Source organism: uncultured Tateyamaria sp. (assembly GCF_947503045.1).
In the GTDB taxonomy this organism is placed as follows: Bacteria; Pseudomonadota; Alphaproteobacteria; order Rhodobacterales; family Rhodobacteraceae; genus Tateyamaria.
Map to the genome: position 1 here is coordinate 608,867 of NZ_CANNCF010000001.1, position 225,757 is coordinate 834,623.

Annotated in this window: 228 protein-coding genes and 1 pseudogene (2 of these 229 cut by a window edge); 132 read left to right on the plus strand and 97 right to left on the minus strand. The window is 61.9% G+C overall.

Translation table 11 applies throughout. The features are described from left to right. The 6 genes from rpoD to ribD all read left to right on the plus strand — a co-directional run. Nucleotides 1-1,473, plus strand: the 3' portion of a protein-coding gene (gene rpoD, locus Q1A89_RS03135; RefSeq protein ID WP_299723661.1) for an RNA polymerase sigma factor RpoD. The gene continues 516 nt to the left of window position 1, outside the view; only the last 1,473 of its 1,989 coding nucleotides appear in the window; its start codon lies off the left edge, out of view; its stop codon occupies nt 1,471-1,473. A 107-nt stretch (nt 1,474-1,580) separates the two neighbouring features. After that, on the plus strand, nt 1,581-1,850 hold the full coding sequence (locus Q1A89_RS03140; RefSeq protein ID WP_299723665.1) for an HlyU family transcriptional regulator: 270 nt from the start codon (nt 1,581-1,583) through the stop codon (nt 1,848-1,850). Nucleotides 1,851-1,861: 11 nt separating this feature from the next. Continuing rightward, entirely contained in the window at nt 1,862-2,266 is a 405-nt protein-coding gene (locus Q1A89_RS03145) for a secondary thiamine-phosphate synthase enzyme YjbQ (protein ID WP_299723668.1), read from the plus strand. A gap of 203 nt (nt 2,267-2,469) precedes the next feature. Further along, nucleotides 2,470-2,907, plus strand: a complete 438-nt coding sequence (locus Q1A89_RS03150) for a hypothetical protein (RefSeq protein WP_299723671.1) — start codon at nt 2,470-2,472, stop codon at nt 2,905-2,907. A gap of 138 nt (nt 2,908-3,045) precedes the next feature. Continuing rightward, complete coding sequence (nrdR, locus tag Q1A89_RS03155; RefSeq protein ID WP_299723674.1) at nt 3,046-3,513, plus strand: transcriptional regulator NrdR; 468 nt, start codon at nt 3,046-3,048, stop codon at nt 3,511-3,513. Nucleotides 3,514-3,536: 23 nt separating this feature from the next. Then, entirely contained in the window at nt 3,537-4,610 is a 1,074-nt protein-coding gene (ribD, locus tag Q1A89_RS03160; RefSeq protein WP_299726064.1) for a bifunctional diaminohydroxyphosphoribosylaminopyrimidine deaminase/5-amino-6-(5-phosphoribosylamino)uracil reductase RibD, read from the plus strand. On the opposite strand, the gene Q1A89_RS03165 is transcribed toward ribD, so the two are convergent. The 3 genes from Q1A89_RS03165 to Q1A89_RS03175 all read right to left on the minus strand — a co-directional run bounded on the left by Q1A89_RS03165 (nt 4,607) and on the right by Q1A89_RS03175 (nt 9,214). Further along, on the minus strand, nt 4,607-6,619 hold the full coding sequence (locus Q1A89_RS03165; protein WP_299723677.1) for a capsular polysaccharide biosynthesis protein: 2,013 nt from the start codon (nt 6,617-6,619) through the stop codon (nt 4,607-4,609). The genes ribD and Q1A89_RS03165 overlap by 4 nt on opposite strands. Before the next feature lie 16 nt (nt 6,620-6,635). Next, a complete protein-coding gene (locus Q1A89_RS03170) occupies nt 6,636-7,772 on the minus strand; it encodes a polysaccharide biosynthesis/export family protein (RefSeq protein WP_299723680.1) in 1,137 nt (378 codons plus the stop codon). Nucleotides 7,773-7,921: 149 nt separating this feature from the next. Then, nucleotides 7,922-9,214 carry a capsular biosynthesis protein gene (locus Q1A89_RS03175; RefSeq protein WP_299726067.1) on the minus strand — a complete coding sequence of 431 codons (1,293 nt, stop codon included), beginning with the start codon at nt 9,212-9,214 and terminating at the stop codon, nt 7,922-7,924. Nucleotides 9,215-9,372: 158 nt separating this feature from the next. On the opposite strand from Q1A89_RS03175, the gene Q1A89_RS03180 reads away from it, so the two are divergent. The 4 genes from Q1A89_RS03180 (at nt 9,373) to nusB (ending at nt 12,300) form a co-directional block, all read left to right on the plus strand. Continuing rightward, a complete protein-coding gene (locus Q1A89_RS03180; RefSeq protein ID WP_299723683.1) occupies nt 9,373-9,960 on the plus strand; it encodes a riboflavin synthase in 588 nt (195 codons plus the stop codon). A 212-nt stretch (nt 9,961-10,172) separates the two neighbouring features. Next, entirely contained in the window at nt 10,173-11,291 is a 1,119-nt protein-coding gene (gene ribB, locus Q1A89_RS03185) for a 3,4-dihydroxy-2-butanone-4-phosphate synthase (protein WP_299723686.1), read from the plus strand. A gap of 2 nt (nt 11,292-11,293) precedes the next feature. Next, nucleotides 11,294-11,836, plus strand: a complete 543-nt coding sequence (locus tag Q1A89_RS03190; protein ID WP_299723689.1) for a 6,7-dimethyl-8-ribityllumazine synthase — start codon at nt 11,294-11,296, stop codon at nt 11,834-11,836. Continuing rightward, nucleotides 11,833-12,300 (plus strand): transcription antitermination factor NusB, encoded by a 468-nt coding sequence (gene nusB, locus Q1A89_RS03195; RefSeq protein WP_299723692.1) that lies wholly within the window; start codon nt 11,833-11,835, stop codon nt 12,298-12,300. Before Q1A89_RS03190 ends, nusB begins: the two co-directional genes overlap by 4 nt. Before the next feature lie 39 nt (nt 12,301-12,339). Here the strand turns inward: nusB and Q1A89_RS03200 are convergent, their stop codons facing one another. Then, a complete protein-coding gene (locus Q1A89_RS03200) occupies nt 12,340-13,995 on the minus strand; it encodes an ethylbenzene dehydrogenase-related protein (protein ID WP_299723695.1) in 1,656 nt (551 codons plus the stop codon). Nucleotides 13,996-14,325: 330 nt separating this feature from the next. After that, nucleotides 14,326-15,069 carry an IclR family transcriptional regulator gene (locus tag Q1A89_RS03205; protein ID WP_299723698.1) on the minus strand — a complete coding sequence of 248 codons (744 nt, stop codon included), beginning with the start codon at nt 15,067-15,069 and terminating at the stop codon, nt 14,326-14,328. 149 nt (nt 15,070-15,218) lie between these two features. On the opposite strand from Q1A89_RS03205, the gene Q1A89_RS03210 reads away from it, so the two are divergent. The 12 genes from Q1A89_RS03210 to Q1A89_RS03265 all read left to right on the plus strand — a co-directional run bounded on the left by Q1A89_RS03210 (nt 15,219) and on the right by Q1A89_RS03265 (nt 24,984). Next, the gene (locus Q1A89_RS03210) at nt 15,219-16,058 is read left to right on the plus strand and encodes a cyclase family protein (RefSeq protein WP_299723701.1); all 840 of its coding nucleotides are present in this window, start codon (nt 15,219-15,221) and stop codon (nt 16,056-16,058) included. Continuing rightward, a complete protein-coding gene (locus Q1A89_RS03215) occupies nt 16,058-16,411 on the plus strand; it encodes a cupin domain-containing protein (RefSeq protein WP_299723704.1) in 354 nt (117 codons plus the stop codon). Before Q1A89_RS03210 ends, Q1A89_RS03215 begins: the two co-directional genes overlap by 1 nt. Nucleotides 16,412-16,415: 4 nt before the next feature. Continuing rightward, nucleotides 16,416-17,201 carry an SDR family oxidoreductase gene (locus Q1A89_RS03220; RefSeq protein ID WP_299723707.1) on the plus strand — a complete coding sequence of 262 codons (786 nt, stop codon included), beginning with the start codon at nt 16,416-16,418 and terminating at the stop codon, nt 17,199-17,201. After that, nucleotides 17,198-18,124, plus strand: a complete 927-nt coding sequence (locus Q1A89_RS03225; protein ID WP_299723710.1) for a 3-hydroxyacyl-CoA dehydrogenase family protein — start codon at nt 17,198-17,200, stop codon at nt 18,122-18,124. The genes Q1A89_RS03220 and Q1A89_RS03225 overlap by 4 nt, the downstream gene beginning before the upstream one ends. A gap of 23 nt (nt 18,125-18,147) precedes the next feature. Next, nucleotides 18,148-19,419 carry an ABC transporter substrate-binding protein gene (locus tag Q1A89_RS03230; RefSeq protein WP_299723713.1) on the plus strand — a complete coding sequence of 424 codons (1,272 nt, stop codon included), beginning with the start codon at nt 18,148-18,150 and terminating at the stop codon, nt 19,417-19,419. Between the two features lie 13 nt (nt 19,420-19,432). After that, a complete protein-coding gene (locus Q1A89_RS03235; RefSeq protein WP_299723716.1) occupies nt 19,433-20,161 on the plus strand; it encodes an ABC transporter ATP-binding protein in 729 nt (242 codons plus the stop codon). Continuing rightward, the gene (locus Q1A89_RS03240) at nt 20,154-20,864 is read left to right on the plus strand and encodes an ABC transporter ATP-binding protein (RefSeq protein ID WP_299723719.1); all 711 of its coding nucleotides are present in this window, start codon (nt 20,154-20,156) and stop codon (nt 20,862-20,864) included. Before Q1A89_RS03235 ends, Q1A89_RS03240 begins: the two co-directional genes overlap by 8 nt. Beyond that, entirely contained in the window at nt 20,864-21,727 is an 864-nt protein-coding gene (locus Q1A89_RS03245) for a branched-chain amino acid ABC transporter permease (protein ID WP_299723722.1), read from the plus strand. Before Q1A89_RS03240 ends, Q1A89_RS03245 begins: the two co-directional genes overlap by 1 nt. Further along, entirely contained in the window at nt 21,724-22,743 is a 1,020-nt protein-coding gene (locus Q1A89_RS03250; protein ID WP_299723725.1) for a branched-chain amino acid ABC transporter permease, read from the plus strand. The genes Q1A89_RS03245 and Q1A89_RS03250 overlap by 4 nt, the downstream gene beginning before the upstream one ends. A gap of 2 nt (nt 22,744-22,745) precedes the next feature. After that, nucleotides 22,746-23,678, plus strand: a complete 933-nt coding sequence (locus Q1A89_RS03255; RefSeq protein WP_299723728.1) for a 3-keto-5-aminohexanoate cleavage protein — start codon at nt 22,746-22,748, stop codon at nt 23,676-23,678. A gap of 62 nt (nt 23,679-23,740) precedes the next feature. After that, nucleotides 23,741-23,911 carry a hypothetical protein gene (locus Q1A89_RS03260; protein WP_299723731.1) on the plus strand — a complete coding sequence of 57 codons (171 nt, stop codon included), beginning with the start codon at nt 23,741-23,743 and terminating at the stop codon, nt 23,909-23,911. Between the two features lie 107 nt (nt 23,912-24,018). Further along, the gene (locus Q1A89_RS03265; RefSeq protein WP_299723734.1) at nt 24,019-24,984 is read left to right on the plus strand and encodes an NADPH:quinone oxidoreductase family protein; all 966 of its coding nucleotides are present in this window, start codon (nt 24,019-24,021) and stop codon (nt 24,982-24,984) included. Between the two features lie 54 nt (nt 24,985-25,038). Here the strand turns inward: Q1A89_RS03265 and Q1A89_RS03270 are convergent, their stop codons facing one another. After that, complete coding sequence (locus Q1A89_RS03270) at nt 25,039-26,019, minus strand: DMT family transporter (protein WP_299723737.1); 981 nt, start codon at nt 26,017-26,019, stop codon at nt 25,039-25,041. A gap of 124 nt (nt 26,020-26,143) precedes the next feature. Between Q1A89_RS03270 and Q1A89_RS03275 the strand changes: the two genes are divergently transcribed. The 8 genes and pseudogenes from Q1A89_RS03275 (at nt 26,144) to uvrC (ending at nt 33,418) form a co-directional block, all read left to right on the plus strand. After that, entirely contained in the window at nt 26,144-26,662 is a 519-nt protein-coding gene (locus Q1A89_RS03275; protein WP_299723739.1) for a carbon monoxide dehydrogenase subunit G, read from the plus strand. 88 nt (nt 26,663-26,750) lie between these two features. Beyond that, the gene (locus Q1A89_RS03280; protein WP_299723742.1) at nt 26,751-27,689 is read left to right on the plus strand and encodes an ABC transporter ATP-binding protein; all 939 of its coding nucleotides are present in this window, start codon (nt 26,751-26,753) and stop codon (nt 27,687-27,689) included. After that, entirely contained in the window at nt 27,686-28,447 is a 762-nt protein-coding gene (locus Q1A89_RS03285; protein WP_299723745.1) for an ABC transporter permease, read from the plus strand. Before Q1A89_RS03280 ends, Q1A89_RS03285 begins: the two co-directional genes overlap by 4 nt. Nucleotides 28,448-28,516: 69 nt before the next feature. Further along, entirely contained in the window at nt 28,517-29,314 is a 798-nt protein-coding gene (locus Q1A89_RS03290; protein WP_299723748.1) for a S49 family peptidase, read from the plus strand. Nucleotides 29,315-29,317: 3 nt separating this feature from the next. Next, nucleotides 29,318-29,485: a hypothetical protein gene (locus tag Q1A89_RS03295; protein ID WP_299723751.1), complete on the plus strand. Its 168-nt coding sequence runs from the start codon at nt 29,318-29,320 to the stop codon at nt 29,483-29,485. Further along, the gene (locus Q1A89_RS03300; protein ID WP_299723754.1) at nt 29,485-30,447 is read left to right on the plus strand and encodes a calcium/sodium antiporter; all 963 of its coding nucleotides are present in this window, start codon (nt 29,485-29,487) and stop codon (nt 30,445-30,447) included. The genes Q1A89_RS03295 and Q1A89_RS03300 overlap by 1 nt, the downstream gene beginning before the upstream one ends. A 13-nt stretch (nt 30,448-30,460) precedes the next feature. Further along, nucleotides 30,461-31,252 (plus strand): annotated as a pseudogene (locus tag Q1A89_RS03305) (SDR family oxidoreductase); the annotation flags it as partial. Nucleotides 31,253-31,528: 276 nt separating this feature from the next. Continuing rightward, on the plus strand, nt 31,529-33,418 hold the full coding sequence (gene uvrC / locus Q1A89_RS03310) for an excinuclease ABC subunit UvrC (RefSeq protein WP_299723757.1): 1,890 nt from the start codon (nt 31,529-31,531) through the stop codon (nt 33,416-33,418). Between the two features lie 33 nt (nt 33,419-33,451). Here uvrC and Q1A89_RS03315 read toward each other — a convergent pair whose 3' ends face one another. Further along, nucleotides 33,452-34,027: a VPLPA-CTERM sorting domain-containing protein gene (locus Q1A89_RS03315; RefSeq protein WP_299723760.1), complete on the minus strand. Its 576-nt coding sequence runs from the start codon at nt 34,025-34,027 to the stop codon at nt 33,452-33,454. Between the two features lie 213 nt (nt 34,028-34,240). Between Q1A89_RS03315 and pgsA the strand changes: the two genes are divergently transcribed. The 3 genes from pgsA to Q1A89_RS03330 are packed head-to-tail and all read left to right on the plus strand — an operon-like array spanning nt 34,241 to nt 35,596. Continuing rightward, nucleotides 34,241-34,900 carry a CDP-diacylglycerol--glycerol-3-phosphate 3-phosphatidyltransferase gene (gene pgsA, locus Q1A89_RS03320; protein ID WP_299723763.1) on the plus strand — a complete coding sequence of 220 codons (660 nt, stop codon included), beginning with the start codon at nt 34,241-34,243 and terminating at the stop codon, nt 34,898-34,900. Nucleotides 34,901-34,905: 5 nt separating this feature from the next. Beyond that, complete coding sequence (moaD, locus tag Q1A89_RS03325; RefSeq protein WP_299723766.1) at nt 34,906-35,151, plus strand: molybdopterin converting factor subunit 1; 246 nt, start codon at nt 34,906-34,908, stop codon at nt 35,149-35,151. A gap of 4 nt (nt 35,152-35,155) precedes the next feature. Then, nucleotides 35,156-35,596: a molybdenum cofactor biosynthesis protein MoaE gene (locus Q1A89_RS03330; protein ID WP_299723769.1), complete on the plus strand. Its 441-nt coding sequence runs from the start codon at nt 35,156-35,158 to the stop codon at nt 35,594-35,596. A gap of 138 nt (nt 35,597-35,734) precedes the next feature. Here the strand turns inward: Q1A89_RS03330 and Q1A89_RS03335 are convergent, their stop codons facing one another. The 3 genes from Q1A89_RS03335 to ubiA form a co-directional block, all read right to left on the minus strand. Beyond that, nucleotides 35,735-36,061 carry a hypothetical protein gene (locus Q1A89_RS03335; RefSeq protein ID WP_299723772.1) on the minus strand — a complete coding sequence of 109 codons (327 nt, stop codon included), beginning with the start codon at nt 36,059-36,061 and terminating at the stop codon, nt 35,735-35,737. Beyond that, nucleotides 36,054-37,958, minus strand: a complete 1,905-nt coding sequence (locus Q1A89_RS03340; protein WP_299723776.1) for an OmpA family protein — start codon at nt 37,956-37,958, stop codon at nt 36,054-36,056. The genes Q1A89_RS03335 and Q1A89_RS03340 overlap by 8 nt, the downstream gene beginning before the upstream one ends. A 62-nt stretch (nt 37,959-38,020) precedes the next feature. Further along, nucleotides 38,021-38,983 (minus strand): 4-hydroxybenzoate octaprenyltransferase, encoded by a 963-nt coding sequence (gene ubiA / locus Q1A89_RS03345; RefSeq protein WP_299723779.1) that lies wholly within the window; start codon nt 38,981-38,983, stop codon nt 38,021-38,023. Between the two features lie 11 nt (nt 38,984-38,994). Here ubiA and Q1A89_RS03350 point away from each other — a divergent pair, with 11 nt between their 5' ends. The 5 genes from Q1A89_RS03350 to Q1A89_RS03370 all read left to right on the plus strand — a co-directional run bounded on the left by Q1A89_RS03350 (nt 38,995) and on the right by Q1A89_RS03370 (nt 43,619). Beyond that, entirely contained in the window at nt 38,995-39,720 is a 726-nt protein-coding gene (locus Q1A89_RS03350) for a 16S rRNA (uracil(1498)-N(3))-methyltransferase (RefSeq protein ID WP_299723782.1), read from the plus strand. After that, entirely contained in the window at nt 39,717-40,586 is an 870-nt protein-coding gene (locus Q1A89_RS03355; RefSeq protein WP_299723784.1) for a GNAT family N-acetyltransferase, read from the plus strand. The genes Q1A89_RS03350 and Q1A89_RS03355 overlap by 4 nt, the downstream gene beginning before the upstream one ends. Before the next feature lie 213 nt (nt 40,587-40,799). Further along, nucleotides 40,800-41,336 (plus strand): hypothetical protein, encoded by a 537-nt coding sequence (locus tag Q1A89_RS03360; protein ID WP_299723787.1) that lies wholly within the window; start codon nt 40,800-40,802, stop codon nt 41,334-41,336. A 92-nt stretch (nt 41,337-41,428) separates the two neighbouring features. Beyond that, nucleotides 41,429-42,112, plus strand: coding sequence for a VPLPA-CTERM sorting domain-containing protein (locus Q1A89_RS03365; protein ID WP_299723791.1), 684 nt, complete (start codon nt 41,429-41,431; stop codon nt 42,110-42,112). A gap of 136 nt (nt 42,113-42,248) precedes the next feature. Beyond that, the gene (locus tag Q1A89_RS03370) at nt 42,249-43,619 is read left to right on the plus strand and encodes a glutamate--cysteine ligase (protein WP_299723794.1); all 1,371 of its coding nucleotides are present in this window, start codon (nt 42,249-42,251) and stop codon (nt 43,617-43,619) included. Here Q1A89_RS03370 and Q1A89_RS03375 read toward each other — a convergent pair whose 3' ends face one another. After that, nucleotides 43,620-44,207, minus strand: coding sequence for a DUF805 domain-containing protein (locus Q1A89_RS03375; RefSeq protein ID WP_299723797.1), 588 nt, complete (start codon nt 44,205-44,207; stop codon nt 43,620-43,622). 361 nt (nt 44,208-44,568) lie between these two features. Between Q1A89_RS03375 and Q1A89_RS03380 the strand changes: the two genes are divergently transcribed. After that, nucleotides 44,569-45,870 carry a Hint domain-containing protein gene (locus Q1A89_RS03380; protein ID WP_299723800.1) on the plus strand — a complete coding sequence of 434 codons (1,302 nt, stop codon included), beginning with the start codon at nt 44,569-44,571 and terminating at the stop codon, nt 45,868-45,870. Nucleotides 45,871-45,955: 85 nt separating this feature from the next. Here the strand turns inward: Q1A89_RS03380 and Q1A89_RS03385 are convergent, their stop codons facing one another. Together Q1A89_RS03385 and Q1A89_RS03390 are read right to left on the minus strand one after the other, a co-directional pair. Beyond that, complete coding sequence (locus tag Q1A89_RS03385; RefSeq protein WP_299723803.1) at nt 45,956-46,186, minus strand: hypothetical protein; 231 nt, start codon at nt 46,184-46,186, stop codon at nt 45,956-45,958. Nucleotides 46,187-46,401: 215 nt separating this feature from the next. Next, complete coding sequence (locus Q1A89_RS03390; protein WP_299723805.1) at nt 46,402-47,274, minus strand: LysR family transcriptional regulator; 873 nt, start codon at nt 47,272-47,274, stop codon at nt 46,402-46,404. A gap of 150 nt (nt 47,275-47,424) precedes the next feature. On the opposite strand from Q1A89_RS03390, the gene Q1A89_RS03395 reads away from it, so the two are divergent. The 4 genes from Q1A89_RS03395 to Q1A89_RS03410 all read left to right on the plus strand — a co-directional run bounded on the left by Q1A89_RS03395 (nt 47,425) and on the right by Q1A89_RS03410 (nt 53,332). After that, nucleotides 47,425-49,467, plus strand: coding sequence for an NADH:flavin oxidoreductase (locus Q1A89_RS03395; protein WP_299723808.1), 2,043 nt, complete (start codon nt 47,425-47,427; stop codon nt 49,465-49,467). A gap of 1 nt (nt 49,468) precedes the next feature. Continuing rightward, nucleotides 49,469-51,001 carry a trimethylamine methyltransferase family protein gene (locus Q1A89_RS03400; RefSeq protein ID WP_299723811.1) on the plus strand — a complete coding sequence of 511 codons (1,533 nt, stop codon included), beginning with the start codon at nt 49,469-49,471 and terminating at the stop codon, nt 50,999-51,001. Nucleotides 51,002-51,148: 147 nt separating this feature from the next. Continuing rightward, nucleotides 51,149-52,453, plus strand: a complete 1,305-nt coding sequence (locus Q1A89_RS03405; RefSeq protein WP_299723814.1) for an adenylate/guanylate cyclase domain-containing protein — start codon at nt 51,149-51,151, stop codon at nt 52,451-52,453. Between the two features lie 90 nt (nt 52,454-52,543). Next, nucleotides 52,544-53,332: an inositol monophosphatase family protein gene (locus Q1A89_RS03410; RefSeq protein WP_299723817.1), complete on the plus strand. Its 789-nt coding sequence runs from the start codon at nt 52,544-52,546 to the stop codon at nt 53,330-53,332. Here the strand turns inward: Q1A89_RS03410 and Q1A89_RS03415 are convergent. The 5 genes from Q1A89_RS03415 to Q1A89_RS03435 form a co-directional block, all read right to left on the minus strand. After that, nucleotides 53,329-54,402: an ABC transporter ATP-binding protein gene (locus Q1A89_RS03415; protein WP_299723820.1), complete on the minus strand. Its 1,074-nt coding sequence runs from the start codon at nt 54,400-54,402 to the stop codon at nt 53,329-53,331. The two genes, Q1A89_RS03410 and Q1A89_RS03415, sit on opposite strands and share 4 nt — an antisense overlap. Continuing rightward, nucleotides 54,399-56,618, minus strand: a complete 2,220-nt coding sequence (locus tag Q1A89_RS03420) for an iron ABC transporter permease (protein ID WP_366524440.1) — start codon at nt 56,616-56,618, stop codon at nt 54,399-54,401. Before Q1A89_RS03420 ends, Q1A89_RS03415 begins: the two co-directional genes overlap by 4 nt. A gap of 3 nt (nt 56,619-56,621) precedes the next feature. Then, entirely contained in the window at nt 56,622-57,647 is a 1,026-nt protein-coding gene (locus Q1A89_RS03425; protein ID WP_299723826.1) for an ABC transporter substrate-binding protein, read from the minus strand. Between the two features lie 268 nt (nt 57,648-57,915). Then, a complete protein-coding gene (locus tag Q1A89_RS03430; RefSeq protein ID WP_299723829.1) occupies nt 57,916-58,629 on the minus strand; it encodes a response regulator in 714 nt (237 codons plus the stop codon). Beyond that, nucleotides 58,622-60,859, minus strand: a complete 2,238-nt coding sequence (locus Q1A89_RS03435) for an ATP-binding protein (protein ID WP_299723832.1) — start codon at nt 60,857-60,859, stop codon at nt 58,622-58,624. Before Q1A89_RS03435 ends, Q1A89_RS03430 begins: the two co-directional genes overlap by 8 nt. 255 nt (nt 60,860-61,114) lie before the next feature. Between Q1A89_RS03435 and Q1A89_RS03440 the strand changes: the two genes are divergently transcribed. The 5 genes from Q1A89_RS03440 to Q1A89_RS03460 all read left to right on the plus strand — a co-directional run bounded on the left by Q1A89_RS03440 (nt 61,115) and on the right by Q1A89_RS03460 (nt 65,639). Continuing rightward, complete coding sequence (locus Q1A89_RS03440; protein WP_299723834.1) at nt 61,115-61,954, plus strand: alpha/beta hydrolase; 840 nt, start codon at nt 61,115-61,117, stop codon at nt 61,952-61,954. A 67-nt stretch (nt 61,955-62,021) separates the two neighbouring features. Beyond that, a complete protein-coding gene (locus Q1A89_RS03445; protein ID WP_299723836.1) occupies nt 62,022-62,852 on the plus strand; it encodes a class I SAM-dependent methyltransferase in 831 nt (276 codons plus the stop codon). 158 nt (nt 62,853-63,010) lie between these two features. Beyond that, nucleotides 63,011-63,370 carry a group 1 truncated hemoglobin gene (locus Q1A89_RS03450; protein WP_299723838.1) on the plus strand — a complete coding sequence of 120 codons (360 nt, stop codon included), beginning with the start codon at nt 63,011-63,013 and terminating at the stop codon, nt 63,368-63,370. 3 nt (nt 63,371-63,373) lie between these two features. Next, a complete protein-coding gene (locus Q1A89_RS03455; RefSeq protein ID WP_299723841.1) occupies nt 63,374-64,396 on the plus strand; it encodes an adenylate/guanylate cyclase domain-containing protein in 1,023 nt (340 codons plus the stop codon). A gap of 181 nt (nt 64,397-64,577) precedes the next feature. Beyond that, on the plus strand, nt 64,578-65,639 hold the full coding sequence (locus Q1A89_RS03460) for a Hint domain-containing protein (protein ID WP_299723844.1): 1,062 nt from the start codon (nt 64,578-64,580) through the stop codon (nt 65,637-65,639). A 30-nt stretch (nt 65,640-65,669) separates the two neighbouring features. On the opposite strand, the gene Q1A89_RS03465 is transcribed toward Q1A89_RS03460, so the two are convergent. The 3 genes from Q1A89_RS03465 to Q1A89_RS03475 are packed head-to-tail and all read right to left on the minus strand — an operon-like array spanning nt 65,670 to nt 67,617. Further along, the gene (locus Q1A89_RS03465; RefSeq protein WP_299723847.1) at nt 65,670-66,212 is read right to left on the minus strand and encodes a hypothetical protein; all 543 of its coding nucleotides are present in this window, start codon (nt 66,210-66,212) and stop codon (nt 65,670-65,672) included. After that, entirely contained in the window at nt 66,209-66,676 is a 468-nt protein-coding gene (locus tag Q1A89_RS03470) for a hypothetical protein (RefSeq protein ID WP_299723850.1), read from the minus strand. Before Q1A89_RS03470 ends, Q1A89_RS03465 begins: the two co-directional genes overlap by 4 nt. Beyond that, on the minus strand, nt 66,673-67,617 hold the full coding sequence (locus Q1A89_RS03475) for an aspartate carbamoyltransferase catalytic subunit (RefSeq protein ID WP_299723853.1): 945 nt from the start codon (nt 67,615-67,617) through the stop codon (nt 66,673-66,675). The genes Q1A89_RS03470 and Q1A89_RS03475 overlap by 4 nt, the downstream gene beginning before the upstream one ends. Nucleotides 67,618-67,747: 130 nt before the next feature. Here Q1A89_RS03475 and Q1A89_RS03480 point away from each other — a divergent pair, with 130 nt between their 5' ends. The 5 genes from Q1A89_RS03480 to Q1A89_RS03500 all read left to right on the plus strand — a co-directional run bounded on the left by Q1A89_RS03480 (nt 67,748) and on the right by Q1A89_RS03500 (nt 74,843). Next, complete coding sequence (locus Q1A89_RS03480; RefSeq protein WP_299723857.1) at nt 67,748-68,527, plus strand: uracil-DNA glycosylase; 780 nt, start codon at nt 67,748-67,750, stop codon at nt 68,525-68,527. Further along, complete coding sequence (locus Q1A89_RS03485; RefSeq protein WP_299723860.1) at nt 68,520-69,131, plus strand: LysE family translocator; 612 nt, start codon at nt 68,520-68,522, stop codon at nt 69,129-69,131. The genes Q1A89_RS03480 and Q1A89_RS03485 overlap by 8 nt, the downstream gene beginning before the upstream one ends. Beyond that, complete coding sequence (gene moaB, locus Q1A89_RS03490; RefSeq protein ID WP_299723863.1) at nt 69,128-69,670, plus strand: molybdenum cofactor biosynthesis protein B; 543 nt, start codon at nt 69,128-69,130, stop codon at nt 69,668-69,670. The genes Q1A89_RS03485 and moaB overlap by 4 nt, the downstream gene beginning before the upstream one ends. 97 nt (nt 69,671-69,767) lie before the next feature. Beyond that, nucleotides 69,768-71,225, plus strand: a complete 1,458-nt coding sequence (locus Q1A89_RS03495; protein ID WP_299723866.1) for an HlyD family efflux transporter periplasmic adaptor subunit — start codon at nt 69,768-69,770, stop codon at nt 71,223-71,225. A 3-nt stretch (nt 71,226-71,228) separates the two neighbouring features. Next, a complete protein-coding gene (locus Q1A89_RS03500) occupies nt 71,229-74,843 on the plus strand; it encodes an efflux RND transporter permease subunit (protein WP_299723869.1) in 3,615 nt (1,204 codons plus the stop codon). A gap of 3 nt (nt 74,844-74,846) precedes the next feature. Here Q1A89_RS03500 and Q1A89_RS03505 read toward each other — a convergent pair whose 3' ends face one another. Continuing rightward, a complete protein-coding gene (locus Q1A89_RS03505; protein ID WP_299723872.1) occupies nt 74,847-75,659 on the minus strand; it encodes a protein-disulfide reductase DsbD domain-containing protein in 813 nt (270 codons plus the stop codon). A 145-nt stretch (nt 75,660-75,804) separates the two neighbouring features. On the opposite strand from Q1A89_RS03505, the gene Q1A89_RS03510 reads away from it, so the two are divergent. Continuing rightward, nucleotides 75,805-76,380 carry a YqgE/AlgH family protein gene (locus Q1A89_RS03510; RefSeq protein ID WP_299723875.1) on the plus strand — a complete coding sequence of 192 codons (576 nt, stop codon included), beginning with the start codon at nt 75,805-75,807 and terminating at the stop codon, nt 76,378-76,380. A gap of 72 nt (nt 76,381-76,452) precedes the next feature. On the opposite strand, the gene Q1A89_RS03515 is transcribed toward Q1A89_RS03510, so the two are convergent. After that, nucleotides 76,453-77,385, minus strand: a complete 933-nt coding sequence (locus tag Q1A89_RS03515) for an L-threonylcarbamoyladenylate synthase (RefSeq protein WP_299723878.1) — start codon at nt 77,383-77,385, stop codon at nt 76,453-76,455. 132 nt (nt 77,386-77,517) lie between these two features. On the opposite strand from Q1A89_RS03515, the gene Q1A89_RS03520 reads away from it, so the two are divergent. The 5 genes from Q1A89_RS03520 (at nt 77,518) to Q1A89_RS03540 (ending at nt 81,594) form a co-directional block, all read left to right on the plus strand. Continuing rightward, nucleotides 77,518-79,224 (plus strand): acyl-CoA dehydrogenase, encoded by a 1,707-nt coding sequence (locus Q1A89_RS03520; RefSeq protein ID WP_299723881.1) that lies wholly within the window; start codon nt 77,518-77,520, stop codon nt 79,222-79,224. Between the two features lie 2 nt (nt 79,225-79,226). Beyond that, nucleotides 79,227-80,273 (plus strand): MBL fold metallo-hydrolase, encoded by a 1,047-nt coding sequence (locus tag Q1A89_RS03525; protein WP_299723884.1) that lies wholly within the window; start codon nt 79,227-79,229, stop codon nt 80,271-80,273. 3 nt (nt 80,274-80,276) lie between these two features. Further along, a complete protein-coding gene (locus Q1A89_RS03530) occupies nt 80,277-80,735 on the plus strand; it encodes a DUF6173 family protein (protein WP_299723887.1) in 459 nt (152 codons plus the stop codon). Between the two features lie 89 nt (nt 80,736-80,824). Beyond that, the gene (locus tag Q1A89_RS03535) at nt 80,825-80,959 is read left to right on the plus strand and encodes an aa3-type cytochrome c oxidase subunit IV (protein ID WP_299723890.1); all 135 of its coding nucleotides are present in this window, start codon (nt 80,825-80,827) and stop codon (nt 80,957-80,959) included. Nucleotides 80,960-80,979: 20 nt separating this feature from the next. Further along, nucleotides 80,980-81,594, plus strand: a complete 615-nt coding sequence (locus Q1A89_RS03540; RefSeq protein WP_299723893.1) for a hypothetical protein — start codon at nt 80,980-80,982, stop codon at nt 81,592-81,594. A 156-nt stretch (nt 81,595-81,750) separates the two neighbouring features. Here Q1A89_RS03540 and Q1A89_RS03545 read toward each other — a convergent pair whose 3' ends face one another. The 4 genes from Q1A89_RS03545 to Q1A89_RS03560 all read right to left on the minus strand — a co-directional run bounded on the left by Q1A89_RS03545 (nt 81,751) and on the right by Q1A89_RS03560 (nt 85,198). Then, on the minus strand, nt 81,751-83,370 hold the full coding sequence (locus tag Q1A89_RS03545; RefSeq protein WP_299723896.1) for an SAM-dependent methyltransferase: 1,620 nt from the start codon (nt 83,368-83,370) through the stop codon (nt 81,751-81,753). Nucleotides 83,371-83,407: 37 nt separating this feature from the next. Further along, on the minus strand, nt 83,408-83,689 hold the full coding sequence (locus Q1A89_RS03550) for a hypothetical protein (RefSeq protein WP_299723899.1): 282 nt from the start codon (nt 83,687-83,689) through the stop codon (nt 83,408-83,410). 454 nt (nt 83,690-84,143) lie between these two features. Continuing rightward, the gene (locus Q1A89_RS03555; protein ID WP_299723902.1) at nt 84,144-84,467 is read right to left on the minus strand and encodes an AzlD domain-containing protein; all 324 of its coding nucleotides are present in this window, start codon (nt 84,465-84,467) and stop codon (nt 84,144-84,146) included. After that, a complete protein-coding gene (locus Q1A89_RS03560; protein ID WP_299723905.1) occupies nt 84,464-85,198 on the minus strand; it encodes an AzlC family ABC transporter permease in 735 nt (244 codons plus the stop codon). The genes Q1A89_RS03555 and Q1A89_RS03560 overlap by 4 nt, the downstream gene beginning before the upstream one ends. 50 nt (nt 85,199-85,248) lie before the next feature. On the opposite strand from Q1A89_RS03560, the gene Q1A89_RS03565 reads away from it, so the two are divergent. The 5 genes from Q1A89_RS03565 (at nt 85,249) to Q1A89_RS03585 (ending at nt 89,783) form a co-directional block, all read left to right on the plus strand. After that, nucleotides 85,249-86,139, plus strand: coding sequence for a formate dehydrogenase accessory sulfurtransferase FdhD (locus Q1A89_RS03565; protein ID WP_299723908.1), 891 nt, complete (start codon nt 85,249-85,251; stop codon nt 86,137-86,139). Between the two features lie 85 nt (nt 86,140-86,224). Then, on the plus strand, nt 86,225-86,827 hold the full coding sequence (gene mobA / locus Q1A89_RS03570; RefSeq protein ID WP_299723911.1) for a molybdenum cofactor guanylyltransferase MobA: 603 nt from the start codon (nt 86,225-86,227) through the stop codon (nt 86,825-86,827). Next, a complete protein-coding gene (mobB, locus tag Q1A89_RS03575) occupies nt 86,824-87,315 on the plus strand; it encodes a molybdopterin-guanine dinucleotide biosynthesis protein B (RefSeq protein ID WP_299723914.1) in 492 nt (163 codons plus the stop codon). Before mobA ends, mobB begins: the two co-directional genes overlap by 4 nt. Beyond that, a complete protein-coding gene (glp, locus tag Q1A89_RS03580; protein WP_299723917.1) occupies nt 87,312-89,435 on the plus strand; it encodes a gephyrin-like molybdotransferase Glp in 2,124 nt (707 codons plus the stop codon). The genes mobB and glp overlap by 4 nt, the downstream gene beginning before the upstream one ends. Before the next feature lie 24 nt (nt 89,436-89,459). Then, nucleotides 89,460-89,783 carry a hypothetical protein gene (locus Q1A89_RS03585; RefSeq protein ID WP_299723920.1) on the plus strand — a complete coding sequence of 108 codons (324 nt, stop codon included), beginning with the start codon at nt 89,460-89,462 and terminating at the stop codon, nt 89,781-89,783. On the opposite strand, the gene Q1A89_RS03590 is transcribed toward Q1A89_RS03585, so the two are convergent. The 3 genes from Q1A89_RS03590 to Q1A89_RS03600 all read right to left on the minus strand — a co-directional run bounded on the left by Q1A89_RS03590 (nt 89,780) and on the right by Q1A89_RS03600 (nt 91,855). Continuing rightward, entirely contained in the window at nt 89,780-90,793 is a 1,014-nt protein-coding gene (locus Q1A89_RS03590) for a hypothetical protein (protein WP_299723923.1), read from the minus strand. The genes Q1A89_RS03585 and Q1A89_RS03590 overlap by 4 nt on opposite strands. Before the next feature lie 4 nt (nt 90,794-90,797). Further along, nucleotides 90,798-91,268, minus strand: coding sequence for a transcription elongation factor GreA (gene greA, locus Q1A89_RS03595; protein WP_299723926.1), 471 nt, complete (start codon nt 91,266-91,268; stop codon nt 90,798-90,800). A gap of 197 nt (nt 91,269-91,465) precedes the next feature. Beyond that, nucleotides 91,466-91,855 carry a VOC family protein gene (locus Q1A89_RS03600; protein ID WP_299723929.1) on the minus strand — a complete coding sequence of 130 codons (390 nt, stop codon included), beginning with the start codon at nt 91,853-91,855 and terminating at the stop codon, nt 91,466-91,468. 74 nt (nt 91,856-91,929) lie between these two features. Between Q1A89_RS03600 and soxR the strand changes: the two genes are divergently transcribed. Together soxR and Q1A89_RS03610 are read left to right on the plus strand one after the other, a co-directional pair. Further along, entirely contained in the window at nt 91,930-92,385 is a 456-nt protein-coding gene (gene soxR, locus Q1A89_RS03605; protein WP_299723932.1) for a redox-sensitive transcriptional activator SoxR, read from the plus strand. 99 nt (nt 92,386-92,484) lie between these two features. After that, the gene (locus Q1A89_RS03610; protein ID WP_299723935.1) at nt 92,485-94,170 is read left to right on the plus strand and encodes a hypothetical protein; all 1,686 of its coding nucleotides are present in this window, start codon (nt 92,485-92,487) and stop codon (nt 94,168-94,170) included. Here Q1A89_RS03610 and Q1A89_RS03615 read toward each other — a convergent pair. Further along, nucleotides 94,167-94,475, minus strand: coding sequence for an EthD family reductase (locus Q1A89_RS03615; RefSeq protein ID WP_299723938.1), 309 nt, complete (start codon nt 94,473-94,475; stop codon nt 94,167-94,169). The genes Q1A89_RS03610 and Q1A89_RS03615 overlap by 4 nt on opposite strands. A gap of 196 nt (nt 94,476-94,671) precedes the next feature. On the opposite strand from Q1A89_RS03615, the gene Q1A89_RS03620 reads away from it, so the two are divergent. From Q1A89_RS03620 to Q1A89_RS03630, 3 genes are all read left to right on the plus strand, one after another. Continuing rightward, complete coding sequence (locus Q1A89_RS03620; RefSeq protein WP_299723941.1) at nt 94,672-96,321, plus strand: electron transfer flavoprotein-ubiquinone oxidoreductase; 1,650 nt, start codon at nt 94,672-94,674, stop codon at nt 96,319-96,321. Nucleotides 96,322-96,487: 166 nt separating this feature from the next. After that, on the plus strand, nt 96,488-98,197 hold the full coding sequence (locus tag Q1A89_RS03625; RefSeq protein ID WP_299723944.1) for a tetratricopeptide repeat protein: 1,710 nt from the start codon (nt 96,488-96,490) through the stop codon (nt 98,195-98,197). After that, the gene (locus Q1A89_RS03630; RefSeq protein ID WP_299723947.1) at nt 98,190-99,104 is read left to right on the plus strand and encodes a 4-(cytidine 5'-diphospho)-2-C-methyl-D-erythritol kinase; all 915 of its coding nucleotides are present in this window, start codon (nt 98,190-98,192) and stop codon (nt 99,102-99,104) included. Before Q1A89_RS03625 ends, Q1A89_RS03630 begins: the two co-directional genes overlap by 8 nt. Here the strand turns inward: Q1A89_RS03630 and Q1A89_RS03635 are convergent. Then, on the minus strand, nt 99,080-100,078 hold the full coding sequence (locus Q1A89_RS03635; RefSeq protein ID WP_299723948.1) for a polyprenyl synthetase family protein: 999 nt from the start codon (nt 100,076-100,078) through the stop codon (nt 99,080-99,082). The two genes, Q1A89_RS03630 and Q1A89_RS03635, sit on opposite strands and share 25 nt — an antisense overlap. Before the next feature lie 55 nt (nt 100,079-100,133). On the opposite strand from Q1A89_RS03635, the gene Q1A89_RS03640 reads away from it, so the two are divergent. The 3 genes from Q1A89_RS03640 to Q1A89_RS03650 all read left to right on the plus strand — a co-directional run bounded on the left by Q1A89_RS03640 (nt 100,134) and on the right by Q1A89_RS03650 (nt 101,346). Continuing rightward, nucleotides 100,134-100,349 (plus strand): DUF2007 domain-containing protein, encoded by a 216-nt coding sequence (locus Q1A89_RS03640; RefSeq protein ID WP_108835552.1) that lies wholly within the window; start codon nt 100,134-100,136, stop codon nt 100,347-100,349. Further along, the gene (locus tag Q1A89_RS03645; RefSeq protein ID WP_299723949.1) at nt 100,327-101,070 is read left to right on the plus strand and encodes a methyltransferase; all 744 of its coding nucleotides are present in this window, start codon (nt 100,327-100,329) and stop codon (nt 101,068-101,070) included. Before Q1A89_RS03640 ends, Q1A89_RS03645 begins: the two co-directional genes overlap by 23 nt. Before the next feature lie 111 nt (nt 101,071-101,181). Then, on the plus strand, nt 101,182-101,346 hold the full coding sequence (locus Q1A89_RS03650) for a DUF465 domain-containing protein (RefSeq protein WP_299723950.1): 165 nt from the start codon (nt 101,182-101,184) through the stop codon (nt 101,344-101,346). Here Q1A89_RS03650 and Q1A89_RS03655 read toward each other — a convergent pair. The 5 genes from Q1A89_RS03655 to Q1A89_RS03675 form a co-directional block, all read right to left on the minus strand. Then, nucleotides 101,343-102,209 carry an EamA family transporter gene (locus tag Q1A89_RS03655; RefSeq protein WP_299723951.1) on the minus strand — a complete coding sequence of 289 codons (867 nt, stop codon included), beginning with the start codon at nt 102,207-102,209 and terminating at the stop codon, nt 101,343-101,345. The genes Q1A89_RS03650 and Q1A89_RS03655 overlap by 4 nt on opposite strands. Next, nucleotides 102,206-103,153, minus strand: a complete 948-nt coding sequence (locus Q1A89_RS03660) for a transcriptional regulator GcvA (protein ID WP_299723952.1) — start codon at nt 103,151-103,153, stop codon at nt 102,206-102,208. Before Q1A89_RS03660 ends, Q1A89_RS03655 begins: the two co-directional genes overlap by 4 nt. Before the next feature lie 369 nt (nt 103,154-103,522). Further along, nucleotides 103,523-104,245: an acetoacetyl-CoA reductase gene (gene phbB, locus Q1A89_RS03665; RefSeq protein ID WP_299723953.1), complete on the minus strand. Its 723-nt coding sequence runs from the start codon at nt 104,243-104,245 to the stop codon at nt 103,523-103,525. 129 nt (nt 104,246-104,374) lie between these two features. Beyond that, complete coding sequence (locus Q1A89_RS03670; RefSeq protein WP_299723954.1) at nt 104,375-105,550, minus strand: acetyl-CoA C-acetyltransferase; 1,176 nt, start codon at nt 105,548-105,550, stop codon at nt 104,375-104,377. 139 nt (nt 105,551-105,689) lie between these two features. Continuing rightward, nucleotides 105,690-106,535: an EAL domain-containing protein gene (locus Q1A89_RS03675; protein WP_299723955.1), complete on the minus strand. Its 846-nt coding sequence runs from the start codon at nt 106,533-106,535 to the stop codon at nt 105,690-105,692. A gap of 118 nt (nt 106,536-106,653) precedes the next feature. On the opposite strand from Q1A89_RS03675, the gene Q1A89_RS03680 reads away from it, so the two are divergent. The 7 genes from Q1A89_RS03680 (at nt 106,654) to Q1A89_RS03710 (ending at nt 112,828) form a co-directional block, all read left to right on the plus strand. After that, a complete protein-coding gene (locus tag Q1A89_RS03680) occupies nt 106,654-107,241 on the plus strand; it encodes a DNA-3-methyladenine glycosylase I (protein ID WP_299723956.1) in 588 nt (195 codons plus the stop codon). A 162-nt stretch (nt 107,242-107,403) separates the two neighbouring features. Then, on the plus strand, nt 107,404-108,024 hold the full coding sequence (gene rpsD, locus Q1A89_RS03685; RefSeq protein WP_299723958.1) for a 30S ribosomal protein S4: 621 nt from the start codon (nt 107,404-107,406) through the stop codon (nt 108,022-108,024). Between the two features lie 157 nt (nt 108,025-108,181). Next, entirely contained in the window at nt 108,182-108,673 is a 492-nt protein-coding gene (locus Q1A89_RS03690; protein WP_299723960.1) for a DUF2867 domain-containing protein, read from the plus strand. Between the two features lie 102 nt (nt 108,674-108,775). Continuing rightward, on the plus strand, nt 108,776-109,813 hold the full coding sequence (locus Q1A89_RS03695) for an endonuclease/exonuclease/phosphatase family protein (RefSeq protein ID WP_299723962.1): 1,038 nt from the start codon (nt 108,776-108,778) through the stop codon (nt 109,811-109,813). A 263-nt stretch (nt 109,814-110,076) separates the two neighbouring features. Then, nucleotides 110,077-111,165: a histidinol-phosphate transaminase gene (gene hisC / locus Q1A89_RS03700; RefSeq protein WP_299723964.1), complete on the plus strand. Its 1,089-nt coding sequence runs from the start codon at nt 110,077-110,079 to the stop codon at nt 111,163-111,165. Continuing rightward, complete coding sequence (locus tag Q1A89_RS03705) at nt 111,165-112,073, plus strand: prephenate/arogenate dehydrogenase family protein (protein WP_299726070.1); 909 nt, start codon at nt 111,165-111,167, stop codon at nt 112,071-112,073. Before hisC ends, Q1A89_RS03705 begins: the two co-directional genes overlap by 1 nt. Beyond that, nucleotides 112,070-112,828 carry an extensin family protein gene (locus Q1A89_RS03710; RefSeq protein ID WP_299723966.1) on the plus strand — a complete coding sequence of 253 codons (759 nt, stop codon included), beginning with the start codon at nt 112,070-112,072 and terminating at the stop codon, nt 112,826-112,828. The genes Q1A89_RS03705 and Q1A89_RS03710 overlap by 4 nt, the downstream gene beginning before the upstream one ends. Nucleotides 112,829-112,901: 73 nt before the next feature. Here the strand turns inward: Q1A89_RS03710 and Q1A89_RS03715 are convergent, their stop codons facing one another. Next, the gene (locus Q1A89_RS03715; protein WP_299723968.1) at nt 112,902-113,900 is read right to left on the minus strand and encodes a DUF2125 domain-containing protein; all 999 of its coding nucleotides are present in this window, start codon (nt 113,898-113,900) and stop codon (nt 112,902-112,904) included. A gap of 64 nt (nt 113,901-113,964) precedes the next feature. Here Q1A89_RS03715 and Q1A89_RS03720 point away from each other — a divergent pair, with 64 nt between their 5' ends. The 3 genes from Q1A89_RS03720 (at nt 113,965) to Q1A89_RS03730 (ending at nt 118,357) form a co-directional block, all read left to right on the plus strand. After that, nucleotides 113,965-114,495, plus strand: coding sequence for a gamma-glutamylcyclotransferase (locus Q1A89_RS03720; RefSeq protein WP_299723970.1), 531 nt, complete (start codon nt 113,965-113,967; stop codon nt 114,493-114,495). 74 nt (nt 114,496-114,569) lie between these two features. After that, nucleotides 114,570-115,850 carry a biopolymer transporter ExbB gene (locus Q1A89_RS03725; RefSeq protein WP_299723972.1) on the plus strand — a complete coding sequence of 427 codons (1,281 nt, stop codon included), beginning with the start codon at nt 114,570-114,572 and terminating at the stop codon, nt 115,848-115,850. Nucleotides 115,851-115,852: 2 nt separating this feature from the next. Beyond that, on the plus strand, nt 115,853-118,357 hold the full coding sequence (locus Q1A89_RS03730) for a peptidoglycan -binding protein (RefSeq protein WP_299723974.1): 2,505 nt from the start codon (nt 115,853-115,855) through the stop codon (nt 118,355-118,357). A gap of 18 nt (nt 118,358-118,375) precedes the next feature. Here the strand turns inward: Q1A89_RS03730 and Q1A89_RS03735 are convergent, their stop codons facing one another. The 3 genes from Q1A89_RS03735 to gloB form a co-directional block, all read right to left on the minus strand. After that, nucleotides 118,376-119,341 carry a M23 family metallopeptidase gene (locus Q1A89_RS03735; protein WP_299723976.1) on the minus strand — a complete coding sequence of 322 codons (966 nt, stop codon included), beginning with the start codon at nt 119,339-119,341 and terminating at the stop codon, nt 118,376-118,378. Continuing rightward, a complete protein-coding gene (clpA, locus tag Q1A89_RS03740; protein ID WP_299723978.1) occupies nt 119,341-121,662 on the minus strand; it encodes an ATP-dependent Clp protease ATP-binding subunit ClpA in 2,322 nt (773 codons plus the stop codon). The genes Q1A89_RS03735 and clpA overlap by 1 nt, the downstream gene beginning before the upstream one ends. A gap of 195 nt (nt 121,663-121,857) precedes the next feature. Continuing rightward, entirely contained in the window at nt 121,858-122,625 is a 768-nt protein-coding gene (gloB, locus tag Q1A89_RS03745; RefSeq protein ID WP_299723980.1) for a hydroxyacylglutathione hydrolase, read from the minus strand. 71 nt (nt 122,626-122,696) lie between these two features. Here gloB and Q1A89_RS03750 point away from each other — a divergent pair, with 71 nt between their 5' ends. The 7 genes from Q1A89_RS03750 to Q1A89_RS03780 all read left to right on the plus strand — a co-directional run bounded on the left by Q1A89_RS03750 (nt 122,697) and on the right by Q1A89_RS03780 (nt 129,305). Next, entirely contained in the window at nt 122,697-123,440 is a 744-nt protein-coding gene (locus Q1A89_RS03750; RefSeq protein WP_299723982.1) for a hypothetical protein, read from the plus strand. A gap of 438 nt (nt 123,441-123,878) precedes the next feature. After that, nucleotides 123,879-124,439 (plus strand): F0F1 ATP synthase subunit delta, encoded by a 561-nt coding sequence (locus tag Q1A89_RS03755; RefSeq protein ID WP_299723984.1) that lies wholly within the window; start codon nt 123,879-123,881, stop codon nt 124,437-124,439. Further along, nucleotides 124,440-125,981 (plus strand): F0F1 ATP synthase subunit alpha, encoded by a 1,542-nt coding sequence (gene atpA / locus Q1A89_RS03760; RefSeq protein WP_299723986.1) that lies wholly within the window; start codon nt 124,440-124,442, stop codon nt 125,979-125,981. A 15-nt stretch (nt 125,982-125,996) separates the two neighbouring features. Further along, nucleotides 125,997-126,869: a F0F1 ATP synthase subunit gamma gene (locus Q1A89_RS03765; RefSeq protein ID WP_299723988.1), complete on the plus strand. Its 873-nt coding sequence runs from the start codon at nt 125,997-125,999 to the stop codon at nt 126,867-126,869. Nucleotides 126,870-126,887: 18 nt separating this feature from the next. Continuing rightward, the gene (gene atpD, locus Q1A89_RS03770) at nt 126,888-128,312 is read left to right on the plus strand and encodes a F0F1 ATP synthase subunit beta (RefSeq protein WP_299723990.1); all 1,425 of its coding nucleotides are present in this window, start codon (nt 126,888-126,890) and stop codon (nt 128,310-128,312) included. A gap of 94 nt (nt 128,313-128,406) precedes the next feature. Next, on the plus strand, nt 128,407-128,832 hold the full coding sequence (locus tag Q1A89_RS03775) for a F0F1 ATP synthase subunit epsilon (RefSeq protein WP_299723992.1): 426 nt from the start codon (nt 128,407-128,409) through the stop codon (nt 128,830-128,832). 122 nt (nt 128,833-128,954) lie between these two features. Then, nucleotides 128,955-129,305 carry an H-type lectin domain-containing protein gene (locus Q1A89_RS03780; RefSeq protein ID WP_299723994.1) on the plus strand — a complete coding sequence of 117 codons (351 nt, stop codon included), beginning with the start codon at nt 128,955-128,957 and terminating at the stop codon, nt 129,303-129,305. 64 nt (nt 129,306-129,369) lie between these two features. On the opposite strand, the gene Q1A89_RS03785 is transcribed toward Q1A89_RS03780, so the two are convergent. The 3 genes from Q1A89_RS03785 to Q1A89_RS03795 are packed head-to-tail and all read right to left on the minus strand — an operon-like array spanning nt 129,370 to nt 131,709. After that, the gene (locus Q1A89_RS03785; RefSeq protein ID WP_299723997.1) at nt 129,370-130,098 is read right to left on the minus strand and encodes an amino acid ABC transporter ATP-binding protein; all 729 of its coding nucleotides are present in this window, start codon (nt 130,096-130,098) and stop codon (nt 129,370-129,372) included. Then, nucleotides 130,085-130,897: an amino acid ABC transporter permease gene (locus tag Q1A89_RS03790; protein ID WP_299724000.1), complete on the minus strand. Its 813-nt coding sequence runs from the start codon at nt 130,895-130,897 to the stop codon at nt 130,085-130,087. Before Q1A89_RS03790 ends, Q1A89_RS03785 begins: the two co-directional genes overlap by 14 nt. Then, a complete protein-coding gene (locus tag Q1A89_RS03795) occupies nt 130,894-131,709 on the minus strand; it encodes an ABC transporter substrate-binding protein (protein WP_299724003.1) in 816 nt (271 codons plus the stop codon). Before Q1A89_RS03795 ends, Q1A89_RS03790 begins: the two co-directional genes overlap by 4 nt. 211 nt (nt 131,710-131,920) lie before the next feature. Between Q1A89_RS03795 and Q1A89_RS03800 the strand changes: the two genes are divergently transcribed. Continuing rightward, the gene (locus tag Q1A89_RS03800) at nt 131,921-132,691 is read left to right on the plus strand and encodes a class I SAM-dependent methyltransferase (protein ID WP_299724006.1); all 771 of its coding nucleotides are present in this window, start codon (nt 131,921-131,923) and stop codon (nt 132,689-132,691) included. A gap of 10 nt (nt 132,692-132,701) precedes the next feature. Here the strand turns inward: Q1A89_RS03800 and Q1A89_RS03805 are convergent, their stop codons facing one another. Beyond that, the gene (locus Q1A89_RS03805) at nt 132,702-133,721 is read right to left on the minus strand and encodes a ribose-phosphate pyrophosphokinase (protein ID WP_299724009.1); all 1,020 of its coding nucleotides are present in this window, start codon (nt 133,719-133,721) and stop codon (nt 132,702-132,704) included. A gap of 105 nt (nt 133,722-133,826) precedes the next feature. On the opposite strand from Q1A89_RS03805, the gene Q1A89_RS03810 reads away from it, so the two are divergent. Both Q1A89_RS03810 and Q1A89_RS03815 read left to right on the plus strand, forming a co-directional pair. After that, nucleotides 133,827-134,426, plus strand: coding sequence for a 2-hydroxychromene-2-carboxylate isomerase (locus tag Q1A89_RS03810; protein ID WP_299726073.1), 600 nt, complete (start codon nt 133,827-133,829; stop codon nt 134,424-134,426). Further along, on the plus strand, nt 134,423-135,220 hold the full coding sequence (locus Q1A89_RS03815) for an alpha/beta fold hydrolase (RefSeq protein ID WP_299724012.1): 798 nt from the start codon (nt 134,423-134,425) through the stop codon (nt 135,218-135,220). Before Q1A89_RS03810 ends, Q1A89_RS03815 begins: the two co-directional genes overlap by 4 nt. Here Q1A89_RS03815 and Q1A89_RS03820 read toward each other — a convergent pair. The 5 genes from Q1A89_RS03820 to Q1A89_RS03840 form a co-directional block, all read right to left on the minus strand. Beyond that, nucleotides 135,217-135,687, minus strand: a complete 471-nt coding sequence (locus Q1A89_RS03820; RefSeq protein WP_299724015.1) for a YcgN family cysteine cluster protein — start codon at nt 135,685-135,687, stop codon at nt 135,217-135,219. The two genes, Q1A89_RS03815 and Q1A89_RS03820, sit on opposite strands and share 4 nt — an antisense overlap. Further along, nucleotides 135,684-136,616: a bifunctional riboflavin kinase/FAD synthetase gene (locus Q1A89_RS03825; RefSeq protein WP_299724018.1), complete on the minus strand. Its 933-nt coding sequence runs from the start codon at nt 136,614-136,616 to the stop codon at nt 135,684-135,686. Before Q1A89_RS03825 ends, Q1A89_RS03820 begins: the two co-directional genes overlap by 4 nt. 145 nt (nt 136,617-136,761) lie before the next feature. Beyond that, nucleotides 136,762-137,205 (minus strand): MaoC family dehydratase, encoded by a 444-nt coding sequence (locus Q1A89_RS03830; RefSeq protein ID WP_299724021.1) that lies wholly within the window; start codon nt 137,203-137,205, stop codon nt 136,762-136,764. An 89-nt stretch (nt 137,206-137,294) separates the two neighbouring features. Beyond that, nucleotides 137,295-138,167 (minus strand): TIGR01459 family HAD-type hydrolase, encoded by an 873-nt coding sequence (locus tag Q1A89_RS03835; protein WP_299724024.1) that lies wholly within the window; start codon nt 138,165-138,167, stop codon nt 137,295-137,297. Between the two features lie 126 nt (nt 138,168-138,293). Then, a complete protein-coding gene (locus tag Q1A89_RS03840; RefSeq protein WP_299724027.1) occupies nt 138,294-139,214 on the minus strand; it encodes a manganese-dependent inorganic pyrophosphatase in 921 nt (306 codons plus the stop codon). Between the two features lie 561 nt (nt 139,215-139,775). Between Q1A89_RS03840 and Q1A89_RS03845 the strand changes: the two genes are divergently transcribed. After that, nucleotides 139,776-140,450, plus strand: a complete 675-nt coding sequence (locus Q1A89_RS03845; protein ID WP_299724030.1) for a DUF2161 family putative PD-(D/E)XK-type phosphodiesterase — start codon at nt 139,776-139,778, stop codon at nt 140,448-140,450. 45 nt (nt 140,451-140,495) lie between these two features. Here Q1A89_RS03845 and Q1A89_RS03850 read toward each other — a convergent pair whose 3' ends face one another. After that, nucleotides 140,496-140,990 (minus strand): hypothetical protein, encoded by a 495-nt coding sequence (locus tag Q1A89_RS03850; protein WP_299724033.1) that lies wholly within the window; start codon nt 140,988-140,990, stop codon nt 140,496-140,498. A gap of 63 nt (nt 140,991-141,053) precedes the next feature. Next, on the minus strand, nt 141,054-141,335 hold the full coding sequence (locus Q1A89_RS03855) for a PepSY domain-containing protein (RefSeq protein ID WP_299724036.1): 282 nt from the start codon (nt 141,333-141,335) through the stop codon (nt 141,054-141,056). A 292-nt stretch (nt 141,336-141,627) separates the two neighbouring features. On the opposite strand from Q1A89_RS03855, the gene Q1A89_RS03860 reads away from it, so the two are divergent. The 5 genes from Q1A89_RS03860 to Q1A89_RS03880 all read left to right on the plus strand — a co-directional run bounded on the left by Q1A89_RS03860 (nt 141,628) and on the right by Q1A89_RS03880 (nt 146,575). Continuing rightward, nucleotides 141,628-141,915 carry a co-chaperone GroES gene (locus Q1A89_RS03860; RefSeq protein ID WP_299724039.1) on the plus strand — a complete coding sequence of 96 codons (288 nt, stop codon included), beginning with the start codon at nt 141,628-141,630 and terminating at the stop codon, nt 141,913-141,915. Nucleotides 141,916-141,967: 52 nt separating this feature from the next. Next, the gene (gene groL, locus Q1A89_RS03865; RefSeq protein ID WP_299724042.1) at nt 141,968-143,611 is read left to right on the plus strand and encodes a chaperonin GroEL; all 1,644 of its coding nucleotides are present in this window, start codon (nt 141,968-141,970) and stop codon (nt 143,609-143,611) included. A 508-nt stretch (nt 143,612-144,119) separates the two neighbouring features. Beyond that, the gene (locus tag Q1A89_RS03870; protein WP_299724045.1) at nt 144,120-144,857 is read left to right on the plus strand and encodes a VPLPA-CTERM sorting domain-containing protein; all 738 of its coding nucleotides are present in this window, start codon (nt 144,120-144,122) and stop codon (nt 144,855-144,857) included. 183 nt (nt 144,858-145,040) lie between these two features. After that, a complete protein-coding gene (locus Q1A89_RS03875) occupies nt 145,041-145,643 on the plus strand; it encodes a hypothetical protein (protein ID WP_299724048.1) in 603 nt (200 codons plus the stop codon). 83 nt (nt 145,644-145,726) lie between these two features. Beyond that, nucleotides 145,727-146,575: a DMT family transporter gene (locus tag Q1A89_RS03880; protein WP_299724051.1), complete on the plus strand. Its 849-nt coding sequence runs from the start codon at nt 145,727-145,729 to the stop codon at nt 146,573-146,575. Here the strand turns inward: Q1A89_RS03880 and Q1A89_RS03885 are convergent. Next, complete coding sequence (locus Q1A89_RS03885; RefSeq protein ID WP_299724054.1) at nt 146,541-146,993, minus strand: NUDIX hydrolase; 453 nt, start codon at nt 146,991-146,993, stop codon at nt 146,541-146,543. The genes Q1A89_RS03880 and Q1A89_RS03885 overlap by 35 nt on opposite strands. A gap of 73 nt (nt 146,994-147,066) precedes the next feature. On the opposite strand from Q1A89_RS03885, the gene Q1A89_RS03890 reads away from it, so the two are divergent. Beyond that, on the plus strand, nt 147,067-147,849 hold the full coding sequence (locus Q1A89_RS03890) for an alpha/beta fold hydrolase (protein WP_299724057.1): 783 nt from the start codon (nt 147,067-147,069) through the stop codon (nt 147,847-147,849). After that, on the plus strand, nt 147,836-148,981 hold the full coding sequence (locus Q1A89_RS03895) for an alpha-D-ribose 1-methylphosphonate 5-triphosphate diphosphatase (RefSeq protein ID WP_299724060.1): 1,146 nt from the start codon (nt 147,836-147,838) through the stop codon (nt 148,979-148,981). The genes Q1A89_RS03890 and Q1A89_RS03895 overlap by 14 nt, the downstream gene beginning before the upstream one ends. A 9-nt stretch (nt 148,982-148,990) precedes the next feature. On the opposite strand, the gene Q1A89_RS03900 is transcribed toward Q1A89_RS03895, so the two are convergent. The 3 genes from Q1A89_RS03900 to Q1A89_RS03910 all read right to left on the minus strand — a co-directional run bounded on the left by Q1A89_RS03900 (nt 148,991) and on the right by Q1A89_RS03910 (nt 150,909). Next, on the minus strand, nt 148,991-150,118 hold the full coding sequence (locus tag Q1A89_RS03900) for a 5-(carboxyamino)imidazole ribonucleotide synthase (RefSeq protein ID WP_299724063.1): 1,128 nt from the start codon (nt 150,116-150,118) through the stop codon (nt 148,991-148,993). Continuing rightward, nucleotides 150,111-150,596, minus strand: a complete 486-nt coding sequence (gene purE / locus Q1A89_RS03905) for a 5-(carboxyamino)imidazole ribonucleotide mutase (protein ID WP_299724066.1) — start codon at nt 150,594-150,596, stop codon at nt 150,111-150,113. The genes Q1A89_RS03900 and purE overlap by 8 nt, the downstream gene beginning before the upstream one ends. Before the next feature lie 88 nt (nt 150,597-150,684). Next, a complete protein-coding gene (locus Q1A89_RS03910) occupies nt 150,685-150,909 on the minus strand; it encodes a DUF465 domain-containing protein (RefSeq protein ID WP_299724069.1) in 225 nt (74 codons plus the stop codon). A gap of 159 nt (nt 150,910-151,068) precedes the next feature. On the opposite strand from Q1A89_RS03910, the gene Q1A89_RS03915 reads away from it, so the two are divergent. The 3 genes from Q1A89_RS03915 (at nt 151,069) to Q1A89_RS03925 (ending at nt 152,672) form a co-directional block, all read left to right on the plus strand. Next, entirely contained in the window at nt 151,069-151,479 is a 411-nt protein-coding gene (locus Q1A89_RS03915) for an Hsp20 family protein (protein ID WP_299724072.1), read from the plus strand. A gap of 3 nt (nt 151,480-151,482) precedes the next feature. Further along, nucleotides 151,483-151,707: a DUF1150 family protein gene (locus tag Q1A89_RS03920; RefSeq protein WP_299724075.1), complete on the plus strand. Its 225-nt coding sequence runs from the start codon at nt 151,483-151,485 to the stop codon at nt 151,705-151,707. 95 nt (nt 151,708-151,802) lie between these two features. Next, entirely contained in the window at nt 151,803-152,672 is an 870-nt protein-coding gene (locus Q1A89_RS03925; protein ID WP_299724078.1) for a PhzF family phenazine biosynthesis protein, read from the plus strand. 898 nt (nt 152,673-153,570) lie between these two features. Here the strand turns inward: Q1A89_RS03925 and Q1A89_RS03930 are convergent. From Q1A89_RS03930 to Q1A89_RS03980, 11 genes are all read right to left on the minus strand, one after another. Further along, complete coding sequence (locus tag Q1A89_RS03930; protein ID WP_299724081.1) at nt 153,571-155,649, minus strand: bifunctional sulfate adenylyltransferase/adenylylsulfate kinase; 2,079 nt, start codon at nt 155,647-155,649, stop codon at nt 153,571-153,573. 315 nt (nt 155,650-155,964) lie between these two features. Further along, the gene (locus tag Q1A89_RS03935) at nt 155,965-157,458 is read right to left on the minus strand and encodes an aldehyde dehydrogenase (NADP(+)) (RefSeq protein WP_299724083.1); all 1,494 of its coding nucleotides are present in this window, start codon (nt 157,456-157,458) and stop codon (nt 155,965-155,967) included. A gap of 1 nt (nt 157,459) precedes the next feature. Continuing rightward, complete coding sequence (locus Q1A89_RS03940) at nt 157,460-157,924, minus strand: deaminase (RefSeq protein WP_299724086.1); 465 nt, start codon at nt 157,922-157,924, stop codon at nt 157,460-157,462. A 4-nt stretch (nt 157,925-157,928) separates the two neighbouring features. Continuing rightward, nucleotides 157,929-158,795, minus strand: coding sequence for a dihydrodipicolinate synthase family protein (locus Q1A89_RS03945; protein WP_299724089.1), 867 nt, complete (start codon nt 158,793-158,795; stop codon nt 157,929-157,931). Next, the gene (locus Q1A89_RS03950) at nt 158,795-159,136 is read right to left on the minus strand and encodes a ferredoxin family protein (protein WP_299724092.1); all 342 of its coding nucleotides are present in this window, start codon (nt 159,134-159,136) and stop codon (nt 158,795-158,797) included. Before Q1A89_RS03950 ends, Q1A89_RS03945 begins: the two co-directional genes overlap by 1 nt. Before the next feature lie 3 nt (nt 159,137-159,139). After that, nucleotides 159,140-159,913 carry an enoyl-CoA hydratase-related protein gene (locus tag Q1A89_RS03955; protein WP_299724095.1) on the minus strand — a complete coding sequence of 258 codons (774 nt, stop codon included), beginning with the start codon at nt 159,911-159,913 and terminating at the stop codon, nt 159,140-159,142. After that, on the minus strand, nt 159,910-161,076 hold the full coding sequence (locus Q1A89_RS03960; protein WP_299724098.1) for a CoA transferase: 1,167 nt from the start codon (nt 161,074-161,076) through the stop codon (nt 159,910-159,912). The genes Q1A89_RS03955 and Q1A89_RS03960 overlap by 4 nt, the downstream gene beginning before the upstream one ends. A gap of 13 nt (nt 161,077-161,089) precedes the next feature. Next, entirely contained in the window at nt 161,090-162,457 is a 1,368-nt protein-coding gene (locus Q1A89_RS03965; RefSeq protein ID WP_299724101.1) for an FAD-dependent oxidoreductase, read from the minus strand. 60 nt (nt 162,458-162,517) lie between these two features. Further along, a complete protein-coding gene (locus Q1A89_RS03970; protein WP_299724104.1) occupies nt 162,518-163,321 on the minus strand; it encodes an ABC transporter permease in 804 nt (267 codons plus the stop codon). Then, nucleotides 163,321-164,049: an ABC transporter ATP-binding protein gene (locus Q1A89_RS03975; RefSeq protein ID WP_299724107.1), complete on the minus strand. Its 729-nt coding sequence runs from the start codon at nt 164,047-164,049 to the stop codon at nt 163,321-163,323. Before Q1A89_RS03975 ends, Q1A89_RS03970 begins: the two co-directional genes overlap by 1 nt. A gap of 71 nt (nt 164,050-164,120) precedes the next feature. Next, complete coding sequence (locus tag Q1A89_RS03980) at nt 164,121-165,029, minus strand: ABC transporter substrate-binding protein (protein ID WP_299724110.1); 909 nt, start codon at nt 165,027-165,029, stop codon at nt 164,121-164,123. A 260-nt stretch (nt 165,030-165,289) separates the two neighbouring features. Between Q1A89_RS03980 and Q1A89_RS03985 the strand changes: the two genes are divergently transcribed. Continuing rightward, complete coding sequence (locus Q1A89_RS03985) at nt 165,290-166,195, plus strand: LysR family transcriptional regulator (RefSeq protein WP_299724113.1); 906 nt, start codon at nt 165,290-165,292, stop codon at nt 166,193-166,195. 19 nt (nt 166,196-166,214) lie between these two features. Here the strand turns inward: Q1A89_RS03985 and Q1A89_RS03990 are convergent, their stop codons facing one another. Beyond that, entirely contained in the window at nt 166,215-167,909 is a 1,695-nt protein-coding gene (locus tag Q1A89_RS03990) for an adenylate/guanylate cyclase domain-containing protein (protein WP_299724116.1), read from the minus strand. A 103-nt stretch (nt 167,910-168,012) separates the two neighbouring features. After that, complete coding sequence (gene trxB, locus Q1A89_RS03995; RefSeq protein WP_299724119.1) at nt 168,013-169,008, minus strand: thioredoxin-disulfide reductase; 996 nt, start codon at nt 169,006-169,008, stop codon at nt 168,013-168,015. A 197-nt stretch (nt 169,009-169,205) separates the two neighbouring features. Between trxB and Q1A89_RS04000 the strand changes: the two genes are divergently transcribed. After that, on the plus strand, nt 169,206-169,706 hold the full coding sequence (locus tag Q1A89_RS04000) for an Lrp/AsnC family transcriptional regulator (RefSeq protein WP_299724122.1): 501 nt from the start codon (nt 169,206-169,208) through the stop codon (nt 169,704-169,706). Between the two features lie 4 nt (nt 169,707-169,710). Here Q1A89_RS04000 and Q1A89_RS04005 read toward each other — a convergent pair whose 3' ends face one another. The 5 genes from Q1A89_RS04005 to lgt form a co-directional block, all read right to left on the minus strand. Next, nucleotides 169,711-170,430 (minus strand): Hint domain-containing protein, encoded by a 720-nt coding sequence (locus Q1A89_RS04005; RefSeq protein WP_299724125.1) that lies wholly within the window; start codon nt 170,428-170,430, stop codon nt 169,711-169,713. 245 nt (nt 170,431-170,675) lie between these two features. Next, nucleotides 170,676-170,816, minus strand: coding sequence for a hypothetical protein (locus tag Q1A89_RS04010; protein ID WP_299724128.1), 141 nt, complete (start codon nt 170,814-170,816; stop codon nt 170,676-170,678). A 251-nt stretch (nt 170,817-171,067) separates the two neighbouring features. Continuing rightward, complete coding sequence (pgeF, locus tag Q1A89_RS04015; protein ID WP_299724131.1) at nt 171,068-171,823, minus strand: peptidoglycan editing factor PgeF; 756 nt, start codon at nt 171,821-171,823, stop codon at nt 171,068-171,070. Further along, nucleotides 171,820-172,881 (minus strand): SAM-dependent methyltransferase, encoded by a 1,062-nt coding sequence (locus Q1A89_RS04020; RefSeq protein WP_299724134.1) that lies wholly within the window; start codon nt 172,879-172,881, stop codon nt 171,820-171,822. The genes pgeF and Q1A89_RS04020 overlap by 4 nt, the downstream gene beginning before the upstream one ends. After that, complete coding sequence (gene lgt / locus Q1A89_RS04025) at nt 172,878-173,774, minus strand: prolipoprotein diacylglyceryl transferase (RefSeq protein ID WP_299724137.1); 897 nt, start codon at nt 173,772-173,774, stop codon at nt 172,878-172,880. The genes Q1A89_RS04020 and lgt overlap by 4 nt, the downstream gene beginning before the upstream one ends. A 95-nt stretch (nt 173,775-173,869) precedes the next feature. On the opposite strand from lgt, the gene Q1A89_RS04030 reads away from it, so the two are divergent. Further along, on the plus strand, nt 173,870-174,109 hold the full coding sequence (locus tag Q1A89_RS04030) for an accessory factor UbiK family protein (RefSeq protein WP_299724140.1): 240 nt from the start codon (nt 173,870-173,872) through the stop codon (nt 174,107-174,109). Between the two features lie 78 nt (nt 174,110-174,187). On the opposite strand, the gene aac(6') is transcribed toward Q1A89_RS04030, so the two are convergent. Then, a complete protein-coding gene (aac(6'), locus tag Q1A89_RS04035; RefSeq protein WP_299724143.1) occupies nt 174,188-174,628 on the minus strand; it encodes an aminoglycoside 6'-N-acetyltransferase in 441 nt (146 codons plus the stop codon). Between the two features lie 142 nt (nt 174,629-174,770). Here aac(6') and Q1A89_RS04040 point away from each other — a divergent pair, with 142 nt between their 5' ends. From Q1A89_RS04040 to Q1A89_RS04060, 5 genes are all read left to right on the plus strand, one after another. Next, nucleotides 174,771-175,163 (plus strand): hypothetical protein, encoded by a 393-nt coding sequence (locus Q1A89_RS04040; RefSeq protein ID WP_299724146.1) that lies wholly within the window; start codon nt 174,771-174,773, stop codon nt 175,161-175,163. 265 nt (nt 175,164-175,428) lie between these two features. After that, nucleotides 175,429-175,929 carry a YbjN domain-containing protein gene (locus tag Q1A89_RS04045; RefSeq protein WP_299724149.1) on the plus strand — a complete coding sequence of 167 codons (501 nt, stop codon included), beginning with the start codon at nt 175,429-175,431 and terminating at the stop codon, nt 175,927-175,929. A 32-nt stretch (nt 175,930-175,961) separates the two neighbouring features. Further along, complete coding sequence (gene proC, locus Q1A89_RS04050; protein WP_299724152.1) at nt 175,962-176,774, plus strand: pyrroline-5-carboxylate reductase; 813 nt, start codon at nt 175,962-175,964, stop codon at nt 176,772-176,774. Continuing rightward, nucleotides 176,767-177,105, plus strand: coding sequence for a tRNA-binding protein (locus Q1A89_RS04055; protein WP_299724155.1), 339 nt, complete (start codon nt 176,767-176,769; stop codon nt 177,103-177,105). Before proC ends, Q1A89_RS04055 begins: the two co-directional genes overlap by 8 nt. After that, a complete protein-coding gene (locus Q1A89_RS04060; RefSeq protein ID WP_299724158.1) occupies nt 177,102-178,058 on the plus strand; it encodes a D-glycerate dehydrogenase in 957 nt (318 codons plus the stop codon). Before Q1A89_RS04055 ends, Q1A89_RS04060 begins: the two co-directional genes overlap by 4 nt. 172 nt (nt 178,059-178,230) lie before the next feature. On the opposite strand, the gene Q1A89_RS04065 is transcribed toward Q1A89_RS04060, so the two are convergent. Further along, complete coding sequence (locus tag Q1A89_RS04065; protein WP_299724161.1) at nt 178,231-178,812, minus strand: thymidine kinase; 582 nt, start codon at nt 178,810-178,812, stop codon at nt 178,231-178,233. A gap of 429 nt (nt 178,813-179,241) precedes the next feature. On the opposite strand from Q1A89_RS04065, the gene Q1A89_RS04070 reads away from it, so the two are divergent. From Q1A89_RS04070 to Q1A89_RS04080, 3 genes are all read left to right on the plus strand, one after another. Beyond that, on the plus strand, nt 179,242-179,700 hold the full coding sequence (locus tag Q1A89_RS04070) for a hypothetical protein (protein WP_299724164.1): 459 nt from the start codon (nt 179,242-179,244) through the stop codon (nt 179,698-179,700). A 22-nt stretch (nt 179,701-179,722) separates the two neighbouring features. After that, nucleotides 179,723-180,424, plus strand: a complete 702-nt coding sequence (gene arsH, locus Q1A89_RS04075) for an arsenical resistance protein ArsH (RefSeq protein ID WP_299726076.1) — start codon at nt 179,723-179,725, stop codon at nt 180,422-180,424. A gap of 175 nt (nt 180,425-180,599) precedes the next feature. Further along, nucleotides 180,600-182,534: a cyclic nucleotide-binding and patatin-like phospholipase domain-containing protein gene (locus Q1A89_RS04080; protein WP_299724167.1), complete on the plus strand. Its 1,935-nt coding sequence runs from the start codon at nt 180,600-180,602 to the stop codon at nt 182,532-182,534. Here Q1A89_RS04080 and Q1A89_RS04085 read toward each other — a convergent pair. The 3 genes from Q1A89_RS04085 to Q1A89_RS04095 all read right to left on the minus strand — a co-directional run bounded on the left by Q1A89_RS04085 (nt 182,495) and on the right by Q1A89_RS04095 (nt 185,666). Then, a complete protein-coding gene (locus tag Q1A89_RS04085; RefSeq protein WP_299724170.1) occupies nt 182,495-183,622 on the minus strand; it encodes a beta-ketoacyl-ACP synthase III in 1,128 nt (375 codons plus the stop codon). The genes Q1A89_RS04080 and Q1A89_RS04085 overlap by 40 nt on opposite strands. A gap of 86 nt (nt 183,623-183,708) precedes the next feature. Further along, a complete protein-coding gene (locus Q1A89_RS04090; protein WP_299724173.1) occupies nt 183,709-184,797 on the minus strand; it encodes a hypothetical protein in 1,089 nt (362 codons plus the stop codon). Between the two features lie 101 nt (nt 184,798-184,898). After that, nucleotides 184,899-185,666, minus strand: a complete 768-nt coding sequence (locus Q1A89_RS04095) for an SDR family oxidoreductase (protein ID WP_299724176.1) — start codon at nt 185,664-185,666, stop codon at nt 184,899-184,901. Nucleotides 185,667-185,799: 133 nt separating this feature from the next. On the opposite strand from Q1A89_RS04095, the gene Q1A89_RS04100 reads away from it, so the two are divergent. From Q1A89_RS04100 to Q1A89_RS04125, 6 genes are all read left to right on the plus strand, one after another. Beyond that, a complete protein-coding gene (locus Q1A89_RS04100) occupies nt 185,800-186,828 on the plus strand; it encodes an L-idonate 5-dehydrogenase (RefSeq protein ID WP_299724179.1) in 1,029 nt (342 codons plus the stop codon). Further along, complete coding sequence (locus Q1A89_RS04105; protein WP_299724182.1) at nt 186,828-187,868, plus strand: pyridoxal-phosphate dependent enzyme; 1,041 nt, start codon at nt 186,828-186,830, stop codon at nt 187,866-187,868. The genes Q1A89_RS04100 and Q1A89_RS04105 overlap by 1 nt, the downstream gene beginning before the upstream one ends. Further along, nucleotides 187,865-189,013 (plus strand): Xaa-Pro peptidase family protein, encoded by a 1,149-nt coding sequence (locus tag Q1A89_RS04110; protein ID WP_299724185.1) that lies wholly within the window; start codon nt 187,865-187,867, stop codon nt 189,011-189,013. Before Q1A89_RS04105 ends, Q1A89_RS04110 begins: the two co-directional genes overlap by 4 nt. Before the next feature lie 2 nt (nt 189,014-189,015). Continuing rightward, nucleotides 189,016-189,738, plus strand: a complete 723-nt coding sequence (locus Q1A89_RS04115) for an Asp/Glu racemase (protein WP_299724188.1) — start codon at nt 189,016-189,018, stop codon at nt 189,736-189,738. Nucleotides 189,739-189,824: 86 nt separating this feature from the next. Continuing rightward, entirely contained in the window at nt 189,825-191,060 is a 1,236-nt protein-coding gene (gene otnK / locus Q1A89_RS04120; protein ID WP_299724190.1) for a 3-oxo-tetronate kinase, read from the plus strand. After that, the gene (locus Q1A89_RS04125) at nt 191,057-191,707 is read left to right on the plus strand and encodes an aldolase (protein ID WP_299724192.1); all 651 of its coding nucleotides are present in this window, start codon (nt 191,057-191,059) and stop codon (nt 191,705-191,707) included. The genes otnK and Q1A89_RS04125 overlap by 4 nt, the downstream gene beginning before the upstream one ends. 82 nt (nt 191,708-191,789) lie before the next feature. Here Q1A89_RS04125 and Q1A89_RS04130 read toward each other — a convergent pair whose 3' ends face one another. Beyond that, nucleotides 191,790-193,385 (minus strand): choline dehydrogenase, encoded by a 1,596-nt coding sequence (locus tag Q1A89_RS04130; RefSeq protein ID WP_299724194.1) that lies wholly within the window; start codon nt 193,383-193,385, stop codon nt 191,790-191,792. Nucleotides 193,386-193,496: 111 nt separating this feature from the next. Between Q1A89_RS04130 and Q1A89_RS04135 the strand changes: the two genes are divergently transcribed. The 4 genes from Q1A89_RS04135 (at nt 193,497) to Q1A89_RS04150 (ending at nt 197,654) form a co-directional block, all read left to right on the plus strand. Next, on the plus strand, nt 193,497-194,729 hold the full coding sequence (locus Q1A89_RS04135) for a TRAP transporter substrate-binding protein (RefSeq protein WP_299724196.1): 1,233 nt from the start codon (nt 193,497-193,499) through the stop codon (nt 194,727-194,729). Nucleotides 194,730-194,841: 112 nt separating this feature from the next. Next, nucleotides 194,842-195,513, plus strand: a complete 672-nt coding sequence (locus Q1A89_RS04140; RefSeq protein ID WP_299724199.1) for a TRAP transporter small permease subunit — start codon at nt 194,842-194,844, stop codon at nt 195,511-195,513. Further along, nucleotides 195,513-196,868: a TRAP transporter large permease gene (locus Q1A89_RS04145; protein WP_299724201.1), complete on the plus strand. Its 1,356-nt coding sequence runs from the start codon at nt 195,513-195,515 to the stop codon at nt 196,866-196,868. Before Q1A89_RS04140 ends, Q1A89_RS04145 begins: the two co-directional genes overlap by 1 nt. A 6-nt stretch (nt 196,869-196,874) precedes the next feature. Then, entirely contained in the window at nt 196,875-197,654 is a 780-nt protein-coding gene (locus Q1A89_RS04150) for an IclR family transcriptional regulator (protein WP_299724203.1), read from the plus strand. A gap of 26 nt (nt 197,655-197,680) precedes the next feature. Here Q1A89_RS04150 and Q1A89_RS04155 read toward each other — a convergent pair whose 3' ends face one another. Genes Q1A89_RS04155 through Q1A89_RS04165 form a run of 3 tightly spaced genes read right to left on the minus strand, consistent with a single transcriptional unit; the run spans nt 197,681 to nt 200,444 of the window. Then, nucleotides 197,681-198,343 (minus strand): GntR family transcriptional regulator, encoded by a 663-nt coding sequence (locus Q1A89_RS04155; RefSeq protein ID WP_299724205.1) that lies wholly within the window; start codon nt 198,341-198,343, stop codon nt 197,681-197,683. Continuing rightward, on the minus strand, nt 198,343-199,365 hold the full coding sequence (locus tag Q1A89_RS04160; RefSeq protein ID WP_299724207.1) for a Gfo/Idh/MocA family oxidoreductase: 1,023 nt from the start codon (nt 199,363-199,365) through the stop codon (nt 198,343-198,345). The genes Q1A89_RS04155 and Q1A89_RS04160 overlap by 1 nt, the downstream gene beginning before the upstream one ends. Beyond that, on the minus strand, nt 199,362-200,444 hold the full coding sequence (locus Q1A89_RS04165) for an isocitrate/isopropylmalate family dehydrogenase (RefSeq protein ID WP_299724209.1): 1,083 nt from the start codon (nt 200,442-200,444) through the stop codon (nt 199,362-199,364). Before Q1A89_RS04165 ends, Q1A89_RS04160 begins: the two co-directional genes overlap by 4 nt. A 139-nt stretch (nt 200,445-200,583) precedes the next feature. Here Q1A89_RS04165 and Q1A89_RS04170 point away from each other — a divergent pair, with 139 nt between their 5' ends. From Q1A89_RS04170 to Q1A89_RS04185, 4 genes are all read left to right on the plus strand, one after another. Continuing rightward, nucleotides 200,584-200,877: a putative quinol monooxygenase gene (locus Q1A89_RS04170; protein WP_299724211.1), complete on the plus strand. Its 294-nt coding sequence runs from the start codon at nt 200,584-200,586 to the stop codon at nt 200,875-200,877. After that, complete coding sequence (locus Q1A89_RS04175; protein WP_299724213.1) at nt 200,874-201,671, plus strand: N-acyl homoserine lactonase family protein; 798 nt, start codon at nt 200,874-200,876, stop codon at nt 201,669-201,671. Before Q1A89_RS04170 ends, Q1A89_RS04175 begins: the two co-directional genes overlap by 4 nt. A 102-nt stretch (nt 201,672-201,773) precedes the next feature. After that, on the plus strand, nt 201,774-202,550 hold the full coding sequence (locus tag Q1A89_RS04180; RefSeq protein ID WP_299724215.1) for a 3-hydroxybutyrate dehydrogenase: 777 nt from the start codon (nt 201,774-201,776) through the stop codon (nt 202,548-202,550). Nucleotides 202,551-202,613: 63 nt separating this feature from the next. After that, nucleotides 202,614-203,708, plus strand: a complete 1,095-nt coding sequence (locus Q1A89_RS04185; protein ID WP_299724217.1) for a patatin-like phospholipase family protein — start codon at nt 202,614-202,616, stop codon at nt 203,706-203,708. An 89-nt stretch (nt 203,709-203,797) separates the two neighbouring features. On the opposite strand, the gene Q1A89_RS04190 is transcribed toward Q1A89_RS04185, so the two are convergent. The 7 genes from Q1A89_RS04190 to Q1A89_RS04220 all read right to left on the minus strand — a co-directional run bounded on the left by Q1A89_RS04190 (nt 203,798) and on the right by Q1A89_RS04220 (nt 209,641). Then, a complete protein-coding gene (locus Q1A89_RS04190; protein ID WP_299724219.1) occupies nt 203,798-204,760 on the minus strand; it encodes an oligopeptide/dipeptide ABC transporter ATP-binding protein in 963 nt (320 codons plus the stop codon). Then, entirely contained in the window at nt 204,760-205,740 is a 981-nt protein-coding gene (locus Q1A89_RS04195) for an ABC transporter ATP-binding protein (protein ID WP_299724221.1), read from the minus strand. Before Q1A89_RS04195 ends, Q1A89_RS04190 begins: the two co-directional genes overlap by 1 nt. Nucleotides 205,741-205,866: 126 nt before the next feature. Continuing rightward, nucleotides 205,867-206,049, minus strand: a complete 183-nt coding sequence (locus tag Q1A89_RS04200; protein ID WP_299724223.1) for a hypothetical protein — start codon at nt 206,047-206,049, stop codon at nt 205,867-205,869. A 158-nt stretch (nt 206,050-206,207) separates the two neighbouring features. Continuing rightward, complete coding sequence (locus tag Q1A89_RS04205) at nt 206,208-206,663, minus strand: DUF2059 domain-containing protein (RefSeq protein WP_299724225.1); 456 nt, start codon at nt 206,661-206,663, stop codon at nt 206,208-206,210. 9 nt (nt 206,664-206,672) lie between these two features. After that, nucleotides 206,673-207,626: an ABC transporter permease gene (locus Q1A89_RS04210; protein ID WP_299724228.1), complete on the minus strand. Its 954-nt coding sequence runs from the start codon at nt 207,624-207,626 to the stop codon at nt 206,673-206,675. A 2-nt stretch (nt 207,627-207,628) separates the two neighbouring features. Then, a complete protein-coding gene (locus Q1A89_RS04215) occupies nt 207,629-208,609 on the minus strand; it encodes an ABC transporter permease (RefSeq protein WP_299724230.1) in 981 nt (326 codons plus the stop codon). Between the two features lie 72 nt (nt 208,610-208,681). Continuing rightward, the gene (locus tag Q1A89_RS04220) at nt 208,682-209,641 is read right to left on the minus strand and encodes an AraC family transcriptional regulator (RefSeq protein WP_299724232.1); all 960 of its coding nucleotides are present in this window, start codon (nt 209,639-209,641) and stop codon (nt 208,682-208,684) included. A 137-nt stretch (nt 209,642-209,778) separates the two neighbouring features. Between Q1A89_RS04220 and Q1A89_RS04225 the strand changes: the two genes are divergently transcribed. Next, on the plus strand, nt 209,779-210,306 hold the full coding sequence (locus Q1A89_RS04225) for a DUF4142 domain-containing protein (RefSeq protein WP_299724234.1): 528 nt from the start codon (nt 209,779-209,781) through the stop codon (nt 210,304-210,306). Beyond that, a complete protein-coding gene (locus tag Q1A89_RS04230) occupies nt 210,303-210,644 on the plus strand; it encodes a plastocyanin/azurin family copper-binding protein (protein ID WP_299724236.1) in 342 nt (113 codons plus the stop codon). The genes Q1A89_RS04225 and Q1A89_RS04230 overlap by 4 nt, the downstream gene beginning before the upstream one ends. A gap of 159 nt (nt 210,645-210,803) precedes the next feature. Here the strand turns inward: Q1A89_RS04230 and Q1A89_RS04235 are convergent, their stop codons facing one another. Beyond that, nucleotides 210,804-212,366, minus strand: coding sequence for an ABC transporter substrate-binding protein (locus tag Q1A89_RS04235; RefSeq protein WP_299724238.1), 1,563 nt, complete (start codon nt 212,364-212,366; stop codon nt 210,804-210,806). Between the two features lie 444 nt (nt 212,367-212,810). Here Q1A89_RS04235 and Q1A89_RS04240 point away from each other — a divergent pair, with 444 nt between their 5' ends. After that, nucleotides 212,811-213,755, plus strand: coding sequence for a hypothetical protein (locus Q1A89_RS04240; RefSeq protein ID WP_299724240.1), 945 nt, complete (start codon nt 212,811-212,813; stop codon nt 213,753-213,755). A 67-nt stretch (nt 213,756-213,822) separates the two neighbouring features. Continuing rightward, nucleotides 213,823-214,104, plus strand: a complete 282-nt coding sequence (locus tag Q1A89_RS04245; RefSeq protein ID WP_299724242.1) for a hypothetical protein — start codon at nt 213,823-213,825, stop codon at nt 214,102-214,104. Here the strand turns inward: Q1A89_RS04245 and Q1A89_RS04250 are convergent. The 6 genes from Q1A89_RS04250 to Q1A89_RS04275 all read right to left on the minus strand — a co-directional run. After that, on the minus strand, nt 214,101-215,678 hold the full coding sequence (locus Q1A89_RS04250; RefSeq protein ID WP_299724244.1) for an ABC transporter substrate-binding protein: 1,578 nt from the start codon (nt 215,676-215,678) through the stop codon (nt 214,101-214,103). The genes Q1A89_RS04245 and Q1A89_RS04250 overlap by 4 nt on opposite strands. A 159-nt stretch (nt 215,679-215,837) precedes the next feature. Then, a complete protein-coding gene (locus Q1A89_RS04255; protein ID WP_299724246.1) occupies nt 215,838-216,863 on the minus strand; it encodes an AbrB family transcriptional regulator in 1,026 nt (341 codons plus the stop codon). Then, a complete protein-coding gene (locus Q1A89_RS04260) occupies nt 216,860-217,480 on the minus strand; it encodes a GntR family transcriptional regulator (protein ID WP_299724248.1) in 621 nt (206 codons plus the stop codon). Before Q1A89_RS04260 ends, Q1A89_RS04255 begins: the two co-directional genes overlap by 4 nt. 97 nt (nt 217,481-217,577) lie before the next feature. Beyond that, the gene (locus Q1A89_RS04265) at nt 217,578-221,705 is read right to left on the minus strand and encodes a translocation/assembly module TamB domain-containing protein (protein WP_299724249.1); all 4,128 of its coding nucleotides are present in this window, start codon (nt 221,703-221,705) and stop codon (nt 217,578-217,580) included. Further along, nucleotides 221,705-223,492: a BamA/TamA family outer membrane protein gene (locus Q1A89_RS04270; RefSeq protein WP_299724251.1), complete on the minus strand. Its 1,788-nt coding sequence runs from the start codon at nt 223,490-223,492 to the stop codon at nt 221,705-221,707. Before Q1A89_RS04270 ends, Q1A89_RS04265 begins: the two co-directional genes overlap by 1 nt. Before the next feature lie 119 nt (nt 223,493-223,611). Then, nucleotides 223,612-225,757: the 3' portion of an ABC transporter transmembrane domain-containing protein gene (locus Q1A89_RS04275; RefSeq protein WP_299724253.1), read on the minus strand. Its footprint extends 872 nt past the window's final position; 2,146 of the gene's 3,018 nt are visible here — the last part of the coding sequence; the start codon falls outside the window, past its right edge; the stop codon is at nt 223,612-223,614.

The window sequence follows — 225,757 nt, forward strand, 5'->3', positions numbered from 1 at the left end:
GAAGAGATCCTGCTGCGCGATGTGATCGACCTTGAGGCGACATTTGGCAACCAGATGGGCGAAGAGGGCGAGGAAACTTCCGAACCCGTCGTACAGGCCGCCGGAGCGCCCGAGGCCAAGACCGAAGACAGCCCCGAAGTGGACGCCGACGGCAACCCGATTGCCAAGGACGACGATGACGACGACGAGGACGAACAGGCCAACATGAGCCTTGCTGCGATGGAGGCCGCCCTCAAGCCGCAAGTGCTTGAAGCGCTCGACATCATCGCCAATGACTACGCCATGCTGTCCGAAATGCAGGACAGCCGGATTTCGGCCACCCTGAACGAGGATGCGTCCTTCTCCAACGAGAATGAAGCGACCTACCAGAAGCTGCGCGCCGAAATTGTGTTGCTGGTCAACGAATTGCACCTGCACAACAACCGGATCGAAGCACTGATCGACCAGCTATACGGCATCAACCGCCGCATAATGCAGATCGACAGCGCCATCGTGAAACTCGCCGATCAGGCCCGCATCAACCGCAAGGAATTTGTCGACGCCTACCGTGGGCGCGAGCTTGATCCCGGCTGGCTTGAGGAAATGGGCGAAAAGTCCGGTCGCGGCTGGCAGATGTTCATCGAACGCTCGGCCAACAAGGTCGAAGAGCTGCGCAGCGACATGGCGCAAGTCGGTCAGTATGTCGGCCTCGACATCTCTGAATTCCGCCGCATCGTGCAGCAGGTTCAGAAGGGCGAAAAAGAGGCCCGTCAGGCGAAAAAGGAAATGGTCGAAGCCAACCTGCGCCTCGTCATCTCCATCGCCAAGAAATACACCAACCGTGGCCTGCAATTCCTTGATCTTATTCAGGAGGGCAACATTGGCCTGATGAAGGCGGTCGATAAATTCGAATACCGGCGTGGTTATAAATTCTCGACCTATGCCACATGGTGGATCCGTCAGGCGATCACCCGCTCCATCGCGGATCAGGCGCGCACCATTCGAATTCCGGTGCACATGATCGAAACGATCAACAAGCTGGTCCGGACAGGCCGCCAGATGCTGCACGAAATCGGCCGCGAACCGACGCCAGAGGAACTGGCCGAAAAGCTACAGATGCCGCTGGAAAAGGTCCGCAAGGTGATGAAGATCGCCAAGGAGCCGATTTCGCTCGAGACCCCAATCGGGGACGAGGAAGACAGCCAGCTTGGCGACTTTATCGAAGACAAGAACGCAGTGCTGCCTCTGGATTCCGCCATTCAGGAGAACCTGAAGGAAACCACAACCCGCGTTCTGGCGTCCCTTACCCCGCGCGAAGAACGCGTGCTGCGTATGCGTTTCGGCATCGGGATGAACACCGACCACACCCTCGAAGAGGTCGGACAGCAGTTCAGCGTGACCCGCGAGCGTATCCGTCAGATCGAAGCGAAAGCCCTGCGCAAGCTCAAGCACCCAAGCCGGTCGCGCAAGCTGCGGTCGTTCCTCGATCAGTGATATAAATCGGGGCTACTGAAAACTCCTTGGACAGTCGCCATTGCCGTGCTGTCCAAGTTCGGCCACCGGACGACATCCACGCCGGCAAACACAACAAGGAGACTGACATGTCATTCTTCAAAAAGCTGTTCGGCGGTGGCGCGCCAGCGGAAGAAGCCGGTGAAACCTACAAAGAGTGCCGCATCGTCCCCACGCTCCAAAAGGAATCCGATGGTTATCGTCTCTCTGCCCGGATCGAAAAAGACGTGGACGGCGCGGTGCGTATCCACTCCCTGATCCGCGCTGACACCATTGCCTCGAAAGATGACGCGATGGCCGCCACAATTGCCAAGGCCAAGCAGGTCATCGACGAACAGGGTGACGGGCTGTTCCGCTGATTGAACGGCAGATGCAAACCACTTTTACTCTCTCCACCCACGGCCAAGGTCTTTACGAATTCACCCGAGACGTTGCGACATGGGCGCAGGGCACGGGCCTCTTGACCTTGTTTGTGCAGCACACGTCTTGCTCGCTCCTCATTCAGGAAAACGCTGATCCCGAAGTGCAGGTGGACCTCGCGGCGTTTTTCAAGCGTCTCGTGCCCCCCACAACGGACCCGTCGATGGCATATCTGACCCACACTTATGAGGGGCCCGACGACATGCCCGCCCATATCAAAGCGGCGCTCTTGCCTGTCAGCCTGCAAATTCCGGTCACGAACGGGCGGTTGGCGCTTGGGACCTGGCAGGGGATTTATCTGTTTGAACACCGTGATGCCGCCAAAGCACGAAACGTGATCGGGCATCTTTCCTGATTTTGCGGCTTGGCAAACCCGGTCAAGTCCGGCGAGTCACACGCACGCAAGAGTGCAAAGCCGTGCGTGAATATTTTTTGGCGAGAGCCAAACGTCGTTCTTTCGCAATATTATCAACGCCAAAGAGTGAAAGTGCCCGTGGCACAGTTGTGATTATGCCAATGGCATCACGGGCCCTATGTTATAGTGAAAGGAGACTGGTAATGATGAAACAAAAAATCAAACTGGCCTTGGCGTTCGTTGCGGCCTCGCCGACATTGGCTTTTGCGGACATGCTGGCTGCGCAAAGCCACTTCGAGTTACCGGTGATTGGCATCGACGCCAATTCGTTCGAGGTGATTGAAGAGCAGGGTGCTGGCGGCCCTCAAATGTGGTGTGCGGCTGCAATTTATGCCCGCAAGGTGCTCGGACAGCGTGGCGCGGACCTCTACATTGAAGTGCCGCGTGGGCAGGCGCAAACTATTGCCGGGCGCCAAGGCGTGGTTTTCACAATTGCTCCGGTAAGCAATCCGGTCCAGTCATACTCTTTCGGAACGGATCAGGCTGGAAGCAAGCACAGCGTGGCATCTGCGAATTCAATTTGTCGGGATGTACGCAGTTTTTCCATCCGGACCAGCGCAAATCAACGCATCCACTGGTGAATCGCACATGTAACGGTCTGACACCGCTTATCTAGCGGTGTCATTTCGGGACTACCCAAAACCTAGGCAACCCCCTATAGTTTCGTGTAATAGGGGCAAACCCCTACCACAGGCGGGATTTTGAGAGGGGGATGGGCAATGCGCTGTCCGTTTTGCGGCAATATTGACACTCAGGTAAAAGACAGTCGGCCTGCCGAGGATCACGTGTCGATCCGACGACGTCGTTTTTGCCCGGCCTGCGGAGGCCGCTTTACCACCTATGAACGGGTGCAACTGCGCGATCTGGTGGTGATCAAGACCAACGGCAAGCGCGAAGACTTTGACCGCGACAAGCTCGAACGCTCGATCCGGATCTCGATGCAGAAACGCCCGATTGATCCGGAGCGCATCGATCAGATGATTTCCGGCATCGTGCGCCGCCTTGAATCCATGGGCGAAACCGATATCCCGTCCAAGACCATAGGCGAGATCGTGATGGAGGCGCTGCATCGTATCGATACTGTTGCCTATGTTCGTTTTGCCAGCGTTTACAAGAACTTTCAGGCGGCGGACGATTTCGACAAATTCGTGCAAGAGCTGCGACCCGGCACCCCTGACGAAGAGTGAGCAGGGCGGGCGACACCCGGTTCATGCGTCTGGCCCTTTCCCTGGGTCGACGTGGACAGGGCAATGCCGCGCCCAATCCGGCGGTGGGCTGCGTCATCGTGAATGCAGGCCGCATCGTCGGACGCGGCTGGACCCAGCCGGGCGGGCGACCCCATGCCGAAACGCAGGCCTTGGCGCAAGCCGGGGCCGAAGCGGGCGGCGCCACGGCCTATGTCACGCTTGAGCCTTGCGCCCATCACGGGCAGACGCCCCCCTGCGCCGAGGCTCTGATCGCCGCAAGAGTGGCCCGTGTTGTCATCGCCTTGCGTGACAGCGATCCGCGCGTGGATGGCGCGGGCATCTCAATGCTTGAGGCGGCGGGCATCGAGGTTTTGACGGGCATTTGTTCGGACGAGGCCCAAGCCGACCTGTCGGGGTTTCTGCTGAACGTCGAACAAGGCCGTCCAATGGTCACCCTCAAGCTCGCCAGCAGTTTTGACGGGCGCATCGCCTCGGGCACAGGTGAAAGCCAGTGGATCACCGGGCCGGATGCGCGCCGCGCGGTCCACGCCATGCGCGCGCGCCATGACGCGGTGATGGTGGGCGGCGGCACTGCGCGGCAGGATGATCCGTCGCTCACCGTGCGTGGGCTGGGCATCGCGCACCAACCCGCCCGCGTCGTGGTCTCGCGCCGTCTTGATTTGCCGCTGATGGGGACGCTCGCCCGCACAGCGCGCGAGGTGCCGGTGCTGCTGTGTCACGGGCGCGATGCGGACCCGATGTTGCAGGACACATGGCGCGATATCGGCGCCGAGCTGTTGCCTTGCGCGGCACTGGGCAGCCAGCTGGACCCTCGGGATGTGCTGCAGCAACTGGGCGCACATGGGCTCACACGGGTGTTCTGTGAAGGCGGCAGCGCGCTCGCCGCCGCGCTGATCGAAACTGATCTTGTGGACCGGCTTGTCGGCTTTACCGCCGGAGTTGCCATAGGGGCCGAGGGGTTGCCAAATATTGGCGCGCTTGGTCTGGGCAAGCTGGCCGACGCGGCCCGTTTCGATCTGGAACGTGTCCGGCGGATCGGTCCCGACATCTGTCATGAATGGAGTCGGGCGATCTAGCGCCACAAATGCGCGCGGCTGGCGAGTAACCCTTGCAGTTTCGACAGCACCCGATTGCCCCACCCAGGATGTGGCACGCTGCTTTGCACAAGTCGTTCCACCACCACTTCGACCGGGCAGGGTAGGCCAGTCACAGGATCGAAATAGCGTGGGTAATCGATCAGGCTCGCATGGACGAGGCCCAACAAATCCACGTCCTCGCGGCGGCGCGGGGGAATGTCGCCATGGTCGGTGGTCAGCCCCCAGCCCGCATAGAACGGCGCGCCGGTTGTCACCACCTTGACCCCGCGCAACAGGGCCTCGAACCCGGCGAGCGAGGTCATGGTCCACATCGTCTCGATGCATCCCAGCAGTGCTGTGATGTCACTGTTCTCTGCCACGACATCCGCCAGATCTTTGGCGTCAAATGCGCCTGAGCGCAGGCCTGCCTCGACATCCGGGTGTGGTTTGTAGATCAGCGTGGCATCCGGGTGGGCGGTACGCGCAGCCTCCAGCAGGGCGCGGTTTGTCGTGATCTCGCTGGTGCCGGTGATGATCGAGGCGTCGTCCTCCACCTGTCCAACGACCAGCACACTCGGGCCTGCGGGCAGATCGGGCAGGGTGCCGCCGAGGTTGTATTTGCTGATCTGGTCCCGCGTCAGAACCTTCACCAGCGCCTCGGCCCGCCGTGCCTGATCGGGGCGCAAGTTGCGGCGTGTCTGGATCAATGCCTCAAGGCGGCTGGGGTGGGACGGGTCGTAATAGATGCCCAGATCATCCGTCACCAGCGACAAGGGCGGCACCAGTTCGGCGCCCAGCCCACGCGAACGCAGAAACCCGTCCTCGACCCGCACTGCACCGTCATGGCCCACATCCGCCTTGCCCGCCCAGACCATCCACGGGCGATCCTTGGCGCGGGCACGGGCTGGATCGTCCTCGAACACCATGGCCTTGTGGCGGCCAAACACTTTTTGCATCGGCCTGCGTTTCCACAACCGCATCCCGCTTGCGACCCAGCCACGATGGTCCGCGCGCCAGGCGCGGGTGTCGGCCGCCAGCGCCTCGATCGCCGTCTCGAGCGGGCACAGGCGATCGCGAAACGGGTCATACCATTTCGGATAAAGCATCATCGCCCCGGAAAAAAGCTGCGCGCGGGTCAGGCTGCGCTGTCTTCGCTGGACCGGGAATTCATCTGTGCTCAGCCCCCATCCGGCGTAAAACGGCTGGCCAAAGACACGCGGCTTGTGCCCGGCAAGCATCGCCTCAAACCCCAGCCCCGAGGACACAGTGTAGACCGCAATCGCGCCTTCCATCAGCGCCCATGGGCTGACCGGATCGCTGAGCAGATGAACGCGGTCATTGGTGTCGGCTTCAGTGAAATACCCCTGCCGAAAGCCCTGCGCCGTTTCGGGGTGCGTCTTGATATAGATCGGGGCGGCAGGGTGCTCTTCTTGCGCGACAAACAGCATTTCGAGAAAGCGATTGCGATCCGCGCCCGACGCGGTGACCGAGGCATCGCCGCGGGTCTGATCGACCACCAGCACATAGCCCGGATCGGGGACGGGGGCGTCAGTCTCAAAGGCGGTGTACTTGCTCAGGTGGGCCTCGCGCATCCGCTCGATGGCGCCGCGCGCGCGGTTCAGAAGGGCCGTGTCATCCAGCGGATGAGTGGCCAATATCTCTTCGAGATCAGAGGGTTGGTTAGGGTCGAAATGCGCGCCCTTGTGGTCGATCAACAGGCCAAGGGGCGGGCCACCCGCGCGGCCCGGAAACAGCGAGCGCAGAAACGCATCCTCGATCCGCACCACGGGTGTGTCGCGCCTGGCCGCGACCCTGAGGCCCCGATGGGCCGTGGGTGAGTTGCCCCAGATGCCAATCAGATCATCCGGGCCGGGCAGGCCCAGCGACACACGGTATCCCGCAAGCTCCAGAATGCGCCGTGTGCGGGTCTGGGTCAGGAAACCGCCATTGTAAACGTAAAGCCGCCGGGCCTTTTCAGGTCCGGCGGCGGGAGGAGGTATTTGATCCACAAACGCGCCTTGGGCGTCAGTTGTTGCCGGCAATGTTTGCCAGTGCATTGACCGAGGCCGCAGGGCCGGTGAGGGCCGAGATGATCTTGGTGAACTGGGTGTAAGGCGCCTCGGTTACATAGATTGTGTCAGCGTCGCGGATGACAAAATCGCGGGCCTGGAACATGCCATTGGGCCGGGTGAGGTCAAGTACATAGGCAAAGCGCTGTGCGCCGACCAGATCGTCGCGGCCCAGCACGATATTGGCGACTTCCGCAGGTTCGTTGCGGAACACGAAGATGCCAGTGGGATCGGCGGTGGCCGATTGCAATCCACCCACTTGGGCAATGGCCTCGAGCGCGCTGAGGTTTTGGGATTGGAACGGCACGCGGGCCTGTCCACCCGTTGCACCAAGAGCGGTGAAGGCGCGGGTGTCCTCCTCGACCAGGATGCGGTCGCCACCGCGCAGGGCGATGTCGAGTTCGGGGTGATCATAGAGGTCCTGGAACCAGATACGGCTACGCATGTCGCCCCGGATCACGGTAATCTGGGCGATTTCTGGAGTGATCGTCACTCCACCCGCGCGGGCCAGCATGGTCGACAGGGTCCGGGTGGGGCGTTCGATGGCGTAGACGCCCTGCGCGCCAACCGAGCCGATCAGTGACACGGTCGAGCCGTCACCGGCCACGCGGCGCACCTGCACCTGTGGGTCTGGGGTCTGCTCTTCGAGCTTGGTGGTGATAATGCGCCGGATCGCCTCCGGCGAGTTGCCGGAGGCGCGGATGCGTCCCGCGTAAGGCACAAAGATGAAACCGGCGCCGTCGACCTGCACCTCTTCCAATGCGGTGGCGTTCTGGCCTTGACCGGCCAGCAGCCCGTCATCGACGTTTTCCCAGATCGTCAGACCCAGAATGTCGCCGGGACGGATCGTGTCGGACCCGATCACGCCTGCATTGATGAACGAGTCGCTGAACCCGAGCGCCGGGGTGACGGCAGTGGCGCGCGTGACGCGGTCATTGACCGAAACGATAAAGGCATCGCCCTCTTTCTGGACGGAGCCGGAATAGATTTCGCGTTTGTTCGGGCCGACTTGCGGCAAGCCGCACGAGGAAAGGATGCCCACGATGCTCACAAGCGCGACGGCACGCGCCCAGCGGAAAGACTGGAAAATCACTGCTCGGTCTCCTCGACCTGTTCTTGTTCTGCCTCAAAACGCGAGTTGGCCCACGTCATCTTTTTTGGTTCGCGGCGGTTTTCCGTCGCTGATTTGTCGTCAAGTTACCGGAGTCGGGCGATAAAATCTAGCCATAGGGGTAGTGTGTCTCAGGTCACGAGACGCAACTGTTGCCTTGGGGCCGCGGTGCCAGAGGCAAGCGCGTCATACGGATCTTCGCCGGACAGCATCATGTCCACGACCTGCCGCAACAGCTGCCGACGCCCGCGGGACGAGTAGAATCCGCCGGGCAACTGGCTGGTTTCAAGCAGGTAGCGGCGGTAGTCCTTATAGGCCTTGTTGTCCGGGCGGCTGGCTCCGGCAAAAAACTCGGCCATCGGCTGGTCGCTGACAAATTCGGGCTTTGCGAATACCGCCCGGCCAAACACCTTGAGCGGAATTCCGCGCCAGAGCACCTGTTGAGCGGCCGTCGAATTCACGGTGACCGCGCTGCGCGCATCGTTGAGAAGTTGTGCAAGCTTGCCGCCGCGTACGTAATGCACCCGTCCTTTCAGGTCGAGTTCCGCCATCAATGCGCGGATGTGGCGCCGGATCGGCGCTCGCCCGTCTTCAAGCGGATGCGCCTTGATCACCAGGTGGTGGTGCCCCGGCGCGCCTGCGGCAAAACCGCGGATCACCACATCAAGGAATTCGGTCATCGAGGTGAAGGGCGAATGTTCCTGAAAGCTGCTGTCATGTTCCAGTTGCAACAGAGCCAGATGATAGGGAAAGCCGCCATAGCGGATGCGCAGCGTCGCCTGAACCCGGTCAAGCGTATGCACCGGCATCAAGAGCAAGCGTTGGATATAAAGGCGGAATTCCTGCGCCACGCTGAGCGAGCGGTGTGGCCGGAAATTGCGATAGTCACCGTTCCGAAACATCACGAACCAATGATAAAGCGCGCCGTAAAACACATGCTGGCGCATGTCGCCCCAATGGCCGGGGGGCAGAGGCGCCTCCATATCAGAAAGCGCCAGCGCCTCCTGCATCTGCGTGACGCTCATCTCCATCAGGCGGGAATGGCCGTTGGTGCCGCCCCGTTCATAGGTGACCCAATAGGGGCGCATATACCCTTCTTCGAACACGTGAACGGTGATGCCGCGCTGTTTGGCCTGTGCCACCGCCTCGGCGTGGATGGGCCGGACGTCGCCGTAAAGCACGATGTCGGTCACACCCTTTTCATCAACCAGTTTTCGAAAGGTGTCGCCCCAATCCGCAGCGGCGCCACGGAAGGGAATGTAGCTGCGCGGATGGAACCAGAAGGCCCGATCACCCGCGTTGAAGCCAACGCGCCACACCGTGGCGCCAGCCCGGCGCAACATCGCCCCCAGCCGGTGAAAGAACGGCCCATGTGGTCCTTGCAGGAACAGGAATACCCGGGATTGAGGGGCGTGCAGTGTCATCTGGCCTCTGGTACGCGGCATGTCTTTCCTTCAGATGAACACCGGACTGGGGCGATTTTATGGCCCATTGCCATGTTTGGCGCAATGCGTGACCCACTTGCTTCGCGCCCATTGCGCCGCTACCTCAGCATCACCGGTCAAAAAGAGGCGTCTTTTCCATGTTCACAGGCATCATCACCGATATCGGCACCCTCGTTGATCTCAAGCAAGAGGGTGATTTGCGCGCGCGCATTGCCACCGGCTATGACACGAGCGGCATCGATATGGGCGCGTCCATTGCCTCGGACGGCGTGTGTCTGACGGTCATTGATCTGGGCCCGGACTGGTATGACGTGCAGATCAGCGCCGAGACGGTATCAAAGACCAACCTGTCAAGCTGGAGCGTCGGTAAACGCGTGAACCTCGAACGGGCGCTGAAGGTCGGGGATGAATTGGGGGGGCACATCGTGTCGGGCCATGTGGATGGCGTGGCCGAGGTTGTGTCGGTCGAGGACGAGGGGGACAGCACCCGCGTGCAATTGCGCGCGCCCGACGATCTGGCACGTTTTATCGCACCCAAGGGTTCGGTGGCTTTGAACGGCACGTCACTGACTGTGAACGAGGTGCAGGGATCGGTTTTTGGTATCAACTTTATCCCCCATACCAAGGATGTGACCACGTGGGGTGATGTGAGCGTCGGCGATATGGTCAACCTCGAGATCGACACGCTGGCCCGCTATGTCGCGCGGCTGGCCGAGGCCGGGTGACCCAAAGGGCAGGCCTGCGGCCTGACGCCATTTTGTAAGATGTGGCGGGCGTGCTCGCATCACTTGCGGTTGGGATGTTTTGCAGGCCGACCCTTCGGGGAGGATTTTTTGAACCAGAGAAGCAGGGGCGCGCGGATGATGTGCTCCCGCTGCACTGGCAAAGTCTTCAGGCTTCCTTTATGTCGCGCAGCATAGGCTGCCAAAGGTGATCCATGAGCTTTGAAACCCCCGGTCCGGTCGAAACCGACCTTGCTGCCGCGATCTCGCCCATCGAAGAGATCATCGAGGCCGCGCGTGCTGGTCAGATGTTCATTCTGGTCGATCACGAGGATCGCGAAAACGAGGGTGATCTGGTGATCCCCGCCAACTTCGCAACCCCCGAGGCGGTGAATTTCATGGCTGCCCATGGCCGTGGGCTGATCTGTGTGACCCTGCCGTCCACGCGGGTGGACGAGTTGGGTCTGCCGATGATGGCCATGCACAATTCATCCCGTCACGAGACCGCGTTTACCGTGTCGGTCGAGGCCCGCGAGGGGGTGACCACCGGGATTTCCGCCGCCGACCGTGCGCTGACCATTTCGACCCTTGTGAACCCGCAGGCTGGCCCGGCTGAGCTTGCGACCCCCGGGCACGTCTTTCCGCTGCGCGCCCGAGAAGGTGGTGTGCTGGTGCGGGCAGGCCATACCGAGGCGGGCTGTGACGTGGCGCGCTTGGCGGGGCACTACCCGTCGAGCGTCATTTGCGAGATCATGAACGAGGATGGGTCCATGGCCCGTCTGCCCGACCTTGTGGACTATGCCGCCAAACATAACCTCAAGATTGGAACGATCAGCGACCTCATCGCCTATCGCCGACGCCATGACAATCTGGTGGTCGAGACCGACAGCCGCATGGTGAGATCGCAGCACGGCGGTGACTGGCACATGCGCATCTTTACCGACCAGACCCATGGTATTGAGCACGTGACGCTCTCCAAGGGCGATCTGGGCACGGATGAGCCGGTGCTGGTGCGCACCCACGCGCTGGCCGAAGTGACCGATATTCTGGGTCTCAGCGACAAGCCGGTGGGGGATCTGCCCCGCGCAATGGAGATCATTGCCAAAGAGGGGCGCGGGGTCATCTGCCTGTTCCGCCAGCCCCGCAAGGCGCTGTTTGACGAGGAAGAAGCAGGCCCGCGCATCGTCAAGAACACAGGGCTGGGGGCGCAGATGCTCAGCAATATGGGCCTCACCCGCCTGATCCTGCTGACGGACAGCCCGCGCACCACCTATATGGGCATCGACGCCTACGGTTTGGAAATCGTCGGCACCCGTCCAATTCTGGGAGAGTAGTTATGGCTTCTATCGAACATCACGTGCTGGACCGCCCCAGCTTTGATCGCCCCGTGAAGGTGCTGATTGTCGTCTCGCCCTATTACAAGGCGATTGCGGAAAATATGGTCGCAGGTGCCAAGGCCGAGATCGAGGCCGCCGGGGCCACCTGGGATCTGATCGAAATGCCCGGCGCACTGGAGATTCCGACGGCGATCGGTATCTCGGAACGGATGTCGAATTTCGATGGCTACGTCGCCCTTGGATGCGTGATCCGGGGTGAGACAACCCATTACGAGACGGTGTGCAATGACAGTTCCCGCGCGATCCAGTTGCTAGGCCTGCAGGGTCTTTGCATCGGGAATGGCATCCTCACGGTCGAAAACGTGGCCCAGGCCGAAGTACGCGCCGACCCCAAGGGGCAGAACAAGGGTGGCGGGGCAGCGGCTGCGGCCTTGCACCTGATCGCGCTCAGCCGTAAGTGGGGCCGCCAGAGCAAGGGCGTGGGGTTCAAACCCGCCTCTGAATACCAGCTGGCCGGCAAGACAGGATCCGATATCGCATGACCCTTTCGGGCAACCAGAAACGCAAGATGCGCTCGGCCGCGCGGCTTTATGCTGTGCAGGCCCTGTTCCAGATGGAGCAATCAGAGCAGACAGTTGACCAGATCAGGGTCGAGTTCATGGAGCATCGCTTTGGCGCCTCATACGAGGGCGACGAGATGACCGAGGGCGACCCGGATCATTTCACCCGCGTGATGGAGGATGCCGTCAACTATCAGGCCCCCATCGACCAGATGACCGATCGCGGGTTGGTGGCCAAGTGGCCCATTGCACGGATTGACCCGACCATCCGGGCCTTGTTCCGGGCTGCGGGTGCCGAGCTGCGCGATAGCTCGACCCCGCCCAAAGTCGTGATCACCGAATATGTGGACGTGGCCCGCGCCTTTTTCCCGGATGGGAAAGAGCCCAGTTTCGTGAATGCGGTGCTGGATCACATGGCCCGCGAGGCCCGGCCCGAAGCGTTCTGAGACATCGCGCCCCGGGAACAGACCCGGAGCGCGATACCCTCATTCGTCAGCGGGCGTGGCTTCCATCCGCAACTCGACCGGGCGCAGGTGCTGGCTGTGCCGCGTTTGCGTATGATCAAAAACAGCCACCCACATGTAGACCGGCACATCGGGCTGCAGGGTAAAGTCGTATTTCGAGGTGGTGTCCATCTTGCGCTGGGCCTCAAGCGTCCAGACGCCATCATTCCACACTGCATCGGCAAAGACTTCGCCCCGGTCGCCCTCATGCGGGCCATTCACGATGACCGAAGGCATGATGGTGCCCACAGGATAGGTGTCGAGCGCTGGATCATAGGGCTGCATGTCGTCGGCCTGCATGGCAAATGCCACCGTGTCGGTGGTTTTCGGCGCCATCGGGATATTCTGATACTTTTCGATCAGGGCCGGGTCCTTTGGCAGATGGGTCGGCGTGATGATGTCGGTCGAGAATTTCTCCCAATTCATCGCATAGCCGCCACCGGTCTTGGGGTCTTGCGTGTACCCTCCTGTATAGCGGCTCTTTTTGGGATCAACCTCCATAGGTGGGCCAAAATAGTTGTCATCGATCTGGTTGAACGATCCGGTGCGCACGGATTTCCAGTGCCAGACATCCACGATCGACCCATCCGTGGTGTAGTGCAGGCCGCGCCCGCCCGAGGGGGCCGGTTTGCCCTCAATCGGCTGGCCGCCCAGATGCGATGTGCCCGCTCCGGCGAGTTCGGAGGAGGCGGCGAACATCACGCCGAACTTGTCCTCGTAATAGGTGTCCTCGTCCTGCACGTCGAATTCGAATTGCAGCACTTTCCAGCCCTTGTCGGTCTTTTGCAGGGGCAGGTGTTTCTGGCTGCGCGTGGGGTCGTTCCACTGGAACAGGGCGTAAAGCGTTTCGCCATCATGGACCATTCGGGCGGTGACCGTGTTGCCATCGGGCGCGTTGATGCCGCGCGCGGTGGCGATCTCGACTCTAGGCGCGTCTTCCCAAGCGGCATCATCGGCCAGCCCGTCGATCTTGGGGGCGGTGTCGATCTTGCGCACCTCCAGCGTGGGATAGGTGACGCCGTCAATCACGGTGATGCTGACGGCGGCAAGGCTGGCCACGGCCACCGCTGACAGCGCGGCACTGCCATAGACCAGCCGGGGGTTAATGATCTTGAACAGGTGGACAAGGCCGCCATAGGCGAGCTGTGCGATCACATGCAGAACCACATAGGCCAGCACCGACCAGGCCAGGATCAGGTGGATTTGCAGCACATTGACATAAGAAAAGAGGTTGGGCAGCGCATAGAGCAGCAGGCCCGTCACGGTTGAGGCCGCCAGCAGCGCAAAGGATATCCAGTAGATCACCAGATTGACCGCCCTCCAACGCCGCTTTTTGTCCGTGCCCACCAGAGAGGCGACGGCGAGCGCGTCAATCTTGATGCGCCGCTGCAGGCGCGCGCGGATCAGGAAAGCGACATAGGCAATCATCACAAAGGCCAGCGTGATCGCAGACCAGACATGCCAGACGATGACGTTGCCTTGCAGCAAAATGCTGTCCACGGCCCGCGCCCAGGTGTTGCCCGGCGCATCGGCCGCAATCCTGAGCCCGGTCAGCAGACTGATGGCGAGGGTGGCCACCAAGGCCCAATGCAGGAACACGGTGCTGAAGTCGGTTTTTCGAAATATCCGTTGAGGCATGTCTTGTCCTTTCGCGTGAATACGGCCGAGTGGCGCCACACGTTTTGGTGTGACGGGGCCAAACAAAGGACAGCGAGGACATTCCGGGCAACGATGGCCGTAGGTTCCGTGCGATTGCAGCACGCGAGCGCCGGATTCAGCGATGTGATGGGCAAGTTCCTGCACCGGAGACCGGAACCGGCGCGAATTTTTGCACCGGTTTGGGACGCAATGTGCCTGCGCGTGACCGAGCAGTGGCGGTTCAAGTGTTTGGAAACGTTATCTTTGGTGCAAAGGGCGCGCGTGTCGCTGAGCCCGGGAAGGGCAGCGTGGGTGCGATGACTCCAGCCCCTAGGCGTTCAGAAATTCATCTCGGGCAGAGATCATGCAGGCCCTCAATTCCGCCTCCACCATCACAAACCGGCTGCTGGGCGCCGGTACTGAGATCGCAAAGATATCGCCGTTCTGCCCCATCACCGCAAAGCCAAGGGCGCTGATCCCGTCGGTGTGTTCGTTTTCATCGCGTGCCAGATCACCACCCCGGATGCGCGAAAGTTCCGCCAGAAGCGGGCCAAGCTTGATGTCGAATTCCGGGCGCGCTGCCAGTTCGGCAAGGATCAGTTTTTCGGCCACGACCTCTTCGAGGCAGGCCAACGCGGCCTTGCCGTTTGCGGTTGTGGTCAGGGGAAATGTCTCGCCGATGCTTGAAACCGTCCGCAGTCGCTGGCTGCCCACGACCTGATCCACGAACCGCATCTGACGCCCTTCGAGAATGGCCAGATCGACGGTTTCGGATGTGGCGGCCGAGATCTCTTTCATCACCGGGCGCAGGCGTTCGCGCATGTCGAAGACAGGCGCCTGCGCGAGGCTCTGAATCTCGGGGCCGAGCCTGATTCTTCCTTGCCCACCATCGGTCGCCACAAACCGTTCATGGGACAGTGCGCTGACGATCCGCTGTACCGTAGAGCGGGGCAGTGAGACTTGCGCCGCGATCTGACCGAGGCTCAGCCCGTCGGTGTTTCGCCCCAGAACCCGCAGGATGTCTGCAGCCCTTGTGATGACCTGAATGCCTTGAATTCGTTGATTATCTTCCACGGTTCCGGCCCTGCCACCTGATCTAAAATTGCTGTGTTGTGCTGGCTCTATCCTAGAATTTAAAAGATTGAAAATCAATAGTTGACCGCATTACGATACATATTGCACCATATTGTGGAACGATGCGCAGCGCTATTTGGGAGGGTGCGATGACAGTCAACATTCGCGGGATCGATTTTCAGGACAACCTGGACAACGACATGGGGCTGGAGTTTGTGAACCTCAGCCACCGGTTTGGATACCAGTGTCCGAACTGGCCCTACTTCAAGGACGTCGCGATCGAGCGAAAGCACTACATGGCCAAGTCCGGTGTGCTGAGCCAGACCATCACAACCACGATGCACGTGACCACCCATATCGACGCGCCTGCGCATGTGGTTCAGGGCACGCCCTTCATTGACGAGGTGCCTCTGCCGCATTTCTTTGGCACCGGCATCGTGGTGAGCATTCCCAAAAAGAAGTGGGAGCAGATCACCGGCGACGATCTGGAAAAGGCCTGCGGTCACGCGATCCGCAAGGGCGATGTGCTGATCATCAACACCGGCTGGCACAAGCAATATGAAGACGGTGACTACTTTGCCTATTGCCCCGGTCTGGTGCCGTCGGCGGCCGACTGGATGGTCGAAAAAGGCGTCAAGGTTGTCGGCCACGACACCCAGGCCAACGACCACCCGCTGGCCACTGCCATCGGCCCCCAGCGCAACGGCCCGATCCTGCCTCATCTGGAACAGGAATATCTGGAATGGTCCGGCGGCACACCCTGGGACGTAGATTTCCCCGAATGGGAGCCTGTACACAACAAGCTGTTTTCAAATGGTATTTTGGGCATCGAAAATGTCGGCGGCGACTTGGATGCTGTCACGGGCAAACGCGTGACCTTCGCCTTTTTCCCATGGAACTGGGATCGCGGTGACGGCTGCATCATCCGCCTTGTCGCCATCACTGACAAGAAACAGGCCTACCGTATCGAGGCCGGGGAAGCGTTCTAATGCACCTCAAGCGCTTTGCCGATGCCGAACCCTACGAGGCCCCCAACCATTGGGGTGTCACCGGGTTGCGGCTGCAGGGGTTCGAAGAGGGTGGCCCGGAAAACCAATGGGTCGGCTTTTCGCAATTCCTGCCCGGCGGCGGCGCAGGGCCAGACAGCACGCCTTTTGAAAAGGTCTATGTCGTGATCGAGGGCGAGATGACGGTCGAAATCGACGGTATCGAGACCGTTCTGCGGGCCATGGACAGTTGCACCATTCCGCCCGGCGAAGTGCGCCGGATCGAAAACAAGACCAACCACATCTGCAAAATGCTTGTCGTGATCCCGTATCCCGGCGGCAAAGGACCGGAGTAGGCCGATGTCACTGGACAACCCGCATTCCATGTTCGACGTGCAGGGCAAGGTGGCCCTGATCACGGGCGCATCCGGGGCCTTTGGCTCCGTCGCTGCGCGCTGCCTGTCTGCTGCAGGATGCAAGGTGGTTCTGGCCGCTGGCAACGCCGCGGCCTTGGGCGAGGTCGCCGCCATCTGCAGTGGCGAAACCCGCCTGATCAACGCACGCCCCGACAGTGAAGCGGCCTGTGACGCCATGATCGCCGAGACAGTCAAAGCCTGTGGTCGCATCGACATTCTGGTGGTCGCCTCGGGCATGAACAAGGTGGCCAAGATCGAGGATATGGCCCCTGCGACCTTTGACGACGTCATGGATGCTAATGTCAGGCAGTCCTGGCTGATCGCAAGGGCGGCGACGGCGCAGATGAAGGCGCAAGGTGAGGGCGGCAAGATCGTGTTGGTATCTTCGGCCCGCGGCCTGTTGGGCCATCCGGCAGGCTACACAGCCTATTGCTCGTCCAAGGCGGCGGTGGACGGGATGACCAAGGCACTTGGTTGCGAGCTTGGGCCCACCGGCATCACCGTGAATGCGATTGCGCCCACGGTCTTCCGCTCACCGCTCACCGCATGGATGTTCGAAGACACCGAAAACGCCACCGCTGTGCGAAACGGATTTCTCGCCCGCGTGCCCAAGGGGCGCCTGGGTGAGCCCGAGGACCTAACCGGGCCACTGTTGTTTCTGTCGTCCAAAGCGTCCGATTTTTACACCGGCCACATCCTATATGCCGATGGCGGCTATACGGCGGGATGACGGGCGACCAACATATCGCCGTGATCGGGGCCGGGTTGATGGGGCATGGCATCGCGCTGACCTTTGCGCGGGCCGGGCATGCCGTTGCGATCACCGACCCGGTTGCAGAGATGCTGCACTCCGCACCTGCCCGCATCGCCGAAAGCCTCACCTTGCTCGGTGCGGATCAGGGCGAAATCGATGCAGCCCTTGCCCGCATCACCCTGTCACCGAGCACACAAGCCACCGTGGCGGACGCGCAAGTCGTGTTTGAGGCAGCCCCGGAAAAGCTGGCACTCAAACAGGCGATTTTTGCCGAGGTTGAGGCCCACGCGCCGCCGGATGCAATTCTCGCCTCGAACACCTCGGTGATCCAGATCAGTAAAATCATGGGTGGCCTCAGCACGCGCCATCGCGCGCTGGGCACCCATTGGTGGAACCCGCCGCACATGATCCCGCTGGTTGAGGTGGTGAAAACCGAATGGACCAACCCGGCCCTTGCGCAATCCATGTTCGATCTGCTGGCGCGGGCGGGCAAGACCCCTGCCATGGTTGAAAAGGATGTGCCCGGATTCATCGGCAATCGCCTGCAGCACGCCCTGTGGCGCGAGGCGATCTCGCTGGTCGAGAACGGCATTTGCGACGCCGAAACCGTGGACAATGTGGTCAAGGCCAGCTTTGGCCGCCGCCTTGCAGTGCTTGGCCCGCTGGAAAACGCGGACCTTGTCGGGCTGGAGCTGACCCAAGACATCCACGCGCAGGTGCTGTTCGATCTGGACACCAGCGGCACACCGTCCCCGTACCTGCAAAAGATGCGCGATCAGGGCCGCCACGGCATGGCCGCGGGCGCTGGCCTGCGCGACTGGTCCGCGGGCGATCTGGAAAAGACCAAGGCCCGCGTGGCCGAACACCTGCGACAACTGACGGCAATTCTGCCGAACTAATCACAGCTTTGGGAGGAGCGACGATGACCATGAAACCTAACCGACGCCACGTGCTCGGCGGGCTTGCCGCAACCGTGGCCGCCCCCGCCATCCTGACTGCCAGCCGCGCCTATGCCCAGTCGCCGACCATCCGCATCGGCCATGTCAGCCCGCGCACCGGCCCCCTGGCGGGCTTTGCCGAAGCGGATGATTTCGTGCTCCAAGGTATCCAGGCGGCCCTTTCAGGAGGCGTCGAGAACAACGGCAAGACCTACGCGGTCGAGATCATTTCGAAGGACAGCCAGTCCAACCCGAACCGCGCCGCGGAAGTCGCGGCAGACCTGATCCTCGGCGACGAGGTCGACATCATCGTCGCGGCCTCAACCCCGGACACAACCAACCCTGTCGCCGATCAGGCCGAGATCAACGAAGTGCCCTGCATCACCACCGATTGCCCATGGCAGCCCTACTTCTTTGGCCGGAATGGCAACCCGGCGCAGGGCTTTGACTTTACGTACCATTTCTTCTGGGGGCTTGAGGATGTCATCGGTAACTTCCTTGACCTCTGGGGCAGTTCCGACGCCGCGAAAAACGTCGGCGGTCTGTTCCCGAATGACGCGGACGGCAACGCATGGGGCGATCCCGAGGTGGGCTTTCCCAAACCGTTGTCCGAGGCTGGGTTCTCCTTGACCGACCCGGGCCGCTACCAGCCACTGAATGATGACTTCTCCAACTACATTACCGCATTCAAAGATGCGGGTTGCGAGATCATCACCGGCAACATGATCCCGCCGGACTTTGCCACCTTCTGGGCGCAGGCCGCGCAGCAGGATTTCCGACCCAAGGTGGTGACCATCGGCAAAGCGCTGTTGTTCCCGTCCTTTGTGCAATCGCTTGGGGATCGCGGCGAAGGCCTGACCTCGGAAGTCTGGTGGAGCCCGTCACATCCGTTCAATTCGTCGCTGACTGGCGACAGCGCCAAGGCGCTGGCCGATGGCTATACCGCCGCCAGCGGACGTCCCTGGACGCAGCCCATCGGGTTCAAGCACGCGCTGTTCGAAGTGGTGCGCGACGTGGTGTCCCGCACTGCTGATCTGGATGACCCGATGGCCATCGTTGAGGCGATCAAAAGCACCAACATGTCCACGATTGTCGGTGACGTGAACTGGGCCAACGGCCCCGTGCCCAACGTGACCAAGACCCCGCTTGTCGCGGGTCAGTGGCAAAAAGCGGGCGATGCGCTTGAGCTGTTGATCACCAACAATGCCGCAGCCCCCGACATCCCGGTGGGTGGCGAACTGAAGCTTCTGTCCTAGAAAGGGAACAGTCTTGTCCGCGCTTCTATCCATCAATTCACTGCAAAAGTCCTTTGGCGCAGTCGTCGTGGCCGACGCCACCACCTTTGAGGTGGCCAAGGGCGAAGCCGTCGGCATTCTGGGGCCGAACGGCGCGGGCAAGACCTCACTTTTCAACCTGATCACCGGGGCGCTGCGCACTGATGGCGGCACGATTGGCTTTGCCGGGCGCGATATCACCAACGCCCCGGCTGCCGCGCGGTGCAAGATGGGGATCGCGCGATCCTTCCAGATCCCGCAGCCTTTTGGCGGCATGACCGTCTTTGAAAACGCGCTGGTCGGGGCAACGCAGGGGGCCGGGCTGCCCGGATCACGGGCGCAGGCCCATGCCCTGTCAGTCCTTGAGGACACCGGCCTGATCGACAAGGCCAACATGCGTGCCGGGGCATTGTCATTGCTGGACCGCAAGCGGCTTGAACTGGCGCGCGCACTGGCGGCCAAACCGCAATTGCTGCTGCTGGATGAAATCGCAGGCGGGCTGACGGACGCCGAATGCGGCGCTCTAATCGCGACCATCCAGCGCATCCATGCCCAAGGCACCACCATCGTCTGGATCGAACATGTGGTGCACGCGCTGCTGGCCGTGGTCGAGAAACTGATCGTCATCGATTTTGGCCGCAAGATCGCCGAGGGCGCACCAAAGGCGATCATGGACAGCGCCGAAGTCAAAGAGATCTATCTGGGGATCGCGGCAGATGCCTGAACCCATTCTGCAATTGCGTGTGCTGGACGCCCACTATGGTGATTTTCAGGCCCTGTTCGGGATCGACATGGACGTCTCCGATGGCGAAGTCATTGCGATTATCGGGGCCAATGGGGCGGGCAAGACCACGCTGATGCGCTCGATCTCGGGGCTGTTGCCCAATGCAGCAGCCCAGATCGTCTATCGCGGCCAACCTATCGGCGCATTGCGCGCCGACCAGATTGCGCAGAGCGGGATTGCGCTGGTACCTGAAGGGCGGCAACTGTTCCCGTCGCTGTCGGTGGAGGAAAACCTGCTGATTGGTGGCCAGGTCGGGCGCAAGGGGCCGTGGTCGCTTGAGCAGATTTTCCAGCTGTTCCCCGTCCTCAAGGAACGCCGCAACCAGGCCGCAACCACCTTGTCGGGCGGGCAACAGCAGATGGTGGCCATCGGGCGCGCATTGATGGCGAACCCGGACCTGATCCTGTTTGATGAAATCAGCCTTGGCCTTGCGCCGGTCATTATCAAGACGATCTACGACGCCCTGCCGCAGATCGTCGGGCAGGGCATGACGGCGATGCTGGTCGAACAGGACATCACCAAGGCTTTGTCCGTCTCATCGCGCGTCTACTGCCTTCAGGAAGGGCGCGTGTCGCTTGAGGGTCGCACAGAGACCATCGACCGCGATGATATCACGCGGGCCTATTTCGGGACGGAGAGCTGATGGACTGGATTTCTGCACTTGTACAAGGGACGTTGCTGGGCGGGTTGTATGCGCTGTTTGCGGCTGGATTGTCGTTGATCTTTGGCGTCATGCGGCTGGTGAACATTGCCCATGGCGATCTGATCGTGCTGGCCGCCTATATGGGGCTGAGCACGACGGTGATGCTGGGCATTCATCCCTTTGTCGCCCTTTTGATTGTCATCCCGGCTATGGCGGGGGCCGGGTATTGCCTGCAACGCGCTGTGCTGAACCAGACGCTGGGCGATGACATCCTGCCGCCCCTGCTGGTGACGTTCGGCCTGTCGGTGATCCTGCAAAACGCTCTGCTCGAAGGGTATTCCGCCGATCCGCAAAAGCTGAGCGCGGGGGGCGTTGAAACGGCGAGCGTGCAACTGGGTGGTCTGTCGATTGGCGTCTTGCCCTTGCTGACATTCCTGATCGCCGTGGCTGTCATCGCTGGCCTGCAGTTCATCTTTTACCGCACGGCCATCGGGCGCGCCTTTCGCGCCGTGTCTGACAATGCCGACATCGCGCAACTGATGGGGCTGAACAAAGCACATATCTTTGGCCTTGCGATGGCACTGGCGTTGGCGGTCACGGCAATAGCCGGGATTTTGCTGGGGGTGCGCACCAGCTTTGATCCCTCGGTCGGTGGTGCGCGCCTGATCTTTGGGTTCGAGGCGGTGATCATCGGTGGGTTGGGCAACCTCTGGGGCACGCTTGCGGGCGGTGTGATCCTTGGCGTGGCGCAAACGCTGGGCGCCAAGGTCGATCCGGGCTGGCAATTGCTGGCCGGACACGTCGCCTTTCTTGTGGTTCTGGCCGTGCGCCCGAATGGCCTGTTCCCGAGGGTGGCACATTGAGCGCGCGCATCACACGCACCACGCCCACGGCACGAGGAGCGATGATCATCGCCGCAATCGGGGTGCTGATCCTGGCCGCCGCACCGTGGTGGGCCGGGCGAGCAGAATTGCGGCTGCTGGGCGAGATCTACCTCTATCTCGCGCTTGCTTATCTGTGGAATTTGATGGCGGGCTATGCAGGGCTCGTCTCTGTCGGGCAGCAGGCCTATGTCGGCTTTGGCGGCTATATGCTGTTTGCGCTGACCATGTTTGGCGGGTTGCATCCGATTGCCGCCGTGCTGGCGGCGGGCGTGATCGCGGCCCTTTTGTCCGTGCCCGTTGCGGCCCTGATTTTCCGTCTAAAGGGGGCCTATTTCGCCATCGGCACATGGGTCACGGCCGAGGTGTTCCGGCTGAGCTTTGCCCAAGTGTCTTCACTCGGTGGCGGGTCAGGGTCCTCTTTGCCGGTCAACGTCGTCAAATCGCTCGCCGCATCGCGGTCGGGGCGTGAGGCGCTCAGCTATTGGCTCGCACTTGGCTCGGCCATAGTTGTGATCGCCTGCGTCTACCTGTTCCTGCGCTCGCGGCGCGGCCTTACCCTGACCGCAATCCGGGACAGCGAAGTCGCTGCCGCAGGTCTTGGCATCAACATCTGGCGCACCAAGCTTGAGGTCTATGTGGTCACTTCCGCCTTCACAGCGATCATTGGTGGGCTGATCTTTCTGCAAAAGCTGCGGATTTCGCCTGACGCGGCCTTTTCGGTCAATGACTGGACGGCGTTTGTGATCTTTATCGTGGTGATCGGCGGCATCGGCACGCTTGAAGGTCCGATCATTGGCACGATCCTGTTCTTTTTGCTGCGGGAAACGCTGGCTGACCTGGGCACCGTCTATCTGATCGTGCTTGGGGTGCTGGCCATCGTCATCATGCTCAAAGCGCCAAAGGGAGTCTGGGGGCTGATCCGCAGCCGCTTTGACCTCGAATTGTTCCCGCTCAGCTACCGCGTCAAGACCGACACCCCCGACAAAGGAGCCTGACCTTGGCCAAGCAGAACAAGACCATCATCACCTGCGCCGTCACCGGTGCGATCCATACCCCCACGATGTCGGACGCGCTGCCCTATACATATGATCAGATTGCCGCTCAGGCGATTGAAGCGGCGGAGGCGGGGGCCTCGATCCTGCACCTGCACGCCCGTGACAATGAAACCGGCGCGCCCTCGGTGAACCCGGATGACTTCTCGCCCTTCCTGTCACGCATCAAGCAGGCCTCGGATGCGGTTGTGAACATCTCGACGGGCGGCTCGCTGACCCTGTCGATCCAGGACCGCATCAAGCCTGCCAGGACGTTTAGCGCTGAAATGTGTTCGATGAACATGGGGTCGATGAACTTCTCCTTCCATCCACTGGCGAAACGCTATGACACGTGGAAGTTCGACTGGGAAAAGGACTATGTCGAAGGCTCGGACGGCAACATTTTCCGCAACACATTCCGTGACATCCGCGAGGCTGCAACGACATTGGCCCCCGAGCAGATCAAGTTCGAACACGAGTGTTATGATGTGGGGCATCTCTACAATCTGAAATTCTGTCTGGACGCGGGCTTGTTCAAAGCGCCGATCTTTATCCAGTTTGTCATGGGCATTCTGGGCGGCATTGGTGCGGATATCGACAACCTCGTCTTTATGAAGAAGACGGCGGACAAGTTGTTTGGCGACGACTACCGCTGGTCTGTGCTGGCAGCGGGGGCAGCACAGATTCCGATGGCAACCACGGCCAGCCAGATGGGCGGTCACGTGCGCGTCGGCCTTGAGGACAGCCTGTTCATCACCCGCGGCACGCTGGCGGATTCCAACGCCCAACAGGTCGCCAAGGTGCGCCGCATCGTCGAAGAGCTGGGCTCGGAGGTGGCCACGCCGGACGAGGCCCGCGAGATGCTCGACCTCAAGGGCGGTGACAGGGTGAACTTTTGACGGGCGGCCTTTTGGGCAAGGGCCAGCCTGTACTCTGACGCCCCAAACTCTATCATTGCGTCATGCATGACAGCGGCCCAAACCCCCTGATCCGCCTGTTTCTCGGCGGCACAGCCGTGGGCTTTGCCCTGTCCGTCCTTTTTGTTGCCATCCTGTGGCTTGGCGACGTGTTGGAGATCGCTTCCCACGCCGCAAACAGCAACGATGCGTTCCTGCTTCTTTTCATTTTGTGATGCTTCAACGGGCTGTTGTTCGGCTGCGTGCAAATCAGCTATGTGGTCTGGCAAATGGGGCGGTCAGATAGCTGAACGGCCTCAAGGAATATTGAGGAGAGCCGCCCATGCGCGCCATGCAACTCACCACCCTCGGCCAGCCGCTCGAATTGCGGGATGTGGCCGTGCCCGACCCAGCGGCGGGCGAAGTGCTGGTGCGCATTCACACCTGCGGGCTGAACTTTGGCGACACGCTGATCGTCAAGGGCACATATCAGGAAAAACCGCCCCTGCCTGCGACCGTGGGCATGGAGATGTGCGGCACGATCGAGGCGCTCGGCGCGGGTGTGACCCATCTGGCCGTGGGCCAGCGTGTGGCGGCCTATTCCGGCTTTGGCGGGCTGGCGGAATATGCGGCACTCCCTGCCAATATCTGTGTGCCGATCCCGGATGGCATGCCAGCCACGGATGCGGCCGCCTTTCTCATCGCCTATGGCACCAGCCATGTCGGCCTGGACTACAAGGCGCACCTGAAACCGGGTGAGCGGCTGTTGGTGCTGGGCGCGTCAGGTGGTGTCGGCCTCACGGCAGTGGAACTTGGCAAGCTGATGGGGGCCGAGGTCATTGCCGTAGCACGCGGGGCGGACAAGCTGGAGGTTGCACGCAAGGCTGGCGCTGATCACCTGCTCGACAGTGAAACCTGCGATCTGCGCGCGGATGTGAAGGCGCTGGGTGGGGCGGATGTCGTCTATGACCCCGTTGGGGGTGACTTGTTCAACGCGGCCTTGCGCGCCTGTAATCCCGAGGCGCGCCTGCTGCCGCTGGGCTTTGCCAGCGGGACGGTGCCGCAGATCCCGGCCAATATCCTGCTGGTCAAGAACCTGACGGTGATCGGCTACTATTGGGGGGGATATATGCGGGTGAACCCCAAGGTGCTGACCGACAGCTTTGCCGTGCTGTTTGACTGGTACGCGCAAGGGCGCCTGAAACCCCATGTCAGCCACGTGCTGCCTTTGGCGGAGGCTAATGAGGGGCTGGAGTTGCTGCGCAGCCGCAAGGCAACCGGCAAAGTGGTGATCGAGGTCGACGCCTGAGCCGTTTTCCGAATTCGGAAAACGGACCGGAAACCGTATCGGTTTCCGCCCCCGCTAGTGGCGCGCCTTGATCTGTGCATGAGCGAGCACCCGCGCCTTGTGGCGTTCGCGCAGGAACACGAACAGACCCGCCCCGAGGATCAGGGCGATGCCGATCCAGACCTCGAACACCGGCAGGTCGCCAAACACGACAATCCCCCAGAACACCGCCAGCGGCAGGCCGATATACTCAAACGGTGCCACTGTCGCCGCATCCCCCAGCCGGTACGCCTGGCTAAGGCAATAGCCGATGATGGCCGAATTCAGACCCAGTCCTGCAAACACCCACATGTCCGGCCCCGCTGGCCAGACCCAGGCTCGCAGCAGAAAGATCACGGACTGACTGCTCGCATCGTCGACAAAGCGCCCGTCACCGGCCACGAGGTAAAACAGCACTGACACCAGAATGAACGTCGCCTGAATATAGACGGCAAGCGCGCTGGCCTTGCTGGTCACACCCAGCTTGCGCGTCAGCAACTGGTTCAGCGCATATGTCAGCGCCGAAAGCACTGGCAGCAAGAGCACAAGGCGGCTGACCTCCAGTTCGCCCGCACCGGCCCAGGGGCGCTGCATGATCACCACCCCCGCAAAACCGATGGCAACGGCCGCAAGGCGCAGGGGGCCCACCTTTTCCCCAAGGATGGGGATCGACAAGAGCGTGATGAACAGGGGGGCGGCAAAGAACAGGGCGGTTGCATCGGCCAGCGGCAACACGGCAAGGGCCACGAAAAAGGTCATGTTGGCAATCACGATCAACAAGCCGCGAAAGGCATGCAGCCATGGCTGACGGGTGCGCAGAATGCCGAAACCGCCCTCGTATTGGACGATGAGCAGGCTGAACAGGATCCCGATACCGGAACGCGCAAACACGATTTGGTGCAGCGGATAGCCCCCCGACAACTGCTTGATCAGCAGATCGTTGATCGAAATGCAAAACACGCCGACCACCACGAACAGGATGGCCAGCCCGGCGTTATTCTGGGGTGCGGTCGTCATTTGCCCAGCCCTATCATTTCGCCGCGCCCTGTCACGCAAAATCGCGCCGATTGAGGCGTGGTGCCGCCCCGGCGTCTGGGCTATGTATGGGCTGATCCAAGACCGCCTCAGGGAGAGCCCAATCATGCAAATGTCCGATACCCGCCAGATCGCCGCCGCGCCCGAGGACGTCTATGCCGCGCTGCTGAACCCCGATGTGCTCAAGGCTTGCGTGCCGGGCGCTACGGATGTGACGGGTAGTCCCGAGGACGGGTTCGAGGCGTCAGTCACCCAAAAGGTCGGACCTGTTAAGGCGACGTTCAAGGGGCAGGTGACCCTCTCGGACATGATCGAAAACCAGAGCCTGACCATCACCGGCGAGGGCAAAGGCGGCGCTGCTGGCTTTGCCAAGGGTGGGGCGGAAGTGAGGATGGAGGCCGTCGATGGTGGCACCGCTCTCAGCTATGATGTCGAGGCCAAGGTGGGTGGCAAGCTTGCCCAACTGGGCAGCCGCATCATAGACGGTTTTGCCAAGAAAATGGCGGACCAGTTCTTTTCCAACCTGCAAGAGGTGCTTGAAGGGCCCGCCGCATCAGACGGCGAAGAACCGCAAGCAGAAGGCGAGAAAAAAGGCTGGCTGGGTCGGCTGACAGGTAAGGCGTGAACCGCGCACAGCCCAATGTGCGCCAATGCGCTGGCGGGGCAGGGGCGCAAAGGCTACCTGTGCGATTTACTGCAATATCCGAGGGCCCATGCCAACCATCCTGAGCATCAAGAACCTGCGCAAGGCCTATGAGGACGGGTTCGAAGCCCTCAAAGACGTGTCGCTGGATATCGAAGAGGGCGAGATTATCGCCCTGCTCGGTCCGAATGGGGCGGGCAAGACAACGCTGATCTCGACCGTGTGCGGGATCACCATGCCAACCGCGGGCAGCGTATCGGTGGCCGGGCATGACATTCTGCAGGACTACCGTGCTGCGCGCAGCCTGATTGGCCTTGTTCCGCAGGAAATCGCGCTGGAACCGTTCGAAAATGTGATCAACACGGTGCGCTTTTCGCGCGGTCTGTTCGGCAAGCCGCGCAAGGACGGGGTGGTCGAGGATATCCTGCGCCGCCTCTCGCTTTGGGACAAGCGCGACAACGAGATACGGGCCCTGTCCGGGGGCATGAAGCGGCGCGTGCTGATCGCCAAGGCGCTCGCGCATGAACCGCGCGTTCTGTTTCTGGATGAACCGACCGCAGGGGTCGACGTCGAATTGCGCAAGGACATGTGGGAGATCGTGGATCAGTTGCGCGCCGATGGCGTCACCACGGTCCTGACAACCCACTACATCGAAGAGGCCGAAGCCATTGCAGACCGTGTCGGCGTGATCAGCAAGGGAGAAATCTTGCTGGTCGAGGACAAGGTCAAGCTGATGGCCCGCATGGGGCGCAAGCAACTGGATGTGCAATTGACCCAGCCGTTAAGCGAGATCCCGAAGGCGCTGCAAGCCTATGACCTGACCCTCGGGGATGACGGCTGGACGCTGACCTACAGCTACGACACCAAGGGCGAGCGCACGGGCATCACCAAGCTGCTGACAGAACTGGCTGGCACCGGGCTGCAACTGCGCGATGTGGTGACACGCCAATCCAGCCTAGAGGATATTTTCGTATCACTCGTGCGCGAAGACGAGAAGGAAGCGTCATGAACTGGTCTGCCGTGCGCGCCATATACGTCTTTGAAATGGCGCGGTTTTTCCGAACGTTGGCGCAATCCTTCATATCGCCTGTCTTGTCCTCGTCACTTTACTTCGTCGTCTTTGGCGCGGCCATCGGCAGTCGGATCGACGAGGTCGAGGGGGTTGGCTACGGGGCCTTCATCGTGCCGGGCCTGATCATGTTGACCGTAATGACGCAGTCCATATCCAACGCCTCTTTCGGCATCTATTTCCCGAAATTCATCGGCACCATCTACGAACTGCTGTCCGCGCCGATCAGCTTTCTTGAAATCGTCATGGGCTATGTCGGAGCGGCGGCAACCAAGTCGATGTTCATCGGGATCATCATCCTGATCACGGCCTTCTTCTTTGTCGATCTGCAGATCGAATACCCGCTGGCGATGCTGGCATTCCTCGTTCTGACATGCGTCAGTTTCGCGCTGTTCGGATTCATCATCGGGATCTGGGCGGGCAGTTTTGAGCAGCTGCAACTGATCCCGCTGCTGATCGTCACACCGCTCGTGTTCCTTGGAGGATCGTTCTATTCGATCTCGATGCTGCCGCCGGTGTGGCAAACCATCTCGATGTTCAACCCGGTCGTTTATCTTATTTCGGGGTTCCGCTGGGCGTTTTTCGGAGTGGCGGATGTGCCCATCGCCGTCTCTTTGCTGGCCATCGGGGCGTTTACAGGGCTGTGCCTCGCGGCGGTCGGCTGGATCTTCAAAACCGGGTGGCGCATTCGACAATAGTGCCGCGCATACCAACTCGTTTTGGCCGCGACCTTGTTTGCACCAGTGCGCCAATCTACATGGGGCAGGATGAAAAGATACATCCCCTTTGTGAAATCCAACCCGACGGTGGCTGTGATCCGCCTTCAGGGCATGATTGCGGGCGCCGGACGCGGCGCGTTGAATGACGCAAGCCTCGCCCCCGTGATCGAAAAGGCATTCGCGCGTGGCAAACCCGCAGCCGTCGCGCTCGAGATCAATTCACCCGGAGGCAGCCCGGTGCAATCCTCGCTGATCGGCGCGCGCATCCGCCGCCTCGCGGAGGAAAAAGAGATACCTGTCATCGCATTCGTCGAGGATGTCGCGGCCTCCGGGGGCTATTGGCTGGCTGTGGCTGCTGACGAAATCTATGCCGACGAAAGCTCCATCGTGGGTTCCATCGGCGTCATCTCGGCCGGGTTCGGGGTACACGAGCTGATGGCACGACAAGGCGTTGAACGGCGCGTCTATACATCGGGAAAATCCAAATCGATGCTCGACCCGTTCCGCCCGGAAAAGCCCGAGGATGTCGAACGGCTCAAGACAATCCTGGCCGATGTGCACGAGAATTTCATAGACCATGTGACGGCCCGGCGCGGTGATAAACTCGACAAGGAAACAGAGCTGTTCACCGGCGAAGTGTGGCTGGCCAAAAAGGCGCAGGCGCTTGGCCTGATTGATGGGATCGGGCACCTCCAGCCAATGCTCAAGGACCGCTTTGGCGACAAGGTGCAACTGCGCCGCTACGGTGTGCGACGCCCGTTTCTGGCGCGCTTCGGGGCGCAAATGGTTGACGACGCGGCCCGCGCTGTCGAAGAACGGGCAGCCTTCGCCCAGTTTGGACTTTAACCTATGCTCTCGAAGATCGTGATCCTGTTTCTGGTCTTCATGGGTGTGCTCGCCATGTTCGGAAAACTGCACTGGCTGGGCGGCAAACGTTTGACCCGCGCCAAATGCGACGGATGCGGACGCTACCGTATCGGAAAGGGGCCCTGCGCCTGCGGACGGGGTAAGACCTGATGGCGGAATTGATGCCATGGCTGCTCAGCGGGTTGGGCCTTCTCATCCTGCTGCTGGCCGGGGACAGCCTTGTCAAAGGTGCGGTGAACCTGTCGCTGCGCCTTGGAGTGCCTGCGCTGATCGTGTCCCTGACCATTGTGGCCTTTGGTACCTCGGCCCCCGAATTGCTGATTTCAATCGAGGCGATCCTTGACGACGCCCCCGGCCTCGCATTGGGCAACGTTGTGGGGTCGAACACGGCCAATATCCTGCTGGTGCTGGGGATTCCGGCGTTGCTGGCCACCATGCACACGTCGGAGTGCGAAACGCGCAAAACCTATAACTACATGATCGCGGCTTCGCTCTTGTTCATCGCGCTGGCCTTTCGCGGCGTGTTTGACTGGGTGTCGGGCCTGGTTCTGCTGGGTGCGTTGGCCTATGTCCTGTTTGATCAGGCGATGGAGGCAAAGGGACATCGCGCCGCCTGTGCCGCCAGCACCGCGGACGAAGAAGAGATCGAAGGTGTCGACCCCGATCTGCCCGGCTGGCGCATCGCCGTCTTTCTGATCCTCGGCCTGATTGGCTTGCCGCTGGGCGCCAGTCTGCTGGTCGACAACGCCACCGTCATCGCCAAGACCTATGGGGTCAGCGACACGGTCATCGGCCTCACCCTTGTGGCGGTGGGCACGTCGCTGCCGGAACTGGCCACCACTGTCATGGCCGCTCTGCGCCGTCAGGCGGATGTGGCACTGGGCAACGTCATCGGGTCCAACATGTTCAACTTGCTGGCCATCATCGGCATTGCCAGCCTCGTTGGGCCAATCCCGGTGGACCGGTCCTTCCTCACCTTTGATCTGTGGGTCATGCTGGGCGCCTCGATCCTGCTGGTGCCTTTTGTCTACATGCGGCGCGATATTACGCGCATATGGGGGGTGATCTTGTCAGCCCTTTATGTGGCCTATCTGGTCATAGTACTGATCTGAGACGCAGCAGAAAAAGGAGAGTGCGATGACACGCGCGCTTGTGACAGGGGCCGGGCACCGATTGGGTCAGGCCATGGCGATCTATCTGGCAGGACGCGGCTATGACGTGGCCGTGCATTATGCCAGTTCCGACAAGGGGGCGCTGGACACCGTCGCCGCGATTGAGGCCAAGGGCCAGCGCGGGGTGGCCCTGCAGGCCGACCTGCTGGATGAGGACGCAACACAAGCCCTGTTTGGACGCGCGGTCGAGGCCCTTGGCGGGCCGATCACCTGCCTTTTGAACAACGCCTCGATCTTTGAACATGACACGGTCGAAACCGCCACCCGCGCCACGTGGGATCGGCACATGGACAGCAACCTGCGTGCACCCTTCGTTTTGACCCAGGCCATGGCGGCGCAGGGGTTGGAGGCGACCCATGATGACATGGACGAACCCGTGGCATCCGGCCTGATCCTCAACATGGTGGATCAACGGGTGCGCAAGCTGACGCCCGAGTTCATGACCTACACGCTCGCCAAGATGGGGTTGTGGGCGCTGACCCAGACCAGCGCGCGTGCTTTGGCTCCGTCCATTCGAGTCAATGCCATCGGTCCGGGCCCGACCTTGCAAGGCGGACGGCAAAGCGCCGAACACTTCGCCGCACAGCGCGCTGCCACCGTTCTGAGCCGTGGATCGAACCCGCAGGATATCGTCGCGGCACTTGGATATTTCCTCGACGCGCCGGGAGTCTCGGGCCAGCTGTTATGTGTGGACGGCGGGCAGCATCTGGCATGGGAAACACCTGACGTTGTAGGGGTCGAGTAGGTGACCCTCCGTCAAGTTTTGCACCGCGTTAATCTCTGTTACAAAACCGTTACCAAAAGCCCTTTAGATTCAGTAACTTGCCATGTGTAAAAAAATAAAACTAGCAAGAACAAGAGCTTATGGCGGTGATTAAAAATTAGGCAAACCGGAGAAATGCCCAAAAAACAACGGAAAATTCCAAAGGCCCAGAACTTGTCTCCAGACTTATCCACAGCATCCGTGGATGCAAGATCGCTTGAACCCGCACCGTAATCATTGCAGCAAATCGCGAATCAAATGACCACCTCCAAGGATACCCCACAACCTGAAAGCGAACCTGCCGCGCCGGTGGGGTATGCGGTCATTCAGGGCTATCTGAAAACGCTGGATGCTTCGCCCGGTGTTTACCGCATGCTCGACCGCGAAAGTCGGGTGCTTTACGTCGGCAAGGCCCGCAACCTGCGCGCCCGCGTGTCGAACTATTCCCGCCCCTCGGCGCAGCATTCCGGGCGCATCGCGCGCATGATCTCGATGACCGCCTCGATGATGTTCCTGACCACGCGAACAGAAACAGAGGCGTTGCTGCTTGAACAGAACCTGATCAAACAGCTCAAGCCCAAGTTCAACGTGCTGTTGCGTGACGACAAGAGTTTTCCAAATATCCTCGTGACCGGCGATCACCCATTTCCGCAGATCAAAAAGCATCGCGGCGCCAAAAAGGAAAAGGGCGCCTATTACGGCCCCTTTGCCAGCGCGGGCGCGGTCAATCGCACGCTGAACCAGTTGCAGCGGGTGTTCCTGCTGCGCAATTGCACGGATTCGATGTTTTCGACCCGTACGCGTCCCTGTCTGCAATACCAGATCAAACGCTGCTCGGGCCCGTGTGTGGGCCTGATCTCGGAAGCGGACTATGCCAAAACGGTCAAGGACGCCGAACGCTTTCTGTCCGGGCGCAGCACCGACATTCAGGCGGAATTGGCGGGCCAGATGCAAAAAGCCTCCGAAGATATGGAGTTCGAGCGCGCTGCCGCCCTGCGCGACCGCATCCGCGCCATGACGCAGGTGCAATCGGCCCAAGGCATCAACCCCAAAGGCGTGGACGAGGCCGACATCGTGGCCCTGCACATGGAAAGCGGGCAGGCCTGCGTGCAGGTGTTTTTCATTCGCGCGGGCCAGAACTGGGGCAACCGCGATTTCTACCCCCGCGTGGGTGCGGATGTGGACGCCGCCGAAGTGCTCGAGGCGTTTCTGGGCCAGTTCTATGACACCAAGGAACCGCCGCGACAGTTGATCCTGTCCAACCAGATCGAAAACCCCGACCTGATGGCCGACGCCCTTGGGCAAAAGCTGGGGCGCAGGGTCGAGCTGCTGGTGCCTCAGCGCGGTGAAAAGGCCGAGTTGGTGGACAGCGCATTGCGTAACGCCCGCGAAAGCCTCGCACGCAAGATGGCGGAAAGTGCCACTCAGACCAAACTGCTGAAGGGGCTTGCCGAGGCCTTTGATCTGTCCAAAGTGCCCGAGCGCATCGAGGTCTATGACAACAGCCACATTCAGGGCACCAACGCCGTGGGTGCGATGATCGTTGCGGGCCCCGAAGGGTTCATGAAAAACAGCTATCGCAAGTTCAACATCAAGGGCGATGACCTGGTGCCTGGCGACGATTTCGGGATGATGAAAGAGGTGCTGCACCGCCGGTTCAAACGGTTGCTGGCCGAGGACCCGGACCGGGAAAAAGGCATGTGGCCGGACCTGCTCTTGATCGACGGCGGGGCAGGGCAGGTGAGCGCGGTGGCCCAGATCATGGGCGAACATGGGGTGGGCGACATCCCCATGGTTGGTGTGGCCAAAGGCGTGGACCGCGACGCGGGCAAAGAGGAATTCCACCGTATCGGTCAGCGCCCCTTTGCGCTGCGCCACAACGATCCCGTGCTTTATTTCGTGCAGCGCATGCGGGACGAGGCGCACCGCTTTGCCATCGGCACACACCGCGCCAAGCGGGCCAAGTCTAACATGAAAAACCCGCTTGATGATATTCCGGGCGTGGGTGCTGCGCGCAAGCGTGCGCTGCTGGCGCATTTCGGGTCTGCCAAGGCCGTCGGGCGCGCCAATCTCGCCGACCTCAAAGCTGTCGAGGGTGTGTCAGAAGGGCTGGCGCAAAAAGTCTACGACTTCTTTCACGACACGTAAGGCGCACGTGTCCGTGCGCCTCCGTCTGGTCTGTCAGGTCGACGTGCGAGACGACTTGCGCCTTAGCGCAGCAAGCCCGCCAAGCCCCCCAAGCAGCAGCAGCGCGCCGGCCGGCAGCGGTACCGCAGATGGCGGCGTGACGGTAAAGGTCAGGTTGTCCGCCAGAATGCCGCCATTGCCGATCTCGCCCGTTACCCCAAACCGGATATAGGCGGCACTTGCTGTCGAAAGCGCGAGGGTCATCAGTCCGGATGTCGATCCGGAAATGTCCAGCGTCACATTTTCGATGACATTGTCCATCAAATCAAATGCCGTGAGGAACAGACGATCAGAGTCCGACCCTCCGTCTCCCAGATCAACCGAGATACCCGACCCGACGCCGTTGAACGTGGCCGTCCAGAAGGACGTCGTCACGCCCGTTGCCACCAATGCCGTCACCCCGGGCAGGGTCCCGCCGTTGTCGATCTGACAAGCCGTCGCCATGGGCCCGGTCGTGATTGTCACCTCGAAGGTTGTGCAATCGGCTGTGCTGTCAAAGTTCAATACCGTGGCATGTGAAGCCGTGGCGCCAAGTGCCAGAACGGCTGCAGCGCAGAGTAATTTTATCATCTCAAATCCTTTCCGAAAAATACTGGATATTCAATCAGTGAGGGAAAATTACCCGAAAACGAGTGATTCTGATAGGGTTGTGTGCCTTTGCCCGACAGTTCGTGTTGCAATGACGTGGGGCGGTATCGCCCTCGTTTGACCGGTCTCGCCAATTTGAGACCGGATGATCGGATCGCGCTTTAACGCCCGCAACTTGCGGGATAGGGTGCGGCCATGATCTGGACCATTCCGAATATCCTCACGACTCTGCGCTTGTTGGCGGCGCCGCTGGTGGCGGTGATGTTCCTCTATTTCACACGGCCTTACGCGGATATCTTTGCCGTGGTTCTGTTTGTCGGGGCGGCGATCACCGACTGGTTCGACGGTTATCTCGCGAGGGCCTGGGGCCAGCAGACCCGGTTTGGCACGATGCTTGATCCCATCGCGGACAAGGCGATGGTGGTGATCGCACTGATGGTGATCATCGCCTTTTCCTCGTGGTCGCCCTGGCTTGTGCTGCCCGCCACGATGATCCTGTTTCGCGAGGTGTTCGTGTCCGGCCTGCGCGAATTCCTTGGCGACACGGCGGGCACGCTGAAGGTCACACAACTGGCGAAATGGAAAACCACGCTGCAGATGGTCGCCATCGCCGTGCTGTTCTCGCAAGGCGTGTTCGAACATTACTTTGGCATGTCGATCTGGGGCATGGATGAGCAGATGGTGTCCTCGATCCTCAATGGAGAACAGCCCGATCTGCAAGGCCTGGGATGGAAGCTGGCGGGGGCCGAGTGGGCGGGTCGCATCGGGCTGTGGTTGCTGTGGATCGCGGCGACGCTGACTCTGATCACGGGCTGGGATTATTTCCGCAAGGCGATGCCTTTTCTGAAAGGATGAGTGCGATGGATGTTCTCTATTTTGCATGGGTGCGCGAACGCATTGGCCTGCCGCGCGAACGGGTGGACAGCTCTGCCGCCACAGTTATGGATCTGGTTGAGGAATTGCGTGGGCGCGAAGAACGCTATGCCGCTGCCTTTGCCGATATCTCGGCCCTGCGCGTGGCGGTCGATCAGGAACTGGTCGATTTCGACACCTCCCTGAACGGCGCGCGCGAAGTGGCGTTCTTTCCCCCGATGACAGGGGGCTAGGCCCATGCGCGTCGTCGTGCAGGACAGCCCCTTCGATCTGGGAGTCGAGACCGAGAAGTTCGCGCAAGGCTGCAGCGCGTCTGGCGCCATCGTCACCTTTACCGGCGTCGTGCGCGACGTGGCCGGTGGTCTGGAGGTGATGGAGATCGAACATTACCCAGGCATGACCCAAAGCGCGCTGGAGGAGATCGCCACGCAGGCAGTGTCCCGCTGGAGCCTTGAGGATGCGCTGGTCATTCACCGTCATGGCCCCCTGCGCGTGGGCGAGATGATCATGATGGTCGCCACCGCAGCACGCCACCGCAAGGATGCGTTCGAGGCAGCGGAATTCCTGATGGACTACCTCAAATCCCGCGCGCCGTTCTGGAAGCGGGAAGTTACCTCGGACGGAGCGGCCTGGGTCGAGGCGAAAGCGGCAGACGAGGATGCGCTGGACCGCTGGTGATCCAAAGGCCGCTGCGCGACGCCATTTTATGAGGGGCTTTGCCCCGTCGCTGGCGCGACTCCCCAGGATTTTTTGAAAACAGAGAAGCAGGTCGGACTGGGATGGTCTGGCCTGTAAGGCGGACGTGTCGTCCGCCCATCAGCTGGCTTGTTGCCGTTCGATCCAGGCGCGCAGTTCTTCGGTTTCGTGGCGCGCATCGCGCAGTCCGTCCATGGCCGCGCGCAGCTCGGCTTCGGTCTGGGCCAGCTGGTTGGTCAGTTCCGCCTCGCGTTGTTGCAGATAGGTGATCGCCTGATCGCGGGTTTCCTCGGCCTCGTGCAACTCCTGGCTCATCCGGTCGAGTTCGGCCACATCCCCTGCTGCCACGCGGGTAAAGCGGTGGATCAGCCAATTGGCAAACCAGCCGAGACAAAATGCGACGAACAGAACGATCGCCGTCGCAATGACAAACTCGGCTCTACTCATCTGCTGGTCCTATCGTGCCGTCACCTGGGACTTCTATATCGCTCGAACCGGCGATGGATTCCAGCGTTGTTTCGCCGACAGGTAAACTCCGTTTCGGGCGGATCAGTTTGAACTCGATGCGCCGGTTGGCTTCGCGTCCTTCTTCGCTGTCATTGTCGGCAATTGGATCAGTTTCACCATAGCCTGTGGCGACGTATGAGGCGGTGAGCACGCGGCGGGCCCGCAATTCGTTCAGCACCGATTGAGCGCGGGCCTGGCTGAGGTTCAGGTTCATTTCCTCGCGCCCCTGGCTGTCGGTATGGCCCTGGATTTCCAACGGAATATCTCCGCACAGTTTCAGCACTTCGGCGATGTCGTCCATCGTGCCCAGCGTGCTCGCATCGATCGTCGCACTGCCCGGTTCAAAGTTGATTTTCGAGGCGGCCACGATCGCCGCGATCTCGGCCTCGCATTCGTCCGGCGTGGGGATCGAGGCAACCGGGTCCAGCTTTTCCTCGTAGATGACGCGGATGTCAAATGTCGCCGCTTCGCCCAGTTTGGAGGCCAGAAGCGAGGCGATGTTGGTGCTGGCCTCGGGGTTGCCGGTGTTGCCTGCGACCACAAGGCTGTCCGGCGTCACCGTGACCGCCCCGTTGGAGAGTTGCGCCAACGCCTCAAGGCCCGTCAGCACGCGCACGGGCCATGTGCCCGGCAGGTCGTCGACCAGCCGCGTGGCGGTATAGACATTGTCCGAGCCAAACGCCGCCTTGGCATAGCTGTCGGCCACGTTGCGCAGGTTTTCATCCGACAGGCGCCCGCGCAGTTGCACCAACCCCTCCGGGCTCAGCGTCGCCACGAACTCTGGCGGGCCCTGATTGGGGTCCACGGTTTCGGGCAGCTTGGCATAAAGCGCAAAGACATCCGGCAGGCGGTTTTCCAACTCGCCCACCACCCGGTCGAAGTCGGCCTGCGGTGTGCCTTCCGCGGCGATCAGCGTCACATCTGCATCCGAAAAGGTGACCGACCCGGCGCCCAGATCGGACAGGGCCGCGATGGCCTGTGTCACGGCGCGCCCCCAGTTGGGGCTGGGCACGCCCATGCCCACGGTGCAGATGGCAGTTCCTTGCATGCCTGCCTCTGCCGCTGCGGCCAGAATGCGGTCGCGGGTGGCGTCCGTGTCTGCCGAACAGGCGTCAAACCGGGTGCTGGTTTCGTCCTTGACCAGCCGCAAGGTAAAGGGGGTGATCACGGGCCGGGGGGCGGCCACATCCATCACCACCCGCAGTCCTGGTGGGCTGGCCCGTTGCAAGCGGCGCTCCAGCCGCGCCTTTTCCTCGGCGCTGTCGGTGATGGCGGTGATGCTGACACGCCCCGCCTCGACCGAGACCTTGGCGCGAGGCAGGTTCTCCATCGCGGTCAGAGCAAACCCCAGCGCGTCTTCCCAACCTTCCGGGGCGGGATAATCGGCCACTTCGATCAGGTCGGTGACGGGTTTGCGACCACTGATGGCGCGAATCCGTTCCAGCACGGCCCCGCGATCCGTGGTGGCGGGCATCAGCCCGATGATCGACAGGCCCGCATCATTGCGCAGGACCTCGGCGGAAAAGCGGGGCGGGGCGATGGCGGCAGCGGCCTCGACCTCCATGTCGTCGATCACGCGGGCTGCATCGACCACCGTGCCCGCGGCCGACAGGGCGGCAAAGCGCACGGCTTCGGTGGGCGCGATCCCGGCCAGCGTGACCTGAAGTCCGTCAGCCTGAACCTCGGCCCATGTCATTTCCCGTGCATCCAGCGCGTCTCGCACCCCGATTTCGGAACTTTCCTCGATCAATTTCACCGACAGGTTGGCTGCGATCAGCGACATAAGGGCTGCCGCAAAGAACGTGCCGACAATGATGAAAAGCGAGGACAGACGCATCAGCGGGCCTTTGGACGTTGTGAGTGCCTGACAGGTCTATGCCTGTCGCGGGGATGTTTCAATCAAACGAACAGGGCCGCACCAAAAAAGAGCAGCGGAATGATGCCGGTATCCCGGTTTGCGCGAAACAGCTGGAGGCATTTGGCCGGGTCCTCGATGTCGAGCCCGCGCAATTGCCACGCCATGTGCCAGCCCATGGCCCATGGCCCGCCGAGGGCCAGTACCATCGCCATGACCGACGCGTCATCGATCGCCGAAAAGATCACGGCGATCCCCATCAGACCCACCGTCCCCATCAGGAACCGACGCAGCCAAGGGGCCGTGTTGGTCCCGAACAGGCGCGCGGTCGATTTGATCCCGATCAGCGCGTCGTCTTCGGTGTCCTGATGGGCATAGATCGTGTCGTAAAACAGCGTCCATGCGATGCCCGCGAGATAGAGCACGACCGCAGGCGCTTCGAGTTGTCCGGTATGCGCAGTCCAGGCCAGCAATGCCCCCCAGTTGAAGGCGAGGCCCAGAAAGACCTGCGGCCACCATGTGAACCGCTTGGCAAAGGGATAGATGGCGACCGGCAGCAACGCGAGGATGCCCAGAAGGATCGCGTTCACATGAAAGGTCAGCAGAATCGCAAAGGCGATCAGCGCCTGCGCGCACATCCAGATCACGGCGCCGCGCACGCTGACCTGACCCGCCGGGATGGGCCGCGAGCGTGTCCGCTCCACCTGTCCGTCAAAGTCGCGGTCGGTGATATCATTCCATGTGCAGCCTGCCCCGCGCATCAGCCAGGCCCCGGCGGCGCATCCGATGGCAATCCATGCATCATGCCAACTGGCCTGCCCGTCATGCACCATCGCCAGGGTCAGCCCCCACAGGCAGGGCAGCAGCAACAGCCATGTGCCGATCGGCCGATCCGCGCGCGACAGCCGCAAGTAGGGGCGCGTCGCCTCGGGGGCAATCGTGTCCACCCAGTTGCCTTTTACTGCATCGGCGACGTGACCGTCTGGTGAAGGGATCGGGTTGGTCATATGTTGCCTTCATGAGTGATGCAAAAATCCGCCTTTATGTAGATCACCCTCTGGGGGCAGGGCAATCCGTGCCATTGTCGCGGGAGCAGGCGCATTATTTGTTCGGCGTGATGCGGCTGGGGATCGGGGCGGCGGTGCTGCTTTTCAACGGACGCGATGGCGAATGGCGCGCAGAGGTGGTTGAGGCGGGGAAGCGTGGCGGCGTGTTGGCCTGTGCCGCACAGACTCGCGAATTGCAGATGCCCCCGGACCTGTGGCTGCTCTTTGCCCCGATCAAAAAGGCGCGCACGGATTTCATTGTCGAAAAGGCCGCCGAGATGGGCGCGCGGCGCATCGTGCCGGTGCAGACGGAATTCACCAATGCAGGCCGCGTACAACGTGATCGCTTGCAGGCCCATGCGATTGAGGCAGCCGAGCAATGCGGCGGCACCTATGTGCCAGAGGTGGCCGAGATGGCGCGGCTCGACCGCGTGTTGGCGGATTTGGGTGACAGACAGCTTATGTTCTGCGACGAGGCACTGGCCGGGGCGGAGGACACCTCCGCCTTACGGGACAAGCCCGGGCCCTGGGCGATCCTGATCGGGCCGGAGGGCGGGTTTTCGGACAAGGAACGCGCGCGCCTCAATGGCCTCGACGCAGCGCATGCCGTGTCGCTTGGCCCCCGCATCCTGCGTGCCGACACCGCCGCTGTGGCTGCGATGACCGTCTGGCAGCAGCAGTTGGGGGACTGGCAATGACCCTGCTGCGCAAGGCCGGGCCAGATGATGCGGTGGCATTGGACGCGTTTCTGACTCAGCACCCGGCCACATCAATGTTCCTGCGCGCAAACCTTGCGGCCTTTGGCACGGACAATCGGGATCATCGCCACGGCACCACGTATTTTGTGCCCGAAGGGACAGAGATCACGGGTGTCTTTGCGATCTCGAACGGCGGCTATCTGCTGGCACAAGCACCCGATGCCCCACCCGAGGCATGGGCGGCGTTTGCCGCGCTGATCAAGGGGCGCACCGTGGCGGGAATGACCGGGCGGCCCGTGCAGGTTGCGCAGTGTCTCAAGGCGACCGGGCTGTTATTGGGGCCGTGGATGGTGCTTGCGGACGAGCCGCTTTACCAGTTGGAATTGTCGGCCTTGCCTGACCTGCCCGCAGACGTGCGCACGCCCGAGCCGCGTGATCTGGCTCTGCTGGAAAACTGGTATGCGACCTATGCGCTCGATACCGGACAGAGTTTGGCCGAGGACGGACCTTCTGAACAGGCCCGCGCCCGCGCAGCGGCGGCCATAGACAGCCCGGATGTCGTGATCCTCGAAGATGCAGGCACACCGGTGGCCATGGCAGGGATCAATGCGCGTCTGCCCGATACTGTCCAGTTGGGCGGCGTGTTCACACCGGACGGGATGCGCGGGAACGGCTATGCGCGGCGCGCCGTGGCCGGATTGCTGCGGCGCTGCGCGGCCCAAGGGGTGACGCAATCTGTGCTTTTTGCCAACAACGCCGCAGCCGCACATGCCTATGAGGCGCTGGGGTTCCAGCACGTCGGTGAATATCGGGTTGCACTGCTGCGCACGCCTCAAATTGTCGGGGATAACGACGATGCTCAATGAGCGCGTATCGCGGTCCACGCCACGTGTCGGCGACGTGATTTCTCGTTGGTCAGCCTGCGACGCATTAATATCCGGGTATACATTGCGACGAACGGCTGCGCGAGGAATCCAAGAAACGCACACTCGAACCGAGCATGTGCAATGGCAGCATGGCGCAACCTGCGGCTTGGCCGTTATGATACCGCAATCACCTTCTCAGAGCAGGGATACCGCATGACTTTTTTCCGACCTGAGGCGACAGCCGCACTCTGGCGTTGGCGCGAAGTGCTTGTGGGCATTGCTTTGGCTGTGCTGGCGCTCTGGTGGCTTGCCGGGCCGGGCGGCTTGTTGGGTTACCTGGCGCCGGTCATGCTGGTGGCGGCAGGCGCGCTGATCATGGTGGGCCTGCAACGGGGGCGCTTTCGCAGTGCGGGTGGCGGCCTTGGGACCGTGCAGGTGGACGAGGGGCAGGTGACCTATTTCGGCCCACTCACCGGCGGGGCCGTGGCCCTGCGGGAGATGTCACGACTGATCCTGGATGGCGCACAACGTCCGGCGCATTGGCGGTTGGAACAGCAGGGTCAACCCCCACTGATGATTCCGATCGATGCGGACGGCGCGGATGCGCTGTTTGATGCCTTTGCGAGCCTGCCTGGGCTCAAGACTGAACGCATGCTGGCGCAGTTGCATGATACACCGGACACGCCGGTTGTGATCTGGGAACGGGCCGGCGCAGATCTTTCGCGGATGGCGCCACTGGGGCGCGCCTGACACACTTGGATATTTTTTTTAAAAAAAGGCATTGGATCAGTGGTTTGTGCTGTGCCATAAACTTGCACGGATTTAACCAGGGACAAATGTAAATGTATATAAAAACTCTGATTTCCGCGCTCGCCATCAGCGCAGGAACGCTCGCACATGCGGGCACAATCACCGGCTATACAGATCAGACGGCCTTCGCGACCGACTTTTCCTCTGCCGTCACCGAGGATTTCGGCGCCTCCGCGCTCTTTCCCATTTCCACTGGCGTTCTGAACGCTTCGACGTCGATCTCGACGCCGCGTGGCCCAATCAGCCCCGGCGACATCGTGGACGGTGTGACCTTTTCCACGCCCATCGGCGCGGGGAACTTCTTCAACATCGATTCCGGCGGTGGGTTCAACGGGGGCTTCCTCGACAGCATCGGCACAACTGCGCCGCGTGACCTGACAGTCACGTTCGATGTCGCACAAACCGCATTCGGCTTTGTAACGAACATGCTGATGCCAAGCTTTGACATCACCATCAACTTCGTTTCGGGCCCGTCTGTCACGCAAAGCCTGTCGGTGGCGTCCAACGGCCTTGAGTTCTTTGGTTTTGCCAGCAGCGCGACGGATATCACTTCTGTGGTCATCGACGGAACCGGTTCCAGCACGTTCAACTTTGCGCTCGACGACTTCACCTTTTCCGACCAGCCGGTCGCTCCAGTGCCGCTGCCCGCGTCCCTGCCGCTGTTGCTGGCCGGTTTCGGTGCCATCGGCCTGATGCGCCGCCGTCAGAAAAGCTGACCCGAACCTGTTGCACGGAACGCTGCGCATCTGCGCACCGTTCCGTGACTGCACACCGACCCTGCCCGCATTGACACCGGGGCCAAATCGCCCCATCCCTTGAGCCTTAATCCAAGGCCAATGCGGAGCGTGCCCCATGTCCATCCCCCAGTCCGGCGGCGGGCCGATCGAACATCACGACCAACTGGCCCAGTACATGGCCGATGGCTGCAAGCCGCGCGAGGATTGGCGCATCGGCACCGAACATGAAAAGTTCGGCTATTGCACTGACACACTCAAACCGCTGCCTTTCGAGGGCCCACGCTCGATCGAGGCGATCCTCGGTGGTCTGCGCGACCGCCATGGCTGGTCCGAGGTGCGTGAAGGGGGTAAACTGACAGGCCTCGAAAAGGGGCTGTGCAACATCTCGCTCGAACCCGGCGGCGCGCTGGAACTGGCCGGGGCACCGCTCGAGACCATTCACGAGACCTGTGACGAGGTGAACCAGCACCTCGCCGAAGTGAAGGACGTGTGCGAAAACCTCGGCGCAGGCTTTATCGGTCTGGGCGCCGCCCCGCACTGGCTGCACGAGGACATGCCCCTGATGCCCAAGGGGCGTTACAAGCTGATGGACGCCTATATGGGCCGGGTTGGCACCATGGGGCGCACGATGATGCGGCGGACCTGCACCGTGCAGGTGAACCTTGATTTCTCCTCAGAGGCCGACATGGTGCAAAAGATGCGCGTGGCCGTCGCGTTGCAGCCTGTGGCCGTGGCGCTGTTTGCCAACTCGCCCTTCTTTGAAGGCAAGCTCAACGGGCACAAATCGTGGCGCTCCCGCGTCTGGCGCGACACCGACAACGTGCGCGCAGGCATGGTGCCCTTCATCTTTGAGGACGGCTTTGGGTTCGAGCGTTGGGTGCAATATGTGCTCGATGTGCCGATGTATTTTGTCTACCGCGACGGCAAATATGTCGACGCGCTTGGCATGTCGTTTCGCGATTTCCTCAAGGGTGAATTGCCTGCGCTACCGGGTGAGACGCCAACACTCAGCGATTGGGCCGATCACATGACGACGGCCTTTCCGGAGGCGCGGGTGAAGAAGTTTATCGAGATGCGCGGGGCCGATGGCGGTCCGTGGCGCCGCCTTTGCGCGCTGCCCGCCTTTTGGGTGGGGCTGATGTATGATCAGGGCGCACTCGATGCGGCCTGGGATCTTGTCAAAGGGTTCGATGCGGAAACGCGCGAAGGTCTGCGTGTGGGGGCTTCGGTCGACGGGCTGCAGGCGCAAGTGGGCGGCGTGAACATGCATGATCTGGCCCGCGAGGCCGTTGCGATCTCTCATGCCGGCCTCACTGCGCGGGCGCGGCCCGGTGCCGGGGGCATGATCCCGGACGAGACCCACTTTCTGAACGCGCTGCAGGAAACGATCGAGACAGGCAAAACCCCGGCAGACGAGCTGATCGATCACTATAACGGTGACTGGAACGGCGATGTCACGCGGGTGTTCAAGGCCTATTCCTACTGATCATTCGGCGACGATTGGCCCCTTGCCCAGCACGCGCTGCTCATAGAGGGCACGCACTTCGGCCTTGCGGGCGGCCTGCATTTCCGGGGTTACGGGCGCGTTGACCCGGTCCAGCACTGCATAGCCCTGCATCGGGTCATGCTTGCGCGGGCGGCCCTCGGGGTCGCGGCGGGGGCCTCCGGTGGGGCGATAATGGGGGCCATGGATGTTGTCATCCGCCTCGGATGGCAGCAGCGTCAGTACAAAGACCACCAGACCGCCGACAAATGGCACGAAGTAAAACAGGTAGAAAAATCCTGACAGACCTACGTCATGCAGGCGGCGGATGGTCACCGTCAGGCGTGGAAAGAAGGTGATGATAAAGTAATAGGTCAGCATGAAATCAAACGGGCTGAGGGTCAAAAGCGCCAATTCGTTGCCGCCCGCTGCGGCCAATACGTTGAACGCCATCACAGCGTCCACTGCCCCCAGAACCGTAAATGCGATGACTTCGAACAGGAAGAACCACCAGAATTCAGCGCGCGTGGCGCGCCCCGAAAACTTGAAAAAACCGGCAAAGACGGAATTGATGGCCTCGAAGAATCCCATGGCGCTTGCGCCCCTTTTGTCTGACGGACAAGTGTTCTTTCACGCTATGAGGGAGCATTCTGGCGGCACTGTGGCAGCTTTTGTGCCATCGCGTGGCGGTTGGGGTGGGAGCGTCTTTTCGGGCGGGATAGCACGGCATTTCGGTTGGCACGTTTGCATTGATTTTGATCCGGGTGGGATGTGCCGGGGTGGTCCAGAACGGCCGCAGCTAACCCGATAGACGCGTTCGGCTGGAAGTACTGCGGCGAGGTAAAGGCGCCTAAAGCCGTGCGGAATGGCGCCCGGTGACGATCTGCACGTTTCTTTAGGACAGATGCGCTAGCAAGACGCTGTTGAACTTAAGACACGCGGAGTTCTCATCATGGCAGACGTACTCGACGGATTGATTTTCAGCGAATTTCTGGTCGACAATTCGCCATTTGTTGCCGGCCACGACACGGATGGCGACGGGACGCACAACAAGTCCGACGAGTATATCGAGCTGCAAAACACGACAGGCAGCGCGATTTCGCTGGAAGGGTATCAGGTCTGGTCGGACAGCGGCGGGCTGCTCTACGAATTCGGCGCAAGCGACACGATTGAACCGGGTCAAACGGCAACGATCGTCGGTGAATACACGGGAACGCCGCCTGACGGTTTCTATGATGCGGGTCTGAACGAAGGCGACGACTTTCTTCAAGATGGCGAAGGGTCGAGCAACGACACGATTTACCTCGTCAATCCGACGACCGGGGACTTCATCGTCTTTTCCTATGGCGATCCGGTTCAGCCCCCGTCGCCGCCATCGGGCTTCACCGGAACCAATCAGATCGGTGGCGGCGAGAGCCTGAACAGCGACGGCCCAAACGGTGTTGCGTTTACCAGAGATGCCAATGGGGAATGGGCCGAAGGATCGCCCAGTCCGGGCAGTCCGGGCGTCGCATGCTTTGCGCAAGGCACGTTGATTGCCACGCCAGAGGGGGAACGCCCCGTCGAAAGCCTGAAGCCCGGAGATCATGTGGTGACCCTGGATCGCGGTATCCAGACAATCCGCTGGATACGCAACAACACGCATGCCCTGGACGACGCCGCAACAGATGAGAAACCGGTCCTTATCAAGGCAGGCGCCTTGGGTCAGAACCTGCCGACGCGGGACCTGATTGTATCGCCACAACACCGCATCCTTGTCGGCGGGGCAGGGCAACTGCAGCATATCTTTGCCCGCGAGGCGTTTGCCCCGGCGAAATCACTGACATCGCTTCCCGGAATTCGGCACATGAACGGAAAGCAACACATCACGTGGATTCATTTCGCCTGTGATCAGCACGAGGTGGTCACCGCAAATGGATGCCAGACGGAATCACTGCTGTTGGGATCAATCGTTCTTGATGGGATGACGCCCCTTGAGCGGCGGGCGATTTCCGAGGTCTTTGGCGGCGCGACAACGGCCGATGCCGCGCTTAACGGTCCCCCAGCGCGGGAATGCCTGAAAGTGAGAGCTGTCCAAAGGCGCCTAGCGATTGGCCTCAAGAAAAAGGCGCAACTGGTCGCGAAGGAGATCCGGAAGTGGGATATGGATCTCGCCCATGAGCGTTTCGAGGCTGAATTGGTGGACGAGACCAATGCAATTGATCAGGTGCACAGAAAGAGTGAGTCAGGAAACGTGAAGTCGTTGGCGTCCTAGGTCGGGCGCATCGCTGTCGGCGACTGCCATAGCTCAAATTGCCTGAACGCCGCACGGAGACTCGGAACCAGCGGTGATTGCGCGGCTACTCGGGCCACTTCCACGCGATTGCGGCCAGGTAGTTCCCCGTGGCAACGGCATTCACGGTAATGCGCTCTGGTCCATAGCCGTCCGCCTTGCGGATTTTGCGATAGCTTCGTCGAAATCTTGCCAATCTGGTCAGCCCCGACAATGTCAGAACCAGAAATTCACCTTCGCCTTTCAATGGAACCGAATGAACGTCGTTCCAGCCAGAATTCAGGGCCTGGGCCACCATCGCGTAAGGATCTCTCCGCGTTGGAACTGAATGCTTCAAAACATAGTCCTCATCTAAATTATCTATCCTTAGGTATGCACGAGATCTCGAACACACAATATGTCATATGAGCGCATAGAGTATTTCGGGTTTATGGATCGGTTTTGTTGCTCACGGTCCATACTGGGCGAAGCGCGTTGGTTGATCGGGCAGACCTTGTGTAGAGCACTCACATGTCACGCCCTTACCTCGGCCGCGTTGATCCGCAACCAATCCAAAAAAGCCTGGCAGACGGGGGTCGGATTGTCCGCAAGCGCGAAGTAGCATCCGCGTTCCGGCGTGTCCCAAATGGCCACAAGGTCACCCCGTTCCAAATCATCTGCAACCCAATCACAAACCGTGTAGGCCACCGCCTCGCCGCGTTTGATCGCATCGACGATCAAGTTGCCGGGCATTTCAGAGATCTGGGAGGGCACACATTCCTCGATGCCTTGCCGAACGAACCGATCGTACACCACGGTGACACCCAGTTCCTGCAACCAGGGCAAGGTCTTGAGGTCGTCGCCAGACACCGGTTCTGCAGGGCGAAGCGTGGAATGGCACAGGACGTTCAGGGCGACGTCGAGCAAGGGATTGATGCCATGTGGCAGGTCATCTCGCAGGCAGAACCGAATGGCCACATCAAAACCGTCATTGTCGATTGCGCGTGTCTCTGCGCTCAGGTCGATTTGCACGCTGATGCCGGTATGCGCCGCCTGAAACGCCGCAACGCGCGGGACCAGCCAAAACGCGGCAAAGCTAGATGATGTCGTCACGCGCACACTGGTAGGGTGTTTGTTGGCCGCGACCGCCTCGATACCGCGCTGCAACTCGTCAAAACCGCGTTGCAGGTATTGGGCCAGAATCTGGCCATCATCTGTAAGCAACACCCCACGCCCATGCCGTTTCAACAGCTTTTTGCCCAGGTGCTTCTCGAGCGCGCGGACCTGCTGGGTGACCGCGGGTTGGGTCACGTTCAAAGCGTGGGCCGCGGCCGACAGACTGCCATGTTCGACTACGAGCGCAAAGGCGCGAAGCGCTTTCAATGAGGGGAGGTCAGGTCGACTCATAACATCACCTTATAGGTCGGAAAGATTATTTGTCTTGCTTCAATGGAGCAAAAACATCTCTTCTCTCAAGCAATCGAAAGGCCGATTTGGCGGCGCAGAGGCCCAGTGGTTTCTGTCCGAACAAAAACCGCGCCTGTGTCGGAGGTTGAGATGAACAACGATCCCCTGCTGCAACCCTATCAACTCAAGCACCTCACGCTGCGCAATCGGATCATGACCACCAGCCATGAACCCGCCTATCCCGACGACGGCATGCCCAAGGAACGCTATCGCGCCTATCATGCAGAACGGGCCAAGGCCGGCGTGGCGCTGGCGATGACGGCCGGATCAGCCTGTGTGTCGCGGGACAGCCCACCGTCCTTCAACAACGTTTTGGCCTACAAGGACGAGGTGGTGCCGTGGATCAAGGGCCTGACGGACGAGTTGCACGACCATGGCTGCGCTGTGATGATCCAGTTGACCCATCTGGGCCGTCGCACAGGCTGGAGCAAGGGCAACTGGCTGCCATCCGTCGCACCCACCCATCACCATGAGGCAGCGCACAGGTACAATCCCAAACTGCTGGAAGACTGGGATATCGCCCGCATCATTCAGGATTACATCGACGCCGCTGAACGGATGAAAGCTGGCGGCATGGATGGGCTGGAAATTGAATGCTACGGCCATCTGGCAGATCAGTTCTGGTCCCCGCTCACGAATGAGCTTGAGGGGCCTTATGGTCCGCAGTCGTTGGAGAGTCGCACGCGGTTTGTGCGCAAGGTGCTGGCTGGCATGCGCGCGGTCGTGGGAGACGATTTTCTGCTCGGCGTGCGCTTCACGGCGGACGAGGCAACACCGGGGGGGGTGACCGACGACGAAGGGATCCACATCGCGCAAATGCTCAAATCCGAAGGGCTGGTCGATTTCCTCAACGTCATCCGCGGGCGTATCCACAGCGATCCGGACTTGTCCAAAGTCATCCCTTTGCAAGGCTCACCATCTGCGCCTCATCTGGATTTTGCCGGGCGCATCAAAGCCGAGATCGGCCTGCCGACCTTCCATGCCGCGCGCATTCCTGATGTTGCCACCGCCCGCCACGCTGTTGCGGCGGGCCATCTGGACATGGTCGGGATGACCCGCGCCCATATGGCCGACCCGCATCTGGTGCAAAAGATTGTGGAAGAACGTGAGGACGACATCCGGCCCTGTGTCGGCGCCACGTACTGCCTTGATCGGATTTATCAGGGCGGAGAAGCCTTGTGCATCCACAACCCAGCGACGGGCCGCGAATTGACGATGCCCCATGTGATCCAAACCGCGCCAAAACCCCGCAAGGTCGTCGTGACTGGTGCGGGGCCCGGTGGATTGGAAGCAGCCCGGGTCGCTGCAATGCGTGGCCACGATGTGACTGTCTTTGAGGCAGCAGATCAGCCCGGCGGGCAAGTGCGCCTGACCGCACAATCGCCACGTCGCCGCGAAATGATCGGCATCATCGATTGGCGTATGGCGCAATGTGCGGCCCGGGACGTGCAGTTTCAATTCAACACGTGGGCCGAGGCTACGGATATCACGGCACTCAACCCTGATCTGGTGATTGTCGCCACGGGCGGGATACCGCAGATGCGCCTTTACGAGCAGATGGAGGACTTGCCCCACGTCATCAGCGCTTGGGACATCCTGTCGGGTGATGTGACCGCGAGCGGAGACGTTCTGGTGTTTGACGAGGCCGGAGATCACGCCGGATTGCAAGCCGCAGAGATCGCCGCCGACACTGCAACGGTCGAGGTCATGACCCCAGACCGCACCTTTGCCCCGGAAGTCATGGGGCTGAATCTGGTGCCCTACGTCACCACCCTGCAGGACAAAGACGTCAAGATGACCGTCGCGAGGCGATTGCTGGGGGTGCGCAAGGAGGGCAACCGGCTGCTGGCCGAGATCGGCTCGGATTACAGTGGAAAGCGTCGCGACAAGAGCTTTGACCAGATCGTGGTGAACTACGGCACATTGCCCAACGCGGACCTCTACTTTGATCTCAAACCGCTCTCACGCAACCTTGGTGAGGTCGATCATGACGCTCTGATCGAGGGGCGTGCGCAGGCATTGACGCCGAACCCTGACGGCACTTTCCAGCTGTTCCGCATCGGCGATGCGGTTGCCGCCCGCAACACCCACGCTTCGATCTATGATGCGCTGCGGCTGATGAAGGATCTTTGACATGACAACGGCGTCGCCTGCAAAACGCCGGGGCCGCAGTGCCCGCAAAGCGTTACGCGAGGCCGAAGTCACGCCGCGCCTGTCGACCATCCGCTACGGCGTAAAGCCCGTCGAAGTGGTCAGCACCGATGAATTGGAACGCATCCACGAGGCATCCATGCGCATCCTCAAGAACATCGGGATCGTGTTTCGCGATGACACCGCCCTCAGGCAATGGGCCGAGGCGGGCGCGGATGTGCAGGGCGACCGCGTGCGCCTTGAGGCGGAGATGATCGAAGCGCTGGTGGCCAAGGCACCCGAGCGTTTTGAAATGACCGGGCGCGGTGTGGACACACGGTTCGAACTTGGCCTTGGCAACGCCGTGTTTGCGCCGATGCACGGCGCGCCCAACATCCGCGATCTGGACGGCACCCGACGGTTTTCGACTATCGAAGACCTCAAGCGCATCAACAAGATTGTGCAGATGTCGCCGGGGTTTCACATGTCCACCGGATTTTCCTGCGAGCCGACGGACATCCCGGTGCCGTGGCGGCATTTGCACATCAACCTGTCGAGCTTTATCGAGACCGATCTTGCCACATTCGGTATGGGCAATGGGCTAGGCAACGCACAGGATTCCGTGGCCATGGCCAAGATCGTCTATGGCGAAACCTTCCTTGAGAACAACGTGGTGATGCTGACCCATGCATCGGGCAATTCACCGCTGGTGTGGGACGAAACCATGCTCGACGGGTTGAGGGTGTTCATCGAGGCGGGACAAGGTGCGTTGATCTCGCCTTTTGTTCTGGGTGCCGCCAATACGCCAGCGGATGTCGTTGCCACTGTCGCGCAACTTAACGCCGAGGCGTTGGCCTGCATCGCCTATGCGCAATTGGTCAAACCCGGCGCGCCCGTGATCTACGGCCAGTTCTCGGTCGCCGTTTCGATGAAAACCGGTGCGCCCATGTCGGGCATGCCGGAGGTCAGCCTGATCAACGGGATCATCGGCCAGCTTGCGCGGCGCTACGGCGTGCCATGGCGCACGACCGCGTCACAATCGGCGGGTAAAAGCTTCGACGCCCAATCCGGGTACGAATCCGCGACCTCCTACATGGCCGGGGTGACCGCCAACGCGAGCCTCATGCTCCACGCGGGCGGCTGGGACGAGGCGGGGATGGTCCATTGCCTGCGCAAACTCGTCGTGGACGCCGAACAAAACCTGATGATGGCAAGATATGCCCAAGGCGTCAGCTTTGATCTGTTGGAAGAAGCGATGGATGCCATCGGCCGCGTCGGCCCCGGCGGGCATTTCCTCGGGGACAGCTTCACGCTTGCACATTTCAAGGACGCATTCTTTTCGCCGACACTGCTGGACTACGAGGCGTGGGAACATTGGGAGCAGAACGGCAGCCGATCCATGCCTGAGCGCGCGACGGAGCAAGCTGAGGCCCTGCTTGCCAGCTACGAACCGCCGCCAATCGACCCCGCAATTTCAGAAGAGCTGCATGCGTTCGTGGATCGTAGGCAGACCGAGATCAGCCCCGAGATCAGATAACCAAACTGAAAAATCTCGGTTGCCCAATACGTGCGGATGACAGGCGTTTCACGAACAGCCCGCAGGCCCGGTATCGAGATATTCGGTTGAGTGTCAGCCATTTGACACTATCAAAGACCGGGCTGCCACAGACAGGACTGCACGCGTTTGATTACCGACCACATCCGCATTGGCCATGCGCCCGGTGATGAGCTGAGCATTAAACGGCTCAAGTCGATGTCCGTGATAATCCTGTTTGTGATCATGTGCATGACCGTCGGCTTTTTCTTTGAGCCGGTACGGTCCGTCTTGTTTCGCACAATCGATGTCGCGGTTCTGATCATATTGCTGACCACTTTGGTGGTGCTGCACGTCACCCGCCGGGTCGAGGCTGCGTTCTACTTTTTTGCACCGGCCTTCCTGATCGCCCAGCTGATTTTCCTGATGCTCAATGGCAACCGCGAGGGCGATGTGTTGGCGTTTCTCGTCATTCCCTCGGCTGCCGTCGTCATCGTCGGGCCCGCAAAATCCCGACCATGGTTTGCGGCCTGTTTCCTTGTGATGCTCTTGCTGCCGCTTCTGGATGGTTTCCTGCCCGAGATTTCGCTGGCGCTGAACCAGACATCCCTGAACCCGACGGGGTCCGTGTTTCAGTCACCTCTGAAACAACCTTTGGAGGTCGGCGAGGGGCTGGCGATGACCATTGGCGTGTTTTTCATCTATTTTCTGGTGTTCTCCGGGTATCGACAGCTTGAGTCAGCCAAGGAGGTGATCGTCGATCAAAAGGCGCAGATCGAGCGTGAATTCGAGCGCTCCGAGCGGCTGCTGGACAATATCCTGCCCGCCCCGATCGCGGAGCGGCTCAAGCAAGAGCCGGACAAGATCATTGCCGATGACCTGTTGCAGGTGACGATCCTGTTTGCGGATATTGTGGATTTCACTCCGAAGGCCACGCGGATGTCTGCGACGGAACTTGTGTCTTTCCTGAACCATGTGTTCTCCAAATTTGACGAGCTCGCCGAAAGGCACGGTCTGGAGAAGATCAAGACCATTGGCGACGCGTATATGGTGGCGGGCGGCATGCCTGAACCCCGGCCAGATCACGCTGTGGCGGTCGCCGATATGGCGCTGGAAATGCTTGTGATCGCCAGAACACTCGAACGCGAAATCGGCGACACCGTGGCACTGCGAATCGGCATTCACACAGGCCCGGCGGTCGCCGGCGTGATCGGGACCCGCAAGTTTTTCTATGATGTATGGGGCGATACCGTGAACACCGCGTCACGCTTGGAATCCCATGGGGCCCCGGGACGCATTCAGGTCACCCAGGAAACCTATGAGGCCTTGTCTGACCAGTTCGACTTCGAACAGCGCGGCTTTATCGACATCAAGGGAAAGGGCAAGACCATGGCCTATTATCTGACGGGGCGTTCAGGTCAGCCAGCAGCGCCCAACGCTGAACAGAGCAGTTGACCAATCCAACCCATTGGTGATGGTGATGTCCGGGGCAACTGACGTCCGGTCCGCTCTGCACGGGAAACCGCATCTGATCAGGGGACACCAATGACCGACCGAGCCGCCCAAATTGTCGACATCTGCCGAGAAGCGGGGCAACTGGCCCTTCAGTATTTCAAGGATCAGGAGGCGCTGATCATTGATCACAAAGGGCATCAGGATTTCGTTTCGCAAGCCGACAAGAACGTCGAGTTGCTGACGCGCGAGTTGCTGCACAAAGCCTTTCCGGACGACGCAATTGTCGGTGAAGAGCACGCGCCAAGCCCTGGCAGTTCCGGATTTACCTGGGTGATCGATCCGATTGACGGCACGACGAACTTTATCAACGGCATTCCGGCGTGGACGGTGGTGATTGCCGGGGTTCAGGACGGACAAACGCACATCGGCGTGATCCACGATCCCTGCAACGCCGAGACCTATGTGGCGGTGCGTGGCGGTGGTGCGTTTTTGAACGACGCACCCCTGACGCTGGACGATGCGCGCGCGCTGCACGAGGGCACGGTCGGGATCGGCTATTCGAACCGCGTTGACGATCAGGGGATCGTGCGGCTTGTCACAGCGCTCGTCGCGGAACGTGCGATGTTCTATCGCAACGCATCAGGCGCGCTGTCGCTGGCTTACGTCGCGGCGGGGCGCTTGCTGGGCTATTGCGAGGAACACATGAACGCGTGGGATTGTCTGGCCGGGCAACTCATCGTCGCCGAGGCGGGGGGGCGCGTTGAGGCGCAGGATGCGGACGTCATGATCCGTGATGGCGGGCGCGTGGTGGTCGGATCAGCCGTTGTCTTTGACCAGTTGCTGGACATTTCGCGCACCTCTTTCGGTCAAGACTTCTAGGCCTCGGGCAGTAGAACCGGCCCTTTTTCCGCGAACCCAACATTGACATCGCTGCCCACGAGCAGAGGGCTGTCGACGTCCTCGTGCACCGCGAACATGGACCCAAAGCTTGCTTCGAGAGTGTATTCCATACGGACCCCGACATAGGTCGCCTTGGTCACCTTCGCCTTGAACCCCTGCGCGGCTCCGATCACCAGCCGCGAGGGGCGCACCGCCAGTTTTGCTGGACCCAGACCCAGGTCGCGGGCGGGTAGGGTGTGGCGGTAATCCTCGATCGAGATCGTTGCCATATCACCCTCGACGCTTTGGATTGTGCAGGGCAGGATGTTCGCCTCACCAATGAAATCCGCGACAAACTGATCGACCGGCGCGTCATAAAGACTGCGTGGCGTGCCGATCTGCGCGATGGATGCGTTGCGCATCACGACGATCTCGTCAGAGACGGCCAGCGCTTCTTCCTGATCGTGGGTCACGTAGACGACGGTCAGGCCAAGGTCCTGTTGAATGGCGCGGATGTCCTCGCGGACCTGACGGCGCAGTTTTGCGTCAAGGTTCGACAGCGGCTCGTCAAACAGTAAAACCTGCGGCTCCAGCACCAGCGCACGCGCCACGGCAACCCGCTGCTGCTGGCCACCCGACAACTCACTGGGCAGGCGGGCGTCAAAGCCCTTGAGACCAACCAGATCCAGTCCGGCCAGCGCCCGCGCGCGCGTTTCGGCCTTGGAAAAGCCCGAAAACGTCAGGCCGTAAGAGACGTTTTCCAGTACGCTCATATGTGGAAACAGGGCATAGGACTGAAACACCATCGACACGTCACGATCCGTCGCCGGAAGCGTCGTGACATCCCGATCCCCGATCAGGATACGCCCATCGGATGCCATCTCGAGGCCCGCAATCATGCGCAGGGTCGTCGTCTTGCCGCAGCCGGACGGGCCCAGCAGCGTGACCAGTTTTCCGGCCTCAACATTCAGATTGATGTTGTCGACCGCCACGACATCGCGCCCGAACCGCTTGGAGACATTCTCGAAGCGCACGGGCGCTGCCTTGCCGACGATGGTTGCTTGGCTCATGCTTTCTCTCCTGCCGTGAATTGCGTACGGCGTCCGATTTTCGTGCGACCCACGAGCAATTGCAGCATGCCCACGGCGGCCAGCATGACAAAGATCAGGGTGGTCGAATAGGCGATGGCAAGCCCGTAGTCGTTGTTCTCAACCCGCCCGATAATATAGCTCGTCGCCATGTCGTATTCGGCCGAAACCAGAAAGATGACGGCCGAAATCGCCGTCATCGCGCGCACAAAGCTGTAGACCAGAGCGGCCAGAATGGCGGGGCGCAGCAGGGGCAGGATGATCTTGCGGAAGGTCTGCCACGAGTTTGCCCCGAGGGTGAGCGAAGATTCATCGAGCGACTTGTCCAGCTGGCTCATCGAGGCGATGCCCGCCCGCACGCCCACCGGCATATTCCGGAAGATGAAGCTGACGATCAGGATGATGCCCGTTCCGGTGATCTCGATGGGTGGCACGTTGAACGCCAGAATGTAGCTCACGCCAATGACGGTGCCTGGAATGGCAAAGCTGAGCATGGTGCCAAACTCGAACGCATTCTTGCCCGCAAAGCTCTGGCGGGTGAGCAGATAGGCCGTTACCAATCCGACAATTGCAGTCAACGGGGCGGCAGCAGCAGCGATATAGATCGTGGTCCAGAAGCTGTCCCAGGCCGCCCCGGTCCAACGGATGCCGCTGTCTTCGAACCTGACCGAGAAGGCGGTGATGTAGTGCTTGAATGTCAGCGTGTTGTTGACGCCCCACAGCTCAACCACGCTGCCATAAAGGATCATGCTGTAGACAACGACTGTGAACAAACCCCACAGACCGGCAGCGACAAAGACCGGGACAGCCAGCCCCTTGGGCATCAACGGGTGCACCCCTGCGTCGCCCTTGCCGGACACGGTGGTATAGCTCTTTTTCCCCAGCCAAATGCGTTGCGCATAAAAGGCCGACAAGGTGAAAAAGAGCAGCACCATGGCCAGCACCGCGGCGCGGCCCTGATCATATTGCGCACCGACAATGGCAAAGAAAATCTCGGTCGACAGCACGTCGAAATTGCCGCCCAGCACCAGCGGATTGCCGAAATCCGCCATGCTTTCGATAAATCCGAGCAGGAAGGCGTTGGCGAGGCCCGGCCTCATCAACGGCAAGGACACGGTGCGAAATGTCTGCCACCGGTTTGCGCGCAGGGTTTGCGCAGCCTCTTCCATCGAGGGCGAGACGCCTTCGACAACGCCGATCAGGACGAGAAAGGCAATGGGGGTAAAGGCAAGCGTCTGGGCGATCAGCACGCCCGGCATGCCATACAGCCACCGCGTCGGTTGGATGCCAAAGAGGTCGGCAAAGAACTGTGTGACCGATCCGGACAACCCAAACAGAAGGATCAGCGAAAGGCCAATGACGAATGGCGGCGTGATGATCGGCAGAACGGTCAGCGCGCGCAACGCCCGTTTGTAGCGAAACCCCGACCGCGTCACCACAAGCGCAAAGACGAGGCCCAGAACGGTTGTGATGAGCCCAACCAGAATGGCGAGGATCAGCGAATTCCAGGCCGCACCGCACCGCCCGCCGGACAGACACCCGATGCCCCACAACCGGTCGTCAAAGAACTTGGCGGCAAAAACGGTCGCCGAATACCCGCCTTCTTCGGTAATGAACGCCGCAAGCAGCATCTTGGCGATCGGAAAGAAAACAAAGGTGGTGACGATGACAATCACGCCGCCGATGGCACTGACGACAAAGACATCCCCGTTGATGGCTCCGCGCGCGGCGATGCCTTGGGTAAAGAGGAACAGGAAGGCCGATGCGACCAGCAGCGCGCCATAGCCCATGCCGAATTGTCGATCCTCCAGATCGCCAAACAGCGCGGTCAGCCACTCGAATGTGAACCCCCGGATGCCGATGCCAAAGCCCTGTGCGATGAGCCAGCCAAAGCCAAAAGCACCGGACAGGATCAACAGCCGGGCATAGTTCGGATCGCTCTTTTTCAGCCTGAGCGCCAGAAACGGAGTGAGAAGGGGCAAAAGCAGCGGCGTCAGCCACAGCTTTTCCCCCTGACCAATCAGGAACGCGGCGGGGGCATAGTCTTCGTCAAGTGGATAGCCGTCAAAAAGCCATTCAAGCGCAAAGAATCCGTCCTCCACCCCGTACCAGGGCAGAATGAGAAGTCCTGCCCACCCGGCAATGATCCAGAAGATCAATGCCGGGGAAGCGGATGTTTCAGTTGAGATGTTGCGCAAGTCTTACTGCGGCAAGGTTGAAACGTCTTCGTCCCACTTCTGGAGCAGGCGCTTGCGCTCGTCCGAAGAGCCGTAGGTTTTGAAGTCATAATCGATCAGTTTGATCGTCGACATGTCCGGCGCAGAGGGTGACGTTTCGGCGCCTTTGTTCGACGGCACCTGGAACGCGTTCACCTCAAGCGCGAGGTTTTGCGCGTCCGTGGACAGCGCCCAGTCATAGAACTGTTTGGCCTCGTCCATGTTGCGCGCGCCATCGATGATCGACATCGACCCGATCTCGTATCCGGTGCCTTCGCAAGGGGCGACCACGTTCACGGGGAAGCCCGAGACCGCCTGTTTGACCGCGTCATGCATGAACACGATGCCAATCGTGTTCTCGCCACGACCCGCCGCCTTGATCGGCGCCGACCCCGACTTGGTGTATTGGTTGATATTGGCATGCAGGCCTTTCATGAACTCAAAGCCTTCGTCCTCACCAAAAATCTGAACCATCGAGGCCAGCGTGGTATAGGCCGTGCCAGAAGAGTTCGGGTTCGCCATCTGAACGTGCCCTTTGTATTCAGGCTTGAGCAGGTCCTTCCAGCAGGCCGGTTCGGGCAGGTTGTTGGCGGCCAGCAATTCGGTGTTGTAGCCATATCCAAGCGCGCCGGAATAGATGCCGATCGTCTTGTCACCCGCACTTGTCGCCTGACTGATCGCCCAGTCATGCAACTGATCGCGCATCGGCGAGACATAGGCCGCCGTCAGGCCTTCTTCGGCCGCTTGCAGGTGCGGATCACCGGTGCCACCCCACCAGACATCGCCCTTGGGGTTCGCGGATTCCGCTTTGATCTGGGCAAAGGTTTCGCCGGATGATTTGCGTGTCATGTTCACGTCAATGCCGGTCGCGTCCTCAAAGCTGCGCGCCATCAACTGGCACCAGTCCTCTTGTGCCGAACAGTAAAGCGTCAGCTTGTCGGCCTGTGCCGCAGACACGGCGGCTGTCAGCGCGACAACGGACGTGAACGCAATTGTGCTAAGTCTTTTCATTGTAGTCCTCCCAGGTAAGCCGTTCCGGCTCATTATTGTATCTCTTCATCGCCCGTTTCCTCTTTCGGGCGCTTCCGGACTCTGTGGCGATATGCGCCCCGGAACATGCAAGTTCAGCAAGCCTAGACAAATTTTTAAGTTTGGGAAGAATTTAGTGGCTCTGGGCACCGCAATACCCGGTCCGCAACGGGCAGCATCTGCCGCAGGAACCCCGTGCGTTGCCGGACGCCCAAAACCAGATCATGACGATGTCGCCAGATCCCTCACCTCAGCTTGGGTCATAAAGGTAGCCAATGCCGCGGACCGTCTTGATGATCTCCGGCTTTTCAGGATTGGCCTCAAGCTTGCGGCGCAGCCGGGAAATCCTGATGTCGATGCTACGATCGAACGGATCCCACGACCGATCATGGGCCTGCTCCAACAGTTGATCCCGGTTCAACACGCGCCCCCGGTTTTCTGCAAAGACCTTGAGCAGGCTGTATTCCATCGCCGTCAGCTGCAGTTCCGATCCATCTGCGGCAAGCAGCTTTGCGGCATCCTTGTCCAACACAAAATCCCCGAACCGCGCGTGGTTTCCATCTGCCTGCCCGGACTTGGCCGGGCTGCTCATCGACTCGCGACGCAGGATCGCCTTGATCCGCGCTTCAAGCTCGCGCAGGTCGACGGGTTTGCCCAGATAGTCATCCGCGCCCATTTCAAGACCAATGATGCGGTCAACCACGTCCCCGGCGGCAGTCAGCATGATGACGGGCGTTGCGATTTCCGGGCGCAGGGATCTCAGAATGGACAGGCCGTCTTCTTTGGGCATGTTGATGTCCATGATGATCAAATCCACGGACGTGGCGGCCAGGATGTCGCGCAATGCGTCGCCGCCCGCCGCGCCTGAGACCTTGTACCCGCGCTTGCCGAGGTACTCCTGCAGCATTTCGCGCAGGTCGACCTCGTCATCGCAGACCAGGATATGCGCGTTCTGATTATCCATCTGACAGTCCCTTCTGGTCGGCGAGTATCTTTGCGACGAGGTCTCTGAGTTCTATGGGCGAAACGGGCTTTTCCAGATAGGGCAGGCCCGTCTCCCTCAACAATCCATGAGAGCTTTGGCCCATGATGTCGCCCGTGATATAGGCTGTCCGCTTCAGCATCTCTGGGAACTCGGACACCAGGGCTTCGTATATCCTGCGTCCGTCCACGCCGGGCATGTTCAAATCGCTCAGAAAGATATCGTAAGCTGATGTGCGCAGGCGCCTGAGCGCCTCTTCTCCGGACGAGACGAATTCAACCTCGAACCCGTCCCGGCGCAGGATTTCGGCGTTCAACTCGCCCACTTCCACTTCGTCATCAACGATCAGGGCCCTCATGTTGGTGGATGCGGCGACCGGGTTGGCGGGCACGTCCGCTTCTGCCGCCACACGCGCGGCAGACGGCAGCGTAATGCGAAAACACGTGCCGGACCCGCTGGTCTGATCCAGCCTGATCTGGCCGCCATGTGACAGGATGATCCGGTGACAAAAAGCAAGACCAATGCCTGTGCCTTCGCCGACCTCCTTGGTCGTGAAAAAGGGTTCAAATATACGCGGACGTATTGCGGCCGGAATGCCGGGGCCATTGTCGTGAACGGTGATCTCCACCATGCCGGTCTCTGGCTTTGACACGGCGGACAGTTCGATCAGATCGCCCGTGCCCGACGCCCCCAGGGCCTGCTCGGCATTGATGATCAGGTTGATGAGGACTTGCGTGATCTGATCCGCATCGGCGGCAATGGGGGGCAGGTCATCCAGGATGTTGCTTGCGATGCGGATGCCACCAGTCGCGCTGCCATAGCCAACAACATCCGTGGCCGTTTCAATCACGCTGGCCACATCGACATTTTCAATCTTGCTGGGTTGTTGTCGCGCCATCGCAAGAAAGGTTTTGACGATCTTGGCGCAGCGTTCCGCCGCGGTGCCGATCTTGTCGATCCGGGCGGTCAGTTCGGGGTCGGTGATCTCTTCCTTGAGCATCAGCGAATGTCCCACGACTACAGAAAGCGGGTTGTTCAGCTCATGCGCCACCCCGGCCAGCAATTCACCAAGGGCAGACATCTTTTCGTTCTGGAACAACAGCTCCCTCTGCTTTGACAGTTCTTCGGACAGTGCAATTTCATCGGTCAAATCGCGTGTACTTGAGACGATGACCTCTTCGCCTCTGAACTTGATCAGACGCGAGGAATCCGCGCCCCAGAATTTTCGGCCATGCGCGTCGATGAACTCGATGCGCCGCTCTTTCAGCGCCCCGGCCTCGCGCAGGTCTTTCAGATAGCGCGTGCGTTCAGACGGATCAGCATAATAGGACGTCGAGCTTTCGGCAGGGCCAAACAGCGCTTCGAGGTCGGGGGTGGCAAAGAGGACCTTGCCGGTGTCTGCATGTGTCATGTTGATGGCCGCCGGATAGGCCTCCATGATCTGGTGCAGCAAGGCGTCCGCCTCTTTCTGCACGGTCAGATCAATGATGCTGGTGACGATGACCTCTTCGCTTTTGAAGTCGATCAGTTGCGATGAGATGATTGCCGGAAAAACGTTGCCCTCCGCATTCAACAGATCCAGCTTGAAGTCATCGACCCGCCCATCTGCCAACAGTTGCGTAACAAAGTCGGCGCGCTGTTCGGGACTTACATAGTGTTCCCGCGCCGATTTGGTTGGGCCGAACAACTGCAGCGCGGCAGGCGTGCGATAAAGGATTTGCCCGTCCCCGATGCGCGCCATGGTGACAACAGCCGCACTCGCATCCAGCACTTTGCGGATCAAGAGGTCACCGTCGCGCTGTTCGACCTCTGCCTGCTTTTTGGCCGTGATATCCTCGCGGGTGACGACAAACCCACCAAGGCGGGTGGGGTGCACCGAAACCAGATAGGTGCGCCCGTCCGTTTCGACCAATTCATAATCCTGAATGAACTCGATGCCGTTGGCCAACCGGTCAGACACCCAGTTTTCTTCATTGCCGACGGCTTCGGCGTAGATGCCGCGCCGCGCGGTTTCGCGCATCAGGATTTCCCAGTCCAGACCGGGCTTTAGCAGGTGCGAGATCGCCTTGTTCATCTCGGCATATTGCTGGTTGAACATCACCAGACGGCGGTTGTCGTCATAAAGGGCAAACCCTTCTTTTAGTGACTCGATGGCATCGCGCAGCAGGTCCAGCGCATTCTCGGTTCCGCCCAGATCATTTGTCATGCCCATCGTCATCCCGATTTTCTAAGACAACACTGTTTCAATGCCATTTCAAAATCAGCATCTAATGTTTCAATTGTTTCACAGGGCGCGGCTTCAAGCCAGTCTCGGCCGAAAACCCTCATGTTTTTAAAGGTAAATCGCCAGCGCCCGGCTCAAAACCGGCTGCGCAACAACTGAAACACGACAGCATCCGTTCAGACATCGCAATGAAACAATCAAAACCCAATTGTTGTTCACCGCAAACGCAATTGGATCAAGACAATGACCATTTCATCGCAGCCAGACGTACACGGCAATGCACCGATCGTTGCATTGCATTCCCCAGCTTCAAGCAGCGGACAATGGCGCCAACTGACGGCGGTCCTTGAAGATCGGTTTGGCGTATTTGCCTTCGACCTTCCGGGCTATGGCCGCGCACCTCTGACGGCCGATGGTTCTCAGGATGGTGCGGCATGCACCGCCGCCCCGGTGATCCGTGAGATTGAAAAACTGGGCCGGGCCGTTCACCTGCTGGGTCACTCCAACGGTGGTGGCATTGCCATCAAGGTTGCGCTGATGCGCCCAGACCTCGTCAAAAGCCTGACCATCTACGAACCCGCGACCTTTCACTTTCTGAAAGACGGCAGCAGCACCGACAAGCGTCTGTTTCAGCAGATCGCGCTGATTTCGGCGCAGATAAGCCATGCCGCAAAAGAAGAAGACGTGGCCACAGGCATGCGCCAGTTCCTCGACTTCTGGAATGGCGAAGGGTTCTGGGATCAGCTTCCTCTGGACGCCCGTCAGCGGTTTTCCAGCATGGTGACGTCGATCATGGCGGATTTCGCCCACGGCTTTGCTGAAACCTGGGAACTGTCGGATTTGGCCAAGTTGGACATGCCGACGCTGGTGATGACAGGTCTGGACTCTCCAGAGCTGTCTCAGCACGTGGCTGTCAAGATTGCCAAGGCACTGCCCAGGGCACGCATGGCCTTGTTGCCGGAACTGGGCCACATGGCGCCGATTTTCCAGCCGGAATGGGTCAATCCCCGCATTTTCGAACATGTGGCGAGCGCCGAGCGCCCCACCAAAACCTGCAGCTGGCCGAACCAGGCCGCTGCGTAACCCCACCACCGCAACCCGATCCATCGCTGGTCCCTGACCAGCACAACACCCAAAAAGGAGACTAACCATGGGCACCCATACAACCATCAATCCCGCAACCGATTTCACCGCGATCAAAGCCAAGCAAAACGTTGCCTGGGGATCGGGTGACTACAGCAAAGTCGGCGTCACCCTGCAAATCACGGGCGAAGAACTGGCCGAAGCCATGGCCATCAATCCGGACTCCAAGGTCCTTGATGTGGCCGCCGGCAACGGCAACGCGACCCTCGCCTTTGCGCGCCGCTTTTGCGATGTGACCTCAACGGACTATGTCCCCGAACTTCTTGAGGCGAGCCGCAGTCGCGCGGAGGCTGAAGGACTGTTCGTGACCTATAAAGTCGCGGATGCAGAAAACCTGCCATTCGAGGATCAGTCCTTTGATGCGGTGGTGTCGACCTTCGGGGTCATGTTCACGCCAAACCAAAAGCAATCCGCGGCAGAACTTCAGCGCACGGTCAAACCCGGCGGCAAGATCGGCATGGCCAATTGGACGCCTGACAGTTTCATCGGCCATCTGTTCAAGACGATTGGCAAACATGTGCCGCCCCCTGCGGGTCTCAACTCTCCGGCACTGTGGGGCAGCCGCGACTGGATTGACGAAACCTTTGGCGAGGCCTGCAACGTCATATCGTTCCAGCACAAGAACTTCCTGTTCCGCTACCGCTCTGCCGCGCATTTCCTGGAATACTTCCGCACCTTTTACGGCCCCATGCAAAAGGCGTTCGAGGCGCTTGACGAGACCGGCAAGGCGGCCCTGCAAAGCGACATCTTGGCGCTGATCGCACGGTTTGACACCTCGACCAACGAGACTTTGTGCATCTCGTCCGAATATGCCGAAGTGATCGTGCAACGTCGCTAAGGCATTGGTTCAAAAATGTAATCCCCTCCGGTCGGTAGGCCGGGGGCGGGCCATTCAAACCGCTTGCGGCCGACAGACTTAACTTGGGCGACCAGAATTTGTAGTCTTTGGATGCGCGGAAGACCCCTTGCTCTTCCTCAGGACGAAAGGAACTTATGATGGCTGAACGCACGCTATATGAAAAATACGGGGGGTTCTCCCAGGTCAGCAAGATCGTACTTTCCTTCTACGACACCCTGTTGGACAACGACGAGGTCGGCCCCTTTTTCGACGATGTCGACATGTCGCGCATCGTGGATCACCAGACCAAGTTCATCGCCTCGCTGCTTGGCGGCCCGGCATCTTATTCGGACAATCAACTGCGCCAGTTGCACTCCCATCTTTCCATCACCGACGCCCATTTCGACGAGCTTGAAGCCGTGCTGAGCGGCGCGTTGCAGAACCACGGGATGACGGATGAGGATGTCGAAGCGGTTGTGGCAGAATTCGGGAAACGCCGCCCACTCATTGTCAGGTGAAACATGACCATTGAAGCGATTAATGAACAACTGCTCCGCGCGATCGGGGTCGGGGTTGCACTGCTGGACCGGCAAACGCTCCGGTTCGGGTTCCGCAACGACACGTTCGAGGAATGGTTCACCGGCGAGACCGAGCAGACCCGGTTGCAGGAGCTGTTTGCGGACCTCGACGTCACCGCGATGCAAGAGGGCCTCACGCAATCCGGGCGCTATGCCTCTGAAATCAGGTTCAAAAAGAAACGCAGAACCCTAGTCGTCGCCCTCGATTTCACCGCCGCCGAAGAGGACGTGCTGGTCCTTGTCTGCCAGAACATCACCCGGATCAAGGAACTGGAATCGATGATCGATTCCTACTCCATGATGGTCGAACGCAACACGCGCGAGATCAAACGGGAGAAAGAGCAGGTCGAAAAGCTGTTGCTCAACATCATGCCGCGCTCGGTCTACGAAGAATACAAGACCTTCGGCGTCGTGACCCCGCAAATGTATGACCCGGTGTCCGTTCTGATGCTCGATTTTGTCGGGTTCACCGAGATGGTCGCGTCGCAGGACCCCAGTGTCACGGTGACAGAACTGAACGACATCTACAGCGCCTTTGACCGCATTGGCGAACAGTTCGGCTGTGAACGGATCAAGACCATTGGCGATGCCTATATCACCGTCGCGGGCCTGCCCGATCCGACGCCGGATCATGCCAAGGCCATTGCCAATACCGCCATCCGCTTTGTGCGCTATCTCAACCGCCGCAACCTCAGCCATCCCCACCAATGGCAATGCCGCATTGGCCTGTCCACGGGATCGGTTGTGGGGTCCGTGGTCGGGATACAGAAATATGTATACGATATTTTTGGCCCCGCAGTGAACCTCGCCTCTCGTTTGCAGGAGATTTCGGAGCCGATGGAAATCACCGTGCAAGACAGTGTCGCGAATGTTCTCAAAGACCAGTTTGATCTTAAGAATATGGGCGAACGGACCATCCGCGGCTTCGGCGATCAAGACATCTGGCGGCTCTACGATAACAACTGATCAGGCGGGACACGTGCCGTTCGTACCCGCGCCAAAGGTCGGTGTCGTTGCCGCGTATCACGCCTTGGGCATCTGCCATCAGCCGGGCAGGGCGCCGATGCTGACGGCGACCAACGGTAACTCTATCGCAATCAAGCTCGGTTAAATCAGGCCACTATGTTTGGTATTCGAGTGTTGACTGATGACCGACCGGCTTGTGAACGAGCTTGCAATCAACGTGGACGAGATTGACACGCCTTTCTACTTCGAAGGGGGCACCTTTTCCCTGGGCGGCGGGCCTTTCACCGAGCAGAGCTTTTCCGCGCAGGACGACGATGTCGAATTTTCATCACTAAGCACACAATCCTCCGAGGCCAACGATGCCGGACGCCAAACGGGTCAGTTGAGGGACGGCGACGGCAATGTGACGGCAGATGGTGTCGCCTCGCTGCAAGAAGTTATCTATCTGACAGACCCGGACTCGGGCGCGACCGTGCGCGTGGCCCGTATACGGTTGAGTGAAGATGACAACTCCTTCGGGAGCGGCGCGGAATTGGGTGACGTGCTGGTGTTTGACGGCCCCATTGATCCCAACATCACCTACACCGTGACATCCATCGACTATCAGCCCGGCGACGGCCCGGACCATCGCTATGAGTATTCCGAATTCTCTGGCGGCAGCGTGGAAAGCAGCGGTGCGGTCTGCTTTGCTGCCGGGACGCGCATCTTGACCGCGCATGGTGAATGCCCGGTGGAACTGCTCGGCCCCGGCAGCCTCGTGCAAACGGTGGATGGCGGGTTGAAACGAGTGTTGTGGGCCGGGTCCACACGGATCACGCGGGCCGAGTTGAGGCATGATGTTACATTAAGGCCGGTCAGGATCGAAGCCGGAGCCTTGGGCAATACGGCACCTTTGCTGGTGTCACAGCAACACCGGATCGAAATCAGGGGCGAGTTGGTAAAGGCCAAACACCTGCCTTTCATCCCCGGATTGCGGGCCCGGTTTGCCAATGGGATCAAAGAGGTACGCTATCATCATATCCTGCTTGAGGATCATCACATGCTGATCGCCAATGGCATCGAGGCGGAAAGCCTGTTCCTGGGGCCAGAGACCCTGCGCGTTCTGCACCGGCGCCGTTTGATGCCCGCCCGCTTTGCCGAATTTGACAGGCAAGAGATACGGCATGAAATTTGCCGCCCGCTCGCAAAACGTCACCGCTTACCTCAACTTTTTGGCCACCCGGCGGAGCGCATTGCGGTCTAGGTTCTGGATGGGTTGGCTCCGGCTATTGGCTCAGCCTGAAATCCAGACCATCAGCCAGACCAGCAGACCCAGCAGGATCAGAACAATGGTCGCGATCCGCCCGGACATGGCGGCGTCCGAGGGGCGCTTTTTGCCGCTCATTTGCGGGGCGGAATAGGGTTTGGCGGCCTCGGACGTGACCGTTTCCGTCGCCCGCCAGTCTACGCCCGCCGCGCCATAGGTGCCGATCAGGGTCAGCGCAGGCGCAGGGGCAAGCGTGGTGGCCTGCCCGTCAAAGGCCCGCGAAAACACGATCATCACCCAACCGCCCAGACGGTCCAGCTTGGCCCGGTCCGGGGTCAGGTCCTCCATCGGCACAGCGTTGCCTTCGGCAAGATAGCCGACCAGCCCAACCCCTTCGAGGTCGGAGACGGGAAAGATTTCGACCTGCTCAGCGTCCACCTCGGCCCCAAGGGCCGCGTTGAGGGCGTTCGGGTCGGATTTCAGGGCCTTGGCCTCGCCTTCGTCCATCGACAGGGCGAAGACACGGATAACTCCGGACTGGTTGGCGGGGATGGTGAGTGGGGTGTTCACGATTGCAACCTCGACACATAGGCATCTCGCGCAGCCAATATCCGGCGGCGCAAATCTCGTGGTGCTTTTGGAATAGGCAGTGTTTTCGCCGTTCCATTTCTAAGTCGGACAACAAGGGACCAAATTGGCCAACGGTTGATGCGTTTGATTTCATCCAGAGGAACCTCGGACGCGTATCCCTCACTTTCGCAAACATAAATGGCCTCGTTGGTCAGAAACCATTCGGTCTTTCGATGTTGCGCCCATAGATCAAGTTCGCCGTACACCCACATATTGAAAAGAACTGCGGCTGCAGAGACGGGCAAACCCAAAAGAATAATCCAAAAAGCGTTTCCGAGATCACCAATCAGACCAACGACAACCCAGATCCCTGCGATTGCGCCAACACGAATTGCGAATGAGCGTCCCGAAATCGTCCAACTGTGCAGCAAGACTTCATCAGGCAGAAACTCCGGCTGCGTCATGCAGCGCCTCTGACAGCGCGCAGGTTACGCGCCAGCAAATCCATCGCGGCCATGCGCACGGCGACACCCATCTCGACCTGGTCCTGAATGACGCTGCGGTTGATGTCATCCGCCAGCGTCCCGTCAATCTCCACCCCGCGGTTCATTGGGCCGGGATGCATCACGATAGCGTCGGGCTTGGCATGGGCCAGCTTGGCAGCGTCCAGCCCAAAGCGGTGATAGTATTCCCGCTCACTGGGGATGAAGCCGCCATCCATGCGCTCGCGTTGCAGGCGCAGCATCATCACGACGTCCACATCCGCCAGACCCTCGGCCATGTCGTCATAGACCTCGCAGCCGAACTCGGCGATGCCTGCGGGCATCAGCGTCGGCGGGCCGATCAGGCGAATGCGGTTCTCCATCTTGCCCAGCAGGATGATGTTGGAGCGCGCCACGCGGGAATGCGCGATGTCACCGCAGATCGCGACGTTGAGCCTGTGCAACCGCCCCTTGGCCCGTCGGATCGTCAGCGCATCGAGCAGGGCTTGCGTCGGGTGCTCGTGCCGCCCGTCACCTGCGTTCAGCACGGCGCAATTGACCTTTTGCGCCAGCAAATCGACGGCGCCGGAATGGGGATGGCGCACGACCAGCAGGTCGGGATGCATCGCGTTCAGCGTCATCGCGGTGTCGATCAGCGTCTCGCCCTTGGTGATGGAACTGGCCTGCATCGCCATGTTCATCACATCCGCCCCAAGCCGCTTGCCCGCCAGTTCGAAACTGGCCTGCGTCCGGGTCGAGTTTTCAAAGAACATGTTGATCTGCGTCAGCCCCGCCAGCGCCTCGCCATGCTTTTCCGCCGCGCGGTTGAGGGTGACGTAATCCTCGGCCAGATCGAGCAGCGTCACGATTTCCTCGGGCCGCAGGTGTTCGATGCCCAGAAGGTGGCGGTGCGTAAAGGTCATGGCGGTCCCCGGTGCAGATCGCTTGCGTTATAGGCGCTTGAAGGCGCGGGCGGCAAGTCAGGGGATTTGCATATTTTCCAGAACAATGAAGCCCATTTTGGTTCCCGCACGAGAGGCGTAGACTGCGGCCATGGAATCGCAAGACTATCATGCCGCCATGGCAGCACTGGCCTGGCAGATCGAGCTTGGCGTCGATGAATGCATCGGGGACGCCCCGATCAACCGCTATGAGGTGCCTGCCGCCGTGGCCAAGCCTGCACCGGTTGCCGCGCCGGCACCCGCTGCGCAGGCCTCCGCCCCGCCTGTGCCCGCGCAAGAGGTGGACGCCGTCGCCATTGCGCGCGCCGCTGCCGAGGCTGCGCAGGACCTTGAGGGGTTGCGCGCTGCCATGGCCGCATTCGAGCATTGCGATCTCAAAAAGGGCGCGCGCAACCTTGTGTTTTCGGATGGGGTACCGGGCGCGCGGGTGATGATCATAGGTGAGGCGCCGGGCCGCGATGAGGACCGCGAGGGGCGTCCCTTTGTCGGGCGGGCGGGGCAGCTTCTGGACCGGATGCTGGGGGCGATCGAGCTGGATCGTGCATCATCCGTTTACATCACCAACGTCCTGCCCTGGCGCCCGCCGCAAAACCGCGACCCCAAGCCGGAAGAGATCGCGATGATGCAACCCTTCCTGCGTCGCCACATCGCGCTGGCAAACCCGGACGTGCTGGTGGTGGTAGGCAATCACGCCTGTCAGGCGCTGCTGGGCAAGCGCGGGATCACCCGGTTGCGGGGCGAGTGGACCGAGGCGGAAGGCAAGCCTGCGCTGCCGATGTTCCACCCTGCTTACCTGTTGCGCACACAGGCGGCCAAGCGCGAGGCCTGGGCGGACCTGTTGTCCCTGAAGGCACGGTTGCGCGATGGTTGATCCGCTGATGTTGCTTGCCTTTGTGCCTGCCGGGCTGGCGCTGAATCTCACACCGGGCGCGGACATGATGTTCTGCCTTGGCCAAGGCCTGCGATCCGGGCCGCGTGCGGCCGTTGCGGCCAGTGCGGGCATTTCGCTGGGCGCCTTTATCCATGCCGGGCTCGCCGGACTTGGCCTTGGCGCGCTGGTGGCCACGGTGCCTGCGGCCTTCGAGGTCATTCGCTGGGTCGGGGTGGCTTACCTCATGTGGCTGGCAGTGCAGGCGCTGCGCCATGCAGGTCAGGTGGGCAATGTGCCCATGTCGACCCCGGCGCGCGCCTTTCGCGCAGGGCTGGTTGTGAACCTCACCAACCCCAAGGTGATCCTCTTCGTGCTGGCCTTCGTGCCGCAATTCATCTCTCCCGCGGCCGGTTCGGTGCTGGGCCAGTTCCTGATTTTCGGCGCTGTGCTGAGCCTTGGCGGTTTCATCATCAACGGGGCCGTCGGCGTCTTTGCGAGCGGCATCGGCCAGCGCCTTGCCCGGGGCAGCCGGGTGCTGGACTGGATCTCGGCCAGTGTCTTTGCGGCCCTCGCCGCCCGTCTGGCCATATTGGAGCGCACATGAGCCGTATCGATGAAAACCTTGATTTCATTGCCGTCCGCATCGCTGTGCTGACGGTCAGCGACACGCGCAGCCTGTCCGAGGACCGCTCGGGCGATGTGCTGGTGGCCCGGCTGGTCGAGGCGGGACATGTGCTGGCCGACCGCACGGTGTTGCCTGATGAGCGGGACCAGATTGCGGACCAGCTGCGCACATGGAGTGACGATCCGCAGATCGATGTGGTGATCTCGACCGGAGGCACCGGCCTGACGGGCCGCGACGTCACGGTCGAGGCGCATCGCGACGTCTATGAAAAGGAAATCGACGCCTTTGGCACCGTGTTCACCATCGTGTCGATGCAAAAGATCGGCACCAGCGCTGTGCAAAGCCGCGCGACGGGCGGCGTGCGCAACGGCACCTACCTGTTTGCACTGCCCGGCAGCCCCGGTGCGTGCAAGGATGCCTGGGACGAAATTCTGGCCCGCCAGCTCGATTTTCGCCATCGCCCCTGCAACTTTGTAGAGATTTTGCCGCGTTTGGACGAGCATCAGCGACGGAAATAGGCCACGCACCCGTAACAGCATTGTTGTTTATGGTGACTGGAAAGACGTTCTACTGTGCTATCTGATAGTTACGGACTGTAGTTGAGATCGTGGATACATGCGTTTCATAAGACAAAGCCTGATCGGACTGGTGCTGGCGGCGGTCACCCTCGGGCTGCTCGGTTTTGCCGTGCATCTCGTCAACAGTGCGGTTCAGGAACGTATTGCGCGCGACACCAGCGCGCCGCCTGCGCGCGAGCGTGTATTTGCGGTTGGTGTGCGCCGGGCCGAGCCGGGCACCGAAACCCCCGTGCTCGAAACTTTTGGCGAGGTCGAAAGCCGTCGTCGCCTTGAACTGCGCGCCGCCGAGTCCGGGCGCATCATCGAACTGGCCGATGGGTTCGAGGACGGTGGTGTGGTCAAAGCGGGGCAGGTGCTGGTGCGCATTGATCCTGCCGATGCCGAGGCGGCGCTGGACCGCGCCAAGGCCGACCTTTTGGATGCCGAGGCCGAAGTGCGCGACGCCGAACGCGGTCTCGCTCTGTCGCTGGACGAACAGGCCGCCGCTCAGGACCAGTCCAACCTGCAACAGCGTGCCTATGAACGGCAGTTGGACCTGGCCGAACGCGGTGTGGGCACCGCCGCCGCGGTCGAGGCTGCCGAATTGGCCGCCGCCGCCGCCCGGCAGGCTGTCCTGTCGCGCCGTCAGGCCGTCACCACAGCAGAGGCCCGCATTGATCAGGCCAAGACCCGGCTGGCCCGCGCCATCATCGCCCAGGGCGAGGCGCAGCGCGCGCTCGATGACACAACCCTGATCGCCCCTTTTGACGGCACGCTCAGCGAAACGGACGTGGTGGCGGGCCGCCTGGCTTCGGCCAATGAAAAGCTGGCCGTGCTGATTGACGCAGACGCGCTTGAGGTCGCCTTTCGCGTCTCGACCGCCCAATATGCCCGCCTCTTGGGCGCTGACGGGCAGGTAATGGCCGCGCCGGTCATTGCGACGCTCGATGTCTCCGGCGTTGATCTGAGCGCGCGGGGGGTGATCAACCGCTCCAGCGCCGGATCGGGCGAGATGCAGACCGGGCGTCTGATATTTGCCCGGCTCGAAGCCGCGCGGGGCTTCAAACCGGGCGATTTCGTCACCGTCACCGTGCAGGAACCGCCCTTGGAAAATGTGGTGCGCCTGCCGGCCTCAGCGGTGGACGCCAGTGACAGGGTGCTTGTGCTGGGCGAAGACAACCGCCTTGAGGCGCTGGATGTGCAGGTCATGCACCGCGAGGGCGACGATGTGCTGGTGCGCAGCCCTGACCTTGCCGGTCGTGACGTGGTCGAGGCGCGCTCGCCCCTGCTGGGCCCCGGTATCTCGGTCCGCCCGCTGCGCCCCGAAGCCGCTGTGATGCCAACGGAACCTGCGATGCTGGAACTGAGCGAAGAGCGCCGCGCCCGCCTGATCGCCTTTGTCGAAGGCAACCAGCGCATGCCTGCCGAGGCCAAGGCCCGCGTGCTGGCCCAACTGGCCGAGGCCCGCGTGCCCGCCCGTATGGTCGAACGCATCGAAAGCCGGATGGGGGGCTAGGCCATGGTCCGCGCCATCCCCAGGGCGGCAGGCGGCTTGCTCAGTTATTTCGTGCGCCACCGCACCATCGCCAACCTGCTTTTGCTGCTGATGCTGGCCGCCGGGATTTCGGCGATGCCCAACATGCGCGCGCAGTTCTTTCCGGACGTGATCATCGACAACGTGACCGTCAGCGTGTCCTGGGACGGGGCAGGGGCCGAAGATGTGGACGCCGCCATCGTGCAGGTGTTGGAACCGGGATTGCTCGCCGTCGAGGGGGTCGAATCTTCGGCCTCCACCTCACGCGAGGGGTCGGGCACGATCACCCTCGAATTCGAACCCGGCTGGGACATGGGCCGCGCGGCGGATGATGTGCAAACGGCCGTCGATCAGGTCAACACCCTGCCCGAGGACGCTGACGAGCCCAATGTGCGACGCGGTGCGTGGCGGGATCGGGTGACGGATGTCGTGATCACCGGCCCGGTCGAGACCCAGCAACTCGGCCTGTTCGCGGACGAGTTGGTTGTCCGCCTCTTTGCCAAAGGGGTGACCCGCACCTCGATCCGGGGCATCGCCGCACCGCAGATCCTGATCGAGGTGCCGTCGCTGCAACTGATCGCCAATGACATCACCATGTCCGAAATCGCCACCGCCATCGCCGCCGAGGTCGACACCGATCCCGCAGGGGACGTAACCGGCGCCAATGCCCGCGTACGCACCGGCACCCAGAAACGCTCGCCGGACGCCATTGGCGGCATTGTCCTGCGCTCGAACCCGGATGGGTCGAAACTGCGCATCCGCGATGTGGCCCGGATCGAACAGCTGGGCGCGGACCGCAACCGCAGCTACTTCGTGGGCGACAATCCGGCAGTGTCGATCCGCGTGGATCGCTCGAACCGAGGGGATGCCATCGAGATGCAGGCGCAGGTGCAGGAGGTCGCCGATGAATTGCAGGCGACCTTGCCCCCGGCTGTCACGGTACAGCTGATCCGCACACGGGCCGAGGCGATTTCGGCCCGCCTCAACATCCTCGTGGACAACGCCCTTGTCGGCCTCGGGCTGGTCGTGGCCCTCTTGTTCCTGTTCCTCAATGCGCGCACCGCGATCTGGGTGGCCGCAGGCATTCCGGTGGCCCTGATGGCGGCCATTGCGCTGATGTATGCGGGCGGGCTGACCATCAACATGGTGTCCCTCTTTGGCCTGATCATCACGCTGGGGATCGTCGTGGACGACGCCATCGTGGTGGGCGAACATGCCGATCACCGCCACCGCGCGCTGGGCGAGCCGCCCGAAGTGGCCGCAGAAAACGCCGCGCGGCGCATGGCCATGCCGGTCTTTGCCGCGACGCTCACCACGGTGATTGCGTTCTTCGGGCTGATCGCGGTGGGGGGCCGCTTTGGCGATCTGATCCGCGACATTCCCTTCACCGTGATCGCCGTGCTGATCGCCTCGCTGATCGAATGCTTCCTGATCCTGCCCCACCACATGGCCCACGCGCTCGCCGCCTCGGGCAAAACCACCTTCAGCCGTATGCGGCTCGCCTTTGCAGTCGGCAGCATCGCAATCCTGATGGCCGTGCTGTCGGGCGCGCTCAGCTTTTTGGCCTGGCCCGACGCGATGGAGGGCTGGCGCAGCGCAGTGCCCTACCTTGCCGCAGGCCCTGCAATTGCCGCGGCCCTGTTCCTGTTGTCACCGCGACGGACCAAGGTCCGTTGGGTCGCCGCAATGGGGCGCAAAGGGCTCGACACGCCCTCGGCCATCATCAACAGCGGCTTTGAATGGATGCGCGAACGCCTGTTCCGCCCCTTCATGGCCGGGGTGATTGCCTGCCGTTATGCGGTCGTGGCAGGCGTCTGCGTGATACTCGCCAGCCAGGTCGCACTGTTTATCCAAGGCGACGTGCAATGGCGGTTTTTCAACGCCCCTGAACGCGGCTCCGTCTCGGGCAATTTCGCCATGGTCGAAGGGGCCAGCCGCGAGGATTCGCTTGCCATGATGCGCGAATTGCAACGCGCGACCGAAGCGCTGGGCGTTGAGTTGGAAGAACGCCACGGGCGCAACCCAATCGACTACGTTATCGCAGAAATCGGCGGCAATGCGGGCCGGGGCCTGTCCGGCACGGACACCAAGGATGCGGACCTATTGGGCGGCATTTCCATCGAACTGATCGATGCCGACCTGCGCCCCTATTCCTCCTTCGCCTTTGTCGCCCAGTTGCAGGACGCGGTGGTCCATCACCCGCTTGTCGAAACGGTCAGCTTTCGCGGCTGGCGGTCGGGTCCCGGCGGCGATGCGCTAGATGTGGAGTTCTTCGGGGCCGACACCGACACGCTCAAGGCCGCCTCCGAAGATCTCAAACGCGCGCTGCTGCAATTCCCCGAAGTCAGCGCGGTCGAGGACAATCTGGCCTATGACAAGGAAGAGTTGATCCTTGATCTCACCCCGCAAGGGCAGGCCCTCGGCTTTACCATCGACATGCTGGGCAGTGCGTTGCGCGCCCGGCTGAACGGGATCGAGGCGGCAACCTATCCCGATGGTCCGCGCAGCGCCGAAATCCGGGTGGAGTTGCCAACGGGCGAGTTGACGGCTGACTTTCTCGACCGCACCCAGATGCGCACGCCCGAAGGTCTCTATGTGCCGCTGGCCGATATCGTGAGCGTGGCCAGCCGCACGGGCTTTTCCACGGTGCGGCGCGAAAACGGTATCCGTCTGATCTCGGTCACCGGCGACATCTCCGAAGACGACCCGGCCCGCGCCACCGAAATCAATCAGACACTTGCCGATGACATCCTGCCCACCATCGCCGCCGAACGTCAGGTGGATTACGAACAGGCGGGCCTGAGCGAGCAGGAGGACGAATTCCTGCGCGATTCCATGACCGGCCTCACGCTTGTGCTGATGGGCATCTATCTCGTGCTGGCCTGGGTGTTTTCAAGCTGGACGCGGCCCATCGTGGTGATGGCAATCATCCCATTCGGCCTTGTCGGCACCATCTATGGGCACGCACTGTGGGATGTACCGCTGAGCATGTTCACGGTTGTCGGCCTACTGGGCATGACCGGCATTATCATCAACGATTCCATCGTGTTGGTGACCACCATCGACCAATATGCCGAAGACCGCGGCCTGTTTCCTTCGATCATCGATGGCGCTGCGGACCGGCTGCGCCCGGTGCTGCTGACCACCTTGACCACCGTGCTGGGTATGACTCCGCTGCTTTATGAAACGTCCCAACAGGCGCAGTTCCTCAAACCCACGATCATCACGCTGGTTTACGGTCTGGGGTTCGGGATGCTGCTGGTGCTGCTGGTGGTGCCTGCACTGGTGGCGATACAGCATGACGTGGCACGCCAGATCAGGGCGATGCGGCGCGGGCTCCGCTCGCCTGCGCCTTCGGTGCGCTGGGGGTTCATGGTGCTGTGGGCGCTGGTGCTGGGCTGGTTCGCGGCCACGATGGGTCACGCGATGGCGCTGGGTCGCTTGCCCGCCGTGCTGCTTCAGGCGGTGCCAAGCATGGCCGAGCGGTCCGCGATGCCCGCGGCACTGATGCTGTTTGTCATGGGCGTTCTGGCCTTGGCGCTGGTGGCCTATGTGCTTGGTGCATTGACGTTTCAAATCGCGCGTCGCCGCGCGGCTTGAGGGTCAGCCCGCGCTGCATCCCCGCACGTCCACCGCATAATTCCCGCCCAGAATCGTGATCCGCACATCCGAGCGTTCGATGCCGAACGCGCCGCCCTTGGGATGGACCATGTCACTGATAGCAACCAGCGTATCGCCCTTGCGCGACGTTCGGGCTTCGCTGATCCAGAGGCCCGGCGTGCCGGTTTCGATCACGGCCACTTCGGTGCCACCAGTATGGGGCAGGGTCACATGCGCTTCGATCTGCATGCCCTGCTCGGTGGGGCTGAGACGGCAAGTGGCGCTTTGCACATCCGCCTCGTCCGCGCTGTAGGGCACATCGGCGAGGGCTGCGACAATGGCCGGGGTCGGGCTGGCATCGGGCGTGTCCAGCAGCGTGTTAATGTCGATTTCGTGCGGGATGCAGATGTCGGCACAGACGCCCAGCGCCATGCGGCCCTGCAGGCGCACCGGCTTGCCCGCGCGGTTGGGTGTCACATGCAACGGGATCACCAACTGCCCCGAATACCCGATCGAGCGCAGGCCGTTCTGATCATAGACCGAAGGGGTAGGCCAGGTGACGGACACTGCGCCCAGATTGCGCGCGCGGCTCCAGTCAAAGGCCGGGGGGATGCCCGCATCGCCGGGGCTGCGCCAATAGGTTTTCCATCCCGGCTCCAAGGTCAGACGCAAGGCGGCGACCCTGCGCCCATCAGGCAGGTCCCACCCCTGTAACACCTCTGAGGTGACGGGGTTTTTGAACGGATCCTGCGCCATGGCGGGCAGGGCGGCGATGCCAAATGCGGCGGCGGTACAGAGGGCGTGCATAGAGGTCATGGCCTCTACATGCCGACTGATGTGATAAAATCCAAGTCACGATCCGGTGCGCGGTGCCCTGCCTGTGTCACTGCTGGCCCTTGTTCCGACGCGCGCCGGGCGGCATTGTAGGCCCATCTGCCCCGAAGCGCACCGCCCGGAGACCATGATGCACGATCCCATTTCGCTGGACCTGACAGGCAAACTGCTGGTTGCGATGCCGGGTATGGGCGATCCGCGCTTTGACCGGTCGGTGATCTTTGTCTGCGCCCATTCCGAAGAGGGAGCGATGGGCCTGATCGTCAACAAGCCCGCCAGCGACGTCGATCTGGGCGCGGTGTTGGAACAGCTCGACATCGAGGTCGATCCCGAAAGCCGCCACATGCCGATCCATATCGGCGGCCCGGTCGAAACCTCGCGTGGCTTTGTTCTGCACTCAACAGAATACCAATCCCGCCTCAAGACGCTGGAAATAAGCGAGAATTTCGGCATGACAGCGACGCTCGACGTGCTGGAGGACATCGCTGCCGGCGACGGCCCACGCGCAGCACTGATCATGCTGGGTTATGCGGGCTGGGGTGCAGGTCAGCTTGAGGGCGAGATTTCCCGCAATGGCTGGCTGACGGTGGATGCGGGCGCTGAACTGATCTTCTCCACCGATGACGATGCGAAATGGGCGGCGGCCTTGGGCACGCTTGGGGTCGACCCGCTGGGCCTGTCGGGCATGGCCGGGCGGGCGTAGACGTCCTTGGGGCTCTGCCCCCGGCGCAGACGCGCCTCCCCCGTGGTATTTCTGGTCAGAAGAAACTGTGAGTCAGCGTGGTGCTGCAGCCCTTTGCAGCCGGTCATTGATCGCCCGACCCAGTCCCGTATTTGGGATTGGTGCAACGGCAATGGGCGCGCCACGGGCGTCCAGCGCGTGCAACTGACCAAAAAGGTTGGCCGCCGCCTCAACCAGATCGCCCCTGTCTGACAGGTTCAAATCACACGGCATCGGGCCAAAGCCCAGCAGCACTTCGCCCGGCTCGGCGTGATCAGCATTCAACCGCAGCGCGGCGTTCGGCGCGTAATGCGAGGCGAGTTGACCGGGGGCCGTGATCTGCTCAGACGCGACCGCCAAAGGCCCGGTGATCGCCTCGATGTCTTCCTGCGCAACGCCACCGGGGCGCAACAGGGCGAGGGGGGTGCCACCGATGATGGTGGATTCAAGGCCCACGCTGCACGCCCCGCCATCCAGCACCGCATCGATCCGCCCCGAAAGGCCTGCCATCACGTGACCCGCCGTTGTCGGGCTGATCCGGCCCGAGGGATTGGCCGAGGGTGCCGCCACAGGGCCGTCAAATCGGGTCAACAGCGCATGGGCCAGCGGGTGTGCGGGCACGCGCAGCGCCACAGTGTCCAGACCGGCCGTGACCAGCGGCGACAGCCCGTGATCCGGGGCCAGGGGGACCACCAGGCTCAGCGGACCGGGCCAGAACGCGTCGGCGACCTTCCGCGTGGCGACATCGAACAGGCCATAGCGCTGTGCGGCTGCAACATCCGCCACATGCACGATCAGCGGGTTGAACGCAGGCCGCCCCTTGGCTGCGTAAATCCGCGCCACGGCCTCTCCGTCACGCGCATCTGCACCAAGGCCGTAAACCGTCTCGGTCGGGAACGCGACCAGACCGCCACTGCCCAGAATATCAGCAGCGGCATTCAACCCGGACGGGTCAGAGACCAAGCGTTGTGTGTCCATTTCACTCATTTCGACCGAGTTGGCCCCCGTGACGCCGCGTTCGAGTTGCGGTAGGCTGCGCAGATTGCATTTATGTTTTCAAAGACGCTCGTTTACGCGCAGCCCCTGCGCTTGCCAAGCCATTACCCGGAGCCTTGCCCCATGCCATACCGCGCCCCTGTTGACGACTATACCTTTCTGTTTGATCACATCGTCGGTCTGGCGCAGGTCATCGCAACCGATCGTTTCGCCGAGGCGACGCCAGACGTGACTGCGGCCATTCTGACCGAGGCGGGCAAGCTGTGCGAAGACGTGGTGGCCCCGCTGCAGCGCAATGGCGATCTGCACCCGGCACATCTGGAAAACGGTGTCGTGCGCACCTCTCCCGGTTACGCCGAGGGCTACAAGGCCATCGCCGAAGGCGGCTGGGTCGGGATGGCGGCGGACCCGGAATATGGCGGCATGGGTCTGCCGATGACCGTCACCAGCGCGGTGAACGAGATGATGAGCGCGGCGTGTTTGTCCCTGCAACTGGCCCCGCTGATGAGCCAGGGCCAGATCGAGGCGCTTGAGCATCACGCCTCCGACGCGATCAAGGATCTCTACCTGCCCAAGCTGATCTCGGGCGCATGGTCGGGCACCATGAACCTGACCGAGCCGCAGGCCGGATCGGATGTGGGCGCGCTGACCTCCAAGGCCGAGGACAATGGCGACGGCACCTACGCCGTGTCGGGCCAAAAGATATATATTTCATGGGGCGACAACGACTTTACCGACAATGTCTGCCATCTGGTTCTGGCCCGCACGCCGGGTGCCCCTGCGGGCACCAAGGGCATCAGCCTGTTCCTTGTGCCGCGCAACATTCCGGACGAAAACGGCAATGCGGGCGTGGCCAACAGCCTCAAAGTGGTCAGCCTTGAGCACAAGATGGGCCTGCACGGTTCGCCCACCTGCGTGATGCAATATGACGGCGCTACCGGTTGGATGGTCGGCGAAGAGGGCGGCGGCATGGCAGCGATGTTCACCATGATGAACAACGCCCGCCTCGGCGTGGGCGGGCAGGGCGTGGGTGTGGCCGAAGGGGCCTATCAGCACGCGCTTGGCTATGCGCTCGACCGCAAACAGGGCAAGACCGAGGGCGAGACCGGCACCATCATCGACCACGCCGATGTGCGCCGGATGCTGATGACCATGCGCGCCGAAACCTATGCCGCCCGCGGCATTGGCCTGATGTGCGCCGTGGCCATCGACATGACGACGGCCACCGGCGATGCCCGCTGGAAATCCCGCGCCGCACTGCTCACCCCCATCGCCAAGGCCTTTGGCACCGATATCGGCAACGAGGTCGCGGCCATGGGCATTCAGGTCCACGGCGGCATGGGCTTTGTCGAGGAAACGGGCGCCGCCCAATTCGCCCGCGACGTGCGCGTGACCACCATCTACGAGGGCACCAACGGCATTCAGGCCATGGACCTTGTGGCGCGCAAGATGATGGATGGCGGCGAGGCCGCAGGCCTGATCATGGATGAAATCGAGGCGGCTGCCGAGGCCGCTCGCGATGTGCTGCCGGACCTGGCCGGGGCCGTCTGGGAGGCCAACGAATCCTTGCGCGAGACTACCGAATGGATGATCGCCCAGAACCACCGTGTCCGCTTTTCCGGCGCCGTGCCCTACCTGCGCGCCTTTGCCCGTGTTCTGGGCGGCCATGTGCACCTGATGTCAGCCGTGGCTGACGCGCAAGGTGCGCGCCGCAAGGTCGCCGAATTCTACATCCACCGCCTGCTGCCCGAACATGCGAGCCTTTTGACGCAAGCCCAGGCGGGCGATTACGACATCTACGCCCTCACCCCCGAAGAGTTCGCGGCCTGAACGTGGCCGATGGAGCGCCCGTCGGGCTGAGATATCCCTGCGCCGACGCGCCAGAGCATGGTAAGGCCATCGAGGTCGCGCCCGGCGTCTTGTGGATGCGCCTGCCACTGCCGATGAAGCTCGATCACGTCAACATCTATGCGCTGGATGACGGTGACGGCTGGACGGTGATCGACACCGGCTTTGCCTCGAACAAGACGCGGGGCATCTGGCGCGATCTGATGGCAGGCCCTTTGGGCGGCAAGCCCATCACGCGCGTTGTCGTCACCCATCACCACCCCGACCACGTGGGCCTTGCCGGATGGCTGCAATCCGACTTCGGGGCCGAACTGATCACCACCCGCACCGCATGGCTGTTTGCGCGGATGCTGACGCTGGACGTGCAGGACGCACCGGTGGCCGAAACGCTCGACTTCTGGCGCAGCGCAGGGATGGATGCAGCCATCTTCGAGCAGCGCAAGGCGGAACGCCCCTTCAACTTCGGTGATATCGTGGCGCCCATGCCACTGGGCTACACCCGCATCAGCCAGGGCCAGAGCATCACCATGGGGGGGCGCACATGGGACATCCATATCGGCAACGGCCACGCCCCCGAACACGCCACTTTCTGGAGCCGCGATGACAATCTGGTGATCGCAGGGGACCAGATCCTGCCCTCGATCAGCCCCAATATCGGGGTCTACGCCACCGAACCCATGGCCGACCCGATTGGCGACTGGCTCGAGGCCTGCGAGCGGCTCAAGCTGCTGGCGCGCGACGATCACCTTGTTTTGGGGGGGCACAAGCTGCCGTTCACGGGGCTGCCCGTGCGCATGCGGCAACTGATCGACAATCATCACGGGGCGCTCGCGCGGCTGATCGACTATATCGACACACCCAAATCCGCCGCCGACTGCTTTGCCCCGCTGTTCAAGCGCAAGATCGGAGAGGGCGAATATGGGCTGGCCCTGGTTGAAGCCGTCGCGCATCTGAGCCACCTTTACCAGATGGGACAGGCCACGCGGACCCGGCGCGATGACGGGGCGTGGCTCTATCAGCGCAAGGGGTAGAACATGGACGACAAGATCAACACAGCCGCCGAAGCCGCCGAGGCCGATGCCATGCCGCGCTGTCACGAGGTGCACAACGACCCCGCCAGGCGCAACATGGCATCCAGTCCCGTGCCCCAATCGGTGAAAAAGACCCCCGCCGCTCAGAAAAGCCCCGCCCAATGGGCCTATGAGCGGATTGTGATGTATCTCAAGAATTTCGAGGAAAACCTCGACAATGAACATGAGGTCGCCATGGGCTTTACCGGTGGGGATGCGGGGGTGCTCAGGATCGAGGGGATGGGCTATTTCGACCCCGATATCGTGACCTTCTATGGCAGCGACCCGGCCGGGGCCAAAACCCAGCTGATCCAGCACGTCACCCAAATGAACGTGATGCTGCGTGCGCTGCCCAAGGCCGTCGAACAGGCCGAGCCCAACCGCATCGGCTTTCGCCTTGTGCAGGACCTTGAAGAAACGTGAAAAGATGGGGCACTCTGTGCGCCAAAGACGCCGTGACAGGGCGGACGCGATGCGCTAAAGCGCGTCAACGGATTTGAAAGGGACGCGACATGGTCGATCACAAGCACGGTGAGATGGAAATCAAGGGCAACGAGAAAACCTTTGACGGGTTCATGAAATGGGTCACGTGGAGCGTGATCGTGATCCTCGTGCTGATCGTGGGCATGGCGATCTTCATCACCTGATCGAACACGGGGTGCGGTCCATGTCTGTGATGCGTCTGGGGGCAGCCTTTGTGCTGCTGGTACTGGTTGCGGCCTGTGCCCAACCCCCTGCGGTGCCCTATGCGTCGGATGAACGGGTGGCCGCGTCGGCCTATCGCGCGCCGGGGCCGAACACCTTCACCATCTTCACCATGGTCAGCAACCGCAACGGCAAGGGCGCTCATTCATCCCTGATGATCAATGGCAGCCAGCGGGTGATCTTTGACCCCGCCGGGTCCTTCGTGAACGAGCGCGTGCCCGAGCAGGAAGACGTCCTTTACGGTGTCACCCCCGCCGTACTCGCCGGATACAAAAGCGCGCACGCGCGCAGCACCTTCCACGTGGTCAGCCAGACTTTTGAGGTGACCCCCGAACAGGCGGCCATCGCCCTGCGCCTCGCCACAACCAACGGTGCCGTCCCACGCGCCTTCTGCACAAGTGCCACAACCGGCCTGCTGCGCCAGGTCCCCGGCTTTGCCGACATCGACCAGACGATGTTCCCGACCCGGTTGATGGAGCAACTGGCCGCACGTCCCGGCGTGGTCGAAGAAAAGTACTTCGAGGACGACGAAGGCGGCATTCTTGAAGGCGTCGAAGGGATCGTGCTGCCCGATTGAGGGCGGTTATGCTCCTCACCTGTTGGATGCACGAAGGCGTCAGTTGTGCGGGACAAACCCGCCCCTACGCTCATCTCGGATGAAAGCGGCAAAGCGCGACCGGTTCGACCACGCCGACAGCCCCCCTCAAATACCCAAGCCGCGTGACGGTGCGCACTACCCTTGAGGTATTGCGTCAAGCTGGCGGAACCTGTTCACCTCATGCAGCAACTGCTTGCGCGCAGTTTCATTGATGCGCAGCAAAATGCGGTCTTGTTCGGCCAACAGGTCCTCGCGCAAATCGCCGGATGTGTCATAGGCAAACCCGTCAGCGACAGAATGCAATGCGCCTGCCGTGTCCTCCAGCTTGCGGCGCAAGGTTGCAAATGACAGATGCGTCTGGGGATCCTTGGGGTTCAGCTCAACCGAGCGCCTGAACGCCGCCTCTGCGTCTTGCAGGCGATCAAGGCCCATCAACGCCTCGGCCTTGGTGCGCCAGAGGCCCGGAGCGAACGGGTTTATGTCCAACCCCTGCTCCACCAGCGTCATCGCATTGGAATATTCCTCGTTCGCAACCAGAAGATAGCCCGCCACCTCTTCCAGCAGGGCCCAGTTGCGGGGCTGAAATTCCAGCGCCTTGGCATAAAGCTTGCGGGCCTTCTCAAACAGGCGGGCACGCAGGAATTCGCGCGCGGTTTCAATAGGCAGGTTGAACGCGCGGTCCCTTATGTTGCCGTAAATCAGATCAACCTTTTCGGACAGATCAGGACACTCCGGCGTCGCGATCATTCGGGTATGGACTGATGGCCCGTCTTCTTCAGGGGCAAAAAGCTGGACGTCCGAACGATCGGTAAAATACTGATCGACCTGATAAAAATTCAAACCATGCGCGATTGTGCCGCCATAGAACTGAAACTCGACCTCTTCCGAGGGGTCCAGAGGTGCGGCGTGACCATAATCACTGACAATCATGCCGCCACCGGGGCGCAGTGCGGCCAGACAATGGTTGATGCAGATCAGCGCGCCATAGGAATGCAATGTCGGACGGCTTTCGCCGCCGGTATCGCGGGGCAGGGACTCCGGCAAAATCAGGTCGCTGTCCTGAATTTTGACGTAGCGGGTTTGCAGCGCCAATTTGGACAGGATGTCAGGGATCGCCAGTGGATCGAAGGACGTTTCCCCCGTCACCAAGGCCTTGAGGCGCGCCAAGTCATCCGGGTTCTTTTCAGTGTAGACTGTGCGCGTTTCCAATCGCCAGCGTTCGGTGTCGTTCACCGCGAGGATGTCAAAAGACAGACTGTCCAACAGATATGTGGCGAATGCGAAATCCATGATCCCGGACAGTTCTGCCGGCCACGCCTGTTCCGCGTTCAGGTTGACCCGCGTGACCCGTTCGCTGTGCGCATCCAGAACGCCAAACGCCTTTTGCGAGTCCAGAATGCTGTCGGCCCCGTCTGTCGCGAAATATCGGCAGGTTTCATAGACGTGCGGCGCGAAGGTTTGCAAACGGTCAAGAAACAGCTTGGCAAAGAGGCCAGAGCCGGACCCAAGCTCAAGGAACCTGTACCCCCCCTCTGGCGGATCGCGATCCGCGATTGCGCTGAGGACGATATCGACCGCGTCTTCGGACAGACGACCATTTGATGTTGCCGTGTGCGGCACTTCGAAATTGAGAAATGCCTCCAGCCCGGTTTGTTGCCACTTGGCGCGCGACAACTGCAACAGGGCGGTGTCCCAAACGGGACCAAACGGTTCTAGGGGGCTGCCGGATTTCGCCCCTTTTGCCAGTATTTCCACAGGTGAAATGTGTTTTGCGTCGTTTGCACCAGCGGCATCACTTGTGCTTTTTGTCATACGCTTTCAACGCTTGGTCGACCATTTTCAGCATGCTTTTCTTCTGCACTCTGGGGTCAAGGTGTTTGGACGCCTTCTTGGCGGTTTTGTCGAATTTCTCGAACCGGCCCTCAAGCATCTGGATGCGCCGACCCCAGATATTTCGGTCGGCATCCATCTGATGCACTTTCTTGGCAAGGCCATCCAGTGTTCGGTTCAGGTCGTTAATGAGCCGAGTCAGGCCCCGTTCCAACTCATCAACGCGTTTATCAATTGCTGCCATCAGGACACCCGGTTTTTTTTGTAAATTCTCAGTACGTACAAGTCTGGTCGTGCATAATATTGCGTTGGAAATTACAAAAGTGACGGACACAAAGCAAGAAACTTCAGTTGTGTGTGCCCCGCGGGATCACGACGCTAAGCCTCCGGTCTCCAAAGCGCGCCTTGTTCCCGCGCTCCATTTCAATCGACCCTGCAGCATTGGTCAGACCCGGGTACAACCTGTGAAACGCTTCGTTTGAGCCGGACGGAAGGTATGGGGTCAGAGCTGACTTTGGTGCATCGTTCCAGAGCCGAAACGCACATTCCAAACGCTGCAGCATGACGGATAATAGCTGCCGGATCGAAGTGCCGATTCTAAACAAACGGTTAAACCGCCTCTGTAAGTCATTGAAATCTCTTGTTCCGCAAGCTGTCCCAGCGTGGGACAGGGCCATGGCGTGACGTCCGTCGCGCACCTATCCCAGCAAGTAAACCGAAACAAACAGCGCCGCCGCCCCGGCTCCGATGGCGGCGAAAACATTGCGGGTCCAGATGCCGACGCCAAGGGTGACCAACGCTGCCAGCACGCGGGTCGGGTCGGTGCCGCCGTCCTCTCCGGAATAGACCACCAGTGGGGCCACCAGCGCGGGCAGGATCGCCACGGCCGTATAGCGCAGGTGCCGCACCAGCCACGCGGGCAGGGGGCGGTCTCCGACAAATCCGAGAAAAGCAAAGCGCAGCAGGAAACTGCCGATGCCAAGGCCGAAGATGACCAGCCAGAGCGTGCTTTTGTCGATCATGTGTCGCCCTCGTCGCGCGCCAGCATCGGTTCGGTCTTGAGCCACAACTCCGCCTGCGCGCCCGCCATCATTCCCGCCAGCCCGGCCACGATCAGGCCCAGAGAATAGGGGATCGCCACACCCAGAAGGGCCACGATCACCGCCACGCCCGCCGCGATCAGGTGGGGCAGGGTGCGCATCATCGGTGCCACCATCGACAGAAACGCAATCGGCAGTGCGAAATCGAGCGGCAGTCCCGCAGGCAGCGTGGTGCCGATGGCGGCCCCCGCATAGCTCGCCCCGAACCACACGATCATCACCAACAGGCAGGTGCCGAAATAATAGCCCATGCGCTGAGGGACGGTCATGCTTGCGTCTTCCTCGAACTTCGCATGGCTGAGCGCATAGCTTTGATCCACCAGCAGATAGGCCGCAAAAATGCGCTGCCACAGCGGTGCGCGACCCAGATAAGGAGTCAGGGCAGCGGAATACATCGCCACCCGCAGGTTCACAGCGAGGGCCGACAGCAGCACGATCACGGTGGGGGCCTGATCCTGCATCAGTTGCAGGGCGGTGAATTGCGCCGCCCCCGCGATCACCACGAGGGAAAAGCTCATGACTTCGAACACGCTCAGGCCCGCTTCGGTTGCAAGCACGCCAAACAGCAGGGCAAAAGGCCCGGCAACAGCGATGAACGGGGCGCCGTCGCGAACGCCCGCCCAAAAGGCGGATTTGGTGGTGGTGAAGGGCATGAGGGGGCCTTAGATTGGATTCAACTAGGATTAGCTGTCCGGCAAAGGGGATGCAATTGGCGCAACAAGGTGACAACGGCGATTATCTGATTGCGCCTGATCCGAAGGCAGTGCGGTTGACGCGGACCGTGACCGGCTTTGATCACACAGGGGCCGCCACCGAGATTGCTGTGATCGAGGAACGCCCACTCACCATTTTCCTCAACGGGCAGGAGATCGTGACCGCCATGACCATCGGCGACTATCCCGACTACCTCGCCCTCGGATTCTTGCGCAATCAGGGGATGCTGGGATCGGGCGATGTCGTCACGGGCGTCGACTATGACGAAGAGCTTGAGACGGTGGTTGTGCGCACTGAGGCCTCCACCAATCACGAGGAAAAGCTGAAGAAAAAGACCCGCACCAGCGGCTGCGCGGTGGGCACCGTGTTTGGCGACATGATGGAGGGGCTTGACGGGCTGACCCTGCCTGCCACGCCCGTGCGCACTTCTGACCTTTACGCGTTGGCGGCGACCATCAACCGCACGCCCTCGCTCTATCTCGAGGCCGGGGCGATCCATGGCACCGTGCTGTGTCAGGGCAACCGTCCACTGGTCTATATGGAGGATGTGGGCCGTCACAACGCGGTCGATAAAATCGCGGGCTGGATGATGTCGACGGGCACTGAGGCCGAGGACAAGATCCTTTATACCACCGGTCGCCTGACGTCCGAGATGGTGATCAAGACGGCGATGATGGGTATTCCTGCGCTGGCCTCGCGGTCCGGCTTTACCGCCTGGGGGGTGGAGATCGCACGTGAGGTGGGCCTCACGCTGATCGGCCGGATGCGGGGGCAGCGGTTCGTCTGTCTGAGCGGAGAGGACCGATTGGTGCGCGATGCGGACCCAACCGCCGTGCCCGAGGATGCGGCCAGGCATCGGCGCAAAGGGGCAAGGGCATGAGCCTTTGTCGCGCGGGCGTTTTCTTGAACCAAGAAAATGGACAGAAACATTCGCATTTTCCTGACCATTTGGCCGGCGGTGCGCCATGACTCCACCGCTGGGCGTGATCCTTGCCGGGGGGCAGGCCACCCGGATGGGCGGTGGGGACAAGGGGCTTTTGACCCTCGGCGGCGACACCCTGCTTGGCCATGTGATTGCGCGGCTTGACCCACAGGTGGCGGGCCTCGCGCTCAATGCCAACGGCGATGCCGCGCGCTTTGCCGGCCTGGGTTTGCCTGTGATTGCCGACAGTGTGCACGGGTTCGCAGGGCCCCTTGCCGGGGTGCTCGCCGGCCTCGATTGGGCTGCCGAACAGGGCGCCGAATCCATTGTGACCGCGGCCGCCGACACGCCGTTCTTTCCCTGCGATCTGGTGCCCCGCCTGCAACTGGCGGCCGAAGGTATGAACCACCCGCTCGCGCTTGCCGCCACGCCGGACCCCGGGCGCGGGCAGGCGCGGCACCCGACCTTTGGCCTTTGGCCCGTGGCCTTGCGCAATGATCTGCGTGCGGCCCTTGAAAGCGGCGTGCGCAAGGTCGTGCAGTGGAGCGACCGACACGGCGCGCAACTGGCCAGCTTCCCGGACGAGGCGGCCTTTTTCAACGTCAACACGCCGGACGATCTGACCCGGGCCGAGGCGATGCTATGAGGCTTTATGGCGTGGTTGGCTGGAAGAATGCGGGCAAGACCGGCCTGATGGAGCGGCTGGTGACCGAGATCGCGGGGCGAGGCCTGACGGTTTCCACGATCAAGCACGCCCATCACAGCTTTGACGTCGACCAGCCCGGCAAGGACAGCCATCGCCACCGCGTTGCGGGTGCGTCCGAGGTGCTGCTGGCGTCGGCCAACCGCTTTGCACTGATGCATGAGCTGCGCGGGGGGGATGAACCGACGCTGAGCGATCTGCTCGCCCGGTTGTCGCCAGTCGATCTGGTGCTGGTCGAGGGCTATAAACGCGACGCCCATCCCAAGGTCGAGGCCCATCGCGCAGCGACCGGCAATGCACTGATTGCGCCGGATGATCCGACAATCCGGGCGGTGGCGAGTGACACGCCGCTGGATCTGGACCGTCCGGTTTTCGATCTGGACGACACGCGTGCGGTTGCGGATTTCATACTGGCGGAGGTGGGGTTGTGAGCGGGTTTGACACGATCCTCGTGGTGGATTGGTCCGCCGCGAAAGGGCGCAAACCTCGCCCGACCAAGGATGCCATCTGGATCGGCATCGCGCGGGACGGCGCCGAGGTCGCGCCCGAATTCCTTCCCACCCGCGTTGAGGCCGAGGCGCGCATTGCCGCCCTTTTGACATCCGAACAGGCGGCGGGGCGTAGGGTTCTGGCCACGTTCGACTTCCCTTTTGGCTACCCCGCTGGATTCGCCCGCCATGTCACGGGCCGCGACGATCCTTACGCCGTCTGGGATTGGATCAGCGCGCGGATCACGGATTCGGAGCTGGGCGACAACAACCGATTTGACGTCGCCGAGGAACTGAACGCCCTGTTTGACGGGCACGGGCCCTTCTGGGCGAAACCCAACAAGATGGACTGGCCGGGCATCCCCTTTCGCAAAGAAGGCGTGACCTTTGCCCCGATGGCCGAGCGACGGACATGCGACGTGGTGGCCAAGGCAGCCTCGAGCTGTTTTCAGCTTTTCAACCCGCCCACGGTTGGCGGGCAGATGCTGATGGGCCTGCCGATGCTGAACCGGCTGCGACAGAAGCCGGGGGTTGCGGTCTGGCCTTTTGATCGCTGGCAGGACGCGCGGGTGGTGCTGGCCGAGATCTGGCCGGGTCTGATCGAACCCGTGGTCAAGGCGGAACTGGCTGCGGCCGGGCCGGACGCGATCCGCGACCGCGAGCAGGTGCGCTTGCTGGCGCTGGCGCTGGCCCGTATGTCTGCCGGTGCGCTGCATCAACTGATGTCGGAACTGCCCGCTGTGGCCCGTGAAGAGGCGTGGATTCTTGGGGCCGGTCACGTGGACCAACTGTTGGGTGATCCGGGACCCAGCACCGGCCCACCTCCCCTTAAAAACGACTGTTTCGCCTTGCCGCCGGGTGTGGACTGGACACCCGTTGATGACGCGCTGGCAGACCTCAAGTCACGCCTGGGCCCGGTTGTGGGGGTCGAGGACAGACCCGTATCCGATGCTTTGGACCGTGTTTTGACAAATGAAATCCGCGCCCTGCGCGCCCATCCGCCACTGCCCAACACGGCGGTGGATGGCTATGGTTTTGCTGGCGGGCGCAAGGACGGCGTGCACCGCTTGCCCCTGATGGACAGCCCCATGACGGCAGGGCGGGCACCGGACTTTGCGGTGCCTGCGGGCCATGCCGTGCGTATCCTCACCGGCGCGGCGCTGCCTGCGGGTGTGGACACGGTGGTGCTGCAAGAGGACGTGACACTGGACGCCGGGCACGTCTCCTTTCGCGGCCCCGTCAAGGCGGGCGCGAACACCCGCGCGGCGGGCGAGGATGTCACCGCAGGAGGCCGGGTTGCGAGCGCCGGGCGGCGGTTGCGACCTTCGGACCTCGCGCTGCTGAGTGCGGTGGGTGTCGGCTCTGTTTCTGTGTATGCGCGCCTGCGGGTCGGCGTGCTCTCTACCGGGGACGAGTTGGTCGCCGCTGGAGGCACGGCAGGGCCGGGGCAGATATTTGATGCCAACCGGCCTATGTTGCTTGGCCTGATCACGCGCCTAGGACATGTGGCTGTGGACCTCGGGCATGTGCCAGATGACCGCGCCGCGCTGTCGGACCGGCTGGATGCAGGGGCAGGAGACGTTGACGTGATCCTGACCAGCGGTGGCGCGTCGGCAGGGGACGAAGACCACGTGTCCGCCCTGCTCAATGACGCCGGGGCCATGGCGCTTTGGCGGATCGCGATCAAGCCGGGACGGCCCTTGGCGCTGGGGATGTGGCAAGGCACGCCGGTCTTTGGACTGCCGGGCAATCCGGTGGCGGCGATGGTCTGCACGCTGGTCTTTGCCGCGCCCGCATTTGCTCAGATGGCCGGGGCCGGGTGGTCAGAACCGCAAGGGTTCGACGTGCCCGCCGGGTTCGAGAAACGCAAAAAAGCCGGGCGGCGCGAATACCTGCGTGCGCGGATGCGGGATGGCCGGGTCGAGGTGTTTGCCTCTGAAGGGTCAGGGCGGATCAGCGGGTTGTACTGGGCCGATGGGCTGGTGGAATTGCCCGATGGCGCGCTGCATGTGCGCCCCGGTGATCTGGTGCGCTACATTCCATGGAGCGGGTTTGGGGTGTGAGCCAATGAGCAAAGGGCAAGGCACGTGACGGATAAATCCAAAATCTTCCTTTTGTCGAGCGCCGTCCGGGCAGCGCCGCCGAATGACGATTGGAAGATCATTTGGGGCTGTCAGGAATTTGACGGAAACCCGGGCTTTTACGTGGAAAAAAGCGTGGCCAACTTTTCAATGAAAAACCTGCGCACCATGTTTTTTGCCACTGCCCCCAAAGGGTCCCACCGTTACAGATTTGATGTATATGAACTGACAAACGACGCAGGGCAGGTGATCAAGGCGGCCAGTTGCGAGGTCAGCAACGGAGTCTGGGCAAGCGCCATTTGGGATCCGCTGCCTACAGGTGTGGTTTAGTCAAACGTCCCCGCTACACGGCCCAGTAGCATGAAGGCGCGCGCGGTGCGGGTGTCGCTGAGGGCGGCGATTTCGGCATCTGTTGCGGTTTCGGCAAAGCCCGAGATCGTCTTGTCAAAGCGGCGCAGGAAATGGTGCGCAGCATCGCGAAAGATCGGGTCCTGCTTCATCCGCCCAGCCGTCAATGCCAGTGACGAGCGGTCGCGCACCCCGCCAAGGGCTGCGACGGGGCGACCGCGCGCGCCGTTGGCGAACTGGCGCCAAATTTCGGGGCGGGCGCGGTCGGGGCGCAGGTCGTCCATGTAGATGCCGTCCTGACTGAGCAGCGTCAGGATGTCCTGCGCGGCCTGCACCAACTGGGCGGTGTTGCGGTCCCGCATGGCCTTGCGCAGGGCGGCAAAGCCAACCTCGTCATCGGTGGTTTCAGGAAAATTGAGGGCGCGGATGAAATCCTCGACCGGCAGGGGCGGTGCCATGTCTTCGGCGCTGGTGCCAAGGGCGAGGGCGGGTTGGTCGCCGCTGTCCACGGGGGCTGCCGCCGGGCGCGGCGCATGATCGGCCTCGCGCCGGGTCTGGAAGGTGGCAAGGGCCGTTTCGGTCTTGCGCGTCGCGGCAGCGATTTCGTCCAGCTTGCGTGCCACCGAGGGTTCCCTGGAAACATTGCTGCCCTGTTGTTGGGCGATATAGGCCTGACGGATGGCGTCGATTGCGGCCTGCAGGCGCTGACTTTCCTCGCGCATGACGCGGGATGAGCGCGCCGCGGTGGCCGCGACCCAGATCATAGCCACAGGCATGAACACGGCCAGCATGGTGATGAGAAAGCGCAACCCCTCGGCGCCGGTCGTTTCAGCCCCTGTGTCGGACAGCAAAAAGAACGCAGCCGCCCCCAACAGCCAGAACGCAGACAGGAGCAACGCCACCACCTCGATCGAGGTGACACCGGCCTGACGGGGCTTGTCATAGATCCCGAGCGGGGTCGGGCGGGACGGGGGATTGGGTTTGTCGGCCATGGCCTCAGCTATAGCTGATTTTCAGCACTTCATAGGACTTTTCACCGCCCGGAGTGCGCACCTCGACGCTGTCGCCCTCTTCTTTGCCGATCAGGGCCCGTGCGATAGGCGATTTGATGTTCAAAAGTCCCTTTTCGATGTTGGCTTCGTATTCGCCAACGATCTGATAGGTCTTTTCCTCATCCGTGTCCTCGTCCACCAGCGTGACCGTGGCCCCGAACTTGATCGCGCCTGACATCTTGGACGGATCAATGACATCTGCCAGCGAAATCACACCCTCAAGCTCTTTCACGCGGCCCTCGATAAAGGACTGCTTTTCCTTGGCCGAATGGTATTCGGCATTTTCGCTGAGGTCACCGTGTTCGCGCGCCTCGGCGATCGCCTTGATGATGGCGGGCCGCTCAACGGTCTTGAGTTGCTTGAGCTCTGTTTCCAGAGCCTGAGCCCCTGCGCGGGTCATTGGAATTTTTTCCATGGGCGTCGTCCGGATAAGGTGCGGCGGCCCCGGTTGGGAGCCGCCGATACATAATATGGGGTTTACCTGACCCAATGGGGCGGGGGAATGCAAGCGGATTTGATCGCTACGCCCAAGTGGAGAAGGAGGTGTTGGGGGCTCTGCCCCCGGCCTGCGGCCTCCCCCGGGATTTTTTGAAATCAGAGAAGCAGGGGTGCTTAGTCGTATTGCACGATCTCGTATTCGATCCCGTCATGGTCGTGGAAGTAGAACCGCTGGCCCGGTTCGTAGTCGTAATGCTCGCCGGGTTCGAAGCCGGTTTCCGCCACACGCGTGCGCATCGCGTCGATGTCGTCCACCACCACGGCAATGTGGTTGAGACCGCCCTTGGTGGTGTAGTTGTCTTCGCGCGCCTTCAGCCCGCCGGCCTTTGGTACATAAAGTGCGAGGTAGCGGTCGTCGGTGCCCACATGGACGGAATATCCGACCTCGCGTGATCCGCCTGTCCAGCGCACATGCCAGCCAAATAGATCGCACATCCATTTGGCGGTCGCATCGGGGTCGGTGACGGTAAAGTTGGTGTGTTCAAGCTGTGCGGTTGCGCTCATTTCGACTTTCCTTTCGTGGTTGATAGAGGCAGTGTCCCACCTCAAGTCACCTTGAGGTCAAGAGGTTTTTTTTCATGTCCGCATCCGAAGGTCTGAGCATCGGGGAAATTGCCGCGCGCACGGGGTTGGCCGTGTCCGCGATCCGCTACTACGAGGCCGAAGGTCTGATCGCACCCTGGCGCAATTCCGCCGGGCGGCGCCGGTTTCAGCGCGCCGACATCAGGCGGCTGAGTTTCGTGATGATTGCGCAGCAGTTCGGGTTCACGCTGCCCCAGATCCGGGTCGAACTGGATCGCCTGCCGCGCCATCGCGCGCCGACCAAGGCCGATTGGACCCGCATCAGCCAGACCTTTCGCACCGGCCTCGACACCCGCATCGCGCGGCTGGAACGCCTGCGCGACACGTTGGACGGCTGCATTGGCTGCGGTTGTCTGAGCCTTGAGGCCTGCGCCCTTTACAACCCAAAGGACCGTGCCGCCGCGCGTGGCACCGGGCCACGCTATCTGATGGGGGATTCGCCCGACATGTAGGCGAGGTCCACGCGCATGGCGGGAAAATCTTGATCGGACGCCGCGCCCGGTCTAGCCTTTGATCATATTGATTTCGATTTTGATTTTGGAGATTTCGGCATGGTCAAGAGTGCGGATATGCGCTGGTTCAAGGAGACGTTCTGGTCTGAGCTGACCGCGGCGACGAACGGCACGGTGTTTGACCCCGACATGCTGAGCGCCATCGCCTGCCAGGAAACCGGCAGCCTTTGGGCACCGATGCGCAATAAGGGCCTGTCGCGCAACGAAATTGTGCGCCTGTGCTGTGGCGACACGCTGGATGCCCCAAACCGCAACGCCTTTCCCAAGACCCGCGCCCATCTTGAGGCAGTGCCGCGCGGGGCCGAGATGTTTGCCATCGCCCGCAATGCGCTGCTCGAGATGTCCGAACATGTGCCGGGCTACGGCTTTGCCAAGACCCGGAAAAGCAAGTTCTGCCATGGCTATGGCGTGTTCCAGCTGGACCTGCAGTTTTTCAAACAGGATCCGGATTATTTCCTCGAACGCCGCTACGAGCAGTTTTCCGAAACGCTGGCCAAGGCGCTGCGCGAGTTGCTCTCGTGCCAGAAAAAGCGCGGGTTGCAGGACCGGAGCGCGATCACGGATTTCGAGTTCTGCACCATTGCGATCACCTATAACACCGGGCGGTTTCGGCCCAACAGGGGGCTGAAACAGGGCCATTTCGATGGCGCCAAACACTATGGCGAACACATCAACGACTATCTCGCGCGGCTGCGCACCATTGCGGTGCCGGACGGGCCTGCGGTGGTGGTGCCCGACGAGGGACGTGCGGTCGTGGCCCCGCCGCGTCTGCCCGAGGCCACTGGACCATGGCTGCGGGTGGATACGATGTCGACCTCGTTGCGGCTGCGCCGCGCCCCCGAGATCAGCGATCCCTTGACCAAGAACGTGGTCGCCGAATTGCCCGATGGCTGGCCGGTGCGCGCCTTTCGGCCACGCGCCAGGGGCGGCTTTCGCGAGGTTGAGGCGTCGCTGTCGGGTACCGTGTTCCGTGGCTTTGCCTCGGCCGAGTTCCTGACGGACGCCACGCCCGTTGCCCCGCTGGAACCTCCGGCCAAACACGATGTCGAACCGGTTTGGATGCCGCGCAAATCGGCAACCATGACCAAACGCACTGCGCAGGCCAATGCCCATTCGCTGAATGAACCCGGCATGCCCGGTCGGGGCGGGACGTCTCCGGACGCGCTGCGCCAAAGCATCCATGACGTCATCGCCTTTCTGAACCCCGAGAATGTCGCCCGCCACGCCCGCTATGCGCCGCGCGGGCGGCTGACCTTTTGCAACATCTATGCCCATGACTTTTGTGCGCTATGTGGCGTGTACTTTCCCCGGGTGTGGTGGATGGACGGAGCGCTGGCCGCCATCGCGCGCGGCGAGGAGGTTGTGCCATTCTACGGCAACACCATTCAGGAAATGCGCGCCAATGCCCTGTTTCGCTGGCTCGCCGATTACGGCCCGACCTTTGGCTGGCAACGGGCGTCAAACGCAACCGAATTGCAGAACCACGCCAATCTGGGCGCCGTCTGCCTGATCATCGCGCGACGCAAGACCGAGGGCGCCTCCGGGCACGTGTCGATGGTGGTGCCCGAAACCGAAACCCACCGCGCCCGGCGTCTGCCCGGCGGCGAAGTGTCAGCACCCCTGCAAAGTCAGGCAGGGTCGCGGAATTTCAACTACGATGCAGGCCGCACCGACTGGTGGAAGGCCGACAAGTTTGCCGACAGCGCCATGTGGGTCCACCCCTAGTCGTAAACCTGCCCGATCAGTATCTGCGGCGCGACGTTGGTGAATTTCGGAATGTCGGCAAGAACGGGCCCCGAAGCCGCCATCGCCGCATCCAGCGCGGCCTGATCTGCAAAGACCATTGTGGCAATGGCGTGAAAGGCAGGCGCCGTGTCCGGCCCGCCCGCGATGCCCTTGGCCACCACCTTGTTCTGGATGTACGCCCCCATATGTTCGCCCACGAGACCCATATGTGTGGTCGCGTAATAGGCGTCATCGAAATGGGTTCCTTCGGCGATCGGATAGAGAACTTGCAGCGTGACTGGCATGGGGAATGCTCCGTTGAGTGAGGGTCAGATATGGGTATTTGCCTGACACATGGAAAGAGCCAGCGCGACCCATCGCAGCAGAACATGGATTTTACGCGGTGTCGCGATTGCATATGGGGCGGTGCTGGGCTAGCCAGCTTGGAAGGTTTTTCGCGAGGGGTGCGCCCTTCGAGACGGGATAAGGGAGTGGTCTGACATGGCCGAGATTGAACGCGAAGCGATGGAATATGACGTTGTGATCGTCGGGGCGGGCCCTGCCGGTCTGTCGGCGGCGATCCGGCTGAAACAGCTGGATGCGGACCTGAATGTGGTGGTGCTTGAAAAGGGGTCCGAAGTCGGCGCCCACATCCTGTCAGGTGCTGTGCTGGACCCTGTGGGCCTCGACGAATTGATCCCGGACTGGAAAGAAAAAGGCGCGCCCCTGAACGTTCCGGTCAAGGACGACAACTTCTATATGCTCGGCGAGGCCGGACAGATCCGTATCCCCAACTTCCCGATGCCACCGCTGATGAACAACCACGGCAACTACATCGTGTCGATGGGTAATGTCTGCCGCTGGATGGCGGAACAGGCCGAGGAACTAGGGGTCGAGATTTTCCCCGGAATGGCATGTTCGGAACTGGTCTATGGCGACAATGGCGAAGTCAAAGGTGTTGTGGCCGGTGTCTTTGGCCTCGAGGCTGACGGGTCGATTGGCGAGAACACCGAGCCGGGCATGGAGCTGCACGGCAAATACGTGTTCCTGTCCGAAGGCGTGCGCGGGTCGCTGTCCAAAGAGGTGATCGCCAAATACGACCTCTCTGCCGGGAAAGAGCCGCAGAAATACGGCCTCGGCATGAAGGAAATCTGGGAAATCGACCCGGACAAGCACAAGGAAGGGTCAGTGACCCACACGATGGGTTGGCCGCTGGGCAAGAATGCCGGAGGTGGATCGTTCATCTATCACCTTGAGAACAATCAGGTATACGTTGGTTTCGTGGTGCACCTGAACTACAAGAACCCGCACCTGTTCCCCTACATGGAATTCCAGCGCTTCAAGCATCACCCGATGGTGGCGGAGCTGCTGAAGGGCGGTAAACGGGTCGCCTATGGTGCGCGCGCGATCTCCGAAGGGGGATACCAGTCGATGCCCAAGATGGTGGCACCCGGAGTCGCATTGCTGGGCTGTTCGGTGGGCATGGTCAACGTCCCCCGCATCAAGGGCAACCACAACGCGATGCTGTCGGGCAAGGCCGCGGCCGAGGCGGCCTATGTCGCTATCCGCAAAGGGCGGTCCGGCGATGAACTTGACGGCTACGAGGCGCTCGTGCGCACTGGCCCCATCGCGCACGATCTGAAAAAAGTGCGCAACGTCAAACCGTTGTGGTCGAAATACGGGCTGGTCGCCTCGCTTTTGGGTGGCGGGCTGGATATGTGGACCAACACGATCGGCTTTTCGCTGTTCGGCACGCTGGGTCACGGCAAATCCGACGCTGAAGCCACCGAAGAGGCGTCCAAACACACACCCATCGACTATCCCAAACCCGATGGGAAATTGTCGTTCGACCGGCTGACCAACGTCGCGTTCAGTTTTACCAACCACGAGGAAAGCCAGCCCGCGCACCTGCGGCTGAGCGACGACGCCATCCCCGTCGCACAAAACCTGCCGAAATTCGCAGGCCCCTCGGCGCGCTATTGCCCCGCAGGTGTCTATGAATTTGTTGAGGAAGAGGGCAAGGACACCCGCTTTGTCATCAACTTCCAGAACTGCGTGCACTGCAAGACCTGCGACATCAAGGACCCGGCCCAGAACATCACATGGACCACGCCGCAAGGCGGGGACGGGCCGAACTATCCGAATATGTGATCCTGCGGGATGACAAGACCAGGCCGGGCGCATCGCATTGCCCGGCCTTTTTCGTGCGCCAATGGGCTGCGCTGGAAATCTAACCATTTCGCGAGGCCACATTGCGCCTGTAGCCAGACCTGCTAGCTTGGCCCCGAGCGTAATCCTAATCAGCAGGTGACACCCCGTGATCCGCACTCTTCTTCTTTGCACTGTGTTGGCCACAGGCGTCGCCGTGACACCGCATATCGCGTCTGCGGATTCGCTGTCGGGGGCCTATCTTGCCGCGCGGCAAGCGGCGATCCGCAACGATTTCGAGGCTTCCGCGCGCTATTTCACCGCCGCTCTTGCACGCGATCCGTCCAATGTCGGGCTGATGGAGGATGTGATCGCCACCCAATTGGCCATCGGACAGATCGACCGTGCGCTGCCTGTGGCCAAGTTGCTGGAACAGCGCGGTGTGCGCAGTCAGGCCGCGCATATGACCGTGATCGCCGACCTGCTGGCGAACGGTGAATATGACACCTACCTCGAACGCAACGTGGAAACTGCCGGAATCGGGCCGCTCGTGGACGGGTTGCTGGGCGCCTGGGCGATGATCGGGGCGGGCCGTGTCGACGAAGGCATGGCCGAGTTCGACCGCATCAGCGAGGAACGCGGCCTGCGCGGCTTTGCCCTGTATCACAAGGCGATGGCGCTGGCCTCGCTGGGTGATTTTGAAGCGTCCGAAGCACTGTTCCTGGCCGAGGCCGGCCCGCTGCAGCGCACCCGCCGTGGTGCCATGGCACGGGCCGAAGTGCTGTCGCAACTGGCGCGCAATGACGATGCGGTGACCTCGCTCGAGGCGGCCTTTGGCTCGTCCTCTGACCCGGAACTTGCCGCGATGGTCGAAGCGCTGAAAGCGGGCGAGACATTGCCCTTTACCCACATCACTTCGGCGCAGGACGGTGCGGCAGAGGTGTTCTATTCCGTGGCCGGTGCGCTGCGTCAGGATGCGGGGGCCGACTACACCCTGATTTATGCGCGCATTGCACGCCACCTGCGCCCCGACCAGATTGATGCATTGTTGCTGGTCGCCGATCTGCTCGAACAGCTTGAGCAATATGCGCTCTCCAACGCGGTCTACAAGGAAGTGCCCGCAGACCATCCGGCCTTTCACGCCGCCGAATTGGGACGTGCCGCCGCCTTGCGCAAATCCGGCAAGCCTGAAGCGGCCATCGAGGTGCTCGAGCAACTGGCCAAACGCTTTGGCGATCTCTCCATCGTGCATTCCACGCTGGGTGATGTGCTGCGCCAGCAAGACCAGTTCGAAGAGGCGACCGCCGCCTATGACCGCGCCATTGCGCTCACCCGTGAGGGCGAAGCGGGCGCATGGTTTCTGCACTATGCCCGCGCCATCACGCTGGAACGTCAGGATGAATGGCCCCGCGCCGAGGCTGATTTCCGCCGCGCGCTCGAATTGAATCCGGGCCAGCCGCAGGTGCTGAACTACCTCGGCTATTCGCTGGTCGAAAAGCAGATCAAGCTCGACGAAGCGCTGGCGATGATCGAACAGGCTGTCGAGGCCACCAATGGCGAAAGCGGCTATATCGTCGACAGTCTGGGCTGGGTGCTTTACCGCCTTGGCCGCTATGACGAGGCGGTGGGCCACATGGAAAGCGCGGTCGAGTTGATGCCGGTCGATCCGGTGGTCAACGACCATCTGGGTGACGTTTATTGGTCTGTGGGGCGCGAACGCGAAGCGCAGTTCCAGTGGATGCGTGCGCTCAGCTTTGTGGACCCTGACGAGGTGGACGGAGAGGCCGATCCGACCCGTATGCGCCGCAAGCTCGAGGTTGGTCTGGACGTGGTCCTCGAAGAAGAAGGCGCGCCCCCGCTCAAGGCCGCTGATGACTGAGGTTCGGGTCTTTGCCCCGGCCAAGATCAACCTCGCCCTGCATATCACCGGCCAACGCGATGATGGCTATCACCTGATCGATTCTGCTGTGGCCTTTGCCGATATCGGCGACTGGGTGACCCTGTCGACCGGCGGGCGGTGCGATCTTGAGGTCAGCGGACCCGAGGGCGTGCCGGACCTCGCCTCTGACACCAACATCATGTGGCATGCCGCGCGGCAGTTCTGGACCCCGGACCATCCCCTGTCCATGGCGCTGGAAAAGCACCTGCCGATGGCCTCGGGCATCGGCGGTGGGTCGGCAGATGCGGCGGCCACCTATCGCGGATTACTACTGTTGCGCGCCGCTGTCGAGGGGCACGACACCCCGCGCGATCCGACCCCGCAAGACGCCATCGACCTACTTGAGATCGGGGCCGACGTGCCCATGTGCGTCCTCAGCGATCCGGCCCGCGTGCAAGGGATCGGAGAGCAGATTACCCCGATCCCCGACCTGTTTCCCTATGCCGTCGTGCTGGTGAACCCGCGCGTGCAAGTGTCGACCCCGACGGTGTTTTCTGCGCTCAGCACCAAGGACAATCATGGCCTTGATCCATGGCCAGACAGCTTTGAAGATCGCGATGCGGCGCTCGACTGGATCGCCGCGCAACGCAACGACCTGCAGGCCCCCGCAATCGCCGACTGCCCTCGGATCGCGGATGTGCTAGCGGCGCTGCAGGGGACCGACACCTGCCGTCTAGCGCGCATGTCAGGGTCGGGTGCGACCTGTTTCGGCATCTTCGAGCGGGTGCATCTGGCCCAGGCGGCCGCCGAGGCGATCAGCGCGGCCCATCCCGACTGGTGGGTGCGCTCAGGTCGCCTGAACGGCGGCAAAAAGGCCGTGCCTCAGTTGATCCGTTCCACCACGTAGTCGGCCAGATCAATCAGCATGTCGCGCAATTCATGCGCGGGCAGGGCGGCCAGCGCCGTCTTGGCCTTGTCCGCCCATGCGATGGCATCAAGACGCGTCGCCTCAAGCGTGTCGTGCTTGTGCAAAAGGGAAAGAGCGTGATCCAGATCGCCGTCTTCCTGATGGCCCTTTTCGATGGTGCGCGACCAGAAGGCGCGCTCTTCGGCATCGGCCATGGCCACCGCCTTGATCACCGGCAGGGTTAGTTTGCGTTCGCGAAAATCGTCGCCCACATTCTTGCCCGTGGCGGCCGACTGGCCCTGATAATCCAACAGGTCATCCACGATTTGAAAGGCGATGCCAAGCGCGTCACCGTAGTCAAACAGCGCCTTCACGATGGCCTTGTCGGCGCCCGCAATGACGCCACCCACTTCGGTGGCGGCGGAAAACAGGGCCGCCGTCTTGCCGCGCACCACCTGCAGATAGACGGCTTCGTCCGTGGCCAGATCTTGCGCCGCGGTCATCTGCAGCACTTCACCTTCGGCAATGGTGGCCGACGCGTCCGACAGGATACGCAGCACGTCCATATTGCCGGTTTCGGTCATCAACTGGAAACTGCGCGAAAACAGGTAATCGCCCACCAGAACTGAGGATTTGTTATCCCAGAGCAGGTTGGCGGTGGGCCGCCCGCGCCGCTGTGCGCTTTCATCAACCACATCGTCATGCAGCAGCGTGGCTGTGTGAATGAACTCGACCGTGGCGGCCAGATGGACGTGATAGGGGCCGCCATAGCCACACATATGGGCTGCAGCCAGCGTCAGCATCGGGCGCAGGCGCTTGCCGCCTGCATCGACGAGGTGGCGGGTGACTTCGGGGATGCGGGGCGCGTGACGGGACGCCATCCGCGTCTGAATCAGGGAATTCACGGCATCCATGTCCGCCGCCAGCCACGCAGCCAGCCGATCATGTGGTTTTGCGATGTCAGATGCGTCCATGCCCTTACCTCGTTCCCCCTCGACATTTGGCCAAGGATGCCCCTACATCCATGATATGAAGGAACTTTTGCGCAGCACCGACCCGACCATCATCGCGTTTGCCTCGGCCCTTCTTGAAGGCGAGGATATAGACTGCTTTCAGATGGACGTAAATATGAGCATCCTCGAAGGTGGCATCGGAATTTTCCCGCGTCGGCTGATGGTGCGCGAAGCCGATTATGACGCGGCATTGCGGGCGATGAAAGACAATGACATCGATCTCGGACACTGACCTGACGCGTGATGCGTTTTTGGGCGGACGACTGCACCTGTGGCAACCGCGTGCTGGCTATCGGGCTGGAGTTGATCCGGTTCTGCTGGCGGCCTCGGTGCCGGCGAGGCAGGGCGAATCGGTGCTGGATCTGGGCTGCGGCGTTGGCACGGCGGCCTTGTGTCTGGGTGCGCGGGTGCCGGGGCTTGATCTGATGGGGGTCGAACGCCAGGCAGACTATGCCGCGCTGGCCGCGCGCAATGGGCTTGAGACGGCGGTCGGGGATGTGACCGCATTGCCGGACGCGGTGCGCGCGCGCAGCTTTGATCACGTGTTGGCCAACCCGCCTTTTTTCGATCGGACGGCTGGGCGGCAGGCACAGGATGCCGGGCGCGAGGCGGCGCGCGGTTTGAATACGCCTTTGCTGGCCTGGGTGGATGCGGGGGCAAGACGGCTGCGCCACAGGGGGTATTTGCACATGATTCACCGGGCCGAGCGGCTGCCGGACTTGTTGGCCGCCGCGCAAGGGCGTCTTGGCAGCCCCGAAATCTGGCCAATCTGCCCACGCATGGGCAAGCTGGCCGAGCTGGTAATCTTTCGTGCGCGCAAGGACGGTCGCGCCGATTTTCGCCTGCATCCGCCCGTCATCCTGCATGCCGGGGCTCAGCACGAGAGCGATGGTGATAGCTATATGCTCGCCATTCAGGCCGTTTTGCGCGATGGTGCCGCGCTGCCGCTTTAACCATTCGTTAAGCCGAAACCTGTTCACTTGTCCACATTGTGCGGGTGCAGCGTGACATGAGGCGGTTCTTGTGCTTGGCTGATCCTGCACTTTATCAGCAAGGAGGATTGCATGAGCATCACTGCCCATCTCGAAGAGTTGAAAAAGAAGCATCGGACCCTGAGCGAGCAGGTCGATATGGCGCAACGCGCACCGGGTGTGGACCAGATCGAGGTCGCAACACTCAAAAAGCAAAAGCTGAAACTGAAAGAAGAAATCACCCGATTGTCGGGCTAATCCCCCTTCAGGCTGGCGCGCGCCGCCAACAGAGCCCCGGCAGAGATCAATGCTGCGGCCACGGCCAGTGACCATGTGGGTGCCGCGACGCCAGCCAGTACCAGAACAAGCGTAGACAGCAGCGGTGCCGCATAGGACGCGGTGCCGAGAAGCTGGATATCGCCGTGTTTCACGCCAATGTCCCAGACGTAGAATGCCAGGCCCACCGGCCCGAGCCCTAAGAGGACTGCGCTGGTCCAGCCAATCGTGCCCTCCGGCCAAGCGGTTGTTTCAAAAGCGAAATGTAGCGGCAGGGACAGGGCGGCGCTGGCAAGACAAAACACCGCAACAGACGCTGTGGGCACGGCGCCCAGGCTGCGCGACATCACCGAATAGGTCGACCAGGTCAGCGCGCAGGCCAGCGCCAGCGCGTATCCCGCGATAGCATCGGGTTGAAAACCTGCAGCGCCCCCGGTCACGATCAGCGCCGCGCCCGCAAAGCCAACAAGCGCGCCCAGCACGTGCCCGGCCCGCAGGGATTCGCCCGGCAACAGACCTGAAAACAGCACGATCAGCAGCGGCCAAAGATAGGCGATCAACCCCGCCTCGGCTGCGGGGGCGAGTCGCAGGGCAGAAAAGTACAACGCGTGATAGCCGAAAAGGCCCAACGTTCCAAAGACATAGACGCGTGCCGGAACTTTGCGCAATTGAACCAACCCACCGGAGGCCGCAGTCCAGACCAGCCCAAGGCTGCCCCCGATCGCAAAGCACAAGGTGTTGAGCAGGAAAGGCGGGGTGGGGGCGGAGCCGACAGTGAGAAGGGCAAGCACGCCCCACAACAGAACCGCAACAAAACCGATGGCAGTGGCAACTGATCGGGTCATGGGCGTTGAAAATCCGACGAGGGCAGGCGGGTCATTGCGTCGGAGATATGCTCGGTCTTGGCGACCTCGGCGACGATCCAGTCACGAAAGGCTGCGATCTGGGGTCGGTTTTCGGCGCCTTCCGCGCACAAGAACCGGAACCGCACCCCTGTTTCCAGTGCCGTTTTGACGGGCGCGACAAGGCGGCCATCATCAAGGTCCTTGACCACGAGCGCGCGCCGCCCGAGCACCACGCCGACCCCCGCAAGGGCTGCGTCGATGGCGTGATCGGCCTGGCTGAACCGTGGGCCTTGCGTGGGCGCATATTCAATCCCCATGGCGCGAAACCAGATTTCCCAATCACAGCGCGGTTCGAGAAAACTGATGCTGTCATCAAAGATGAGCGGTGCTTCGGTCAGGCTTTGCGCTGTGGGATAACGCGCGGCAAGCGCGGGCGTCATGACCGGACATACCCATTCGTTTGCCAGCGGCACAGAATAAAGCCCGGTGTCCGGCCCGTATCCAAAGCGGATCGCGACATCGATCGCATCCCGACCAAAGTCCATCATCTTGAGCGAGGCGGAAAAGCGTAACTCGACCTCCGGGTGCGCCTGGGCGAATTCGTAAAGGCGGGGTGCCAGCCACTTGGCGGTAAAGGCGGGGCCAGCCGTTACCGTAAGCGTATGATCATCCAGTGTTCTTTCGGCTGAACGCCAGGCCGCGGCCAGCGATTGAAACCCGTCCGCTACGCCCGGCGCCAGCGCCTTGCCTGCATCCGTCAATTCCACGGCGCGGTTCAGGCGGCGGAACACCTGTGTGCCCAGATGCTCTTCGAGCGACTTGATCTGAAAGCTGAGGGCGGCGGGCGTGACGAACAGTTCTTCGGCGGCCTTGGCAAAGGACATGTGCCGTGCGGCGGCATCAAAGGCGCGCAAAGCGGTGAGAGGGGGCAAACGATCAGCCATAGGCCAGACAAGTACAGCTTAACTGAACTCAGGGAAAGTCTCGTTTGTCGCAAAGCGCCGATAGCGACATATTGAGCGCAAGGAACACGACAGACACACCGACCCAGAAAGGACCGCACCATGCTTGAGACATCTGCACATAGCGCCATCCGTAACGGCATTCAGAAGGCCCATGCCGAACGTGGCGCCGCCTTTGCGCTGGCCCTGAGCTGGCTGTTCGGAGGCAAGACTTCCCGCTGATGCGCGCGCGCCATCTTACGGGATAAAGGAAGGGCCGGTGCAGCGCTGCACCGGCCCTTTTTGTTGCGATTTTCGCGATACACAGCCCGTACACACACTGTGCACAGGCTGTGCACCGAAAATGCACGATCAGACGAAGAACTGCGCCCCGTTGGCCGAAATGGTCGATCCGTTAATGAACCCTGAATCGTCCGACGCCAGGAACACGACGCAGCGCGCGATTTCCTCGGGCTCGCCCAGTCGACCCGCCGGAATCTGCGCGATGATCGATTCGCGGACCTTTTCCGGAACTGCCATCACCATGTCGGTGCCGATATAGCCCGGGCAGATCGCGTTGGCGGTGATGCCTGCGCGCGCGCCTTCCTGAGCGAGCGATTTCACGATGCCCAGATCGCCGGCCTTGGTCGCGGCGTAGTTGACTTGCGCGAACTGCCCTTTTTGACCGTTGATGGACGAAATCACGATGACGCGCCCGAATTTGCGCTCGCGCATGCCTGGCCAGACCGGGTGGACGGTGTTGAACACGCCGGTGAGGTTGGTGTCGATGACCTGATGCCACTGTTCGGGCGTCATGCGGTGGAAAGGGGCGTCGCGGGTGATGCCTGCATTGGCCACAACAACGTCGATGGGGCCGATATCGGCCTCGACCTTCGCGATTCCGGCGGCGGATTCGTCATAATCGGCGACGTTCCATTTGTAGGTCTTGATGCCGGTTTCATCCGTGAACTTGGCCGCGGCCTCGTCATTGCCGGCATAGGTCGCAGCGACGGAATAGCCGGCGTCCTTGAGGGCGGTGGAAATTGCGGCTCCGATTCCTCGGCTGCCTCCGGTGACAAGGGCTGTGCGGGACATGGGGGATTCTCCTCCGGGTTATTGATATGTTTGTTTCGCGCATAATGGTGGTTTGCGCAACATTATTACGCGGCGAAATGGTCAAGCGGATGGTCGGGCGGGCCACAGGCCCGCCTTACGGGATGTGGATCAGTCGCGCTCGAGGCACATGGCAACACCCATGCCGCCGCCGATGCAGAGCGTGGCGAGGCCCTTTTTCGCATCGCGCCGCTTCATTTCGAAGAGCAGGGTATTGAGGATGCGCGCACCGGACGCCCCGATGGGGTGGCCGATGGCGATGGCGCCGCCATTCACGTTCACGATTGCCGGATCCCAGCCCATGTCCTTGTTCACGGCACAGGCCTGTGCGGCAAAGGCTTCGTTGGCTTCGACCAGATCGAGGTCTTCTGGCTTCCAGCCTGCCTTTTCCAGTGCCTTGCGCGAGGCATAGATCGGGCCGACACCCATGATCGAGGGGTCAAGGCCGACGGTTGCGTAGCTTGCGATGCGTGCCAGTGGCTCGATCCCGCGCTTTTCGGCGTTTTCGGCTGTCATCAGCAGTGCACCTGCGGCGCCGTCATTGAGGCCCGAGGCGTTGGCGGCGGTGACCGATCCGTCCTTGGTGAAGGCGGGGCGCATTTTCGACATCGCTTCGAGGTTGGCACCGTGGCGGATGTATTCGTCGCTGTCCACCACGATGTCGCCCTTGCGGGTCTTGACAGTGAAGGCGGTGATTTCGTCGGCGAATTTGCCTGCCTTTTGCGCGGCTTCGGCCTTGTTCTGGCTGGCCACGGCGAATTCGTCCTGTGCGTCGCGGGTGATCTGCCACTGGGCGGCGACGTTTTCAGCCGTCTGACCCATGTGATAGCCGTTGAACGCATCCCACAACCCGTCGCGGATCATGGTGTCGATATAGCTCATGTCGCCCATCTTGTGCCCGGCGCGCAGATTGGCGGCGTGGGGCGAAAGTGTCATGTTTTCCTGTCCACCGGCGGCGACGATGTCGGCATCGCCAAGGGCGATGTGCTGGGCGCCGAGCGCCACGGCGCGCAGACCCGAGCCGCAGACCTGGTTGATCGACCATGCGGCGGAGGCCTGTGGCAGACCGGCGTTGATATGGGCCTGACGGGCAGGGTTTTGCCCCTGGGCGGCGGTCAAAACCTGGCCCAGAATGGTTTCCGAGACTTCGGATTTATCGACGCCTGCGCGTTCGACAATGGCTTCGAGCATGGTTGCGCCGAGATCATGTGCAGGGGTGTTGGCGAAAGAACCACCAAAGCTGCCGACGGCAGTGCGGGCGGCAGAAGCGATGACGATATTGGTCATGGGGTCAAATCCTCAGTTAAAGTTACCGTGAGGACGGTCCGAGCGGCACCCCGAATGGCACGTAGTGCGGACCCCAGACTGCCCCGCGTTGGCCTTGCGATATCGGATTCGTTGACCTTGCGCAAACAAACTACTGGGTTCAGGCGCGCATACCTGCCTTTTTGCCACTGTTCTGGCCGTGCAGCCAGTTTGGCCGCACCTCGGGCGCGGCGAAGTAATAGCCCTGCAGGCAGTCCGCCCCCAGTTCAATCAACACTTCGACATCCTGCACCCGTTCGACCCCTTCGGCGACAACAAGCATATCGAAATGCTGGCCGATATGGATCATCGCCTGTGTCAGCACCTGAATGTCGCGGTCATCGGCGATGCCGTGGCAGAATTGCATGTCGATCTTGAGGATGTCGAAATAGAAATCCTTGAGGTAGCGCAGCGCAGTGTAACCTGCCCCAAAGTCATCCAGCGCAAAGCAGACGCCGCGCGCGCTGAGCCGTTCCATGAAATCGACCACCAGTTCGGGCTGGTCCATGGCCGAGCTTTCGGTGATTTCCAGGATCAGCCGTTCGCCAACAGAGGCGTCTTTCTTGAGCCAGCGGTTCAGGGTCTGCATCCAGCGTTGATAGCCGATGGAACGGGCGGACATGTTGATCGACAGCCGCATGGACGGGTTTTCGTGCAGCGTGCGCAGCCCCATGTTCAGCGCCACCACATCAATCTCGCGCCCCAGTTCGGCGCGTTCGACCACAGGCATGAAATCCTTGGCCGGAATGATCCGCCCGGTTTCATCGATCACCCGGATCAGTCCCTCGTAAAAACCGACCCGATTGCCCTGACCGGCCACGACCACCGGCTGAAAGGCCAGCAGCGTCTGCCTGTGCTTGACCGCCTCTGCCACCATCGCCAGCGTGTTCCGGTCGCGGTTCATCACCGCCGCACTCAACGGATTTTCAGCGCCAACCGGCATGTCGATGGGTTTGAAATTTGGCATGGTGTGGCAAGCACCCCCGGTAATCACATCCTCTGGTCACCATGGCCCGCGGGGTGTAAAAACTGTCTTAAAGTTTGCATTTTGTTCCAATTTTCTGTGTTAACCAAAGTGAGGTCAGATGGACGGGCGATGTGGCTGGGCGGGGGTGGACCCGATCTATGTCGAATATCACGACACCAAATGGGGCGTGCCGGAATATGACGCGCGCACACTTTGGGAAAAGCTGATCCTTGACGGCTTTCAGGCGGGCCTCAGCTGGATCACCATATTGAAAAAGCGCGACAATTTCCGCACCGCCTTTGCCGGGTTCGACCCCGAAGTGATTGCCGATTGGGGCGAGGCGGACGTGCAGCGCCTGCTGAATGATGCCGGGATCATCCGCCATCGCGGCAAGATCGAGGCCACGATCAGCAACGCCCGCGCCTATCTCGAGGTTAATGCTGCCGAAGGCTTCGATCAGTTTTTATGGAAATACGTCGATGGTGTGCCCTTGCAAAACCGTTTTGCCACGCAAGGTGAGGTGCCACCCGCGACGCCGATGTCGGTGCAGGTGTCAAAAGACCTCAAGGCGCGCGGGTTCAAGTTTTGCGGCCCCACGATTGTCTATGCCTTCATGGAGGCCACGGGGCTGGTCAATGATCACATTCTGACCTGTGATCGCCACGGCGCATGTGCCGCACTGGCGCGTCCTGTTTTGGGGCGTTGACTCTGCCCTCAGCAGCCGTATAAGCGCGCTTTCATTGGTGTTGGTGGCCCCCGCAAGGGGTTTCCTGTCGGTCCCGCAAAATCGGGGCAGAGGACAACGCCCTTCACTTGTTGGCTACTCCCTTAGCAGGGGAGCGCCTTCGACTATAGAAGGAGATCAGCCGTGACAAAACGCACGTCTGCCAAGTACAAACTCGATCGCCGCATGGGCGAAAATATTTGGGGTCGCCCCAAATCCCCCGTCAACCGTCGTGAATATGGCCCCGGCCAGCACGGTCAGCGCCGCAAGGGCAAGCTGTCGGATTTCGGCATTCAGCTGCGCGCCAAGCAGAAGCTGAAGGGCTACTACGGCGACCTGACCGAAAAGCAATTCCGTCGCATCTATGCCGAAGCGGAGCGGGTCAAAGGCGACACCGGTGAAAACCTGATTGGTCTGCTGGAGCGACGTCTGGACGCCGTTGTCTATCGTGCCAAGTTCGTGCCAACCGTGTTCGCCGCCCGTCAGTTCGTGAACCACGGCCACGTCCGTGTGAACGGCAAAAAGGTCAACATCCCCTCCTACCGCGTGAAGGAAGGCGACGTGATCGAAGTGCGTGACCGTTCCAAGCAGATGGCCGCGATCCTTGAGGCAACACAGCTGCCCGAGCGTGATGTGCCGGACTATATGGATGTCGATCACTCGAAACTGACCGCCACATTCGTGCGCACACCAACTCTGGGCGATGTGCCCTATCCGGTGATGATGGAACCGAACCTCGTGGTCGAATTCTACGCCAAAAACTAAGTGCGCGCCGGGCGTTATGCCCGGTCTGCCGCCTTTTCGGGCCGTCCCAAGGGGCGGCCTGTTTTCGTTTCTGCCCTTGCGCGCACGTGTCACACCGCGCGGTGGCGCCAGCGTGCCTAAGTTAGAGGTACGGAACCGGCAAAAAGGCAGTTGCACCATGTTCACACGCCCCAACGTCACCGCCACCCGATTGCCCGCGGACAGCGCCCTGCTGTCCCGAAAGCAGCGCGGCGATTTCCTGGACTGCTACAGCGTGCCCTCGACGGCGACCCCGCGCGCCGCGGCCGAGATCATCACGTCCTTTCCCGGCTGGGCGCAGGTTCTGGTCAAGCTGCGCGCGCTGATCACCGCGCCGTTTGGCCTGTCACAGGTCGGCCCGGAAGCGGCAGACAAGCTGGGCCCGTTTCCGGTTGAGTCGGAAAGCGGGACCGAACTGATCGCTGGCTTTGACGACAAGCACCTCGATTTTCGCGTGTCGGTGCGATCCGAGGACGGGGTTGTGTCGCTGGCCACGTGGGTGCACCCGCACAATATTGGCGGGCGCTTGTACCTTGGCCTGATCATGCCCTTTCACATCATGATTGTGCGCGATGCGCTGGCCCGGGTGGCGCGTAATGACGCGCTGCGCACGCCGCCACACCCGGCCTGACAAGAGCAGAAAGGGCTGCTGACCCGGGGTGCATTTTTCATCCCCGCGGCGCGCAACCTGTGGTAGGTTTCCTTCATTCTTTGAACTGATTTGGAGACCGACATGGGTGCCCGCGATATCTCGTTTGCGAGTTTTAACCTTTTGAATCTGCAACTTCCCGGTGAAGCGATCTATGGCGATACGGATGGGTGGGATTTCCCGACCTTTGCGCGCAAGATCAACTTTACCCGCGATGTGTTGCTGCGTCTGGAGGCGGATGTGATTGGCCTGCAGGAGCTGTGGGCGGGCGATGCGATCCAGCAGGCCCTGGCCGCCGGAGAGTTGGAGGACACCTATACCGCACTTGTCCCTCCGGATCACAACGGCAAGGGGATCGTCTGTGCCGCCCTCGTGCGCGAGGGGATGCTGGTGGGGGAGCCGGAATGGATCACCGACTTTCCCCCCGAATACGTGCTGAAATCCGGCGGGGATGACCCGCAACAGGACTTTATCGAGGTCAAGCTGAGCACGTTTTCCCGCCCCGTGCTGCATTTCAGGGTCCGCCCTGATCCACGCACGCCGGACATCCATGTCTTTGTCTGCCATTTCAAATCGCGCCGCCCGACGCAGATCTGGCGCGAGCGCAGCTGGTACGAAAAGGAGGTGCACGGCCCCCACGCCGCCGCCCTTGGCTATGCCATTTCCACGGTGCGCCGCACAGCTGAGGCTGCGGCCTTGCGGGTGCTGGTCACCAAGCTCGCCAAGACCACGGATACGCCCGTGGTCGTGATCGGCGACATGAACGATGGCAAGGACAGCAACACCCTCAACATCCTGAGTGAGCAGCCGACGTACCTGTCGCCCTTGTCGTCCGGAGGCGGGGACAATGCGCTGTATACCGCGCAGACGATGCAGGAATACCGGTCGGTCCGCGATGTCTATTATACCCATGTTTTCAAGGGCTACCGCGAGAGTCTGGATCATATTCTGTTCACGCAGGAGTTCTATGACAACTCCAAGCGGCGGATTTGGGCGTTTGACGAGATGGTGGTCGAGAATGACCATCTGAACCATGATGACCACAAGGACAGCGGCACCAATGATCACGGGGTGATCCGGGTGGGGTTCAAGTGGAAGCCTGCAGAGGGCGCGTCGGTTTAGGGGCGGACCTCGCGCAAGCCGTGACTGTGGCTGCCCGCGGGAGGCCGCGCGACGTGAATTCGGATCGTTTTATCGTGGTCATTTGTCTCTGACATTTTAGCGATGCAATAAGGTCGACGTAGCGGCCGCCCGGGGGGCTGGCAGCCGCTGGCACGGCGATCTGCGGCCTTGATTCCGTGCCGGGGTCTGGCGCGCGCTTTTGCCTCTGGCCACTCTGCCCCCGCATCCCTAAAACTGCGCTGGCAGACAACGAGGCCCCGCACATGACCCGCATCACTCCGCAACCCGGCATCATGGACATCGCTCTTTATCAGGGCGGGCAGTCGCATCTGGCCGGGGTGGAGCACGTGCTCAAGCTCAGTTCCAACGAGAACCCGCTGGGCCCGCCCCCTAGTGCGATGGAGGCACTGCGCGCGGCGGCCGGGGAGATGCACAAATATCCGTCCACCGATCACACCGCCCTGCGCGCCGCCATTGCCGAGGTTTGGGGGGTCGAGCCTGCGCGCGTGATTTGCGGCGTCGGGTCGGACGAGGTGCTGCAGTTCGTCACCCAGGCCTTTGCCGGGGCGGGGGATGAGATCATCTATACCGCGCACGGCTTTTCCATGTACCCGATCCTGACCAGCATGGCCGGGGCGACGCGCGTCTGCGTGCCCGAAACCGAGCGGGTTGTGGATGTGGATGCGATCCTGAACGCGGTGAGCGAGCGTACCCGCGTGGTGCTGCTGGCCAACCCGGCCAACCCCACCGGCACGATGCTACCCGAGGGCGAGTTGGAGCGGTTGGCGGATGGTCTGCCGCCTTACGTGATCCTCGTGATCGACGGGGCCTATGCCGAGTTTGCGACCGGCTATGACGGGGGCATTACGCTCGCAAGAGCGCGCGATAACGTGCTGGTCACACGCACTTTTTCCAAGATCTACGGTCTTGGCGGGCTGCGGGTGGGCTGGGGTTATGGGCCGCAGGATATGATCGACGTGATGACGCGCATCCGCCAGCCTTTTAACCTGTCGGTGGTGCAACTGGCTGCGGCCGAGGCGGCGGTGCGGGACCGCGCCTGGCTTGAGCGCTGCACGACGCTCAACATCGAACAACGCGCCCGGCTGACCGGCGCGCTGCGCCAACTTGGGTTGGCCTGCGATGAAAGTCACGCCAATTTCGTCCTCGCCCGCGCGACGGATGTGGCAGAGGCGGATGCGGCAGAGGCGGCGCTGAACGCGGCTGGTATCCTCATTCGGCGGGTGGCGGGTTATGGCTTTCCGGAGGGGTTGCGGATCACCGTGGGGGACGCGGAACAGACGGGCCGGGTGATCGACGCCCTGACCCGATGGCGTGAAGGGGCGGCGGCGTGATGTATGATCGAGTGGCACTGATCGGGCTGGGCCTGATCGCCTCGTCCATATTCTGGGCAATGAAACGCGGCGCGCTTGCGGGCGAAGTCACCGGCTATGCCCGTTCAAGCGAAACCCGCGACACGGCGCGGCGCATCGGTCTGTGCGACCGGGTCTGTGACAGCATCGCCGAAGCGGTTGACGGCGCGGACCTGATCGTTTTGTGCGTTCCTGTTGGTGCAATGGGCGATGTTGCGGGGGAGATGGGGCCGCATCTGGCCCCCGGCGCGATGGTCACCGATGTGGGGTCGGTCAAGCGCGCGGTGATTGACGCTGTGGCGCCGCACCTTCCCGAGGGTGTGCATTTTGTCCCTGGTCACCCGCTGGCCGGCACGGAGCATTCCGGACCCGAAAGCGGCTTTGCCGAACTGTTCGACAACCGCTGGTGCCTGCTGGTCCCTGTCGAGGGCAGCGATGTGGATGCGGTCGCGCAATTGCGCGCCTTCTGGGAAGGGTTAGGGGCAAATGTCGAGGAAATGGACCCCGATCACCATGACCTTGTGGTGGCTGTGACCAGCCATGCACCGCACCTGATCGCCTATACGATGGTCGGGGTGGCCGATGATCTGCGCCGGGTGACCGACAGCGAAGTCATCAAATTTTCTGCCGGGGGGTTTCGCGACTTTACCCGCATCGCCGCCTCGGACCCGACCATGTGGCGCGATGTGTTTCTGAACAACAAGGACGCGACGCTGGAAATTCTGGGCCGCTTCACCGAAGAACTGTTCGCCCTGCAACGCGCGATACGGCGCGGGGATGGCGACCATCTGCACGCCTATTTCACCCGCACCCGCGCAATCCGGCGGGGCATCATCGAGGCAGGTCAGGACACCGATGCGCCTGATTTCGGACGCGGAGCGAAACGGTGAGAGGGCTGGCGCTGGCATTCACGGTGATGGCGGGCCTTGCGGCGGCGGCCCCCGAGACCTCCAAACGGCCGGTGGCCCGGGCCGGGACGGATGCGCGCAATGTCGAGATCGCGCCCGCGCCCCCCCCTGCGGTGCAAACCGTCGCCTTTGTGGGTGGTGCCACATCGCTGCGCCCCTCGCTGCGACCGCGCGCGGTGGTGCAGCGCGCGATGGCGCGGCGCAATGAACGGCGCAAGGGGCAGTTGTGTGGTGATCCGGACCTGCAGGGCGACGTTGTCGGTTTTGTCCCCGGGCGCATCAATGGCTGCGGCATTCAAGAGGCGGTGCGTGTCAAATCCGTCTCTGGCGTGACGCTGAGCCAGCCTGCGGTGCTGGATTGCTCTGCCGCCAAGGCGTTGAAAAGATGGACGGAAAAGAGCGCCCAGAATGTACTGCGCAACAAGGGCGGGGGGCTCGCCAGTTACCGCGTTGCAGCGCACTATGCCTGCCGGACCCGCAACAATCAGCCCGGTGCCCGGATTTCGGAACACGGACGGGGCAAGGCGATCGACATCTCGGGCTTTGTGCTGCGCGACGGGACCACGCTGACCGTGCTCAGGGACTGGAATTCGGGCAATGGCCGCGCGCTCAAGCGCATGCACAAGGAGGCCTGCGGCACCTTTGGCACCGTGCTGGGGCCAAAGTCGGACCGGTTTCACCGCGACCATTTTCATTTTGACACCGCCCGGCATCGCGGCGGGGCCTATTGCCGCTGAGGTCGGATTTGGGGCTCTGCCCCGGTGCTGCGCACCTCCCCGGGATTTTTCCAAATCAGAGAAGGGTGGGCCGTCACCTGATGATCAGCCGTGGTGCCGGGGCGATGGGGAGGAAGCCAAGATAGATGGCGCCGTCGCGCAAAGTGAGGTCGACGTCCAGCGTGTCGGGATTGCCCGAGGCCTCGGCCAGCACCCGCAGAATGGTTTCGGCCTGATTGCGCAAGGCGGGCGGGAGCGCGCCGCTGACTTGCGCGAAATCGAGCATCGTGCGCCAGTTTTCGGCCTGGATCGACAGGGTGCCGTCCGGGATGCCGCCCGCGTCCACCACCATATCACCGGCAAAGTTGAGGTTCAGATCACCCCATCGCGCTTCGGCCAGATGCAGCGCGATGCGGCGCGGCTGCGGGCGCGCAGTGTCGAGCGTGCGGCGGTCCCATGCCTTGTCGAAGGTCACCGTGGCGCGCATCGTCAGGCTGTCAAAGGCACGCGGGAAAGTGTCGGGCAGGCGCAATTGCGCGCGGGTGGCATCGCCGGGGGCAAAGGCATCGGCGCGCGCCTCGAAATCGTAAGTGGGACCATCGGTCTGGGTCATGGTGAGCGTGAGACTGTCGGCCTGCATCTGCGTGCCACTTGCATCCTCCACCTGCCAGTCTTGGGCCGTCCATCCCAGCGCCTCAAGCTCGAGCGCCGTGCCGGGGTGCAGGTTCAGCGCCATGACGCCCTCGCGCATGGTCAGGGTCGAGCGGCCCACGGGCGAGGCCAGCACGATCGGGCCCTCATCAAGGCGCACGGTCACGTCGCCGGGCCAGTGGGTGGGGGTCGAAATGCCAAGGGTAGCGGTGCGGATCGCAAGGCCTGCTTGCGGATCGGCCAGCGCGATATCCGACAGGTTGGCCTGCAGCCGGGTCGGAAATCCGCCGCCCGTGACGGCGCCCAACTCGGCCTGCCAGCCCTCGGATCCGCGCGCCTCGAACCATGCCCGGGTTCCGTTTTGCAGCGTGCTTGAGGCGGCCCACCACCAGCCGCACCAGAGAAGGGCCAAAACTGCGGCGGCAATGATCACTTTGCGCATGCGCGCCCTTTCCCTTTTCGGTGAAATCGGGTCTATCGCATCCGATGTGGAAAGGACCAGTCAAATGACCATGTGGGTGTTCGGATATGGCAGCCTGTTGTGGAACCCCGGCTTTGAGGTTGCCGAACAGGCCACCGCGACGCTGGCGGGCTATGCGCGCTCGTTCTGCATGCGATCCATCCATCACCGTGGCACGGACACAGAGCCGGGGCTGGTGCTGGCGCTGGATGAGGCCGAGGGTGCGCTGTGCAACGGGGTAGCCTTGCGGGTGGCGGGAGGGACCGAGGACGCCACGCTGGCCTATTTGCGCGAACGCGAGTTGATATCGTCTGCCTATCTGGAGCGGATGCTGGATGTGACGCTGGGCACGGGCGAGACTGTCAGCGCGGTCACCTACGTCATCGATCCCGATCACGTGCAATATTGTGGCGGTTTGCCGCTGGAAGAACAGGCCCAGATCATCGCCCATGCGGTTGGCGGGCGGGGGCCGAACAGCGAATATCTGTTCAACACGGCCGAGCACCTGCACGAGATGGGCGTCGCCGACAGCGACCTTGACTGGCTGGCCCGCCGCGTTGCAGCGATCCGGTCATAAATCCTTGGCGCTTTTGCCTAAAACCTTATAGATTGCGCCAAGAGCAGAACAAATAAGGGGTCAGGAGCCAGCCCATGGCGCAGACCACACCCGAGGCACACCCTCACTTTTCACAGCCCTGGCGGCAAATTGCATTGATGGTGATCGTCCTGGGCCTATCCGGCTTTGGCGTTGTTCTGGCCTTGCCCCGCGTGTTGCCAGTGTTCGAGGCGAACCCCTATCTGAACGGGTTCATCGTCTTTGTCTTTCTGATCGGGCTGATCGCCTGTTTCTACATGGTCTACCAGTTGATCCAGTCGGTGCGCTGGATCGAACGCTTTGTCGGTGACGGACCGGACGCGAACGAGCGCGCGCCGCAGCTGATGGCGTCGCTGGCCTCGCTGCTGCGGGCGCGCGGTTCGCGGATGCAGTTGAACGCGACCTCGACCCGGTCGATCCTGGATTCGGTGGCCACACGCATCGACGAGATGCGCGAGATCACGCGGTATATCGTCAACCTGCTGATTTTCCTTGGCCTTTTGGGGACGTTCTATGGGCTTGCGACCACTGTTCCGGCCCTTGTCGACACCATACGCAGCCTTGCCCCGCAAGATGGCGAGAGCGGGTTTGAGGTGTTCGGGCGGCTGATGTCGGGGCTGGAATCGCAATTGAGCGGGATGGGCGTGGCCTTTGCCTCGTCGCTGCTGGGGCTGGCGGGGTCGCTGATCGTGGGCCTTTTGGAATTGTTTGCCGGGCACGGGCAGAACCGGTTTTACCGCGAGCTTGAAGAGTGGCTGAGCTCGATCACCCGTGTCAGTTTCGCCGCCGAAGGCGACGGCAGTACCGAATCCAACATGATGGCGGGCGTGGTCGATCATCTGGCCGAACAGATGGAGAGCCTGCAAAACGTGTTTCTGCAATCGGACGTCAGCCGCGCCATCGTCGATGAAAAGCTGGGCAAGCTGACAGACGCGGTCGAGCGGATGACGGCGCAGCTGCAAGGGCAGGGCGGTGCGTCTGACGGTCTGGACCGGTTGGCGGACGGGCAAACCCGCATGGCCGAAGGGCTGAACCAGATGGCCGATGGGCAGGCGCGCAGCGTTGCAGCCCAGGAACGGCTGGTCGAAGTGATCGAGGCACAGGGTACGGGCGACGGGATCGACGCTGAAAGCCGGATGCGGCTGCGCTCGATCGACGTGCAGATGCTGCGAATCCTCGAAGAGATCAGCGCGGGGCGGCAGGAAACCATGGCCGAATTGCGCACCGACCTGTCGGCCCTGACCAAGGCCCTCAGCCAGCCGCGCGGCCAGAACCGGCGCACCACGCTGACCGATGCTAATCGCGCGCGGCAGAAACCTGACAACGGGACCAGCTGAGCATGGCACTGTCGCGACGCACAGGGCAACGGTTTCAGGCCTCGATCTGGCCGGGCTTTGTGGATGCGATGACTGGACTGCTCTTGGTGCTGATGTTCGTGCTGACCATCTTTATGGTGGTGCAATTCGTGCTCCGCGAAACGATCACCGGGCAGGAAACCGAGCTGGATCAACTGGCAGGCGAAGTGGCGGCACTGGCGCAGGCCCTGGGCCTGGAGGAACAGCGCGCTGATCAGTTGGATGCGCGGGTGAATTCGCTGAACGCTACGCTGAACGACGCGCAATCGCAGGTCGAACAGCAGGCGGCACTGATTGCATCGCTAACCTCGGAACGTGACGCGCAGGCCGATGCGCTCAACGCCGCGCAAACCCGGATCACCAGTTTCGAGGCGCAGGTGGCTGCGCTGATTTCCGAACGGGAGGGCGCGCTTGAGCGGATTTCGGGGCTTGAGACCGATCAGGCGCGCCTGCTTTCGGAACAAGAGGCGCTGAACTTGGCCCTGGCCCAGGCCCGCAGTGAGACGGACGTGCAGGTCGAGGCCGCGCGTCTGGCTGCCGCCCGCACCGAGGCTCTGCAGGCTTTGGTCGCTGATTTGCGCAGCCGCAATGCGGACACGGCGTCCGAGGCGGCGGCCCTGCAAGCTGATCTGGACACCGCGCGCGCGGCTCTGAGCGCGGAAGAGGCCGCGCGTCTGACCGAGGCCGCCGCCGCCGAGGCCCTGCGCGCACGGCTGGAAAACGCAGATGCCGAGTTGACGGCGATGACTCTGGCGCTTGAGGCGCAGCGGCAAGAGGCCGAGGACACGCTGACCCTGCTTGCCGCCGCGCGCGCCGCCGAAGCTGATCTGGACGCGCAACTGGCCGCGGCCTTGTTGGCAGTCGAATCGACATCATTCAGTGCTGCCGCCGCCCAGACCCGGCTGGAACAGCTTGAGGCGGAATTGGCCAGCGCACTGGCCGAGCTGCAGAGGTCAGAGGCCGAGACCCTGTCGGCAACATCGGAACGCGCAAGCCTCGAGGCGCAACTGGCCGCAGCGTTGCTCGATGCCGAGGACGGGGCCGTCGCCGCAGCCGATCTGGAATCCCAGCTGGCGCGGGCCCTGAGCCAATTGGACGAACGCACGGTCCTCGCCGCCTCGCTCGAAGCGCGGCTTGAGGCGGCGGAGGCCGCGTTGGATGATGGCACTTCGGCCAGTGCCGCATTGCAGACCGATCTGGGCGCGGCGCAAGCGGCGCTGGCCCAGAGTGTCGCCGAAGTTGCAGAGCTGCAGGCGCAACTTGAGGGTGCCCAGAGCGCGCGCGCCGCTTCTGCCGAGGCCGTGGCGGAATTGGAGGCGCGGCTGACCACGCTTGAGGCGCGCATCGCAGCCTCCGATCTTGAGCTTACGGACATTCGCGACCGTCTGGCGGCGGCTGTTGCAGCCCGCACCGCCGCCGAAGGGACGCTGGCCGCTCAGAACACTGATTTGAGTGATTTGCGCACGCAACTGGCCACCGCCATTGCCGCGCGTGATGCCGCACTGGCCGATGCGGATGCGGCAGGCAGCAGCAATTCCGAAGTGCGCGACCAGTTGGCCGCAGCGCTGGCCGCCAAGCTGGCGGCGGAGACCGAGTTGCAGACCCTTGGCACTGACACGGCCGAGACGCGCGCAGCCCTTGCTGCGGCGCTGGCGGAAAAGGCGGCCGCAGAACAGGCGCTGGCCGAAACGAGTGCGGCGGCGGACCAGCGTGCCGCCCTGTTGGCCGCTGCGCGCGAGGCGCTGAGCGCGGAAGAAGCGGCGACACTTGAGGCGCAGCGTCAGACCGAGTTGTTGAACCAGCAGGTCGCGGCCCTCCGCACCCAGTTGGGACAGTTGCAGGCGCTGCTTGATGATGCGGTGGCGCGTGATGCCTCGCGCGAGATTCAGTTGCAATCCCTGGGGTCCGAACTCAACACTGCGCTGGCCCGCGTGGCCGCGGAAGAGCGCCGCCGTCGTCAGTTGGAAGAGGCAGAGCGCGCGCGGCTTGAGGCGGAACGCGCCGCCTTGCAGGCCGAGGCGCAGGATCTGGAGCGTTACCGTTCGGAATTCTTTGGCCGGTTGCGCGATGTGCTGGGCGCGCAGGACGGGGTCCGCATTGTGGGCGACCGATTTGTGTTCTCCTCCGAAGTGCTGTTCCCGCCGGGCCGGGCGGACCTGTCAAACGCGGGCCAGGGCGAAATTGCGAAGGTCGCAGGTATCCTGCGCAACATCGCAGGCGACATTCCGGCGGGCATCGACTGGGTCATTCAGGTTGATGGTCATACGGATAATGTGCCGCTGTCCGGCACCGGCGAATTTGCCGACAACTGGGAACTGAGCCAGGCGCGGGCCCTGTCGGTGGTGCGCCATATGGTGAATTTCCTGGCCATTCCGCCGGACCGTCTGTCGGCCAACGGTTTTGGTCAATACCAGCCGATCAACCCCGATGACACGCCTGACGCGCGCGCGCAGAACCGGCGGATCGAGTTGAAATTCACCGAGAAATAGGCGCAGCGCAGCTACGCCTTACGGGATGGTGACGGTGCCCTGCTCTGAGCCGAGCACCGCCCCGTTGCGGATCAACGTGACCGTGCCGGTATAGGTGCCGTGTCTCCAGTCGCCACGTCGTTTCTTGCCCGCGGCGCGGAAGAACTGGGCCTGATCCTTGTCGAGGGTCAGCGTCTGGTCGAGCACTGGCCCTTGTGGTCCGTCGATGCGCAATTGCATCCTGTCCCCCGCCCGGCCGCCAAATGCATAGCCAAAAAGCACAAGTGTCGGGGCAGTGACAGGCAACGTGGTGGTGACATCGCCGTCCATGACCGTTTCAAAGTCCGGAATGGCGTCGGCAAACCCGACGCGCAGGATGCCGCCGGGGCGGTAAGGTGGTGGGGTTTGCCACAGGGTCTTTTCGCTGGGGGCGCCGCAGGTGATCTGCCCGTCGGGGTCGAACGGGTCGACCACTTGCCCGTCCTTGCGCAGGGTCATGTGCAGATGCGGGAACTGGGTCCGTCCCGACAGGCCCACCTGTCCCAGCACCGTGTTCAGGCGCACGCGATCGCCCGGCTGCACGCTGACCGAGCCCTGTTTGAGGTGACAGTATTGCGTGCTCCAGCCGCCGCCATGGTCGATGGCGACGCCGTTGCCGCAGTCCCGACCAGCCAGCGCCTCGGTCTGATCGGGAGAGAACACTTCGTCAACCATGCCGTCCCGCACGCCCCGCACGGTGCCGGGGGCGGCCGGGCGCACATCGACGCCGCGCCGCATCTGGGCGCGCGAGGTCAGCGCGAAATCGGTGCCGGAATGCGTATCATAGCTGAGTGGGGCACAGCGGTAATCCATCGCCGCGTCAGAGGCGTCGTGATCGACATATTGCTGCACAAAGCACTCGGTCGACAGATCACAGAGGATGGGAGTGGTGAGGAGGATATCCCTTGCCGCAAGGGGTGTTGCGGCAAGGGCAAGGCAAAGGGACGCAATCGCGCCCGTGTGCATCAATCCGCGGTCAGAAGCGGTGGTTTGTTGCCCGACAGACGCGGTTTGTCCGGCCCTTCGAGTTTCAGGTCCAGCTCGCCACCTTTGACGCCGACCTTGACCACACCACCTTTCATCAGCTTGCCGAACAGCAACTCTTCGGCGAGCGGTTTCTTGATGTGTTCCTGGATCACACGGCCAAGCGGGCGGGCGCCCATCTTGTCGTCATATCCCTTGTCGGCCAGCCATTCGGCAGCAGGCCTGGTCAATTCGATGGTCACGTTGCGGTCCATCAGTTGCGCCTCGAGCTGGAGGACGAATTTCTCGACCACCTGCAGGATCACCGATTTCGGCAGCGGCGCAAAGCTGATCACCGCATCCAGACGGTTGCGGAATTCGGGCGTGAAGGTGCGTTCGATCGCCGCCGTATCCTCGCCCTCGCGCCGGTCGCGGTTGAAGCCGATGGCAGCCTTGGACATCTCGGACGCACCGGCATTGGACGTCATGATCAGGATCACGTTGCGGAAATCCACCGTGCGCCCGTTGTGGTCCGTCAGCTTGCCGTGGTCCATGACCTGCAACAGGATGTTGTAGACATCCGGGTGCGCCTTTTCCATCTCATCGAGCAGCAGCACACAATGCGGATGCTGGTCCACACCATCCGTCAGCATGCCGCCCTGATCGAACCCGACATAGCCCGGAGGGGCCCCGATCAGGCGCGAGACCGCATGTTTTTCCATGTACTCTGACATGTCGAACCGCAGCATTTCCACGCCCAGCGAGTCGGCCAGTTGCTTGGCCACTTCGGTTTTGCCCACACCAGTAGGGCCTGCGAACAGGTAGTTGCCAATGGGTTTTTCAGGCTCGCGCAGACCGGCCCGTGCCAGTTTGATCGCCGAGGACAGCGCCACGATGGCATCGTCCTGCCCGAACACGACCCGTTTCAGGGACGCCTCGAGGTCTTTCAGCGTTTCGGCATCGTCCTTGGAGACGTTCTTGGGAGGAATGCGCGCGATTTTGGCCACGACATTCTCGATCTCCTTGGTGCCGATGGTCTTGCGCCGCTTGGCGACGGCGACCAGATGCTGGGCCGCGCCCGCCTCGTCGATCACGTCAATCGCCGAGTCAGGCAGCTTGCGGTCGTTGATATACCGGCTTGCCAGCTCGACAGAGGTTTTGATCGCATCCGAGGTGTATTTGACCCCGTGGTGATCTTCGAAATAGGGCTTGAGGCCGCGCAGAATTTTGGTGGCATCCTCGACCGACGGCTCGTTCACGTCGATTTTCTGGAAACGACGCGACAGCGCGCGGTCCTTTTCGAAATGCTGGCGGAACTCTTTGTAGGTGGTGGAGCCCATGGTGCGCAGCTTGCCGCCCTGCAGGGCAGGTTTGAGCAGGTTGGAGGCATCCATCGCGCCACCCGACGTCGCGCCCGCACCGATTACGGTGTGGATTTCGTCGATGAACAGCACCGCGTCCTTGTGATCTTCAAGCTCGGTCACGACCGCTTTCAGCCGCTCCTCGAAATCACCGCGATAGCGGGTGCCGGCCAGCAATGCACCCATGTCGAGCGAATAGATGGTGGTGCCGGACAACACTTCGGGTGTTTCACCGGCCACGATCTTGCGTGCGAGACCTTCGGCGATGGCGGTTTTGCCCACGCCCGGATCACCCACCAGAAGCGGGTTGTTCTTGCGGCGGCGGCACAGCACTTGAATGCAGCGTTCCACCTCGGAATCGCGTCCGATCAGCGGGTCGATATCGCCCTCGCGGGATTTTTCGTTGAGGTCCACGCAGTATTTGGCCAGCGCGCTTTCCTTTTTCTCGCCTTCGGTCACGCCTTGCGGTTCTTCCTCGGCCTCGGGGGCGCCTGAGACCGGGCGCGCCTCGCCAAAGGCGGGGTCCTTGGCGACACCGTGGGCGATGAAATTCACCGCGTCATAGCGCGTCATGTCCTGTTCCTGCAGGAAATAGGCCGCGTTGCTTTCGCGTTCGGCAAAGATCGCGACCAGCACGTTGGCGCCGGTTACTTCGGTCCGCCCGGAGGATTGCACATGGATGGCAGCGCGCTGGATCACGCGCTGGAAGGCGGCTGTTGGCACCGCTTCGGAGCCGTCGATGTCGGTGACCAGGTTCGAGAGGTCATCATCCACAAACTCGACCAGAGTGCCGCGCAATTCGTCGATATCGACGGAACATGCCTGCATGACGCGGCGCGCGTCCGGTTCGTCCACAAGCGAGAGCAGGAGATGCTCGAGCGTTGCGAATTCGTGCCGGCGTTCGTTGGCCAGCGCAAGAGCCTGATGGATTGCTTTTTCCAGTGTTGTCGAGAATGAAGGCACGAGCGTGCTCCTTTCGATCGGGGTCGGATGCGGACAGCGAGGAATATCGCGCTCGCAGGCCAACCATGGCCTCATACATTTAAGTTTGGTTGAACAGCGCGCGTCTTCAAGGCTTTTCTTTGCCTCGATGCTCACATTATGCGTGAACTGCGTGTGTTTGGTGTCAATCTAGGCGTGCTGTTAGCGCAACCGCGCTCAGAAGTTGTCTTTCCGGGTGCGAATTTCGCTGAACACGTCGGCGGCGTTGGCGCCTTCCATGCCCAGATGGGCCTGAATGGCGGGGTCGTTGGCGCGCAGGAACGGGTTGGTTGCAAGCTCTTGCGACAAGAGCGAAGGCACCGTGGGTGTGCCGCTTGCGCGTTTTTCGGTCACCTCACGGACCCGCGATATAAGCTCTGGATTGTCCGGATCAATGGTGAGCGCGAATTTGGCGTTGCCGGCGGTGTATTCATGGCCTGAATAGACCCATGTATCCCCCGGCAGCACCGCCATTTTCTGCAGACTGTCGTGCATTTGCGGCTTGGTGCCTTCAAACACCCGCCCGCAGCCCAGCGCCATCAGGCTGTCGGCTGTGAAAAGGGCGCGCGCGTCCGGAAAGTGAAAGGCGATGTGGTGGATCGTGTGGCCGGACACGTCGATGACCTGCCCGTTCTGGGACCCGATGGTCACGCTGTCCCCTTCACGCACGGCCACATCCAGCGGCGGCAGGCGCCGTGAATCCGCCGCGGCCCCGATCACGCGGGCGGGGTGGGCGGCCAGTACATCCGCCAGCCCGTCCACGTGATCATAGTGGTGATGCGTGATCAGGATATCGCTCAGGGTCCAGCCGGTTTCAGCCAGTGCGGCAAGGATTGGTGCTGCCTCGGGGATGTCGATCAGTGCCGTCGCCCCGGTCTCGGCATCATGGGCGAGATAGGCGTAGTTGTCCGACAGGCAGGGGATCGTGCGAATGTCGAGAGGCATGGCATTTGCGCTTTCTTGAGGTAGGTATGGGCACAAAGGTGGCCCGCATGCCGCCCAAGGGCAAGTGATCGATGCATCTGGACGTACAGGATTTGCGCAATTTCTATTACCGCAGCGCGTTGGGGCGGGCGGCGCAAAGCTCTCTGCGGCGGCGCGTGGCGGAGTTCTGGCCCGAGGCCAAGGGCCAGACGGTTGCCGGATTCGGCTTTGCCGTGCCGCTGTTGCGCCCTTATCTGGCGGATGCCCGGCGAGTGATTGCGCTGATGCCGGGGCCGCAAGGGGTCATGCCCTGGCCGCCTGAGGGTGAAAACGTCTCTGTTCTGGTCGAGGAAACGCTGTGGCCGATTGAAACGGGCCACGTGGACAAGCTGATCATTCTGCACGGGCTGGAAACCTCCGAGCGTGCTTTTGACCTGCTGGAAGAGGCGTGGCGGGTGCTGGGGCCGGGGGGCAAGGCCCTGTTCATCGTGCCCAACCGCGCCGGCATGTGGTCGCGCCGGGATCGCACGCCGTTCGGATTTGGCCGCCCCTATTCGGCCAGCCAGCTTGAGACACAGTTGCGCAAACACCAGTTCCTGCCAGAGCGGCACTTGGGCGCACTCTATCAATTGCCCTCGGCCAAGCGACTGTGGATGAAATCCGGCGCAATGTTCGAAAAGGTGGGGCGGACGATGCCCGGCATGGTTGCGGGCGGCGCCTTTATGGTTGAGGCATCGAAACTGGTGTATCCGCCCAAGGGCAAGGTGCAACGCTCGACCGCCAAGAGGCAGAAGATCCCCCAAGGCGTGCCCGCGCCGATTGCCGGGGGGCTTTGAAGCCCAAAAAAGCGCGCGTGTGCGGAATGTGGGCGCTGTGCATGAGGATCGCACCGCATCACACGCAAAACGCGAAGGAATTCCCCAAATCTGCCATCAAACAAGGGGTTCAGGCCAAATGCGCCAACAGAAGACAGTCGAAATGACGAGATTTTCAGCTCTTGCGGCGCAGCACCCGACGGAATCGCATGCAAAAGCGTGAGTTTTACGACAGATTCCTCACATTTGGTTCGGGCCAAACGGTCGCACTTTGAGTAACCCGTTGAAAAGGCAGAAAAAGCGACCAAACACCTGTTCACGAACATATGTTGCGGGGTCTGGCACCCTCTGCTACATCCCCCCTGATTTCCTCGCTCGGGGGTTCCTTGAGCGTACCAACACCCCCGTGCCGCGCTATGTCGTGGGTTCAACCGGGGCCAAGACATCGAAAGGGTGGACGTGTCCGAACCAGCTTCGATCTCCACAGGCATTGCTGCGCGCTATGCCACTGCTGTCTACGAGCTTGCCAAAGACGCGGGCGACGTCAAAAGCCTTGAGGGCGATCTGGCGACCCTGACATCGGCCATGGCCGACAGTGCGGACTTCAACGCGCTGATCCATTCGCCGCTTTACAGCCGTGATGAACAGCGCGCGGCGGTGTCCGCCATCGCCAAAAAGGCGGGTCTGACAAACGTGATGAGCAACACTTTGGCCCTGATGGCCGACAAGCGACGCTTGTTTGTTGTACCCCATCTGGTGCAGGCTTTGCGGGCCGCCATCGCCGAAGACAAGGGCGAGGTCACCGCAGATGTGACATCTGCCAAGGCGCTGACCAAAGCGCAAAGCGAACAACTCGCCAAGACGCTCAAGGCCCGCATGGGCAAGGACGTCTCTATTAATGCATCCGTCGATGAAAGCCTCATCGGCGGATTAATCGTAAAAGTGGGCTCGAAGATGATCGACACGTCGATCCGCTCCAAGCTCGCTTCCCTCCAGAATGCAATGAAAGAGGTCGGATAAATGGGTATCCAAGCAGCAGAAATTTCTGCAATCCTGAAAGACCAGATCAAGAACTTTGGTCAGGAAGCAGAAGTGGCCGAAGTGGGCCGCGTTTTGTCGGTGGGCGATGGTATTGCCCGTGTGTATGGCCTCGACAATGTCCAAGCCGGTGAGATGGTTGAATTCCCCGGTGGCATTCAGGGCATGGCGCTGAACCTCGAAACCGACAACGTCGGTGTGGTGATCTTCGGCTCTGACCGGGACATCAAGGAAGGCGACACCGTCAAGCGCACCAACTCGATTGTGGACGTGCCTGTCGGCAATGAGCTGCTGGGCCGCGTTGTGGACGGTCTGGGCAACCCGCTTGACGGCAAAGGCCCGATCGGCGCGAAACAGCGTTCGGTTGCGGACGTCAAAGCCCCCGGCATCATCCCACGTAAATCAGTGCATGAACCCATGGCGACCGGCCTCAAGGCTGTGGATGCGATGATCCCGATTGGCCGTGGCCAGCGCGAACTGATCATTGGTGACCGTCAGACCGGCAAAACCGCCGTGGCGCTCGACGCAATCCTGAACCAGAAATCCTATAACGATGCCGCAGGTGACGATGAGTCCAAGAAGCTCTACTGCGTCTACGTCGCCGTGGGCCAAAAGCGTTCGACCGTGGCGCAGCTGGTGAAGAAGCTCGAAGAATCCGGCGCGATTGAATATTCGATTATTGTGGCCGCGACCGCGTCCGACCCGGCGCCAATGCAGTTCCTCGCGCCATATGCGGCGACCTCGATGGCGGAATTCTTCCGCGACAATGGCCGCCACGCGCTGATCGTTTATGATGACCTGTCCAAACAGGCTGTGTCCTATCGTCAGATGTCGCTGCTGTTGCGTCGCCCACCGGGCCGCGAAGCCTATCCTGGCGACGTTTTCTATCTGCACTCCCGCCTGCTGGAGCGTTCGGCCAAGCTGAACGAAGACAATGGCGCGGGCTCGCTGACGGCGCTGCCGATCATTGAAACCCAAGGCGGCGACGTGTCGGCCTTTATCCCGACCAACGTGATTTCGATCACGGACGGCCAGATTTTCCTTGAAACCGAACTGTTCTATCAGGGCATCCGTCCTGCGGTGAACACCGGTCTGTCGGTGTCTCGCGTTGGTTCGTCGGCGCAAACAGACGCGATGTCGTCCGTGGCTGGTCCGGTGAAACTGTCGCTTGCGCAGTATCGTGAAATGGCAGCCTTTGCCCAGTTTGGTTCGGACCTTGATGCCGCCACACAGCAGCTGCTGAACCGTGGTGCGCGCCTGACCGAGCTGATGAAACAGCCGCAATACGCGCCGCTGACCAACGCGGAAATCGTTTGCGTCATCTTTGCGGGCACCAACGGCTATCTCGACAAGCTGCCTGTCGGCGACGTGGGCAAGTTCGAAGCGGGTCTGCTCAAGTTCCTGCGCAGCCAGAAGACGGACTTCCTCAACTGGATTGCGAACGACGACCCCAAGTTCAAGTCCGGTGAGAACGTCGACAAGATGAAGGCGGTTCTTGACGAGTTCGCTTCGACCTTCGCGTAAATTGGAGGTCGGGCAATGCCAAATCTCAAGGACCTGAAAAACAGGATCGCGTCGGTCAAATCGACGCGAAAAATCACCAAGGCCATGCAGATGGTTGCGGCGGCAAAACTGCGCCGTGCCCAAGAGGCCGCCGAACAGTCGCGCCCTTATACAGAGCGGTTTCTGGCCGTGATGGCGGGCCTGTCTTCGGCTGCCGAAGGATCTGACAGCGCGCCCAAACTGCTGTCGGGCACCGGGTCGGACCAGGTGCATATGCTGGTTGTCATGACGTCCGAACGGGGTCTGTGCGGCGGGTTCAACACGAACATCGTCAAACTGGCCAAGTCGCACGCGACCAAGCTGCAGGGCCAGGGCAAGACCGTGAAAATCCTGACCGTCGGCAAAAAGGGGCGCGATCAGCTCAAGCGCGACTTTGGCGACTTGCTGGTGGGTCACGTGGACATGAGCGACGTCAAGCGGATGAGCTATGGTGACGCCCAGGGTGTGGCCAAAAACGTGCTTGGCCGCTTTGACGACGGCGAATTCGACGTCGCGACCATCTTTTTCGGCAAGTTCCAGAACGTCGTGACGCAAATCCCGACGGCGCAGCAGATCATCCCTTTCGCGGTGCCGGAAGGCTACGAGGCCTCCGAGACGCTCTATGACTACGAACCCGACGAAGAGGCGATCCTCGCCGATCTTCTGCCCCGGGCCGTGGCCACGGCGATCTTTGCCGCGCTGCTCGAAAATGCGGCGTCCGAACAGGGCGCGCGGATGTCGGCAATGGACAACGCCACGCGCAATGCGGGTGACATGATCGACCAGCTGACCATCGAATATAACCGATCGCGTCAGGCCGTCATCACGAATGAGCTGATCGAAATCATTTCCGGCGCGGAAGCGCTGTAAGACAACCGGAGACAAAACATGGCAAATGCTAAAGGCAAGATCACCCAAGTCATCGGGGCTGTCTGCGACGTACAGTTCGATGATCACCTGCCGGAGATCCTGAACGCGCTGACCACCGACAACCACGGCAACAAGCTGGTGTTGGAAGTGGCCCAGCACCTTGGTGAAAACACGGTGCGCTGCATCGCGATGGACTCCTCCGAGGGTCTGGTGCGCGGTCAGGAAGTTGTGGACACCGATGGCCCCATCATGGTGCCCGTGGGCCCCAAGACATTGGGCCGCATTCTGAACGTCGTGGGTGAGCCGGTGGACGAAGGTGGCCCCGTGGGCGCCGAAGAATTCCGCCCCATTCATGCCGACGCCCCCGCTTTTGCGGAACAGTCCACCGAATCCGAAGTGCTGGTCACCGGCATTAAAGTGGTTGACCTGCTGGCCCCTTATTCCAAGGGCGGCAAGATTGGCCTCTTTGGCGGTGCCGGTGTGGGCAAGACCGTTCTGATCATGGAACTGATCAACAACATCGCCAAGGTGCACTCGGGCTATTCCGTGTTCGCCGGTGTGGGGGAACGGACCCGTGAAGGGAACGACCTGTATCACGAGATGATCGAATCCAACGTGATCAAGCCCGACAACCTCGAAGAAAGCCAGGTTGCTCTGGTTTATGGCCAGATGAACGAACCTCCTGGAGCGCGTGCCCGTGTGGCCCTGACGGGTCTGACACTGGCCGAACAGTTCCGCGATGCCTCGGGCACGGACGTTCTGTTCTTTGTCGACAACATCTTCCGCTTTACCCAAGCGGGTTCCGAAGTGTCGGCCTTGCTGGGTCGTATTCCTTCGGCGGTGGGTTACCAGCCAACACTGGCGACCGACATGGGCCAGATGCAGGAACGGATCACCTCGACCAAATCCGGGTCTATCACCTCGATCCAGGCCGTCTACGTGCCTGCGGATGACTTGACCGACCCTGCGCCCGCGACCACCTTTGCCCACCTTGATGCGACAACCGTTCTGTCCCGTGCGATTTCCGAGCTGGGCATCTATCCGGCCGTGGACCCGCTCGACAGCTCGTCGCGTCTGATGGACCCGCAGATTGTGGGTGAAGAGCACTATCAGGTGGCCAGCGACGTCCAGCAGATCCTGCAGCGCTACAAATCGCTGCAAGACATCATCGCGATCCTCGGAATGGACGAACTCAGCGAAGAGGACAAGCTGACCGTGTCGCGCGCCCGCAAGATCCAGCGCTTCCTGAGCCAGCCCTTTGACGTGGCCAAAGTGTTTACCGGCTCCGACGGCATTCAGGTGCCACTGGAAGACACCATCGCGTCGTTCAAGGCGGTTGTGGCCGGTGAGTACGACCACCTGCCCGAAGGTGCGTTCTATATGGTTGGCGGCATCGCGGACGTGATCGCCAAGGCCGAGAAAATGGCCGCCGACGCGGCCTAAGCTGCAGGGCGGGGGAGACCCCCGCCTTACAGGCCAACGGATGCTCCGGGCGTAAGGTGGGGTTTCACCCCACCGCCCAGATGAGGAGAAGAAGATGCAATTTGATCTGGTATCCCCAGAACGCGAGCTGGCCTCGATGGAGGCGGCGGCGGTTCAGATCCCCGGTGCGGATGGCGACATGACCGTCATGGCCGACCACGCGCCCACTATCACCACGCTGCGTCCCGGTCTGCTGCGGGTCGAGGCCAGTGGCAGCACCCATGAATATGTCGTGACCGGCGGGTTTGCCGAGATCAACGCCCAGGGCGTGTCGGTTCTGGCCGAACGCGCCGTGGCCCGTGGTGACATGACCCAGGACGAGATGGACGCCATGTGCGACGAGGCGCAGGACGTCTACAACCGCGCCAAGCAGGCCGCGGCCAACGAACCCGGCCCGGTCGATGATGCGGTCAAGCTGATGGCGGACATGGTGGCCGTCGGCTCCGAAATCGGGTTGAACACCAAACAGCCGAGCTTGTAATTCCGCGCGGGCTGGCTCAATTTCAAAGGCTCTGCCGCTGGCAGGGCCTTTTTCATTTCTCCGGACCCAAAATTGCCCTTATTTTTCTGTAAAAGTTCTCAATCCATTGAGACACCGACCCTATGAAGCGACTTGAAAACCACCTGATCGGCATCGACCAAGGCGACGAAATCCTGTTTTCCGACTTTCAGGACGGGGGCGAGATGTGGACCGGACGCGGGCAGCGCGAACGCCGCCGCAGGGTTTTGTTTTCCGAAGAATTCCGCGCGCCGCCCAACGTGCATGTGTCGATTTCGATGTGGGATGTGGACACCAAGACGGCCCTGCGCGCCGATGTCGCGGCCGAAGAGATCGACGCTGCCGGGTTTGATCTGGTGTTTCGCACATGGGGCGACACCCGTGTTGCGCGCGTGCGCGTCGCCTGGATCGCGATGGGTGAAATGCCCGAATCCGACGAGTGGGACATTTACTGATACCGAGGCGCCCGCGACGTACCGGCCCTTCGGGGAGAGTTTATTTCGCCAAGTGAAGATCGGATCAGCGCAGGACCGAGGCGAGGAATTGTTTTGTGCGCTTCCGTGTGGGGCTGGAAAAGATCACGTCCGGTGATCCTTCTTCGGCGATCACGCCTTTGTCCATGAAACAGATGCGATCGGCCAGTTCGCGCGCGAACCCCATTTCGTGGGTGGCCAGCACCATGGTCATGCCGTCATCGCGCAACTGGCGCAATACATCCAGCACTTCACCCACCAGCTCGGGATCAAGGGCCGAAGTGATCTCATCAAACAGCATCGTGTGCGGGCGCATCGCCAGCGCCCGGATCACCGCCACCCGCTGTTGTTGCCCGCCTGACAGTTGGTCGGGGTATTTGCTTATGTGTGTGGCGAGCCCAAAGCGGGTGAACAGCTCTTCGATCCGCACGCGTGCATCCTCGCCCAGCACCCGGCGCGGGGCGAGGGCGACGTTGTCATAGGCGGTCATATGCGGAAACAGGTTGAAGCTTTGGAACACGATGCCGATCTGCTGGCGCACGGGGCCAAGGTCAAAGCCGGGCTCGGCGATGTCGACGCCATCAAGGCGGACCTCGCCATCGTCCACGGGTTCCAGTCCGTTCATGCAGCGCAGAAGGGTGGATTTTCCGGACCCCGAGGCACCGATGAGGCAGACCATTTCGCCCGGCGCGACGCTCAGGTCGATCCCGTGCAGCACCTGCACGTCCCCAAAGCTTTTGGTCACACCGCGCAAAGCCAGCCTAGGTTCGGGCATCACGGTCCCTGTTCATCAGATAATCCGCATAGCGGGTCGCAGGCACGGTCACGCAGAGGAAGATGACAGCGGCCACGACGTAAGGCGTGAAGTTGGCCAGCAGGCTTTTGAAGATGCCAGCCTGGCGCAGGATTTCGACCGGTCCGATGAAGGAGAGCAGGGCCACGTCCTTTTGCAGTGCGACCAGCATGTTCATGTTGGCGGGCACCACGCGCCGGATGGCTTGCGGCAGGATGACGTAGCGCATCGTGTCCCGCTCGCTCAGTCCCAGACAAATGGCGGCGTTGCGTTGGCTGGCGTGGATGCTTTCGATGCCGGAGCGCAGCACCTCGGCCACATAGGCCGAATAGGTCAGCACCAGCGCGACGGTGCCCCAGATGTAAGGCGAATTCCACGGGCGCGGCAGGCCGAGGCCGGGAATGCCGAAGCCCACGAGATAGACCAGTAGCACCACCGGAATGCCGCGAAACAGATCGACGTAGATCGCCCCGAAGATGCGCATGGGAAACAGCACCGGTGCGCGGGCACCACGGGCAAGCGCAATGGCCAGACCCAGCACCATGATCAGTGGAACGGACCATGCAAAGATGGCGATGTTGATCAGGAAGGCGCGGGCGAGATCGGGAAAGGTGCGCGCGAAAATCTCGCCGTCAAAGAAAGAGGATTTGACCGCTGCCCATCCCGGCGCAAGGGGCACAAGCAACACCAAAAGGCCCAGCACGACGAGCGTACTGGCCCCGGCAAGCAAGTTGGCCCGGCGGCGTTGCCGGGCCTCGTAGGCAGCGCGGCGTGTACTCACTTGATCAGGGGCACTCCGACGGCGTCCTGCAGCCACTCGGCCTCGATGGCGGCCAGTTTGCCGCTGTCGGTGAGCGCGGCTAGGGCCTCGTCGACGCAGGGCTTGAGCGCTGATCCTTCGAGCATCAGCGCGCCGAACTGGTCCGGGCTTTCGGCCGCCGATGGGTCGAACTGGCCCAGCACCACACCGTTGTCCATCAGCACGGCGGCGGTGAAGAGGGCGGTGGGCAGATCGAACAGGGCCGCATCAATCTGGCCCGCCTGCATGGCGGCGGTGATGTTGGCATTGTCGTCATAAACCAGCGGCGACTGGTCGGGCTGGATTTTCTCCATCACGACCGGAAGGGCGGTGGTGGAGGCAACGACCCCCCATTTCATCCCCTTGAGGCTGTCCATGGTTGGGGTGGCCCCACCCTCGACCGCCTCGACGGTGGTCATCACGGCCTGCGGTGCGGTGTAGTAGGGGGCCGAGAAATCAACCACCCGGTCGCGGTCTGCGGTGATCGAGAACTGCTGCATGTTCAGGTCGAAATCCTTGGCACCGGGCTGGATTGCCTCGTCAAAGGAAGTGCGCACCCATGTGACGTTCTCGGCGGCAAATCCCATCTCTTCGGCCAGCGCATAGGCTACGGCGGCCTCGAACCCCTGGCCTGCTTCGGGGGCGTCGTCGATCACCCATGGGTAATAGGCCGGGTTGCCGGTGGCGATGGTCAGCGTGCCGTCGGTCAGGGTCTTTCCTGCCGCGCAATGGCTGGCGGCAAAAGCCCCGGTGGCGGTCAGCGTCAGAATGGTGGCAGTCAGAATGGTCTTCATCGTTGATCTCCCCAAGTGTTTTGCCGCGATCATCGGCAAAGGTCTGGGGTGAGTCCAGCCTATTGTGTAGGCGACCCGGAGGGAGAGGGTACTGCGAGACGTGCGTGGTGGCATGACGTGCATCCAGCCCCCGGTTTGGCCATGTCGGTGTTGTCTGCACGCTGGGTATCTGTGCTAAACTCGGGCGCACTCAAACGCGAAAGAGGGCGCAATGGCACGCGAATACCTGTCGATCAACAAGGATGTTTGGAACGCGGATGCGGCCAATTGGGTCGACTTTGCGCGCAACCGATGGGCGCTTGAGAGCCCGCAATGGGGCAATTGGGGCAACAGTGACGACGGCCTTGCTTTGCTGCCATCGGACATGGCGGACATGGATGCGATCGAGCTGGGTTGCGGGACGGGCTATGTCGCCCATTGGATGCACCGGCGCGGCGCGCGTGTTACGGCCATCGACATCTCGGTCGAACAGCTTGGCACGGCGCGTGGCCTCGCGGCGGAACACGGCGTGCAGATCGACTTTGTCGAAGGCAATGCCGAAGCGACGGGCCTGCCGGATGCTGCCTTTGACTTCGCGATCTCGGAATACGGGGCATCGATCTGGTGTCGTCCGGAAATCTGGTTGCGCGAGGCTTGGCGTGTGCTGCGCCCGGGGGGGCGGTTGGTGTTCCTTGGGAACCACCCGCTGTCGCTGATCTGCTCGCCGCTCAATGGCGCACCCGCAGAGCGAGCCCTGCACCGCCCCTATCGCGGGATGTGGGGTGCGGATTGGTCAGAAGTGGAGTTTGAACCGTCCGGCGTCTGTTTCAACCTGACCATGGCGGGCTGGATGGATCTATTTGCCGAGATCGGGTTTGCCGTCACCGGATATCACGAGCTTTATGCGCCCGACTGGGCGCAAGGGACGCGCGGGGCCGTGCCTGCGGACTGGGCCAAGGACTATCCTTTGGAACAGGTCTGGAAATTGCAAAAACCGGACTGAGGGTCGTGCCTCATTCGGCGGCGTACATCCCGTCATAAATCGGGCTGAGCGTTTCGGCCTCGAACAGGGACGATACCGACGTGCCGTTCCAGATGTTCAGTATCGCTTGCGCAAAGACCGGGGCCGTGGGAACGATGCGGATATTGGCCGCCTCCTTGATCGCGTCCGTCGGCTGGATGCTGTCCGTGATCACCAGCGATTTCATCACCGATTTGGTCACCCGACCGACGGCAGGGCCGGACATGACACCGTGCGAGATATAGGAATGGACCTCGTTGGCACCGTTTTCGATCAGCACTTCGGCCGCCTTGCAGAGCGTGCCTGCGGTGTCGACCATGTCATCGACGATGATGCAGGTCTTGCCCGTCACATCCCCGATCACGGTCATCTCGGCCACTTCGCCCGCCTTTTCGCGGCGTTTGTCCACGATGGCCAGCGGGGCCGCGAGACGTTTGGCCAGGTCGCGGGCCCGCGCCACGCCACCCACGTCCGGAGAGACGATCATCAACTCGTCCAGACGGCCCGCAAACTGCGTCTTGATGTCCAGCGCAAAGATCGGCGAGGCGTAAAGGTTGTCCACCGGAATATCGAAAAAGCCCTGGATCTGCGCGGCATGCAGATCCATCGTCAGCACCCGCTCGATCCCGGCCCCCACCAGCATGTTGGCCACCAGCTTGGCGCTGATCGGTGTGCGCGCCTTTGATCGGCGATCCTGCCGGGCATAGCCGAAATAGGGGATCACGGCGGTGATGCGTGCCGCCGAGGATCGGCGCAGCGCGTCACACATGATCAGAAGTTCCATCAGGTTGTCATTCGCCGGGTTCGAAGTGGGTTGGATGATGAACATATCCTCGCCCCGCACGTTCTCGAACACCTCGACAAAAATCTCGCCATCGTTGAACCGTTCGACCCGCGCATTGACCAGACCAACATTGACGCCGCGGTGCAGCGACATGCGCCGGGCAATGGCTTTGGCCAATGGCAGGTTGGCATTGCCCGAGATAATCTTGGGTTCCTGGATATTCGGCATGTCGTGTCCCCGCGCAGCACGATTTGTGACAGATTCGTGATGTTGACATCGCTTAGCACGGGCGTACCGTCGCGCGAACCCAAAGACCTCGCATCGGAGAAAGAAATGGCCCATATCGACTATTATTTTGCGACCCTGTCGCCCTACACCTACCTTGCGGGGAACCGGCTGGAAGAGGTGGCCGCAAAACACGGCGCCACCATCACTTACAAGCCGCTCGACATCATGGCGCTGTTTTCCCGCACCGGTGGAACGCCGCCCAAGGATCGCCACCCCAACCGTGTCGCGTACCGGGCGCAGGAGCTGCCCCGCCAGGCCAAGAAACTGGGGATGCCGCTGAACCTCAAGCCCGCTCATTGGCCCACCAACGCGGCACCATCTTCCTACGCGATCATTGCCGCCCAGGCGGCCGGAGGCGGCGATCTGGGCGCATTGGTCCACTCGGTGCTGCGCGCCGTCTGGTCAGAGGAAAAGGACATCGCCGAGGACGGGGTGGTCAAGGCCTGCCTTGAGGCGGCCGGGTTCGATCCATCCCTTGCCGACAGCGGCCTGCTCAGCGGTGCCGAAACCTATGCCCGCAACCTCGAAGAAGCGGTGGACAAGGGGGCCTTTGGCGCGCCGTTCTACATCGTGGACGACACGCATATGTTCTGGGGGCAGGACAAGGTCGAAGAGATTGATCTGCTGCTGTCCGGCAAGCTTTGATCCCACACATCCACCGCCGGACCTTCGGGTCCGGCCCCCGGACTGTCCTCGCCATCCACTGCTCGCTGGCCCATTCCGGCGCGTGGCGGGGGCTAGGCGCGGCCTTGGGCGATTTGGCGACCCTGCACGCCTTTGATCTGCCCTGCCATGGCCAGTCGGGGGATTGGGACGGGCAGGGGATCATGCATGATGCGGCGACGGACATGGCCCTGTCGGTGCTGGCCGACATCGGCGATGGCCCGGTCGACGTGATTGGCCATTCTTTTGGGGCCACCGTGGCCTTGCGTCTGGCCATCGAGCATCCAGAAAAACTACGTACACTCGTGATGTACGAGCCGGTCTATTTCGCACCTGTGATGGCGGATGATCCGGAATTCAGGCCTAACTATATACGCGACACCGCCCCCTTTGATGCTGCGCTGGACGCGGGCGACCGGATGGGGGCCGCGCGTGCCTTTAACGCGATCTGGGGCAATGCGGCAGGCTGGGAGGGCATCCCACAAGTCACCCGGGACTACATGGCCGCACGGATCGACTTCATCCGGGCCTCAAGCCCTTTCCTGATCGACGATTGCGCAAACCTGCTGGCGCCGGGGCGGTTTGATGCGGCCCGCATGCCCGCCTTGCTGCTGCGCGGCGCGCAATCGCGCTGGGCCGGTCCGGTCAGTCACGCCATCGCGCGGCGCCTGCCAAATGCGCGCGAGGTCAGCCTTTCAGGGGTGGGCCACATGGCCCCGATCACGCATCCCCGGATCGTTGCAGCCCCGTTGCACGACATGCTTGCCTGCAGCTAGGTCGGCTCTTCGATGATGTGATCTTCCCAGTCGTCATCGGCCACGTCGAATTCGCTATAGGTGCGTCCGCGCATCGACACCCCGGCTGCGTGCACCGTTTCAGGCGTGCCTGAAATCAACGGATGCCAATCGGCGAGGCCCTTGCCCTCATGCAACAAACGATAGGCGCAGGTCTGCGGCATCCAGTAGAGATGGCTTTCGATATTGGACGGTTTGAGCACAATGCAGTCAGGGACGAACTGATGGCGGATGTCATATTGGGCACAGCGGCAGGTCGCATCATCCAGCAACCGGCAGGCCACGCGGGTCAGGGCCACGTCGCCGCTGTCTTCGTCCTCCAGCTTGTTGAGACAGCACTTGCCGCAACCATCGCACAGCGCCTCCCACTCGGCCTCGCTCATCTGGTCAAGGCGCTTGGTTTCCCAGAACCGGGAGGCAAAGCCGCTGCGTTCAATCGGATCGCTCACAGGTCGGCCAGAATGCTGCGGGCCTGTGCGCTGTCGCGGTCCATCTGGGCAATCAATGCGTCAAGATTGTCAAATTTCTCTTCGCCGCGCAGATGCTCGATCAGACCGACAGACAGGGGTGTGCCATAGAGATCGCCCGAGAAATCAAAAACAAAGGTTTCAAGATTGGGCCGGTTTTCCCCGAACATCGGGCGTACACCCAAAGAGGCGACGCCGTGATACTGGCCCGCATGCGGCCCCTCCAGCACGTCCACCAGCACCGCATAGACGCCAAAGGCCGGGGGGTGCAGATCGTCAATCGACATATTGGCTGTCGGATATCCCAGATCGCGCCCGCGTTGTTCGCCGTGGATGACGGGGCCCTCGATCCGATGCCAGTGGCCCAGCATTGCCGCTGCATCGCGGGTGCGTCCGGAACTCAGGGCCTCGCGGATCGCGGTCGAGGACACGGTGGCCGCGCTATGCGCGATCAGGGGGGCGATGGTGACGCCAAAACCCATCTCGGCCCCAAACCGTACAAGGTCCTCTGACGTCCCGGCCCGCTTGCGGCCAAAACAGAAATCCGCTCCCACCACCACATGGGTCAGCCCCAGCCCGTCACGGATCACGCGGGCGGCAAACTCTTCCGGAGACAAGCCCGCAAGACCCGCGTTAAAGGGCAACTCATACAGACGCTCCACCCCCAGCTTGGCCAGACGGCTGGCACGTGCGGCCTGGCTCATCAGCCGAAAGGGCGGAGCGTCGGGGGCGAAATACATACGCGGATGGGGTTCAAAAGTCATCACACCCAGAGGCGCCGCAGGGGCGGCGGCGCGCGCCAGATCAATCACTGACTGATGGCCCAGATGGACACCATCGAAATTGCCGATGGCCGCACTGGCGCCGCGGTCCTCGGGCTCAACATATTGGTAATCGCGGATGATCCTCATGCGCCATGCCTAGCCGCGCCCAAGGCCAAGGGCAAGACGGCGCCCGTGGCTTCATCTGACCAAAAAATACCATGGGGGAGGCCGCAAGGCCGGGGGCAAAGCCCCCCCCAAAAAAAAACGGTGTCGCCGTCAGGCGGCCTTGGGATCAGTCGAACTTGCGCGAGGGGGCCAGCACCATGGCTTCGCCCATAAGAACCTTCTTGCCATCCACCGCGCAATGACAATCCAGCTTTACCCGGCGCTTGGCCACGTCGATGTCGATCACCTTGACCTCGGCATAGACCATGTCACCGGGGCGGACCGGGGCGAGGAACTTCAGCGATTGACCCATATAGACGGTGCCGTGACCTGGCAGCTGTTCGCCAATCACGGCCGAGATCAGACCAGCCGTCAGCATGCCATGCGCGATGCGCCCGGCAAAGATGGTGTCGCGGGCATAATCGTCATCCATGTGGACAGGATTGTGATCGGTCGAGACTTCGGCAAACAACTCGATGTCTCGGTCGGTGACCTGTTTGCGCAAATGGCGGGACATGCCCATTTCGATGTCTTCGATACAGATCGTGCCGCGGGGCAGGTTGTCCAACACGTTAAGGCTCCGGTAATTTTCTGGCGCAAACACGGCGCCTCGCGCAATCTAATTACTTTGCACGCGCAGAAAATCAAGTAAAAAGTAGGTCAGCGCAGATGCCCTATCGAAAAGGTTGGAGCGCTCTTTTCCTTTTCCAGATAGGCGCTTAGCGCGTCGGGGTCCGGCTGGGTCACGGTTTTTGTTTCGGATGCGGCCAGCCCGCCCGAGATAAAGAGCGAATCGATATCCTCACCCATGGCGCCTGCGATGTCGGTCAGGACCCCGTCGCCGATGGCCAGAATGCCTGAATCCGGCACGTCTACACCCAGCTCAAACAGGCGACGACGGGCCAGATCGTAGATCGGCGGATGGGGTTTGCCAAAGTACAAGCTTTCGCCCCCCATTTCGGTATAAAGTTGCGCCAAGGCGCCTGCGCACCACTCGCGCACCTCGCCCCGGTCCACCACGATATCCGGATTGGCACAGAGCAGTTTCAGCCCCAATTGCTTGGCCATCAGAAATTCGGGGCGCATCACATCCGGGTCCGCCATCGCATCGCGCGGACCGGTGCAGACGATCCCCTCGGCCTCTTGTAGCGGTACCATCTGAATGTTAACCGGATCCTTGATCACGCCAATGGGTTCAAAGAATTTCTCTTCACCCGGCTGGCCGATAAAAAACACCTTTTCCCCCACGATGCCGCGAAACATCGCCGCGCGGGCGCTGTCGCCAGAGGTCGCGATCGTGTCCCAGGCATCATCGGGCACACCAAAATGCACCAATTGCTTGGTCACCCCGGCACGTGGGCGGGGCGAGTTGGTGACCAGCACCACCTTGCCGCCACGCTTGCGATAGGCCTGCAGTGCTGTGACCGCCTCCGGTAGGGCGTGGACTCCGTTGTGCACGCAGCCCCACAGATCGACGAACAAGGCGTCATAACGCTCCGAAATCTCGGACAGGGCGGAAATGATCTGGGTCATGGCTTGGGCTCCCGGGGTGGCCGTGTTGGGTGGCGCGGCCACGTAAAAAGGCGGACCACAGGTCCGCCTTACGACAGCACGCCGCCATTGGAAAGTAAGGCGCTGGTGTCCTGCGCCAACCCGGTCTCAGACCTTGAGATTCGGGATGATCTGTTTCTTGCGGCTCATCACGCCTGGCAGGACGACGGTGTCGCCAGACACGGTGGCACCAAAGCTCTTTTCGGCCACACCCTTCACCCGGTCATTGGGGATCAGCATCGTCGCCTCTTCGTTCAGGATGTCGACCACGAACAGCAGCACTTCGTCCGCGCCGTCTTCCTTGGCGACATCGACCATCGACGCCATCAGGCTGTCCTTGCGATCCAGCACGATCTTGGGCGCCGTGGTTTCCAGAACCGAGACGCGGAATTCGGTGCCGTCCACAGTGTATTCCTTGCTGTCCATCCGCAGCAGTTCGGCGTCGGAAAAGGCCGACACATCCGATTTCGCCTCGAACATTTCGGCCGCATAAAGCGGGATGTCGATTCCGAGATCGCGCGCCAGATCATAGGCGATGGCCTTGTCTTCCTGCGTTGTGGTGGGCGAGCGGAATTCGAGCGTGTCGGACAGGATGCAGGACAGCATCGCGCCTTTGACCCATGCCGGGGCCTGAGCCATGTCCTTGCCGATCATCTTCCACATGATGGTGGCGGTGCAGGCCAGAGGCTCGATCCGGATGTCGATGGGGCCCTTGGTTTCCAGCCCGCCGACCAACTTGTGGTGGTCGATGATGCCGGTGATGTCGGCATCATTGATGTTGTCTGGCAATTCAGCCGGGTTGTTGGTGTCCACGATCACAACCGGCTGGTCCGCGTCCACGGATGAGATGATGCGCGGCTTGGGCAAGTCCCACTTTTTCAGAACAAAGGCCGCTTCGGTGTTGGGCTCGCCCAGCAGCACCGCCTCGGCTTCGGAGCCTTTGACCTCGTTCAGGTACCACGCCCAGATGATGGGGGAGCCGGTGGAATCGGTGTCAGGTGATTTGTGGCCAAAAACCAGGGTTGTCATGGGCAGGGCGTCCTTGCAGAGGGGAGAGATTTTGCGCCCTTATAACAAGCTGTCCTGCGGTGTCACGGGGGGCAAATGGGCCGCAGTGTCGCGCCGGGCGCGCGGTTGATCCGCGCGCACCCTCGGGTTATGATTTCGGCATCTGAAAAGGAGTGCCCTGCACATGGACAACCTGGCCTGACCGCCCACCCGATCCTGCACCACGCGATTGGTGCGCCTCGATTTCAGGAGTGATCTGACAATGGACCAGCACGGCTGACCCGCAAGCGCGGGGATCATGCGCGCGGCGTGCGCGTTTCCAGTTCTTCAGACGCGAAAGGGGCACCTCATGCCCAGAAAATCCAAACCCGCCGCAAAACGCGGCACCCATCGTCCTGCCACCAAAGCCCCAAAGGCGGCCCGGCCACCTGCGCCCGCAGCCCGACCCGCCCATCTGCGCACTCAGGTGCGGGGCGGCCGGCCGCCCCGCATTCCCGGGCGCACCGGCGGGCGCTAGGCCCTTGCATCGGGGCCGCGCGTGGGGTTTCCTCGCGTGGCCCATCCCAGTCCGGACGACGCCCCGTGAGCGCACGCGAAACCGACCTTTATCCACCCGTCAAAACCTTTCTCGAAGGGCAGGGATATGTGGTGAAATCCGAAGTGGGCGCGGCCGATGTAGTTGCAGTGCGTGGCGGCGAGCCGCCGGTGATCGTGGAACTCAAGCTCGGTTTTTCCCTCACGCTTGTGCATCAATGCGTGGCGCGGCTGTCGGTCTCGGACGAGGTCTACATGGCTGTGGCGCGGGGCAAGGGGAAACGGTTTCTGAAATCCGTGAAAGAGATGACGCGGCTATGCCGCCGTCTTGGGTTGGGTCTGATGACCGTGCGACTCAGCGACAGTCTGGTGCAGGTGCATTGCGACCCTGGGCCTTACGCGCCGCGCAAGAACACGCGCAAACAGGGCCAGTTGCTCAAGGAGTTTGCCGGACGCGTGGGCGATCCCAACGATGGCGGACAGACCCGCGTGGGTCTGATCACGGCCTATCGGCAGGATGCGCTGAAACTGGCCATGTACCTGTTTGAGGTGGGGGCCTGCAAAGGCGCGGATGTGGCGCGTGAAACCGGCATCGCACGGGCCACGACCATGATGCGCGACGACCATTATGGCTGGTTCGAAAAGGTCGAAAAAGGTGTCTATGGACTGACGCCAAAAGGGGCTGAGGCGGTGGCCTCGTCGGGCACCGTGCTTGGGGGGTAGCGGGCTTTGACACAGAGTCCGGCGCGTTTTCCGGTTTGCAGAACGTCACGCAGGGATCAGCGTGTCCGCCATGAGATCATCCAGAAACAGGCTCAGCAATTGCAACCGACCCGACACGTCGGCCTTGCGATATAGGGCCGCGCATTGCGCCTTGATCGTCCCTTGGGCCGTGTCGCGCAGTTTGGCCATTTCGGCCACGGAATAGCCTTTGATTGCGAGCACGGCGACAGCCCGTTCGGCTTCGGTCAGTTGCCATTCGCCAAAGCGAACCTCGAGCAGTTCAGCGAATGCGCCCGACGCGATTTTGAGCTGATCGGTGATCTGGTCCTGACGGCGCAGCATCTGACGCAATTCTGATCCGGTGAACACAAGCCCAAGAAACAGGGCAAGGGTCACGATCCCCTCGATCACATCACTTTCCGCCAAGGCGTTCGCATGACCCGGAGCGAACAGGTCAATCACGACGTCCATGGTGAAATAGGCACAGCAAACGGCCTGCAAGGAAAACAGGCCCCAGAGGATGATACGGCGTGATGGCATTTCAGGTCTTTCTTGGTGTTTGGCCGCCCGGGTATTCGCCGGGCAGCCACTGGTCTGTGCAGCTTAGTCGTCGCTGTTGGTTTCGTCATCCTCCGCTTCGATTTCCGTGATCAGGCCGGTGTCCATCGCGACTTCGATTTCCATCGCCACGCCGTCCAGCGTGACTTCGGCCTCGATTTCGCCGTCCTCGACTTCGATTTCTTGCACCTCGTATCCCATGCTGGTCAGGGCGGCACGCACATCCGCTTCGGTCGAGCCAAGGGACTGGCCCACATCCAGCCCGGCAAAGGCGGTAGCAGGAAAAAGAAGGGCGGTGATCAGGGCGGGTTTTGCAAAGGATGTCATGTGTTTTCTCCACTTTTCACATTGTGCCGCGTCAGTGCGGCTGGGAGTGAGGTGTGGAGCGGCCCGCCCATTCTGAATTTGACTTTTGGCCGAAACGTCGGGGCCTAGGCCGAAGGTTTACCGCGCCAAAGCGGCCTTGTTGAAAATTTTTCGCAAGCCTGCGCAGGCAAAGCGTTGACTCGCAGCGCGCAGCCGCCTAACTACGCTCCGTTATCACTCAAGCAAGGCGAGTGCTAATGGCCCCTAACTCGGGGTCTGGGAAGGAAACTTTGAGCCTTAAGGAGCTGCAAAGATGGCATTGAAACCGCTTCATGACCGCGTGCTGGTACGCCGCACGGAAAGCGAAGAGAAAACCGCTGGCGGACTTATCATCCCCGATAGCGCCAAGGAAAAGCCAAGCGAAGGCGAAATCGTGTCCGCAGGCCCCGGTGCCCGCAAGGACAGCGGTGAGCTGATCGAAATGGCCGTGAAAGCCGGCGACAAGGTGCTGTTCGGCAAATGGTCTGGCACCGAAGTCACCATCGACGGTGAAGAACTGCTGATGATGAAAGAATCCGACATCATGGGGATCATCGAGTAAGCGCACGCCGCTTCTCTGATCCCTCAACCAACATTCTCAAAGGAGAAAAATCATGGCTGCTAAGGACGTCAAGTTCAATACAGATGCCCGTAACCGCATGCTGAAAGGCGTGAACACGCTGGCAGACGCCGTCCGCGTGACTCTCGGCCCCAAGGGTCGCAACGTGGTTCTGGACAAATCCTTCGGCGCACCGCGCATCACCAAGGACGGTGTATCGGTCGCCAAGGAAATCGAACTGGAAGACAAGTTCGAGAACATGGGCGCGCAGATGGTGAAAGAAGTTGCTTCTCGCACCAATGACGAGGCCGGCGACGGCACCACAACCGCGACAGTTCTCGCTGCCGCGATCATCAAAGAAGGTATGAAATCGGTTGCCGCTGGCATGAACCCGATGGACCTCAAACGCGGCATCGATCTGGCCACAACCAAGGTTGTCGAGTCGATCAAAGCTGCCGCACGTGACGTGACCGACAGCGACGAAGTTGCCCAGGTCGGTACCATCTCTGCCAACGGTGAGGCCGAAATCGGTCGTCAGATCGCCGATGCGATGCAGAAAGTCGGCAACGAAGGTGTGATCACCGTCGAAGAGAACAAAGGCCTGGAAACAGAGACCGATGTTGTCGAAGGCATGCAGTTCGACCGCGGCTACCTGTCGCCTTACTTCGTGACCAACGCAGACAAGATGACAGCCGAGCTGGAAGACTGCCTGATCCTGCTGCACGAGAAAAAACTCTCGTCGCTGCAGCCCATGGTGCCCCTGCTCGAGCAGGTGATCCAGTCGCAGAAACCCCTGCTGATCATCGCCGAAGATGTTGAGGGCGAAGCCCTTGCAACTCTGGTTGTGAACAAACTGCGCGGCGGTCTGAAAATCGCAGCTGTCAAAGCACCTGGTTTCGGCGATCGCCGCAAAGCCATGCTGCAGGACATCGGCATTCTGACCGGCGGTCAGGTGATCTCCGAAGAGCTGGGCATGAAGCTGGAATCCGTGACCATGGACATGCTGGGCACCGCCAAGCGCGTTCAGATCACCAAGGACGAAACCACTGTCATCGACGGTGCCGGTGAAAAAGCCGAGATCGAAGCGCGCGTGACACAGATCCGTGGCCAGATCGAGGAAACAACCTCCGACTACGACCGTGAAAAACTGCAAGAGCGTGTGGCCAAACTGGCTGGCGGTGTTGCCGTGATCCGCGTCGGCGGCATGTCCGAAGTCGAAGTGAAAGAGCGCAAAGACCGCGTTGACGATGCCCTGAACGCGACCCGTGCGGCCGTGCAAGAAGGTGTTGTTGTCGGTGGCGGTGTCGCCCTGATCCAGGCTGGCAAATCGCTGGACGGTCTCAAGGGTGCAAACTCTGATCAAGACGTCGGCATCACAATCGTGCGCAAGGCCATCGAAGCGCCTCTGCGTCAGATCGCCGAGAACTCGGGCGTTGACGGGTCGGTTGTTGCGGGCAAAATCCGCGAAAGCAGCGACGTCACATTCGGCTTCAACGCACAGACCGAAGAATATGGCGACATGTTCAAGTTCGGCGTGATCGACCCTGCCAAAGTGGTGCGCACAGCGCTGCAGGACGCAGCCTCGGTTGCCGGTCTGCTGATCACTACCGAAGCGATGGTGGCCGACAAGCCTGCCAAAGAAGGCGCAGGCGCACCCGGCGGCATGCCCGACATGGGCGGCATGGGCGGCATGATGTAAACACGTTTCGCACTGCGAAACGCGCGATCCCGACCGGTGTTTGGCCTTGGTCAGGCACCGACGGGACCGACCAGAAAACATACGATCAAGGGCGTCCGATAGGGCGCCCTTTTTGCATGCGAAACGGGTCATTTTTTGCCCGCCACAGCCCCCCGAATCCGCACATGATTGATGGCTCGAAAAAGCGAATCACTTGCACGCGATTCGGGACGCCTGGGGCATTGATGTGCGAATTTCGGGAGTTTCGTTCAGAAATCCGGCACAATGCCCTATTTCTGAACGCTTTGTTGATTTGTTCGGTAAGGCCATAAAGTTATTGAGTTTTTCCGACCTGGCGTGTGACGGGCCGAATTTCGCATGCAGAAGTTGATGCTGGTTGGCGTCAAGGTCAACTATTGAGATTCGCGCGCTACGGGAATGTGGCGCCGGTATGGCATTCCAGACTCCTAAATAAGGCGAATTCTGTTAACCTTACGTTCATTAACGTTAATCAAGAGGAAATATTAAAATGAGAGCACCAATTTTTGCTGCAGTACTTGCCCTGGCATTGCCGGGTCTTGCACAGGCAGCGCCCATCACTTTCTTCGGTGAAGATATGGGTCTGGTCACATCAGTGCCTGCCGGCGGAGCCGCAGAAACAGCACGCAACAACTTTGTCGCGGCACTGGATCCTGGAGTCGGCACAGAAGACTTCGAAGGTTTCGCACAAGGAACGCTGCCGCCACTGCCATTGGTATTCCCCGTCACAAGCGGAAACGTGACGGCGACTCTGACAGGTGGATCGGCCCGTGTTGAAAACGGCGTTCCCTTTGCAGGCCGTTTCGCAACGTCAGGAAGCAACTGGGTCGAAGTTGATGGCGGCGGCGGTTTCAACATTGCCTTTACGTCGGCGATTTCGGCGTTCGGTTTCTACGGAACGGACATCGGCGACTTCGGCGGCACGTTGAGCCTCGCGCTGACAGCCGTGGGTGGCGCAGTGACCAACCTCGTCATTCCGAACTCAACCAACGCAAATGACGGCGGTGTGTTGTTCTTCGGTTTCCTTGACCTGACCGAAAGTTATACGAACATCGCGTTCTCCAATTCCAGTGGTGCCGACTTCTTCGGGTTTGACGACATGATCGTTGGCGACCTCGCACAGATCGTAAACCCACCTGCTGTGCCTCTGCCAGCCGCTGGTTGGATGCTGCTTGCCGGTCTCGGCGGCATGGGCCTGATGCGCCGCAAGCAAAAGCGCCAGAGCTGACCCACGTCATCTGAAGTTAAGACAACCGAAAGGGGCTGCCTTCTGGGCGGCCCCTTTTGTTTTTGCATCGGCGCATTCCTGCACGTCTCAAAAAATGTTGCCATTCACGCGAATTAACCTGCGCGCCTGCGTGTTTCCCTGATGAGACCAGATCAAACGGTCAATGATCGCAGGAGAGATGACATGCAAATCGCAGGAAGACACTACAAGACCAGCATCCTGGACGTTCTGAAATCACCGACCTTGCTCTCTCATTACGAGGCATTCGTGAAATCAAGGAACGCCCCCGAAACCATCGGTTTCATGCACGACTACATGGTGCTCAGACGGAACCCGCTCCAACTTTATTGGGACTACATCCACACCAACAGCCAAAAGGCCGTCAACATTTCCGGCGAGCTTCGCAAAAGGATGAACGACGCCATCCACGAACCGAAGACCGCGGAAGTGGACACGCTCCAGAAAGGGTTGGCCTTTGCCTCTGTCGAAGTCTTGCGTGTGATGGATGCCAATTTTGAAGAAGCGTTCCAGACCTCCGAACAGGCCCGCGATTTCGCCTATGCCACCATCCGCACGGATGAGAGTCTGGTGGCCGAGGCCCTTGGGATCAGGATTATGGCATCCCGGGCTGATCTGAAGACCGCCCTGATCGAATACGCCCTCGGTGACACCTGCGCCGGGCGCGCCGCTTTGAACGACGCGCTGTGCGAGGACCACCCGAAACGGCAGCCCCCAAGCACCAAGCGTCTGGATGACTGCGAAGAACTGGTTCTGAACATGTTGTGACTTTGGATGACCCGGCGCGCCACGCGCTGCGCCCGGGTCATCTGCCGCTTGTGCGCGGCTGCATCTGCGATAAGAGTGCGCCCATGCGCATTGCCCTTCTCACCACCCTCACCATGATCGCCTTTGCCGCCAATTCGGTCCTGAACCGCGTGGCAGTGGACAGCGGCGCGATTGACCCGTCCAGCTTTGCGATGATCCGCGTGCTGGCGGGCGCGGTGGCCCTGTGCATGATCCTGAGCGTGCGGGGTGGCGGGCTGCCCGTGGCAGGGCGGGGCCGTCTGCTGGGGGCTGCAAGCCTGTCGGCCTATATGATCGGCTTTTCACTGGCCTATGTCAGCCTCAATGCCGGCCTTGGGGCACTGATCCTGTTTGGCACCGTGCAGGTGGTGATGTTCGGCTGGTCGGCCCTGCGCGGGGCTGCCCCCACAGCCCGTCAGCTTGGCGGCGCCTCCGTGGCCTTTGTCGGCCTGATCCTCGCGCTTTGGCCGCGGGACGGCGCGGGCGGAGACCTCGTCGGCGCCCTTTTGATGGTCATGGCCGGGATCGGTTGGGCGATCTACACGCTGGCAGGTAAGGGCAGCGCTGATCCGCTGGCCACCACGGCGGCCAATTTTGTCGTGGCGATGCCCATGCTGCTGGTCCTGCTGGTGGGTGCGGGCCTGCACGCGGCCCCATCGGGCATTGCGCTGGCCATTGCATCCGGCGCGCTGACCTCGGGGCTGGGCTATGCGCTGTGGTATCACGTGTTGCCGCAACTGGCCGGGCAGACCGCCGCGGTTGTGCAGCTGAGCGTGCCGATCATCGCCATCGTCGCAGGCGCGCTGCTGCTGGGCGAGGCAGTGACACTCACGATCCTGATCGCCGCCGTTCTTGTGCTGGGCGGCATCGCGCTGACTGTTACCGCACCAGCGGCTCAAGCGGGTCGTAGCTGATGCCATCCTCACCAAAGGCAACCGCGGCCAGACTGTCGGGCTTGTGCGGGGTTGCGGCCAGTTCGGTGCGGGTCAACCAGCGCCGCTCGGTCACGATCTCTTCGGGATCGTTCCAGCGGTCAGGGCGCGGCGAGCCCGGCACCACGGTGCAGCGGAAATAGACATCGACCTGATGAAAGCTGCCGCCGGGGTCGTGAAACTCGTTCACAAGGCAGGGCGCGCCCACCTCGATCTCCAACCCGGTTTCCTCGCGCACTTCGCGGATCAGGTTGTCGGGCAGGCTGCTGCCCACCTCGACCCCGCCACCAGGGGCACACATCAGCGGGCTTTGCCCATCAGGCCACGCATTGACCATCAGGATGCGCCCGTCTTCGACGATGACGGCGCGAACGGCAAGGCGAGGGGATTTCGGGCGCATTCTGGACAATCTTTTCAAGAGTAACGAAACGTCCCCATTCCATAGGGCGTGCGATCGCACTATCTCAAGCGTTATGAAGTTCTGTATCGCCCTTTTTGCCCTGATGGCCTCTCTTGTCTTGCCCCGCGCGGCGGCGGCGGACTGCGTTGTGCTGCTGCATGGGCTCGCGCGGTCCGAGGCATCCCTGCTGGTGATGGAGGGCGCCTTGCGCGCCGAAGGCTACAAGGTGGTGCGTCCGGGCTATCCGTCGACTTCGGAAACGGTGCAGACCCTTGCGGCGGCGGTGATGCCGCAGGCAATTGCGGCCTGCGGTGATCAGACAGTGCATTTCGTGACCCACTCGATGGGCGGCATCCTTGTACGCTACTGGTTTGCCAACCATCCCCGCCCCAAGCGGCTGGGCCGGGTGGTGATGCTGGCCCCGCCCAACCGGGGCAGCGAAGTGGTCGACACGTTCAACGATCTCGAAGTTTTCGGCTGGATCAACGGCCCGGCTGGCGGGCAACTTGGCACCGGACCCAACAACCTGCCACGCGGCTTGCCCGGTGTGGATTACCCGGTGGGCATCATTGCCGGGGATCAGTCGCTCAACCCCTATTTTTCCTCGCTCTTGCCGGGGCGGGATGATGGCAAGGTGTCGGTGCTCTCGACCCCTGTGGCAGGCATGACCGATCACATCGTGATGCCGGTGACCCACACGTTCATGATGAACAATCCCAATGTCATCACCCAGACGCTGACATTCCTGCGCAGCGGCCATTTTGATCGCGACATCGGCTGGGTGGACGAGGTGCTGGACCAGCTTGGCTGTCCGGGAGCCGCCTGCTTGGTCGGGGATCGCGATGCTGACAATTGATCTGACGGGCGGCGAGGTGCTGTTTCCGGACGAGCTGCGTTGCGCGCCGCTGCCGCTGGCCGAAGGCGTCATTGCAGATGCTCCGACGGGGCGTGCGGTGGACCTGAATGGGTATCGTGTGTTGCCCGGAATCGTCGATGTGCATGGCGACGGGTTCGAACGGCACGTCGCCCCGCGTCGCGGCGCGATGAAGCAGATGGACGAGGGCCTGCGCGCGGTCGAGGCCGAGCTTGCCGCCAATGGCATCACCACCGGCGTTCTGGCCCAGTTCGTAAGCTGGGAAGGTGGTTTGCGTGGGTTCGATTTTGCCGATCAGGTGTTTTCGACCCTGCACGAAGTGCGAGCCGAAGTGGTCACTGACCTGCGCCCGCAACTCCGCTTCGAGATAGCGCTGACGGATCTCTATGCAGACCTGCCCGCCCGTGTGGCGCAATGGGGCGTCGGCTATGTGGTATTCAACGACCATCTGCCCCATGATCGTCTGGCCGAGGGGCGCAAACCCCCGCGCTTGACCGGGCAGGCGCTCAAGGCCGGGCGCAACCCGGAGGCGCATTTCCAGATGCTGCTCGACCTGCACGCCAATGCGGGGCTGGCGCAGGACATGCTTGACCCGCTCTGCGCGGAACTGGTCAAGGCCGGTGTGCGGCTGGGCAGCCATGATGATGCCACGGCCCACGGGCGCGCGGCGTGGATGGAACGCGGCGCGGACATTGCAGAATTCCCGGAAACGCAGGTGGCGGCAGAGGCCGCCCAAGACGCAGGCAGTCACGTGGTGCTTGGCGCGCCCAACGTGGTGCGGGGTGGGTCACACAAGGGCAATGTCTCAGCCCTTGATCTGGTGGCGATGGGGTTCTGCGACGCGCTGGCCTCGGATTATCACTATCCCAGCCCGCGCCGCGCGGCGTTGATGCTGGCCCGCTCCGGGCTGATGGACTTGGCCGGGGCCTGGGCGCTGGTGTCGTCCGGCCCGGCGGCGGTGTTGGGGTTGAGCGATCGCGGCACCTTGGAGCCGGGCAAGCGGGCGGATCTGGTGGTTTTGGACGCTGACGACCGGGTCGCCGCGACCATTGCGGGCGGACGGGTCAGTTACATGTGCGGCGACATCGCCGAGCGGTTCGTAGAGGCGGGGTGAAACCCCGCCCTACCGGTCGGCTCCGGGCGTTGCACGCAACAAGCCCTCGGACTGTATCCGGTTTACATGCCCCATCTTGCGCCCCGCGCGTGCTTCGGCCTTGCCGTAAAGGTGCAGGGCAGTCGCCGGATCGCGGGCCAATTCGGGCACGCGCGCCATATCGTCGCCGATCAGGTTCTCCATCACCACATCCGCATGCCGCTTGCCATCGCCAAGGGGCCAGCCCGCAACGGCGCGAATGTGCTGCTCGAACTGGTCCACGACGCAGCCATTCTGCGTCCAGTGCCCGGAGTTGTGCACGCGCGGCGCAATCTCGTTCACCACGAGGCCCGCGCGGGTCACAAACAGCTCGACCCCCATCACGCCCACATAATCCAGCGCATTGAGGATGTTGGCCGCAATCAGGATCGCATCCGTGCGCTGCGACGCGCTGAGATTGGCGGGCACAGTGGTCGTGTGCAGGATGCCATCACGATGCACGTTTTCACCGGGATCGAAACAGGCAACAGACCCGTCCGGGCCACGCGCGGCGATGACGGACACTTCGTGGGAAAAGTCGACAAACCCTTCGAGGATCGCGGGTGCGCCCTTCATCTCTGCCAGCGCCGCCTCGGCCTTGGTCGGGTCGGTGATGCGCACCTGCCCCTTGCCGTCATAGCCAAAGCGACGGGTTTTCAGGATCGCAGGCGCACCGATCTGCGCCAGCGCCAGCGCAAGGGCGGCCGTGTCCGGCACATCCGCATAAGGGGCGGTGCGCAGGCCCAGATTGCTCAGATAGTCCTTTTCCACCAGCCGGTCCTGAGAGACCCGCAGTGCCTCGCGACCGGGTCGGATGGGCGCGTGATCTTCGAGTGCGTCCAGTGTGAGGGTGGGGATATTCTCGAATTCGTAGGTGATGACATCAACGGTGCTGGCAAAGGCAAAAAGCGCGTCATTGTCCTCGTACGGGGCCGTGGTCACGAGATGCGCGACATCGCCGGCCGGGGGATTGGCACCGGGTTCAAAGATGTGGGTGCGAAAGCCGAGACGGCTGGCCGCCACGCTCAGCATACGGCCCAGTTGGCCACCGCCGAGAATGCCGATGGTCGCGCCTTGCGCCAAAGGCGCAGCACTGTCACGCGTCAGCGGTTCAGTCATCCTGCGGAACCTCGGGGATCGAAGCACTCAGCGCCGCGCGCCACGCATCAAGGCGTGCCGCAAGGGCCGGATCGCCAAGGGCGAGAATACCAGCGGCCATCAGCCCGGCATTGGCCGCACCCGCAGACCCAATCGCCATGGTCGCAACCGGAAAGCCGCGTGGCATCTGCAGGATGGAGTATAAAGAGTCGACCCCGGACAGTGCCTTGGTCTGTACCGGCACGCCAATCACCGGCACCCGGGTTTTGGAGGCCATCATGCCCGGCAAGTGGGCAGCACCCCCGGCGCCTGCAATGATCACTTTCAGCCCGCGATCCGCAGCCGTCTTGCCATAGTCCCACAGCCGGTCGGGCGTGCGGTGGGCCGAGACGATGGCGCTGTCATAGGGCACCTCGAGCTGGTCGAGAATCTGCGCGGCCTCGCGCATGGTGGGCCAGTCCGATTGGCTGCCCATGATGATGCCAACCTGTACGGTCATGGCTGCGGCTCCCTCAACGAAGAAGCGCGGAATATAGGGGTTTTGGGATCAGGCGCAATCACTTCCCGACAGCGCGGGGCTACGGGCATCAGGCGATGATATCGGGGGTCAGCCGGTCTTCGAGATTGGCGATGCGGTCCTTGAGAGCCAGCTTTTTCTTCTTGAGGCGCTGGATGGTCAGCTGATCGCTGGTGCCGACCTGTTGCAGGGCGCGGATCGCCGCATCCAGATCGCTGTGCTCGGCACGGAACACCTCAAGCTCGTATCGCAACACGTCGTCAGATTTCATCGACATATTCGAAGGAGCGTTCATGGGGCGATTCCATATTGTTGCTGCACTGTTAATATAATCACGACAACGCGACACGCCTACCCCTTGTCCCAATCGCGCAATCTGCCCATATTCATAACAACCGCTGCCGAAATCGGGGCGGGCCAACTGACGGTCGCTTGATCCAAAAGGACGTGTCGCATGACGAAAATGACTTTGGCTTCCTATCCCCATATGCTGGGATTTGAGCAACTTGAACGGCTGCTGGAACGCACGGCCAAGGGCAGTGAAGGCTACCCGCCGTTCAACATCGAACAGACTTCGGACTATTCCTATCGCATCACCCTCGCCGTGGCGGGGTTTGGCGAAGAGGACCTGTCGATCACGGTCGAAGACCGCCAGCTTGTGATCCGGGGCCGCCAGAGCGAAGACACCGACGGGCGCGTATTTTTGCATCGTGGCATTGCCGCCCGCCAGTTTCAGCGCAGCTTTGTCCTCGCCGATGGAGTGGATGTGGGCGAGGCTGTGATGGAAAACGGGCTGCTGCATGTGGACCTCACGCGCGCCAAGCCTGACACGATCGTGCAGACGATCAACATTCGGAAAGGGTAAGTGATGAACAAGTCTTTTGATCTGAATGCCGATGTGGGTCGCATGGTCTATGTCAAACCTATCGCCGTCACCGATCTGCCCCGCGAGGTGCGGGATCAGGCCGACGGGCTGGAGCAGCTTTTTGCCGTCCACGACGCCGAAGGGCAGCAGCTGGCGCTGGTTGCCAATCGCAAGCTGGCCTTCAAGCTGGCAGTGCAGAATGACTACGCCCCGCAGCCGCTGCACTGACAGGTGTCCCACGCTGGGACACGCCCTCGCCCCTGACATTTCAATGACTTGCAGGGGCGAATTTACCATCTCTTAACTTTTGAAGGGTTCCGCGCATGCCGTTTGACGTCGACTGGGTGGACGCGTTTTCGGACCGTGCCTTTGGTGGGAACGGCTGCGCGGTGGTCCATGACGGTGCCTCACTGGATGTGGAAACCGCAACGGCGTTTGTGCGAGAAACGTCCCTTGTGGAATGCACGTTCACCGGGCCTTCGGACGTCGCCGACATCCGCGTGCGCTATTTTCTGGCCAGCCGCGAGATCCCTTTTGCCGGGCACCCGACCGTGGCGACCGTGGCGGCGATGCGCCATCGCGGGTTGATCGGGGACGGGCGTATCACGCTGGAAACCGGGGCCGGGATCGTGCCGGTCGAAGCGACGGGCAACACGGTTTCCATGACCCAGATCGCGCCCGAATTCGGCACCCATGTGCCGCCCGAGATCGTGGCGGCCGTGGGCGGGATCGACCCCGCAGATATCCTGTTCCCGCCGCGCTTTGTCTCGGTCGGGCTGCCGTTCTGCATCACTGTGCTGCGCGACCGCGCCACCCTTGAGGGGTTGCGCTTTGATATGGAGGCGTTCCGCGCCTATCTCGACCATCTGAATGTGGACGGCACGGATGTGATGGAGCCGTTCTGGGTCACTCAAAACGGCGCGACTCCGGCGGGCGACACCTATGGGCGATTGCTAATGGCCCCGCCGAGCCCGCCCGAAGACCCCTTTACCGGATCAGCGACCGGAGCGATGGCGGCCTATCTGTGGTCCGAGGGTTTGATCGACGCGCCCCGCTTCGTGGCAGAACAGGGGCACGGGCTGGGCCGCCCGGGTCAGGCGCAGGTCGAGGTGCTGGGGCCGCGCGATGCGATCACGGGGGTTGTGGTGGCGGGCGATGCGCATGTGTTGATGAGCGGGACTTTGCATTTGTGACGGTGCGGTGGTGATGGGCAGATTGCCCATCCTACGTTTGGGTGTGTTTGGCGCTTGATTCCAATCTGGGTGGATAAACACTGAAGTGTTATGAATGGCGGCTTTAAGCCCAAACTTACTCGAAACTTAGTCTTCGATATCAACGTCAACTACGGGGCTTTATTGCTGAGCAATTTGCTTGCGGTATCCGAATCAAAGATTATCAAAGTGTCACCAATCAATATGTCATCTGGACTGATCTCACTTAATCTCGGAGTCAATCTCCACCGCCTGTTTACGTCAGTCGAACCTGGGATGTTTAAGTGAGTGACTTCCAAATTTTGGGTGCAAGTCTTTGAGTTTCCATCGTAACTTTTGAGCGCGGCAGGTACGGAGACGGGCGTTGAAAGGCCTTCCAGCAGTGGAAAATTGGGCATTATCAAGCAACGACCATCACTTAGAACGAACTTGTCTTCAATTTTGAGAATTTCGAAAGTACTCATAATTGAAAATGTAATGTTTCAGGGACCGCCAACAACCCTCCAAAATAACTTCGCATGCCGGACAATAGCGGCAGCTTTGGTCCGCACAGCGGCCCTACTTTTGTGCCTTGGGAATTCAGCCCCGCCTCGACACCAATGCTTCAATGTGAGCTGGGCCATCGACAGCCCGTGGGAGGGCGATCCGACTTGGCCGCTTGTGCGCTTTATGGTAGCCAAGTTCATCTTCCCGATCTGCTGTGCGCGACAGATACCATATCGCCATCCCGCCGGGGCGGGTTGTCTATTGCCCGGCGCCTTCGGCTTGATTCCGGGCTGGGTGGCAAGTTGTTGGGCGGACGCTTTGTCCCACAGGGAGCCACAAAAAAACGCGCCCCGGGGGTGGGGCGCGTTCTGTGTAGGATGGGCAATAGTGCCCATCAATTACCGGCGATCAGGCCCATGCTTTCGAGTTTGAGCAAAACCTGATGGGCGCAGTTGTCGACGTCCACATTCTCTGTCTCTACGCTCAGCTCGGGATCTGTGGGCACGTCATAGGGGTCTGAAATTCCTGTGAATTCCTTGATCTTGCCTTCGCGCGCCAGTTTGTAGAGGCCCTTGCGGTCGCGCCGTTCGCATTCCTCGATCGAGGTCGCGACGTGGACTTCGACAAAGGCACCGAACGCCTCGACATCTTCGCGGACGGCGCGGCGCGTGGTGGCGTAGGGTGCGATGGGCGCGCAGATGGCGATGCCGCCGTTCTTGGTGATTTCAGAAGCGACATAGCCGATGCGGCGGATGTTCAGATCGCGGTGTTCCTTGGAAAAGCCCAGCTCGGAAGACAGGTTTTTGCGCACGATGTCGCCATCGAGCAGCGTCACGGGACGTCCGCCCATCTCCATCAGTTTGACCATCAAGGCGTTGGCGATGGTGGATTTGCCCGACCCGGAAAAGCCGGTGAAGAAGACGGTAAAGCCCTGCTTGTTGCGCGGGGGGCGGGTGCGGCGCAATTCGGCGACCACTTCGGGGAAGGAGAACCATTCGGGGATCTCGAGGCCCTCTTGCAGACGGCGGCGCAATTCGGTGCCTGAGATGTTGAGGATCGTCACTTTGTCCTTGTCCTTGATCTCGTCAATGGCCTCGTATTGGGCACGCTCGTCCACCCAGACCATGTGTTTGAAATCGACCATTTCGATGCCCATTTCGGCCTGATGCTCGCGGAAGAGGTCCTGGGCGTCATAGGGGCCGTAAAACTCCTCGCCCTTGGAGTTGTTACCGGGGCCTGCGTGGTCGCGCCCGACAATGAAGTGGGTGCAGCCGTGGTTCTTGCGGATGATGCCGTGCCAGACCGCTTCGCGCGGGCCGGCCATGCGCATGGCGAGGTTCAGCAGGGACATTGACGTGGTGGCCTGCGGGTATTTGTCAAGCACCGCCTCGTAGCAGCGCACGCGGGTGAAGTGATCGACGTCACCGGGTTTGGTGAGCCCCACGACAGGGTGGATCAGCAGGTTGGCTTGTGCCTCGCGCGCGGCGCGGAAGGTCAGTTCCTGATGGGCGCGGTGCAGGGGGTTGCGGGTCTGGAAGGCGACAACCTTGCGCCAGCCCATCTTGCGGAAATAGGCGCGCAATTCGTTGGGTGTGTTGCGCTTGGCGCGAAAATCGTAGTGGACGGGCTGCTGGATGCCGGTGACGGGGCCGCCGAGGTAGATGTTGCCAGCGGTGTTGTGCAGATAGTTGACGGCCGGGTGGGCCTGATCATCGGCGCCAAAGACCTTTTCGGCCTCGTGCGATTTGTTCGGTGTCCAGCGGTCCGTGACGGTCATGGTGGCAAGGATCACGCCCTCTTGATCGCGCAGGGCGATGTCCTGACCTATCTCAAGGCCGTCGGCGAATTTTTCGTTCACATCCAGTGTGATAGGCATTGGCCAGAGCGCGCCATCGGCGGTGCGCATAGTGTCCACGACGCTGTTGTAATCGGCCTCGGACAGGAACCCCTTGAGCGGGTTGAAGCCCCCGTTCATCAACAGTTCCAGATCGCAGATCTGACGCGGGGTGAGGTCCCAGCTGACCAAATCGCCCGCTTCGGTTTTCAGTTTCTGGGCGCTGTCATAGGAGACGAACAGCTCCGGGATCGGAGCGAGGTTATTTTCCATCAGTTTGGTCCTGTAGTTGAGAGGATTGAAGCCAGAGGTGGTGCCCGTCAGTTCGGAATAGATCGCGTCATATTCGGCAAATTTCCGGGTCAGGAATTGATCGATCAGGCGGTTTTTCTCGCCCGCCCCGCGGGTTGTAAGGGCATAAGAGTAACGTTGGCGTTTATCGGGGCCGTTCTTGTCGCCGACCTTGACGAACCCGGCCGCCTTGGCCTCGCGCAACAGCGCGTTCAGGCGGCCAAGCGAGACGCCGATGGCCTCGGCCATGCTGCGCTGGGAGGCCTCAGGGGAGATGTCGAGCTGACGCAACAGACGAAACATCTGGTCATTGTGGCTGTCGCTGGTTTTGGATGCTGTACTGCGCATCACGCTCACTCGTCATTTGTTCACGAATGAACATATGTCAGAGAATATGCGTTCACAAAAGAACAAACATTGCCGAACGAGCAGGTTTTGACGAGCGTGGTTAATGTGCCACGGTCCACGGACGGGTGTAAATCCGCGTGGCAGGGTGGGCCAGGGCGTGGTCGACAATTGCCGCCAAGGCCCGTTCATGTTTCCCTGCCGTGGCGCACAGGCCGAGGCAGACAATGATAGATCACATCACGCTTGGGCTTTCTGATTTTGCCAGATCAACAGCCATTTGTGACCGCGCGCTGGCGCCTTTGGGTGTGCCTCCGTTTAGGGCAAGAGCGCGCTGGGCATGTTCTGATAGCACACCGGGCGCAGGAAACGGCGGATGGCCATGGTGCCGACGGAGGTTGCGCCAAAGTTGGTTGAGGCGGGGTAGGGGCCGCTGTGCACCATGCTGTCGCAGACCTCGACCCCGGTGGGGAATCCGTTGGCCAGCAGCCGTCCCGCCTTGCGTTCGAGGATTGGCATGAGGCTTTGCGCGTCACGCGTGTCAGCGTCGTCCAGATGCAGCGTGCAGGTCAGTTGCCCCCCGAGCGCGCGGGCCACGGATCGCATTTCGTCCATGTCGCTGGCGATCACAAGCACGGCCATGGGGCCAAAGACCTCGTGTTGCAATGCTTCGTTGGCCAGCCACTGCGCCGCTGTGGTCGTGAACAATTGCGGGCCCGCCGCGCGCGTCGGATTGTCGGAAGAGACCAGAACCTCCACCCCGCTTTGCGCCGCGACGGTCTCGCAGCCGCCCTGAAAGGCCTTTGCGATGCCTGCGGTCAGCATGGTTTGCGGGGCGACGTCGCTGAGTGCTGCGGTGACCTGTTCAACGAAGCGGTCCCTGTCCGGGCCGTCCAGCATCACGGCGATCCCGGGATTGGTGCAGAACTGCCCGGCACCCATGGTCAGCGACCCGGCCCAGGCGGAGGCTATGTCATCGCCGCGCGCCGCTGCGGCGGCAGGCAGGATGAACATCGGATTGATCGATCCAAGCTCGCCAAAGAACGGGATCGGTTCGGGGCGTGCGGCGGCAATGTCGAACAGGGCCCGCCCGGCGCGCAACGAGCCGGTGAAGCCAACGGCACGGATCAGGGGGTGTTTGACCAGCGTTTCGCCGACGATATACCCGCCATCCAGAACCTGGCTGAAGACACCGGGATGGACGCCCGTGGCCTTGATCGCGGCGTCAAAGGCCTGCGCGATGAGATCGGCAATGCCGGGATGGGCCGGGTGCCCTTTGACCACGACGGGGCATCCCGCAGCGAGGGCCGCAGCCGTATCACCGCCTGCCGAGGAAAAGGCGAGCGGGAAGTTCGACGCGCCGAAAATGGCCACCGGGCCCATGGGACGCTGCATCAGTTGCAGGTCCGGGCGTGGCATCGGTGCGCGGTCGGGCAGGGCGGGATCATGGCGGTGATCCAGATGCGTGCCTGCCTTGATGTGATCGGCAAACATGCGCAATTGCGCCACCGTGCGGCCCCGCTCGCCTTCCAGCCGGGCCTCGGGCAGGCCGGTTTCCTTCATGCCCATGGCGGTGATGTCCGCGCCGCGCGCCTCGATCTGTGCGGCGGCCTCTTGCAGGAATGCAGCCCGTTCATCGGCGCTGCTGTAACCGTAGGTCCAGAACGCCTCTTCGGCGGCGTCGCAGGCGCGGTTGATCAGCTCCGGCGTTCCGGCGGCAAAACTGTCAGGTGCCCCGTTGGTGGGTTCGTTCTGAAATGTCTGATCCGAGCCAAGCCATTCGCCTGCCACCAGTGAAGCGCCCTTGAGCATCTTATGTTCCTTCCTGAAATTCCGTGATGATCAGGCCCGCCTCTTGCAGCATGCGGTGAGAGACCTGAAAACTGTAATCGAGCGCGCCATCCGCGACCGGGATGGGCGGGGCGACAAGGCGGGCGATCCCCGACTGGATCAACGCCCGTGCACAATCCGCACAGGGAAAGCGATTGACATAGGCCGTGCAGCCCAGCAGCGCCACGCCGCCGCGCACCGCGTTGTAGACCGCATTGCGTTCGGCATGTTCGATCCAGAAAAACTTTTCACCGCTGGCCCGATCAAAGCGGGCGTCGTCCTGTGCCGACACGCCGCGCGGCAGGCCGTTATAGCCGGTTGTGCGGACTTCATGTCCGACGGGGTCGACGATGACGCATCCGACCTGGAAATCCCGGTCTTCGGACCAGCTGGCGACGTGGTCACACATCCCCATGAAGCGGCGGGTCCAGACGTCATCATAGGCCACGTCCCTATGCCTCCAGCGCGGATTTCAGATCCTGCCCCTGCGTTTCAGGGAGAATGCGAAACGGGGGCAGGACGGCCCGCCAGCGGCTGTCTTGCGTGCGATCCGCGACCAGTGATTTCACGTTTGCAATCAGGGTCGGACCGGCGATGACAGCGCGTTGGCGCGCGATTTCGGTGCAGGCATCTGCGGGCGGGGCGGTGCGCTGGGCCCAGATCTGGCCTGCGAGGGGGGCTGTGATGTTGACGCTGGCAGAGATGCAGCCCGCAAATCCGTCGTCTTGCGCGCTTTCCAGCGCGGTTTCGGAGCTGGGAAACACCCGCAGTGCCGGATTGGCCGCCACGATGCTACGGCAAAAGTCGAGATCGCCTGAGGAATCCTTGATCCCGGTAAAGCGTGCGGGGGCAAGCTGTGCCAGTTCGGCGATGACCTTGACCGGGATGCCCAGGCCCGTCATCTGCGGGAAATTGTAGAAATAGACCTGTATGGCACGGTTCCCCAAGGCCTCATGCAGGGCCATGTACCAGTCGATCAGCCCCGCCTCGGAGACCGGTTTGTAGTAATAGGGCGGCAGCACAAGCGCAACGCTGTAGCCCAGATCGTCGGCATGCGCGGTCATCGCGATGGTGTCCTGCAGGGCTGGCATGCCAGAGCCCACCATCAGCTGGTCTTTTGGCAGCGCCTCTGCCGCCCATGCCATCACCGCGCGGCGGCTTTCGGCGTCTAAGGAATTGGCCTCGCCGGTCGAGCCGAGGATGTTCAGCCCGTCACATCCATTGGCCAGCGCCCATTGGCAGTGTTCGATAAAGAGGGACTTGATTGGCGCGCGGTCCGCGTCAATCGGAGTTGGGACAGCCGCAATTACACCTTGCATTACACGCGTTCTTTCTTGGGTTGGAAACAGGTTGCCAGATCGGGCGGGTCCTTGATGGGTGCGTCACCCTTTTTCCAGCCACCGGGCTCTGTCAGAGTGCCGTCGCTGTCGCGAAAGGCGGCATCGTTCAGCGCCACGAATGGTTGTTCGTCCCCGTCCACCTCGTCATCGTAGCGAATGGCGTCCACCGGGCAAATGCTTTCGCACATCCCGCATTCGATACATTCGGTGGGGTGGATGTAGTACATCCGCTCGCCTTCATAGATGCAATCGACTGGGCAGGACGTGGTGCAGATGCCGTCCTTGACGTCCACGCAGGCGCTGGTGATGACCAGAGTCATGCCTTAGCGCCCTTTCCAGACCGGCGGGCGTTTTTCCCGGAATGCCGCCACGCCCTCATCGGCATCTTCGGAGTTCAGGGCCGCGATCAGTTCAGGCGTCTGCCGGGCGAAAGCGTCGTGGACCGGCATGTGTGGCGTTTCGCGGGCCAGCGCCTTGATCGCGCGCAAGGACAAGGGCGCGGCGGCCAGGATGTCCGCGACCCATGCGTCCACTTCGCCGTCAAGCTGGTCCATCGGAACCACCGCATTCACAAGGCCATAGCGCGCCATTTCAGCCGCAGGCACCATGCGCCCGGTCATTATCATGCCCACTGCGATGTTGCGCGGGATCAGGCGTTGCAGCAGGACAATGCCGCCATCCAGCGGCACCCGGCCCACCTTGGCCTCGGGCAAGGCAAAGCGGGCGGTGTCGGCGGCGATGACAATGTCGCAGCCCAAAACCATCTCCATCCCGCCGCCCAGGGCCAGCCCGTTGACCCGCGCGATCACCGGGGTCCTGAGCGTGCGGCGCAGGCTGATCCCGGAAAAGTCGTCGCTGATGCTTTTCCAGTAGTCGACGCCGCTTTTGCCGGTGTCATCTTTCATATCAGCGCCCGCGCTAAAGGCTTTTTCGCCGGCGCCGGTCAGCACGACACATCTGATGTCGGGCGTGACCTCGATCTCGTCCCAAATCTCGCCCAGCTGGCGATGGGTGGCCGTGTCGATAGCGTTCATCCGCTCGGGTCGGTCAATGGTCACCCGCGCCACATGGTCGTGGATGTCAAAGGTGACGCTCATTCAGCGGCCTCGGTGCGCAGGCGCGCGGCCAGATCCTGCAGCACCTCGTCCGTGTGCTCGCCCAGACGGGGGGGCAGGCGGTGCACCTGCATCGGCGCCTCGCTCAGATGTACGGGAGAGCCAACCAGCGTCATGTCCCCCAGCACAGGGTGTTCGATCGGGCAGAGCATGCCGTTGATCTCGGTCTGCGCATCATCCAGCGCGTCGCCGAGCGACCGCACGGGCGCACAAAGCAGGTCCTGCGCCTCGAGCCGCTCCAGCCAATAGGCCGAGCTGTTCGTCGCGATCTGGTCGCGAAAGATCTGCTGCAGGTGCGGCTTGTGGGTGCGCTGTACATCCAGCGTCGGGTAATGGGGCGAGAGATCTTCGATGTCCAGCGCCGCGCAGATGTCCTGCAGCGGATTGGCCTTGAACGCGCCGACAATCACAATTGCACCGTCCGTTGTGTCAAACACGCCTGTCAGTGGCATCGCGGCCCAGTTCAGCACCTCGCGGTGCTTGGACCATTGCGCAGCCTCCTGCATCTGCATGGCGATCATGCTGTCATAAAGAGATACGCCAACCTGCTGGCCGCGCCCTGTTTTTTCACGCATCAAAAGGGCCGCCATGATGCCCTGCACCAGATGCATGCCTGCCGAATAGTCGCACAGCGTCGTGGGATAGATCGACTTGGGAATGGACGGGTCCTGGGTCTTTTCCATGACGCCTGACATGGCCTGCGCCAGCACGTCCTGCCCCCCCTTGTGGGCATAAGGGCCTGTGGGGCCATAGCCCGTGCCGGATGCGCAAATGATGCGCGGATTGATCTGGCTTAGCGCGCCATACCCAAACCCCAGCCGGTCCATGACCCCTGCTCGAAAGTTGTCGACCACCACGTCTGCCGTGCGCACCAGATCAAGCACCTGCTGGCGGCCTTCGTCGGACTTGGTGTCTATCTCAACGGACCGCTTGTTGCGGTTGAGCGATGCAAACACGGCGTTGTTCATCGCCTCTTCGGAGCGCTCGCCAAAGAAGTTGCGGCTCAGATCGCCCGCGCCGGGGCGTTCGATCTTGATCACGTCGGCGCCGAAATCACCCAGCATCTGGGTCGCGCAGGGGCCAAGCATGACTTGGGTAAAGTCAATGACGCGGATGCCGCCAAGAGGCGTGTGTTCTTCTGACATGAGGTGGTCCTTGTTATTCTGCGGCAACAGAGCCGGAGAGCAGCGCATTGGGGGAGGGCACGTCGCCCGGATCGGCCCCTTGCGCCCGCATCTGTTTCTGAATGGCCTTGTGATCAACGTCGCGCAGGGCCTGATCGCTGTTCAGTGCCAAGGCCACGGCCACGCCTGCGGCCTCGCCCTGCGCCTGACAGGGCGGGATCTCGCGGCTGAGCTTTTGTGCATCACTTTCGACCGAATAGTGGCGCCCGGCCACGATCAGGTTGTCGATGCCCTTGGGCAGCAGCGCGCGGTAGGGCGTGTAATAATCGCGCCCGCGGCAGACCGTGTCATCAAAGTAGCGCCGGCTTTTGACGTCATCCTTGTTGACCACATATTCGCCCTGCAGCAGGCGGGTCTGGCGCACGCCCATCTGTTCGGCCGCCCCCAGCATGACCGAGTTTTCAAAGCCGGGGATGTTTTCCTTGGCAAAGGCATGCAGGTTCATCATCCGGTCGCGGCCCTCGCATTCGGCCTTGACCATGTCTTCGACCGATAGGCCGTCATAGCCGGGCATGTGTGGGCAGTTGCACCAGACGATGCCGGGCAGCGGCGTCTTGAGCCACCACATCCCCCAGGCCCCGCCGATCACGCGGCGCGCTTGACGGTCGAGTTTCTTGTATTCTTCGGGTTCGGCAAATTCAAAGGCGATGGCCTTGTCCGTGTCCACATTTGCGATCCGGAACACGGTTGTCACGATGAACTGCCCGTCGGTGTAATCGGCCCCTGCAGCGACGCCGACATCCAGATCGCCCGTGGCATCGATCACGTATTGCGCGCGGATCACCTGACGGCCGAGCTTGGTCTGCGCGATCACGCCGGTGATCTTGCCGCCTTCGCGCAGGACATCGGAAAACCAGCTGTGGGTGCGCAGATTCACATCCGATTCGCGCACCATATCAAGGCTGACCCGCTTCCACGCATCGGGGTCAAAGGCGACCGCGTGGATGATCGGTTGCGGCATCATCGCCTTGTGAAAATCGATGCAGCCCCAGCGCGACCATTTCTGCCACATCTCCCAATTGGTCTGGTGGTCTTCGCGCGGCGGATAGACGGCGGCGTCCTGCTTTTCCAGCCGTTCGACAAATTCGCTGACAATGCCGGTGGTGACAATCTCGTTGCCCTCGTTGACCATGTCATCCAGCACCAGAACCATGCCGCCCGAGGCCATGCCGCCAAGGTGGTGATAGCGTTCGAGCAGGGTCACCGATGCACCGTTGCGTGCAGCCGAAATGGCGGCGGCATGACCGGCGGGGCCCGCCCCCACCACGACGACATCGCAATCGGCGACGACGGGAAGCTCCTCACCCTCGGACTTGACGAATGTTGTGTTGCGATCTGCCATAACAGGTCCTTTCTATTGTCGCCCTGCCCGCAGGCAGAGAAGCGTGGCGGCGTCTGCGCGCTACCAGCGGATGATCAGTTTTTCGGCAATCGAGACGCTGGCAAACAGCAGCACCGACAGGCCGGATGAGACGAAAACGGTTGCGTAAAGTAGCGGCGAGCGGAAGTTGAAGGTGCTTTCGATGATCAGCGCCCCGAGGCCGACATTTGCCCCAATCCACTCGCCCACGATGGCGCCGATCACGCAGGTCGTGGAAGCGATCTTGAGCGCCGAGAACAGGAACGGCAGCGACGAGGGCAGCCGGATTTTCCAGAACACCTCGGATTTGGAGGCCGACAGGATGCGCGCCAGTTCCAGCGTTTGCGGCGACACCGATTGCAACCCGCGCACCATGTTCACAAGCGTCGGAAAGAAGCAGATCAGGGCCGCAATCACGACCTTGGCGGTCATCCCGGGGCCAAAGATCAGCACAAGGATCGGCGCGATGGCAAGGATCGGAATGGTGTTGATAAAGACCGCGATGGGAAAGAACGCGCGCTCGACCGAGCGGCTGTGCACAAAGGCGACGGCGATGAGGATGGCGGTCATGTTTCCGATGAAAAAGCCCGAGATCGCCTCGATCAGAGTGGGCCAGAAATTGCGCATCAACAGTGGGAATTCGGAAACGAAAACGCCTAGGATGTCGGTTGGGGCAGGGGCGATATATTGTGGTACGCCGAACAGGCGCACGCCCACCTGCCAGATCACCAACAGTGCAAAGGCGGTGCCAACCGGCACACCGATATCGATCAGCCGCTGGTGCGTTGCCTTGGACATCCGCGGGGACTGCGCCGCGTCAGTCACGGGTGTTTCGGTCACCGCCATCAGCAGTCCTCCAGGAGTTTGCGCAAACGTCCACAATAAGCGTTGAAATCCGGGGCCTCGCGCAGCGCGATTTCGCGCGGGAAGGGCAGGCCGATCTCGACCACTTCCTTGATGCGGCCGGGGTTAGCTTTCAGCATCAACACCTTTTGGCCGAGGAATATGGCCTCGGGGATCGAGTGGGTGACAAACAGGATCGTCGTGCCGGTTTCTTTCCAGATGTCGAGCAATTGCAAATTCAGATGGTCGCGCGTCATCTCGTCAAGCGCGCCAAAGGGTTCGTCCATCAACAGCAGCTTGGGCTGGCACACCAGTGCGCGTGCAATCGCGACCCGCTGGCGCATCCCGCCGGACAGTTCATGGGGCAGCGCGTTTTCGCGCCCCTTCAACCCGACAAGCTCCAGCAGTTCATGCGGAGTGCGGTCGCCGGTTGGAATGGTGATGCCGCGCTTGCGCCCGATCTCGAGCGGCAGTTCGACATTCTTGAGTGCGCTTCGCCAGGGCAGCAGCGTTGCGTCTTGAAAAACAAAGGCAAATTCCCGCGCCAGTCGCGCGGCCTCGGTGGTCTTGCCGAGGATTTCCACCGATCCGCTGGCCGGTGGCACAAGGTCAGAGACCAGCCGCAGCATCGTGGATTTGCCGCAGCCCGATGGCCCGAGGATGGTCCAGAACTCACCCGCCTCGATATCCAGCGAAATGTCCCGCAGCGCGGTGAAATCGCCAAATTTCACTGACGCCTGCGACAAGGAAGCCGCGATAACGCGACTTCCCTGAGTTTGTGTGTGGCTGCCATCCACTGCGTTCACCCGATTTTTGGACGGGCGTCGGCAGTGGCGTTCAGAACATCCAGCGTCATGATGTCCTCAAGCTTGGGCGCACCGTTGGCGAATTGGCCAAGGGTGTCATAGGTGTCGATCTGCGCCTGCCAGTTCCCGGCATCCATCTGACCCCAGCCGTTTGCGGCCGTCTTGTCGTTGAAGGAAAAGCCCAGAACCAGATCGACAGCTTTCATCTCGCTGTCCTTGTCGAGGTTGGGATACCGCTCGACCAATGCCTCGACCCCTGCAGCGGGATCGGCATGTACAGCGCCCCATCCTTTCGAGATGGCGCGGATGGCTGCGGTGATCTTGTCGCCGTCCTCGTCCAGAAACTTGTCGGTGGTGTAGTAGGGGTTGGCATAAAGCTGGATGCCCGCGTCCCACAACATCATGTCGACCCGCTCGTCGCCCAGAACGGACAGCGCGCCGACATTGGTCTGCCAGCCTGTCACGGCATCGACCTGGCCCGATTTCAGTGCGGCCATGTCGCCGCCCATCACGACAACTTCGACGTCATCTTCGGAAATGCCGTTCTTGGCCAGCAAGGCGCGCAGCAGGATTTGCGCGGTGCCTTGGGTGCCGATCTTTTTGCCAACCATGTCTTTTGGTTCGCGGATCGGGTTTCCGGTCAGGGAAAAGTAGGTGAACGGGTGCTGCTGATATCCGGCCGCCACGCATTTGATCGGCAGCCCGGCAGAGCGGGCCAGCATCAGTGACGGCGAGGACGAGATCGAGGCAAAGTTGTTGGCGCCAGAGGCCACCGAGGCGACGCCGTCGATGTTCGGCCCGCCGGGCACAATCTCCAGCTCAAGGCCCTCATCGGCAAAATAGCCGAGCTTGTCGGCCATCACTTCACCCAGAATACCATTGGATGCGAGCCATCCAAGTTGCATTCGAATTTTGTATCCATCAGCGGCATGGGCGGGTCCGACGGACAAAAATGAACCGGTGCTGGCCAAGCCGGCCATCGCACCCATTCCCGTCAGGACTCCGCGGCGGTTCAAATCGTATTTCGCCATGTGGCTATACTCCCAGTTGGTTTTGATTCTTCGCGCGGTACCTGATGCTAGACATGGCCAAAGCGATGCGCATAGGATCGAATTTGCCACATAGTGATGCTTTTTTTGCATCGCTGCATACGAGGGGATCCACGATGCATGATAAGTTCTTGACATATCTGGATGAAGTCGCCCGCCAGGGGTCGTTCCGAAAGGCGGCTGCCATTCTGAATGTCGCCTCCTCTTCGGTGAACCGAAAGATCATCACCGTCGAAGAGAGCCTCGGCACCCGCATCTTTGATCGCCATGCCGACGGAGTTGAACTGACCGAGGCGGGGGCCGTCTTGCTGGAACATTGCCGCAAGACGATGTTCGACTACCAAAAAATCCTCAGCCGGATCGAAGACATCAGCGAATTACGCTCTGGCCATATCCACATCTCGACGCTGGATTCGGTGGCCCACAGCGTGCTGCCCAAGGTTCTGGACCAGTTTTCGCAAAGCCACCCGGATATCCGCTATACGATCCAGACCGCGCAACCCGAAGAGGTGATGATGGGGGTGGCGGATGGTGAAGTGAATATCGGCATCTCGTTCTGCAACGATCTGCTGCCGGGTGTGCGGGTGCATTCGGAAAAGGCCACGCCGATTGGCGCGATCTTGCGCCCTGATCACCCGATGGCAGAACGCGACGCGCTGGACCTTGCCGACCTGCCGATGTTTCAGGTTGTGCGTTCGTTTGATGGGCGCGCGCGGCAATCCCTGTTCAATGACGCCATTGACGGGGCCGATGTTGAATTGCCCACGCAGTTGATCACGAATTCACTGCCGCTGGCCCGGTCCCTGATCCTCAGCAACCATGGCATAGGCATCTATTCTAAGATCGGCTTTCTCGAGGAAATCGAGCGGGGCGAGCTGCGCTATATCACCGTGCTGTCGCCGGTGCTGAAGGACCTCAAGATCGGCATCCTGACGTCATCGCGCCATCATCCGACCCCGGCCACGCATCTGATGTGCCGCTCTCTGGCCAAGGCGCTCAAGGCGCTCAGGCTGGATTCCTGACCGCGCTCTGCTGAGTGCTTCATGCCGGAACGACCTGCCCCAGACTGGCCAACACATCCCGCAACTGGCGCGCCTCTTTGACCGGCAGCGAGGGCAGGGGGCTGTCGCGGCCCCTGAGCGACAGCGGGATCATGTCTTCCTCTGGCAGAACATGCCCGGCGGCCTGCAGCGTGTCTTGCGAAATCAGGGCCTGCACCTGCAGCTCTTTTGTGCCCCCTTCAAGGCGCGAGGCGGTGTTGACCGTGTCCCCGATCAGAGTGCGCGGGGCCTGACCTGCGGCACCAATTTCGCCCAGAACCACATTGCCCAGATGCACGCCAATGCCGATGGCGACGGGGGCTGCGCCCTCGTCTGCGAGTGTCTTGTTGAACCGTTCCAGCGCGTGGCCGATCCCCTCGACCGCCGTTATCGCGGCACGGGCCGAGGTTTCGGGCGTGTCGGTCTCGAACACCGCCATCAGCCCGTCGCCCATGTATTTGTCGACCGTGCCCCCGGCCTTGAGGATCGGTGGTACGATCTCGTCAAAGAAGCGGTTGAGCAGGAACACCACGTCATAGGGCAATTGCCCGTCCGTGCGCGCAGTGAACCCGCGCATGTCCAGAAACAGCACGGCCAGTTGCGCCTCTTTGCCTTGGGAGGCGTGGGCGCGGCTGCGCTTGCCGTCCGGGGCAAAGACGCGAAACACTGAAACCGGGCCGTTGGGACGCATCTGGCAGGCAAGACGGGCGCCGGGCGGGGCACCGACGGCGGCCAGCGTGCGCCGCTCGGCCTCGGATGGTGGGGGCAGATCATCCAGCCCTTCTTCGACAATCACGCGGCAGGTGGTGCAGCGCCCGCGCCCGCCACAAAGGGCGGTGTGCGCCACCCCGTTGGCGCGCGAGGTTTCCAACAGGGTTTGGCCCCGTGGCGCGCGCACTGCGGGGCCGTCGATATACTGGATCCGGATCGGTTTGCGCATGGCTGCCACGATGCGCCGCACGCCAAAGATCAGCACCGCAAAGGCCAGCAGCGCCCAGACAAACCACGTCGACATCCTGTCGATCTCGGCCAGTCTGGCAAAGCCGTCGGCATCGGGCCACTGCCAGACATCGCGCGCCAGTTGCGCCGCGCGCGCATCCTGCAACAGGCCATCCATTACCCGCGCTGACAGCACAAAGCCGAGGATCGCGAGGGTGGGGACCAGAACCGCGATCCCGGTCAGCCAGGGCAGCACCGCCTGCCACCAGCGCGTGACGCGCAGCCACATGTGCAGGCCGATGCAGCCGTGCACCCATGTGATGATGACCAGCAGCGCCTGCATCCAGCCATCCCACGTGGTCCAGATCAGCGCATTCACATAGCCAAGCATGGTCGTCACGCCCAGCACCTCGTGGGCGGCGCGGGTGTAGATGACGTGGCTGACAAGGATCAGCGGGATGATCAGACCCAGCACGATCTGCACCACATCCCGCAGCGGCATGCGCAGGGTGCGGGCCAAAGCGACCTTGCCCAGCGACAGCGCCATGTGCGCAAACAGCGCCAGCCCCATGATCAGCGTGCCCGCATCCGAGCGGACAATCCAAAGCCGCACGCGCTGAAATGCGTCAAAAAAGTCCGGTGAAATCAGGACTGAAGCCAGGTTAAGCAGGTGCAGGGCCACATAGATCATCAAGATCAGGCCCGATGCGATCCTGATCCGGGTCGCCCAACTGCCACGCCACAGCACGTGTGTCATCCTGTTCCCTCAATCCTGTCTGTTGCCGTCACAGTGGCGTGCGTTGCCGACACGGTCAATCGTGGCCGCGCAGCTTGCTGACAACAACAACTGGAAACCGGATTTATTCAGCCACCGCGCCGTAGCCTACAGGCTCGGCAGTGTCCTGTTCTTCGGGCAGTTCGTTTTCTGAGATGAACCGCTCGGCCTCGAGTGCCGCCATGCAGCCCATGCCCGCCGACGTGACCGCCTGACGGTATTTGTGATCGGTCAGATCGCCTGCGGCGAAAACACCGGGGATCGAGGTTTCGGTGCTGTCGGGCTTGGTCACCACGTAGCCGCCCATATGGGTGTCGAGCACGTCCTTGACCAATTCGTTGGCGGGCGCGTGGCCGATGGCGACAAAAACGCCCTTGGCCGGAATGTCCGTGATCTCGCCCGTCTTGGTGTGGCGCACCTTGACCCCCTCGACGCCCAACGGCGCGTCCGAGCCATAGACCTCGTCCAGTTCGTGGAACCAGAGCGGTACGATCTTGGGGTTCTTTTCGAGGCGGTTGATCAGGATCTTTTCGGCCCGCAGCTCGTCGCGGCGGTGGATCAGCGTGACCTTGGAGGCGAAATTGGTCAGAAACAGCGCCTCTTCGACGGCTGTGTTGCCGCCGCCGATCACCACGATTTCCTGACCGCGATAAAAGAACCCGTCGCAGGTCGCACAGGCCGACACGCCAAAGCCCTTGAACTTTTCCTCAGACGGCAGGCCAAGCCACTTGGCGCGCGCGCCGGTCGCGAGAATGATCGCGTCCGCAACATAGACCGTGCCGCTGTCAGACTGCGCCACAAAGGGACGGCGCGAAAAATCGACCGAAGAGATGATGTCGCCGATGATCTCGCAGCCCATCGCCTTTGCGTGCGCTTCCATCCGGACCATCAGGTCGGGGCCCTGCACCTCGGTGTCGCCGGGCCAGTTTTCCACTTCGGTGGTGGTGGTCAGTTGTCCGCCGGGCTCGATTCCCTGCACAAGGATCGGGTTCAGCATCGCGCGGCTGGCATAGACGCCCGCCGTATAGCCCGCAGGGCCAGAGCCGATGATCAGAACCTTGGTGCGTTTCGTGTCGGGCATGGAGCTCTCCTGGCAGCGGGGACAACGCAGATGATATAGACGCGCGCTGCGGCGGTTTGAACCCCGATTGTGGCAGGCTGGGTTGTGCGCTGTGCATGACACGCGCCCGAGGAAATTTCCGAATGTTGCGCAAATGTGAAATAATATTGCGCAGGCCTGCAAGGCTGCTATAACATCCGCAAAATTAGGGGGCGCAGATGGCAAGCACGCGACTTGATCCGATTGATCGCAAGATACTGGCGGAATTGCAGGCAGATGGTCGCATGACCAATGTCGAGCTTGCCAAACGGGTGGGCATATCCGCACCACCCTGCCTGCGCCGTGTGCGTACTTTGGAAGAGGCGGGCTATATCCGCGGATACCATGCGGATGTGGATGCCCATGTGCTGGGGTTCGAGGTGCAGGTCTTTGCCAATGTGGGCCTCGCCAGTCAGGCCGAGGCGGATCTGAGCGCCTTTGAGGAACGCTGCCGCGCCTGGCCGTTGGTGCGCGAGTGCCACATGTTGAACGGCGAGGTCGATTTCATTCTGAAATGCGTGGCCCCGGACCTGTCCAGTTTCCAGAGCTTTCTCACCGGTGAATTGCTGACCACGCCAAATGTGGAATCGGTCAAGACGTCGCTGGTGATCCGGCAGGCCAAGGATGCCCCCGGCGTGCCGTTTGATGTGCTTGAGGAGCGGCTGGCCAAATCGGCCTGAGCCGTCAGGCCACCAGCGCCTGTTCGGGGGCGCGCGGATGGGCGAGCGGGCCGAAATCCGTGATGTGCGACACACGCGGGAACATCGACAGGAACTGATCGCGCTGGGCGTGGGTCACGTCGCGCGTGCCGCCCATACCGGGGTGAAAGGTTTCGACCATCAACCCGCCCACATCCACAGCCGCATGCCGCGACAGGCAGATGTGAAAGAGGCGCAAGGCCGTGGGTGGCGTCACTTCGATCACGTTTACATTGTCCACAAATGCACCCACGGGCGTCAGCATCGCCGCCCCACCGGTGGCACCGCGCAGGGCGGGCGGGGTCTGCAGAATGCGCGCGCCAGAGCCCAGAGTCACAAAAGATGACGGGCGATTCTGCCCGAAACTGTCGGCCATGACCCGCACCAGCGGCATGCGGCGGTTTGCGTCGGCAGGGATGAAATTGGTTGAGCCGATCCAGGTGACCTCGGCCGGTTCGCCTGATGAGGTGTTGACCCAATCGCCGGGTGCGAGATCCTCGATCGGGATGATGCCATGCGGGCTCAGCAGGGACACGCCGCGGGCAAAGCTGGAAAAGGCGTTTTCAAACAGGGGGATGGCAGGCCCGTTGAAGGTCGACATAAACCGCGAGCCATCGGGGTTCAGCGCCGCCACGTCATAGGCGCGTGTGACGCGCTCTTGAGCGAAAGGCGCGCGCGGCGAGCGCAGGGCAGCAGAGATGTTCATATGTAACCTCATATCGTGTGGTCACATCCGTGTCGGCCCCCACCGACGACGACAGATGGGTCAGAACCATGTGTCAAAGTAATGACGGATAATTCTGAAATTCGCCGCAAATTGTCAATATTCGAGGGACATTGACGACGTAAGGCGCATCAATGATGCGCCTCAGGTCGGGATTGTTGCTGAGCCTTGGGGCTCACGTGCCACATTTTGATTCTGCGGCCGCCATATGAGAAGGGACGCGGCGGTCAGGCCGATTTGCGCAGCACCACTGGCGCGCTGCGCTTGGCGATAAAGGCCGTGCGGCGTGCACCCCGGGCCCAGGGCAGTTGGGGTGTTTCTGTGCCGCTTGTCTTGAGTACGGATTTGATAAAGCGCGATTTAGCCATGCTGCGGAGTCCTCTGATCTGTTTCGGTCGGGTCTGTGGCCCGTCTGATGATCACAATGGCGGGGCAATCGGGCAGGTTTTTGGCGGTTGCTGGGGATTTTAGACAAAAGCGAAAAAAATTTTCGACCAATCAAGGCAGCTAGGGTTTGTTGCGCTGACCCCAGCACATTGGGGTTTCGGACGCTGGATTTATGCGGATTTCGAAACACTGCGGCAAAGCTGGGGCAGGGTCTGCCCTGTCTTTGCCCTGATTACAGCACGATGGCCGAGATCAGCCGCCCGTAATCGGGGTCCTTGCGATGCACCGAACGGCGATAGGAATAGAAGCGATCCGCATCGAAATACGTGCAATGCCGTGTCCACTCTGCCGATCCGACCCCGGCAGCCCGCAGCCGCGCCAGCCCATAGCCGGGCAGGTCAAAATGCATCCGGTCGCCATCACCGCCTGCGAAAAAGCGGGTGTTCTCCGGATCCTCGGCCAGAAAGTCGTCAAAGAATTCCGGACCGACCTCGTAAGCGCGCTGGCTGATCGAGGGGCCGATCACCGCGTGAATCCCGTCGCGTGTGGCGCCAAGCGCGACCATTGCATCGACCGTCGCCTCAAGCACGCCTGCCATCGCCCCTTTCCAGCCCGCATGGGCCGCACCGATCACTCGGGCGGTCTTGTCGGCAAACAGCACCGGTTGGCAATCCGCCGTCAGCACCGACAGCGCAAGGCCGGGCGTGGCGGTGACCAGCCCATCGGCGCGCGGCTTGTCGGTTTGCGGACCATTCACCGCGACCACATCCGCCGAATGGACCTGATGCACCCCGGCCAGATGGTCGCTGTCCACCCCGAGGGCGGCGGCGACGCGGTCGCGGTTGATGGCCACGATCTCGGTCTGGTCCGAACTGCCGGTGCCGCAGTTCAGCCCCTCGAACACGCCCGAAGACGCCCCGCCCTTGCGCGTGAAAAAGCCGTGCCGCAGGGGCGCGAGGCTGTCTGAGGTCAGGATTTCAAGCGTCATGGCTCCAGTCCCGGCGGTGGTGAGGCTTGGGCTGGATAGAGGCCCAGCACCTTGAACAGAGTTCCCATTTCGTCCGGGTGCGTCAACCGCTCATGTGCCGCAATATGCGAGGTGAGCCTGTCGCCCTCCATGTGAGAGGCCAGTGCCCGCGCCCGTTCAGTGATGCCCAGCCGTTCCAGAAAGAGGCCCTGCGGGGTCAACCGGGTGTGGGCAGCAGGGGCGGCGGCGCGGGCCAACGCCTCGAAATCCACATGGGTGGTCAGATCGGCGCTGCCGGGATCAGTCAGCGGGTCGGTTGCCGCGTGCCCGCGCAGCGCCTGCAGCGTGTCGCCAAGGCTGCGCCAGTCGCCATAATCGATGATCAGCGCAGCGCCGCCATGGGTCGCGATCCGCGCGCCGATCTCTGAGGTGATGGCACTGGCGGGCGCGCACCATTCCACGAGGTCTCCGTCGCGCGTGTCCTCAAGGCGGTGATCGAGTGCGGGCTGCGGGCCGACGGGGGACAGGCCAAAGGTCAACTCCTCGCCCTGCAGCCCCACGCAGCGTTCGCGCCACCCTGCGCCGTCGCGCTGGAACTGGCGCACGGGCAGGGCGTCAAAGAATTCATTGGCCACCAGCCACAACGGCCCCTCCGGCAGGTCGGGAACGCTGTTGACCCATGCAGGCTCGGCGTCGTGCAGCATTTCGCCCTGTCGGGCCTTGAGCACGGGTGACGCCTCGATCAGCACAACTTGCGCGGCGGCGGCAAAGCCCGGCACACGGGCCGTGGCGCGCAGGATGTCGGCCATCAATGTGCCACGTCCGGGGCCAAGCTCGGCCAATGTGAACGGGGCAGGCGCGCCCTGATCGAGCCAGCTTTGCGCAAGGCTGAGGCCCACCAACTCGCCGAACATCTGGCTGATCTCGGGCGCGGTGGTGAAATCGCCCGCAGCGCCCAAGGGGTCGCGCGTGCTGTAATAGCCCTTGGTCGGATGCAGCAGGGCCTGTCCCATGTAATCGGCCAGCGTGATCGGCCCCGCGGCTGCGATGCGCGCCGCCAGATCACGCGCAAGGCTCATGCGCTGACAACACCTACGCGGCGCGCACGCCGGATCAGGAACAGGCCCAGCAGGATCATCGGCAGCGACAAAAGCTGACCCATTGTCAGCCCGTAGCCGCCGACCTGCCAGGCCAGACCCAGCGGGTTGGCGGGGCCGACAAACTGGGCATCCGGCTGACGCACGATTTCGACCGCAAAGCGGGCCAGACCGTAACCTGCCAGAAAGGTGCCGCAGACCAGGCCGGGCCGCATGAACGCGCCGCGCCGCCAGACCATCCAGAGCAGCAGGGCGAGCAGCACAAACCCCTCAAGAAACGCCTCATAAAGCTGCGAAGGGTGGCGCGCGCAGGCCCCCACGATCTGCGGGCAGTATTGCGCTGCATCGCCAGGAAAGATCACGCCCCAGGGCAATTCCGTCGGACGGCCCCACAATTCGGCATTGATGAAGTTCGCCATACGTCCAAGCAACAGCCCCGGCGGCACGCCGAGCGCGATTGCATCGGCGGCGCTCAGCTGCGGGATACCGTGGCGCCGGGTGTAGATCCAGGCCGCCAGCACCACGCCCAGAAGACCGCCGTGAAAGGCCATACCGCCCTGCCAGATGGCCAGGATTTCCAGCGGATTGTTCAGATATACGTCCGGTTGATAAAACAGCACATAGCCCAAGCGCCCGCCCAGAAGGACACCCAGAATGATCCAGGTCAGCATGTCCTCGATCTGGGCCGGGGTCATCACGGGCTGCTGGCCGGGCCAGAGGCGCGGCGCCTTGACCGTCATCACCACCAGCCGCCAGCCGATGACAATGCCCACGATATAGGCCAGCGCGTACCACCGCAGCGCAAGCTCCATTCCGAAAAGAGAGATCGAAAAGATCTCGGGCGAGATGTCGGGGAAGGGGAGCAAAGCTTTCATATGCGTCTCAATGCCTCTGGCTTTGGACAAGGTCAAGCTTGCCTCGGGCCAGTGTGATGCCCATATAGGGTGCAGCTTTGAACGGGAGACGACAGATGCAGGCACGTGGCAAGATTTTCGACGACATCTCGCAACTGATGACCAATGCGATGGGCGTGGCCCAGGGCGCACGGGACGAGGCCGAGACGGCGATGAAGTCGATGATGGACCGCTGGCTGGCAGATCGTGATTTCGTCACCCGCGAGGAATTCGACGCGGTGCGCGCGATGGCGCAAAAGGCGCGTGAAGAGAACGAGGCGCTCAAGGCCCGTCTGGATGCGCTTGAGGGCAAGTGATCCGGCGGAGGCGCTGCCGCGCCATTCCCGGTTCAGACATGTGCGGGTGATCGCCCGGTGATCGGGTTGAGCACACCTTCATAGCTGTTTGCGAAAGAACACCACACGCTCCGTTTCGTCGAAACCCAGTGCTGTATGAAACGCATGGCTGGCGACGTTCTCAAGATGCGCGTCCGAGGCCAATTCGCTGCACCCCCTCTCCTGTGCCCATGATTTCACCGCCTCAAGCAGCGCCCGTCCGATGCCCGAGCCTTGCAGGTCCAGGCGGACATAGATCCCTTCGACAAAGGCGACCGGCGAGGTGTCGCAGCCATTGACGTGATCGTGGCGCAGGCTGGCTTCGACAAAGCCGCGGGCGCCGCTGTCGAAGTCCAGAAAGGCCACGCTTTGTGTGGGCGTTGTGGCGAGTATCGCCTGGGCCTCGTCGTGATGCACATTGCGTGAGGTGTCCGGCCAGAGCTGCGCGCGCAGGTCCACCCAAGCGCCCAGGTCCATCGTCGTCGCGATCCGTATCGTCATGGATCAACCGTGCCCGGAAATCGAAGGCGTCACAATGGGGCGCTTGCCTATGTGCCAAACCCGAACGCCCGCAGGATTGCGAACATTCATCCAAAGACGCGCTTGCTACGTATCCCTCTCACTCCACAAGTGGAGACTGTCCATGACCCTGTTGCGCGCCTGTCTTGCTGCTTTTGCCCTGAACCTGTCGACCTCGCTCGCCTTTGCCGAGCTTGCCCCCGAGGACCTGACCCGGATCGACGCGCCCGGCGAGTACCGGTTGTTGTCCTCGGACGGGGCGGTGATCGGGCTGACGGATGGCATCTCGGTGCAAGAGGACAGGGTGCGCATGTTCCTGCGTGCGCGGGGCGGGTCGATCTTTTCGGTGCGGGGTGGGGGCAAGGACATCGTGGTCACCACATACGCGACATCGCTGAGCCTGAACGGGAGTGATCTGGTGCTGAACGTCACGACGCAGCGCATCAAAAACCGCGCCAACATGTCCTTTACCGATGACAGCTCGCCCATCGAAATTCTGTTGTTGAACCGCCGCTGAGCAGGCAAACAGCGCCGTCACACCCAGATAACTGCCGACCTGCGGTCCGTTCGCGCGCGCACTTCAATCGCCCGCATCTTGCGCCTTTGCCCATCTTGTCCCCAACTTATTGCGGTTATCCCCAAATAAAGGGTTGCCAGACGGCATGGGCGCGGTCACCATATATCGTAGAGGCACGGGGAATAACCCCCGGTTTCTAGAGCAGGCACCTAGCGCTTGGGGCGCTGCCAGCCCCAGTCGCTACTAGCGTATAAGAGGTGGCACCATGGCCCTTTCCGAGCAGTTCCTGGACGATGACATTCATCCCATCGATATCGTCGAGCACATCGCCGAGCACCACGAGTGGGATTTTGATCGCATCGCCGACGACCAGATCGCTATGGCGGTCGAAGGACAGTGGCGGACCTATTCGCTGACGCTCGCCTGGTCGGGCTATGACGAAACGCTGCGTATGGTTTGCACCTTCGAAATGGAACCCCCGGCGGAAAAGCTGGGCCAGCTATACGAGTTGCTGAACCTGATCAATGACCAGTGCTGGGCCGGGTCCTTTACCTATTGGGAAGAGCAAAAGCTGATGGTCTACCGCTATGGTCTGGTCCTCAGCGGCGGTCAGGTCGCAAGCCCTGAACAGATCGACACCATGATCGGCGCTGCCGTGATGAGTGCCGAACGGTATTACCCTGCGCTGCAATTGCTGATCTGGGGCGACCGCACGCCCAAGGACGCGATTCAGGTCGCCATTGCAGAGGCCTATGGCCGCGCGTAATCTCCGCCCCTGAGACCGACAGGGGAACGCACATGAAAAACACACGGATCGCAGCCCAGGGCCTTGTTCTTCTGGGCTGTGGCAAGATGGGCTCCGCCATGCTGGCCGGTTGGCTGGATCGCGGCATGCCGCCGGACCGGGTCTGGGTGATCGAACCCGTGCCCTCGCTGTGGCTGCGCGGCACGGGTGTGCATATCAACGCGGACTTGCCCGAGGCGCCTGCCGTTGTGCTGGTGGCTGTGAAACCGCAAATGATGGGCGATGCCTTGCCGTCGATCACGGCCCTCGGGGGCGGCGAGACGGTGTTTGTCTCGGTTGCCGCGGGCACGTCACTGGCCTCGTTCGAGGAGGCCTTTGGTGCCAACACCCCCATCGTCCGGGCCATGCCCAACACGCCTGCTGCCATCGGGCGCGGCATCACCGCGATCTGCGCAAACGCCTCCGGGCAGGGCGCGTTGGGCGAGGCCGCCGCATTGCTGTCGGCGGTGGGCGAGGTGGTCTCCCTCGACAGTGAGGCACAGATTGATGCCGTGACCGGCGTCAGTGGCTCGGGGCCTGCTTATGTCTTTCACCTGATCGAAACGCTGGCAGCGGGTGGCGTGGCCGAGGGGCTGCCCGCGGATCTGGCAATGCAGCTGGCCAAGGCCACTGTTGCAGGTGCAGGCGCGCTGGCGATGCAATCCGATGACGATCCAACCCAATTGCGCATCAACGTGACCAGCCCCAATGGCACAACGCAGGCGGCCCTTGAAGTGCTGATGGACGAGGCGTCGGGCTTTCCCGCGCTCCTGCCGCGCGCCGTGGCTGCCGCAACCGAACGATCCAAGGAGCTGGCCCGTGGCTGAGATCGATTTTGACGACTTTCTGAAAGTGGACGTGCGCGTCGGCCGCGTGGTGCGCGCCGAACCGTTCCCCGAGGCCCGCAAGCCCGCGATCAAGATGTGGGTCGATTTCGGGCCCGAGATCGGCGAGCGCAAGACCTCGGCCCAGTTGACTGTGCACTACGTGCCCGAAGAGTTGATCGGGCGGCAGGTAATGGCCGTAGTGAATTTTCCCGCCCGCCAGATCGGGCCGTTCATGTCCGAGGTGCTGGTTCTGGGCTTTCCTGACGAAGACGGGGCAATCGTGCTGGCGACGCCGGACAAGGACGTGCCCGCCGGGGGACGTTTGCATTGAGCCGGTTGTGGATCACGCGGCCCCTGCCGGATGAGGTTGTCGCGGCGGCACGCGCCGTCTGTGACGAGGTGGTGGTGCGTGAAGAAACGTTGCCCCTGACGGATGTCGAACTGCGCGCGGGTTTGCGCGACTATGAAATTATTCTGCCGACGTTGGGCGATCAGTTTTCGGCGTCCGTCTTTGCCGACGTGCCGGACCCGCGCTGCAAACTGCTGGCGAATTTCGGTGTGGGCTATAACCATATCGACGTGACTGCCGCCGCAGCGGCGGAGGTCGCCGTGACCAACACGCCCGGTGCGGTGACCGATGCGACGGCGGATATCGCGCTGATGCTGATGCTGATGTCAGCCCGCCGCGCGGGTGAGGGCGAGCGGATGGTGCGCGCCGGCAATTGGCCCGGCTGGCACCCCACGCAGATGCTGGGCCTGCACATGAGCGGCAAACGCGTCGGCATCGTCGGCATGGGCCGGATCGGACAGGCGATCGCGCGGCGCTGTCATTTTGGGTTCGGCATGGATGTGTCTTACGTGAACCGCTCGGACAAGGCGCTCGATTTTCCGGCGAGTCGCGTGGCTGATTTGATCACGTTGGCCGGGGCGGTCGATGTCCTGGTGGCCGCAGTGCCCGGTGGCGCCGAAACCCACCACCTGATCGGCGCGGATGTGCTGAATGCGATGCCAAGTCACGCGCATCTGATCAACATCTCGCGCGGGGATGTGGTGGATGAGGCGGCGCTGATTGCCGCCCTTGAGGCGGGTTCGATCGGTGGTGCGGGGCTGGACGTCTATGAACGCGAGCCCGAGGTGCCTGCCGCCTTGCGCGCATTGGAGAACGTAACCTTGCTGCCGCATCTGGGCACGGCGGCACTTGAGGTGCGGGTGGATATGGGGCTGATGGCGGTGCGCAATGTGGCTGCCTTTTGCGCAGGCGAGGCGTTGCCGAACGCGGTGTGAACCCTTTCACAGCAATCGGACAATCGAAGTGCCGCGCGCGGCATCGAAGTCCTGTCCGGCAGGCACTGTCGGGCCGCGCCGTTCCACCCCCTACGGGGCGGCGCGAATGCGCCACCTCTCGGAACGACGCTCAAGCGGAAATTACAGTGTTTTGAGAGGCATCAAGGGGGCCTCAGCCTTCGCCCATCGCCTCGCGCCAGTGGCGCCGACACAGCGACACATAGGTGTCATTGCCACCGATCTGCACCTGCGCACCATCGGCCAGCGTGCGCCCCTCGGCATCGCGACGGATCACCATCGTGGCCTTCTTGCCGCAATGACAAATCGTGCGGACTTCGCGCATTTCGTCCGCCAGCGCGAGCAGGGTGGCCGAGCCGGGAAACAGCTTGCCCAGAAAGTCGACGCGCAGCCCGTAACACATCACCGGCAGGTTCAGATCATCGACCGCGCGGGCCAGTTGCCAGACCTGATCTTCGGTCAGGAACTGGGCCTCGTCCACGAACACGCACGCCACCGGGCCTGCCTCCTGTCGGGCGGCAAGACGGTCAAACAGATTGTCGTCTGGAGTGAACATGTCGGCCTCGGCCCCGATGCCGATGCGCGAGGCAATACGGCCCGCGCCTGCACGATCATCCAGACGGGCGGTCAGCAGGTAAGGCTCCATCCCCCGCTCGCGGTAATTGTGGGCGGCTTGCAGCAACACGGTCGACTTGCCCGCGTTCATGGTGGAGTAGTGAAAATAGAGCTTGGCCATGGGGCGGGGGCATACTGGCGCCTGCGTCTTGAGGCAAGTGAAAGGGCGGGTCCGAGCAGATGCAGCGTCTTGTTATTGCGCTGTCATGTCCTCGGACCGAATTCGGCAGCTTGTTACGCGAGACAGGCAGCTGGACGCCGAAGCGCCCGGTCGATTTGGGGAATGCCTGCCCCGATACGCGTTACCTCCGACGGATCCGTCTCACTTGCTGCCAGCTTGCGCCAGCCTGTCGCCCCCAAGCAACAGAAGTCCGAGACGGACCCCACCCGGTCCCGGTGCTGGGGGCACCGGATACTCTTTACGTCCCGAAACCCTTGGGACCATTTACAAATGACATTTCCTTCCGAGTTGATTAATGGGAAAAGACCGGGCCGTTTCCCCGCTTGTCAGCTTGGAGCGGTCAATGTGGTACACGACGAGGACTCATGTATGGCCGGATTTGGCAGCTATCTGAAAAAGCACACCGAGGCTTTGGTGAAGGATGTGGGTATCGAACCCGCCTGCGGCCTGACCGGAAAATCCAAGGCAACGCTGGGGCGCTATTATTCGGACAACCCCGAACATGCGGACCGTTTCATGCCGATTGATGCAGTTGCGGCGCTGGAAAGGGCGGCAAGCTATCCTCATGTGACCAGCGCGCTGGCCGAATTACAGGGCAATTCGCTGTCCCACGACGACCGCCGCCCCAATGCCGAACGCCCCGGCGGTGTGAACAGCGATGTGATCGCGCTCAGCCAGCGCTTTGCCATGCTGATGAGCGAATACCAGCAATCCATCGAGGACGGCGTGATCACGGTCAACGAGGCCAAGCGTCTGCTCAAGGAAACGACGATGCTGCAGCAGGTCCTGATCGACATGAAGCTGCATCTCGAAGACGAGAGTGGCTGAGAAGGCAGGCGGCAGCGACGACCTGCCTGCTCTTGTGGTCGCGGCCCTGCCTGCCATCGACAGTGACGCCCTGCGCAGCCCCGATGATCCGGGCCATCCCCCACGTATCCTTTTGCTTTATGGCTCTCTGCGCGGGGAGAGCTATTCGCGCCGCGCCGCCGAAGAGGCCGCGCGCATACTGCGCCATCTGGGATGCGAGACGCGGATCTACGACCCCACAGGCCTGCCGCAGGTCGACACCGATGACGGGAGCCATCCGAAAGTGGCCGAATTGCGCAATCTGGCCATCTGGGCCGAAGGCATGGTCTGGTCCAGCCCCGAGCGCCACGGCGCGATGACGGGTCTGATGAAAAGCCAGATCGACTGGCTGCCCCTGTCGATGCACGGTGGCATCCGGCCCACCCAGGGCAAGACGCTGGCGGTGATGCAGGTCTCGGGCGGGTCGCAAAGTTTCAATGCGGTCAACCAGATGCGCATTCTGGGGCGCTGGATGCGGATGGTCACGATCCCCAATCAGTCCAGCATCCCCAAGGCGTGGCTTGAGTTCAAGAACGGCCGCCTGCCCGAGGGTGCGTTTTATGCCCGCGTGGTGGATGTGATGGAAGAGCTGGTCAAGTTCACATGGATGGTGCGGGGCCGCTCGGATTATCTGGTGGATCGCTATTCCGAACGGGTCGAAAGCGTCGAAGCCGTGCACCGCCGGGTGTCCCAAAAGGACACATAGCGCCGCCGCGCGGGACTGTTTTTGCGCCTCATGCGCAAAAAGGCGCCCACCCGCCGACCCGATCCGCGTTGTTTTTCGACCCCGTGTGCCGCGCCGCCTATCCCCTCACGTCAATGCGCCTTGCCTGTCAGGTTGATCACGGTGCACTCTGCCCAAGGTTACGGGGACTTGAGACGTGAACGCTGAGACGAGCAATGCCGAACTGATCGGCCTTTTGCGCGATATTGATGGATTTGGCGCGTTGGAGCCGGATATTCTGGATCGAATGGCCCGGACAGCGGACTATCGCGATCTGACCCGGGGCGATGTGCTGATCAAAGAGGGCGACGCCGCCAACACCCTGTTCATCGTGCTGCGCGGGCGCTTTACCGTGTTGCGCGCGGGCCGCGCCATCGCCGAAATCCCCAAGGGCGAACCGATTGGGGAGCTCGCCTTTTTCGCCGGGGGCACGCGCACCGCCACGGTGGTGGCCGCGCGCGACAGTGCGGTGATGTGTCTGAGCCGCGCGGCCTATGACGGGCTGGCCGCCCATACCCCGGCCTTGGCCAATGGCATTCTCGCCGCCGTGTCCCAGCGACTGGCGCGCACGGTGCCTGCCACGCCGCATCTGCGCCCCGAATCCGGTCATGTCTGTGCAATGTTTCCAGGTGGCGCAAATGACGTCATCGACCCGGGTTTTGTGACCGGCATCCGCGTCGCCTTTGAGGGTGAGGCGCGCTGGCAGGTGATCGAGGCTGACGATTGCGACCCTGCCTTGCTTGAGGATAGGCGCGCGCTGGCCACGTGGCTGGACATGCAGGAGGCCACCCATGGCAACCTGCTGCTGATCTGCACGGATCCCAAGGCCCAGCCTGTCTGGCAACAGGTCACCGCCAACAACAGCGACACCATCATGATTGTCGCCCCGAAAGAGGGCGAGTTCACCCCCGAGGATGGCCCGTCCCAGCTGGAGCGCGCGATCTTTGAGGCGACGTTGCCCGCCCATTTGCACGTGATCCTGCACCGCCCCAGCAGCGCGGACACGACGTCAAACACCCGCGCATGGCTGGATGGGCGTGCCGTGCGGTTGCACCATCATCTGGCGCTCGATTCCGAGGCAGATTTCGCCCGCATCGCCCGCTTTGTGCGGGGTGAGGCGATTGGCCTTGTGATGTGTGGCGGCGGGTCTTACGGGACCGCCCATCTGGCGGTGATCAAGGCGCTGAAGGAACAAGGCTATACCTTTGATTTCGTGGGTGGAACCAGTGTCGGAGCAGCGATGGCCGGGGCGCTGGCGCTGGGTCTTGAGCCGGATGAGATCATGGAGCAATGCGAGGAGATATTCCTGCGCTCCAAGGCGATGTCGCGCCTGACCGTGCCACTGTTTTCCCTGCTCGATCACAGCGTGCTCGATGCCGCATTCCGCAAGCATTACGGGCTTGGCGATGTCGAGGACCTGCCACTGAACTTTTTCGCCGTCTCGACCAACCTGACCCACAACGATGTGAGCGTGATCCGCGAGGGGCCGCTCTGGCAGGCGATCCGGGCCAGCAGCGCGATTCCAGGCATCTTTCCGCCCTATCTGCGCGCCAATGGCGAGGTGCTGATCGACGGCGGGCTGATCGACAATGTGCCGATTGACGCGATGCGCGCGCTCAAGGCCGGGTCCAATGTGGTGCTGAATTTTGTGCCCGGCAAGCCGTGGACAGTTGAGGCCCGCTACGAGGATTATCCGACCCGGCTGCAGACACTGACCAACCTGATGCGCCGCTCTGCGCAAGGCGCGGCGCGCCATCCCACCGCCTTTACGGTGCTGGCGCGCGCCATGGTGGTCAACGCGCGCAAATTGCTGCGCCAGATCAATGTGGGCGAGGATGTGCTGCTGAACATCTCGGTGCTGCGCGGCATGAGTTTCATGAACTGGAAGCGGGGTCGCGAGTTGTTCGACACCACCTATGCGCAGATTTCCGACATGCTGGGCGCCTTTCCGCAGGACGGCGACACCCATGCCGCGCGGCTGGCCCGTTTGCACCGGGTGGCCGGGGCCCTGAATGCCACGATAGAGGAAAGCCCGGAGGAAGAGGCCCCGCTTCAGCCGCGCCGTTCGACGATCACCGACCCCACGGAATAGCCCGCCCCAAACGAGCAGATGATGCCCAGATCGCCCACGCCAAGATCGTCAGAATTCTGCGAAAAGGCGATGATCGACCCGGCGGAGGAGGTGTTGGCGTAGTCCTGCAGAATGTTGGGTTGTTCGCCGGGGGCCGGGTTGCGGCCCAGCACCTTCTTGCCGATGAAATCGTTCATCGACTTGTTGGCCTGATGCAGCCAGAGCCGCTTGAGCTGATCCGCCTCGATCCCCTCGTCACCCATGTGGCCTGCGATATGCTGGCTGACCAGCGGCAGCACTTCCTTGAACACCTTGCGCCCGTTCTGCATGAACTGCATGTCGCGCCGATCCTTCATCCCATCGGGGCGCGAGCGGCGCAGATAGCCGTTGTTGTTGCGGATATTGTTGGAAAAATCGGTCGCGCAACGTGTTGATCTGATTTCGAAATAGGGGCCTTTTGCGTCCTCCGCCCGCTCGATCAGCGTGGCCGTGGCCACATCGCCAAAAATAAAGTGACAGTCCCGGTCGCGCCATTCCAGATGGGCCGAGCAAATCTCGGGGTTGACCACCAGCGCCGAGCGGATCGAGCCTGAGCGGACCATATCCGCCGCCGCCTGAATGCCGAAGGTCGCCGACGAACAGGCCACGTTCATGTCAAAGGCAAAGCCCTGAACGCCCAAGAGATCCTGTATTTCGATGGCCACCGCCGGGTAGGCCCGTTCGAGGTTCGAGGCCGCGCAGATCACCGCGCCCACGTCGGCGGCGGTTTTACCCGCCGCCGCCAGCGCCTTTTCAGCCGCATCCACGGCCATTTCGGCCATGATCGACGGTTCATCGTCGCTGCGCTGTCGCAGCAGCGGGTGCATGACGGCCGGGTCCAGAATGCCGTCCTTGTCCATCACATAGCGCCGCTCGATGCCCGAGGCCTTGAGGATGAACTCCTCGGACGAATGCGCCTTGGCCTCCACCTCTCCGGCGGCGATGGCGTCGGCGTTTTCGGCGTTGAACCGGTCGGCATAGGCGTTGAAGGCCACAACCAGTTCGGCGTTCGAAATCGACAGCTCTGGCGTGAAGACGCCGGTTCCGGTGATGGCAGGAGTGAATGTCACGGGGTGGCCCCTTTGCGGGTGGTTTTTTCGTTGGCCAAACCTTAGAGGGGGCGGGTGGGGCTCGCAAGGGTCGCGCGGCGGGCCGCCTACACGCTATGACCGTTGCGGCGGCTGACTTCCAAAAGCGGGTCCCACAGGCTCGGTTCGGACAGGGGCTGCCGGCTATAGTCGGGAATGGCGGTGCCGATGTCGCGGGCGGCGGCGTGCAGGGCCTGCGCCTCGGTTTCATCCATGCCCGTCACGTAAACATGCCCGCTCACATGCTGCACGCCCGCCTCTTCGTGTTCGGGCGTCAGCAATCCACCTGGCACCATCAGAATCGTGCCGGGGTCCACCTGGGCAAAGATGCGCGCCTCTAGATCGATCATGTGTTCGGTGGATTTGAGCGGGCGGTAAAAATAGATCGCGTCATAGCTGGCATAATCCGAATAGGAAAAGGCATCGCCCTGGATCAGACTGCAGGCCTGAGCGCCCAGCGTCTCAAGCAGCTTTGTGCCAAAGGCGACGGTGCCTTCCTCGTATTCCAGTCCGTGGCAGGTTTCGAAACAGGTCTGGGCGGCCAGCACCTTGGTCCCACCACCGCTGCCCACGTCCAGAAACCGCAGGGCATGCGGTTTGCGCTGCGCCAGACACAGCCGGTACGCGGCCCAAAGCATCGCGGAAAACTGGGCCATCGGCAGGGGAATGTCGCGGTGCAGCCCGGCATCCTCGGCCTCGGGGCTTTGGGTGAATTCCTGCGGGTTGGCGACCTTGTGCAGGGCGTCGATGAACAGCGCGCTGATGTGATCCATCACGTCCGGTGCCGCGCCGGTAACGATCGGGTCGGCGAACAGCGGGCGCGCCTCGGGGTGCATCTGTTCCTCGATCAGGCGGTTGATGCCCGCCCATTCGCGCAGCTGGTTCTTCATGTCCTTGGCGGCGGAATTGAGATCCCGGATCGCGCGCCGCCCGCCGGGCGAGACCACGCGCGGATCGGAGGTGTCGCGCAGGATGTCCTTGACCAGCGTACGCAACGCACTGTGGGACACGACCACGGCGCGCCACGACCGGCTCAGCTTGCTCGGATTGCGCGCCCGTGCAGGCGCGTCAAGCAACCGCGCCATGGATTTGATATCGTCGACCAGAACCCGTTCCAGCCGGTCCATTTTGGCAAAGCGTTTCTTGGGGTGCTGCATGGATTGGGACTGTTACAGGCTTTGGCGGACAGGCCAACAAAAATTGCGCGCGGCGAGGGCGTCATTTCCGACACCCGCGCCGCGCGCGTTCGCTTCAGGGCTTACAAAGAGGCGGTGATCCCGCCGTCCACATAGAGCGTGTGGCCATTCACAAAACTCGACGCCGCCGAGGACAGGAACACTGCCGCCCCGACCAATTCATCTACCTGACCCCAGCGCCCTGCCGGGGTGCGCTTTTCCAGCCAGGCCGAGAATTCCGGGTCCGCCACAAGGGCCGCGTTCAGAGGCGTGTCGAAATAGCCCGGCGCAATGGCGTTGCAGTTCAGCCCCAGCCGCGCCCAGTCGGTCGCCATGCCTTTGGTCAGGTTCGCAACCGCGCCCTTGGTGGCGGTGTAGGGAGCGATTCCGGGCCGGGCGAGGGCGGTCTGCACGCTTGCGATGTTGATGATCTTGCCCGCGCCGCGCTTGATCATGTGCCGCGCACAAGCCTGCCCGACATGGAATACCGAGGCCACGTTGGTCTGCAACAGGCGCTCAAACGCGTCTGCGGGGAAATCCTCCAGCGGGGTGCGGTGCTGCATGCCTGCATTGTTGATCAGGATGTCGATGGGGCCGGTGCTCTCTTCAAACCCGTCCACGGCGGCGCGCACACCGTCGTGGTCCGTTGCATCAAAGGCCAGCGTTTGCGTGGTGATTCCCTGATCGCTCAGGGCCTTTGCTGCTGCGTCCAGCTTGGTCGTGTCCCGTCCGTTCAGAACAATCTCTGCCCCCGCGGCCCCCATGCCTGCCGCCAGCGCAAGACCGATTCCCTGCGACGAACCCGTGATCAGCGCGCGAGTCCCCGCGAGCGAGAAAAGTGTAGTGCTCATTATATTGAAGGCCTTTTTTTTATCTAACGTTATCGGTAACGTAAGTTGAGCAACAGATGGGGTCAACAGGTGCTTGTGCCTCGCCCTGTTCCTGCGCATGTTGCGCGCGCACCGTTTCGGGGGGATCCAGAATATGAAAGCGATAGTTGTCCACGCAGCGCAGGATTTGCGCGTCGAAGAACGCGATATGCCCGAGGTCGGACCCGGCCAGGTGCTGGTCAAAATGGCCGCCGGGGGCATTTGCGGATCTGACCTGCACTATTACCAGCATGGCGGTTTTGGCACCGTGCGCCTGCGCGAGCCGATGATTCTGGGCCACGAGGTCGCGGGCCATGTCGAGGCCATCGGCGCAGGTGTCGAAGGGCTGAACCCTGCGCAACTGGTGGCAATCTCGCCCTCGCGTCCCTGCCTGGCCTGCGCCTATTGCCACGAAGGCACGCCGCAGCACTGCCTGAACATGCGCTTTTACGGCTCCGCCATGCCGTTCCCCCACATTCAGGGTGCATTTCGCCAGTATATCGTGGCCGATGCCGCCCAATGCGTGCCCGCCGATGGGCTGAGTGCGGCCGAGGCGGCGGTGGCCGAACCCCTGTCCGTCTGCCTGCATGCGGCCAAGCAGGCCGGTGATCTGATGGGCAAACGGGTGCTGGTCACCGGCTGCGGACCCATCGGGCAGCTCTGCGTGCTGGTGGCGCGCGCCGCCGGCGCAGTCGAGGTGGTGGCAACCGACCTTGCCCCCTTCACCCTGTCGATGGCCCAAAAGGTGGGCGCCTCGCGCGTGATCAACATGGCCGAAACGCCTGACGCGCTGGCGGATTATCGCGCTGACAAGGGCCATTTCGACGTCCATTTCGAATGCAGCGGTGCCGCGCCCGCATTGGCTGCCGCAATACCCGCCCTGCGCCCGCGCGCGGTGCTGGTGCAACTGGGCCTTGGCGGCGACATGACCCTGCCGGTGCAGGCAATGACAGCCAAGGAAATCAGCTTTCGCGGCTCATTCCGCTTTCACGAGGAATTCCGCACGGCCGTGGCCATGATGCAGGGCGGCCAGATCGACGTGAAACCGCTGGTCACCCACAGCTTTCCGCTCGATCAGGCGGGCGCGGCCTTTGAGATGGCCGCCGACCGGTCTCAGGCGATCAAAGCGCAGATCGTGTTCTGATGGCCCGCTGCATCGCCAACCCGTTTCGAGGCACAGGCCTCACCCATCCGGACCTTGCAGATGTGCCATTTCCGAGCGTCGATGCTGCCGCCCCCCGCGCGCTGCTGGCGCGCTGTCCGCATGCGGGTATCACACCGCTCAGCGCGGCCCCGGCGCTGGCGGACGATCTGGGCGTTGGGCAGGTCCTGATCAAGGACGAACGCAGCCGTATGGGGCTTGGCAGCTTCAAGGCGCTGGGTGCGGCCTATGTCATCGCCTGCGATGCTGAACAGGGCGAGGCGCGCGGGCGCACCTATGTCACGGCAAGTGCAGGCAATCACGGGTTGTCGGTGGCGGCAGGCGCGGCAGCCTTTGGCGCGCAGGCAGTCATCTTTCTGGCCGACACCGTCCCCGAAAGCTTTGCCGACCGCCTGCGTGACATTGGGGCCAAAGTGCCGCGCGCAGGCGCGGATTACGAGGCCAGCATGGCCGCCGCGATGAACCACGCCGAGGCCGAAGGTGCGGCACTGCTCTCGGACAGTTCATGGGCCGGATACACCACCCGCCCGCACCAGTTGATGGAGGGCTATCTGGCCCTCATGGCCGAAGTGTTCGACCAGATCGACGCGCCCCCGACTCACCTGTTCCTGCAGGCCGGGGTGGGCGGTCTTGCCGGGGCGGCGGCGACCATCGCACGCGTCGCTTGGGGCAGCAGCACCCGCATCATCGTGGTTGAACCCGAGGCCGCGCCCTGCCTGATCGCGAGCGTTGAGGCCGGTGCGCCGGTCGAAACCACCGGGCCCGCCTCGGCCATGGGGCGGCTCGACTGCAAGGTGCCCTCGCTGATCGCGCTCAAGGGGTTGGCCCGGGATGCTGATGATTTCATGACCATTTCCGAGGCCGAAGGGGAGGCAGGCGCAACCCTCGCCGCCGCGCACGGCTTTGCCAGCACGCCCTCGGGTGCCGCGGGTCTGGCAGGGCTGGCCGCTGCAGAGGGCGCTTTTGGCCTCAGCGCAGAGGCGCGCGTCTTGCTGATCCTCTCCGAACGGGGCGAGGGGTGAGCCTGTTTCCCGCTGCCGAATTTGAGGCCCGCGTCGCGCGCGCCCAAGCCCTGATGGACGTAGCAAACCTGGACGCCCTGCTGCTCACCACCGAGCCCGAAGTGCGCTATGTCACCGGCTACCTCACCCGGTTCTGGGAAAGTCCGACGCGGCCTTGGTTTGTGATCGTACCTGCCACGGGCCAACCCATCGCCGTGATCCCGTCGATTGGTGCTCCGTTGATGGGTCAGACCTGGCTGACAGATATCCGCACATGGCGCAGCCCCGACTACAATGACGACGGCATATCACTGCTGGCCGATGCCTTGGGCGAAGCTGTGCCCAAAGGCGGTCGGATCGGCGTGCCCTCGGGGCCCGAAACCCACCTGCGCCTGCCGCTCGACAGTTGGGCCGCCCTGCAAGCGGCGCTGCCGGACCGCAGCTTTGGCGATGACGACGGCACCATGCGCCGCCTTCGGCTGATCAAATCCGAGGCCGAGGTGGAAAAGATCGCCGCCGCCTGCGCCATCGCCGATGCCGCCTTTGCCCGCGTGCCCGACATCGCGCGCGTCGGCGCACCACTCAGCAACGTCTTTCGCGCCTTTCAGGGCCTGTGCCTTGAGGAAGGGGCCGACTGGGTGTCCTACCTCGCCGGGGGCGCGGGGCCGGGGGGCTATGGCGACATCATCGCGCCTGCAACGGATACACCGCTGGCCACGGGCGATGTGCTGATGCTGGACACCGGCGTGGTGCGTGACGGATATTTCAGTGATTTTGACCGCAACTGGTCGCTCGGCCCTGCAGCACCCGAAACCGCAAGCGCCTATGCGCGCCTGATCGAAGCCTCTGACGCGGCCTTTGCCGCCGCCCGGCCCGGCGCGACGGCGGCGGATCTGTTTCACGCGATGGACAAGGTCCTGACCGGCGGCGCGGGCGGTTCGGATGCCGGACGCTATGGGCACGGGCTGGGCATGCAACTCACCGAATGGCCCTCGCTCATCCCGGACGATCACACGGTGCTGGAACCGAGCATGGTGCTGACACTGGAACCGGGGCTTGAGCTTGGCGCAGGGCGGACACTGGTGCATGAAGAAAACATCGTCATCACCCCAACCGGCGCGCGGTACCTGTCGACCCCCGCGCCGCGCAGCCTGCCGGAGATCTGAGCATGGCCCGATCCTACACCACTGCCGATGACACGCGGGCCAAGCTGGGCCTGATCGCCCTGCAAGCGGATCGCACGATCGAGGATGACTTTCGCCGCCTCATGCCACGCGACGTCAGCCTGCTGGTCTCACGCGTGCCTTCGGGGCTGGATGTGACGCTGGACAGTCTGGCCGAGATGGAGAGTGCGCTCAGCGGTGCCGCGTCGCTGTTTCCCGTCGGGCATCGCTTTGACGTGGTGGGGTACGGCTGCACCTCGGGCACCGCACAGATCGGGGCACCAGTGATTGCGCAGCAGGTGCAGGCGGGGACCGAAACAGGTGCCGTCAGCGAACCGGTCACGGCGCTCATTGCGGCCTGCCATGCGCTGAAGGTCAGCCGCATCGCCATCCTGTCGCCCTACGTCGCCTCCGTTTCCAACCGCCTGCGCGAGGTGCTGGCGGCGGCTGGCATCACCACCCCGACATTCGCCAGCTTTGACGAAGGCAACGAGGCCGCCGTGGCCCATATCGACGAGGATTCGATAACGCGCGCGAGCATCGACATGATGAAAGATACAGAGGTCGAGGCGCTGTTCCTGTCCTGCACCAACCTGCGCACGCTCGGGGTGATTGCAGGGCTGCAGGACGAACTCGGCGTGCCGGTTCTGTCGAGCAACCTCGTGCTGGCCTGGCACATGCTGAACTGCGCCGGGCTTGACGTCGCCCGCCCGCGCGATCTGCTCTGAAATCTCGAAATTCCGCTGGCCCACTTGCGCAGCCATCGGCAGCAGTGTTTCCCTGTGCGCGGCCATACGAACAGGAATGACAGAAAATGAAGCTGGGATGCATCGGCGACGACTTTACCGGATCAAGCGATCTGGCCAACACGCTGGCCAAGGGCGGCATGCGCGCCACACAATATACCGGCGTGCCGGACGGGCCAGCGGACCCTTCGGTCGAGGCCGGTGTCGTCGCGCTCAAATCCCGCTCGATCCCCGTGGACGAAGCGGTGGAGCTGTCATTGCAGGCCCTTGACTGGCTCAAGGCGCAGGGTTGCACGCAGTTCTTCTTCAAATACTGCTCGACCTTTGATTCCACGCCCGAGGGCAATATCGGCCCCGTCGCGGACGCACTGGCCGACGCACTTGACGCCCATCAGGTCATCGTCTGCCCGGCCTTTCCTGGCACGGGGCGGTCTGTGTTTCAGGGGCATCTTTTTGTCAACGACACGCTGCTGAGCGAAAGCGGCATGCAAAACCACCCGCTGACCCCGATGACCGACCCGGACCTGCGGCGCTGGCTGGCACCGCAGACCCGGCACAGCGTGGGCCATGTGGGGGCGGGTGCCGTCTTTGAAGGGGCAGAGGCGATTGCGACGGCGCTGGCGACCCAGCACGACGCGGGCCACCGGTTGATCGTGGTCGATGCGATCCGCGATGCGGATTTGCGCGCCATCGGGCAGGCGGCGCGCGACTTGCCGTTGATCACAGGCGGGTCGGGCGTCGCACTTGGACTGCCGGAAAATTTCGGCTGCACTGCGGGGACAGTGCCGTGGACCGGGCAGGGGGGACGTGCGGTTGCGCTGTCCGGCTCATGCTCAACCGCGACGCGCGCGCAGGTCGCCTATCACGCCGCGCTCCACCCCGCGCGCGAGATCGTTGCCGGTGACGTGATCGAAGGACGCCTGCAGGTCGACACGCTGGCCACCTGGTTGATGGAGCAGGACGGCATCCCGCTCGCCTACAGCTCTGCCGATCCAGCCGAAGTGGCCCGGGTGCAGGAGACATACGGGCGCGCACGGTCCGCCGAAGCCCTCGAAGGCTTCTTTGCCGCCACCGCACGCGCGCTGCGGGCCAGGGGCGCGACACGGATTATCACGGCAGGCGGCGAAACCTCAGGCGCAATTGTCGAGGGGCTGGATCTGTCCACTCTCGACATCGGACCCGAGATTGACCCCGGCGTGCCCGCGCTGCGGGCCGGGCCCGATCTGGTTGTGGCGCTCAAATCGGGGAATTTCGGGGCCGAGGACTTCTTTGAAAAGGCAAACAGGGTACTGGCGGGCACATGAGCAACGAAAGCGCCCTGCGCGAACAGATCTGCCTGCTGGCAAAATCCCTGTTTGATCGGGGGCTGACCCATGGCAGCACCGGCAACATCTCGGCCCGCACCAGCGATGGCGGGCTGCTGGTCTCGCCCACGGGGACCAGTTTCGGGCGGCTCGATCCCGGACGGCTCAGCCGCTTTGATACTGCTGGGCACCATATCGACGGCGACGCCCCGACGAAGGAAATGCCGCTGCACACGGCCTTTTACGACACGCGGAGAACGGCGGGGGCGGTGGTGCATCTGCATTCCTGCCACTCGGTTGCGCTGTCGATTCTGCCCGGCGCGGATGCTAACAACTTTTTGCCGCCGCTCACCCCGTACGGGATCATGAAGCTGGGCAAGGTCACCTTGCTGCCGTTCTTTCTCCCCGGTGATCCGGCGATGGGTGCGGCGGTGCGCGGGCTGGCAGGCAAGCGCTCGGCGGTGATGCTGGCCAATCACGGCCCCGTGGTGGCGGGCCGCGATGTCGAGGCAGCCTGCAACGCGATCGAAGAACTGGAAGACACCGCGCGTCTGGCCCTGATGACCCGCGGGATGTCACCGCGCGGGCTGGATGAGGCGCAGGTTGCAGCGCTTGTCAAAACCTTTGACGTGGAATGGGACGGATAGGCACGCGCCATCGCATATTTGAAGAACAATGAAGCGCGCGCGCGTCTCAGGCTTCATTGTTCCAAAAAATATGCAAATCCGACTAGTGGTCTGCCATGATGAGGTCTGATGCCTTTTCCCCGATCATGATCGCAGGCGCATTGGTGTTGCCGCTGACGATTTCGGGCATGATCGAACAATCCGCCACCCGCAGCCCCTCGATACCGCGCACGCGCAGGCGTTCATCCACCACCGCCATCTTGTCCGACCCCATCTTGCAGGTGCCGGTGGGGTGATAGATCGACGCCGTGTTGTTGCGCGCCCAGTCCAGCGTGGCGTCATAATCGTCCATCGGCAGATCCGCATGCGGGCGATATTCCTCGGAGATTTTTGAGGTCAGCGGCGCATGGCGGGCGATCTTGCGGGCGATCTTGACGCCTTCGACCACCGTGCGGCAGTCGGTTTCGGTGCTGAGATAGTTGGGGATGATCTTGGGATATGTGCGGGCATCCTTACTGGCCAGACGAATCTCTCCCTTTGATTCCGGGCGCAGCTGGCACACGGACATGGTGAAGGCGGAAAACTTGTCCGCGCCCTTGCCGGGGTTTTCCGCCGACAGGGGCTGGACGTGGAACTGGATGTCCGGCGTTTCCATATCCTCGCGGGTTTTCATGAATCCGGTCGCAAGACTCGCGGCCATGGTCATGGGCCCGGCACGGAACATCACGTATTTCAGCCCGATCTTGGCCTGCCCAAACAGGGTCGACACCTCGTCGTTCAGGGTCGGTTCGTTGCACTTGTAAACAAGGCGGGCCTGCAGGTGGTCCTGCATGTTCTTGCCGACGCCGGGCAGGTCCGCGACCACATCGATGCCGTGTTCGGACAATTGCGCGGCCTCACCAATGCCCGAAAGCATCAGAATCTGGGGCGAATTGATCGCACCACCGGAGAGAATCACCTCGCGTCGGGCCGTGACGGTCTGCTCGACCCCGCCCTTGTCGCGATACGTGACGCCCGTGGCGCGCTTGTCGGTGATGTTCACCTTGTCGACCTGGGCATGGGTCACGATCTGCAGGTTGGTCCGGCTTTTGACCGGATTGAGGAAGGCCACCGCCGACGAACAACGCCGCCCATTGCGCGCCGTAAGCTGAAAAAAGCCGACGCCTTCCTGGTCCGCACCATTGTAGTCGGGATTGAACTTGTACCCCGCCGCCTGCGCGGCTGCGACCCAGGCATCGGTGATGGGACGCTGGATGCGCATGTTCGACACCGACAGGTTGCCCTCGTCGCCGTGGAACTCATCCGCCCCGCGTTCGTTTTTTTCCGAGCGTTTGAAAAGGGGTAGCACATCGTCCCAGGCCCAGCCCCGGTTGCCCATCTGCGCCCAGCGGTCGTAATCCTGAGGCTGTCCGCGGACGTAAAGCAACCCGTTCAAAGAGGACGATCCACCCAGCACCTTGCCCCGCGGCCACTCGATCGAGCGCCCGTTCAGACCCGGGTCGGGCTCGGTCTTGTAGCACCAGTCGACCTTCGGATTGTGGATCGTCTTGAAATATCCTACCGGAATATGGATCCATGGGTTAAGGTCGCGCCCACCAGCTTCCAGCAGGATGACTTTGACAGATGGGTCCGCGCTGAGGCGGTTGGCAAGCACGCAGCCGGCCGATCCAGCCCCGACAATTACATAGTCGGCTTCCACAATTTTGTCCTCCCTCACAAAGTTCCCAAAAAAAGACTATGCAGAATGCTTCGCTTAGGCTAGCCTTTTATGAGATAAAACGTCTCAATAATATGCATCAGGGAGGATAGCATGGGAATTAGTGACAAGATCAACGGCATTTCCCGCCGCGATTTGTTCAAAGTGGCTGGCCGTTACGGCATGAGCTCGACGCTTTTGGCGGCTGGCGGATTCGGGGGGGCGATGAGCCTTGCCAATCTCGCATCGGCGGCTGAGTCGACTTATGAAAAGCGGTTCGCCAAAGAAGCCAAGTTCACGCTGAAGTTCGGCGCTGCGGGCTTCAACGCACGCAACCTGCTGATCGAGCGTGCTGGCGCTCTGGAATTTGCCCGCGACCTGGAAAGCCGCACAGACGGCGAAATCCGCGTGGAATTCATCGGTGACAACCAGATCTGCGGTCAGGTGTCCTGCGTTGAGAAATGCCAGCAGGGTATCGTTGATATCTATGCGGCTTCGACACAGAACTCCGCCGGTGGCGCGCCTTACCTGAACGTGCTCGACTATGCCTACATGTTCCGTAACCGGGCTGACCAGTTCCACTTCCTGTACTCGCCCAAGAGCGAAGCGCTGCTGCGCGAGCCCTATGAGCGTCGTCACGGCCTGAAATTCCTGTTCAGCCACGCTGAACTGCGCGGCATCCAACTGGGTCTGTCATGGGAAGACAAGCCAACGGTCACAAGCGTCGAGCAACTGTTCGGCACGAAAAACCGCGTCACGGGCACACAGCTTGGCCGGATCGCGATGACCGCTCTGAACCTGAACCCGGTTCCGGTGGCATGGGAAGAAACCCTTGACGGTCTGAAGCAGGGCCTGATTGATGGTGCGGAAACATGGGCCTCGGCCGTGGCATATGCCAACATGTCCCCCGTGGTCAGCCAGTCGGTCAACCTGAACTTCTTCTGCGGCACAGAGCACACAGCCATGAACGCTGGCGTGTTCGACAGCCTCGGCGGCGAGTTGCAGGATGCGGTTCTGGAATCGTCCTACTGGGCACAGGTCCACGTTCAGGCAGCCAACGAAGTTGCCCTGATTAAGACCGTTGGTCAGTCCGACCCACAACTGCCCGGCACCATCTTTGCGCAAAACAACGTGCGCAACGCGTTCCTGTCCGACGCCGAAATCAAGAAGGCCGAGGAAATGTGTTCGCCAGAGTTCCAACCACAGCTGTGGGAAGAATGGCGCGAGCGCATTAACGGCTGGCAGGGTGGCGCAGACACCTACCAGGAAATCTACGACGAGGTCCGCACGATCCCAGGCGACACGCTGCCTGAGAACGTTGAACCACGCCGCTGGTGGAAAGCGTAATAATACGTTGATCCAAATGAGCCGACCCTGTTTACTGGGGTCGGCTTACTTTGTCCAAGAGCGTGTCAAAACGCCATAACGACAAGTCAGGAAACAATGGGAGGGGCGCCGGATGTCTATCTGGGCGGATATGTCTACCATCGTCACATCGACGTTGGCTGGAGACATCAATTTCAAGGTCGTACAAGCATATAGATCGCCGGGCGCGTGGTACGTGTTTGGACCAATCACCATAATCGGTGCGATTCTCGTTCATTTCCTCTACAAAGCAGTGCCCTGGATTGATCGCAATCTGGAACGCACCATCATCGTGTGGGCCTATATCATCATGGCCACGATCATCTTTGTCGGGGTGATCCAGCGATTCGTCTTTTCCAATCAGGTGCCGTGGTCGACCACCATCCCGCCGCTCCTGTTTATGATCATGGCCTGGTACGGTGCCTCCTTTAACGTCAAGCTGCGCACCCACCTGAGCTTTTCCGAATTCCGCTCGAACATGGCCCCCAAGGGGCAGTTCTTCTTTCTGATGCTCGACAATGTGCTGTGGATGATCTTTGCCATCATCGTGGTGACAACCACCTCGCGGGTGACCGTGAACACCTATGACAACTTTGCCATCGTGCTCGGCACGGACAACGTGATGCGCTGGTGGTTCCTTGTGACCATGCCTGTGTGCTTCATCATGCTGGCAGGCCGGGTTGTGGGCAACGCCCTCGAAGATATCGCCAATTACCGCAGCGGAGAGCCGCTGATCAAGCAAGCCGTGATCGGGGGGGATGTCTGATGTCTGACGGAACGTGGATTACAATTATCTCGCTGGCCGTGACCTTTCTGTTCATGATGGGCACGCCGGTTCTTCTGATCATCTTCTACTGGGTGGTGGGGTGCAGCTTTGTGCTGGACCTGACGCTCGACAACACCGGCGCCGAGATGCTGAACGTCTTCAAGGACGGGTTTGCACTGCTGGCGATGCCGCTGTTCATCCTCACGGGGGACCTGATCAACAAATCAGGGATCGCCAAACGACTATCGGACTACGCCTATGCCTGCCTTGGCTGGTTGCGGGGCGGTCTGGCCATGGCCTCTATCGGGGCGTGCGGCCTGTTTGCCGCGATCTCCGGCTCGAACTCGGCCACCACGGCCACCATCGGTTCGATGTTGCACCCCGAGATGGTCAAGGGCGGCTATGACGAACGCTTTTCCGCGGCCACAGCGGCGGCGGGCGGGACGGTCGGGATCATCATCCCGCCGTCAATCATCTTCATCGTCTACGGCTTCCTGATGAACCTCGAAGTGGGGCAGCTGTTCCTTGCGGGCATCATTCCCGGCGTTCTGATGGTTCTGGCCATGATGCTGGTCTGCTTTGTGGTCTGCACCATCAACAAGTGGGGCATCCTGACCAACCTCAGCTTTGCACGCATGACCAAGACGGCCATCGGCGCCTGGCTGGGCTTCTTCGCCATCGGTCTGGTGCTCTGGGGCATCTACACAGGCAAGTTCTCGCCGACCGAAGCGGCGGGTGTGACCGTGGGCTTCGGGATCATCGTCGGCCTGATCAGCTATCCGCTGAACAAGATGATGAAGAACGATTCCAGCACGCCCATCGACGAAAAGCCAATCTCTTCGATGCTGGTTGTGGACGGGTTCAAACTGTTTGAAGTCCCATCCATCGTTGTGCGCTCGGCACAGATCACCGGCATCCTTGCGCCGCTGATCGCCGTGTCCGTTGTGATGCAGCAGATCCTGTCCCTTCTGGGGGCGCAGGAAACCATCGGCGGTCTCGTGACCTCGATGGGGGGCTACTACCCCGTTCTGTTCACCGCGATGGCGATGGTGTTCGTCGCAGGCATGATTCTCGAATCACTGCCGGTGACCATCATCATGGCGCCAATCCTGGCCCCGATTGCCGCATCCGTGGGCGTTGATCCGATCCACTTTGCGGTTGTTTTCCTTGTGGGCGCATCGATTGGTTTCATCACGCCGCCATATGGTCTTAACCTTTACGTGGCGTCCGGTGTGACAGGCGTTCCCTATTTCCGCCTGCTGCGCTATTCGACCATGTATCTCGGCTCGCTGATCCTCGTTTGGGTTGTCGTAGCCCTGGTGCCTGAACTGGCCCTATCACTAGTACCAAGTTAAAGCATCATGCCTGACGATCACCGCCGTGCCAAAGCGCCTCAGATACCCACCAATCTCCGGCTTCTGGTGGTGCTGGAGGAAGTGGCACGGCGGGGCGTCGCAGTCAGGCCTGTGGACCTGATCGAGGCCCTCGGCCTGCCCAAGCCCACCGTGCACCGCCTGTTGCAAACAGCCGAGGCCGAAGGGTTCCTTCAACGTGATCTGGATGGGCGCAGCTACGGGCCGGGCCCGCGACTGCGCTCACTGGCCGTCAGCACCATGTCCTCGGAACATATGCGCACCGCGCGGCTTGCGATCCTGCGCGGGGTGGCCGACCAGATCGGCGAGACCTGCAACCTCGCAACGCCCGACCGCGAGGGGATGACCTATCTCGACCGGGTCGAAACCGAATGGCCGCTGCGCATCCAGCTGCCCATCGGCACGCAGGTCCCGTTTCACTGCACCGCCAGTGGCAAGATGTACCTCTCCACCCTGCGCCCGCATATCCTGCGCTCGCTCCTGGGGGCCCGTCCGCTGGAAAAGCGCACGGCCCGCACCATGACCGATATCGACAAGATCAAAACGGAATTGGAACTGACCCGCCAGCGTGGCTACAGCACCGATGACGAGGAGTTCATGGAAGGCATGACCGCATTGGCCGTGCCGGTTGTGGACAATCAGGGCAAGCTGCTGGCCACGCTGTCAGCCCATGCGCCAATGCAGCGCCGCCGCCTGTCCGAGCTGATGTCCTATCTGCCCGCCCTGCGCAAAGGGGCCGAGGATCTGCGCATCCTGCACGGGCGCTGAACCACTCGTAGCCTGCGCGCCGCGCGTCACAATCCGTGAAACTGATGCTTTTCCAGCAATTCCACCAGCATGACCCGCGCCGCACGGCGGTGGGCATGGTGGGTGTCATGGGCGCGTTTGGGATCACGCTCGGCAATCGCCTGATAGACGGTGCGGTGATCGGCGTTCGACTTTGACGGTTTGGGGCGGATGAACAGGGTCGTGGCCCGCGCCCGGCGCACCTGATCACGCATCACCGACACGATCATGGCCAGACGCGCATTGCCCCCCAGTCGCACGAGTTCGCGGTGAAACCTGTCATCGGCATCGGCCCATGCGCGCAGATCGTCCTCGGACAGGGCCGCGTCCATATCGCGAATCGCAGCCGCCAGCGTAGCCAGGTCGGCCTTGGAATAGGCGGCCTCGGCCGCGCGGGCAGCGGCAAGGCTCTCAAGCTCGGTCAGGATGTCATAGATGTCGCGCATGTCCTGCGCGGACACCGGCAGCACCCGGATGCCACGGCGCGGGCGCACCTCGACCAGACCCTGAGCCTGCAGCATCAGTGCGGCTTCGCGCACCGGGGTGCGCGACATGCCCAATTGCTCGGCCAGTTCGGTTTCAAGGTGATCCGATCCCGGCGTCAGCACCCCGGAAAAGATCATCTGGCGCAGCGCCGACAGCGCTCGGTCCACATTTGAAACAGCTCCCATTACCTGCCTCCCTCAATGGCCAGCTTTTGCCCGGCTTCTGCCGAAGCATAGATCGCATCACGGATCGCAAGCACCGTCAAATAATCCGCCGCCTCGTTTTCCAGCGTGCCGGTCCCTTGCATGGCCGCAATCACATGCGATTGCAGCGCGTGTACACAATCCCCGCCAAACCCGTCCCAACCGTCCGGGCCGCGCACGGTGGTTTCCGTGTCCGCACCAAAGGCCCGGCGCGTGACCGACCCGTCCCCGAACAGCGTCATCGTGCCCTTCGTGCCTTCGATCCACGCCTCACCCATGGTGCGGCGCAGGTTGTCAGCCACATGATCCAGATGCCGGTTGCCGTCAAACAGCGCCCGCACACCCAAGGCATGATCAAAGATCACATGCCCCGCATCCTCGCCCGCTATGGCAGGGTTGAGGCGGCGCAGGTCGGCATAGACATGGGTCACGCGGCCAAAGAGATAGCGAAACGTATCGACCCAATGCACCGCCGTCTCGTGGATGAGAAAGCGGGGCATGGTCTGGAAATAGGGCTGCCGGTCCAGATAGGCGCGGGGCCCCTGACCGTCGCCCGGGCGCAGCCGGAATGTGGCGTTCTGCACCTCGCCGATGGTGCCGGCCTCCAGCTCTGCCTTGATGGCGCGATACCATGGCTGAAAGCGGAAATTCTCGTGCACGATCAGCGTGGCACCCGCCGCGTCCGCCTCTTTCACGATCACGCGGGCCTCGTCCAGATCGGTGCAAAACGGCTTTTGGCAGATGATCCACTTGATGCCCGCGGCAAGGGCCGCGCGAACGGTGGCAGCATGGGCGGGCGGGGGCAGGATGATGTCCAGCAGGTCAGGCTTGGTCTCGTCCAGCATCGCATCGAGCGTGCCAAAGGGGGCAACGCCGGTGGCCTTGGCGCGCATCAGGTCCGTGTCGCAGGCCCCGACCAGTTCGACACCGTCGATCCGCGCCCATGCGCCATAGTGGAACTGGCTGAAATAACCCGCGCCGACGCAGGCCACCCGAATGCTCATGCCAGCGCCTCCCGCACAGCCGCGGCGACCTCTGCCGTGCCCGCACTGCCGCCCAGATCGCGGGTCAGCACGCGGCCCTCGGCCACCACACCATCGACCGCCGCGCGCAGACGCGCCGCATCCGCCTGCATCGCAGGCACCCCGTGCCGCCCACCCAGCCAATCCAGCATCATCGCCGCCGACAGGATCATCGCCATCGGGTTCGCCACGCCTTGGCCCGCAATATCCGGGGCCGACCCGTGACAGGGCTGGAACACCGCGTGATCCGCTCCAATATCGGCCGACGGCGCAAGGCCAAGGCCTCCCATCAGCCCCGCACCCAGATCGGACAGAATGTCGCCAAACATGTTCTCGGTGACCATCACGTCAAATGCCCACGGCTTTTCCACCATCCACAGGGCGGTGGCATCCACATAGGCGTGGTCCGCCGCGATCTCGGGGTGATGGGCGGCCTCGGCATCGAACATCTCGCGAAAGAACGCGAATGCGCGGAACACGTTGGCCTTGTCAACGCAGGTGACCTTGCCCGGCCCTTGCCCCGAGGCCTTGCGCGACTTGGCCAGATCAAAGGCAAAGCGGAACAGCGGCTCGGAAATGGCGCGGGTGATGCGCAAGGTCTCGCGCGCCTCGTCGGCCTGCACCTCACCGCGCCCTTGCGTGTAAAACAGCCCCTCTGTGCTTTCGCGGATCAACACGAAATCGACCGATTGCCCGCCTTTCAGCGCCAGCGGCGTGGGCTGGCCGGGGCGGATGGTGACGGGGCGCACGCCTGCAAACAAGGTCAGCGCCTTGCGCAGATCGATCTGAGGCGAAATCTCGGTCCCGTCCGGGTAACGCACATCCGGCAGGCCCATGGCCGAGAGCAGAATGGCATCCGCAGCCCGCGCCGCCGCCATCGAGGCAGGGGGGAAGCTTTCGCCCGTTTCCCGGTAATGCGCTGCCCCCGCAGGGGCGTCGGTAAAGGTCAGCCCATAGCCCCCTTGCGTGGCCAGTTCGCTTAACAGTGCGGTGGTCGGCGCCATGATCTCGGGGCCAATGCCGTCCCCCTGAAAGACTGCGATATCGAAACTGGTTTTCATGGGCGCGGCAACTCCTTTGACCCTAAGATGAGTCAAAGCGACTCGCTATCGGTATGCATCTGTGTATACGTTAGCGCATGCGTTTGTAAATTCCCTGTTCGGAAAATCCGCATCAGGCCAGAAAAAGAAAGGGCAGCCCATGCCATATGCCGTCACCGTCACCTTCGACATCAAGGAAGGAAAGATGGACGAATTCATGACCCACATCCTCAACAACGCGCGCAGTTCGCTGCGCGATGAACCGGGCTGCCAGCAGTTTGATGTGTGCACGGACCCCGAGGTGCCGAACACGGTGTTTCTCTATGAACTCTACGACGATCTCGCCGCCTTCGAGGCGCACCAGACCATGCCGCACTATCTCGCCACGGGTCCCAAGGTTGGCGATCTGGTTGCCAACAAGACCCTGCGCACCTTTGAGCGTGTCGACAGATGAGCGGCTGGGAAATCTACGCCATCAAATACGGTGACCGCGACGGGCGCACCCGGGCGGACAGTTTCATCTTTGACGACAACCACGACGCCCCCCATGACATCGACTATTACATGTGGCTGATCCGGGGGCAGGGGCGCAACATTCTGGTCGACACCGGCTATGACGACGCAGAGGCGCAGGCGCGTGGGCGCCCGATCCGGCTTGATCCGGTCGAGGCGCTCAAACCCTTTGATCTCGCTCCTGAGGACATCACCGAAGTCATCGTCACCCACCTGCATTACGACCATGCGGGCGGGCTACACCTGTTCCCGAACGCCAAATTGCATATGCAGGCCGCCGAAATGGCCTATGCCACCGGCCCCTGCATGTGCCACGACACGCTGCGCATGCCGTTTACGGCAGGGCATGTCTGCGAGGCGGTCAAGCGGCTTTATTCGGGGCAGGTGATCTTTCACGACGGCGAGGCGGAACTGGCCGACGGCATCACGTTGCACTGCATCGGCGGACATTCTCGCGGGCTTCAGGCGGTGCGGGTGCGCACGGATGTGGGCTGGATGGTGCTGGCCTCGGACGCCTCGCATTTTTATGAGAATTTCATGTCCGGCAAACCCTTTCCCATCGTGGTGGATCTGCAGGACATGCTTGATGGGTTCGACACGCTGCACCGCCTTGCCAGCGCGCCAAAACTGATTGTGCCGGGGCATGATCCGCTGGTGCGGACCTATTTCCCGCAGGCCATGGCGGACCATATCCACCGGCTCGATCAGGGCCCGTTGCGCGACATCACGCCGTGAGCGCGGCCATGCCCTTTGAAACGTGAGTTGTTCCCGCCCCTTTTCAGGTCTAGGTAGAGAGGTGAAATTCCGCACTGCAGCATGAAGACAAGAGGGCACCCCATGACACGCACCGCCATCATCACCGGATCCACCAGCGGCATCGGCCTTGGAATCGCCGAGGCGTTTGCAGCCGAAGGCTACAACATCATGCTCAACGGCTTTGGCGACGCGGACGAGATCGAGGCGACCCGGGCCAAGCTTGACGCGGCAAGCAGCGGCGAGGTTGGCTATCACGGCGCGGACATGACCAAACCGGGCGAAATCGAACACCTCGTTCAGCAGACCGAGGCACGGTTCGGTGCGGTCGACATCCTCGTCAACAACGCGGGCATCCAGTTCGTCGGCCCGGTCGAAGAGTTCCCCATCGAAAAGTGGGACGCGATCATCGCGATCAACATGTCCTCGGCCTTTCACACCATCCGCGCGGCCTTGCCGGGGATGAAGGAACGCGGCTACGGGCGGATCATCAACATCGCCTCGGCCCACGGTCTGGTCGCCTCGCCCTTCAAATCGGCCTATGTGACGGCCAAGCACGGCATCATCGGACTGACCAAGACCGTGGCGCTGGAAGCGGCAGAACACGGCGTGACCGTCAACGCGGTGTGCCCCGGCTACGTTCTCACCCCGCTGGTCGAAGGGCAGGTCGCCGACACCGCCAAGGCGCGCGGCATCACCGAGGAAGAGGTCAAGAACGACGTCATGCTCAAGGCCCAGCCCACCAAGGAATTCGTGACCGTCGAACAGCTCGGCGCGCTTTGCGTCTTCCTGTCGGGCGAGGCTGCCGCCTCGATCACCGGGGCCTCGCTGCCGGTCGATGGCGGGTGGGTCGCGCAGTAAGGGCACACGTCGCAGTACAATACCGACGACGCAGAGGAACCGGAGCACCGCAGGAGGCGAACCATGGCCAGAGATTACGGTCGCCAGAAACGGCATGAAAAGTCCATCAACCTCGCCCTGCAGGGCGGCGGGTCGCACGGGGCGTTCACCTGGGGCGTGCTGGACCGGATGTTCGAAGAAGACCGGCTGTGGATCGAAGCCATCAGCGGTACCTCTGCCGGTGCAATGAACGCGGTGGTCGCCACGCAAGGCATGTATGACGACGGCGCAAACGGCGCGCGCGAAGCGCTCGAGGCGTTCTGGCGGTCCGTCAGCATCGCGGGGCAGGCCAGCCCCGTCAAACGCTCGCCGCTGGATGTACTCTTCGGGTCCTGGTCGCTCGACACCTCGCCCGGCTACATCATGATGGATGCGCTCAGCCGCATGGCCTCGCCTTATGATCTGAACCCTCTGGGCATCAACCCGCTGCGCGATCTGGTCGAAGAGTTCATCGACTTTGACAAGGTGGCGAACTGTTCGGACATGGGCCTCTATATCTCGGCCACCAATGTGGAAACGGGGCGCGCGCGGGTGTTTCACCGCCCCGAGGTGAGCCTTGACGTGGTCATGGCCTCCGCCTGCCTGCCCAGCATGTTCAAGGCGGTCGAGATCGACGGCACCCCCTATTGGGATGGGGGATATATGGGCAATCCGGTGCTCTTTCCCTTCATCGACCACTCGCCGTCCTCGGATATCGTGATCGTGCAGATCAACCCGCTCTTGCGCCCCGGCACCCCGAAACAGGCGCGCGACATCCAGAACCGGCTGAACGAGATCACCTTCAACGCTTCGCTCCTGCGCGACCTGCGCACCATCGATCTGATCCACGGGCTGATCGAGGATGGCGCCCTGTCGGGCAATGAATACCGGGTCATGAACATGCACATGATCGACGGCTGCGAAGACATGCTCGAACTGGATGCGTCCTCAAAGGTGAACTCGGAATGGGCCTTTCTGGTGCACCTGCGCGATCTGGGCCGCGCCCATGCGGATCGCTGGCTGGGGGATCATTTCGACCAGATCGAAGTGGAAAGCACGCTGGATCTGGGCGCGCTGTTCAATGATGTGGAAACCGCGCACGGCGCCAATATTATTGAACTGGGATCGCGCAGGGACTGATCGTGCAAATGCATATTTGAAGAACAATGAAGGGGGGCGGACCGCCTTATTTCATTGTTCCAAAAATATGCAAATCCGGCCTCTGAAGCTTATTCCACCATATGACAAGCCACGCGCGCGCCGCCGACGGCGCGCAAGGCAGGCCGTTCTTCGCGGCAGATCGCCTGTGCCAGCGGGCAGCGCGGGTTGTAGGCGCAGCCGGGCGGTGGGTTGATCGGGTCGGGGATCTCGCCCGTGGGCGGGGTCACTTCGCGCCCGAACCCATCAAGCTTGGGGGCCGCGGCCAGCAGCATCTGCGTATAAGGGTGCTTGGGGTCGTCAAAGAGTTCGGCAGGGGTGGCCTCTTCGACGAGACGCCCGAGATAAAGCACACCGATCCGGTCAGCCATGTGCTGGACCACGGTCAGATCGTGGCTGATGAACAGGTAGGTGAGGCCAAATTCGTCCTTGAGATCGCTCATCAGGTTCAGCACCTGCGCCTGCACGGACACGTCCAGCGCCGAGGTCGGCTCGTCACAAACGATCAGCTTCGGTTCTGACGCCAGCGCGCGGGCGATGCAGATCCGCTGGCGCTGACCACCGGAAAACTCATGCGGAAACTTGCCCGCATCGCGCGCGCTCAGCCCCACCTGTTCCAGCAGCTTTTCGGCCAGCCCGTTCGTATCGCCCCCCCGCGCCGCCACCGGTTCGGCGATGATGTCGCGCACCCGCCAGCGTGGGTTGAGCGAGGCAAACGGGTCCTGAAAGATCATCTGGATGTCGGCGCGCACTGCGTCCACCTTGGCCGCATCCTTCTCGCGTGCCAGATCGACGCCGCGGATGTCCACCGACCCTTCGGAGGGACCAAGGAGCCCCACCAGCATCTTGCCGATGGTGGACTTGCCGGACCCGGATTCGCCCACAAGGGCATAAACCGTCTTTTCCTCGATCTCGAAACTCACATCCGACACTGCCGTCAGCAAGGCGCGCGGGCGGCGTTCAAGCACGCGGTTGAGCCAGGGTTTGGACACGTCAAAGATGCGCGTGAGGTTGCGGATGCTGACAAGGGCCATCAGGCGACCTCGACCCGGTCGATGGGAAAGAAACAGGCGGCCCGGCCCGCGCCATCCTCGATGCGCGGGGCGGGATCGGCGCGGCATTGTTCGGCGGCACGCGGGCAGCGCGGGTGAAAGGCACAGCCCTGCGGCAGCGCATCCAGCCGCGGCATCGCGCCGGGGATCTGGTGCAGCCGGTCCTTGCCGCGCGAGGCCAGCGGGGTCGAACCCATCAGCCCGTCCGTATAGGGGTGCAGCGGCGCGGTGAGTACATCCCGCACCGGTCCCAACTCGGCCAGTTTGCCTGCATACATCACCGCCACGCGGTCGCAGGCCTCGGCAATCACGCCCATATCGTGGGTGATCAGCATAACGGCGGTGCCCCGTTCGCGACACAGCCGTTTCAGCAGCGCGATGATCTGTGCCTGCACGCTCACATCAAGGGCCGTGGTCGGCTCATCCGCAATGATCAGGGACGGCTCGGCGCAGAGCGCCAGCGCAATCACCACCCGCTGGCGCATGCCGCCCGAGAATTCATGCGGATAGCTGTCGACCCGCTCGGCGGCGCCCGGAATGCCAACCTCGTCCAGCGCCGCAACGGCCCGTTTGCGCGCCTCGGATTGCGAGATATCGAGATGGGCCAGCATGGTTTCGGTCAGCTGATCGCCAATCCTGAGCAGCGGATTGAGCGAGGTCAGCGGGTCCTGAAACACCATCCCGATTTCCTTGCCGCGCAGACGGCGCATGGTGTCGCCCGCAAGGTGGTCGATGCGGGTGCCGTTCAGGTGAATCTCGCCCGATGCGATATGGGCGGGCGGGTTCAGCAGCCCGATGACCGCATTTCCAGCCATGGACTTACCGGCCCCGGATTCGCCCACAACGCCAAGGATTTCACCGGCCGCAATGTCGTAAGAGACGTTGTCCACGGGGCGCAGCGTGCCGTGCCGGGTGGGGATGTCGACGGTGAGGTTGCGGATGGAGAGAATAGGGGCTGTCACGGCAATCCACTCTGTTGCGAAGTCTTTTATGAGAACTTCGACAGAGGATGGCAAGCAACATGACAGGCAGACCGCCCAAGTGTGGACGGAGTGCGCGCGGCCAAAGCTGGCAGGCAGTTGGCCCGGTCAGCTCTGGTTGGGGCCTCTGAGGCGCCGGATCGAGGCGCGTACCGCGCGCCAGGCCTTGGCTTCGCTCAGCTTTTGGGCGCTCAGTGCCTCGGTGGCCTTCTGGGCCGCTTCTGCCTCGGCCCTGTCCCCATGCGCTGCATAGAGCGCGTTTGCATAAACTGCGACTTTGGTGGCTTCCATTCTTGCCTCCTTGTTCATCAAACGAGAGGGTGCGCCTCGCGCACCGGCAATGTGGACTTTCGACACTACAGGAATTGGGGTTTTGGCGCAAATGCAGGGCGCGATTATTCGCTCGCCCGAGGGCGCGCGCGACTTCCGGGGTGGAAACTGTGCCCGTGCTACTTGCTCAATTCGGCCTGAATGCGGGGAATGAGCCGGGCTTGCATGGCCTGAAATTCCGGCCCCAGGCTGGTCATCGTCTGTTGCATGAAGGGCGTCATTTTCGACATGGCCGACGCGCCCACAGGCGAAGAATAAAAGGCGGTCAGTGCCTCGATTTCTTCAAGCGTAAAGCTTTGCGCCATGCCTTCGACCATCGCGTTGACGATCGAGGGTTTCATGCTCTGCAATTCCTCCGACACGATGCCTGCGACGGTTTCCTGCTGCTCAAGCGTCAGTTGCCCGCCCGTCAGGCCCAGCTGCGCCATCACGCCTGCAGGGGAAAACATGTCGTCCAGCAGCTTTTGCTGGACCGGCGTTTCTACATAGGCCTGTGCGGCGTCAAGCCGGGATTGGTCCTGCGCATAGGCTGGTGCCGACAGTGCGAGGACACAGAGGAAGGCGAATTTTTTCACGGGTGTTTCCTATCTGAGCCGTGGGTTCAGCGCATCGCGCAGCCAGTCCCCGAGCAGGTTCACCGACAGGGCCAGCACCAACAGCGTCACCGCCGGGAACAGCAGGATCCACCACTCGCCCGAGAACAGGAAGCCCTGGCCGATGCGGATCAGGGTGCCCAGCGACGGCTGCGTGGGTGGCGCGCCGACGCCAAGGAAGGACAGCGTCGCCTCGGCGATAATCGCGAGCGCCAGCGAGATGGTCGCGATCACGAGGACTGGCGAGAGTACATTGGGCAGGATGTGGCGCACCATGATGGCAGGGCCGGTGCGCCCGATCAGCTTGGCGGCGGCCACGTATTCCTTGTTCTTTTCCACCAGCGTCGCACCGCGCACCACACGGGCAAACTGCACCCAGTCGGACAGCCCAATGGCGACGATCAACACCCAGATCGCCATCTGGTCGCGGTATTCCACGGGGGTCACGCCCTTGGCGATCCCAAAGATCAGCATCGCCACGAGGATCGCGGGAAAGGTCAGCTGCACGTCCGCCACGCGCATGATGATGGTCTCGGTCCAGCCCCCCACATAGCCCGCAAGCAGGCCCAGCGTGATGCCCAGCACCATCGCAAAGGCCACCGCGGCGGCGCCCACAAACAGCGATATGCGCATGCCGTAAAGGATGGTGGAAAACACATCCCGCCCCTGATCGTCCGTGCCCAGCCAGAACGTATCGCCGGTGAACGCATTGGGGGTCATCGGCGCCGAAAACCCGTTCATGAGGTTCAGCGAGGCGGGATCAAACGGGTTATAGGGCGCAATCAACGGCGCAAAAAGCGCGCTCAGCACCAACAGCAACACCAGCGCAAAGCTGACCACCGCCACGGGCGAGCGCTTGAACTGGTACATGAAATCGGACTGCATCGCGAGCGACAGGCGCGAGGGGTCCTTGACAGGCGTGTCGGGCAGCGGGGTGTCGACCATCTTCAGTGCCCTCCGGTCCGGTCAGCGCGCAGGCGCGGGTCAATGGCGAAATAAAGCAGGTCCACAATCAGGTTTATGCCCACAAACATCACCGAAATCAGCATCAGATAGGCCGCCATCACCGGGATATCGACAAACTGGATCGCGTTGATGAACAACAGGCCCACACCGGGCCACTGAAACACCGTCTCGGTGATGATGGCAAAAGCGATGATCGACCCCAACTGCAAGCCCGTCACCGTGATCACCGGTACCAGCGTGTTCTTGAGGGCATGGCGAAAGTTCACCGCCCGCTCGCGCAGGCCACGGGCGCGGGCAAAACGGATATAATCCTGACGCAAGACCTCCAGCATCTCGGAGCGCACCAGCCGCATGATCAGAGTCATCTGATAAAGCCCGAGGGTAATCGACGGCAGGATCAGCGCCTTCAGACCGCTTTCGGTCAGGAACCCGGTGGACCAGTTGCCGATCTTGACGGTCTCCCCCCGTCCGAAACTGGGCAGCCAGCCCAGCTCCACAGAAAATAGGTATATCAACAGGATACCGATCAGAAACGTCGGCAGTGACACCCCGATCAACGACACGGACATGATCACATTCGCCCCGAGCCCGTTGCGTCGAATCGCGGTAAAGACGCCCAGACCAATGCCGATCGAAATGGCCAGCAATCCGCTGACAGCGGCCAGTTCAAGGGTGGCGGGCGCGCGCTCCATCAGGATCTCGGCGACCGGGCGACCCTGCCGATAAGACACGCCAAAATTGCCTTGCACGGCGCTGCTGAGGAACTTGTAATACTGCACCACAAAAGGCTGATCGAGGCCCAGAACCTCGCGCAGTCGCTCGATATCGGCCTGCGTGCGTTCCTGCCCCAGCATGTTGTCGATGGGATCACCGACAAAACGGAACATCGAAAACGCCACCAGCCCGACGACGAGCAGGACAAGGGCGGATTGGGCGATGCGTTGGATGATGTAGGCGAGCATGGGCCAAGCAGATAACGTGTGACGGTGCGGGTCAAGCGGAAAGCGGGGCAGAGCGCATGCGCAGGCGCGACTTTAGCCCGCCAGTGCCGCCGCCGTTCTGCTTTTCTTGAAGCCTGCAGGGGAAAACCCAGTTTCCTTCTTGAACGCGCGCGCGAATGCGGAATCCGAGGCATAGCCCACACATTCCGCCACATCCGCGACCGAGTTGATCGGGTCCATCAGGGCGGTCTTGGCAATCTCCATCCGCCAGCGTGTCACATAGTCCAGCGGCGTCATCGCCATCTTTTTCTGGAACGTCACCGCAAAACTGGTGCGTGACATGCCCGCACTGCTGGCGAGGCGTTCGACCGTCCAGTTGCGTTGCGGGGTTTTGTGAAATGCATCCAGCGCCCCCACGATGTTCTGATCCGAAAACCCGCTCAGCCCCCATGTTGGGGCGGCATCACTCTCGACAAAGCTGCGGATGGCTTGGGCCAGAATCGCCTCGGACATCTTCAGCGCGATCAGATCGCCGCCCATGCGTTGGCCACCGGCCTCGTCCCCGATCACCCGCAGCGTCGCCTCCATCCATTTCCCAGCCGTTTCGCCATAGTTCTTGATGTGAAGCAGCGGTGGCAGACGTTCAAACAGGATATGCGTGGAATCAGGCACGAACGAGAAATGCCCGCAGATCAACTGGGTTTCGCTCACCGGCTGGGACTCGCCGCCATAGACCAGCACCCCGGTGCCATCAAAACCGGATTTTTCCAGAACGGTTTCCAGCGGCAGCACGGTCGTATCGGGGTCATGTCCGCAATAAAGGTCATGCGAGGCGCCATGCGGAACGATGATCAGATCCCCCTGTTCGATCGTAACCGGTTCGGCGACCCCGGCCACGCGCACAAGGCACGCACCCCGGTGCGCATAGTGGAACCGCGCCACGTTCTCGAACGGCGGAACGGCGACCCCCCACGGCTTGGAAAAGGACGTGCGGAAATAGAGTGTGCCGCGCATGGACAGTCGGGTGAGGATATCACTGAGCAGATCAAGCATGCCTCTGACATGCACTAAATTTTCTCTTCGTACAAGAGTTTGAACGATCTGTATGAAATTATGAACGTATGCGCATGTATCGCAGGGTATTTTGTGGGGTACGTGGTCTCATAGTCAAAAAATGATGGAGAAACCCAATGAAGACCATGATATCCGCTCTCGCCTTTGCCGTTGCCCTGATGGGCGCCCCGGCCACCGCACAAGACGTTGCCGCGATGAACGATCTCGAATTCGCGCATATCGCCTACACGGCTGACAATATCGACATTCGCTACGCGCATCTCGCGCTGGCCCTGTCCAAGAACCCCGACGTGCACGAATTCGCCCGCACCATGATCCGCGATCATGAGGCCGTGAATGCCGCCGCACTGGGCCTGCTGGAAAAACTGGGTGCCAGCGCGCAGGACAACGCCGTCAGCCAATCCCTCGAAGTGCGCGCCGACCAGATCATCGCCGGGTTCATCGAGCTGGAAGGCGCTGCCTTTGACAAGGCTTACGCTGAAAACGAACTGGCCTATCACCAGGAAGTCAACGCACTGGTGGGTGGGACGATGATCCCCAACATCGACAACGCCGAGGTCAAGGCGCTGTTCGAGGAAGGTCTCGAAATCTTCAAGGCGCATGAAAAGCACGCCGAGATGATGGTCAAAAAGCTCGGCAAATGACCGCGCTCGTAACCCGCCGCAAGGTGATCGCAGGAGTGGCGGCAACATCCGCCGCTCTTGCTATGCCGGGCTCGGTTCTGGCGGCCCCCACGGCGCACGAGGTCCGGATCAAACGCTTTGCCTTTGTGCCTGACCGCATTCAGGTCCGTGTCGGGGACACGGTCCGGTGGATCAACGAAGACCTCGCGCCCCACACGGCCACGGCCGAGTCCTTTGACTGGGACACTGGCGAGATCGTGCGAAACCAAAGCGCGGAGGTGATCGTCACCGCTGAAATGGACACACAATATTTTTGTGTGTTTCACCCCCACATGAAGGGCGCGATAGAGCTGGTCTGACGGCCAGCGGATCGCTCGGATGTGGCCTGCCACAGGTCGCGGCAACAGGCCCCCACCACTCACGAAAAGAGGCGGAAACCTTGTCGAAAGGTTAATCCGCCTCTGTAAGCCACTGATTTTGTTAGAGTGGGGTGCTGTCCCAGCGTGGGACAGCCCTTCTTAGTTCACCGTCACCCATTTCAGGATGAAGAAGTTGTCCGGACGCTGGGTCAGCTCGATGTTGCTCTGCGCCCCCCAGACCAGCGGCTGGACATAAAGCGGCACATAGGCCACCTCGTCCTGCAGGATCTTGGCCGTTTCATCCAGCATCGCCTGCCGCTTGGTATCGTCGATCTCCGACTGGATCATTGGCAACAACTCGTCCACGCGGGCGTTCGAATAGCCGCCAAAGTTCCACGACCCCAGCTTCTTCTCCTCGTTGGGGGTGGAGGCCAGAAAGCGCACCGGATGCTCGGCATCAAAGGTGCCCGGCGACCAGCCCAGAAGATACATGTCAAAATTGTCGGCGCGCAGTTCGGGCCAGTAGTTCTGAACCGGCATCGCATCCAGCGTCGCCGTGATCCCCACCTGCGCCAGCATGCCCGTGATCGCCTGACAGACAGCCTCGTCATTCAGGTAGCGGTCGTTGGGACATTTGAGGCCAAAGGAGAACCCGTTCTCATATCCCGCCTCGGCCAGCAGCGCCTTGGCCGCATCAGGGTCATAGGCGGGCCGTTCGCTCAAGCCCGCCGAATAGCCGCGCATCGCCGCACTCACCAACTGGCTGGCAGGCTCCGCATTGCCGCGCATGATCGTCTGCAGGATGGCAGGCACGTTGATCGCATGGGCCACCGCGCGGCGCACCCGCACGTCCGAGAAGGGGTTGGTGTCGGTGGTGTCGTTGGAGTATTTCAGCGCGTCGGCCTCATGCGGAAAGCCGAGCATGATGATCCGCGCCTCGATCCCCTGGAACACCTTGACCGCGTCGTTGCCAGCCAGCCGCGCGGTGTCCTGAATTGGCACCGGGTTGATCAGGTCGACATCGCCTGACAGCAGGGCCGCCACCGCGGTGGCCGAGTTCTGGATCGGCGTCAGTTGAGCGTTGGTGATGTTGTGCTCGGCCTCGTCCCACCAGTCGGCATGAGGTTCCAGCACGGTCATCAGACCGGGCTCGCGCACGGTGACCCGGAAGGGGCCGGTGCCGTTGGTGTTGAGCGTGGCGTGGTTGCCGTTTTCCTTGTCGGGGAGGGTGGTGCCATTGGCCTCGGCCCAGCCGGAATCCATGATCATCCAGTTGGCGATGCTGTCGGGAAAGATCGGGTTGGGCGCCGTTGTCATGATGTCGACCGTATAGTCGTCGACCTTGACCACGTCCGAAACCGGCGCAAACCAGCTGCGCGTGTCCGAGGATTCGTCGCTCGCCCGCTGGTAGGAAAAGATCACGTCGTCGGCGTTGAAGGCTTCGCCGCCGTGAAAGGTGACGCCCTGGCGAAGGGTAAAGCGCCAGCCCTCACCGTCGCCAATGGGTTCCCATGCGGTGGCCAGCGACGGCTCGATCGCCATGTCCTTGCCGCGCCGCACGAGCCCTTCGTAGACGTTGTTGAGGAAGCCCAGAACGGGGGCCGAGTTGACCGCATGCGGGTCCATAGTCTGCGGGTCGGTCGTTTCCGCCCATTTGAAGTTTTCAGCCCATACGGGAGCGGCTCCAAGGCTGAGGGCGATGGGGAGAACGTATCGGAACATCGGGTATCCTTTTCGTGAGGTGGCAGAGCTTTGAGGATACTAGAGCCGAGTACGCGCAGAAATGGAAGGGGAGGGGTGTTGATGGCGTTGCGTTGAAAGGCGATGAAGGTTGGATGGGCTGCAGTCGCCTACAGGGCGCTGGGTTTGCGGAGCCATGGTCGATGTCCACGTCTGGAGCCCATCACAACATGCAGCGCCGATCTGTTGCCAGCCCGGTGGGGCGGACTGGCAATGGATCGGCGCCTTCGGCTTGCTTCCGATCCGTGTGCTGAGTGGTTGCGTTGCAACGAGGGGCGGCTGTGAGCACAGAATCGCAAATTCTGAGTGCGGCGCGAATGTCTGGTCGCGCAACACATGCGAGTCTTTCTTGACGCACCACAGATTCCGAAAAACCATTGTGCCGCAAGGCGAGCCACCTTGGGAGCCGCTTGCAGTTTTCTCCAAATGTCTTACCGTTTCGAGACGGTCATTTTTGTTAGAGTCATCGCTGCATTTGTTCTTTCGTCGCGGGTTTCAGGGGGGTGCGCCATTTCGACCGATAACTTTTCAGAAACCAGTACTTGGAAGGTTCTGAACGACGCCGTGCGACATTGCCGGTTGGTCTTATTTACGGGATTGCCTGCATCCGGAAAATCTTTCCTGCTGCGCGAGGCGGTCTTGATTGCGAAGACAGCAGAGCGCCGCGTTAAGATGATACGTTGGGACATTGCACTTGCGCCATTCCAAGAAGAACGGATTCTTGCGAAGTACCCGGATGTTGTGGATGGGAGCCATCCGATTGTTCGAAGAGCCGCCGGACATTGGGGGAGGCAATCCATTGCCCTTTGGCTGGAGAAGAACAGTGATCCAACGGAAATAATCATTGGGGAAGTCCCGATTGTCGGGAACAGATATTCTGAATTTGTTCAGACACTTCCGGACCAAGCAGAGCAAGTATTGGCGTCCGATAGCGCAGCTTTCTTCTATCCTGTGCCAACGCCAGAGGTGCTGGAAAAGTTAGAGGCGATCCGGAGGGCGACTTTTGCGAAACCACAACACCCACATGAAGCCAAAGATGCCCCGCCCGCCACAATGGACTTAGCTTGGCGTCTAACGCACGAAAAAGCCCTACAACTTGGTTTGGTTGCGCCGGATGATGTCGATGCGCACGGCAAATACTCAGAGATAGTCTACAGGCGTTTTTTCGACCACCTGCTACAACATCGGGTTTCTCGAGCGCTTGAAGTTGATGCAATCTATTCCGGAAGCGGGTCTGCGCACGACTTGGCGAGCGGCTTCACCGAACTGATTGCAACGCCCACAGATGCCGCAAGCGCCATTGCTGAAGTTGAGATGATGATGAGTGCTGAAGAAGCAGCCCAGGCTGTTCAAGACTGGTACAAGGTCTAACGTTTGCCCTCCAATTTAGAACCATTCACGTAGTTGCCATCCGTGTTCGCGGGCTCCGTGAAGCTGCATGACTGTCACAAAAATTCTCCAATTTTCCAGAGTAGCCCCTCCACGAAAAGAAGTCATTTCCAGTGCCGGCTTCTTCGAAGCAGACTTTCGTGCAGGCGCAGCGAAAGGGCGCTTCGTCCTGCTGGCCAACCGTCCACTATCAAATCCAACCAAAGCTCTTGGCTCTGAACGAAGATTGCCATTCGCGCCTCAAACAACCGTTTTTCTCCCCAACTCAACGCCCAACAAAAAAGGCGGCACCAACGGTACCGCCTTTTCCTGCGCTTGGTACGCGACTTAGTTCATGGTGATGTATTTCACCTTGGGTTGATCTTCGGGGTCAACCTCGATGCCCACACCTTCGGCCATGCCCCAGTTCAGCACCTGGTGGTGCACCGGGATGTACAGTGCCTCGTCCTGCACGGTGCGCCAGATGCTGGCGATGTCCGCGTTGCGCGCTGCGAGGTCGGTGTTGGAGGCCAGCGATTTGATCTTGGCGTCGAGATCAGCACTGGAAAATCCTGTGCCGTTCCATGTGCCGATGTCCGAACCGCGCGAGTGCACGAGGAAGTTGAAGATGTACTCGGAATCGTAGGTCGGCACGCCCCAGCCCAGCATATAGAAGTCGGTCTTGCCGTCTGTGATCAACGGGAAGTGCTGCGCCTTGGGTTTGGCATCGAGGTTCACGTTGACCCCGATCTGGCCCAGCATGCCGACAGCCGCCTGACAGATCGCTTCATCATTGATGTAGCGATCATTCGGGCAGTCCAGCCGGATCGAGAAACCATCGCCGTAGCCTGCTTCGGCCATCAGCGCCTTGGCGCCCTCGATGTCGGTGGAGGATTCGGCGTCCATGTCAGACGTCCAGCCGTTCACGAAGGGTGGGGCGATCATGCCCGCTGGCTCGGACTGGCCACGCATCACGACCTGCTGGATCGCATCGCGGTTGATTGCCATCGACATCGCCTTGCGCACACGCACGTCCGCGAGCGGGTTCTTGCCATCCACATTGTCGGCCTCGATGTCATCGGCGCCCTGGTTCATACCGAAAAAGATCACCCGGTTTTGCGGGGCCTTTTTGACCACCAGACCTTCGGCGGCGTTGATCCGCTCCAGATCCTGCACCGGCATGTCCTGAAGGAAGTTCACTTCACCCGACAGCATGGCCGCAACGCGGGTCGCGGCGTTTTGGATGGGCGTATAGACGATCTCGCTGACTTCGAGCGGGAACTGGTCGCGGCCCCAATAGTTCTCGTTGCGGGTCATCACGGTTTTGACGTCGGGCTCGCGGCTGGTCAGCACGTAAGGTCCGGTGCCGTTGACGTTGGTGGTGGCAAAGGTGATCTCGCCGCCTTCAAAGTCCTGCACGTTCACGGTGTTGTTGGCCTCGGCCCAGCCCTTGTCCATGATGAACAGGTTGGTGAGGTTGGAAGGCAGGATCGGGTTCGGCCCGTCGGTGACCATTTCGACCGTATAGTCGTCCACCGCGCGCACTTCGGTGATCGAGCCGATCAGCTCTTTCATGTCCGAATTGGGCTGTTGTGCGCGTTCAAAGGTGAACACGACATCCTCGGCGTTGAAGTCTTCTCCGCCGTGGAATTTCACGCCCTCGCGCAGTTTGAACACCCAGACGTTGGGGTCGCCCTCTTTGGGTCCCCACTCGGTGGCCAGCGCCGCTTCGAACGCGCCGGTGGTGTCGCGAATGATGAGCGGCTCATACATCTGGTGGCGGATGGTGTGGGTTGGCCCTTCGTTCTGGGCATGTGGGTCCAGCGTAAGTGCGTCGCCTGAGCGCGCCCATTTCAGCGTCTCGGCGCTGACAAGCGCGGTGCTGGACAGCAGCATTGCGGCTGACAGGATGGAAGTGAGTTTCATCAGATATCTCCCCGTTTTTGATATTGCGCAGAGTGTTTGCCACTTGGGCGCGATTGGCAAGGCGGTTCCTGCGGCAATTGTTGTGTTTCTGATCGTGCCGGTCCGCATTCGGCTGCAAAACAGGGCAAGTACAAGGGCGTCTGTGGCTGGCGTGCCCGCCTAAACCGTGGGTGCCTTGAACATTCGCGCAAACAGCGGCGCCCCAAGGATGACGACGAATATCCGCAGCACGTGATGCGCAATCACAAAGGCCATGTCGGCGCCGACAATCAGCGCAAGGATCGTCAGTTCCGCCTGCCCACCCGGGGCAAAGGCCAAAAGCGCGTTCATCCCGTTGGCCAGCCCAAAGCCATAGACCGCCTCGACAAAAACCAGCGTCAGCACCATCAGGATTACGCAAAACCCGAAGCCCGCCGCCAGATCGCGCCGCACCTCGGCCATGGTGATTCCGGTGTATTTCATGCCCACCCCCATGCCGATAAAGAACTGCGCAGACCAGATCGCCTCGACCGGCGGGCGGTGGTGCAACAGGCCTGCCAGCGCGCAGATGGCCGCGACAATCAGCGGGCCGAGGATCGACGCGCCGAACATGCCGATCCGCTTGGCCCCTTGCCAGCCGACAATGGCACAGGCCACCATCAGCGCCAGCTGTCCGGGTGGTACGCTTTGGGCGGGCGCGCCCGGCGGGTTGGACAGATCCGCCCCCCAGACCCCTTGCAGGATGAAGGGCAGCGCCACCACGATCACCAGCACCCGCGTGGCGTGGATCAGCGAAAGGGTGCGCGGATTGCCCCCGGCCTCTTCGCCAAAGACCAGCATGTCCTGCAGGCCCCCGGGCATCGTCGAATAATAACTGGTGGCAAAGTCATAGCCCCAGATGCGCTGGAAATAGGGCACGCCGATCAGCCCGATGACGAGGATCATCACCGGAATCAGTAACAATGTCGGCCACATCTGCGCCATCGAGGCCAGCATGACGGGCGTGAAGGTCGCCCCCACCGCCAGCCCCAGAAGGGTGCGCATCCCTTCGTTCAGGGGCTTGATCCCCTCCATCCTCACACCCGACAGGGACGCGATCAGGCAGGCCGCAATGGGCCCGAGCAGCCAGGGCAGGGGCAGGGCGGCGGCGTGAAAGGCGGCAACACCAAGGGCTGCAATGGCAAAGGTGATCGCGACGCGCATCATGACCCAAGCCCCTTGAGCCGGTGGATCAGCGAGGTCTGCAGATGCGCCTCGGCTGCGTCGCCGGCTGCGGCCACGTCGCCATCCTCGATGGCATCAAGGATCAGCTCGTGTTGTTCGCTGACCAGCGCAATGCGCGCTGGATCGTCCAGTGTGGTCGGCCCCAGCAGCATCAGCGCGTTGTTGAGTGCGCGCGCGGCATCCAGCAGAAATCTGTTGCGCGTGGCGAGGTATATCCCGCGGTGAAAGTCCTGATTGAGCGCGGCGGCCTTTGCAGATGCGCTTGCTGCAAGGCCCGCATTGAGGGCGCGCAGGGCGGCGACTTCGGCGGGGCTTGCGTGTTTGGCGGCCATTTCAGCGGCGGTGCGTTCCAGCACGGTGCGCATCTCGTAAAGCTCGACCAGCTCGCCATGGCTGAGCTGGCGGATGATCGCACCCAGACGCGGGCGGTGTTCGACGATGCCGTCCGCCTCAAGCCGACGCAGCGCCTCGCGCACCGGCGTGCGGGACAGGTTGAGGCGGTCCGCGATATCCGTTTCGCGCAGCCGGTCGCCGGGCGCAAAGGTGCCTGCGCGGATGGCGGCAATCAGGCTGGCATATGCCGCTTCTCCCTGGCTCATGTCAGGCGAGTTCATAATGTGCCCTCATATTTTGTATCCAAGTGGATACAAGATGGGCATACGCGCCCAAGGGGCCCGAGTCAAAGGCGCGCGCGCCTCAGTAGTCTTTTTCGATGAAGATGCCGACGCCCGTGCTGCTGTCTGCAGCCACGCTGCCCCGCACGGTGACATTGGGGGTAAGGTCGATGTTCAGCGACACTTCGGGTCCTTGCGTGCCGCCAACGGTCACATCAGTATAGACGTTTTCCGAGATGTATTTGCCCGCGCGCACAGCGGCGTTGCCCTCGTCATCGGTGGTCACGTCGAGATCGTCGAGGCCGAACGAACCGCGCAGTTGTGATATCAGGCTTTCCCCGCCGCCGCCCGCCAATCGGGCAACCGCGCTGGCCAGCTGCAGCGCCTGAAAGGCGGAGAGTTGCGAGATGTCGCGGCCAAAGAAAATCTGGGCCAGCACCTGATCCTGCGGCGCTTCGGGCGAAGATTCAAAGGTGACCGTGGGATCGCTCGCGCGCCCTTCCACCACGATGCTGGCGGTGCCGGACGAGGTCGAGGTGACCGCGATCAGCCGCAGGAACACTTCGAACCGGCCCTGTATCTCGATCCGCCCGTCGTCCAGTTCGAAGCGCTTGGTCAAAATCTCAAGCCGGCCGCGGATCAGGTCGATCTGCCCGGTCGAAATCGTATCGGCCGTTGTCCCGGTGATCCGCAGGGTGCCGCCAAGTTCGGCGTCAATCCCGCGCCCACGTACAAAGACCCGCGAGGGGGCGTTGACCGTGATGTCGAGCGGATAGGCCAGCCCTCCGCCGCTGCTGGCCGAGGTTTCCTTGATCAACCCGGCACGCGCGCGCGTGCGCATTACGGGCCGTGTCGCGCCGATATGGGTGATGTCGGGGATCGAACCGAGGGTGGAGACGGTGCTGGACGGCACCTGTACGGTGGTTTCGCCAACCTCGATATTGCCTGCAATACGCGCCCCACCCGTCAGCGCGCCATTGAGCGACACGCCCCCGTTCACGACGCTGGTATAGACCACGTTGTCGGTCAGAACGACGTTGCTGAGCCCGATCTGCAATTGCGCGGGAAAGCCGCCGCCCAGAGTGATCGGCCCATTCAGTGCAATTGTGCCGCCTTCGGTCACTTGCCCGGTCAGATCCAGCGTGGCCTGCCCGCCGGTCAGTTCGACCGCGCCGCTGAGGTCCGACAGGGACAGAGGCAGCTTCGGGGCGGCGAGCCGCGTGCCTTGCGTACTGATCCGCCCGCGCAGTGAGGACAGCGCCGCAGGGCCGTCGATGGTCAAATCGAAATTGGCAAGCCCCGCGATGGTGCGCGGCGCGATGAACGGGTTGAGCAGGCCCAGTTGCGCCTGACCGGTGGCATCGAGCTCCAGCCGCCCGTCAGTCGCGACCAGCCCCTGCACCTGCGCAATGGTGCCCGCAGGACCGTCAAGGCTCGCGTTGATGTCGAACCCGCGCGCCACTTGCTTGGCGGTGCCTGTGACGGCCGCCGCACCGGACAGGCGCGGCACCAGCGCACCCACATTGGGCAGGCGCACGGCATAACGCGCTGTGGTGCCGACCTCTCCAAACGTGCCGCTGATGGTGGCGGTGCTGGCATAGGGGCCCTGTACATCTGTGTCGACCGCCCAGCCGTTGTCGATCTGCGCCAGCGTTCCGTCAACCGCGAGCGGGCCGTTCACGCCGGGGGCAAGCGGGGCGAGGTTTGGCACGGCGAGTGTGAAGGCCGTGGCGAGGCGCGCGGCGGTATAGGTGCCGGTCACCCGGCCCGTGCTGGAATAGGGCCCGCTGAGGTCAGTGGCGAACTGCCAGCCCTCGGACACTTGTTGCACATTGCCCTCAAGTGCGGCGGACCCAGTGATGCCCGGCGCCAGCGCCGATACATCCGGCAGGTTGGCGGTGTAGTCCGCGCTCAGAATGCCGGACAGGAACTGGCCTGTGGCGGTCACGCGCGCGGCGTAAGGGCCGGTGAGGTTGGTAGCAAATTCCCACCCGTCGGGCACCTGTTGCACATCGCCCGTGAGCGTCAGCGCGTCGGGAATGCCGGGCACCAGCGGGTCGAGCGAGGGCAGGAAGGCGGTGTAATTTGCACTCAGCGCCCCTTGGGCAAAGCGGCCCGAGGCGGTGGCGGCACTGTCCAGTGGCCCCTCGATCGTCGTGTCGAAATCCCAGGCGCCGTCGCGTTGGCGGGCACTGGCCTCGATCACCGCACCACCGCTGAGTTGCGCAACAAGCGGTTGCAGATCGGGCAGGGCGGCGCGCAGGTCGATGTCGATATCGGCGCCCGCAAGCCGGGCATCGACATTTGCTGTTGCGTCCAATGGGCCTGCAAGGGCGGCGGTCACATCCCAGACCTCGCCGGTCTGGCGCGCGGTGCCGTCGACGCTCAGCGGCCCGTCGAGCGTGTCGACAACCCGGGCGGCGTCATCAAGGCGGAAGGCGTATTTGGCGGTGGAGGCCCCGGTCTTCAGCTCGGCCGAGACATCTGCAGACAGGGCCGCGTTGTTCAGTGTCAACGCGTCGAGATATGTGCCCGTTTCATCCCGCCGCGCAATCAGATCGACGTTCGTGACCCCTTCCAGCAGCGCATCGGCCTGCGGAATGCCAAGGGCGAGGTTTTCGGTGATGCCCACCACTTCGATGTTGAAAAAGCCGCCGAGGGCCGCGCTGCCTGCCGCTTCGATCCGCCCCGCGCCGTCCAGCGACAGGCCCGCAAGGGCGGCAAAGGCCGACAGGTCCGGCGTGTCGAGGGTGACGTCGAGGGTTGTTGCGAAATCCTCGGACAGGCTTTGGGTGACGACATTGCCGGTGATGTCCCATGCCCCACCTGTCAGGGACAGGTTCGACAAACGTAGCGGCGCCTCATCACCATAAGCGACGTCCAGACCACCCCGCACCACCGCGCCGATGGCCTGGGCCAGGGCCGGGTCGGCAAAACCAAGGCCCGAGGCGTTGAGGTCCACGCGCGCGGCAAATGCGCCGATGGCGTTCACGTCGCCCGACAGGGTGCCGTCAATGCCAAGGCTGACCGAGCGCGCCTGTACTTCGGCCCGGTCAAGCCCGGCGAGGGTGATCGCCGCGACCAGCGCGTCGCTGTCGCTGGCATCAAAGCTGACGGTCAGATCGGCCAGATCAACGCGCGTCTCGCCCCCGCCCGCAGGCAGCAGCACGGGGTCGCCATCGGGGTCGGAAATCTGCCCCTCGATGTCCAGCAGCGTTGGCCAACCATCGCTGTTGAGTGCGGCCTGACCCGACAGCCGCAGCGCGCGGGTGTCGAGAGCGAATTGATCAAGGCTGAGCGCGCCGGAGGCGGCCTGATTGCCTTGCGCACTCAGCGACACGTCGGGGCCGAAAAACTCGGCATATTGGGGCAGGAACAGGGCCGTGACATCGCCATTCAGATCAATGTCAAACACCTTCGGGCCTTCCGCCTCGCTTTGCAGGGCCAGCGTGCCGGTCAGGCGGGGCGCGCCATCGGTGCGCAGATCGAGGGTTGCGGCAAAGTCCGACAAGAGACCGTCGCCCGCCACTTTCAGATCGACGCTGGGCCGTCCGGGCAGGTTCATGAGGCCGGAAATCAACCCATCCGCAGCCTCGGACAGATCAAGGTTGAGGCGTAATGCACGGGTTTCATTGGCATAGGCCGCATCAACGTTGAAGCTGGCGCGGGGCCCATCGATACGCTCGGCCACCAGCGTGGCGTCGCCCGCACCATTCGCAAGCGTGGCTGTGCCACTGAGGGACAGCTCCGCCGCTTCGCCCAGCACCGGCGCGCCAAGCGCGACGCTGTCGATGGCAAGCTGGCCCAGCCGAATCGAGGCGGGCAGGTCGGGCAAGGCAAAGGGCTTGGCCTCGGCGTCGGGCACGTCGATGCCCGGTTCGGCCACAGGCAGACGGGGCAGGTCGATGCGGGCGGCGCGCAACTCTTCGACCTCGATGGCACCACGCAGCAGGGCCCGGCGGCTCCATGTCAGGGCGACATCGTCGATGGTCAGCCAGATGCCTTCGCGATCCGCAATGGTGATCTGGTCAATGGTGGCCGTGCTCGACAGTGCCCCGGCAAAGCCGATGATGCGCACGGTGCGCCCGTCACCGCCAAGCGCCCCTTCGAGCAGCCCTGCAATAAAGCCGCGGTCATCCTCGTCCGCGTCCTGTGCCGCAAGGGCGAGAGGCCACAAAAGGCAGGTCATCAAGAGAAGGGCAAAACGCATCAAAAGGCCTGTCCAATCCCGATATAGATTTCGACTCCGGATGGATCGCCCGGGCCTGATCCGGGCACCGCCAGATCAAAGCGGATTGGCCCGATGGGCGTGTTGTAGCGGATGCCAGCCCCGATCCCGGTATGCCATTCGCCCGAGCCGTCAAATAAGGATTCAGCACCGATATAGCCGGCATCGTAAAAGCCGACGACCGACAGGTTTTCGCCGGTCTTGACCCGCACCTCGCCCGAGAGGCCCAGGTAAGAGCGCCCGCCGATGGTTACGCCGGGGCTGAGGGTGACGCCAAGAGACTGGTATTCTTGCCCGCGCACCGAATCCGACCCCCCCGAAAAGAACAGGAAATCAGCCGGGGCAATGGCGATATCCGGCCCCGCAAGCGAGCCGAGCACGCCGCGAAAGGCCAACGTGACCCGACTGCCCAACTGGCGATAGGTGCGCAGATCAAGCGTGGTGACGAGGCCATTGTCGGTGCCGTCGATGTTGAGGAACGGCGTCAGCCCGATCTGGGCGTAATAGCCCGAAGTTGCATTCAGCGGATCGTCGCGCCTGTCAAAGGTGGCCGAGAGCGGAATGGTGAAAATTGTATAGTCCCGCTCACCCAGATCGTCGCGCGTGAGCGAGCGGCGCAGGCCGACGCCATAGCTGTATTCACGAGTCTCGCTGGCAAAATAGGTCCCGCCCAGTTCCAGCCGAACGGTGCGCGAAAACAGATTGGGATCGTCGCGTTGTTCGATCTCGGCCAGCAGAAACGCCTCGAGATCGGTGCGGATGGTGGCGGGACGTGACAAGAGGCCCGTCAGGCGGAAATCGACGCCGCCGGTATCGCCGCCAACGCCAGTGACCTCACCGTCGATTTGCAGTCGCTCGGCTCCGCCAAAGATGTTGCGATGCAGCCAAAGCGCGCTGACGCTGAACCCGTCCAGTGTGCTGTATTCCGCGCCAACACTGTAACGACGCGGCAGTTGGTCCGAGATCGTGGCGGTGACATCCAGCGTGCCGTCCGGGTTGGGTTCGGCGGCCTCGGTCAGATTGGCGGCGGCAAAGGTGCCGGTGCGGCGCATGCGGTTTTCAACCTGCTCGATGTCGTCGGGGTCGAACTGCTTGCCCTCAGGCCAGCCCATGATCTCGCGGATGCGTTTTTCGCGCACCGCGGTCTCGCCCTTGATCAGCAACTTGCCAAAGCGCAGGCGCGGACCGGGGTCGAGCGTGACGGCGGCGTTTATCTGTTTTTCGGGGTGGCGGGCGGTGATCTTTTGGTCCGCCACGGCGGCCTTGGCGTGGCCTGCCTGACGCCAGCCGTCGATCTGGGCGGTGGTGCCCGCGCGCAAGGTTGAGACTCGCGCCGTGGCGCCAGGCGTCAGCCCGTCGACCGGCTCGGATGTGGGGGCCTGAGGCGTGATGGTGACCGAGCCGAAAGTGAACACCTCGCCCGGGACAACTCTGATCACCACGGTCGAAATGGCGGGCGGGGCAGCAATCGGGGCGATGGAGGCGGCCTCGCGCCCGTCCACCAGAATGTTTATGCTGGGCGCGAAATACCCAAGTTCGTAAAGCACTCCAATCAGGCGGGCATAGTCGGCCTGTGCCGCACTGAGGACATCAATGGCGCGCGGTGCGTCCTCTTCTCCGTCGAGCAGGGCGGCGGTCAGGGACCCGGTGCGCAGATCATTCGCAACACTGTCTGGCGCCTCAACAGTCACATCCAGCGCCCATGCGGCACTTGCAGCACAGGTCGCGGCGATGACTGTGGCCAGCACAGGCCGGATTTTCTGGATCATCAAAACACCCCGCCGCATTGTCGCTGCGGCCTTGCAACATCATTGCCAAAACTTGGCTCAAGGTGCCAGCGGTTAAAGGGGAAATGTCGAAAAGTCGCGCAAGCTTGAAGGCAGGTCGCTCAGGTCTTGACGTAGCCTGCCACCACCTGCAGCAGACGGAAGGCCGTGGCGGCGTCATTTTCGACCACGGCCATGAAGTCTTCTTCGCTGATACGCAGGCAGGACAGGGCGGATTTGGCCCGCATATCAAGGGCGCGGGGCTCGCGCCGGATCAGGCCCAACTCGCCCACCAGTGCGCCCGCGCCGACGGTTGCGATCAGCTGATCTTCGCCGCCCGGACGGGGCAGCAGCAGGTCCGCCTCACCGTCGATGATCATATAGGCCCCGTCGGTCGGGTCGTCGCGTTTGCGGAACACGTATTCGTGCGGATTGGCCGTGTACCAGCGCGCGCCAAACGCAAGCAGACGCAACTGCTTGCGCTTGAGCCCGGAAAACAGCGGCGTGCGGCTAAGCGCGTCGAGCTTGCGGGCCAGATCCGCGCCAACCTCGCTGTCGGCTTCGGCGCGCGTCCCTTCGGCCCCGACAAGGCGGCCCTGCTGGATTTCAAAGTGCATATCGAACACGTCTTCGTCCTCGAATCCTTCGTTGAGAAAGATGAGGATCGAGTCAGGCAAAAGTGCGCGCAGGTTGGTGATCAGCGCCTCGCGGGTGTCGGCATCATAGCTGGCCATGACCCGGTCCAGGATCAGGACATCGGGGCGCTTGATGGTGGCCCGGCTGATCGACAGTGGTTCGGCAAAGATGGCAGGCAGGTTGGCCCCGCCAAGGGCGATCGGCACGTCAAAGACCAGTTCCAGCACCTGTGGGCTGACCCCTTCATCCGCCAGCACCTGCACCACGATCCGGCGCAATTCCTCGCCCCGCGTGCCGGCCCCTTCGGCCACTTTGCCGAACAGCGCGTTTTCCAGAACCGTCATGCCGTAGACGTATTTGCCCTCTTCGATGGGCACAAAAAGGTCGTCCATCTGTTCGCGCAGCGAGTCGGCATGCTGGGCGCGCATCTCCAGCACACGGGCCTTGACGTCTTCGGGAAAGGATGGGCCGACCTGTTCGGCGGTGACGCTGGACGGCACGCTTAACAGCAGGGCGAGTTCGCTGTCGGTGATCTGCGATCCCGGTGGTTTGCGGTTCACCAGATCAAGGGCGGCGTCATAGACAGCTACTTCCAGGCCCACTTTGCGGAACAGCGGATGATCGGTGCCATTCGCGCCAAAAATCTGGCGCAGCATTTCGATTATGTTGCGGGCCAACTGTTCGAGATTGCTGGCCAGTTCCAGCGCGTGCAGCAGGCGCAGGAACTCCAGCTTGGCCTCGATGATCTCGGGGGTGATCGCCTCGCGCGGAGTGGCAAAGAGCAGGTTTTCCGAGATCGGCAAGGCCGGGTTGTATGCCTGCGGATCAAAACGGTGCACATAGCGCGTGAGACCCGCCGCCTCGACCGCCGCAGCCACCTTGGGACGAAGGGCGATCAGGGCTTCGGTCAGGGCCGCGTGTTTGTCCGCGTCAAAAGTCTGATCCATCGTGCGCCGGGTCAGCACCTCGCCACTGCCGGACCCATCGATCAGCGTGTACCACCAGGCGCGCAACTGGGCGCGATCCTCGACCCCGGCCAGCGTCGGATCAAGCCACTTTGCCTTGAGCATGTCGGGCGAGTTCCCGGCCCGTTTGGCTTCGCGGGCAAAGTCGGTTTCGGTGCCTTCGCCAACCGGAGAGACCCGCATCGGCATCATAACGTTCTGCCCATAACTGCCCTGAAACAGGATGGGGCGCGAGTTGGCATGGCCAATCCGCTTGGCGATTGTGGCCTGATGCAGGCTGTTGATGCTCTTGCCCGACAGGGTGACCGAACCGCTGGTGGGCAGGGTTTCGCGGGTCAGCACTTCTGCCAGCGCGCGGCGGTCTTCGTCATTTTCGGCGCTGATCCCCACCACGGCCCCGGCGGGCAGCGTGACCGAGATATCTTCGAGCACCGGGTTGCCGTCGCCGTCACGCACCGTCACCTGATCCAGCACAATGTCACCTGTCAGACGCGGCGCTTCGGGGGCGGGGCCGTAAAACAGGTCCTCGTCCACCATGCCTTCGGGGGCAAAGCGTTCGGTAATCGTCTCCCAGCGCAGGGACATGTCGGCGGACTGGTTGTAATAGGTCAGCAGCTCCTTCCACGGGCTCGACAGGTCCTTGTAGGCCGCGAGGGCTGCGACCAGC

Coding starts and splice junctions, on each gene's coding strand:
- Q1A89_RS03140 (WP_299723665.1), top strand. CDS start 1,581: ATGTCATTCTTCAAAAAGCTGTTCGGCGGTGGCGCGCCAGCGGAAGAA.
- Q1A89_RS03145 (WP_299723668.1), top strand. CDS start 1,862: ATGCAAACCACTTTTACTCTCTCCACCCACGGCCAAGGTCTTTACGAA.
- Q1A89_RS03150 (WP_299723671.1), top strand. CDS start 2,470: ATGATGAAACAAAAAATCAAACTGGCCTTGGCGTTCGTTGCGGCCTCG.
- nrdR (WP_299723674.1), top strand. CDS start 3,046: ATGCGCTGTCCGTTTTGCGGCAATATTGACACTCAGGTAAAAGACAGT.
- ribD (WP_299726064.1), top strand. CDS start 3,537: ATGCGTCTGGCCCTTTCCCTGGGTCGACGTGGACAGGGCAATGCCGCG.
- Q1A89_RS03175 (WP_299726067.1), bottom strand. CDS start 9,214: ATGACACTGCACGCCCCTCAATCCCGGGTATTCCTGTTCCTGCAAGGA.
- Q1A89_RS03180 (WP_299723683.1), top strand. CDS start 9,373: ATGTTCACAGGCATCATCACCGATATCGGCACCCTCGTTGATCTCAAG.
- ribB (WP_299723686.1), top strand. CDS start 10,173: ATGAGCTTTGAAACCCCCGGTCCGGTCGAAACCGACCTTGCTGCCGCG.
- Q1A89_RS03190 (WP_299723689.1), top strand. CDS start 11,294: ATGGCTTCTATCGAACATCACGTGCTGGACCGCCCCAGCTTTGATCGC.
- nusB (WP_299723692.1), top strand. CDS start 11,833: ATGACCCTTTCGGGCAACCAGAAACGCAAGATGCGCTCGGCCGCGCGG.
- Q1A89_RS03200 (WP_299723695.1), bottom strand. CDS start 13,995: ATGCCTCAACGGATATTTCGAAAAACCGACTTCAGCACCGTGTTCCTG.
- Q1A89_RS03210 (WP_299723701.1), top strand. CDS start 15,219: ATGACAGTCAACATTCGCGGGATCGATTTTCAGGACAACCTGGACAAC.
- Q1A89_RS03215 (WP_299723704.1), top strand. CDS start 16,058: ATGCACCTCAAGCGCTTTGCCGATGCCGAACCCTACGAGGCCCCCAAC.
- Q1A89_RS03220 (WP_299723707.1), top strand. CDS start 16,416: ATGTCACTGGACAACCCGCATTCCATGTTCGACGTGCAGGGCAAGGTG.
- Q1A89_RS03225 (WP_299723710.1), top strand. CDS start 17,198: ATGACGGGCGACCAACATATCGCCGTGATCGGGGCCGGGTTGATGGGG.
- Q1A89_RS03230 (WP_299723713.1), top strand. CDS start 18,148: ATGACCATGAAACCTAACCGACGCCACGTGCTCGGCGGGCTTGCCGCA.
- Q1A89_RS03240 (WP_299723719.1), top strand. CDS start 20,154: ATGCCTGAACCCATTCTGCAATTGCGTGTGCTGGACGCCCACTATGGT.
- Q1A89_RS03245 (WP_299723722.1), top strand. CDS start 20,864: ATGGACTGGATTTCTGCACTTGTACAAGGGACGTTGCTGGGCGGGTTG.
- Q1A89_RS03260 (WP_299723731.1), top strand. CDS start 23,741: ATGCATGACAGCGGCCCAAACCCCCTGATCCGCCTGTTTCTCGGCGGC.
- Q1A89_RS03265 (WP_299723734.1), top strand. CDS start 24,019: ATGCGCGCCATGCAACTCACCACCCTCGGCCAGCCGCTCGAATTGCGG.
- Q1A89_RS03270 (WP_299723737.1), bottom strand. CDS start 26,019: ATGACGACCGCACCCCAGAATAACGCCGGGCTGGCCATCCTGTTCGTG.
- Q1A89_RS03275 (WP_299723739.1), top strand. CDS start 26,144: ATGCAAATGTCCGATACCCGCCAGATCGCCGCCGCGCCCGAGGACGTC.
- Q1A89_RS03280 (WP_299723742.1), top strand. CDS start 26,751: ATGCCAACCATCCTGAGCATCAAGAACCTGCGCAAGGCCTATGAGGAC.
- Q1A89_RS03285 (WP_299723745.1), top strand. CDS start 27,686: ATGAACTGGTCTGCCGTGCGCGCCATATACGTCTTTGAAATGGCGCGG.
- Q1A89_RS03290 (WP_299723748.1), top strand. CDS start 28,517: ATGAAAAGATACATCCCCTTTGTGAAATCCAACCCGACGGTGGCTGTG.
- Q1A89_RS03295 (WP_299723751.1), top strand. CDS start 29,318: ATGCTCTCGAAGATCGTGATCCTGTTTCTGGTCTTCATGGGTGTGCTC.
- Q1A89_RS03300 (WP_299723754.1), top strand. CDS start 29,485: ATGGCGGAATTGATGCCATGGCTGCTCAGCGGGTTGGGCCTTCTCATC.
- uvrC (WP_299723757.1), top strand. CDS start 31,529: ATGACCACCTCCAAGGATACCCCACAACCTGAAAGCGAACCTGCCGCG.
- Q1A89_RS03315 (WP_299723760.1), bottom strand. CDS start 34,027: ATGATAAAATTACTCTGCGCTGCAGCCGTTCTGGCACTTGGCGCCACG.
- pgsA (WP_299723763.1), top strand. CDS start 34,241: ATGATCTGGACCATTCCGAATATCCTCACGACTCTGCGCTTGTTGGCG.
- moaD (WP_299723766.1), top strand. CDS start 34,906: ATGGATGTTCTCTATTTTGCATGGGTGCGCGAACGCATTGGCCTGCCG.
- Q1A89_RS03330 (WP_299723769.1), top strand. CDS start 35,156: ATGCGCGTCGTCGTGCAGGACAGCCCCTTCGATCTGGGAGTCGAGACC.
- Q1A89_RS03335 (WP_299723772.1), bottom strand. CDS start 36,061: ATGAGTAGAGCCGAGTTTGTCATTGCGACGGCGATCGTTCTGTTCGTC.
- Q1A89_RS03340 (WP_299723776.1), bottom strand. CDS start 37,958: ATGCGTCTGTCCTCGCTTTTCATCATTGTCGGCACGTTCTTTGCGGCA.
- ubiA (WP_299723779.1), bottom strand. CDS start 38,983: ATGACCAACCCGATCCCTTCACCAGACGGTCACGTCGCCGATGCAGTA.
- Q1A89_RS03350 (WP_299723782.1), top strand. CDS start 38,995: ATGAGTGATGCAAAAATCCGCCTTTATGTAGATCACCCTCTGGGGGCA.
- Q1A89_RS03355 (WP_299723784.1), top strand. CDS start 39,717: ATGACCCTGCTGCGCAAGGCCGGGCCAGATGATGCGGTGGCATTGGAC.
- Q1A89_RS03360 (WP_299723787.1), top strand. CDS start 40,800: ATGACTTTTTTCCGACCTGAGGCGACAGCCGCACTCTGGCGTTGGCGC.
- Q1A89_RS03365 (WP_299723791.1), top strand. CDS start 41,429: ATGTATATAAAAACTCTGATTTCCGCGCTCGCCATCAGCGCAGGAACG.
- Q1A89_RS03370 (WP_299723794.1), top strand. CDS start 42,249: ATGTCCATCCCCCAGTCCGGCGGCGGGCCGATCGAACATCACGACCAA.
- Q1A89_RS03375 (WP_299723797.1), bottom strand. CDS start 44,207: ATGGGATTCTTCGAGGCCATCAATTCCGTCTTTGCCGGTTTTTTCAAG.
- Q1A89_RS03380 (WP_299723800.1), top strand. CDS start 44,569: ATGGCAGACGTACTCGACGGATTGATTTTCAGCGAATTTCTGGTCGAC.
- Q1A89_RS03385 (WP_299723803.1), bottom strand. CDS start 46,186: ATGGTGGCCCAGGCCCTGAATTCTGGCTGGAACGACGTTCATTCGGTT.
- Q1A89_RS03390 (WP_299723805.1), bottom strand. CDS start 47,274: ATGAGTCGACCTGACCTCCCCTCATTGAAAGCGCTTCGCGCCTTTGCG.
- Q1A89_RS03395 (WP_299723808.1), top strand. CDS start 47,425: ATGAACAACGATCCCCTGCTGCAACCCTATCAACTCAAGCACCTCACG.
- Q1A89_RS03400 (WP_299723811.1), top strand. CDS start 49,469: ATGACAACGGCGTCGCCTGCAAAACGCCGGGGCCGCAGTGCCCGCAAA.
- Q1A89_RS03410 (WP_299723817.1), top strand. CDS start 52,544: ATGACCGACCGAGCCGCCCAAATTGTCGACATCTGCCGAGAAGCGGGG.
- Q1A89_RS03415 (WP_299723820.1), bottom strand. CDS start 54,402: ATGAGCCAAGCAACCATCGTCGGCAAGGCAGCGCCCGTGCGCTTCGAG.
- Q1A89_RS03425 (WP_299723826.1), bottom strand. CDS start 57,647: ATGAAAAGACTTAGCACAATTGCGTTCACGTCCGTTGTCGCGCTGACA.
- Q1A89_RS03430 (WP_299723829.1), bottom strand. CDS start 58,629: ATGGATAATCAGAACGCGCATATCCTGGTCTGCGATGACGAGGTCGAC.
- Q1A89_RS03435 (WP_299723832.1), bottom strand. CDS start 60,859: ATGGGCATGACAAATGATCTGGGCGGAACCGAGAATGCGCTGGACCTG.
- Q1A89_RS03440 (WP_299723834.1), top strand. CDS start 61,115: ATGACCATTTCATCGCAGCCAGACGTACACGGCAATGCACCGATCGTT.
- Q1A89_RS03445 (WP_299723836.1), top strand. CDS start 62,022: ATGGGCACCCATACAACCATCAATCCCGCAACCGATTTCACCGCGATC.
- Q1A89_RS03450 (WP_299723838.1), top strand. CDS start 63,011: ATGGCTGAACGCACGCTATATGAAAAATACGGGGGGTTCTCCCAGGTC.
- Q1A89_RS03455 (WP_299723841.1), top strand. CDS start 63,374: ATGACCATTGAAGCGATTAATGAACAACTGCTCCGCGCGATCGGGGTC.
- Q1A89_RS03460 (WP_299723844.1), top strand. CDS start 64,578: ATGACCGACCGGCTTGTGAACGAGCTTGCAATCAACGTGGACGAGATT.
- Q1A89_RS03470 (WP_299723850.1), bottom strand. CDS start 66,676: ATGACGCAGCCGGAGTTTCTGCCTGATGAAGTCTTGCTGCACAGTTGG.
- Q1A89_RS03475 (WP_299723853.1), bottom strand. CDS start 67,617: ATGACCTTTACGCACCGCCACCTTCTGGGCATCGAACACCTGCGGCCC.
- Q1A89_RS03480 (WP_299723857.1), top strand. CDS start 67,748: ATGGAATCGCAAGACTATCATGCCGCCATGGCAGCACTGGCCTGGCAG.
- Q1A89_RS03485 (WP_299723860.1), top strand. CDS start 68,520: ATGGTTGATCCGCTGATGTTGCTTGCCTTTGTGCCTGCCGGGCTGGCG.
- moaB (WP_299723863.1), top strand. CDS start 69,128: ATGAGCCGTATCGATGAAAACCTTGATTTCATTGCCGTCCGCATCGCT.
- Q1A89_RS03495 (WP_299723866.1), top strand. CDS start 69,768: ATGCGTTTCATAAGACAAAGCCTGATCGGACTGGTGCTGGCGGCGGTC.
- Q1A89_RS03500 (WP_299723869.1), top strand. CDS start 71,229: ATGGTCCGCGCCATCCCCAGGGCGGCAGGCGGCTTGCTCAGTTATTTC.
- Q1A89_RS03505 (WP_299723872.1), bottom strand. CDS start 75,659: ATGACCTCTATGCACGCCCTCTGTACCGCCGCCGCATTTGGCATCGCC.
- Q1A89_RS03510 (WP_299723875.1), top strand. CDS start 75,805: ATGATGCACGATCCCATTTCGCTGGACCTGACAGGCAAACTGCTGGTT.
- Q1A89_RS03515 (WP_299723878.1), bottom strand. CDS start 77,385: ATGAGTGAAATGGACACACAACGCTTGGTCTCTGACCCGTCCGGGTTG.
- Q1A89_RS03520 (WP_299723881.1), top strand. CDS start 77,518: ATGCCATACCGCGCCCCTGTTGACGACTATACCTTTCTGTTTGATCAC.
- Q1A89_RS03530 (WP_299723887.1), top strand. CDS start 80,277: ATGGACGACAAGATCAACACAGCCGCCGAAGCCGCCGAGGCCGATGCC.
- Q1A89_RS03535 (WP_299723890.1), top strand. CDS start 80,825: ATGGTCGATCACAAGCACGGTGAGATGGAAATCAAGGGCAACGAGAAA.
- Q1A89_RS03540 (WP_299723893.1), top strand. CDS start 80,980: ATGTCTGTGATGCGTCTGGGGGCAGCCTTTGTGCTGCTGGTACTGGTT.
- Q1A89_RS03550 (WP_299723899.1), bottom strand. CDS start 83,689: ATGGCAGCAATTGATAAACGCGTTGATGAGTTGGAACGGGGCCTGACT.
- Q1A89_RS03555 (WP_299723902.1), bottom strand. CDS start 84,467: ATGATCGACAAAAGCACGCTCTGGCTGGTCATCTTCGGCCTTGGCATC.
- Q1A89_RS03560 (WP_299723905.1), bottom strand. CDS start 85,198: ATGCCCTTCACCACCACCAAATCCGCCTTTTGGGCGGGCGTTCGCGAC.
- Q1A89_RS03565 (WP_299723908.1), top strand. CDS start 85,249: ATGCAATTGGCGCAACAAGGTGACAACGGCGATTATCTGATTGCGCCT.
- mobA (WP_299723911.1), top strand. CDS start 86,225: ATGACTCCACCGCTGGGCGTGATCCTTGCCGGGGGGCAGGCCACCCGG.
- mobB (WP_299723914.1), top strand. CDS start 86,824: ATGAGGCTTTATGGCGTGGTTGGCTGGAAGAATGCGGGCAAGACCGGC.
- Q1A89_RS03590 (WP_299723923.1), bottom strand. CDS start 90,793: ATGGCCGACAAACCCAATCCCCCGTCCCGCCCGACCCCGCTCGGGATC.
- greA (WP_299723926.1), bottom strand. CDS start 91,268: ATGGAAAAAATTCCAATGACCCGCGCAGGGGCTCAGGCTCTGGAAACA.
- Q1A89_RS03600 (WP_299723929.1), bottom strand. CDS start 91,855: ATGAGCGCAACCGCACAGCTTGAACACACCAACTTTACCGTCACCGAC.
- soxR (WP_299723932.1), top strand. CDS start 91,930: ATGTCCGCATCCGAAGGTCTGAGCATCGGGGAAATTGCCGCGCGCACG.
- Q1A89_RS03610 (WP_299723935.1), top strand. CDS start 92,485: ATGGTCAAGAGTGCGGATATGCGCTGGTTCAAGGAGACGTTCTGGTCT.
- Q1A89_RS03615 (WP_299723938.1), bottom strand. CDS start 94,475: ATGCCAGTCACGCTGCAAGTTCTCTATCCGATCGCCGAAGGAACCCAT.
- Q1A89_RS03620 (WP_299723941.1), top strand. CDS start 94,672: ATGGCCGAGATTGAACGCGAAGCGATGGAATATGACGTTGTGATCGTC.
- Q1A89_RS03630 (WP_299723947.1), top strand. CDS start 98,190: ATGACTGAGGTTCGGGTCTTTGCCCCGGCCAAGATCAACCTCGCCCTG.
- Q1A89_RS03635 (WP_299723948.1), bottom strand. CDS start 100,078: ATGGACGCATCTGACATCGCAAAACCACATGATCGGCTGGCTGCGTGG.
- Q1A89_RS03640 (WP_108835552.1), top strand. CDS start 100,134: ATGAAGGAACTTTTGCGCAGCACCGACCCGACCATCATCGCGTTTGCC.
- Q1A89_RS03645 (WP_299723949.1), top strand. CDS start 100,327: ATGACATCGATCTCGGACACTGACCTGACGCGTGATGCGTTTTTGGGC.
- Q1A89_RS03650 (WP_299723950.1), top strand. CDS start 101,182: ATGAGCATCACTGCCCATCTCGAAGAGTTGAAAAAGAAGCATCGGACC.
- Q1A89_RS03655 (WP_299723951.1), bottom strand. CDS start 102,209: ATGACCCGATCAGTTGCCACTGCCATCGGTTTTGTTGCGGTTCTGTTG.
- Q1A89_RS03660 (WP_299723952.1), bottom strand. CDS start 103,153: ATGGCTGATCGTTTGCCCCCTCTCACCGCTTTGCGCGCCTTTGATGCC.
- phbB (WP_299723953.1), bottom strand. CDS start 104,245: ATGTCCCGCACAGCCCTTGTCACCGGAGGCAGCCGAGGAATCGGAGCC.
- Q1A89_RS03670 (WP_299723954.1), bottom strand. CDS start 105,550: ATGACCAATATCGTCATCGCTTCTGCCGCCCGCACTGCCGTCGGCAGC.
- Q1A89_RS03675 (WP_299723955.1), bottom strand. CDS start 106,535: ATGCCAAATTTCAAACCCATCGACATGCCGGTTGGCGCTGAAAATCCG.
- Q1A89_RS03680 (WP_299723956.1), top strand. CDS start 106,654: ATGGACGGGCGATGTGGCTGGGCGGGGGTGGACCCGATCTATGTCGAA.
- Q1A89_RS03690 (WP_299723960.1), top strand. CDS start 108,182: ATGTTCACACGCCCCAACGTCACCGCCACCCGATTGCCCGCGGACAGC.
- Q1A89_RS03695 (WP_299723962.1), top strand. CDS start 108,776: ATGGGTGCCCGCGATATCTCGTTTGCGAGTTTTAACCTTTTGAATCTG.
- hisC (WP_299723964.1), top strand. CDS start 110,077: ATGACCCGCATCACTCCGCAACCCGGCATCATGGACATCGCTCTTTAT.
- Q1A89_RS03705 (WP_299726070.1), top strand. CDS start 111,165: ATGTATGATCGAGTGGCACTGATCGGGCTGGGCCTGATCGCCTCGTCC.
- Q1A89_RS03715 (WP_299723968.1), bottom strand. CDS start 113,900: ATGCGCAAAGTGATCATTGCCGCCGCAGTTTTGGCCCTTCTCTGGTGC.
- Q1A89_RS03720 (WP_299723970.1), top strand. CDS start 113,965: ATGACCATGTGGGTGTTCGGATATGGCAGCCTGTTGTGGAACCCCGGC.
- Q1A89_RS03725 (WP_299723972.1), top strand. CDS start 114,570: ATGGCGCAGACCACACCCGAGGCACACCCTCACTTTTCACAGCCCTGG.
- Q1A89_RS03730 (WP_299723974.1), top strand. CDS start 115,853: ATGGCACTGTCGCGACGCACAGGGCAACGGTTTCAGGCCTCGATCTGG.
- Q1A89_RS03735 (WP_299723976.1), bottom strand. CDS start 119,341: ATGCACACGGGCGCGATTGCGTCCCTTTGCCTTGCCCTTGCCGCAACA.
- gloB (WP_299723980.1), bottom strand. CDS start 122,625: ATGCCTCTCGACATTCGCACGATCCCCTGCCTGTCGGACAACTACGCC.
- Q1A89_RS03750 (WP_299723982.1), top strand. CDS start 122,697: ATGCATCTGGACGTACAGGATTTGCGCAATTTCTATTACCGCAGCGCG.
- atpA (WP_299723986.1), top strand. CDS start 124,440: ATGGGTATCCAAGCAGCAGAAATTTCTGCAATCCTGAAAGACCAGATC.
- Q1A89_RS03765 (WP_299723988.1), top strand. CDS start 125,997: ATGCCAAATCTCAAGGACCTGAAAAACAGGATCGCGTCGGTCAAATCG.
- atpD (WP_299723990.1), top strand. CDS start 126,888: ATGGCAAATGCTAAAGGCAAGATCACCCAAGTCATCGGGGCTGTCTGC.
- Q1A89_RS03775 (WP_299723992.1), top strand. CDS start 128,407: ATGCAATTTGATCTGGTATCCCCAGAACGCGAGCTGGCCTCGATGGAG.
- Q1A89_RS03780 (WP_299723994.1), top strand. CDS start 128,955: ATGAAGCGACTTGAAAACCACCTGATCGGCATCGACCAAGGCGACGAA.
- Q1A89_RS03785 (WP_299723997.1), bottom strand. CDS start 130,098: ATGCCCGAACCTAGGCTGGCTTTGCGCGGTGTGACCAAAAGCTTTGGG.
- Q1A89_RS03795 (WP_299724003.1), bottom strand. CDS start 131,709: ATGAAGACCATTCTGACTGCCACCATTCTGACGCTGACCGCCACCGGG.
- Q1A89_RS03800 (WP_299724006.1), top strand. CDS start 131,921: ATGGCACGCGAATACCTGTCGATCAACAAGGATGTTTGGAACGCGGAT.
- Q1A89_RS03805 (WP_299724009.1), bottom strand. CDS start 133,721: ATGCCGAATATCCAGGAACCCAAGATTATCTCGGGCAATGCCAACCTG.
- Q1A89_RS03810 (WP_299726073.1), top strand. CDS start 133,827: ATGGCCCATATCGACTATTATTTTGCGACCCTGTCGCCCTACACCTAC.
- Q1A89_RS03825 (WP_299724018.1), bottom strand. CDS start 136,616: ATGAGGATCATCCGCGATTACCAATATGTTGAGCCCGAGGACCGCGGC.
- Q1A89_RS03835 (WP_299724024.1), bottom strand. CDS start 138,167: ATGACCCAGATCATTTCCGCCCTGTCCGAGATTTCGGAGCGTTATGAC.
- Q1A89_RS03840 (WP_299724027.1), bottom strand. CDS start 139,214: ATGACAACCCTGGTTTTTGGCCACAAATCACCTGACACCGATTCCACC.
- Q1A89_RS03850 (WP_299724033.1), bottom strand. CDS start 140,990: ATGCCATCACGCCGTATCATCCTCTGGGGCCTGTTTTCCTTGCAGGCC.
- Q1A89_RS03855 (WP_299724036.1), bottom strand. CDS start 141,335: ATGACATCCTTTGCAAAACCCGCCCTGATCACCGCCCTTCTTTTTCCT.
- Q1A89_RS03860 (WP_299724039.1), top strand. CDS start 141,628: ATGGCATTGAAACCGCTTCATGACCGCGTGCTGGTACGCCGCACGGAA.
- groL (WP_299724042.1), top strand. CDS start 141,968: ATGGCTGCTAAGGACGTCAAGTTCAATACAGATGCCCGTAACCGCATG.
- Q1A89_RS03870 (WP_299724045.1), top strand. CDS start 144,120: ATGAGAGCACCAATTTTTGCTGCAGTACTTGCCCTGGCATTGCCGGGT.
- Q1A89_RS03875 (WP_299724048.1), top strand. CDS start 145,041: ATGCAAATCGCAGGAAGACACTACAAGACCAGCATCCTGGACGTTCTG.
- Q1A89_RS03880 (WP_299724051.1), top strand. CDS start 145,727: ATGCGCATTGCCCTTCTCACCACCCTCACCATGATCGCCTTTGCCGCC.
- Q1A89_RS03885 (WP_299724054.1), bottom strand. CDS start 146,993: ATGCGCCCGAAATCCCCTCGCCTTGCCGTTCGCGCCGTCATCGTCGAA.
- Q1A89_RS03890 (WP_299724057.1), top strand. CDS start 147,067: ATGAAGTTCTGTATCGCCCTTTTTGCCCTGATGGCCTCTCTTGTCTTG.
- Q1A89_RS03895 (WP_299724060.1), top strand. CDS start 147,836: ATGCTGACAATTGATCTGACGGGCGGCGAGGTGCTGTTTCCGGACGAG.
- Q1A89_RS03900 (WP_299724063.1), bottom strand. CDS start 150,118: ATGACTGAACCGCTGACGCGTGACAGTGCTGCGCCTTTGGCGCAAGGC.
- purE (WP_299724066.1), bottom strand. CDS start 150,596: ATGACCGTACAGGTTGGCATCATCATGGGCAGCCAATCGGACTGGCCC.
- Q1A89_RS03910 (WP_299724069.1), bottom strand. CDS start 150,909: ATGAACGCTCCTTCGAATATGTCGATGAAATCTGACGACGTGTTGCGA.
- Q1A89_RS03915 (WP_299724072.1), top strand. CDS start 151,069: ATGACGAAAATGACTTTGGCTTCCTATCCCCATATGCTGGGATTTGAG.
- Q1A89_RS03920 (WP_299724075.1), top strand. CDS start 151,483: ATGAACAAGTCTTTTGATCTGAATGCCGATGTGGGTCGCATGGTCTAT.
- Q1A89_RS03925 (WP_299724078.1), top strand. CDS start 151,803: ATGCCGTTTGACGTCGACTGGGTGGACGCGTTTTCGGACCGTGCCTTT.
- Q1A89_RS03930 (WP_299724081.1), bottom strand. CDS start 155,649: ATGCGCAGTACAGCATCCAAAACCAGCGACAGCCACAATGACCAGATG.
- Q1A89_RS03935 (WP_299724083.1), bottom strand. CDS start 157,458: ATGCTCAAGGGCGCTTCACTGGTGGCAGGCGAATGGCTTGGCTCGGAT.
- Q1A89_RS03945 (WP_299724089.1), bottom strand. CDS start 158,795: ATGCAAGGTGTAATTGCGGCTGTCCCAACTCCGATTGACGCGGACCGC.
- Q1A89_RS03950 (WP_299724092.1), bottom strand. CDS start 159,136: ATGACTCTGGTCATCACCAGCGCCTGCGTGGACGTCAAGGACGGCATC.
- Q1A89_RS03955 (WP_299724095.1), bottom strand. CDS start 159,913: ATGAGCGTCACCTTTGACATCCACGACCATGTGGCGCGGGTGACCATT.
- Q1A89_RS03960 (WP_299724098.1), bottom strand. CDS start 161,076: ATGTCAGAAGAACACACGCCTCTTGGCGGCATCCGCGTCATTGACTTT.
- Q1A89_RS03965 (WP_299724101.1), bottom strand. CDS start 162,457: ATGGCAGATCGCAACACAACATTCGTCAAGTCCGAGGGTGAGGAGCTT.
- Q1A89_RS03970 (WP_299724104.1), bottom strand. CDS start 163,321: ATGGCGGTGACCGAAACACCCGTGACTGACGCGGCGCAGTCCCCGCGG.
- Q1A89_RS03980 (WP_299724110.1), bottom strand. CDS start 165,029: ATGCAACTTGGATGGCTCGCATCCAATGGTATTCTGGGTGAAGTGATG.
- Q1A89_RS03985 (WP_299724113.1), top strand. CDS start 165,290: ATGCATGATAAGTTCTTGACATATCTGGATGAAGTCGCCCGCCAGGGG.
- Q1A89_RS03990 (WP_299724116.1), bottom strand. CDS start 167,909: ATGACACACGTGCTGTGGCGTGGCAGTTGGGCGACCCGGATCAGGATC.
- trxB (WP_299724119.1), bottom strand. CDS start 169,008: ATGCCCGACACGAAACGCACCAAGGTTCTGATCATCGGCTCTGGCCCT.
- Q1A89_RS04000 (WP_299724122.1), top strand. CDS start 169,206: ATGGCAAGCACGCGACTTGATCCGATTGATCGCAAGATACTGGCGGAA.
- Q1A89_RS04005 (WP_299724125.1), bottom strand. CDS start 170,430: ATGAACATCTCTGCTGCCCTGCGCTCGCCGCGCGCGCCTTTCGCTCAA.
- Q1A89_RS04010 (WP_299724128.1), bottom strand. CDS start 170,816: ATGGCTAAATCGCGCTTTATCAAATCCGTACTCAAGACAAGCGGCACA.
- pgeF (WP_299724131.1), bottom strand. CDS start 171,823: ATGACGCTTGAAATCCTGACCTCAGACAGCCTCGCGCCCCTGCGGCAC.
- Q1A89_RS04020 (WP_299724134.1), bottom strand. CDS start 172,881: ATGAGCCTTGCGCGTGATCTGGCGGCGCGCATCGCAGCCGCGGGGCCG.
- lgt (WP_299724137.1), bottom strand. CDS start 173,774: ATGAAAGCTTTGCTCCCCTTCCCCGACATCTCGCCCGAGATCTTTTCG.
- Q1A89_RS04030 (WP_299724140.1), top strand. CDS start 173,870: ATGCAGGCACGTGGCAAGATTTTCGACGACATCTCGCAACTGATGACC.
- Q1A89_RS04040 (WP_299724146.1), top strand. CDS start 174,771: ATGACCCTGTTGCGCGCCTGTCTTGCTGCTTTTGCCCTGAACCTGTCG.
- Q1A89_RS04045 (WP_299724149.1), top strand. CDS start 175,429: ATGGCCCTTTCCGAGCAGTTCCTGGACGATGACATTCATCCCATCGAT.
- proC (WP_299724152.1), top strand. CDS start 175,962: ATGAAAAACACACGGATCGCAGCCCAGGGCCTTGTTCTTCTGGGCTGT.
- Q1A89_RS04065 (WP_299724161.1), bottom strand. CDS start 178,812: ATGGCCAAGCTCTATTTTCACTACTCCACCATGAACGCGGGCAAGTCG.
- Q1A89_RS04070 (WP_299724164.1), top strand. CDS start 179,242: ATGGCCGGATTTGGCAGCTATCTGAAAAAGCACACCGAGGCTTTGGTG.
- Q1A89_RS04090 (WP_299724173.1), bottom strand. CDS start 184,797: ATGCAGCACCCCAAGAAACGCTTTGCCAAAATGGACCGGCTGGAACGG.
- Q1A89_RS04095 (WP_299724176.1), bottom strand. CDS start 185,666: ATGAGCACTACACTTTTCTCGCTCGCGGGGACTCGCGCGCTGATCACG.
- Q1A89_RS04100 (WP_299724179.1), top strand. CDS start 185,800: ATGAAAGCGATAGTTGTCCACGCAGCGCAGGATTTGCGCGTCGAAGAA.
- Q1A89_RS04105 (WP_299724182.1), top strand. CDS start 186,828: ATGGCCCGCTGCATCGCCAACCCGTTTCGAGGCACAGGCCTCACCCAT.
- Q1A89_RS04115 (WP_299724188.1), top strand. CDS start 189,016: ATGGCCCGATCCTACACCACTGCCGATGACACGCGGGCCAAGCTGGGC.
- otnK (WP_299724190.1), top strand. CDS start 189,825: ATGAAGCTGGGATGCATCGGCGACGACTTTACCGGATCAAGCGATCTG.
- Q1A89_RS04125 (WP_299724192.1), top strand. CDS start 191,057: ATGAGCAACGAAAGCGCCCTGCGCGAACAGATCTGCCTGCTGGCAAAA.
- Q1A89_RS04135 (WP_299724196.1), top strand. CDS start 193,497: ATGGGAATTAGTGACAAGATCAACGGCATTTCCCGCCGCGATTTGTTC.
- Q1A89_RS04140 (WP_299724199.1), top strand. CDS start 194,842: ATGTCTATCTGGGCGGATATGTCTACCATCGTCACATCGACGTTGGCT.
- Q1A89_RS04145 (WP_299724201.1), top strand. CDS start 195,513: ATGTCTGACGGAACGTGGATTACAATTATCTCGCTGGCCGTGACCTTT.
- Q1A89_RS04150 (WP_299724203.1), top strand. CDS start 196,875: ATGCCTGACGATCACCGCCGTGCCAAAGCGCCTCAGATACCCACCAAT.
- Q1A89_RS04155 (WP_299724205.1), bottom strand. CDS start 198,343: ATGGGAGCTGTTTCAAATGTGGACCGAGCGCTGTCGGCGCTGCGCCAG.
- Q1A89_RS04160 (WP_299724207.1), bottom strand. CDS start 199,365: ATGAGCATTCGGGTGGCCTGCGTCGGCGCGGGTTATTTCAGCCAGTTC.
- Q1A89_RS04165 (WP_299724209.1), bottom strand. CDS start 200,444: ATGAAAACCAGTTTCGATATCGCAGTCTTTCAGGGGGACGGCATTGGC.
- Q1A89_RS04170 (WP_299724211.1), top strand. CDS start 200,584: ATGCCATATGCCGTCACCGTCACCTTCGACATCAAGGAAGGAAAGATG.
- Q1A89_RS04175 (WP_299724213.1), top strand. CDS start 200,874: ATGAGCGGCTGGGAAATCTACGCCATCAAATACGGTGACCGCGACGGG.
- Q1A89_RS04180 (WP_299724215.1), top strand. CDS start 201,774: ATGACACGCACCGCCATCATCACCGGATCCACCAGCGGCATCGGCCTT.
- Q1A89_RS04185 (WP_299724217.1), top strand. CDS start 202,614: ATGGCCAGAGATTACGGTCGCCAGAAACGGCATGAAAAGTCCATCAAC.
- Q1A89_RS04190 (WP_299724219.1), bottom strand. CDS start 204,760: ATGGCCCTTGTCAGCATCCGCAACCTCACGCGCATCTTTGACGTGTCC.
- Q1A89_RS04200 (WP_299724223.1), bottom strand. CDS start 206,049: ATGGAAGCCACCAAAGTCGCAGTTTATGCAAACGCGCTCTATGCAGCG.
- Q1A89_RS04210 (WP_299724228.1), bottom strand. CDS start 207,626: ATGGTCGACACCCCGCTGCCCGACACGCCTGTCAAGGACCCCTCGCGC.
- Q1A89_RS04215 (WP_299724230.1), bottom strand. CDS start 208,609: ATGCTCGCCTACATCATCCAACGCATCGCCCAATCCGCCCTTGTCCTG.
- Q1A89_RS04220 (WP_299724232.1), bottom strand. CDS start 209,641: ATGCTTGATCTGCTCAGTGATATCCTCACCCGACTGTCCATGCGCGGC.
- Q1A89_RS04225 (WP_299724234.1), top strand. CDS start 209,779: ATGAAGACCATGATATCCGCTCTCGCCTTTGCCGTTGCCCTGATGGGC.
- Q1A89_RS04230 (WP_299724236.1), top strand. CDS start 210,303: ATGACCGCGCTCGTAACCCGCCGCAAGGTGATCGCAGGAGTGGCGGCA.
- Q1A89_RS04235 (WP_299724238.1), bottom strand. CDS start 212,366: ATGTTCCGATACGTTCTCCCCATCGCCCTCAGCCTTGGAGCCGCTCCC.
- Q1A89_RS04240 (WP_299724240.1), top strand. CDS start 212,811: ATGTCTTACCGTTTCGAGACGGTCATTTTTGTTAGAGTCATCGCTGCA.
- Q1A89_RS04245 (WP_299724242.1), top strand. CDS start 213,823: ATGACTGTCACAAAAATTCTCCAATTTTCCAGAGTAGCCCCTCCACGA.
- Q1A89_RS04250 (WP_299724244.1), bottom strand. CDS start 215,678: ATGAAACTCACTTCCATCCTGTCAGCCGCAATGCTGCTGTCCAGCACC.
- Q1A89_RS04255 (WP_299724246.1), bottom strand. CDS start 216,863: ATGATGCGCGTCGCGATCACCTTTGCCATTGCAGCCCTTGGTGTTGCC.
- Q1A89_RS04260 (WP_299724248.1), bottom strand. CDS start 217,480: ATGAGCCAGGGAGAAGCGGCATATGCCAGCCTGATTGCCGCCATCCGC.
- Q1A89_RS04265 (WP_299724249.1), bottom strand. CDS start 221,705: ATGCGTTTTGCCCTTCTCTTGATGACCTGCCTTTTGTGGCCTCTCGCC.
- Q1A89_RS04270 (WP_299724251.1), bottom strand. CDS start 223,492: ATGATCCAGAAAATCCGGCCTGTGCTGGCCACAGTCATCGCCGCGACC.